Here is a 230,686-nt window from a genome sequence, read left to right on the forward strand (position 1 = left end):
AGAATCTTTTGAAAATCATATCCGTGCCTCGCAACAAACTGGATTGCCTGTATGTATTCATGCCCGGGATGCAGATGATGATATTGCCAAAATCTTAAAGAGAGAGACAGAAAAAGGGGGAGGATTTCCATTTTTAATTCATTGTTTTACATCTAGTATGAAACTGGCCGAAACAGTTCTAGATTTGGGTGGATATATTAGTATTTCAGGTATAATCACTTTTAAAAAAGCCCAGGATTTACGCGATATCGTTCTTCATTTACCTCAAGATAAAATTCTTGTTGAAACTGATTCTCCTTATCTGGCTCCCGTACCATTTCGGGGCAAACAAAATGAACCTGCATATGTTTATCAAACAGCAGAATTTATGGCAAAATTGTTGGCGGTTGATTTTGAAACGTTTAAAAAACAAACAACAGATAATTTTCATCGTCTTTTTAAAAAGGCGTCTTTTTAAAGGTAAATTGTTTAATGAAAATCACTATTCTGGGATGCGGAGGTTCGGGTGGTGTCCCATTGGTAGGAGGTGATGATGGTCAGGGGAATTGGGGAATATGTGATCCCCTGGAACAAAAGAATCAACGAACTCGATCCTCTATCGTTATTGAGTTGAATAATGGCAAAAGAATTCTAATTGATTCAGGTCCTGATATACGAACTCAGTTATTGAGAGAAAAAATTGGCAGGGTTGACGCTGTCATTTATTCTCATGCACATGCAGATCATATTGCTGGTCTGGATGAATTGCGTTCAATCAACAGAGTTTTGGGTAAAGCCTTACCAATATATGCAACGAAAGATACATTATCTGAATTGAAATCAAGATTTGCCTACGCATTTAAGCCATGGAAAACCCAACCATATTTTTTTCGTCCAGTTTTGGATGTTCATCAGATTGATTATTATGATAACTTCATGATTGAAAATCAATCTATTCAAACATGTGAACAGATACATGGTTTTTGTAAATCCATGGGCATACGATGTGGTGATGTGGCATATTGTACTGATGTGGTTCGGATTCCAGAACAAGGGTTGAAAATTTTATCCAATCTTGATCTGTTTATTGTGGGATGTTTTCAACGGAATGAACATCCTGCCCATGCATGGATTGGCAAGGTTCTGGAATGGAAAAAAATTATCAAGCCAAAAAGAACGATTTTAACGCATATGGGACCTGATATGGATTGGAATTGGCTAAAGGCAAATCTGCCGCCGGACATCGAAGTTGCCTATGATGGACTAATTCTCTATTCTTCGTAATCATACAAATAATAAATTAAAACATACAAGAGTATAATATGACTGCTGCATCTGACGGTTTAATCAAGGACGCTCCCTTTGCAAGGGCATTAAGTGAACGCTATCTGGCCTATGCCCTGTCAACAATAATGTCGCGTTCATTACCAGATGTAAGGGATGGATTGAAACCTGTTCATCGTCGTTTGATATATGCCATGCGTCAATTGAAACTTGATCCAAAATCAGGATTTAAGAAATGCGCCCGTATTGTTGGGGATGTTATTGGTAAATATCATCCCCATGGGGATGCCGCTGTCTATGAAGCGCTCGTTCGTCTCGCACAGGATTTCGCTGTACGGTATCCCTTAATTGAGGGACAGGGAAATTTTGGTTCCATTGATGGTGATAATGCTGCGGCTATGCGTTATACAGAATCCCGTATGACAAAAATTGCCCAGTTTTTATTGCAAGGTATCGATGAAGATTGTGTTGATTTTCGTGATACCTATGATGGAGAGGAAAAAGAACCTGTTGTTTTACCAGGTGCATTCCCAAATCTTTTGGCAAATGGTGCAAGCGGAATTGCTGTTGGAATGGCAACAAATATTCCCCCACATAATGTGGGTGAAATTTATCAGGCCGCTATGACCCTTATTAAAAATCCTGATGCTTCTACACAGGATTTGTTGCATTTTGTAAAAGGTCCAGATTTTCCAACAGGTGGGAAAATTGTTGAAAATCAAAATGTTATTCAACAAACTTACGAAACTGGTCGAGGCTCATTAAGGCTCAGGGCAAAATGGGAAGTTGAACATGGCCGATTTGGAACTTGGGTTATCGTTGTTAAGGAAATACCCTACCAAGTGCAGAAATCCAAATTGATTGAACAGATAGCCACTTTGATGGAACAGAAGAAACTTCCATTATTGGCAGATATAAGAGATGAAAGTACTGATGAAATACGGCTTATATTAGAGCCCAAAGTTAAAACAGTGCAGCCTGAAATTTTAATGGAATCCATGTTTAAACTGACTGTCTTGGAAAACCGGTTTGCTTACAACATGAATGTGCTTGATCGTAATGCCGTTCCTAAATTGATGGGATTGAAAGCCATTTTGAAATCATGGTTGGATCATCGTTATGAAGTCCTAAAACGTCGAAGTCAATATCGGTTAAATGTTATTGAACAGCGATTGGAAATTCTGGAGGGTTTATTAGCGGTATATCTAAATCTTGATGAAGTTATTCGTATAATTCGAGATGAAGATGAAGTTAAAACTGTTTTGATGCAAACTTTCAATCTGTCAGATGTTCAGACTGAAGCCATTCTCAATATCCGTTTGAGAAGTTTGAGACGATTGGAAGAAAATGCAATAAAAAATGAATATGCACAACTCACCAATGAAAAATCTAATTTAAAAACGTTGCTGGCAAGTGAATCTCTTTGCTGGAAAGAAATCAACAAAGAATTGAAAGAGGGTTTGAAAACGTTCGGTCAGTCCGATGATGGTTTGAGAAAAACGGAAATTTCTGAAGCGCCTAAAACAATAGATGTTATGGATATTCTGGAAGAGGTGGAACGTGAACCTCTGACAATTATTTTATCCTCCAAAGGTTGGATACGTGCTTTGAAAGGACATAATCTTGACAGTGATAAGCTGAAATTCAAAGAAGGGGATCATTTATTTAAAATATTGGAATGTCATAGTAATGATCGAATTTGCATTATCGGTAGTGAAGGTAAATCATTCAATATAAAGGCATTAGATTTACCAAGAGGCCGAGGTGATGGTCAACCTATACGTCTTCTTGCTGACATAGCAAATGATGCTGAGATTATTGAATTTTTTATTTTAGATGAAAAAAAGAAATATGTTCTTGTTTCAACCTCAGCAAAGGGATTTGTCATTTCTGGGGAAAATCTAGTTACTGAACGGAAAACGGGTAAACAAGTTCTAACTTTAAAGGATAATGAAAAAACATTCGCTTGTCTTGAAGGTAAAGGAAATTATATTGCCATTGCGAATTCATCCAGTAAATTTCTGATATTTCCCCTAGAACAAATTCCTGAATTAAAAAAGGGTAGTGGTGTTCTATTACAGAAATTGGGTAAAGGAAAACTGAAACTGGTTATAGTTTTTGATTCTGAGATTGGTTTTACAATGCCTGGTCAAACAAAAGTCAGAAATTTTGAAATATTGGAAAATTATATAGGTAATCGTGCATCTGTTGGACATAAATCTCCTAATTGGTTGAGAATTTAGTCTTATTCTAGTCCAAAGGATATTTATAAAATAATTAATTAATTAATTAATTAATATTTAAAATATCCCCATATAGATGAAAATTATAACTGTTTTAATAATTTTGCCGCTACTGGAGCAAAATAAGTCATAACTGCATTTGCTCCAGCTCTCTTGAAACAGAGAAGTGTTTCAAGAATAGCCTGATTATTATCAAGATAACCACGGTTAATCGCGTTTTTCAACATGGCATATTCACCAGAAACCTGGTAACTGACAATTGGAATATTGAATCTATCTCTTACCATCCGGATTATGTCCAAATAGGGCAATCCCGGTTTGATGATAACTGAATCAGCACCTTCTTGAATATCGAGTTCTACTTCAGAAAGAGCCTCTCGACTATTGGCAGGATCCATCTGATAAGTTTTTTTATCGCCTTTTAAAAGTTTTCCAGATTCCAGCGCATCTCTGAAAGGTCCATAATAAACACTGGCATATTTTGCGGCATATGACATGATTCGTGTATTAACAAAATTATCATTGTCCAATGCCTTTCGGATTGCCGCGACCCTACCATCCATCATGTCAGAAGGCGCGATAAAATCCATACCTGCTCGGGCTTGATTAATCGATTGCCTGACTAGTATCTCTATGGTTTCATCATTGGCAACATAACCATTTTTTATTATTCCGTCATGGCCATGGCTAGTATAAGGATCAAGAGCTACATCCCCGATTAATAATATTTCTGGAAATCTTTTTTTAAGTTCTCTTGATGCACGGCAAATTAGATTATCGGGATTATAGGCTTCCTTTCCCTCTGGATCACGTTTATCGTTGGTGGTTACAGGAAATAATGCAAGCGCGGGGATATCCAGATTTGCAGCAGGTTCTATATATGCAGCCAGACGATCAACAGTAACCCGTTTAATTCCAGGCATTGAAGAAACTTCTGTTTCAATATTGTTGCCCTCAATAATAAAAATTGGCCAAATCAAATCATCTTTACTTAATTTATTTTCAGCTACCAGACGACGCGTTGCAGAATCAATTCGATTGCGTCGCATACGAGTCAGAGGAAAGTTTCCAATCATGGTATCAATCCTTAATTAATTATGAAATTTCTGTTGTAATTTACTGTGTTTATGACCATAAAGCCAATAAATAATTATACCTATGAACATCCATCCCCCAATGGTTAACCATGTTATATTGCTTAGGGAATACATCAGCACACAACAAACCAAAGTGCCAAATATCGGTATGATATCGCCACCTGGCACCTTAAAACGCCGAGGGAAATCTTTATGGGTTCGACGTAAAATCATTACTGATATACATACGAAAAAAAAGGCGGATAATGCACCTATAGAGCACATTTCACTTAAAATTGAAATAGGAATAAAGGCAGATAGAATACAAATAAAAACCATAAAAAACATGTGTGATAGATGAGGAGTTTTATGGTTGGGATGAATAACAGAAAAGAATTTGGGAATCAAACCGTCTTTGGAAAGGGTAAAAAAGATACGTGTTTGACCTACAAGAAGTAATACAAGAACAGGAAAATAACCAATGATGATACTGAATTTGATTACGGGCTGTAACCATTTATAAGGGGTGTGATCAATGGCTGTTGCCACAGGTGCGCCATTGCCAAGCAATTGATGAAAATTGACAAGCCCAACAATAACAAAGGCAAACGTGACATAAATGAGTGCTGTAATTGTAATGATTATTAAAATAGCTTTCGGGATATCCCTTGATGGATTTTTAACTTCCTGTGCAGTAGAAGCTACGCTATCAAAACCTATATAGGCAAAAAAGATCATGCCGGCAGCTTGAAAGATTCCTGAAATGCCAAAATGACCAAATTGACCTGTATTTTCTGGGATAAAAGGCTTGAAATTGTCAAAATCAACATAGGAAAATCCAAAAGCGATAACAGCAAATACAACAAACAACTTGATCAAAACAATCATATTGTTCATTCGAAAGGATTGTTTAATCCCTTGTATCAGATAAAGAGACAGAAATATGATGACAAATGTGGATGGAAGGTTCAATATCCCAGAAATATTCTGGCCGTTTATATTTATTTTCTCTAGTGGTGAAGCGAAAAATTGATAGGGTAGGTGTAAGTGAAAACTTATCAGAATTGACTTTAAATATTGTGACCAACTTACCGCTACCGCTGCTGCTCCGACAGAATATTCAAGCACCAAATTCCATCCAACAATCCAGGCTATAAATTCTCCCATAGCGATATAGATATAACTGTAAGAACTGCCCGATTCTGTAATCATTCCAGCAAGTTCACTGTAACATAATCCTATGAATGAACATGCCAAAGCTCCTATTAGGAAAGAAAGAAGTACGGCGGGACCAGCATGTTCTGATGCAGCAATACCTGTAACTGTAAAGAGTCCGGTTCCAACAATTCCACCAACGCCAAAAAAAATCAGACTAGGCATGCCGATTACGCGCGCCAAACCGTTTTCATGCTGGTTATTTTCTATGGATTTTTTTCTAAATAGTGATTTTCTCTTGGATAGATCCATAGAATAGCCCTTTTTTAAAATTTATCACAATATCGTGTAAAGTTCTTAAAATAAATCATATTTTTTTGGAATTTATTTTTTCAGTAATAGCGTATTATCTTACATATTTAATTGCAGAAAATCACAAAATTGAATATTTAATAAAGAGTCTCTTAAATATGTAGTTTTCTAGGAATCCATGAATGTCCGAAAATAATTTATATCATCAATTTTTTCAATCTGATGTTTCTCAAACAGATCCTGAGGTTTACGCAGCTTTACAAAGCGAACTTACCCGTCAACAGGACGGTATTGAGTTAATAGCAAGTGAAAATATTGTTTCCAAGGCAGTTTTAGAGGCTCAGGGTAGCGTATTGACGAATAAATATGCTGAAGGATATCCCGGACGTCGTTATTATGGCGGATGTGGTGAAGTTGATAAGGTGGAAGTTCTGGCAATTGAACGTGTCAAGAAAATTTTCAACGCGCAATTTGCCAATGTTCAACCACATTCTGGTGCGAATGCTAATCTGGCTGCATTTATGGCTACTGTCAAACCTGGTGAAAAAGTATTGGGAATGAATTTGGCAGCGGGTGGACATTTAACCCATGGTGCGGCACCTAATTTTTCTGGAAAATGGTTCCATGCATTGCACTATGGAATTCGAAAAGATGATGGCTTGATTGATTATGACGAGCTCGAAGCGACTGCAAGAAATGAAAAACCACGTTTGATTATTGCAGGTGGATCTGCATATCCCAGAATTATTGATTTCGCCCGTTTCAGAAAAATTGCCGATGAAGTTGGTGCTTTTCTGATGGTTGACATGGCTCATTTTGCTGGATTGGTTGCGGCAGGCCTTTTCCCAAATCCAATGGATTACGCTGATATTGTCACCAGTACAACGCATAAAACTTTACGTGGACCTCGTGGAGGAATTGTTTTAACAAACAGTCCCGATTTGGCTAAAAAAATCAATTCAGCAGTATTTCCCGGATTACAGGGTGGTCCATTGATGCATGTCATCGCTGCAAAAGCGGTGGCCTTTGCTGAAGCAATGCGTCCAGAATTCAAGACCTATCAAAAAGCGGTGGCAAATAATGCCCGTGTATTGGCAGACACTTTGATTGAATGTGGATTTGATATTGTTACAAAAGGTACAGACAGCCATTTGTTACTTGTTGATTTACGTCCCAAGAAAGTAACGGGAAAACAGGCGGAAGAAAGTTTGGAAAGAGCGGGAATAACCGCAAATAAAAATGCGGTTCCTTTTGATCCGGAAAAACCGGCCATTACTTCTGGTATTCGTCTAGGTAGTCCAGCAGGGACAACTAGAGGGTTTGGTGAAGCAGAATTTCGTGAAATTGGTCTTTTGATAAATGAAGTTCTAACCCCATTGGCAAAAGCCAAAGATAATGATAACAGTTTTGCAGAAAAAGCTGTTCGCAAAAAAGTCATGGCTTTATGTAAACGCTTTCCCATATATAAACACTAATTATTTCAAGGGTATTGCAGATTCAGCCATTTCATAAATTATGGCGTTTATTGCCCCCATATCAGCGAAGATTTTATCTAAGCAAAGTGGGGGAGATATTAGCACCTTCCATATCATCAGAACCCTTTTGTGATCAAAGCGTAATTATAATTGGTGAGTTTTCAAAAGCTTCTGGTTTGGGTGAAGGTGCGCGTATAATGTATAATGCACTCAAAAACGAAAATGTTACTGTCCAGAAAATCGATATTGACCCCTATGGTTTTTCTTATACAAAATATAAGGAAGCGTGTAGAATTTTATCAGTTTATCCATACGCATCATTGATTTTTCATATCAATGCCCCACAGTTGGCATTTGCATTATTGAATTTACCTCGTTTTTTATTGAAGAACAGAAAAATTATAGGTTATTGGGCATGGGAGCTCGAAATTTTGCCAAAAGAATGGGAGGTGGGTTTCAGATTTGTTCATGAAATATGGGTACCCTCTCGTTTTGTCGCAAAAGCCGTTAAACATTGGGCTAATAAATATCAAAAAAAGATTACGGTTGTTCCTCATCCTATTGCAGCATATCCTGTAGCAATTGCGTCAAGTCTAACTCGTGAAAGTCTTGGTTTACCCCAAGCAACTTTAAATATATTAACATCATTTAATCTTTCTTCATCTTTTGTTAGAAAAAATCCTATAGCCGCAATCAGGTCTTTTAGAAAAGCGTGTGAAACAATAGCGCATGATAAAATTAGCCTTATTCTCAAGGTTTCTTATATTAATGATTTCCGTCAGGATTTTAATGAATTAAAGAAAGCAATAGATGGACAAAAAAATATCATTCTTTATACTAATTTATTGACAACAGAGGAAAATAGGGCGCTTATATTTCATTCTGATATTATTTTGTCACTTCATCGTAGTGAAGGTTTTGGGTTGGTGCCAGCAGAAGCTATGCAATACGGAAAAGCTGTTATTTCCACTAATTGGTCTGCAACTAGTGAGTATATTGATGAAAACTGTGGTGTTCCTGTTAATTACAAACTGATACCTGTAAAAGACCCACGAAAAGTATATGAATTGCCGAATGCCTTGTGGGCTGAACCTGATATTGAATTCGCTGCTAAAAAAATTAATGAATTGTTTTACAATGAAAACTATCGTAATAATTTAGGTGTTTTATCTAAAAATAAAATTAAAACGATATTTAATTCAAAATTTTTAAAAAAAAGATTTAATAATTATTTGGTAAGAAATAATGGATAAATCATTTAATATTTTAGTATGGCAATGGGGTAGAAAGGGAGCGGGACCAAAAATTGCTGTTGAATTGTCAAATGCTTTAAGATCTATTAAAAATTTAAACATTCTACTATCCTTATCCGATCGGGCTGAAATTATTGATTATAATCCGGAATGTCAAATTGGTATAAAGTTTAAAACATATTCATCAATATTGGGATATTTAATACGATGGATAGAGTCTCCTTATTGGATATTGTATTTGATATATCATCTTAAAAAAAATAAGGTAGACTTGGCCATATGCACAATGCCGGGATTATTAGACATGATTATGATTTCGGCCTTGAAAATATTGAAAATCCCATGTGTTGTAATTATTCACGATGCTTATCCTCATCCGGGGGATGGATATCTTTTTCAACATTTTTTGCAAAGACAGTTGATTAAGAATTCAGATTTGATCGTAACTTTTACTCAATACGTATACAATCAATTAAATAAAAGGAATTTTTTATCAAAATCAAAATTTATAAGGGTATGGCATCCCCCTTTAAAATATGATTATGAAAATATTTCTGTTTCAAAAAACAAAAATAAAATACATCTTTTGAATTTTGGTCGTCTTTTGCCTTATAAAGGATTTAATCTGTTAAATGACGCTTTAAAATTAGTCAAATCGGATAGGTCTTATATAGTTCGTATAGTAGGGCAGGGTCCAAAAAGCAAAGTTTTAAAACTGTTAAATCGTAGAAAAAATGTATATGTCGAAAATAGATGGGTTCCGGAAAATGAAATTGCATCCATTTTTGAATGGGCGGATGCTATAATCTTGCCATATGAGGAGGCCAGTCAAAGTGGTGTTTTGGCCATTGCCCTGGCATTTTCAAAACCCGTTCTAATAACAAGGGTAGGAGGATTAATGGAGCAATGCAATCATAAAGACCTTGTTTTTTTATGCGATCCCAATCCTGAAGATATAGCCAAAAATATTGAGAAAATTCTGGAGTTGCCTTTTCCATTAAAAAGAGAACATATGGATACGTCACATGAATGGAAAAAAATGGCAAAGGATTTAATTTCGCAAATAAACGAGAAATTCAATTTTCATTTAAAGTTAGATACTCGATGACAGAAGTTTCAATTTTGACAGAAAATTTTGCTGGAATGAAAACGCAAGCCCTTGGGTTTGTTAAAAGGGCACAATTCGATTACAGTTTTCATCAGTTAAAACCTAGATTTCCTTGGAAATTTATTTCAGCACCCTTTTGGCCCAATCCTTTGAAAGCGGTATTTCCTTTTCAACCAAAAGATAATTCTGTAATTGTAAGCGTAGGAAGTGTGGGGGGTGTTGTAAATGCCGACTTACGCAAGAAAAATCATATAGCCATACATATACAGAATCCGCGTATCGCATTAAATAAATTCGATCTTATCATTGCCAATCCTCATGATAATATTAAAGCGGATAATGTTCTTGTATCGCGTAATGCATTGCATCATATAACTCCCTCATTGCTATCTGAAAATTTGCATTATTGGAATTCCATTCTTCATGATCCGGTAAAACCATTGATAAGTGTTTTGCTGGGCGGAAATAATGGCAGATTCAAATTTGGTGTAAAAGAAGCTGAACAGATTGCTTATCAATTAAAAAGGGTTATTACTAAAAACAATATTTCACTTGCGGTAACTCCTTCAAGAAGAACGAATCCTTCAGCTTTAAAAAGATTGAAAGAGATATTATCACCATTTAGTGTATATATTTGGAATGGTGAGGGAGAAAATCCCTATTTAGGATTACTGGCATGTGCTGATTATATATTGGTTACAATTGATAGTGTTTCAATGGTTTCTGAGGCTATTGCCACTTCTGTACCAGTAATGATCTTGCCATTGCCCGGTAAATCAAAAAGAATTTCTTCCTTCATCAATTCAATGATTAATGAAAAACGAATCAGGATGTTTGAGGGGAAACTTGAAACATGGCGTGTCACTTCGATTGATGATACAGATGAGATCATCAATCAAGCAAAGTTAAAATTAAAATTATAAAATTTTATTAATAATTTACTTTTATTTTTTCTTAAAAAGAGTATATTGAATACATCTTTAATGATTTATCTTAGTTGTAACAGGGTTTATTAAGATTTTTATTAAAGATGTATTTTAAATATATTATTTAATTAAAATTAAGGGTCACTATAAATGCTAACCGAAGCTCAAAAAACGCTTGTTAAAAATACAGTGCCAGTTTTAAGAGAGCATGGCATTGAACTAACTTCCTATTTCTATAAACGGATGTTGAATAATAATGCTGAACTTAAACAGATTTTTAACCGTGGACATCAAGAAGCCGGAAAGCAACAGCATGCACTTGCTACGGCTGTCCTGGCATATGCAGAAAATATCGATAATCCAACCATACTAGAAAATGCTTTCATTCATATTGCCAATAAACATGTAAGCCTGAATATTCGGGCGGAACATTATCCTATTGTTGGGGAACATCTTCTGGCATCTATTAGTGAGGTATTGGGTGAAGCCGCTACAGATGATTTGATCGAAGCTTGGGGAGCTGCCTATCAACAATTGGCTCAACTGTTAATTGATATTGAATTGGGCATATACAAAGAACAGATCAGGGAACATGCATGGACAGGTTGGAGAGGATTTAAAATAGTCAAGAAAACTCCTGAAAGCGAACAAATCACGTCGTTTTATCTACAACCGGTTGATGGGGGCAAGCTTCCGGAATTTTATCCTGGACAATATGTTTCAGTTCGAATTTATGTCCCAGAATGGAATTTAATTCAGCCGCGTCAATATACATTATCTGATTCTCCTGGAAAAGATACGTTGCGTATTACAGTTAAACGTGAAGATGGTAAGGGGAAAACTCCGGCAGGTAAGGTTTCCAATCTACTTCATAAGAGTTATGATGTTGGAGATATCATAGATCTGTCTGCACCAGCAGGAGAATTCTATCTAAATCAGCAAGGGAAAAATCCGATTATTCTTATGAGTGCCGGGGTTGGAATTACTCCCATGTATTCCATGCTGTCTTTTCTGCATGAAAAACAAAGTAATCGTTCTGTCCATTTCATTCACGGAACACATAATGGTAAACAACATGCCTTACGTGAAAAAGTAAATGAAATTGTTGCAAAAAGTCCCACTTTTAATCGCTTTATATTTTATTCAAAACCTGATGGTGAAGATAGACAGGGAATAGATTATGACTATCAAGGGCGTATGGACATCAATAGGATAGATCAGTCAATTTTTGATAAAGATGCTGATTATTATCTTTGTGGACCTGTTGAATTCATGAAAGATGAGGGTAAAAAATTGAAGGAAAAAGGTATTCCACCTGAAAAAATTCATGTTGAGGCTTTTGGAACAGGAGCTTTTAGCATTTAATCAATTAAATGTTTTACCATGATATTTATATACTTTTTTTAGAATATTCTATACTCTGTCTATAGAAGACATCTTTTGAAAGAGAGTAGTCATGGTAAAATATTATAAAATGTTAATATTGTGTATTTTGTCATGGATATTTTTTGATAATTCGCTTGTAAAAGCACAAAATAATTTAAATTTTCCTAAACCAGTTAACTTGATATTTGATGTGTATAACAAGAATTTACATGTTATTGTTATAAAGGCATCGTACGTATTAACATCGGACAATTATTTTGCAAAAGCTCATTTTAATTCTGCAGGTGTTATAAGTCTTTTCATAAATCTGGATATGATGTCATCAGTTCAAGGAGAAATCAATAATAGTAATTTGTTACCAAATGAATACCAATCATCTGGAAAATCCAAAGGTAAGAAATTCGTTGCTAATATAGATTTTAACCATAAACAAAATGTAAAGATAGAAAAACTTGATCCTGCGATTGAAGACAATCGTGATGTTGTGACTGAAAGTCAAAGGAATAACAGTATAGATATCTTAAGTGCAATGTTGCAATTGGTTCAGCGGGTCAGAGCGAATAAAAACTGTAACGATCAGTTTAAGATTTTTGATGGCTCTCGTATATTTACGTTTCAAAGTAAGGCGGCTGGTACAATGCTTATACCATCTTCGTGGACAAGCCCCTATAAAGGAGAAGCATTATTTTGTAAGGCGGTGGCTCAACAAACGGCTGGTCTCAAACGTTCACGTCACCGCGCTCTATCAGCACAACCCCAACCTGGATATTTATGGTTTAAAGAGATTGACAATATAGGAATGTTACCTGTCCGTTTTGAATTTAACAATCCAAAAATGGGAAATGTAATAGTAATTCTGAGACAGGCTACAAAATGATCAAGGTTTTTTATCAATCATTTTCTCAGCAATTATTGGCACATCCTTTATGGAGCGAGCACGCATGGTTGCTTCTTTTCCAATACACAAATCACCATAGCCCCATTCAGCAAATATGCTTCCCGTAATGTGAGCGTTCCTGGCGACAAGAATATCATTTAAGTGATCACCTACCATTACAGTTTTAGTTGGTAAAACTTGAAGATAGTTGATTATTCCTAAAAGATGAACCGGATAAGGTTTTTTATCTGCAAAACAATCACCTCCAGCGATAAAATCAAAATATGATTGCAGATTGAGTTTTTCCAAAATATTCTTGGCTGCTTGCGTAATTTTATTGGAACATAAAGCTATTTTCCAACCATTTTTTTTAAATTTTATTAGAACTTCTTCCGTCCCTTCAAAGGGTTTGGAAAGATCAGCCGCATGTGGGACATAATCCTTGATAAATCTTTCAATAGCCTCATTTCTGTCAATAAAACTTGCCTCTTTTCCTGCATTATCTAGAATTTTTTCAATTGTCACCTTAATTCCGTCACCCAATGTAGAACGCACTGATTGTGTACTGATAGGAGGCAATCCATAGGATTTCAGCAAAGTCTGACAACTGCGATCTATATCTGGAAGACTGTCAATTAAGGTTCCATCCATATCAAATACGATCAAGGGATAAGGTTTTATATTCATAATTTTTGTTTTAAGCCTCATTTGGGATATAAAAAGTGTAAATATTTTGATAGTATGACATAAATTTTTTACAAATATCATGACAAACAATGCATAAATTATCAAATTCCACCACGGAAACCGTTGCAGTTATTCTGGCTGCAGGAATGGGAACCCGTATGAAATCTTCAAAACCAAAGGCAATGCACCCCATTGCAGGGCTTCCAATGATACGTTTATTATTAAATCAGGTCGAAAAGGTTTTTGATCGAATTATTGTGGTTCTCGGTCCGCATATGGAGACTCTTGCCGATTTTGTAAAACCGCATCAGGTTGTAATCCAGAAGCACAGATTGGGAACCGCCCATGCTGCATTGCAGGCAGAGGCCTATTTTGGAAAGGGAATTGTCACTGTTCTAAACGCTGACAATCCCCTGATACGGGAAAATACATTACAGCGACTTATTGATGAGAAAAAAAAACCAAAAACTGATTTGGTTTTATTAGCTATGGAATGTAATGATCCCAAGGCTTATGGACGTGTGATTGAAAATAATGGTCATGTAATAAAGATTGTGGAAACACTTGATGCCTCTGACGCAGAAAAAAAAATAAAATTGTGCAATTCTGGGGTAATATGTGCGGACGCACTGTATTTTTCCAAATGGCTGAAAGAAATTGAAAATCATAATGCAAAAAAAGAATATTATATTATAGATATTGTTTCTTTAGCAGTTAAGGAACATAAGGTAGTAAAGGCCCTAAGGGCTTCAGAAACGGAACTTACAGGGATCAATTCGCAATCTGAATTGGCTTTTGCTGAATCCATAATTCAAAAAAGATTGAGAAAACAGGCGATGGATAACGGGGTGACAATGATTTCACCGGAAACTGTTTTTATGTCTTATGATACCAAGATTGAAAATGATGTAATTCTTCATCCCAATATTGTTTTTGGCAAAAATGTGGTCATTCGTTCAGGGGTTGAAATCAAGTCATTTAGTCATCTTGAAGGCTGCGAAATTAAACAAAATGCCATAATTGGCCCATATGCTCGTATCAGACCTGATACGGTGGTGGGTCAGGATGCGCATGTCGGTAATTTTGTGGAATTGAAAGCTACAGCTTTAGGTGACGGAGTGAAAGCAAATCATCTTTCCTATCTTGGTGACAGCATTGTTGGTAAAAAAACAAATATTGGTGCAGGAACGATAACCTGTAATTATGATGGGTCGAGAAAACATAAGACGGTCATTGGAGATGAGGTATTTGTCGGTTCTGATGCCATTCTTGTTGCTCCTGTAGAAATTGGTAATAAAAGTTTAATTGCGGCAGGAAGCGTGATAACGGATGATGTTCCTGATAATGCCAAAGCATTTGGTAGGGCCAGGCAGGTAAATAAAAATAGCAAGGTTACATTAAAAAACTGATATTAAAGGGAAGTTTATGTGTGGGATTGTTGGAATACTAGGGAACCAATCTGTTACTCCTCTGATTATGGAAGCTTTGCGTCGTCTTGAATATCGGGGATATGATTCTGCAGGGATTGCAATATTGGATCATGGCCTGTTAAATCGTCGTAGAGCTCCTGGAAAACTTGATAATTTATCAAAATTACTTCTGTCTTCCCCAATAAGCGGCAATCTGGGCATTGGTCATACGAGATGGGCAACACATGGAGCTCCCACGGAAAACAACGCGCATCCTCACATGACGGATCGTGTGGCTGTTGTTCATAATGGAATTATTGAAAATCATGTTGCATTAAGAAAAGAGTTGACAGAGCTAGGACAAGTGTTCAAAAGTGAAACGGATAGTGAAACAATTGTGCAGCTTGTCGATTATTATCTGAAACAGGGATGTGCACCCCAAGAAGCTGCCTTCAAGGCTTTGAAAAGGCTTGAGGGAGCTTATGCCATTGCGATGATTTTTTCCTGTGATGATAATCTTATAATCGGGGCTAGACATGGTGCGCCACTGGTTGTCGGATATGGTGATCATGAAATGTTTGTGGGATCTGACAGTCTGGCAATTGCACCTCTTACCACAAAAGTTGCCTATATGCCGGATGGCGTTTGGACTATTTTGACACGAGAAGGTGCTGATTTTTTTGATATGGAAGGTGGAAAAGTTGAATGTCCAATTCAAAAAACGGCGTTGATGTCAGGGGTTGTCGGTAAAAATGGTTACCGTCATTATATGGAGAAAGAACTTCATGAGCATCCAATTGTCATAGGGCAGACTTTAAGGCGGTTTGTCGATCCATCATCCCATAAAATAATATTGCCTCATATGCCATTCGATTTATCAACGTTGAAAAGGGGTATAATTACGGCATGTGGATCAGCATTTTATGCTGGTCTTATTGGACGTTATTGGTTGGAGGAATATGCCAGATTGCCCATTGATATAGATGTTGCAAGTGAAATGCGCTATCGCAATCCTCCTGTTGAAAGTCAAGGGATGGGATTGGTCATATCGCAATCAGGAGAAACGGCCGATACCTTGGCAGCCTTGAGAAATTTAAAAAATGAACATCAAAAAATAGTTTCTATTTTAAATAATGAATTCAGTACTATAGCCAGAGAAAGTGATGTTGTTCTCGGTACGGATGCTGGTGTGGAAATTGCTGTCGCTTCTACAAAAGCGTTTACAGCCCAATTGACAGTATTATCATGTCTTACACTTGTTATCGCTCGTGAAAAAAATAAGATTACCCCTGAAAATAAAAAAGTATGTTTGACTGCATTGATGGATCTTCCCAGTCGTGTTGCTGAAGTTTTGCAAATGAAAGATAAAATTCAGGAAATTGCCCATAAAATTGCCAATGCTCAAAGTGTGATTTATCTGGGAAGGGGGATAATGTATCCTGTTGCAATGGAGGGTGCGTTGAAACTGAAAGAAATCTCGTATATTCATGCTGATGCCTATGCCGCAGGTGAAATGAAACATGGCCCGATTGCGCTGATTGATCAAACGGTTCCAGTCATTGCCGTTGTGCCTTCCGGTTTTTTATTTGAAAAAACACTTTCAAATTTACAGGAAGCAAAAGCAAGGGGTGGACATATTATTGCTTTCACTGATGCAAAGGGTGCAGAGGCATTGTCAACCATTGCAGAACAGATCATTATTTTGCCTACAGTTCATGCTTTTGTAGCGCCAATCCTTTATACGGTACCCGTTCAGATGCTTGCTTATGAAGCTGCCATTTTAAAAGGCACGGATGTTGATCAACCCAGAAATCTTGCAAAATCCGTAACTGTTGAATAATTAAGATCAATAACAGATAGATTAAGTTATATGTTCCTTAAATTATAAAATATCATTTATTTTGGGAGCATATAAAATACTTATTTCAATACAAAATCACTAAGTAATCGTAACTGATATATTTTTCATATTTTCTAATTTTCCTGCGAGGGAGAGTTAAATAATATTTTTGAATTTTTTTTTCATCCGATTTATAAAGCGTTAATCATACTCAATCATAAAAAAGTAAAGCTTTAATGAAAAATAATCAAATTTTAGATAAAATGCCCAAATGGCGTTCAAGTGATACAGTTTGGATGTTGAGTCTTTATGGAACGGCGATCGGTGCAGGAGTACTTTTTTTACCGATTAACGCTGCGGCTGGTGGATTAATTCCTTTACTTTTATTGACTATTCTTGCCTTTCCAATGACATTTTATGCACATCAGGCTTTATGTAGGTTTGTATTGTCGGGATCCGAAAATGATTATGGTGATATTACCGTTGTCGTTGAAGAAAAATTTGGAAAAAAAATTGGGTATTTAATCACATTATTTTATTTTTTTGCAATATTTCCTATTTTATTGGTTTATGGTGTAAGTCTTGTTAATACTGTTCAAAGTTTCATGCAACATCAACTTGGATTGACACCACCGCCCAGAGCGTTGACTTCGTTTTTTTTAATCAGTTTTTTGATAATGATCGTTCAGTGTGGTGAAAATTTGATAGTCAAAATAATGTCGACCCTGGTCTATCCATTTGTTGCAATTTTAATATTGATTTCTTTATTTCTTATTCCACATTGGAACCTGAATCTTTTCAGGGATATAAGTTTATCTGGAGCATCACAGGAGGGAGGTAATGGAATGTTTCTAACATTATGGTTGACTATACCTGTTGCGGTTTTTGCATTTAATCACTCACCGATTATTTCTTCCCTAGCTGTTACCAAAAGCAAAGAGTATGGTAGATGGGTTGAACCAAAATGTTCACAAATTATTAAATATAGTAATTTGATGATGGTAATTACAGTATTATTTTTTGTATTTAGTTGTGCTTTATGTCTGAGCCCAGCCAATTTAATTGAAGCGAAGAAGGCAAATATCACCATTCTTTCCTATTTGGCGAACCACTTTCATACCCCTTTTTTAAAATTTATAGCGCCAATCGTTGCTTTTGTAGCAATATGCAAATCCTTTCTTGGTCATTATCTTGGGGCGAAGGAAGGATTTAATGGAATTTTGGAAAAATCATTATATCATTTTTTTGGGAAAAATATTTCCCGTAAAACTTTGGATCGATGTGCGTTATTTTTTGTATATATAGTTACATGGTTTGTTTCAAGCAATAATCCCAGTATTTTAGGTATGATTGAATCCATTGGTGGACCAGTTCTTGCTGTTATTTTATTTATTCTTCCTATGGTTGCCATTCACAAATTACCTGAATTGGCAAAATTTAAAGGGAAATCAAGCAATATTTTTATAACCATAATGGGATGTATAGCTATATCAGCCGTTATTTACCAATTTTTTATTTGAAAGAATTTCATCAAAGCGATCTATTATAAAATGCTGATTATTAAAAATCTATCTGCCAATTTTTCTTAAAGGTTGACCTTCCATTAAATTTTCTTCGATTTGCTCCAGACTAATATTTGACGTTTCAGGTACAAATGCGAAAATGAAAACAATAAAAATCAGATTTAGGCAGGCATATAACAAAATGGTATGTGAAGCACCGAATGTATTGATCAATGTCAAGAAAGTGAATCCCACCCAAAAATTTGCCAACCAATTTACCACTGTTGAAACAGCAATACCAAAATCACGTCCTTGCAAAGGTTGTATTTCGGAACATATCGTCCAGATTAAAGGCCCTGCAGACATGGCAAAACCGATAATAAACATTAGTAGCATTGTAACACAGCAATATTGAAGATAAGGATTTGTTTGGATATTATTATCTAAAAGAAAACTGACAGACCCTAATCCAATCGCCATCATTGTAAAACCGATATACAATATTGGTTTTCGACCCGATTTATCACATATTCCGATGGCAAGAAAGGTTGCGAAAACATTTACCAGACCAACTAAGGCTGTAAACCACAACCGTGCATGACCGTGATATCCCATATTGGCAAATATGCGAGGGGCATAATACATAATAACGTTCATGCCTGTAAATTGCTGTATAATCTGTAAACAAATACCCAATAGAACAGAACGTTTGAAATTTGAGTTATAGAGAAATAAATAAAAACCTTTTTGGGAATTTTCCAGTTGCATTTCTATATTTTTAATTTCTCTCTTTATTAGGGTATTATCGTTATTTCTAATAGAGGATAAAACATTATAGGCTTCTTTTCTTCGACGATGCATTAATAACCATCGTGGGCTATTTGGTAAGATTAGAAGACCCAGTAAAAATATGGTTGCGGGAACGACCAAAATTCCCAGCATCCATCGCCATGCTCCATAATATCCGAATATAGTGTCGGAAATGAATGCCATGAATATTCCTACTGTAATCATTAATTGATAGGTTGATATCATTGCACCCCTTTTTTCTTCCGGTGCAATTTCAGCCAGATACAATGGGGCAGTCATACTGGCGATACCGATTGCAAATCCTAGAACAAATCGCCACATGATCAGGTCAGAAACACTATTGGACAAGGAACAACCTATCGAAGCGGCGATAAAAAAGGTTGCACTTACGATCAAACAGCGATTTCGTCCAAATTTTGCTGATGCCCAACCGCATATTAAAGCACCAAAAGCGGCTCCAAACATCATGATACTAACTATTTTTTCAATATCATGGTCATTTGCTGAAAATTCAATTTTAATAAAATCATTTGCGCCAGCCATAACACCAATATCCAGGCCAAATAAAAGTCCGGCCAATGAAGCAAATAGATCAATTATAAAAAGGTTGTTAGGAGAAAAAAAATTCGTTTTGTTTTTTTTTAAGGAAAGATCCGAAAGTTTCATTTTTCCTCCCGAAAAATTTATTTGTTCCTTCTTTATTTAAAAACTTGTTTGACAATCATCACAATTCACATAAATGTGAATGTGATTTATTTAATACATCAATACAACAAAACCTATTATACCTAATGCACAACAATAATATCCAAATGGTGTTAAAGCCCATTTCTCATTATTTTTGAAATATTTCATAAGAAATGCCGTACTTAGAAGTGCTGTTATACATCCGATGATTGTTGCAATACCCATATGTAAAATATTGTCAAAAGGAATTTGCTGTTTGTAGATTTTCCAGCTTTGATGAGCAGAAGCTGCCAAAATTACCGGAAGAGCCATTAGAAAGGAAAATCTTGCAGAATTTTCATGAGATAAATTTCGAATCAATCCAGACACAATGGTTGACCCCGAACGTGATATCCCAGGAAAGAAAGCCAGACATTGAAATAATCCAATAAATAAAGCATCTTTGACTTTTAAGTCAGCTATTGCAATCGTTTTGTCTACCGATACATTTTTTCTGAGTTTATCAACTATAAAAAGCATTATTCCGTTACATACCAAGAAAATTGACACTATATCGGGTGTCGAAAAAAGGTTTCTGACTAATTTTTCAAAAAAGGCACCAATGAATATTGCGGGTAAGGTGGCAACAATAAGCAGAGAAAAAATATAAAAACTTTGACGTTGTATTTCTTTTCCATCCTTACCTAATGCACCCTTGAAAAGGGCACTCCAATCTTTCCAGAAAAATATTAGAAGAGCGAAAGCGGTGCCGAAATGAAGCATCACCATAAATGGCAAAAACGTTGGATCTTGAGCGTGAATTTGCCATCCTAGCAGAGCGGGGATTAAAACGGCATGACCAAGACTGCTGACAGGAAAAAGCTCCGTTGCACCTTGTAGAATGGCAATAAAAATGGCCTGAAGAAAAGACATGAAGTAACCTTTTTTCGATATTATAAATCGTTTAATATATTTTATCAGGCATTTTAAAAAATTAAATCATATAGTTATTGATCAATACGTATTATTAGAAAATAATAATTCAGAGATTTAAGGGATCATGACAATTTCAAACATTGAAAATTAATAGTGTATTTTGACGTTTTATTTTATTTTTTAAAATTATATTATTTATTGATGTTAGGTTGGAATGATAAAGGGTAGATGTTAATGATTAAACAAAGAAATGTTAGTGCATATATGGCTAGCACTTTTGTTTTGATAATTGCTATCGGATTTTATGCATATTCTAGATTTATATTATTTGGAACCGGTGAGGATCGATATTCTATCGAAGCTCAATTTTTTTCTTCCAATACGGTTAATCCTGGTGGAAAGGTTATTTTATCGGGTATTCCAGTTGGGGTTATAAAATCCATCAATCTTAATAAAAAGACATTCATGTCCGAAGTTAAAATGGATATTAACAAAAATATTCATTTGCCCACTGATAGTCAGTTTGTCATTTCATCAATCAGTATGACGGATGATGGCGTTATAATCATTAAACCAGGAAAAAACAGAAATTTTATCAAGGCTGGAAATAAAATCAGTAATACAATGCCTTATGTTAGTCTGGAACAGCAAATTAGTAATTATATTTTCGGAAGTATGAGTGTCGCATCACAATAATAATGAATTGAATATTATTACTTGCAATGCGACGAATTTTCAATTTATTTCTTGAGTTGATTCAATAAATCAAAATCTGTTCTTTCATATGTCAAAGGAGTGATTGAAATTGATTTATTATTGATGGCTTGTGTTTCCGTTCCTATTTTATCTTCCTTGATTGGTCTGTTAAAATTAAGCCAGAAATATTCGTTTTGTCGTAAATCTTTTCTTTTAACTGGAACAATATTCTCAATATATCCCAATCCTTGTGTCGTGTATTCTATTGTATTCACTTCATCATATTGGCAATCGGGAAAATTGATGTTGATACACCCATTTTTTAAATTCTTTTTATGTTCTAAAATTTGTTCTATAATTTTTGCACCGAAATACTCCGCTGTATTCCATTGAACAGGATACCCATCTCTAAAATTCTGACTAAGAGCAATTGAAGGTATTCCCAATAAAGCACCTGTCATTGCTGCGCCAACAGTACCTGAAAATATGGTTTCAATACCAAGATTGCTTCCCCGATTCACGCCAGATAAAACCAGATCAGGACGTTGGGGTAAAATTTCTTGGATCCCCATTACAACACAATCACCCGGTGTACCGGATATTGCAAAATGATTATTTGATTTTTCCATTATGCGTAAAGGGTGATGAATACTTATAGATTGAGCAGTCCCGCTTTGATCCCGCTCTGGAGCAATAACCCAGATTGTCTTGGCAATTTTCGATGCTATGTTTTCCAGAATTTTTAAGCCAGGTGCATCAATGCCATCATCATTTGTTAAAAGAACATTATTTAATAGTTGAAAATTCATTTTTAATCCGATTATTATCTATTCAATTTGAATGAAATATTAACGGTAAAGGGTAAATTATTTTATGGGTAAAAACCATACCCATAAAATGAATAGATCAAATTACAGTCTGACACCGACATTGAAAAGTGCAATCCATCCTTCTGGAGGAAGACCCGCCGTTGTGAGTGCGTGTGTAAGGGAGGCGTTCCAGAATATATTGCCTGAGGATTTGCGAATACCGAAACCTGCACCGGCAAGGTTGCCTCCTTTTTCTGTTTTTGGCATGTCGCTGTATGTAAATACACCCCGTGTCATTCCGACATCGAGAATACCGTAGAGTTCGGTATTTTTAATCAGGGCGTTGCAGAAGAATTGATATCCGCCACAATCCATATTTTTTGTGGGAATGAACCATGAGAGGTCATTACGCATGTAAATTCCTGCATTTCCGATCATGGTTTGTTGCATAAAACCTCTGACCGTATAGGGTCCGCCAATTTGCATTTGCTCATTTGCATATTGGTTTTTAGTGCTATATTCCCCGTGGATGGAAGTATGCCACATAAAATTATCGACGATAGGTTGATATCCATCGATATCCAAACTTGGCTTTACATATTGCGTATGGGGATTATATCGACCTGAGTTATCGATCCAGGATTTTCCTCCCATTGCCCCCCCCAAACCGATTTTCATTCCGACACTGACATACCATGTTCCACCCCAAAGATGCATTGACTCACTGGCATTAAGATTCAGGAAGGAGAGTTTTGCACTTTGCGTGTTTATTTTGGAATGATTGAGATAACTGTCAAAGGATTTCAGCTCATAGGTAGCTTGTAATGTTGTAACACCGATGGAATTACGAGCGACAACTCTCGAGGCACCGATATGGAAATCTTTTTGGGTCGTATCGTATCGTCCTTGTCCTGGCCAGTTGAAATGTAGACGATAGAAATCGTCGTAGCGATACCATCCTCCGAAGAATGTCCATGGTCCCAGAGGGATTGAGCCTTCAGCGGTAAAAAAGGAATTGTGTCCATCTCCCTGACGTGAATTGAGTGAATGATCATATTCTACAGTCCACATATCCAATAATCCGAAAAGGTCTTCGGCAGTAACCATGGTTCGTCCGATAGTTCTTCCCGAATAGCTTTGTCCATTATTGTCAACTGTCAGCTGACCATGAAGAATACCTGGATCATGGGCATTGATTTTAACCACTGATGTGCCCGGTTTTTGCCCAGGTGCAATTTTCATTGTGGCAGCCCAGTCAGGCAGACGGTTCATCTGATCCATTCCCTGTTCCAGATCCCGCAGGTTTAGAATTCCGCCCTTAACCCATGGAAAAGCCATGGTTTCATGGTTTTTTGCAGACACTCCCTCGAATTGGAAGTCTGAAATTTTTCCATCTACCACAACAATATGCAATTGACCTGACTTGAGATCTTGTTGAGGCAGATAGGCCCGAGTTGTTACAAATCCATGATCAATATAGGCCTTGTTGAGCTTGTTTAGGACAGTATTCATATCATCAAGTGACATGCATTTGTTTTGCCATGGTCTGGTGATATGTTTGACTGGCAGTTGTGAGAGGTTTTGTGTATTAACGACGATGATGGAATTGATATGCACACATGCCTTACCATGCAATGCAGGGGCCTGATCCTGGTTTACCTGTACATTACTGGAGGGTGGAGGTAGGGTCTCCATTAAATGTTGTCGTTCTTTATGTTGCAGATATTGTTGATATTGATTAAGATTTTGTGCAAATCCCTGTATGTTTATAAAAAAAGTACAGGGAACGACGATTAAGAATAATCGTAGATATACAGTCTTAAAATTCATTTATCTTGTATCTGGACGGAATTACGGATTTTTCTTGTTAACCATCTCATCCATTGTTTTAAGAATGGAAGGAACATTATCAATATTAAAATTAATGGTTAATGTTGTTCCGTTGACGCGATGAATGACCAGATGGGCAAGTTTGTTTTTGGTCAATAGCTGTTGAAGGTCATTATCAATAGCTTTGGTTGCGATACATCCGTTTGTCGTACAGGCAGCCCAAGGCAATTCGACAGGTTTTGCACGATCGAAAGTTAAATTGGCTGGACTTTGTAAAGAGAATCCAAGGGGAACAACCACTGTAAATTGAAAGGGTACAGGTTTTGACAAATCGTTACTTTGCTTAACTTTTTCCAACAAAAGAGAGGCGATAGGGCTTTGGCTGTTGTTGGGCCCTTTGGTTAATAGGTTTTGTTGAGCGATACATCCCTGGGACACGGTTTTATTGTTCTGTTCCGTGGCGTTTGGATAGGCACAATGAATATCCCAGCTGCCTATTCTTTGATTTACGGTAATGGGGGAAATTGCAGAACTATTTTTACTATCAGATGCTTGTTTACTTGTTTTTTCTGCAGCGAATCCATGAGTGGAATTTAACAAAGCGATTGTAAGAGCGCTTAATAAAAGCAATTTTTTCATAAAAAACCCTAACCTTAAAATATTGACCGCTATTCCCACAATTACTTATGGAAAATTGGTTTAAATAAAAAATAATAAACACTGTGTTATATTAAAAAAATAAAATTTTCATGGTTATAAAATTATAATAATACTAAAACTTATCAACGGTTTTCGATTATATATAAAATTATTCTTTTTAAAATACATTTTTAATAATTTTAAATAAAAAATTATTGTTGCTTCGATCTAAATTATATATATCATATCAAGCTTTGATTAATTCTTAGAATTTATTTTTAAATATTTATTTTAGTATTCCTATTAGGTACCCTATGTTTAAAACTAAATATAATCCCTTTTATATTTCTCGGATTTTGCTAATAAAACGTCTAAAATACACGATTGTGACGGGATTATTCTTGGGAGGGAACCTTTTTTCAACCTTTCCGATTTATGCCGGGCCCAGGCCCGCTTCTAATATAGTGGTTGATCCAACAGCCCCGGTAAATAAACGGCCATCTATTGATGTAACGAATAATGGAATTGATCAGATCAATATTGCACATCCCAATAATGCTGGTGTTTCACATAATCTTTTCAACCAGTATAACGTTAATGAATCGGGTCAGATTTTAAATAATTCCTCCACAATAACCAAGACAAAACTGGCTGGACAAATCACGGGCAATCCCAACCTGAATGATAATCATAACGCTAATTTGATTATTAATGAAGTGACTGGCCGTTCTCCAACCAGATTGCTTGGATATACTGAAATCGCTGGTAAACAGGCTGCCCTGGTTATTGCCAATCCCAGTGGAATCACTTGTGCGGGATGTGGATTTGTCAATACGACAAGAACCTCTTTTGCAACAGGTAAGACCCAGTTTGATCAGGAAGGCCACCTGCAGTCTATCAATATAAATGATGGAGAAGTGGCATTTGAAGGAAAAGGCGGGAATTTTGCCGAAGTTCCCGTTTTGGATATTATCAGCCGTAAAGTTAGGATTGAAGGACCTGTAAATGGTCAGGATATTAAAATCACCGCAGGACGCAACATTTATGATTATGTAAATGGAACTGCAACGGCGCAAGAACCAGATAACAGTCAAAGACCAGAATTTGCTATTGATACATCTGTGTTGGGCGGGATGACGGGCAATCATATTCAAATGATGGTTAACGAAAAGGGAGCCGGAGTCCGTGTAGATGGCCGTATGGCATCTACGGCTGGCGACATGCAGCTGACTGCTGATGGAAAATTGCTTATTAATGGTGAAATGTCAGCCCGCAACAATTTACATGCCAAAATTGATATTGTTGAAAATACAGGGACGATAGGGGCTGACAAACAGCTCTCTTTGCAGGCGAATTCCTTGACAAATTCTGGAAAGATTATTGCCAATGGAAATGATAGGAATCAACTTTCAATCCGAGATAATCTAACAAATTCCGGATCGATTCTAAGTCAGGCAGAATTACAATTGACTGCGCAAAACATCAATAATACCCAATCAGGTATGATTAACTCCCAACAAAATCTTTTCCTGTCCGGCCATGATGTAGTGAATAATGGGCAAATGAATGCTGTGAATGGATCTTTACAGGGAATTTTTCAGGGGAATGTAACTAATCATGGCACCCTTGTTTCCAACAATATGGTAAATCTTTCTACGGCTGGTCGTTTTGACAACAGTTCAGGCCAGATTGGTTCTCTGAACAAAGGGGATGTTACGGTTCATGGCGGGGATATCAATAACCAGTCCGGCCTGATCCGTACGGGTCAGGGGAATGTGTCATTGACAGGCTCCTCACTTGACAATGGCAATGGTTCTATCCTGACAACACAGGGAGATATCGGGGTTCAGGCAACGGGTAAGGTTGTCAACATGAATGGCCGGATAGGAACGCAGGCATCCGGAAATGTCAGGGTTTCCGCCTCTGGAGATATCAGTAATGATCATGGCCAGATAGTCACTCCCTCGGGTATTGTGGATATTGGTGGCAGGCAGCTGAATAACGATAATGGCCAGATTGGCTCGAATGCGGGCAATGTTCATATAGAGTCTGACGGTTTGATGAACCGTTCAGGGATGATTCTGGCTGGTTCGGACAATGGCTTTGGGGATATTGTTTTTCATGGCGGTGACATTGAGAACAGCAATGGCGTTATCCAGGCGAGTTCAGGTGTTGTTGAGCTTGGAATGGGCAATTATACCGATACGGAGAAGGGACTGGTCTATGCCGGGAAGAGCCTTCAGGTCAATGCGGGCGGGAACATGGAGGTTTCGGGGAACATTCAGGCTCGGCAGGGTCTGAGCCTTGTCGCGAACAACCTTTCCCTGAATAACAAAGATGCCTCCATTAGCAGCTTGAACGGGGATGGAACACTTGCCATCGCCAATAGCCTTCTCAATGCGGGAAGTCTTTCTTTTATCAGGGGACGTTTAACACTTTCAGCAGGTTCATTTAAAAACCATGGTAATTTGATCAATGGAGAGGGTGAACTCCATGTTGATATTAATGGTGATCTCGACAATCAAAATGGTTCTTTGGTTACGAATGCTCATGATGCTGTTATTCAAGCCAAGGGCGATATTGACAATACGAATGGTCAGATTGGCGTTAAAACGGATGGCAATGTTCAAATAACGGGCCAGAAGCTGACCAATAAACAGGGTTTGATCCGCACAACCAATGGGGATATTTTACTGGATGTTGCTGGATTGGACAACGGAAGCGCCTCTATACTGACAGACAATGGGACAGTCAATGTTCATTCCAGGGGCGATATTGACAATACTGGTGGCCAGATTGGTATAAAGACTTCTGGCAACCTGACCTTGAATGCCGGAGGAGATATCCGGAACAATCAGGGTCAGCTTGTCACGTCTGCGGGCAATATTGAACTGTCCGGAAACACTCTTGACAATACGAATGGTCAGGTTGGCAGTCTGAAAAACGGGAATTTAACTCTTGTCAGCAAAAATGATTTTATCAACAAGAATGGCAAGTTCATTACCCCTGCCGGTAATATTCAAATCACCAGTGGTAATTTGAATAACCAAAATGGTAATTTGATCACGAGTTCAGGGGATATTGTTTTTCATGGCGGTGACATTGAGAACAGCAATGGCGTTATCCAGGCGAGTTCAGGTGTTGTTGAGCTTGGAATGGGCAATTATACCGATACGGAGAAGGGACTGGTCTATGCCGGGAAGAGCCTTCAGGTCAATGCGGGCGGGAACATGGAGGTTTCGGGGAACATTCAGGCTCGGCAGGGTCTGAGCCTTGTCGCGAACAACCTTTCCCTGAATAACAAAGATGCCTCCATTAGCAGCTTGAACGGGGATGGAACACTTGCCATCGTCAACGGCCTTCTCAATGCGGGAAACATATTTGTCTCGCAGGGCGTGTTGACAATCAAAGCTGGTTCCATGGATAACAGAAATCAGATAAATACGAATTCAGACAAATTAATGCTTGATATTCAAGGGGATATATTAAATCATTCAGGTAGTATCTTAACCAAGAATAATGATATTTCCCTAACGGCAAAAGGTAAAATTGACAACAGTTCAGGCCAGATTGGTTCTCTGAACAAAGGGGATGTTACGGTTCATGGCGGGGATATCAATAACCAGTCCGGCCTGATCCGTACGGGTCAGGGGAATGTGTCATTGACAGGCTCCTCACTTGACAATGGCAATGGTTCTATCCTGACAACACAGGGAGATATCGGGGTTCAGGCAACGGGTAAGGTTGTCAACATGAATGGCCGGATAGGAACGCAGGCATCCGGAAATGTCAGGGTTTCCGCCTCTGGAGATATCAGTAATGATCATGGCCAGATAGTCACTCCCTCGGGTATTGTGGATATTGGTGGCAGGCAGCTGAATAACGATAATGGCCAGATTGGCTCGAATGCGGGCAATGTTCATATAGAGTCTGACGGTTTGATGAACCGTTCAGGGATGATTCTGGCTGGTTCGGACAATGGCTTTGGGGATATTGTTTTTCATGGCGGTGACATTGAGAACAGCAATGGCGTTATCCAGGCGAGTTCAGGTGTTGTTGAGCTTGGAATGGGCAATTATACCGATACGGAGAAGGGACTGGTCTATGCCGGGAAGAGCCTTCAGGTCAATGCGGGCGGGAACATGGAGGTTTCGGGGAACATTCAGGCTCGGCAGGGTCTGAGCCTTGTCGCGAACAACCTTTCCCTGAATAACAAAGATGCCTCCATTAGCAGCTTGAACGGGGATGGAACACTTGCCATCGCCAATAGCCTTCTCAATGCGGGAAGTCTTTCTTTTATCAGGGGACGTTTAACACTTTCAGCAGGTTCATTTAAAAACCATGGTAATTTGATCAATGGAGAGGGTGAACTCCATGTTGATATTAATGGTGATCTCGACAATCAAAATGGTTCTTTGGTTACGAATGCTCATGATGCTGTTATTCAAGCCAAGGGCGATATTGACAATACGAATGGTCAGATTGGCGTTAAAACGGATGGCAATGTTCAAATAACGGGCCAGAAGCTGACCAATAAACAGGGTTTGATCCGCACAACCAATGGGGATATTTTACTGGATGTTGCTGGATTGGACAACGGAAGCGCCTCTATACTGACAGACAATGGGACAGTCAATGTTCATTCCAGGGGCGATATTGACAATACTGGTGGCCAGATTGGTATAAAGACTTCTGGCAACCTGACCTTGAATGCCGGAGGAGATATCCGGAACAATCAGGGTCAGCTTGTCACGTCTGCGGGCAATATTGAACTGTCCGGAAACACTCTTGACAATACGAATGGTCAGGTTGGCAGTCTGAAAAACGGGAATTTAACTCTTGTCAGCAAAAATGATTTTATCAACAAGAATGGCAAGTTCATTACCCCTGCCGGTAATATTCAAATCACCAGTGGTAATTTGAATAACCAAAATGGTAATTTGATCACGAGTTCAGGGGATATTGTTTTTCATGGCGGTGACATTGAGAACAGCAATGGCGTTATCCAGGCGAGTTCAGGTGTTGTTGAGCTTGGAATGGGCAATTATACCGATACGGAGAAGGGACTGGTCTATGCCGGGAAGAGCCTTCAGGTCAATGCGGGCGGGAACATGGAGGTTTCGGGGAACATTCAGGCTCGGCAGGGTCTGAGCCTTGTCGCGAACAACCTTTCCCTGAATAACAAAGATGCCTCCATTAGCAGCTTGAACGGGGATGGAACACTTGCCATCGTCAACGGCCTTCTCAATGCGGGAAACATATTTGTCTCGCAGGGCGTGTTGACAATCAAAGCTGGTTCCATGGATAACAGAAATCAGATAAATACGAATTCAGACAAATTAATGCTTGATATTCAAGGGGATATATTAAATCATTCAGGTAGTATCTTAACCAAGAATAATGATATTTCCCTAACGGCAAAAGGTAAAATTGACAACAGTTCAGGCCAGATTGGTTCTCTGAACAAAGGGGATGTTACGGTTCATGGCGGGGATATCAATAACCAGTCCGGCCTGATCCGTACGGGTCAGGGGAATGTGTCATTGACAGGCTCCTCACTTGACAATGGCAATGGTTCTATCCTGACAACACAGGGAGATATCGGGGTTCAGGCAACGGGTAAGGTTGTCAACATGAATGGCCGGATAGGAACGCAGGCATCCGGAAATGTCAGGGTTTCCGCCTCTGGAGATATCAGTAATGATCATGGCCAGATAGTCACTCCCTCGGGTATTGTGGATATTGGTGGCAGGCAGCTGAATAACGATAATGGCCAGATTGGCTCGAATGCGGGCAATGTTCATATAGAGTCTGACGGTTTGATGAACCGTTCAGGGATGATTCTGGCTGGTTCGGACAATGGCTTTGGGGATATTGTTTTTCATGGCGGTGACATTGAGAACAGCAATGGCGTTATCCAGGCGAGTTCAGGTGTTGTTGAGCTTGGAATGGGCAATTATACCGATACGGAGAAGGGACTGGTCTATGCCGGGAAGAGCCTTCAGGTCAATGCGGGCGGGAACATGGAGGTTTCGGGGAACATTCAGGCTCGGCAGGGTCTGAGCCTTGTCGCGAACAACCTTTCCCTGAATAACAAAGATGCCTCCATTAGCAGCTTGAACGGGGATGGAACACTTGCCATCGCCAATAGCCTTCTCAATGCGGGAAGTCTTTACAGTTCTAAGGGTTATTTAAATTTATCGGCATCTTCTCTGTCCAATTCAGGTTCTATATTCGGTAAAACAGCAACGCAATTATTAATAGGCAATCTTTTAATTAATGAAGGTTCTCTTTCCGATACAGATAATACTTTAAATGGTGGAATGATCCAGTCAGAAGGTGACATTAACATTACAGCAAATTCTCTGAATAATACAGGGATAATCAATGGATCAAAAGCGGTTACCCTGACACTGGGTGGAGATGTTATCAACCATTCTATGGGTCAGTATTCAGGCGTAATTCAGTCTGGAAAGATCATGCAGCTGACGGCTAAAACCCTGCAAAATGACAATGGACAAATTTTAAGTGATGATAATTTACATTTAAATGTTTCTGATAAAATAAGTAATGGAGGATTTCTGCAAGCCAGTAAGGGATTAACGTTATCAACATCTTTTTTAGACAATTCAGGAAATATTCTGGCGCTAGATGGTGATTTGGCTATTATACCCTCACAACTTATCCCTACTTTGTCATCAATTACAAATACAGGCAAAATTCAGGCAAATGGAAATATTATAATCAATGCTGCTGCCTATCAAAGTGATGATATGGCTTTATTGACAGCACAAAAGCAAATTCACGCTACCTATACTGGTAATGTTGGTAATAATGGCCAGATTGCAGCAGGTTCTGGACTGGATTTAACTTCTAATTCCTTAATAAACGGAATTTCAGGATTGATTTATACCGGTAATAATGATCTGACCCTGATTGTGATGGGGCAACAGGGATTATTTAATCAGGGAAATATTCAAACAAATGCTGTGGACAGTCATCTTTTACTAAATAGCCTAACCATGATTAATGAGGGCATCGTTTTTGCAAAAGGGAAAGCCACTTTAAAGGCTAATCAGCAGTTCATAAATCGGATTAACCAAGATCATGTTGGTCAAATTCTTGTTCAGGGAGGTGATCTGACGGTTTTTTCTTCAAAGTTTAACAATGCAGGAATCTTGATTGGTCATCAGAATTTACAGCTTGTTGCCTCCGTTCTGGAGAATAACGGATATGTATCTGCTGTTCGCTCATTAAATATCCAAACATCAGAGAGCACAGGTAATCAAACAACCCATTCTGGAATTTCCTTTAATAATGAAAAGCTTGCTTCTGGTTCATTAATTGGTGACACTGTTCAGATATTTTCACAGGTTATAGATAATGAAGGAGGATGGATCCAAGGAAAAAATACTGTCAATCTTACTGCCGACAGGATTGATAATAATCTTGATGGTGTCATTTTATCAACAAATGCGAATACAATATTGCAAGGAAGAGGATCAACTGTTCAGGAAAGTGTTCCAGTTAATATAATTAACAACAATCAGGGGAATATACAGGCTTTTAGTGATCTTTCAATTGCGGCTAAACAATTGAATAACAATAATGGTGTATTGACCAGTCAAAAAGGAAATATCCATATTAATCAAGGTTCTTCCGCTCTTGCGCTTGAACAGTTTTTAAATGAAAAAGGAACGGTTCAGTCTTTTGGTGATATTGATCTTGCTGCCAATCATCTTGAAAATTCTGAAGAAAGCAAAATTCTTTCTAATGGATTATTATCACTTACGATTGGTTCTGATTTTGTAAATCAAGGGAATTTATGGGGTGGAAGAGGTATAAATCTGTCTGCATCTAACCTGGTTAACACTCAAAGCGGAATGATCAGTGCAGATCAAGGTTCTATTATTTTTAATATTCAGAAAGGATATTTGAAAAATCAAGGAATCGTTCAAAATATTGATACGTCAGGGAATATCTCTGTATTCGCCAATACGTTTGTGAATGATAATGGCAGAATATATTCCAATTCGGATATAAATTTACAAGCTGATTCTTTGTTATCAAATCAAAATAATGGAGAGATTACTGCCTATAAACAAGGAAATATAACGCTTTCTGCTTCCGCTTTGAATAATCAGGGGCTTATTCTTGCAGGAGGTCAACTTGTTGCTAATAGCTCGGCAGATATCAATAATCTTGAAAACGGTTATTTATATGGCTCTAAAGGTTTAGTTCTTAACTCCAATACGGCTATTCACAATCAAGCCCATGGTCAAATCGGATCAGACACAGGAACATTATCGCTTGTTGCGCCTCGTGTAACATTGGACAGATATGGGCAGGTTCTCACCTCAAATGGCACGGCAGGTCTGATTGCTTTGCAAGCTCTAAATAATAAAGGATGGTTGCAAGCAAAACAAAATATCCAGATTTTTACACCATCTTTGGATAATTCTGAGGGAGTAATTATCAGTACAAATGGTGGCACGACGATTGCGCAAAATCAAAATGGAAACGGATTAAATGAATTAAACAATTACAAAGGAACTTTGCAAGCTGCAACAGGAATGAACCTTTATGCCAATAATATAAACAATCAGGGTGGAATGATAATAACGCAGCAAGCTACTGATGAAAATGTTAGGGGGAATATGGTTCTTGCTGCTAACCGGCAAAATCAGGCACTATCCTTTTTAAACCTGAATGAGAACGGTATTATACAATCTTCAGGTAATATAGATATGCATGTCCTAAGTAATGGACTTTCATCCACCGGTCAGATTCTTTCTGCTGCCGCACTGAATGCAACAATTGAAGGGGATCTAAAAAATAACAGTATTATCTTCGGGGCGTTAAGGGGAGCAAATGAAGGTGGTCTGGTTAATCTCAATATTCATGGAGATTATGAAGCCGGACAGGATGGTGGGATAACCTCTAATGGCGATATTCATGTCACGGCAAGAAACATTATAAATAATGGTGTCATATTGGCCATGAATGGATTGGTCTTGGATGGGACCTCGCTTCAAAACAATCAATCTGGATTATTAAGTAGCGGAAACAACCTGACAATCAACATTAAAGGCAATAATGGACAAAACACGCTGAATAATTATGGGGTTATTCAGTCGGATTTGGGATCTATCGCCATGGATGTTGATGGGGATATAATCAACAAGGGAGGGTTAATTCGTACACAGAGCGCCAATGGGGATATAGCAATCAAGGCCGCCTCTTTTACCAACAGCTATACTGGGAAACTTGTTACGGAAACAATTGACAGCACTACTATCTATGATAAGGCGATTAACGATGAAGGACAGGAAGGATACGGAAAATCCAACAAACAGATAGCCCTTGAGGAAGACTTAAATACAAGTGGCTGGGGTGGGGATAGCAATTTATACAAATATTTTTGGAAGGGTAATGTAAAAATGATCAAGGTTTACGCTCCCAAAGATATGTACAAAGCGGATGGAACCCCAGCAAGTGGTTATTTTTACATGTTTCTATCCCAAGGTAGGGGTAATCCAAAAGCCAGGATTGAGGTGACGGAAACTGGAACAAGAACAACCTTGAAAGGCAGTTCAGCCATTGTTACGGCCGGTCATGACTTGATCATTGAAACTTCCGGAAAGATTGTCAATGATGTAAGCCATTTGGAAGCGGGTCATGATATGACCCTGAATGCGTCATCCCTGGACAATATCGGGTATAAAGATGATATAACTTTTAAACTGGTATGTCACAATGGTAAACTTTGCCGATCTCTATATCCAAAAGATCCAGCCAATGCAGCCAATCCTCCTTATTCACATCCACCTCCATTAGATGGTAACAATAAAAATATTGCATATGTATGGGGAGATAGTTCATATAACCCCGGATTGAGCGGCACGATTATGGCAGGTGGAACCCTGATAGGGATAGTGGCCAATCAGGTTAATAACCGGACAATCAAGATACATGCATCTCCTGATGACTATGTCACGGTCAATCCAAGCCTTCCCTCGGGAAAACAATTGACATCTGTCCAGAGTGAAACGGGCAGAAACGGATTGAATGGGCCTGGAGAAGGTAATCTGGTCAATAATTCATCAAGTGGAAAAGGGATAAACGGTCAAAACACCACGCTTCCAGGATATGGTGGGGTAGGCAATCCCGAGGGAATTGATCCGGGTTTGCATGTCCATCTTCCAGGTTTTAATTATCAGGGAGTGTCTGCAAGTGTTGACGATATACTCTCATCCATTGCCGGTGGACACGCTTTGTTCAGACCTAATCCGGATATTAAGGGTAATGACACCGCCAGTATTGGTGAAATAACCGGAGGAAACATTCACAGTATCAATAACGGCAATATCAATAATAATAAAACGAGTGGTAATATTAATATTAATGGTAACAGTAACAGCAATATTAATAGTAATAAAACAATTGGTAATATCAATGTTAATGGAAACAGTAATATTGACAATATCAGCAATAATGAAAGTCTTGCCAAACCCGGTACAGCCCCAGCCAAGGTAGGGCGGGAGGTTAATATAAACGATGCGGGCAAAATCAGTGAAGCTGCCCCCCAGCAGGGTAAGGTCAATACAAGTGGCGTGCCGGAGGGATCAAGCTATCTTATTGAAACCCGTCCACAATATACATCCTTGCAGAAATTCTATGGGTCGCAATATCTGCTGGATCACCTGAATATTGCCGGCTCATATATGTTCCTGGGGGATGCAGGGTTTGACAGCAACTATATACAGCAGCAATATCTTCAGGCCACAGGGCACAGCTTTGTCGGTGGAACATATAACAATGCCGCTGATATGATGAAGGAACTTCTCGACAATGCGACCGATGAGGCCGACCAGCACGGGTTCAAATTCGGCGCCGCCTTGACAAAGGAGCAGCAGGCCTCACTTGCGAAGGATATTGTCTGGTATGTTCCCGCGCTGGTTGATGGCAGACAGGTACTGGTTCCCCAGCTGTATCTTTCTCCAAAAACCGCGGTGATATCCGGCGCCGCCATCGTGGGCAAGGATGTCGGCATCAAGGCCGGCTCCATTCTCAATTCCGGCCTGATGGAGGGGACACACTCGATCGCGCTCACCAGCACACATGGCAACATCATCAATGATGGCGGAACCATAAGGGGCGGGGACATGTCCCTTAATGCCCAGAACGGCTCGATCATCAACCGCGACACGATCAACAACTATCTTGTTGAGGGGGGAACATCCTCCTATCTTGGTTCACAGGGAAAGATCCTTGCCTCTGGAACCATGGGGATCAAGGCGAGTGACAGTATCATCAGCCGAGGTGGAAGCATCCAGTCCGGATCCGATATGGCGATGCAGGCCGGTTCGATCGATATCGGTGCGGCACAGCTGAATGCCGCCGCCTCCAGCGCCAGTTACGGAAAGCATGAAATGCTGGCCTTTAACGGTAACCAGACCAAGAACTATGGAACCATGGTCAGTGCCGGTAGAAACGCCATCCTGCAATCCACAAGGGGTGACCTGAACCTTGCGGGCAGCACTCTGAATGTCGGGGGTGATGCAGCCCTGTCATCCGCGGGCAATATCGGCCTGAACGCCGTCACGGACAAGGGCCTCACCGATGTTAGGGGACATAAATCAGGTGCCTTCAATTCAAGTTCGTTCGAGGAAAAAAGAGCCTATACCAATGATATTGGATCGGCTGTCATTGCGGGTGGACAAATCGGCATCTCTGCGAAAAACGATGTTAGCCTGGCAGGGGCTGTCGCGTCCAAAAATGATGTTAATATCAACGCTGGCGGCAATATAACCGAGAACGCGCTAAACTATTCCAACGATACATATGATTATCACCAGACGAAGAAGTTCGGTTTTTTCACGAACGAGGCGCAATTGAGCGTGCAAATTGGCCAAAAGAACGTCACTGATAAAAAATCGACATCCAATTCCCTGCATACGGCCAGTGACATTATATCAACCGAGGGTAATGTCAACCTGAATGCAGGCAAGGATATCAATATCAACGGTTCCAATGTTATTGCGGGCAGGGATATTAATATGTCCGGAGATTCAGTGAACTTCAATGCGGTTCAGGATGTATTCAGGGGCGACCAGAAACATAAGGACAGCTTTACGGGGATAGGCCTGAGTGCTAGTGGCTTGCTGGCGAATCTTGCTAAGACGGGCTTTGCGGCGGCCAACACGACGGATGAGAGAATGGAGGCGCTAAACGCCGCGGACATGGCGAGCCAGGGTCTCAACGCGGGATTGGGGAAAAGCGGGATCCTGACGGGAGCGTTTGCCCATGGAGCGGCGACAGCCGTTGACTACAACCTTATAGGGATCACGGCGACCTTCACGCATTCAACGAATAAGAGTCACATGACGTCGACAACGGTCACGGATACCGGATCGACCATAAAGGCTGGAGAGAAAGTGAGTGTGAATGCGGTGAAGGATATCAATGCCACGGCCAGCAGTATCAGCGGGAACGACGTGATATTCAACGCGGGCCGGGATATCAGCCTGGATGCGGGATACAGAACCAGTCGAAGCAAGACGACCATTTCCGGGAACAGGGAGGACATAGGGGCGAATGCCAATGTGGGAGCGCACGGGTTTGCGTTTGGAGCGAGAGGTGATGCATCGGTGAGCTGGGGCAAAACCACGACCTATGGCAAGACGGCCATTGACACGGTCGTGAATGGAACAAACTCGGTCACCATCAATAATGAAAACGGCAGGCTCGCTCTCAATGGGGCGCAGATTGTCAACAAAAATCCCGATGTGAAAAACGGGGATGGAACAATCACCAGGGGAACACCAAGCAACGGTTCCATCACCATCAACACAGGCAGCATGTCCATTGCAACGCCGCAGAATGTCAACAGGTATCACAGCAACAACAAGACAATTGGCATGGAGTTCAGCACACCCCTTAGCGACTATCACAATTTTGGTGAGGGAAACCAGCAGGCAAGTAATGGGTCTAATGATAAAACTTCTTTAGTAAATAAAGGTGATAGCTCAGAAAAACCTCTTAAACTTAATAAGCCTGACACGCCCTACACTAACGTTGATCTCTTTGGGGACATACGTGTCATTGACAATGATTACGCGTCAACAGAAAAGGAGATGTCCGGGATTTATGCCGGCACGGGAGGACTGAATGTCAATGTGAGGGGGGACACGACCCTGACAGCCGGCGCCATCACCAGTGCAGCCGATGCCTCCAGAAACCAGATCACCACAGGAAGCCTGCAGGGCAATTCAGTCAGGAACCATTCGATATGGAGCGGTTTCGATATCCAGATGAAACAAAATCTTGATACCAAATACGCTATAGATACGGTTGGCACGGTTGAGGGTGGTACTGAAGTTATAAGTATTCCAGGGAACATACTCGGGAAAGGAACAGGCACGAGGATATCGGGCAACAGCATCGTTCACAACAAGCATTCAACGACTGAATCCGTGATCGGGGACAATATCGCCGTGAACGCGGGCAGCGTGAACGGTCATTTCTCGCATGATATCAACGAGGCCAACGGCTATATGGAGGACAAGTTCAATCCTGGTAAGATCAACAATGATTTCAACCTTCAGAACAAGGCGACAGAGGTCATGAACAAGTATGGCAACATGATTGTCGACACGGTTGTCAGTGCGAACAAGCGTGCGGAGAACGTGAAAAACGAAGAGGACAAACTGGATCTCAATCATGCGCTTTCGGAAATCGGCCTGAATAAGAAACCTGATGAATCCCTGATCAATGGCGCGAACGCCACGGCGATAGTCGGGGCCGCGTCCTCGATTGGCGGGGCGATCATGGGGGGTGGCAATGTCGGGCCAACGGCCGCGGGTGCAGCGGGTGGATTGGCTGGCAACATCATCTATAACCACTTCTTCCCTGATGGTCCTTTCGGAAAGGATGACAATAGACTAAATCCCAATAGCCCTAATTATCATCAAGTTGGAAATACTACGGGTAGAAAAGAAGAATATCATTCAAATACATCTGATAAAATTTCAAAACAACAAACACAAAATATTAACGGACATAATATAAAATACGACGACACGACAGACATAAACAAGATAGCCAGCGGCATGATCCATACCGGTATCATTGGCGGTGCGAGTGCGATTACCGGCATCATGGGTGGCAGTGACAATCTCAATGGCACCAACACAGCTATTGACGCCATCACGGGTGGCCTGACAGGACTTGCCCAGAGTGCACCCAAGATTGAGAAGGGCAAAAACAGGGGTAAAAAGCCGGCCGATAAAGCGGGACCGAAACCCAAAGCCGAACAGGCTGACAGAAACCCAAACCAGACTGAACAGAAAGGGGATACAAAATGAGACTTTATTCTTTGGCTAGTTTAATGATGCTGTGTTTATCTCTAACCGCCTGTGCCAACAAATTTTACATTCCTATCTGGAATGAGAAAGGAACAGCGAAGCCCCTTTCCAAAACGGATGATGTAATCAGGGTCGTTGTATCGGATAGACTTAAAAAATATGTTGAGAAAACACGAAGTGATGATCCCGATTGGTTGGATGGATCAAAGTTAGCTGATTATATAGGTATGGCAAAACTGAATACAGAAGACAGGTTGCAGAATTTAGGCTATCAGTTAACAGATACACGCTATATTAAAAATGATATTGGAAAATCAAAACAAATCAAATGGATCAATAATCAGGGTAATACACAGTATGCCATGACACATGGAGGAAAGCCAACCGTATTTGCTTTGGTTGATTCTCAAGTGGCAGATACCTATACACAAAGATTTATATCCAACGAACCATATTCAAGTGATCCTAGCACAGGTGCGACCACCATGTGGACAAACCATGTCGATGAAGTCACCATAAATAGAATAGTTTATGGAATTAAACTGGTAAGGCCCATTGGTGAAGACAATCCCCTTTATCAATGCAACAATTCCTCTTTGAGTGCTAATTTTTGCACTTATCCTGACAGTTATTGGGATGATACTTCTCATTATGAAACAATCTTTTACGGTGTGGGTACGATGACCACGAGTGCACGAGATCCTGATTATATAGAAAATCATTTGACCTCATCAGTATTGTATCAATATCCCAACTTGCTGGGTAGAAAACGTGTCATTCAAATCAGCCAGCCTTTTTTCCAGGTAACCAAAGTCACTGATACTCCCCAATAAGTTTATAAACCATTCTTCTTTCTTATGGATATGACGACACGACGGACATAGACAAGATAGTCAGCGGCATGATCCATACCGGGATCATTGGCGGTGCGAGTGCGATTACCGGCATCATGGGTGGCCTGACAGGTCTTGCCCAGAATGCACCCAAAATTGAGAAGGGCAAAAACAGGGGCAAAAAGCCGGCCGGTAAAGCAAGGCCGAAACCCGAAGCCGAACAGGCTGACAGGAACCCAAACCAGACTGAAAAGAAAGGGGATACAAAATGAGACTTTATTCTTTGGCAAGTTTAGTGATGATGTGTTTATCTCTAATCGCCTGTACTGACAAGTTTTACATTCCTATCTGGAACGAGAAAGGGACAGCGAAACCCCTTTCCAAAACGGATGATGTAATCAGGGTCGTTGTTCCGGATAGACTTAAAAATTATGTTGAAAAAACACGTGCTGCAGAAGATGATTGGGAAAAAAATGCTAAACTAGCTGCATATATAATGACAGCCAAACTTGATACGGAAGAGAGATTGCAGGCTTTAGGCTATCAGTTAACAGATACTGGTTTTAGTTCAAATGATATTGGTAAACCAAAAAAAATAGACTGGATTGATGACCAGGGTAATACACAATATGCCATGACACATGGAGGAAAACCAACCGTATTTGCACTGGTTGATTCTAGATTAGTTAATACCTATACACAAAGGTTTATATCCAACGAACCATATTCAAGTGATCCAAGCACAGGTGCAACCACCATGTGGACAAACCATGTCGATGAAGTCACCATGAATAAGGTGGCTATAGGAATTAAACTGGTAAGGCCTATTGGTAAAGACAATCCCCTTTACCAATGCAATAATTCCTCTTTGAGTGCTGATCTATGTATTTTTCCCGACAGTTATTGGCTAGATACATCTCATTATGAAACAATCTTTTACGGTGTGGGCACGATGACCACGAGTGCACGGGATCCTGACTATATAGAAAACCATTTGACCTCATCGATATTGTATCAATATCCCAACTTGCTGGGTAAAAAACGTGTCATTCAAATCAGCCAGCCTTTCTTCCAGGTCACCAAAGTCACCGATGATAAATAAAACATCATATTCTCATATAATCCTTCCTTATCAACAGGGACAGCTTTACGGGGATAGGCCTGAGTGCTAGTGGCTTGCTGGCGAATCTTGCTAAGACGGGCTTTGCGGCGGCCAACACGACGGATGAGAGAATGGAGGCGCTAAACGCCGCGGACATGGCGAGCCAGGGTCTCAACGCGGGATTGGGGAAAAGCGGGATCCTGACGGGAGCGTTTGCCCATGGAGCGGCGACAGCCGTTGACTACAACCTTATAGGGATCACGGCGACCTTCACGCATTCAACGAATAAGAGTCACATGACGTCGACAACGGTCACGGATACCGGATCGACCATAAAGGCTGGAGAGAAAGTGAGTGTGAATGCGGTGAAGGATATCAATGCCACGGCCAGCAGTATCAGCGGGAACGACGTGATATTCAACGCGGGCCGGGATATCAGCCTGGATGCGGGATACAGAACCAGTCGAAGCAAGACGACCATTTCCGGGAACAGGGAGGACATAGGGGCGAATGCCAATGTGGGAGCGCACGGGTTTGCGTTTGGAGCGAGAGGTGATGCATCGGTGAGCTGGGGCAAAACCACGACCTATGGCAAGACGGCCATTGACACGGTCGTGAATGGAACAAACTCGGTCACCATCAATAATGAAAACGGCAGGCTCGCTCTCAATGGGGCGCAGATTGTCAACAAAAATCCCGATGTGAAAAACGGGGATGGAACAATCACCAGGGGAACACCAAGCAACGGTTCCATCACCATCAACACAGGCAGCATGTCCATTGCAACGCCGCAGAATGTCAACAGGTATCACAGCAACAACAAGACAATTGGCATGGAGTTCAGCACACCCCTTAGCGACTATCACAATTTTGGTGAGGGAAACCAGCAGGCTAATAATTCAGGCGATAAAAAAACTTTAGGAAATAGAGGTAATAATACAGAAAAACCTTCCAAACTCAATAAACCTGACACGCCTTATACAAACGTTGATCTCTTCGGGGATATACGTGTCATTGACAATGATTACGCGTCAACAGAAAAGGAGATGTCCGGGATTTATGCCGGCACGGGAGGGCTGAATGTCAATGTGAGGGGGGACACGACCCTGACAGCTGGTGCCATCACCAGTGCCGCCGATGCCTCCAGAAACCAGATCACCACAGGAAGCCTGCAGGGCAATTCAGTCAGGAACCATTCGATATGGAGCGGTTTTGATATCCAGATGAAACAAAATCTTGATACCAAATACGGTATAGATACGGTTGGCACGGTTGAGGGTGGTAAGGAAGTCATAAGTATTCCTGGGAACATACTCGGGAATGGAACGGGCACGAGGATATCGGGCAACAGCATCGTTCACAACAAGCATTCAACGACTGAATCCGTGATCGGGGACAATATCGCCGTGAACGCGGGCAGCGTGAACGGTCATTTCTCGCATGATATCAACGAGGCCAACGGCTATATGGAGGACAAGTTCAATCCTGGTAAGATCAACAATGATTTCAACCTTCAGAACAAGGCGACAGAGGTCATGAACAAGTATGGCAACATGATTGTCGACACGGTTGTCAGTGCGAACAAGCGTGCGGAGAACGTGAAAAACGAAGAGGATAAACTGGATCTCAATCATGCGCTTTCGGAAATCGGCCTGAATAAGAAACCTGATGAATCCCTGATCAATGGCGCGAACGCCACGGCGATAGTCGGGGCCGCGTCCTCGATTGGCGGGGCGATCATGGGGGGTGGCAATGTCGGGCCAACGGCCGCGGGTGCAGCGGGTGGATTGGCTGGCAACATCATCTATAACCACTTCTTCCCTGATGGTCCTTTCGGAAAGGATGACAATAGACTAAATCCCAATAGTCCTAATTATCATCAGGGTGGAAATTTTAACAATCAAAGTGAAAATATGACAGGTCATGTAACGCCTAATTCTTCTTCAAAACAACAAACACAAAATACAAATGAACATAATATAAAATACGATGACACGACAGACATAAACAAGATAGCCAGCGGCATGATCCATACCGGGATCATTGGCGGTGCCAGTGCGATTACCGGCATCAATATTAACTAATGGTATTAAAGCGGGTTATGCCGTATAGATACCGGTTTGGGTAAAGCAGGGATCAAAGATCAAGCCATTAAAGACAATATGACTCCCCAAGAAATAGACAAAATTAATAAAGCGAATAAAAATAACAGTTCAGCTGCAAATTATAATTTGGTTGGTGCATATGCCTCGATTGGTCATTCCTCCAACAAATCTCATCTGACAACGGAATCAACCAGGGATACGGGATCAGTTGTATCGGCAGGTGGAAAAGTTAGTATCAATGCAAAAAATGATATTAATGCCACGGCGGCAACGATTAATGGCAATGACGTGATATTCAATGCCGGCAGGGACATCAACCTGAATGCAGGTCATGCCACTGACAAAGTCAAAAGGAAAACATCAAGCAAATCTTTTGGTGTAGGGGTCACAGCTGATATCGGTATGGGGGGCGGAAGCGCAATGATCAACGCCAATATGGCATTGAGCGGTAGCAATATGCATTCTTCCAGCACGACCGCAATCGATACGATTGTGAATGGACAACATTCCGTAATTATTAATAATAAAAACGGCAGCCTGAATTTAAATGGTGCGCATATCACCAATAAAATTCCTACAGAAGAAGGTTCAATTCTTGATGGAAAAACCTCCAGTGGATCCATAGCAATCAATACGGGAAGCATGAACATAACCACACCGCAAAACCGTAACAGGTATGACAGTGATTCGAAATCACTTGGAATGCAGGCCGGGATACCCCTTGCGGGTTTTGGTTTGGCTGGAGGCAGCTCTCCTGACATACCTGAATCCCAAGGTACAATCACGGGTGGTGTCAAGGATATTCACAACAATTATCTCTCAACGGAAAAGCATGTTTCTGGAATTGAGGCTGGCAGCGGAGGACTTGATATCAATGTTGGTGGAACGACCACCATCAATGGTGGGGCGATTACTAGCACTGCAGATGCCTCGAAGAATGTCATCAATACAGACAGGTTGGTTGGCAACAGTCTTGATAACCATTCGATTTGGAGCGGACTTAATGTCAATGGAACCGAAACGCTCAAGAGCCAGTATACGGTTGCCGGTGTAGCCACTGACGAGAAAGAAAACAATCTATTGCCCGGCAATGTTTTGAACAAGGTTGTTGGTCCCGGCTTTACGGGTAATATTACCACACATAATGAGCATTCTAAGACGGAAGCGGCCATAGGGGAGAATATAACCATCAATGCGGGATCAATTACGGGCACTATCTCTCGTGATCCAGATGCAGCCAATGGTTATCTTGCTGATCGGTTTGATGCAAATAAAATTGACAGCAATTTCAAGAAACAGAATGAAATTACGCAGACGATCAACACCATATCGGATGCTATTATCAACACGGTTTACAATGACAAGAAAGCCAACCAGGACAATCATGCGCAGTCAGGGAATTAAGCCCAATGGTGGCAAGGGCACGAATGTAACGGCCACCCCATCTGGTGAAATCAGTGACAGGGACATAATGAAGATGGGGGCTTCTGGAATTGCCTCTATTACAGGGGCTGCGCTTGGGGGCGGGGATGTTGGCGCAACGGTTGCGGGTGTTGCCGCGGCTGATGCTGTCAATACAGAGCTGCCAAATATCGGTCAGGTAATTGCTGACAAAATAGCTCCACCAGTGGAAAATCCTCTCAAACCTAATAATTTACATAAAAAAGAATCAGGAAATTATACAAATGAAATAAAATTGAATAAAGAAAAAAATCAAAAAGGTAATATGTTACAAAAAAATCCGACATATGATGAGACGAATGATTTAAACAAGCTGATTGCGGGCATGACGCAGAACGTGATAGTTGGGGGATCAGGAGCACTGGCGGGTATTGCGACCTCTGGCGACAACATGTCCCTTGACGCGACAGCGGGTGGCCTGACGGCATTGAAACAGAATGCGCCAAATATAAGCAATCCGGACCTCAAACATGTGAGAAAGCCCCGTGATCAGGATGGCAGGTCCATAAATCCGCTAAAACCCATGACCAGTTCACAGGGACAGAAAGCCTCTTCACAAAAAGGAAACCAGAATGACAAAATCTAACTATCTTTACGGATTTGGACTATGCTTGCTTCTTTCAGCCTGTGGGCCAGGGAAGTATTATTCACCTGTAAATAATAGACTGGGCACAGCCAGACCCCTATCCAAAACAAATGATGTCATCGCTGTCCTTGTGCCATATAATTTTCAAACTTTAGTTAAAAAAGCACGAAGCGATGATAAGGATTGGTTGACTTATAACAATTTATCATTAGATGAAATGATGGCCAAAATATATACAGAAAAACATTTAAAGGAATTGGGATATAGGGTTGTCAATGATGGGTTGCATCCAAAGAATGATGGTCATCCAAATGTCATTGCCTTGATAGATACAAATAGAGACACGACAAAGGATGATACGGTTGTGAGAACCTATCAAACCCCTCTATTCACTGATACCAATGGAAATCCCGAGTTGTGGAAAACAAACGCGGATGTGTTTACCTATAAATATGTCGACTATAAAGTTAGACTGGTCAGACCGGCAGGAAAGGATAATGAGTTATTTAAATGTAATGTAACTCCATTAAGCACAGATTTTTGTATAGCTCCGGAACATCCATCCAATTATGAAACGATATTTGAAGGCTTTGGGTCAATCAACACGGAAGCAAATAATTCTGCCTATATTCTTGATCATTTAACAACGGCAGTATGGCATAATTATCCAGACATGATTGGACAGTATAAGGTTTATCTCATCAATCAGGAACATCCTGAAATTGTTAAGGTGGAGGCAAACATTAACAAGAAGAAATAGACACGGCAGTGGTTTCCCTTGGGTGATTTAAACAGGCTGATTGCAGGCATGACGCAGATGATAATTGAATTTAACATATGGTTATCACCAGACGAAAAAGTTTGGTTTCTTCACGAACGAGGCGCAATTGAGCGTGCAAATTGGCCAAAAGAACGTCACTGATAAAAAATCGACATCCAATTCCCTTCATACGGCCAGTGACATTATATCAACCGAGGGTAATGTCAACCTGAATGCAAGGAAGATGAAAAAAAGTAAAAGCATAAGATTTGTTCATTATTTTAACTAATTAAAATCATTTTTCAATTTTTTATTTATAAAAACACTTTTTATTTCTTGTGTACTATTAAACTTAATTAAATCAGAATTTTTAACAATTAATAAATATTTGATTAATAATAGTAATATAGGTTTCTTTTACGATGTTAGTGGTATATTTTTATTAAATTGATATGGTACGTGTATTTAAAAAATTATTTGTGACAATATGCTTAATTAATGTTTCGCGCTTTTTGTACATAAAATTTCATTAATTAAACATTATTTTAAAATTAATTTATTTTTATAATTTTCTTGGGTTGAATTAAATGACTTTAAAGGGAATATTGCAGGTTTTTACAAGCCTCATATTGATAATTAAAGGTTTTGAATTATCTAACATTCATGCAGAAGATAATACCAAAATATCTCAAAACAATGCACTTAATAAAACTTCAAAATTAAATTTTGGTTCAAATAATAGTTCTGTTTCAGGACAGGTTATATTTGATCCACTAGGATATGAAGGTGGTGTTGCATTAGGAACTGGCCAAGGCAAAAATACTAAATTAGCGATAGTAGTTGATAAAAATAATTATATCATTTTTAAATCCTCAATTAGTAGTCCGATTTTAACAGCAGCAGCAGGGTATATTGACAGTGAGAAAAGAGTAACGGGACAAGGTACTATGCAAACATGGAATATGTTCTATCCTGGAAATGCACATACTGAATTTACTAATATTGATCCTCTTGGAGATAGAGGAGGATTTGATTTTTATGATATTAAAACTAGAGATATTATCAATACGAAAGACCCTGAAAATTCTGAGGATATTCAAAAAACTCAACCTATATTTCGTGTTGGAAAGACTGAAACTTTTTTTGATGTACAACCTACCATGAAAAAAGGGGTAAGTATTTCATCCTCATTACCTGTTTCATTTCCGACTGGTAGTTTGGATGGAAATAACCAGACTGTTTATATGTTTTATAACCCTTACAATTCTAATAAACAACGTGAAATTAGTGAAAGTGAAAGCAATCGAATTGGTTATAATCAAACTTTAGATAAGGACACTTTTTATTTTACTAATTTACGGTATGGAAATAAATATAAATTTGATGGAAATGTAACAGCTCAAGAATTATTTGTCAATAATACCCCTGTTATGCAAGGTGGTTATGAAGCGGTTTCCCCATACAATAATGATAAAGTTAATTTAATATCTTTGACAAAACAAGGAGAAGGTAACGTTGTAGGTTATGATTGGAATAATGTTAGACGAAATACTTTAATGATTGGTGGGAACGATCGTAGTTCAAATGTAGGAATAAAAGCGAATTGTCAAACAACTTCTAGTGGAGATGAAGGTGGTTCTTGTTATCAGTTTATTAATATGTCCGGACCACAATATGATCATCGTTCTGGTTCTGGTGGTTCTGATAGTGTTAATATGGATATACGATCAGCAAATTCTTCGCCAATTGATGTTATTGGTGGAAATAAATTAGTTCAGAATCCAGATGGTTCATATATTGTAAAAGGCAATGAGTTTTTTTTAGCTGAAAATACTAGTGCTGGAGCAAATAAATTTAAAATTAAAGGTATTTTCGGTTGTGGTTTGACAGGAATGCATAGTTCTGGAAAAACTAAATGTGTATTAACTGGTATCAATGTTCTTGATGCAAATGGCAATCTTGTTAATCCTAAAACAACACAAGTTATTGTTACACCAGAAGAATATATTCCTTCAAACCAAATCGATAAAAACGGAAAAATTTTAGATGATGGAATTACAACAGTCAAACTTTCAAATAATTTTAAACTTAAAGACGCTTTGACTACTGAAAATAGCGTTAATATTAAATTTTATTCTGCTGATGATAAAGCATATGCTGTTAAATTAGAAAAAGCAAGAGCAATTATTTATCCTGCGTTATCCGAAAAGGAAGCGAATTTAATTCATTTACGTATGGCTATTTGGACAAATTACGCCAAAAATATGCAAGATACTGAACAAGGGGGAAGTAATAAATCTGGTGTGGATCTTCCTAATTATTATTATGGCTATAATGCGGAAAATCCTTTAACAACAATTAATGATTATAATGGTCATCCTATAGCCACAATTATTAAAATTGAAACATATGCATATCCTGGTAGCAATTTGACAAAACCAGGTTGGATTTCTTATTCATCAAGCCAACCAATAGAACACGCACCAGGTAGTAATGATGGTGATAATTTAGATTATCGTTTAACTTATAAAAATATAAAGGATAAAAATATTTTTATACGAAATACTAATTATCATCATTATAGTCAACCTACTTTGTTTTTAGGGTTAAGTGATAAAAATTTTAATCTTTATCTAGATCAAGCATATATAAATGCTCCAGATTCTATTACTCGTAATTATGATAATGAATGGGATTTTATGTTGCATTCATCACGAGATGGTATGCTTGCATCTCATGGTTTAACAATGACATGGGGACAATCATTGAAAAATGGAGAACATAATGGATTATTTAGTAATGATAGCTATATGTTAAATTTATCAGGTGCGGATTTAATGCCACAAGGTCTATTAATTAATGGTGTAACACGTAAAGGTGGTCAATCTATTAGAACAGATGCTGGGTTTGGTGTTTATAAATGGGCATATCCCATGCAAGAATTAGATAAAGCTGGTAAAGCTCAAACAATTGCAGCATTAGGTCAGGCAAAAACAAAAACAGGTTCATATCAATTGATATCGTATATGTCTAATGATGGAAGCAATCATAATTATGCGGGTTTAGATCCTACAAATAATTCATTGCATCTTGGATTAACAAAACTTAATCTTCAAGTATTAGATAATAAACATCCTTTTGGTGATGATGGTATTACACTTGAACAAAATACGTCACCAACTTGTGAAGGATTAAATTTTGGTTCAAATAATTGTTTTGTTTTAGGACAGGTTATATTTGATCCACTAGGATATGAAGGTGGTGTTGCATTAGGAACTGGCCAAGGTAAAAATACTAAACTAGGGATAGTAGTTGATAAAAATAATTATATCATTTTTAAATCCTCAATTAGTAGTCCGATTTTAACAGCAGCAGCAGGGTATATTGACAGTGAGAAAAGAGTAACGGGACAAGGTACTATGCAAACATGGAATATGTTCTATCCTGGAAATGCACATACTGAATTTACTAATATTGATCCTCTTGGAGATAGAGGAGGATTTGATTTTTATGATATTAAAACTAGAGATATTATCAATACGAAAGACCCTGAAAATTCTGAGGATATTCAAAAAACTCAACCTATATTTCGTGTTGGAAAGACTGAAACTTTTTTTGATGTACAACCTACCATGAAAAAAGGGGTAAGTATTTCATCCTCATTACCTGTTTCATTTCCGACTGGTAGTTTGGATGGAAATAACCAGACTGTTTATATGTTTTATAACCCTTACAATTCTAATAAACAACGTGAAATTAGTGAAAGTGAAAGCAATCGAATTGGTTATAATCAAACTTTAGATAAGGACACTTTTTATTTTACTAATTTACGGTATGGAAATAAATATAAATTTGATGGAAATGTTAATGTAACAGAAATGATTACTGCAAAGAAAATAAAAATTTCACTTTCCACTCCATCTTCATCATCTGAAAATTGTAGTGCTGGTGAATTTAAAGACGATACAAATTATCACTATGTGTGTGTTGCTACGAACAAATGGAAACGGGTTGCATTATCTGATTTTTAAATCTAATTATAAATATATAATATTACATATTTATTCGTTATATAATAATTAGATAGTTCATCTATTGCTATTAAGGAATAATATGACCATTTGAAAACTTTTATTTTTTAATATCGACATTCTATAAAAGATATATATAAAATTTATTTGTTTTTTAATGGTCAATTTTTCATAAATCCAAAATTCCTTTTTATCTAAATTGTAGACCGTGATTTTTAAATATTTATTGTCAAATAAATATTATAAATAAGTTTATTTTTATAATTTAAATTTTTTCATTTTCTATTTCATGTTGTAAAGGTGAGTGTGAATGCGGTGAAGGATATCAATGCCACGGCCAGCAGTATCAGCGGGAATGATGTGATATTCAACGCGGGCCGGGATATCAGCCTGAATGCGGGATACAGAACCAGTCGAAGCAAGACGACCATTTCCGGCAACAGGGAGGACATAGGGGCGAATGCCAATGTGGGAGCGCACGGGTTCGCGTTTGGAGCGAGTGGGGATGCATCGGTGAGCTGGGGCAAAACCACGACCTATGGCAGGACGGCCATTGACACGGTCGTGAATGGAACAAACTCGGTCACCATCAATAATGAAATTAAATTATAGAAAAATATGTTAATAGTTTTTTAACGATTGAATATTTATAAAAAATTAGATAGTTTTGTCATTAAAATGATGTGAAAATTAATGGAAATAAGTTAATAAGTTATTATACAAAACGTATAATATATATTATGCCAACTCATTTTATAAAAAATATATATTTTTATCAATTAGTTCTTTAAAATTTTAAATATGACTCCAACCTAATTTCCCTAATTTGATTTCATTATCATATTCATCCAAAATGTGTATTTGACCATTGTTATATTCTATACAATAACCAATTTTTGTTAATTTGATACCAACACGTTTAGATTCTTCAAGTGCTTTATTTTCTTTGTTAACAGGTATTGTAAAAATAAGTTCATAATCATCACCGCCTGTAATATATGTTTGAAAATAATCCTTTTGAAATTTTTTAGCCTCATTTGATAATGGTATTGAATTGGTATATATAACTGCGTCAACCCTACTTTCTCGAGTTAAGTGACTAAGATCCTGTACAAGACCATCTGAAATATCCATGGCCGCTGATGCAATTTGATTTAATGATAATTCAATCCTAGGTTGAGGTATATGATAACGATCAATAAAATACTGATTGGTAGATATTTTACCATCCAAAGCTAATAAACCCATGGCAGCATCACCAATGGTTCCTGTTACCCAAATCCCGTCAGTTGGTTTAGCGGTATTTCGACGTATTGCTTGACCTTTTCTAACTTTTCCTAACATTGTTACTGATAAGGTCATATTATTCAAATTTTTTGTTGTATCTCCTCCAAATAGAGAAAGACCATATTTCTTTTGATCATGGGCCAATCCTTTTGTGAAAAGATTCATCCACTGGTGGTTAAAATATTGATCTGGAAGTGATAATGCCAATAAATATCCATATGGTTTTGCCCCCATTGCAGCTATATCAGAAATATTACATCTCAACAATTTGCGAGCAATAAGATCAGCTGGATCATTTTTGAAAAAATGGACACCTTCAGACATAGCATCCATAGTCAAAACAATTTCTTCATTTTGATTCAAAGATACTATTGCAGCATCATCTGTGAGATCAAGAGCTTCAGGGCAACTTAATTTTTTAAAATATTGATCAATAATCTGAAATTCGGGTGGCAATTCCATAAATTAGGCCTTGTTTTCCATCTCTTTCCTTAAACGGTTAGCAAGATTATTTAGAATTCCATTAATCAATACAGATTCATCACCATTACTAAACGCATGTGAAACATCGATATATTCATTGATAATAACTTTTTTTGGTGGTTCAATATTATCAAGCAAAAGTTCTGTAACTGCAGCTCTTAATATGGCTCTAATAATAGGATCCAATCGTTGAAAAGGCCATTCATTTGGTAACGATGATTTAATTATTGTATCAATTTCTGGAGATCGATGTACAAATCCCTGAACAACAGAAGTAAAAAGTGGAATGTTAGGGATATGAGTTTTACCATCAATATAAGTTTCATCATGAAAATCAGGTGAAATACGATGAATCAGAAATTGCTCTATCAATAAATTTGCAGCTTTTTCAATACCCTGTTCCCATTGAAAAATAGCCTGGACCGCTGCAATTCGGGTTAACGTTCTTGGCCTCTTCATTATATTTTTTTGGTCGCTCATTATCATCCTAAAATTAAAAAACTTATATTAATTATAATCTACTATTTTTCATGATGTTCAAGAGTAGGAAGAAGTTCGGCAAAATCTTCAATAACCTGAAAATCACAGTAAACACTGGCAAAACGTATATAGGCAACCTTATCAATTTTTTTCAGCATTTCCATGGTTGCACCACCTATAGATTCAGATGTAATAACATTGTCACCTAAATCAACAAATTGTTTTTCTAGTTTATTGGCAATCTGATCAATATCTGTAGCCCTAAAAGGACGTTTACGCATTGCAAGTTCAATTGAACGCACAAGCTTTTCTTTATCAAACGGAACTCTTTGTCCATTTCGTTTCAAAACCATCAAGTCTCTTGGTTGAATTCGTTCAATAGTTGTAAAACGCTGATTGCATTTAATACAAATACGTCTACGTCGGATGGCAGTCCCGTCCTCTGTGGAGCGGCTATCCTTGACCTGGGTATCTTCATTTCCACAAAATGGACAGAACATTTTTTAACCTATATACCTAATAAAATAATGAATGTAATAATATTTTATTAATAATAACAATAACGGATTAAAATACGGATATTGATATTCAATTTATCTTTAACTTAATAAAGTACATTGAAATCAAATATCAAGGTTTGCAACGGTCAACGCATTATCAACAATAAAATCTCTTCTTGGTTCCACAACATCACCCATCAATGTTGTGAAAATTTCATCTGCATTTTCCAAATCACCCACTTTTACCTGCAATAGAGTTCGTGTAGCAGGATCAAGAGTTGTATTCCAAAGCTGATCATCATTCATTTCACCAAGCCCTTTAAAACGATTAATGGCCAAACCTTTTTTTCCGTTATTCATTAGAAATTCATATACTGAAGATGGACCGCTAACTTTTTCATCTTTTTTATCAATGGACAAGTTTGCAGGTTCATTAAAATCGGTGATTAATTTTTGCCTGTGCTGATTAATCCAAGCTGCATTTTTACTTTTAATAATGGATAGAGGTATAGAATAAGATTCCTTGACACCTCTCACTACACGATGAATTTTTATTCCATTTTCATCACTGATTTGCCATCCTCTTTCTGATTTTGCCGATAAACTGTCAAGTCGATCTTGTAATTCCTGGCGACATTTTGGATCATTCATATTATCTTCGTTTAAAACACCGCACATGACCGCTTGTTCGAGAATCCATAAAGGTGCATATTTTTCAAAAAATCTCAAACGATGAAGTATAGATGAATAATCTTTTACATGATTCTCAAGCTCATTTTCCCTAAGCTCTGTTCCATCGGCCAAGTACAAAGCTGTATTATTTATCGCTTTTTTCAATAGATAATCTTCAAGCGCTTCATCATTTTTTAAATATCGTTCGTCATTACCTCTTTTTGCTCTATATAGTGGGGGTTGCGCAATATAAACGTATCCTTTTTCAATCAGTTCAGGCATCTGACGGAAAAAGAAAGTTAATAATAATGTACGTATATGTGATCCATCCACATCCGCATCTGTCATAATAACAATTTTGTGGTATCTTAACTTTTCAAGAGAAAAGCCACCTTGTTCAACATCTCCTCTACCAATACCTGTTCCAAGGGCTGTTATAAGCGTACCAATTTCAGCAGAATTTAACATTCTGTCAAATCGTGCACGTTCAACATTCAAGATTTTGCCTTTTAGTGGCAAAATTGCTTGAAAACGGCGATCCCTTCCCTGTTTTGCAGTACCACCAGCTGAATCTCCCTCAACAATAAAGATTTCCGATTGTGCAGGATCTTTTTCCTGACAGTCAGCTAATTTACCGGGTAAGGAAGAAACGTCCAGAACGCCTTTTCTTCGGGTAAGTTCTCTGGCTTTACGTGCTGCTTCACGAGCTGAAGCAGCATCAAACGCTTTGGAAATGATTAGTTTTGCCTCTTTAGGATGGGTTTCAAACCAATGACCAAGCATATCGGATATTGAATTCTGAACAGCGGGTTGAACTTCCGAGGATACAAGTTTATCTTTTGTTTGAGATGAAAATTTAGGATCTGGAACTTTTACAGATAATATGGCGGTCAATCCCTCACGCATATCATCTCCTATTAATGCAAGGGATCCTTTTTTATTATTATTTAAAACTTCATCCGCATATTTTCCCACTATACGTGTTAGGGATTGACGAAAACCTGCGAGATGAGTTCCACCATCCTTTTGGGGAATATTGTTTGTGAAACATAATACATGCTCATTATAGGTATCGTTCCATACCAAGGAACATTCCACTTTAATGTTGGTTTTTTCGTTATAGAAACTACCGGTAATAGGATCAATAAGGTTATTTTTCGATTTAGTTAACCATTTGACAAATTCACTTAGACCACCCTCGTAATGGAATTCTTCCTTTATAACTTCATCTTCACGTTCATCTGTAACGATTATTTCCATACCTGAATTCAAAAAGGCCAGTTCACGTAGACGGCGAGTTAATATTCCAAATTCAAATACAATATGCGTAAAAATTTCTTTACTTGGTTTAAAGGTGACTTCAGTACCAGTCGGTTCATCACTTGATCCTTTTTCCGTTAAGGATTGAACTGTTTCACCATTTTCGAAACGGATAAAATATTCCTTACCATTTCGCCAGATACGTACTTCCATCCATTCAGACAACGCATTGACAACTGCTGCACCCACCCCATGGAGCCCACCTGAAACCTTATAGGAATTCTGATTAAATTTTCCCCCTGCATGCAATTTTGTCAACACTACCTCAGCAGCACTTATTCCCTCTTCAGGATGAATATCAGTGGGTATGCCACGACCGTTGTCCCTGACCCTTATGCTGCCATCTTTGCATAACGTTAATATACACTGATCGGCAAATCCGGCTTGGGCTTCATCAACGGCATTGTCAACGATTTCAAATACCATATGATGCAATCCGGATCCATCATCTGTATCTCCAATATACATGCCGGGTCTTTTCCTAACTGCCTCCAGCCCTTTTAATACAGAAATTGAAGAGGCATCATATTCATTATCACTATCATTATTTAAATGAGATGAATGAATTGAATTATCGTTAGTATTAACCATGTTCAATGGGGCTCCAGAAATAATTAAATTTATATTTATTTTTATTAAACAATAGATGGGTAATAATGCGCATAAAAGAATATTTATTTTACCAGAAAGAATAAATAATCATACTATTTTTCCATGATTCAAGTTTAAAAAATCGTAGTTTTTCTCAAAATCATAAAAATCAGATATCTCGTTCCCTGTGATAATAACAAAACTATCAATATCAAGAAGACTGGAAAGTAGAATTTTCCTATGATAGGAATCAAGATGCGTGAGTGGTTCGTCCAAAAGTAACAAAGGTTGAATTTTCTTATTTGTTTTAATTAATTCAAGCAGTTTTAATATAACACTAATTAAAATCGCTTTTTGCTGACCTGTACTCGCCATCTGCGCAGAAATATTACTTTTATTTTCAAAAAAGACAACATCCATCCGATGGCAACCTAAAGCAGTTGATCTATTCTCCGCATCTTGATCTCGATTCATTTTCCATTTCTGTTTCAGATAGTCTTCCGTTACCAAGGCAGGATGTTTCATAAGATAATCGGCAATGGAACAATTTAATTTTAATAGGGTTTCAGGAAAAGCTTTTTGTATAATATTTATTTGATTTAATTGCTGGATAAAATTAATTCTCGCTGCAGTTATAGCCACGGCATGTCTTGCCATTGATTCTTCAACCGCTTTCAGCCAATTATGATCCAACACATTTGCTGAAAGTAATTTATTTCTTTGAAAAAGTGATTTTTCATAAGCTGCCAATTCTTTGGCATAATATCCCTCCAGACTAATTATAAGTTGATCAAGAAACCGTCTTCGACCAGATGGACCTTCTAAAAATAGTCGATCCATTTGAGGTGTTAACCAAACAGCCGCAAGATAGCGAGTAATTTCATTCTGATTTTGAATTATATTGCTGTTAATCCTGTATTGTCGTTTTGATGAAAAAGGAAAACAACCCGTAGAAAGTGTAAAATTGCTATCATATTGCTGATTTGAAAATTCACCTACTATCCCCCATCCCTGAGTCTGATTATTATTATTGGCCAAATCTTCAATTCTTGCTTTACGTAATCCTCTACCAGGAACCAACAAGGACAACGATTCTAATAAATTTGTTTTACCACTTGCATTTGGACCGTAAGCCACGATTTTTTGGCTTGGAACAGTCCAAACAAGTCGTTCAAAATTACGGAAATTTGTTAAAGTAAGACGTTCTAGCTTCGTCATACTCATTATATAAGCATCTAAATAAGAATATTAAACCCGCATTGGCATTAATACATATAATGCAGAAGGATCATCAACATCACGAACAATTGTCGGGGCTGAATTGTCAGCAAGAATAAATTCTACCTGATTGTCAATCTGGTCGGTTATGTCATTTAAATATCGTGCTTGAAATCCAATTTCCAACGGCGTGGATTCATATTGAACTTGTGAACCGTCAAGTTCTTCCTTTGCATTGCCTTGGTCAACGCTGCTCGCAGATAAAACAAGGGAATTGTTATCCAAAGACAATTTGACTGGACGGGATCTTTCCATACTAATTGCAGCCACTCTTGCCACAGCTGTAGCAAAATCTTGTTTTCCAACCCGTAAAACCTTTGTATTGTTTTTGGGAATGACCCTTTCATATTCCGGAAATGTACCATCAATTAACTTGGACGTTAATGTGACACTTCCAAAATTTAACTGAATACGAGTATCAGATAACATGATCTGGATATCTTCTTCCGCTTCTTCCAGCAATTTATATATTTCATATATAGTCTTGCGAGGTATTATTACACCAGGTATGTTTTCTGCACCTTCAGGCATTGTACATTCGACCTTGGCAAGACGATGACCATCAGTTGCGACAGCGCATAATTTATTTTCGTTTTCACTGTTTGTAATATGAAAATATATGCCGTTTAAATAGTAGCGCGTTTCTTCAGTTGAAATAGCAAATCTTGTCTGTTCAATAAGTTTTCTGAGCACCTCAGTTGAAATCTGAAAATTATGGGGAAAATCACCAGACGTCATGGAAGGAAATTCTTCTACATCTAGAACATTCAGGCTGGTTGCATACTTACCCGCCCTTAGCGATAATGGCATATCAATACTTGTATGGGTCAGTTCGATTATGGCACTGTCAGGTAGCTTGCGTACAATTTCATATAAAACCGAAGCCGGCGCGGTAACAGCGCCATTTTCCAATGATTCCGCTTGAATGGTTTCAATAATTGCGATTTCCATGTCTGTCGCAGTTAATGTCATTTGTCCATCCTGAACCTCAATTAAAACATTGGCAAGAATGGGAATAGTATTACGTTTTTCAGCCACACTTTGAATATGCGCCAGGGCCTTAAGTAATATTGTACGATCAACCTTTAGTTTCATTAACTAAAACCTATTCAAGATATATATAAACAATATAAAATGCTATAAATTATAATGTTTAGCAGTATTCTAAAATAAATACCACAGGAAAATGTCTTAAGTTTCCAACATTCTGCGAAGTAACTCCACATCTTCAGCAAATGCAGAATCTTTTTCCATCAATTCAGCCACTCTACTAATAGCATGCATCACGGTAGTATGATCCCTGTTCCCGAATTTTCTGCCAATTTCAGGTAATGACCTGCTTGTTAATTGTTTCGCCAAATACATTGCGATCTGTCTTGGTCGTGCAACCGCACGGGCTCGTCGGGCAGATGTCATGTCCGTTTGACGAATATTGCAGTGTTCAGCAACCTTTCTTTGAATCTCCTCAATTGTAACACGTCGTTCATGGGATTTTAAGATATCATGAAGAACTTCTTGGGTTGCTTCCAGTGTTATGGGACGTCCGAAAAGATTTGCATGTGCGATTAAACGGTTTAGAGCCCCTTCGAGCTCTCTTACATTTGTAGTAATTTTATGAGCCAGAAATTCCATCACTTTTGGTGAGATAACTACCTTGGCGGATGCCGCCTTAGCTTCTAAAATGGAAATTCTTAATTCATAAGTTGTAGCATGAATATCAGCAACCATTCCGCACCCTAATCGTGTACGCAAACGATCTTCCAGCCCCGATAAATCAGAAGGTGATTTATCGGCAGATACGATGATTTGGCGACCCGCATCAATCAAGGCATTGAATGTATGGAAAAATTCCTCTTGTGTATTATCTTTGCCAATTAAAAACTGTAAATCATCAATCATCAAAACATCAACCGATCGCAATTCTTCCTTAAATTCTATTGTGGATTGAGAACGAATAGAGGCAATAAAACGGTACATAAATTTTTCAGCTGACATATAGGAAATTGAAATATTTCCTGCCTTTGCCAATTCAAATCCGATTGCATGCATCAAATGGGTCTTACCCAATCCTACCCCACCATATAGAAATAATGGATTAAACCCTGTGCTTGAAGGGCATTCAGCCACTCTTCTTGAACACGCATAGGCAAATTCATTTGGTTTACCGACTATAAAATTTTCGAAGGTAAATCGTGGATCTAATTGTAAATGTAAAGGAAGCTTATCTTCTTCTTTTGCCTTATCTGCTAAACTGGTATCATTATTGATAACATTTATTGAATGGGCTTCCTTAATATGATTGAGTTTAGTATCTGATTTTTGTTGGTTTGAGAATTCTGTTTTAATATTATCTATGCCAGAATATTTTTCCGCATCAGAACTATTTTTATGAAATAAATTTTGATCATTGTCAATTTTTGAAGCCAGTTTTAACTCTACTCGACGAATTTGAGGTAGTTCAGCATGCCATAACTGATTTAACTTGTTGTTGTATTGAGCTCTAACCCAATCTCTTAGAAAACGAGTGGGTAGATATAAGGTCAGTTCATCTTCATCAATTGCGCCAAGCGTTATTTGCTTCAACCATGTACGATATTCCACCTCACCAACTTCAACCTGCAGACGGCTACAAATACGCCCCCAATGTATTTCCAATATTGATTTAAGCGTATTGGGGTCTGCATCCTGAAGCGATAATTTAAATTCTTGAGATTCGTTTGTGGGTTCGGACATACGTGAAGAAAACTTATTGAATATGAAAAGTAAGCGGATGTTTTATAACGGTTTCTTTAAAATACACCTCTTTTACACTTTTATAAAGTACCAAAATTTTCCTGATTATAATTTATTATTTCAACATTTAAAGTAAAAAAAACCCGATGAATGATATTCATTCGTCGGTTTTCTTTTATAAAGCGAGTTTACAGCAAAATGTGTAATTTGCTGTATATATTTAAGCCAATAATTAAGCTGTTTTTAAATTCTTTATCTTTCCTGCCAAGCGAGAAATTTTACGAGCAACAGTATTTTTGTGCATAATACCTTTTGTGCATGCTCTTTGCAATTCTGGCTGTGCATGACGAAGTGCTTCAACAGCGCCTTCTTTGTTCCCTGCCAAAAGAGCTTCTTCAACTTTTTTTACAAAAGTACGAACCCGCGACTTGCGAGCCTTATTACGTTCAGTGCGTTTTAAAGTTTGACGTATACGCTTACGCGCAGATGCGATATTCGCCATGGATTTCCTGTTTGTCTATTTTCGTTTAAATGGATTAATACTACACATTAATGCATGTTATTAATAGCTTACTGTTCATACGTCAAGCGAATTATTCAATGATTTTTTCATTTTTGGCAAATTTCGCAATAAAAACTTGAACGCCCTGCCTGAACCGCTCTTTTTATAACTGTTTTTCTTCCCTTTTGTAAACAGTAATTACACAATTCGCCTTCTTTTCCATAAACATTCCATTGCATTTGGAAATAACCTTTTTCACCATTTGAATGAACATAATCACGCATACTAGATCCTCCTGACTCGATCGCTTTAAGCAAAATGGATTGAATGGACTGAATCAATAACAGAATTTCTTGTCTTTTTAATTCACACGCACTTTGAAAAGGTGAAATTCCAGCAAGAAATAAAGATTCACAAACATAGATATTACCTAACCCAGCAATAACACGTTGATCAAGCATTGTATTTTTAATAGATTGTTTTTTAAGTTTAAATTTTTCATGAAGATAATCACATAATATCGCCTGGTGAGAGGAAACATTAATCCCTGTATCGGGCAAAGGTTCTGGTCCCATCATTTTTAAAAGATTATGTGTCGTATTTGTTGGAAACAAATCTATTATTCCAAAACGCCTTGGATCTATAAACTGAAGACATTCACCTTCATAGGTTAATATTGTTAGATGTTCGTGTTTTTGTTTTTCATAACCTGATCCAGAAGGTTGCACGATAATTTTTCCAGACATTCCCAAGTGAAATAAAACAGTCAATCCGTTGCTTAATTCCATTAAAATATATTTGCCACGTCTATTAAATTTTATAATTCTGGTATTTGCCAAGCATGTTTCTAATGTTATAGGTATAGATTGACGTAGGTTAATTCGATGGCGTTGAACGCTTTGGATTGTATGATTTATCAATTTTTTTTCCAATCCACGTCTAATTATTTCTACTTCGGGCAATTCTGGCATAAGTTTTTCTGAAAATTAATCGTATGAAAAATAATAATGATACCGCTTTTCAATCCAACGAACATATTACCGATTTTGGATTTCGACAAGTTAATGATAAAGAAAAACCTTCAATGGTAAAGGCTGTTTTTGATAGTGTCGCACAAAAATATGATATAATGAATGATTTAATGTCATTGGGCATTCATCGGGTTTGGAAACAGATATTTATTCAAGAGCTACATCCCACTCCCAATTTAACATTACTTGATTTGGCTGGAGGTACAGGAGACATAAGTTTTGGTTGGTTAAATCGTGGAGGTGGCACGGTTTTTTTAACAGATGTTAATTACAGTATGCTTCATGTAGGTCAGGAACGTGCACTTGACCGTGGATATGTGGACAATATCCATCTTTTTTGTGTTGATGGGGAGAAAATTTGTTTGCCTGATCGATCTGTTGATCGTGTAACTATTTCATTTGGATTGAGAAATTGTACACACAAGAATCAAGTTCTAGAAGAGGCAAGACGGGTATTAAAACCGGGGGGGAGATTTTTATGTCTTGAATTTTCTAAATTGATTATTCCCTTTTTACGCCCTCTATATGATGCATGGTCTTTTCAGGCATTGCCACGTATAGGTCAAATTATTGCCAAGGATCGTGATAGCTACCAATATCTGGCAGAAAGCATTCGTACTTTTCCAGATCAAGAAACACTTAAATCTCTAATGGAACAGGCTGGATTGGAACGTGTTACTTATCAAAACCTTTCCGGTGGAATAGCAGCAATCCATTCAGGTTGGCGCATATAATTAGTTACAATTTGAAAAAAATTCCATGGTACCCAAAAACATTTTACTAATCATTTCTGGCGGAATAGCAGCCTATAAAGCTTTAGAACTCATAAGTCTATTTCGCAAAAATCATCATAATGTAAAATGTGTTTTGACGCAATCAGGGGCTGAATTCATCACTCCCCTATCTTTGCAAACCTTAAGTGGCAATGAAGTTTATCAAGATTTATTTTCATTGACCCAAAATCATAATATTGAACATATTTCATTAACCAGAGAAGCGGATATCATAATTATCTATCCCGCCTCTGCCAATTTGATTGCAAAAATTGCCTTGGGTATTGCCGATAATCTTGCCAGCACTATTATTTTAGCCGCTCCACCAACTATGCCTGTTCTTATTGCTCCGGCAATGAATGTTCATATGTGGGAAAATCCTATTACACAAAATCATATACAAACACTTAAAGAAAGAAATATGGTCATTGCAGGACCCGCAAAAGGAAGGATGGCCTGTGGAGAGTATGGTTATGGACGCCTTATCTCTCCAGATAAATTTACAGATCATATTCGTAATATCTTGGCGCCTGATCGCCCCTTGGAAGGCAAGAAAGCACTTGTCACAGCTGGTCCAACTTTCGAACCGATTGACCCTATCCGTTTTATAGGTAATTATTCATCAGGCAGACAAGGTTATGCCATTGCAGAAAGCTTACGGGATGCTGGTGCAGAGGTTACCCTGATTTCAGGACCCGTATCACTATCACCACCTGACAATATAAACACCGTAAAAGTTAGGACAGCTAATGAAATGCTAGATGCATGTCTTGCACATTTACCTGTAGATATGGCTGTTATGACTGCTGCAGTTTCTGATTGGCGAGTCAGGAATATTGCCAAACATAAAATCAAAAAGACAGCGGATATTCTCCTACCAATTCTGGAAATGGAAATCAATCCTGATATTCTTGCAAAAATTTCTCAACTTAAAAATAATCGTCCAAAACTTGTTATCGGATTCGCAGCGGAGACTGAAAACCATTTAAAAAATGCAGTTGATAAAAGAATACGTAAAGGTTGCGATTGGATAGTTGTTAACGATGTCCGATCTTCAACAAATATCATGGGGGGCTCAGAAAATGAGGTGACAATTCTGTCATCCTTTGGTAAGCAGCATTTTGAGAGAGCCAGTAAAGAAAAGATTGGATATCTTTTGACGCAGGAAATCATTACATTTTTCAAATCAGAAAATAGGGGGTAATTAACATGTCCTTGGCACCCTTTCCTAGAATTCGAGTAAAAAGGCTGGCACATTCCATAGAACTGCCACTCCCTTCTTATGCAACCATTGGTGCGGCAGGAATGGACTTACTGGCTGCCGTTAATGAACCGATTACAATCTTATCGCAAGAAATAGCGCTTATTCCTACAGGGTTACAGATAGCTTTACCCCATAATTATGAGTTGCAAATTCGTCCCAGATCAGGATTGGCCCTGAAACATGGAATATTACTTCCCAATTCTCCCGGTACGATTGATGAAGATTATCGTGGTGAAGTTAAAGTGATTTTATTGAACACTGGGAAAGAATCCTTTGTCGTCGAACGTGGTATGCGCATTGCGCAAGCTATTATAGCCCCAGTTATTCGGGCAGTTTGGGAAGAAACAGATATTCTTGAAGAAACGGAACGATCGTGTGGAGGTTTTGGAAGTACGGGTGTCTGATCATTTTTTATAAAATATGATCGAGTTTAGTGAATAATTATCGTTCAATCTAACAATAAAATACAATTAAGAGGACTAGGCGGGCAAATGAAAAAACAGAATATTCCCGCCAGCGTAACTGTTCAATCGAAACCAAATATTTTTGATGCAATCACCATTATATGTGTGATTGCACTAGGGGTATCGATTGCAACAGCTACACGGCACGTTATACAACCCTTGAATATGCCAAATGCGCAACTTATACACCTGGATCCCATCTATTTGCCAGGATATGCCATGCGTACAACTTTACGCATGTTTGCCGCTCTTTTCGCTTCTTTACTTTTTACCTTTGGATACGCAGTCTTGGCAGCCAAAAGTCGTAAGGCGGAAATGCTGCTAATTCCTGTTCTCGATATATTGCAATCTGTGCCCATTTTAGGGTTTTTAACCTTTACAGTTGTCTTTTTTATGGGATTATTTCCCGGCAAAATTCTTGGTGCCGAACTGGCTGCAATATTTACGATTTTTACCAGTCAGGCATGGAATATGGCATTTAGTTTGTATCAATCCCTCAAAACGATACCTCCTGATATGGAAGAAGCCGCACGTTGTTTTGGTTTAACTGGATGGCAACGTTTTTGGAAACTGGAAGTTCCATTCGCTATTCCAGGATTGATCTGGAATATGATGATGTCCATGTCCGGTGGCTGGTTCATGATTGTCTATTCAGAAACAATCACTGTTGGAAATACAAACATTGTTTTGCCTGGAATAGGATCGTATGTAGGTATGGCAATTGAACAAAGAAATCTGGCCGCAATTTTTTATGCAATTGGAGCAATGTTGTTTGTTATTTTGGCATATGACCAATTACTATTCCGTCCCTTGGTTGCATGGTCTTCAAAATTTAGGTTTGAAACTACACAAAGCGAAACAGACACTGCTCCTTGGTTTTTACGTCTTATACATAAAACCTATTTTATTCGGTGGGTAATGACCTTTATTGGTAAATTAATGCATAAGATTGCCAACCTGCCTCTTGGCAGGAAAAATAATTTTTTCAATGAAAAATTCACTGCAACAAAAACATCAGATGTCATTTATATTTCTGTATTATGTTTTCTGGGCATAATCGCTGGTTTTTACATTTATCACACTGTCCATAACCAATTGACCATTCATGAAATTTTATATGTTATCTGGCTGGGATTTTTAACACTTTTAAGAGTTATAAGCATGATAATTCTGGCAAGTATCATTTGGGTACCTGCAGGAATATGGTTGGGATTACGTCCCAAATGGGCAAAAAGAACACAGGTTATCGCGCAATTCATGGCTGCCTTTCCAGCCAATCTGTTTTTTCCGTTTTTTGTTGTTGGAATTGTTCATTTTCACTTAAGTAGTAATATTTGGTTGACGCCATTGATGATATTGGGAACACAATGGTACATTTTATTTAATGTTGTTGGTGGCGCCTCAAATTTTCCCGGTGATTTGAGAGAGGTGGTAAACAATTTACAAATCCATGGAAAACTATGGTGGTTTAAGATTATGTTGCCTGCCATTTTTCCCTATTATGTTACTGGAGCACTCACTGCATGTGGAGGAGCTTGGAATGCTTCCATCGCTGCAGAATTAGCAAGTTGGGGCAATACAACCTTGATTGCTGAAGGTTTGGGATCATATATCGCACTTGCAACAGAAATGGGCAATACATTTAAGGTCGGACTTGGCATGGTTGTAATGTCGGCCTTTGTCATTCTTTTCAATCGGATTGTCTGGCATCCTTTATATAGTTTTGCGCAACGACGCTTGTCCTTTATCTAAGGAAAAAACCATGAATCAAAAACAGGATATTTTACTTCAAATCAAGAATTGTCAAAAATCATATAAAAAAGATAATAATTCTGAATTGGTGGTTTTAGATAACGTCAATTTAACCTTGAAACAAGGGGAGATTGTTGGATTATTGGGACGCTCTGGCTCTGGAAAATCCACTTTATTGAGAATTATTGCTGGTTTAACCCCACCAAGCAAAGGAGAGGTAAAATGGAAAAACCAATTATTGTCAGGTCCGGCAAAGGATGTAGCAATGGTTTTTCAATCTTTCGCTCTTTTTCCATGGTTGACTGTACAAGATAATGTTCAGTTGGGACTTGAAGCAAAAAACACCCCACGAAAAAATATGGAACAGTTAAGTGAAGAGGCAATAGATCTTATTGGTTTAGGGGGTTATGAAAAGGCTTACCCAAAAGAGCTTTCGGGTGGAATGCGTCAACGTGTTGGATTGGCAAGAGCGTTGGTAGTGCATCCAGATCTTTTATTGATGGATGAACCTTTTTCTGCCCTTGATGTTCTTACAGCTGAAAATTTAAGAACTGATCTTATTGAACTGTGGGTAGAAAAAAAATTACCAGTAAAATCCATTTTGATTGTTACACATAGTATCGAGGAAGCTGTATTGATGTGTGACCGTTTACTTATATTTTCTTCAAATCCGGGTACAATTGCCCACGAGTTGGAAGTTACGTTTCCTCATCCCCGTAATCGGGAAGATCCAGCTTTTCGACAATTTGTTGACCGGATTTATATTCTCATGACTCATCGTGATCCAATCAATGTCGATCCAAACAATATCGATATGAAACAAGCGGTAAATAATCGTTATGCAGCGCTTCCACGTATGTCAATGAATCTTATGATCGGTATGATGGAAACATTATATACAGAACCCTATTGTGGAAAGGCAGATTTGCCTCAATTGGCCAAGAGTCTGCAAATGGAGCTGGATGATTTACTGCCTATTGGTGAAACCTTGCAAATGCTTGAATTCGCTGATATGGCCGAAGGTGATATCCGCCTAACTGAATTGGGAAAAAAACTTGTTAATTCTGAATTGGAAGAACGTAAGGATATTTTCCGTAAGAGTTTGATAAAGAATGTTTCATTGATTCGTTCGATACGTTCCATTCTGGATGAACGACCCAACCATAGAGCAAGTGCTGAAAGGTTCCGCGATGAATTGACTGATACCATGTCACCAAATTCTGCACGTCAGACTTTGTTAACCATTATTGGTTGGGTCAGATATGCAGAAATTTTTGATTTTGATGAGGAAACTGACCAGTTTTTCCTTGATGAAGATGACAAGAATATTGATAAATCATAATATTATTTTTTTAGGTAGTCGATAAATTTCTGTCGGAATTTTCGGACTTTTGGTTCAATTACAGCCTGACAATAAGCCACTTCAGGATGTAATTCAAAATAATTTTGATGTTCTTTTTCAGCTGGATAGAATTTATCCAGCATTTTAATTTCTGTTACAATTGGATTTTTCCATATTTTTTCATCTTGAATTTCTTTTTTAACTTTATAGGCAATTTTTTCCTGCTCTACAGATGCGGGTAAAATTATTGAACGATATTGCGAACCGATATCTCCACCTTGTCGATCTTTCGTCGTGGGATCGTGAATAACAAAAAATAATTTTAATATGTAATCAAGACTAATAGTATCAGGATCATAAATGATTTTTACCACTTCGGCATGCCCAGTTTGATTAGTGCATACCTCCTTATAAGTTGGGTTTTCAGTATATCCTCCTGAATAACCAGGTATAATAGTATGGATACCCTTAACATTTTTTAAAATTGCTTCTATACACCAAAAACATCCACCACCCAAAACTATATTGTTTGTCAATTGATTTTTTTCATTTCCATGCATATTTTTTCCTTATATACAAGATAAATTTTTTCGATGAATAATCCAACCATGATATTTGTACAATTAAAAGGATATTGAATTACCTTTTCAACATCCTTAATAGTTGAAAATTTTACTTTTAATTTAAATGCAATAAAGCGGTTTTAAATCGCTTTTCAGATTTTTCTAACTGTTTTAACCGTTCACGATTTTCTTCAACAATTTCAGGTCTTGCCTTACTAAGAAAATTCTGGTTGGATAATTTTTTATTCAGCTGTTCAATTTCCAATGCAATTTTTTCGATTTCCTTTGTTAAGCGTTCTTTTTCTTTCTTTATATCAATAATGCCTTGTAAAGGTAAAACTAAGATTGTATCATCTATAACTGTTTGAATCGAACCAGATGGTATTTCATTCTGTAATTTGGCAATAGATTGCACTCTGGCCATTCTGCCAATGGCATCTGACCATTGTTCAATAATTTGGAAATGTTTTTGATCAATATATTTAACCAGAACAGGTATTAATTTTGCTGGCGGGATATTCATTTCAGCTTTTAAAACACGAATTTCAGTTATTAATTTTATTATAAAATCTATTTCATCATTTGCCTTTTGAGAAATAGCTGTCTCCAATTCATAACTTTTTGGCCATGAAGACGTGATCAGGCTTCCTTTTTTACCAAATCCAAATTCAGCCCAAATAATTTCTGTTACAAACGGAATAACGGGATGTAAAATTTTTAACAAATTCTTTAATACAAAAGCAGTGATTGTTCTAACTTCTTTTACTGTATCGTGGTTATTTTTTTGAAACGCTGATTTTGCAAATTCTAAAAACCAATCACAAAATTTATCCCATGTAAAATGATAACAAACAGAAGCATATTCATCATAACGAAAATTATCCAGAGCAGCTGTGGCCTGTCTAATCGTTTTTGATAATTCTGCTAAAATCCATTGACTTAGGGATAACTGAATATCGGATAGTGAAAATTCGGTATTTTCAGTCACTTGATTCATTTCGCAAAATCGTGCAGCATTCCATAACTTGGTGATGAATGTACGATATTCCTCAATACGTTTTTTACCTAGTTTGATATCTCGACCCGGCCCTGTCAAAGCGCAAATAGTGAATCGCATTGCATCAGCACCGAACTCGTCGATTATTTCAATAGGATCGATACCATTCCCTTTGGTTTTGGACATTTTTTGACCTTTTTCGTCACGTACAAGTCCATGTAAATAAATGGTTTTAAAGGGAATATCTTTCATAAAATGCATTCCCATCATCATCATTCTCGCAACCCAAAAGAAAATGATATCAAAACCTGTTATCAACACGTTTCCGGGATAATAACGGTCTAGCTCTATTGTTTCATTTGGCCACCCCAATGTCGAAAATGGCCACAATGCGGATGAAAACCATGTATCCAAAACATCTTCATCTCTTCGTAATTCCTGCTCACATCCATAATATTTTAATGCTTGCTGTTTAGCCTCGTTTTCATCATAGGCTACAAAAACAGTATTATCAGGACCATACCACGCGGGTATTTGATGCCCCCACCATAATTGGCGACTTATACACCAGGGTTGCAGATCCCTCATCCAAGCAAAAAAAGTGTTTTCCCATTGTTTGGGAACGAATTTCATCCTTCCCGATTGTACCGCCCTGATAGCAGGTTCAGAAAGCGTTTTTGCGTCACAATACCATTGTGTGGTTAATCTAGGTTCAATAACTGCCCCTCCACGTTCAGCATGAGGAACCTGATGTTTATGCGATTCTATTTTTTCAATATATTCAAGCTTTTTTAATTCTTCGACAATGATTTTGCGTGCTTTATCACGAGGTAATGATCGTAAAGAACATATAAAATCTGATTTTTCATTGTCAGTTAACTCATTTAGATCAATTGCTGCACTTTCATCCAAAATTGTTATCAATTTCAGGTTGTGACGACGACCTACTTCAAAATCATTAAAATCATGAGCAGGTGTAATTTTCACTGCTCCTGTACCTTTTTCAGGATCTGAATATTCATCGGCAACAATTATAATTTCACGATTAGTTAATGGAACAACAACTTTTTTGCCTATCAGATCTTTATAACGGTCATCTTCTGGATGAACAGCGATTGCAGTATCACCCAACATTGTTTCTGGACGAGTTGTTGCAATAATGATAAATTGAGTATTATCCTCTACTAACGGGTATTTGATATACCAGAGATTTCCCTGTATTTCTCTATTTTCGACTTCAAGATCGGAAACGGCAGATCTGAAAACAGGATCCCAGTTCACCAAACGCTTATCCTGATAAATCAACCCTTCTCGATAAAGCGTGATGAAGACTTTTTTAACAGCTTCAGACAAACCTTCATCCATTGTAAAGCGCTCTCTCCTCCAATCAAGAGATGCACCAACCCGTCTCAATTGTTGGGTAATTTGACCACCAGATTCCTCTTTCCATTGCCAGACACGTTCAATAAATTTTTCCCTACCCAAGATTTTACGATCAATGCCTTGAGCTGTTAATTGACGATCAACAACCAATTGAGTCGAAATACCGGCATGATCCGTACCTGGTTGCCACAACACATCATATCCCTGCATACGACGAAACCTTACAAGGGTATCCTGTAAGGTCATCGTTAGGGCATGTCCTATGTGCAAGGTACCCGTCACATTTGGTGGCGGGATCATTATGGCAAAAGGTTTTCTTTCATTTATTTCCGGATTGGCTGAAAAAGAACCATTTTTTTCCCATATATGGTATAAATCGTTTTCACAAGCAGATGGATTAAATTTTTTATCTAACATTTATTATATTTATTATACTAAAGAAAAATTATTAACGTCCAGGTTGATCCTGTGCGTAGTCACTCATACCCCACCATCTGTTTTTAACAGCATTATAATATGCTGTATAATCATAATGGGGAACATTCAGTTTAAGGTCTTGTGCCGTTAAACGCCCAATGGCTGAAGCAATACTATAAGATGCCGTTACCATTGAGCTTAAATTCTGAATAAGTGTGGTTTGTGAATTTAACAAGGTTTGTTGCTGTTGTAACATTTCCAATGTTGTACTTGTTCCAACAACAGCCTGTTTTTCAACACCAGCCAAAGCAATGATATTTGACGCAATGGCGGCACGGTTGCTTGCTATGGCCGCTTTGGCTGCCATTAATTTTTGCCAGTTTGTAGAGGCAAGCTGCATGGCACTTCTTCGTTGAGAACTGACTTGACGATGTGCAGCCTGAGCCAACTGTTTTGCTTCACGTATTTTAGAATATTCCGCACCACTTTGATAAATGGGAATGTTTAATTGCAACATACCCATTTTTTGATCTGATGTATTTTGTCCTACTCCTTGATTGACCATGCGTTGATAGGATAAAGAAGCATTAAGCTTAGGCATAATTTCCGATATAGCCACATTTACATCATCTTTTTGTGATGCTTCAGTAAACAGGGCTGAAATCACGTCTGGATTGTTTGATGCTGCCTGTGCAATTGCTTCCTGTTCTGTTTTGATCGGTAAAATCAAAGGTTGAGGTGGTTTGAGATTAGGAGCTGGCGCAATCCCCACAACTTGGGTATAGGTTGCCTCAGCACCACGCAAATCTCCTTCAGTCGTTTGACGCTGTGCTCGTGCTGCGGCTAATGCCGCTTCCGCCTGTGCAGAATCGGTTCGCGTAACTTCTCCAAGATTAAAACGCTGATGTGTGGCCTTGACCTGTTCAGCCAGAATTTTTTCATTGTTAATATTAATCTGTAACAACTGCTGATATTGTATAACAGCTACATAAGCATCAATAACCTTGCTAAAAACCTTTTGTTCAGTTGATAAAAGTTTTGCCCTTTCAGCCATGACCTTGTTTATTGCCTCATGCGTTTGAGCAGTCGTTTTCCCACCCTGATAAATAGGTTGTGTTATATTAACATTTGCACCATATCCAAGTCGTCCACCTGATTTTTGTTCTGTAGTAGATTTAGGATAATGAACTCCTGCAGCACCTAATGCCGGTTCAGACACACCTAAGTTATAACCCTCTGTCACAACACCAGTCAAACCAGTCGTGATAGTCGGTCTCCAACCTGCATGTGCTGTCGAAACCTGTTCATCCACGGCTCTCAAGCTGGCACGTTCCTGTTGCAAATCTGGATTGGTTAGATAAGCTGTCGCCAGAGCTTCTTCAAGCGTATGCGGAATAAAACTTGGCATACCTGATCCATCATAATTTTGAGCATATACAGTAGTCGATGCAAAAAATGTTAATAAACTTATTCCAAAATTACGATTGACGATCATGATAATACCTTATTAATAACATTTCAAAATAAAATAGCAGCTAAAAAATATAAATTATTTCATGAATTCTGGTAAATAAGGTAAGGCAGCATAAAAACTTTTTTGTATTACTATACCTTCATCAATCTTTTTTGCTGTAACTGCATGACCTATATCACCATCTTTTTTTAATACCGTAATAATATGACCATTTTTATTTAATTGATCAATCAGTTTTTTTGAAATTTCCTTAATACAGCCGTCAATTATTATGGCATCATAAAATTTATTTTTTGGATATCCATCCTGTAATATTCCATCACACCATTGCACGTCAGATGCATATTTATTACAGAATTTTTTTCCAATAACAGACAACTTTTCATTTTCTTCCAATGCATATACTTCCGCACCCATTAAGGAAATAATGGCTGAAAGATATCCAGTCCCTGCACCAATAACCAATATTTTTTGCTTTGCTTCAATATTTGCTAGTTGAACAAGTCTGGCAAGCACTCTTGGCTCACTAAGATACCGTTGATCAAAAAGTGAAATATTAATATCTGAATAAGCCATTTCTTTTTGGTTATTCAGAACACAATATTCGCGTGGTAAAACACGCATTATTTCTATTAATTTAACATGACTGACTTCAGCTGGACGTAACTGATTTTCAATCATGTTTTGCCGGGCCTGAACAAAATCAAAATTCGGATGGGTCATTGTTTATAAAATCTCTATATCTATGCTTTCAAAATTAATACCATGAACTACTCAAATATGAAAAGTAAAGTTTTTATACATTTTTTTCTTGACCTTTTTACCAATTTCATTGATATAGGCAATAGCTTGATCAAATGGTCCGGTGGCAGAGTGGCTCATGCAGCGGATTGCAAATCCGTTTACGGGGGTTCAATTCCCTCCCGGACCTCCAGATCTCAAGATTGTTTCACTCTAAGATGAGAGAGAATAAAGTCTTTTAATCTGTTAGGCATAACAAGATCAATCCATTTTAGATAAACAAACAATTTAGGCATAATTAGCTCTGCTTTTCCCTCATTAACCGCTTTAATTATTTTTTGAGTTGCGGTTTCTAATGAAATCATAAAAGGTTTGTTACATTCCAACCTTTGGCTCATGGGTGTATCGACAAATCCAGGAGTAATTAAAGTGATTTTTATATTCCATTTTTTCACGGAAATTCTCAAAGAATCAACAAAACGACTTAAACCGGCTTTTGAACTACTATAGGCAGTTGCAAAAGGCAATGAATGAAATGCAGCAACCGAACCGACAAAGACCAATTGTCCATAAATTCCACGATCAATCATTTGTTGAGCTATTTTATTACTCATTACACATGGTGTTACATAATTTAAATGCATCAGTTTCAATAATAACTCATCACTTTCCAAATTGTTTTTATCCTCCCTTATATCCCCAGAACCGGCAGCCATGATTGCCATATCAATTGTATAATTGCTTAATAATGTTTCCAGTTGGCGTAAGCTATTTTTTGAATCTGCAAGATCGATACTAAATATTTGAACCTTTGCCCCTTTGTTTAGACATAATTGTGCCGTTCTATCCAACTTTTCTTGAGAACGACCCCATAAAAAAAGAGTTTTGCCTTTGTTTGCACATGCTATTGCCAACGATTGGCCTATTCCACTGGAAGCCCCGGTAATCAGAATATTTTTTGCAGAATTAAATTGAGTTTTTGGTTGATAATTTAAGGTTTGATTGTTTTTTGATAAATTTATATCTATCAAGACAAAATCCTTTTATATATAAAAGCAGAAAATGCTATTTTATAGTTTACATTGGTAAAATTCAAAAATAATAATTCATAATTTCTATGGTTTTTACATGTCCCTTAATTCTTGCTCCATGAATAATATTGATATTGTTCCTGTTCAAACCAAACAACAGCTTAAACTTTTTATTCAATTGCCACGTCTTCTATATAAAGGTTTATCTGGATATGTCCCTCCCTTGGACTGGCAAGAATCAAGCTTATTAGATCCAAAAAAATCAGCTTTTTTTCGATATGGTTCAGCAAAATATTTCATAGCATATAAAAATCATCAACCTGTTGGACGTATTTCTGCACAAATTGATCCGAATGCGTTAAGACAATGGAAGGAACCTGTCGGTTTGTTCGGTGCATTGGATACAATTGATGATTTATGCGTCGTAAAAAAATTAATAGACGCTGCAACCAAATGGTTGAAACATAATGGCATGGAAAAAATCAGGGGACCTTATACTCTAAATGCCAATTCTGAAATAGGGATAATGATAACAGGGCAAAATGCCTTACCAACCGTTGCCATTCCCTGGCATCCAACTTGGCTTCATCACCATATTGAAGCAGTCGGTCTTGAAAAAGCCATGGATCTACTTTCATATCAGATGAAATTCGGTCCACAAGCTAAACAGGCCCATAAAATACCTGCAGGTTTGAAAATGGGATGTGGAAAATTGGGTAACATTACAACCAGAAAATTAAATACAAAAGAAATTGCGAGAGATGGTGAAATTCTTCGCCAACTTTACAATGATGCATGGCATGATACTTGGGGCTTTGTTCCTCTCACCTCAATCGAGATGTCTGTATTAATTAAAGATTTAAAATCCATGCTAAAACCTGATAATTTTGTTCTGGTTGAACAAAATTATATTCCAGTGGCTGTTGCTTTGGTAATTCCCAATATTTATGATTTAATCATTGATATCGGACCTGATCCATCCCTTTTGGGATATAGTAAATTGATTTATCGAATCTTACGACACCAATTTCATTCAGCCCGCGTTATTTTGCTTGGTATAAGTGGATCCATAAGAGATACAGCTCTGGGAGCTTTGATGCCATCATTGGTTATATCCGAACTTTTTGAACGTGGAGAAGTCTTACCCTATAAAACAATTGAATTGGGATGGATTTTGGAAACAAATCATGGTATGCGAAACTTAATTGAACGGATTGTTCCAGAACCCAATAAAATTCATCGAATGTATGAAATGAAAATATAAAAAATTTTAGTACGTATAAAGCTGTTCAAATCGAGCTCTATCTATAGGAGAAAGTAACAGCGTTATCTGAATGATTTTTTCGCTATCATGACGCTCAAGAATTTCTCCATGATCATAAAGCCATGCTAAAGCTGAACCATCAACAATATCAATAGCATATGTTAATTTTTCCATTGAACATTGCAGTCTTTGATCAATTTTAGAAATGAGCGAGGGTAGATTTTGTCCTGTCAAGGCAGATACACCGACAATATTATCATTTTTGCCTGTTAATTCAGTATAATCTACGAGGTCGATTTTATTGAGAACTTCAATTGTCGATGACCTCCAGTTTTCACTCAATACATCATCTTTCACCATCATGTCCAATACAGAAGAAACATCTTGTTGTTGTTGACGGGTCTCTGGATGTGAAATGTCTCTTACATGTAATATGATATCCGCTTCGGAAATTTCTTCAAGCGTTGCTCTAAAAGCAGCTATCAATTCGGTTGGGAGGTCGCTAATAAAACCAACTGTATCAGAAAGAATGACTGTTTTTCCTGATGGCAGATCAATCTTGCGCATGGTTGGATCAAGTGTAGCAAAAAGTTGATCCTGAGCATGAACAGAAGCCCCTGTCAAATGATTAAATAAAGTGGATTTTCCTGCATTTGTATAGCCAACTAAGGCAATTATAGGAAAAGGGACTTTTCTTCGAGCCTTACGATGCAATCCTCTTGTCCTTCGAACCTGCTCAAGATCTTTTTTTAAACGAGTAATCCGTTCATCAATCAGCCTTCTATCCGCTTCAATTTGGGTTTCACCGGGCCCCCCCATAAATCCAAACCCACCTCTCTGCCTTTCTAAATGAGTCCATGATCTAACCAGTCGGCTACGCTGATATTGTAGGTGGGCAAGTTCAACCTGTAACACACCTTCTCTGGTCTGCGCTCTTTCACCAAAAATATCCAGTATTAAGGCTGTTCGATCTATAACCTTACAATTAAGTTCTTTTTCAAGGTTTCGTTGTTGAATTGGACTTAAACGTGCATCAAAAATAACAACTTGAATCTTTTTCTCAATAATAACAGATTTTAAATTTTCGATATTTCCCCGCCCTATTAAGGTTGAAGAACGGAATGACCGAATATTTATAATCTCTCTATAGGCAATATCAATTTTAATAGATGATACTAATCCAACAATCTCATCAAGCCTAGATTTAGAATTCCTATCATTTTGTTTTAGATTTACATCCCATGGAACAATGACTGCAGCAAAATTTGATGATTTCACTGAATCGGATTCAATCATAAATATAAATTCTCACTTTTCTTCAGATGTTGTGGAAGTTGAAGTCGCTGCAGGTACATTAAAGGGGAGTTGAACAGGTGACGAGGGCATAATCGTACTTACAGCATGTTTATAAACGAGCTGCGCATGACTTTCTCTACGTAATAATATGGAGAAATTATCAAATCCAGAAATGATTCCCTGTAATTTCACGCCATTCACTAAGAAAATAGTAACTGAAACTTTGGAACGACGGATCTGATTTAAAAAAACATCTTGAATATTTTGATATGTATCTTTTGACAAAATAAAACCTTTACCAATCACTTTATGAAATTGAAACTTGCATATATTAACAGTTTAATTATTTATATTATTATTATTATTTCTTTCTTCTGATCCGGTAACTCCTAACTGTTTCAATTTTCTGTGTAAAGCACTTCGTTCCATTCCAACAAAACCAGCAGTCCGACTGATATTGCCACCAAACCGCATTAATTGAGCTTGTAAATATTGCGTTTCAAAAATATCACGAGCCTCTCTTAATGGAAGACTGATGATATCAGTTTGTGTATCGATTTTCAATAAACCCGGTGCGTTTTGACCGACATTTGATGGCAACATATCAGTACGGATGGCTTCATTAACATTTCCAGGCATCATGATTAAAAGCCGTTCCATTAAATTGCGTAATTCACGTACGTTTCCTGGCCATTCATAAGTCTGTAAGGTTGTTAGAGCATCTGCTGATAATTCAATAACTGGCACTCCGGTTAATTCAGAATAATGCTTCAAAAAGAAAGTTGCTAGTTCAGGTATATCTTCTCTTCTTTCCTTCAAGCTTGGAATCTTCAAAGGCACAACTGCAAGACGATAATATAAATCCTTGCGGAATCTGCCATTGGCAATTTCCTGGTTTAAATCCCTATTCGTAATGGCAATAACTCTCACATCAACCTTAACGCGGCTGGAACCGCCAACACGTTGAAATGTTTGATCCTGTAATGCTCGAACAATCTTTCCCTGTGTTTCAAGAGGCATGTCAGCAACCTCATCTAACACCAGCGTACCTCCATGAGCCTTTTCAAGAACACCGGTACGTCTTTGCAAATTATTTTGTGTATTACCCTCAATACCAAACAATTCTTCTTCAAATCTTGTTGGGGAAAGGGTTGCGCAATTTAATACAAAAAAAGGTCCCTCTGCTCTTTTAGATAATTTATGTATAGCTCGAGCAGCCACTTCTTTTCCCGTACCTGGCGCACCATATATTAGAACTCGAGAATTCGTTGGCGCAACACGCTCAATTTGACTTTTGACAGAATTGATAGTTTGACTTTGTCCATTTAATTTAACTTCGTATCCACTTCGGAAACGTAATTCTTCATTTTCCCTTGCCAATTTTGCAGCTTCCAGAGCACGACGGACTACTACTAGTAGATGATCTGTTTTGAAGGGTTTTTCAATAAAATCATATGCACCATGTTGAAGTGCGGAAACAGCAGTTTCTATTGTTCCATGACCTGATATCATGATAGTGGGAACAGCAGGTTTTTCATTTTGTATGAGTTTAAGAATTTCCAAACCATCCATTTTTGACCCTTGCAACCATATATCAAGAATGACTAAAGATGGTCTTCTTGCATGAAAGGCCTTAATCGCTGAATCCGCATCCCCGGCAAGTCGAGTTTCATACCCCTCATCTTGTAAAATTCCCTCAATGAGTAGTCTAATATCTGGCTCATCATCGACGATTAAAATTTCATGCGTCATATTGTCCTCGTATTTGAAAAGTCAAAATTGATATTGTTCCCCGACCTTCGATCCGATCTTTTAACTGCAATGTCCCATTATGTTCTTCCATAATTTTTTTTACAATAGCGAGACCTAATCCTGTTCCCTTAGGTTTATGGGTTACATAAGGTTCAGTTAACCTTAACCTGTCCTCCTGTGGAAGACCAATTCCATCATCTTTTACTGAAATGATAATAGTATTCTTATTTAACTCTAATGTAACCCAAATATTTCCTATGTAATTTTCATGACCGTTACTTTTTTCATTTTCCATATTTATAGCATCTGATGCATTTTGAAACAAGTTAGTGAGAGCCTGACTTATCAATCGCGCATCACAATTCATTTCAATTTTGTCATTGGGCAAATCCGTATGATATCTTATTTCACAATGTGCATTCTGCTGAAGAAATAATGTTTCCCTAATAATGCGTGTCACTTCGTTTGTTTTGATAACAGGTTGGGGAAGTCGAGCAAAAGATGAAAACTCATCCACCATTCTACCTATATCACCAACGTGACGTACAATTGTATCAATACACTGATTATATATATCCTGATCTTTGGATATCTCTTTAAGAAAACGTCTTCGAAGTCGTTCTGCAGAAAGTTGGATAGGTGTTAAAGGGTTTTTGATTTCGTGCGCAATTCGACGGGCGATATCTGCCCAGGCGGCTTTTCTCTGCGCCGCTTGTAAATCCGTTATATCATCAAAGGTAATTACAAATCCCTCAATTTCATTTCCCCTGATTTCTGGCCCAATCTGAGCAAGCAACATTCTACTCCCAGCAGAGGTTTTGATTTGAATTTCCTTTTGAATTAATTTATGATTGTTATTGATAGTATCTCTTTCTTCGGAAATAATTGATAGCAAGGGAGAGAATTCTGGTACAACATCCGTAATTTTATGTCCTATATAATTCATTAAATCAATAGATAGAAGTTGATTTGCTGATCGATTAGGCAATTCAATTATTGCTTGCTTGTCCAACCCAATCACTCCACTGGAAACACCGGATAAAACCGCTTCGGTGAAGCGTCTGCGTTCATCAATTTGCTGATTGGCCTCTATAAGTTCTTTATGCTGGAAAGAAAGTTGATTGGTCATTTGATTAAAGGCACGTGCCAAATCGGTTATTTCATCATCCTTACCATATTCAGGTACCCTAACATTGAGGTTACCTTTACTGATCTTTTGTGCAGCTAACGTCAATAACCCGACAGGACGAGCAATTTGGTTGGCAATAAAAAGGCCTATCAAAATGGCCACCAAAACAACAAGCAATGCAATCAATGCAAATATAATTACAAACATCACCTGAATTTTTGAACTTTTGTTGTTTAAATCATTATACTGCATAACAACTTTTTCAGTTTTATGCATATGATTAAGAATAACCGGATCAACAGGCCTTATAATCAATAAAACGAGCGGCGGAGTATCGTTAATAGGAATGGCAGCACGAACTGTTTCCTCATCAGGTGAATCCAAAATTGCCACATCATTATGCGACATCAAGGTCGCTGATCGAGGTAATTGTTTGGCGTATGATGTATTATTGAATAAACCACCCGACGCAATTATTTTTTGGGTAAAAGAGTTGTAGACAAAGGCAGCGTTTAATCCTCTTAATGTTGCTTGAGAATCAAGAATCTGATCGAGGCTATTACCATCATCATATAGATCCTGACCTGCTTGAGCGTAATTGTTTTGAATACCTTGTATATAATTGGCCAAAGAAAAGGCTTCAGTGCGTATATTGTCATTATGTTCCTGTAAATAACCTTTTGAAGCCAGCAAAGCCTCGTTAAGCGCTGTGCTTACCCTGTTATTAAACCAGTTTTGAATGCCAAAATGAAATAAAATTGTCGCAAAAATTCCAACCAAAATGGTTGGAACAATGGCAATAATACTAAATAACACAATTAGCTTGATATGTATTTTTGAACCAACCAATCTTCGTCTATGTTCGAAAATCAAACGAAATATACAAAAGAATAAAGCTAGTATCAATAAAACAAGAACTAATCCGTTAATACTTAAAATAATAAATTGTACCGATGATTTATGAGATGTAACAATTCCACCTGAAAGAATAACAAAAGTGATGATTGTAAAAATCAAGGCTAGCACAACCAAGAAAATAGTGGCTTTTCTATTAGAAAATTTTTCAGTAACCTTATTCACTTTCTGCTTATAGATTTTTCCAGACATGTTGAGCCTTTATGTTTTTTACTCAATTCAAGAAGATTAAACATTTTCATTTTTTTACGTAACGTATTTCGATTTATTCCCAGCATCGAAGCCGTTTTTATTTGATTGCCCTCAGCTTCCACAAGAGCCATTTCAATCAAGGGTCGCTCAACTTCCATTATAATTTTTTCATGTAAATTTGAAATTGGTTGACCTTTATTTTCAATAAAGTAACGATTTAGATGACCTTCAATCAGTTTTGACAAAGGCTTTAAACTGTCTAACTTGAATGATTTATCAATCATGGAAGAATCATTTAAAATCTTTTTTACAAAATCAACCTCGATTGTTTCATAGGGATATAGAATCAATAGACGAGTTATGATATTTTTTAATTCACGAATATTTCCTGGCCAACTATAAGTCAAAAAATAATCCATAGTCTCGTTAGAAAAATTTATAATATTTTGATCATTTTTTAAAAAATGTTGGATAAGTAAAGGTATATCCTCAGTTCTCTCCCTTAAAGGGGGAAGATATATTGGTGCAATATTTAAACAATAAAAGAGATCTTCTCTGAAATGCCCGGTTTTAACCAACTCAAATAGATTGTTTTTTGACGTCGCTATGATACGGTAATTTTTTGTGTTTGAATTATTCGTTGAAAAACAAAAATTTTTTTCAAGAAATTTCAATAGATGAAATTGGGCAGATAGTGATAACTCACTTATTTCATCCAAAAATAATGTACCTTTATAGTTTTTCTCCAGATTATTTATTTCTTTTTTATTTTCATGAATAAAAGGAGTATATTTCAAAAGCTCATTTTCAATATCATCATCTTGTAAAATAGCCAAATTTATCGTTATAAATAAATTGTTTTTTCCATTACCATAATTGTGTAAAACTTTTGCAACGAGATCTTTACCTGTTCCGCTTTCTCCCGTGATAAGAACAGTCAAATCAGATCGAATTAACCTAGCGATCATACGATACAATTCCTGCATCGCTGTTGACTGACCAATTAAGGGTAAATTTTCTTCATGAATAATTCCATCAAAATTGTAAAAATTGACTTTTAAGGATTTTAATGCTTTTCGTACCGTTGCAATTAACTTATTAAGGTCAAATGGTTTTGGGAAATATTCAAAAATATTCTTTCTTTCAACCTCTAATGCCGTTGAAAGTGTTGATAATGCACTTATAGCAATAATAGGTATGTCAATATTAAATGATTTAATCCTGTCAATAACATCAAAACCATTTATATCAGGCATCATTATATCTGTTATGACAAGATCAACTTTATTTTTTTTAACCCAATCCAATCCCAATTCAACTTTTGTCGTTGCCATTACATTATAATCTAGTCGTGTAAAGGCCTGACTTAAAACTGTTCTAATCGAAGTGTCATCATCCAGAATTAAGATTGTTGATTTTTTTATAACCATTTTTAATTAATTACAACTTAATATCTCAGGTTTGCTTTGGATTGTTTGATGGGAAGAAATATTTTAAAATCAGTGAATTTCTTATTTCGTTCAACATCAATTATACCTCCATGATTTTGAACAATTTTTTTACATAAAGCTAATCCGATTCCCAATCCATTTTCCTTGTCACTAATAAATGGATTAAAAAGATGATCTTTTATTTTTTCAGATATACCTGCTCCAGTATCTCGAATAACAATCAATAATGGTAAAAAATTATAGTGATGACACGCCTCTTTTATCAACAAATCTGATTGATATTTGGTTATTATACTTATTTCATCTTGATTATCAAAATTTTGCAATGCTTCTGAAGCATTTTTGATAAGATTAAGAAATAATTGTATTAATGCATCTTTATCGCCCATTATTAAAGGTAGAGATGGATCGTATAATGCATTGATTCTGATATCTTTAGCAAAACCATTTTTTGCGATTTGAATAACATGATTCAAAATAGCATGAATATTCAACTTCGAATATTTGATATGTTTATGCGTTTCAACAATATATCTATCAAGCATATTACTTATCCGCTCAACTTCTGTACAAATTAAGCCGGTTAGCTTTTTATCTTTATTTGCAACAGTTTGTTGCAGCAATTGTGCCGCACCACGAATGCCTGATAATGGATTTTTTATTTCATGCGAAAGCATGAGTGCCAGATTTTTTTCAATTTGATTGAAATCAGTTGTTTCCCGTGAATTCCTGATCATATTGAGCAAGAAATGATCATGAAATGTAACGATATATAGATCATCATTATTTTCAACTGGGGCCAGAGAAAGAAAAAATTCTTTATTATTACCGTTTTTCAATCTTAATTTCATTCCGTATTGCGTAACAACACGTCTATTTTCTTTTACTTGCGAAAACAATGTTGAAAAAGATATATTTTCCAGTAAAAAATTATTCAATTCACAACAATGGGCAGATTTTCTGGAAATATTCAACAACAATTCTGCCTGATGATTCAGATAAACAATTTTTCCGAAATGATTGATAATCACCAATGGAAAAGGTAAAGCCTCAATTATCTCATTACTATCTGTAAAAACATGAATATTTTTGCTCATCATAAATTTCAATTAACAAATTCATGCCTTATTAAAAATTCATCACTATGGAAATCATAGAATTCGTTAATTGCATAGATTACATCCCTAGCGTTGTCCATTTTATTAATTGATGCTCTGAATGAAGCAGAATCAGGTAAGCCCGCACAATACCATGATAAATGTTTACGGGCTAATCTTAATCCAGAATACTCCCCATAATAGGTTAACATGGAATCATAATGAGATAGAATGATCTCTTTTTCTTCCTGCAAGGTTATAGGTGCTGGAATATCCTTGCATTGCAGGTAATGGATAATCTTGGATAAAAGCCAGGGTTTTCCGTAAACACCCCGTCCAATCATAATTCCGTCAGCCTTTGATTGTTGCAAAGCAATCACAGAAGTATTGAAATCAACAATATCACCGTTAACGATTACTGGAATTTTAACAGCTTCCTTAACATACTTCACAAAAGACCAATCTGCTTTCCCCTTATATAATTGCTGTCGTGTTCTGCCATGCACTGTAATCATTTTAATCCCACATTCTTCAGCAATTCTGGCCAATTGCGGGGCATTTAGGGATTGATGATCCCATCCCATACGCATTTTAAGCGTAACCGGAACATCAACAGCTTTAACCACTGCTTTCAATATAATTGATGCTTTTAATTCATCCTTCATCAGGGCTGAGCCAGCTTGTTGACCCACAGCCACTTTCTTGACGGGGCAGCCAAAATTAATATCAATAATATCAGCGCCTTTATCAACAGCGATTCGTGCCGCCTCAGCCATGGCTTGAGGATCTGAACCAGCTAATTGGGTAGAGTTCAAGCCCTTTGTAATAGGTTCAGCCATTTGCAACGTTGTCTTGTTTTCACGAATCATGGCCCATGAGGCTATCATTTCGGAAACAACCAGGCCCGCACCGAATTTCTTGACCAATTGTCTGAATGGAAAATCTGTCACTCCTGCCATAGGTGCCAGAATAACAGGATAGTTGATTATTTTATCCTCAGCAAGGCAAATTGGTTTTAAATCAGGAATGTCTTCAGCAGTATCTATAATCATTATCGGTATTATTTTCAATTTGATTTCGTAAAATTTATCACAATTGATTTATTATTTAAAACATGATTAATAAAGTCTTTTACTTTAATTATAGTTTAACAAAAATATCTTTTTTTATACAATTCAGTTATTATGCGCATCGCTCTTATTCTTCTATCTGCCGGTTCAGGTAAACGGTTCAATCAAAATGGAACGTTACCAAAACAGTATGTTCAATTGCTGGGTCATCCTGTCATCTTTCATGCTGCCAAAGCATTTTTACCTCATGTTGATCTTGTACAGCCCGTAGGTGATGCCTCATTGTTGTCTCCAGTTTTAAATGATCTAAAAAATAATAAGATTTTACCAATCATTCAAGGGGGGGAAGAACGACAGGATAGTGTAAAGGCCGGTCTGGAGGCATTGGCAAAACTTCCCGAACCTGAACAGCCTGATGTTGTTCTAATACATGATGGAGCAAGACCGAATATATCATCTGAGATTATTACAAAGGTAATTGACGCTCTTAAACAATATCCTGCAGCTATTCCCGCCATTCCCGTTGCTGAAACACTTAAAAAATCTAAACAAAATATTATTGAGAATACAATTTCGAGAGATGATTTATATCGTGCACAAACACCTCAAGGATTTAATTTTCGCCAATTACTTAAAATTCATCGCGGTTCATTCTCCAAAGGAGCAACAGACGATGCAGCGCTTTTTGAACAGGCGGGATTACCCGTTATGTTGGTCATGGGTGATGAAAACAATATTAAATTAACCTACAAAAATGATTTGAAACGATTGGAATGCCTTATGTCTAAAGTAATAATTCCGAGAATAGGTTCCGGTTTTGACGTGCATGCTTTTGAAAAAGATCGTCCATTGATCCTGTGCGGTATTAATATACCCTATGAACATGGATTGGCAGGCCATTCAGATGCCGATGTTGCTCTACATGCTTTATGTGATGCTATCTATGGTGCTTTGGCTGAAGGGGATATCGGCAGTCATTTTCCTCCCTCTGATCCTCAATGGAAAAATGCGGATAGCCAAAAATTTATTATTCATGCCGGAAAACGCATAATAGAACGTGGTGGTAAAATAAGTAATCTGGATATTACCCTGATTTGTGAAAAACCGAAAATGCGTCCGTATATCGATTCAATGAGGCAAAAAATCTCAGAATTGTTGCAACTCAAACTTTCAGCTATATCCGTTAAAGCGACAACTACCGAAAAATTGGGATTTACAGGCCGCCAGGAAGGTATTGCCTGTCAAGCGGTAATATGTTTGCTTATGCCAGAAGAGGAAACTTAGTCTAAAATTTAACTTTCAATATATTTTTTGAGGTTTGATAATCAATTTATTTAAACCTCAATTATTAACATATTCAAGATAATCTACACATTCATTGATTTCTTTCTGTATAAGGTTTAATCTTTGTTGTTGTTCTGCATCATAACCCCAAATTTGAGATTGAATATGTTCATCCAGATAAGCATACTCAAATCCTTCTTGTGCTGATAACTTTCTTTCAAAAATGGCAATTGATAATACAAAACTTCCCAATAATGGTATAATTACAGCAAAAAAAGTCAATTCTTCATCAGAAAGCCTCATAATATATGTTTTTATCTTATTGATTGTTTGTTTATCCTGTACAATAGGCATAACCCCTTTTGTCACCCTAAAGGTTATATGTAAAAACTCTTCAATCCATTGCAAAATAGGTTGCCATAGCTGATTTTGTTTATTTACTAATTGTTTAGGTTTTTCCGCACGATAGCAAAGCAATTCACCATTTACATAGGGAAGAAGGACATCAATATATTTCTTACGATCAGGTTTGATTTTTTCAATAAGAGTACTGATTATTCGCGTAATGGGTAAAGTATCAAATGAAAAAATATCTCCTTTTTTACAACCGGCATTTTGCCATTCATCTACTATTCTTTTTGCTAGCGTTTCGTTAGATACTGTTAGTATCGATTTCTGAGGAAGACGTAATAATTGTTTATCAAGATATATCCTAAAACCATCATCATCTTTGATATAAGTTGCCTTATCCCAAAAACGGCGCAATTTTAATGGTTTGTTCATATAATTTTTCCAATATCAGGTATTTATAATTATTGTGCTCTAGCTTTTGATAAGGAATCTGAACAATAATCGGTGCGTTCAAGCATTTTTTTTATCGTATTAATACTTAGGGTAAAAACCTTATCTTTATTTTTTTCAAAGTTTATAATCGGTTTGTCAAGATTGCCTTTAATAATGATTGGCACGGAGGCACTGAATGAACCCAATGAGATATCGGGAACAATATGAAAATCAATTTGATGAGCGGGTATAGAATAATACCCTGTTCCATTCAGGGCAAATTTTTTAGCCTGAAGTGTAAATGTATCAAAATATAATTGATCATTTTTCAGGTTAAAATGTACTGCCAAACATTGCGTTGAAAGATTCTTTTTCAATGGCAAAGTATCAGCCGCTTTACCTAGATAATGTCTTAATCCTTCAGCCTTGACGATTCCTCCAATTCCGGCCATTCCAACGCGTCCAACCATTGAATGAATCCACTGATCATAATTTGAACCTTTAGCTGAAATATTTCCAGTCACTTCAATAGGACCACTATACAATTCTGCCAACTTATATCTTTGTTCCAGCCACTCCATCGGAATAACGGATGGATGGATCGTAACATACAATTTTTGATCATCATTGTTATGATTATAGGCGATATCAAGATTAAGATGATTTTGTTTATTAATGAACTGTGCATTGTTAATTTTTAACTGATTGTTATTCCAATTAAAATATCCTGAAAAATTATTAAAATTATATTGATTAAATTGAAGATTTTTACCGTTTATATTACCTTCTGCACCCAAATTGTGCAAAATTTCATCACGAATATGATTGATTGACTGAATGTCAACTCTAAAAGGCAAATATATTTTACCATTATAAAATATATCATGTGCTTCAACAAAACCATTTTTAGAAGATTGATGGTCAATTTTTAATGCATTTAATTTTATTTTGAGAGATGGATTTTTTCCTCCCACTGTCCCGTGAATCTGTGCTGAATAATTATCTGATGATAAATTTCCCTTTATGGGTATTTCCTTGAGATTATCTGAAAACAATATTTGTTGAAAATTATTCAATGTTCCCAAATCGCCAGCCCAACTGAATATATTATCATTCACTTTTCCCTTAAACTGGATATTTATATTTTCATTAAACTGATTGGCTAAGATTTGTACATTCGTCAAATCGAAATCTTTGTATGATTCCCTAATTGGAATATAACCCATATTTAATTGTAACAGTTTTATTTTTGGTTTTGAATTTTTCTCCGTTTCTGTATCAACATCTTCAAATAGCGTATTGAAGGTAATATTTTCAACCAATGGTAAATTGGCATGTGGGAATAACAAATTAAGGTTCTGCAAGTTTAGAATCGCGCCTCTTGCCGATATTGAGAAATTTTTCAAATTGATAGAATCTTTTACAGTTCCATTGACATGTATATTTCCGACATTTTGATTTTGAAAATACTCTGTTAAAACCATTTGAAATTTAACAGGAGATGAAGAAACTACATTTCTATGCAATAGCAAAGCATCCGCATGATTGATACGTCCAGATAATGAAAAATTCGCTTGATGATTATGTCCATTAATTTCAAAACGTATCTTATTCCCTTCAAACTGATCAATATCGACAGTTTTCAAAAGAAAATGGGCATGTTTATTATTTTTAAAATTATCGTAACATGTCTGAACATGACTGAAATTGATTGTCCTGAAATTAACTGACCATTTTTTCTTATTTTTTTTCTTATTTTTTTCAGACGGAATATATGATTTTTTATAGGGATGAAATTCCCAGTTTTTTACGCCGTCTTGATTTTCTTCCAAATTTAATTTTACATTTGAAAGTTCCAATGCATGAATATTGATATTTTTTTTTAATAAAGACAATAAATTAATTTTCGCTGAAAATTTCCCTGCATGAATGAAATAATCAGCCTTGCCATCTTTTATATTTGCCAAAGCAATATCTGATGCTTTGATTTCAGGCCAGGGAACCAATTGTAGAGACAAATGATTTAAATGGACTTTTCGTCCTGTTTTTTTTTCAATTATTTCTGATAATTGATCATTAATTTTTTGCCGGTCAATCATATAATTGATTGCAAGATTACTTCCCGCTATCAATAATACAGAAGCTCCCAAAACACCAATAAATATCTTTTTCTTTTTTAGCATCATTAATCTTTGGATTCATTTAATAATGGTAAGTTAAAAATATAAACTAATCAGAAATAACATGATGGTTTTTTTATGCAATCATAAAACAAAACTAATTTTTCAAATGAAATATTTTCAGTTACATTTCTTATCTTTTATTAATTTGACACAATTACCGGATGGCATATCAAATCCCAATCTCTTAAATGTTTCTTTCATATGGGATGACAATTCAACTTCAACCTCCAGATATCCACCCTGGGGATGAGGAATGATTATTGCGCGGGCATGAAGATGTAGTAATTCTGGAAAACCTTCAAGTGAGCCATTCACTTGATTATATTTTCTATCCCCCAATATAGGACAGTTCATGGCCAAACAATGAACACGAAGTTGATGCATGCGTCCAGTAAGGGGATATAATTCGACCCAGGCAAATTTCCTGGCAGCATAATCTTTAACCATATATTCCGTTACAGCTTTTTGCGCATTTTTATTTTCTTCTGAAACAACGACATATGATTCGCCCGGACGTTCAACTTTCAATAATGGTAGCGTCACCCTACCACTTGATGAAACGGGACGACCTGTTGTAATGGCCCAGTATATTTTTTTTACTGCCCTGCCTCTGAACGCAGCAGTTAGTTTTGCTGCAGCAGCTGGATGACGAGCAATCAATAATATACCGGAAGTATCTTTATCCAAACGATGAACCAAACAGGGACGATAGTTACTATTTTCCCTCAATGCTTCGAGCATTCCGTCAATATGAAATCTTACATTACTACCCCCCTGAACAGCAATACCGGACGGTTTATTTATAACAAATAAATCGCTATCTTCATAAATAATCCAGCTTTTAACTTTTTTTGAAAAATGGGAATCCATGTCATGATTTTTTTTTGATAATAGAACATCTTTTTCAACAAGAGGAAGCCGAACAACATTTCCAGTATTCAAATGTGTAGATGCTTGAATTCTTTTTTTATCAACCCTTATTTGACCAGTTCTGCACAATTTTTGAATCATGCCCTGCGTAAATTGAGGATAATTTCTTTTTACCCAACGATCAAGACGCACTTCACCATCTTCATCTTTAACCGTAATATTTAAAATTTTCATATAATCTATTTATTTCTAAGTTTATTCCACTGTTCAAGACGTTTTGAAATGATCTCTTCTGTTCCCCGATGTGTGGGAAAATAAAACTGTTCACGTTTCATACGATCAGGAAAATAGTTTTGTCCAGAAAATCCCTCTTCTGTATCATGATCATACTGATATCCCTTGCCATAACCAAGTTCTTTCATCATTTTGGTTGGCGCGTTCAATATATGGGCGGGAGGCATCAAGCTTCCCGTTTTTTTTGCAACCGCTCTCGCTTTGTTAAAGGCTTTATAAATAGCATTGGATTTTGGTGCTGTTGCCAAGTAAACTACCAGTTCAGCCAATGCGATTTCCCCTTCAGGTGATCCTAACCGTTCATAACTCTCCCAAGCTGAAATTGCCAGTATTTGAGCATTAGGTGAGGCTAATCCAATATCTTCCGATGCAAAACGGGTCAATCTTCTTGCAATATATCTTGGATCCTCTCCACCTTCCAACATTCTAGCGAACCAGTACAAGGCAGCATCGGGATCCGAACCTCGAAGTGATTTATGCAGGGCTGAAATCAAATTATAATGCCCATCCCTATCCTTATCATACAATACTGCTTTTTGGCTTAGTAATTCATTTAACGCATTTTCATCAATTTTATGATCAAAATTTTGTTTGATTAATTGTTCTATCATATTCAAGAGATAGCGACCATCTCCATCTGCCATGGCAATAAGAACATGTAAGGCTTTATCCGTAAGAGGCAATTTCTTTTCAGTATTAATTTCAACACGCTTAATGAGTTGTTTCAACGCTTCTTCATCAAGACGTTTCAATACCATCAATTGGCAACGGGATAACAAAGCACCATTTAACACGAAAGATGGATTTTCAGTGGTCGCCCCTATCAGAATAATAGTTCCATCTTCAACAACGGGTAAAAAACTGTCTTGTTGAGTACGGTTGAAACGGTGAATTTCATCCACAAATAATAGGGTACCCTTACCGGTTTGTTGTCTATATTTTCTTGCCTCATCAAAAATTTTTTTTAATTCTGTCACCCCGGAAAAAATTGCGGATATTTGAACAAATCTCAAATTTGTATACTGGGAAATAATCCGGGCAATCGTCGTCTTCCCTGTTCCAGGATAACCCCACAAAATCAAACTTGATAATGTACCATGATTTATCATACGGGTAATAATGCCTTTTTTACCAACCAAATGATTTTGTCCGACAACCTCCTCCAATTCCATTGGCCGCAATTGATCAGCCAAAGGAACCTTATTGTCAATTATTGACTTCTTATTAGAATTCTCACTTAAAAAGGTGTGATCAGAGGCAAAAAGATCCTTGTCATTCTTTGATGAGGAAAAGGTCATGAGGAATTCCGAATTACCTTGTTAATTTTATTTATTTCGCGTGAACATTACCGTAGGAGGGCGCTCCCACACCAGGACAACTGCATGGAGAACCCAGAGGAACTTGATATGGAGTATGACAGCTATAAATTCCTGCCTTGCAAACAGATCCATAACCAACAGATGATTGTGTTCCTGCTGGAACTGGTGTTTCAGCTGTTCCTGAACATCCATTAAGAAACAGCGCGGATGAAACTAAACAGATACCGATACAAAAACAGTGTTTGATATTATTTATTCTTAAATTTACCATTTTCTTTCCATTCATGTTCTTTAATACTATTTTTATTAACTTTATGATTGAATATTATAATTTTCTATCCAAGGATTGATTTTTATCCGACATAAAGTTATCCACAATTTGGGGGATAAACTTGAGGAATAGTTTGTGTGTTATTATAGGATAATATGCTAAAAAACTGTATAAATATATCATTTATGTTATAAACATATATAATATAAAGGTTTTTATCTAACTTTAACAGTTGGATAACATAAACTTTGGAATTATGAAATCAAGCCTTAACTAGAGACTAAATTGAAAAATAGAACAAGATTTTTAACTTTTATAATCACCCTATTTCCCTTGACTGTTTATGGACAATCAAGTGATGAAAAATCAATCAGTTTTTCATATGAACAATTACAACCTATTTTCAAAATTTTACGAACCCAATCAACAACAATAAGTCCCTCATGTATTGAAACCTTAAAAGATATACATGAATTGAAAAAACAAAAAGCCAATGACAAGTTTGACAATGACAGGGATGTTAACAGTAAAATATTAAGATCCCTATACAACAATGCATTGGAATTTTGCAAAGTAGACGCGAGAAATATATGCAGTCACCAAGTTCCCATTTCCATACGCATGGAATGTAGAAAACTTTCAGATTAACAATCCATACGCTGAAAAACCAAATCAATATATATATATATATATATATACAATTTTTTTATTTCCAACGCCAGTTTTTGATTTCTGGCATATCTTCACCATATTGGCGAATATATAATTCATGCTCAACAAGTTTGTCTCTCACAAACTGATCTATATAAGCTATTTTTGATTTGTAACGATCAACCCTGTTCATGATGTTTGATACCAAGTGATAACGATCAAGATTGTTCAATACAACCATATCAAAAGGTGTTGTGGTTGTTCCTTCTTCTCTGAAACCATGAACATGAAAATTTCTTGCATTACTTCGTTTATAAATAAGCGAGTGAATTAATCTTGGAAAACCATGATAAGCAAAGATAACTGGTTTGTTGATTGTAAATAAGGCATCAAATTCTTGATTTGATAATCCATGTGGATGCTGATCATCTGTCATAAGAGTCATCAGGTCAACAACATTGATAAAACGAATTTTGAGATCTGGTACATATTCGTTAAGAATTTTGGTCGCCGCCAATGCTTCAAGCGTTGGTACATCACCAGCGCATGCCACAATGACATCGGGTTCTGTTCCTTTATCGTTACTGGCCCATTCCCAAATGCCAAGGCCTTTATAACAATGTTTAATTGCCTCATCCATGGTAAGCCACTGGGGCTCTGGTTGCTTGCCGGCAACAATAACATTGATACGGTCCGAACTTTTTAAACAGTGACTCGTAACCAGCAACAGGGTATTAGCATCTGGTGGCAAATAAATCCTGCTCATTTTAGGTTTTTTCGAAACAACATGATCTATGAAACCGGGATCTTGATGACTGAACCCATTATGATCCTGCCGCCAAACATGAGAAGTCAAAAGGATATTTAAAGACGAAATTGGCCGCCGCCATTCCACCTTGCTCGCCTCGTCCAACCACTTTGCAAATTGATTAACCATTGAGTCGACAATATGGATAAAAGCCTCGTAACAGGAAAACAATCCATGTCTTCCAGTCAATAAATATCCTTCAAGCCAACCCTCAACCGTATGTTCACTTAAAATTTCCATCACTTGTCCCTTATGGGCCAAATGATCATCGAAATCATATATTTCGGCATTCCAGACCCGATCGGTTACTTCAAATACCTTATTCAAACGATTTGAATTATTTTCATCAGGGGAAAGAAGCAAAAATTTTTCAGGATTATTTCTAATGACATCTCTTAAAAACTCTCCCATTATCCTGGTTGATTCAGCAATTACATGACCATGTTTCGTCATTTTTACTGCATATTGTCGATAATCAGGTAACTTCAAGGGTCGTCTGAGCAACCCGCCATTCCCATTGGGATTGGCGCTCATACGTTTATCTCCCTTGGGTGCCAATTCTGCAATTTCAGGAAATATTGCCCCTTTTTCATCAAATAATGCATCAGGATGATAGGATTTCATCCATTGTTCTAATAATTTCAGATGTTTTGGATTGCTCAAATCCCCAAAAGGAATCTGATGTGCACGCCAATAATCCTCCACTTTTTCTCCATCAATGGTTTTCGGACATGTCCAACCTTTTGGGCTTTTAAAAATAATGGCTGGCCATAATGGACGACCGGTATCATTATTTTTGCGTGCATTCTGTTGAATTCGATGAATACGATTGAATGCAGTATTCATGGCTGAAGCCATTTTCTGATGCATTGAATCTGGATCATTGTCTTCAACAAAAATTGGATCGTAGCCGTACCCCTTGATTAAATTGATTAATTCCTGATGGGATATACGTGCCAATATAGTCGGGTTTGCAATTTTATAGCCATTCAAATGAAGAATGGGTAAGACAGCACCATCTGTTTTTGGATTAACAAATTTATTACTGTGCCATGATGTTGCCAAGGGTCCTGTTTCTGCCTCACCATCACCTATAACACATGCAACGGTCAGATCAGGATTATCAAATATTGCCCCATATGCATGTGAAAGCGAATATCCAAGTTCTCCACCCTCATGAATGGATCCTGGTGTTGGTGCACCTGTATGGCTTGGAATGCCGCCGGGAAAGGAAAATTGTTTGAACAATTTCTGCATTCCCACTTCATCCTGTGTAATCTCGGGAAAAAGTTCTGTATAAGTCCCTTCAAGATAGGTTGACGCCACAACCCCAGGAGCTCCATGACCTGGCCCAGCTATAAAAAGAATATCGTTATCTCGTTCTCTGATAATACGGTTCAGATGAAGATAAATGAAATTGAGGCCCGGGGTTGTTCCCCAATGTCCAAGCAATCGTGGTTTGGTATGTTCCAGTTTCAATGGTTCCCTCAATAAAGGGTTATCCATTAGATAGATCTGTCCAATGGATAGATAATTGGCGGCATGCCACCATTTATTATATAAGTCCACTTCATGTTCAGATAAAAGCTTTTTATCAGTCATTTTTTACTCCTTGATAAATAGCTATTGTTAAACTCAATAAGAGTTATTAAAACCCCGGATTCATGCACGCTGTTTCGAATTTAATAAAAGCTGTTGTATTTCTTTCAATATGATGAACTCCTCATTGGTCGGGATTGTATATACCTTGATATTGCTTTCTGAAGTACTGATCAATTCATTTCCATCTTTATTTGCCTGTTCATCGATTTCAATCCCTAGCCAGGACAAAGTCTGACAGACTACAGACCGGACATATGTAGCATGTGCACCGATACCAGCTGTAAAAATCAATCCGTCAATCCCTTTTAGACAAACAATTAGCCGACCTATTTCTCCAATCAGTTTATAAATAAACAAATCCAGTGCCTGTTTGGCAAATTTCGATTTTGGTCCATTTTGGGCAATTTCATGAATAAGACCTCGCATATCACTTGAAACCTCGGATACACCTAACAAACCAGATTGTTTCCAGATTATATCCTCAATTTCATCGGGAGACCTTTTTTCTTCACGAGTCATATATAAGACGACATTTGGATCGATCTGTCCAGTACGTGTACCCATCACCAAACCGTCCAAGGGCGTAAAACTCATGGACGTATCAATAGATTTTCCTTTATTTATAGCCGCAACGCTTGAACCATTTCCAAGATGCGCCACAACTATTTTACCCTTAATCAGAGGGGATTTATTTTTTTGCAAATAATGCACGATATAATGATAGGAAAGACCGTGAAACCCATAACGTCTCAATCCACTATCATAATATTTTCTTGGAAGGGCAAAGCGTTTAGCTTTATCTGGCATTGTGGCATGAAAAGCGGTATCAAAACAAGCAACCTGAGTAATATCCGGATATTTATCCATTATGACTTTCATGGGAGCAAGGCTGGCTGGTTGATGCAAGGGTACAAATGGTGTTAATGAATCCAGATAACTGTAAATTTTTTGATCAATAACAACAGGACGATAATATTTCATCCCACCATGAACCACACGATGACCGATTGCCAGAATTCTATCTTTTTTTATAAAATCGAAAAGCCATTTCAAGACCTGATCCAACAATTCATCCCTGACATCAAGTTTTGCATATCGGCCATTTGTCCAATTTTTTTCATGAATGATTTTATCTTGACGATCGGTTATTTTCAAATGGGGTCCTGATCCAATCCCCTCTAGTAATCCTTTGGAATATAATTCAAAATCTGAATTATTCTGACTCCGATACAGAGAAAATTTTAGACTTGATGAACCCGCATTAATGATTAATACGACCGATGCCATACACGAAACCCTTCTAGAAAAATAACCTATATATCTAGAAAAGCATAAAGTTAAAAAACTGTTTTAATCAATCAATAGCATAAATAATTGTGGATAAATCAATTAATTCATAAATTTATATTCAGTTTCTCTTCAGCCTTTCACATACTTAATGATTAATCGTAATTCTTTTTTTGTCAAAAGGATAATGTTAAAATTTATTCCTTAATAATCTTGCCTGATCACGTTTCCAGTCACGATCAGCTATTGCCTGACGTTTATCCGCTTTTTTCTTACCCTGACCTAGACCCAGTGTTACCTTGGCTATCCCCCGGCTGTTAAAAAAAATATCCAGTGGAACCAATGTCATACCATTCCTACTTATAGCCCCTAGCAATTTAAAAATTTGTTTTTTATGAAGTAACAGTTTCCTGGGGGCGCGTGGATCAAATTTTGAAAAAAATCCGCCCTGATATTCAGGAATGTAGCTATTGAAAAGCCATATTTCCCCTTCCCTTTCCCCTGCATGAGCCTCGTTAATCGTGGCCCGTCCTAAACGCAAACTTTTTACTTCCGGACCCTTTAACATTAAACCCGCTTCCACCTTATCAACAATGGAATAGTTGAACGTGGCTTTACGGTTTTTTGCCACGTTTCCAAAAGAGATTAGAGAATTTTTCTTTTTTTCCGCCATTTAACCTAATAATCCCACTTTTTCCAAAGCCTCTTTAACCCTAATCCGCGTTTTCTCCGCAACAGGCGCAAGCGGTAAACGGCAAGTCTCTCCTGCCAACCCCAAAACGGACGCTGCAAATTTAACGGGGCCTGGATTGCTCTCAATAAAAAGGGCATCATGTAAAACAGACAAACGATCCTGCATAACCATTGCATTGGCAATATGACCATCCTTCCAGGCCTGTTGCATTTCTGCACATAATTTTGGTGCAATATTAGCCGTCACACTGATACAACCATCACCACCAGCGGCCAAAAATGAAATCGCGGTACCATCTTCCCCCGACAACTGGTTAAAATTCTTTTTAACCGCCCGTCTTACCTGAATGGGTCGGACAAGATTAGCCGTCGCATCTTTGACACCAACAATATAGGGATTTTCTGCAAGTCTTGCCATAGTCTCCACAGACATGTCAATTACTGAGCGGGCTGGTATATTATAGATATAAACAGGAAATTCCGTCGCCTCTACAATTGACATATAATGACAATACAATCCTTCCTGGGTTGGTTTGTTATAATAAGGTGTTACGACCAAAGCAGCTGTCGCTCCAATTTCTTTTGCAAATTTAACCATTTCAATAGCTTCAGATGTACTATTTGATCCGGCTCCTGCCAAAACTGGAACTCTACCATTTGCAACCTTAACCGCCACTTCAACAATTTTCCGATGTTCTTCATGAGATAAAGTTGGACTTTCCCCTGTTGTACCAACGGGAGCCAGTACAGAAGTCCCCTCCTGGATCTGCCAATCCACAAATTTTTCAAAAGTTGGAATATCCAATGAACCATCCTGTTTCATCGGGGTAATTAATGCCGTGATTGAACCTTCAAACCATATACTCATGTTGTCATTATTCCTTATCAATCATTGATATTCAATTATATATTGAATAAGTGTATCAAATTTTTATAAAATTATATATGGACTATACACTCTGACGATATTGTGAAGCAGGATACACCCCCAAAAGAACATAATCATCTGAATAAAATTTCAGTTCATTCAAGGCTTGATTTAACGGGTCATTGTGAACATGTCCTTCCACATCAACCAAAAATTTGGTTGCAACAAACCCCCCTTTATCCATACAGCTTTCCAAACGTGTCATATTTACATTATTTGTCGCAAAACCTCCCAATGCCTTGTAAAGAGCGGATGGAATATTTTTCGTTTTAAATAAAACAGTCGTCATCATGTTTTCACGTTGCGTTGGAATTTTCTTCTCACGTGAAACGATATAAAAGCGGGTTGTATTATAATTTTCATTTTCAACATTGTAACGTAATACATCCAGCCCATTTAATTCTGCCGCAAGTTCCGATGCGATTGCCGCATCTTCCCTGTTATTCATTTTTGCTATAATTTCAGCAGCACCTGCGGTATCAAATTCTGTTATCCGTTCAAGCGACAAATCATTGATTATTTCCGAAACCTGCCCCATTGCCATCGGATGTGTGTGAACCCTTTTGATATCAGAAATTTTTGCATTCTTGATACCTATTAGACAATGTTCAATCCTTTGGAAATGCTCACCAACAATAAAAAGTCCCGAAGAAGGCAAAAGATTATGAATATCAGGCACTCTTCCAACTAAATTATTTTCGCATGGCAACATGGCTTGTTCAGCCTTTCCAGACTGCACAGCTTTTATCGTTTCAATAAAATTTTCACAAGGTAACGTTACCCATCCCCGCCTTGCCGAACGACAGGCCATATCCGAATAGGCACCTGGTCGACCCTGAAAGGCAATAATTTTGGCAGTCATAAAATAATCCTATTAAATAATTCGTTTTCTTATCCGTTCAAGATCGTCTGGTGTATCAATTCCCAATGGCGCTTCATCTATTACAGCACAACCAATATTCATTCCAGCTTCCAAAGCTCTCAATTGCTCGAGTTTTTCTCGTTTCTCAAGTAAAGATTGAGGCAAGTTTATAAAACGGTTAAGAGATTTTCGCGTATATGCATAAATACCGACATGGTGCCATAATGGACCCTTTCCCCATGGAATTGTTGCACGAGAAAAATACAGAGCCTTCGCAAATAATAAATCCTCACTAAAACTGCAAGCCACCTTTACTACGGAAAAAGCCGTCTTTTCAAATTCATTTTTCACGGGAGCTATTAAGGTTCCGATATCTATTCCAGAATATTTCAGCGGTATCAGTGATTTACAAATATCTGATGGATCAATGAGGGGTAAATCGCCCTGAACATTGATAATCGTATCAATGTGATCATATTCCCGCAGTAAAAATAGCGCCTGATAAATTCGGTCTGAACCAGATAAAAGATTTGGATCCGTATCAATTACCCTGCCCCCGTTCTCCCTGACAATCTCCGAAATTTCCCTGTCACCTGAAGCTACAACCACTGGTCCGATTTTCGTTTTTAAAGCCTGTTCCATCACCCTGACTATCATAGGTTTTCCACCGATATCAACCAGGGGTTTTCGTGGCAGTCGAGTTGAGGCCAATCGTGTTGGAATAAGGATTAAAGCAGGCTTCATCAACAATTCTCTATAAAATATATATATCAGTTTTTCTTTATGTTGTATTATTAATAATAAGCTTTTATTCTATAATCAATTTAATAATCATAGTTGTTATTCAAGAAACCAAAGAAAAATAAAATGGATAGTTTTGACTGGAACCGTATAGCTGCAGCTTGTGTCATATCCTGTGGAATATTGTTTGGTAGCTGGTTGATAAGCAAGATCATGATTCCATACTCACCGCTTACATCATCAGTATATGCTAGTGAAAATCAAGAAACCATTGATCTCAAAACCGCCGATATAGGAAAAGGAAAAATCATTGCCTCACAACAATGCGGAGTATGCCACAGTTTCAGACAGGGTGAACCTGATAAAATAGGGCCTTCACTTTTTAATATCAAAAATAAAAAAATTGCCTCCAGTCCAAACTTTAATTACTCTTCCTCGCTTAAAATTCATGAAAACGAATACTGGACAGTGGAAAATCTAAATAAATGGCTTGCCAAACCACTCGCTTTTGCTCCCGCTACTCTAATGGCTTATGGTGGTCTTTCATCAAATAAGGATCGGGCGGATGTTATTGCATATCTGAATTCTCTGACAGACAATAATCCTCCATCAGGACAAAAATAAAAAAACTAAAATAAAGAACCATTTGCATATGTAATAAATTTAACTATGCTTAACCCAAAAAATAATTTTTGAAAAATTATAATATTTTAAATTTTATTGATTTCAAACAATAGGTTTTATAATCTTTATGCTTCAACAATTTTAATGTTAAAATTATAAATCAATTAATTTTTTTACCCTTATCACCTAATTGTCTAATCAGGAAAATATAGTGAAGAATTTAAATTCTTATCTTCAGATTGCTGAACATGCCCTTCAAGAGGCACAAAAAGTTATTCGTCCCTATTTTAGACATTCAATTCATGCAGATGACAAATATGATGAATCCCCTGTAACAAAAGCCGATCGTGAAGCCGAACAAACAATCCGACAAATCCTAAAACAAGAAACACCCGATTTTGGAATTATTGGAGAGGAATATGGATCAGATAATATAAATTCCAAATTTCAATGGGTTATAGATCCAATTGATGGAACCAGGGCTTTTATAACAGGCCGTCCCTTATTTGGAATATTAATCGCCTTATTGTATGAGGGTAATCCTGTATTGGGAATCATTGACCAACCGATACTCAAAGAGCGCTGGATCGGTCTTGATGGGTATGAAAGCCAATTTATTTCTGAATTTGGTGGTCATATAGGTACAAGAAAATGTATTGACCTTTCCATAGCCGAAGGTTCTTGCACTGCACCTGAAATCCTTGATCATTCTCCAAACACCCGTTGGAAATCATTATGCCAAAAAATCAAGAGAATGAGCTGGGGTGGAGATTGTTACGCGTATGGTTTATTGGCATTGGGTCAAATTGACATCATAATTGAATATGGCAATAAAATTTGGGATTGGGCGGCCTTGGTTCCAATCATAAAAGGAGCCGGAGGATCAATAACCGACTGGAATGGAAATTCCCTATCTCTTCAAAACAATAATAAATCTGTGCTAGCTTTGGGTGATCCAGGCTTAAAACAGGACGTTATCAAAATTTTAAATTTTTAGTTTCTATATATTAAAGAGAAAATTAATGAATTCACATCTATCATTACCCAAAGACAAAATTCATATTCTTTTATTAGAAGGTGTTCATCAAAGTGCCGTCGATTTATTAAAAAAGAATGGGTATAACAACATTACCTATCTTAAGACAGCCTTGGAGGGTGATGCTTTAAAAAAAGCGATCAAAGGTGTACATTTAATCGGTATTCGCTCCCGTACACAATTAACCAAAGAAATCTTGGATGAAGCCGATAAACTGATTGCTATTGGATGTTTTTGTATCGGCACAAATCAAGTTGATCTTAATGCTGCACGCAATCTGGGTATTCCTGTTTTTAATGCCCCCTTCAGCAATACCCGTTCGGTGGCGGAATTAGTAATGGGTGAAATCGTCATGCTGTTAAGGCGCATTTTTGTTCGTTCATCCGAATGTCATAAAGGACTCTGGGACAAAAGCAGTATAAATAGCTGGGAAGTAAGAGGCAAAACTTTAGGAATTGTGGGATATGGATCCATCGGATCACAATTATCAATTTTAGCCGAATCTTTTGGATTACAGGTTATATATTATGACATAATTGATAAGTTAAGTCATGGAAATGCGCGTCCTGTTCAATCATTGAAAGATCTTTTACAGATAAGTGACATTGTTAGCCTGCATGTGCCTCATAATAAAGGCACTATCAATCTGATAGGCGAAAAAGAGATAGCCTTGATGAAACCCGGTTCATTTCTTATCAATAACGCTAGAGGACAGGTTGTTGATATTGATGCCCTTGTACAAGCATTGAAATCCAATCATCTTTTAGGTGCGGCAATTGATGTATTTCCTGTAGAACCCAAAGTTAAAGGTGAGGAATTCAATTCACCATTACGCGAATTGGATAATGTTATCCTAACACCTCATATCGGTGGATCCACAATCGAGGCGCAAGAACGAATTGGTCGGGAAGTAGGAAATAAGTTTATTGAATATTCAGATGTCGGTTCAACCCTAAGTGCCGTAAATTTTCCAGAGGTTCAGTTGCCAATCCGTTTAAAGGGCACACGATATATGCATGTTCATCAAAACATTCCTGGCATCATGCAAAAAATTAACAACATATTTACCAAGGTCAACGCCAATATTTCCGCTCAATATTTACAGACGGATGGTGAAGTGGGTTATGTTGTCATTGAGGCAACAACCGATGGGGATAAGGAAATTGATATTGAAATTTTGCGAGCCTTACGCAATCTCGAGGGAACGATCAGAGCTCGAATCCTTTATCGTCCAAATGAGTTGTAATTAATTAAAATTTTAAAGTCAGGATCCATATTCTATAATGGCAATAACCAGAATATCAACTTTTGCCTTTTCTGGTATTGATCCTATTTCTGTGGAAATTCAGGTTCAAATTTCTCGAGGCTTACCCGCATTTACAATTGTTGGTCTGGCTGATAAGGCCGTGACTGAATCCCGTGAACGGGTTAAGGCCGCCCTTATCTCAATGGGCATAGCCTTACCACCGAAACGGATTTTGATAAATCTTTCTCCAGCCGATATTATTAAAGAGGGCACTCATTATGATTTGCCTATTGCATTGGGACTGTTGGTCGCTTTGGATATTATTCCTGAAGAAATGTTATTGAATTATGCAGCTGTTGGCGAATTATCACTTGATGGAAAAGTTAGTGCTGTCAACAATGTAATTTCAGCAACTATTGGAGCTGTTTCTCAAGAAAAAGGTTTGATTTGTCCAGCCATACAAGGAAGCGAAGCCCTATTGGGTGGAGATATAGATATACTTGCTGCTCCCGATCTGCTTTCAATCATCCAACATTTTTTGGGAAAACAGATTTTAACGCCTCCTAAAATGTTACAGGCTCCAAATACCTCCCATGATTATGATTTGTTTGATATCAAAGGTATGGAAAGTGCAAAACGTGCCCTGGAAATTGCCGCTTCAGGTGGGCATTCAATGTTGATGATTGGGCCGCCAGGATCTGGCAAATCCATGCTTGCAACAAGATTGCCCAGCATTTTACCTGATTTAACCGCACAACAATCTTTAGAGGTTACTCGTATTTATAGTGCTGCGGGATTATTAAACGGTTCTGTCCCTATCAGACAACCTCCCTTTCGAAACCCGCATCATTCTGCCAGTCAAGTTTCATTAACTGGAGGAGGAATAAAAGTGAAACCGGGTGAAATAAGCTTGGCTCATCATGGAATATTATTTTTGGATGAATTTCCTGAATTTACGAAGAACAGTCTTGAAGCATTAAGACAACCGCTTGAAAATGGTAAAATATCTATTGCCAGAGCGATGAATCATATAACTTTCCCTGCGAAATTTCAATTAATTGCCGCAATGAATCCCTGTCGATGTGGATATATGGGCGATACAGAACGTGAGTGTCATCGTGTCCCCCGCTGTGGTGAAGAATATACTCGTAAGATTTCTGGTCCATTATTGGATCGTATCGATATTGTTACCTATATTGAACCGATACCACCACGCGATATCGTTTCTATACCGAATGGTGAAAAAAGTGTAAAAGTTGCAAAACGTGTAAAAAAAGCCAGAGAAAAACAATTTGAAAGACAGAACAATTTAAATTGTGAATTAAATAATAATCAAATATCATTATCTGCCTCGGTGACGGAAATAGTAGAAAAAGCTTCAATGCAATTACGCCTTTCAGCCCGAGGCATCACAAGATTATTGAGGGTGGCTCTTACAATCGCAGATCTTTCAGAAAAGGATGAAATTGATATTTCCAGTATTACTGAAGCGTTGTCCTATCGAAAACGTAATCTACTTTAACGTTTTATCAAAAGCTTGTTTTAAATCTTCAATCAAATCATTTTCATTTTCTAAACCGATATGAAACCTACAAGCCGAACCAGTTAAAGTTCTGCTTTTATATTTCCTTCTTATCTCTCCATCAGTGAGTAAAACCAGACTTTCATATCCCCCCCAAGAAGCACCAATTGAAAAAATTTTAAGATGATTAATCATTTCAATAACTTTTTGCAAAATAATATTTTTTTTGAAAACCACTCCAAATACACTGCTTGCACCTGTAAAATCTCGTTTCCAAAATTCATGCCCATAACAACTTGGCAATGCAGGATGAAGAACCCGTTCAACATAAGGTTGCCGACTGCACCAGTGTGCAATTTTTAATCCGGTCACTGATTGTTTTTCGAGTCGCGCTGCCATAGTTCTCAACCCACGCAATGTTAACCAGCATACATCTGGCGCTGCCACCTCTCCCATGGCGACAGCATAATCCCTTAAAATATGCCAGTCATCATCACATTTAACTGTAATGGCACCAAGTACTAAATCTGAATGACCATTGGCATATTTTGTTAATGCCTGAACAGATATATCCACTCCATGCTCGAAAGGCTTAAATATACCTATTCCCCATGTATTGTCTAATATTAGTTTAGCTCCATATCTATGGGCTATTTCAGCCGTACCAGCAATATTCTGAATTTCAAAACTATGACTACCTGGACTTTCCGTAAATATTAATTTCGTATTGTTTTGAATATAGGTTTCAATTTCACCAAGATTACAATCAGCGGGGTAGTAGCTGATTTCAACTCCAAATTTTTTCAAAACAGTCTCTGCAAACCGTTTGGTTGGCCCATAGATACTGTCAATTATCAAACAATGATCACCTGACGATAAAAAACCTAATAGAGGTATAGTACAAGCTGCCAAACCCGATGATACTACTTGACAATGTGATCCTCCTTCAATTTGGGCAATAACTTGCTCAAGCTGATGCTGATTTGGTGAACCCATTGCTCCATAAAGGGTTTCATGTTCATACTTACCTTTTTCCGAACGACGCATTGCCTCAACTGAAGGATATATAACTGTCGATCCCCGTGCGAGCGGATCATTTACAAACACACCTTTCTCGGGTAATGAGTATGTCTGTCTACCTATTTGGACCAAAAATGTTGACAAAATTTTCCATCCATAGGAAACGGCCAATTCTTCAGATGATATATGAGACATGGTTTAACCTTTTTGATAAAAAATCTTTTACTTACTGAAAAATCATCTTATAAAGATTTGTCCTATTTTTATATTTAAATCCTGTTAGCAATAATTGAAACTCATACTTTATAATATTTACTAATTCGTAATTGTTATCGATAATTAATTATCCCAAAAATGTTACTAAAATTCTTATATATTGAAAAACAAAGATTAATTCTTAAATTTGTTGGATCAAAAATAGGTAGTAATATTAATTATATTATCAGATAACTATCCAAGAATATCAATTCATGACCCTTTCAATTACGCCACATTACAAAATTCCTAACATTCCTAAAATATTTTCTCAAATGAAAATTATCAGCTGGAATTTGTTAAGAAAAATTGGAGCATCTCCATATGACGTTGCTTATTTGATCAATAATCACAAACCTGATTTATTGTTAATGCAGGAAGCAACAGAGGAAATTAATATTTTACCCGATCTTGTTGGTGGTTATTACAGTCGTTTTCCATTACCTGGCAGAATTCATGGTGTTGCTTGCTGGAGTCCTTACCCATTTTTTTCGCCACCCACGATTTGCGATTTACCCCGAGGCACGTTAATCAAACGTGTTGCCCAATTGATCGATTATGGAAATTTCTGGATAGCTAATGTCCACCTATCCCATGGTCAGATATTGAACCGTAAACAATTACAGGCTCTTGCCGGTATTCTACCTGATCACGCTGCAGTTTTAGGTGACTTTAACCAGATTGGTCCCGCATTATTACATGGATTCAGAGATGTTGGGCCCAATGAACCAACACATAAAATGGCCAATCTTGTGCCAATTCGTCTCGATCGTTGCCTGATCAAAGGTATGGAGTGTATTGCAAGTCAGGTTTTATCCAGATTTACATCCGATCATCATCCAATAATGGTAATACTACGTCCAGTCTTATAAATATGGAAGCAGCAATCGAGTGGTAGCATCTCTTAATTTTACCAAAAAGAATCTTTTTTCAAGCTCTTTTAATTTTAATAGCTTGTTTTTATGCAATATAATGAAATCGTCAATTTTTTCTGAAAATTTTTCATGATAAACTTCCATATTGATTTCAAAATTCAATCTTAAACTGCGCATGTCAATATTTGAACTACCTACAAAGGACCATAAACGGTCAATAACCATAAGTTTGGAATGATTGAAAGGAGGTTTGGCCAACCAGATTTTACATCCATAACGTAAGGGTAATTTATTGTTTATGTTTCTGGCCCAATCAACCAAAAACTGATTGCTTTGTTCAGGGGTAATTATATCAATTTCCACCCCTCGAATGGCAGCCATACATAACAATGATAGAAAACGGTCATCTGGCAAAAAGTAAGGGGTCATAATCCTTATTGATTTACGCGCCAAACTTATTGCCTGCATCATTGTATATTTGATTTTTTCCATATCTGAATCAGGACCAGCGGTTATAATGCGACATACCATATCTCCTTCCTCTTTCACTTCAGGAAAAAATTTTTTATCATCCAGCTTTTCCGATGTAATAAAAAACCAGTCCTGCAAAAAAGCTTCGGTTAATTCATGAACAATGGCGCCTTTTACCCTAAAATGAGTGTCTGAAACCGGATTTTTAGGGCATTTTGATAACACATTTACAGCAGCGATATTTAAACCTCCTATAAACCCAATCTTTCCATCTACCACCAAAATCTTCTTATGAGTTCTTAGGTTTATAAACGCCATTTTCCAGGGAAGAAATGTATGCATAAACCTGTCTATACGAACGCCATGAGCTTTTAAATATTTGGCAATGGGACAATAGAAATAACCGCTACCTATTCCATCGACAAGTACACGGACAACAGCGCCCCTTTCATGTGCCCTGATTATTGCATCGGCAAATTTCCTGCCAATATCATCGCTTTTAAGAATATAAGAGGATAAGAAAACGCAACTTTTTGCAGAATTTATTGATTCCAGCATAACGGGATAGGCCCCATCCCCATTATGATATATATCAATATTATTTCCCTTTAATAATGCCCTTTGTGTAAAGCTTTCTACAACTTTAGCCAATGGATAAAAATGACCTTGAACTGTATAATTAAAATTGCTTTTGGTAAATTTATGATGCCAAGGCCTGTGTGTGGCCAATTTTTGTGCCTTTCGGGTAACACGATTTATACCAAACATAAAATACAGAATAAAACCCGTAATGGGCATTATCCACGAGAATCCGATCCATCCTATCGCGGCTTTGGTATCTCTCACATGTTTCAAAACATGATATGTAACCACTATTAATAAAAATAATCTTAGAACCGCCATTACCCAATCTTGCTTGACATCAATAAAAAACAGATAAGTATAAAAGGCAGTCATAAAATTCCATTCCAAATAATTAACAACATATATTTTTATTCTATTTTAATTATGTTATGCTTTAATTATGATCAAATTTAGTAATCGTCAAAACGATTTTAATTCTTATTCTTTCACCAATAAAAATTATTCTGCTGGATTATTTGCTGAAGAAAAAGTAGCGAGCTATTTAAAAAAACTTGACTGGAACATATTGAATCAAAGATACCGCTGTCCATTTGGAGAAATTGATTTAATTGCACAACGTGCTGACTATATATTGTTTGTGGAAGTCAAGAAAAGAAAAACCTTGCGCAAAGCTCTTTTCGCTCTTACCAATAGACAGAAACAAAGATTGATTAATTCCGCGAATTGTTATCTTGAAACATATAACATGAATAATATCAACAATGTTCAATTTGATTACATTATACTAGATTCTCAAAATCGAATTGAACATCTTGAAAATATTACCGCTTATTAGCTGCGATGACGACGAGCTTTAGATTTTTTATGGGATGAAACATTATATAAAACATTTCTTACCCTCATTTTTCCTAGATTTCTTTGTCTATAGGAAATTTTATGAACCAATGATGAATAACTTTTTTTTGAACTCGTGTGATAGGCAACATTCCTTAGCATTGGATGTCTTGATTTTCTCACGGTACGTTTGACAGGACGGTAATGATGTACTATAGGTGCAGCCGTAAGGGATGCAAGGGTTAACTTACCTGCTTCCGATTCCGTAACAATATGTTGTGCCTTAACAAAAGAAGGCGTTGAACATCCTAATATTGTAACCCCTAAAACCCAATAAAAAGTTTTTTTTACATTTTTTATCATTATCCCAGACCCTTAAACCAAATACCAACCTAGATATCAAGAAACACATTAAAGGACAATTTAGCAAGAATAAAAAGAAATAAAATAGAATTTTTATTCTTGCGTTGTAAAAATTCTACTATTTACTTGCTGATAATATTTTCATCCTGAAAAAGGGTTTTCAATTCGCCAGTGGCATACATCTCGCGAACAATATCACAACCACCGACAAGCTTTCCCTTGACATAAAGCTGAGGAAACGTTGGCCAACTGGAAAACTCCTTTAATCCCTGCCTTAATTCGTCATCTTCAAGAATATTTACATCCTTGAAAGAAACGCCCATATCAGAAAGAATATGAACCACTTTTGCAGAAAAACCGCAACTTGGAAAGTCTGCTGTACCCTTCATGAAAAGAACAACAGGATTGTTATCGATTTCTTTTTGGATTTGTTGAAATAACGGATTACTCATTTATTGTATAATTCCTTGATTAAATTATTTTAATACAGACGTTTGTAAAGCCAAGGCATGTAAATCTTTATCCATATAATTTTCCAATGCCTTATAGACAAGCTGATGTTGCTGAACTTTGCTTAATCCATCAAATTCTTTAGCGCTGATCTTGCAATAGAAATGTCTTCCATCATTTTTCAATGCACCAACATCAATAATAGCATCAGGAAATACTTCGACTAAGCGATCTTTAATTTCTGAAATATTCATCTTTAAACTTTCATTAAATTTTCAAAGAAGGACTTGGACGCAGCTTTCATTCTTGCAATTGTAATCATGGCACCTGATGGCATGACAAGGCTATCCCCACCAGTATACCCTATTAATCTTGCGGCAACACCCTGTTCTTTTGCTTTTGATATAATTAAATCGGCATCAGAAGTCATGACAATATAACGTCCCTGATCTTCACCAAACCAATAGGCTTCTGGTCGCATACCACTTTCAGGAACATCAAGCGTGCAACCGGTATTTCCTGCCATTGCCATTTCAGCAATTGAAATAAGAAGACCACCATCAGATACATCATGACAAGCTGAAACTAGTCCCTGGTTAATAATGGTGCGAACAAAATCACCATTGAGACGTTCGATATTTAAATCAACAGGTGGTGGGTAACCTGCCTCTTGTCCCATAATTTCCCTGAGCCATAGCGTTTGACCCAAATGACCTTCCGTCTTACCGATTAGAACAAGTTTGTAATTTTTCTGTAAAGCGATACCCAATGATTTTGAAACATCTTCAATAACACCTAAACCACCAATGGCAGGTGTAGGCAATACCGATACATTTTCATTTTGTGCATTACGTGTTTCATTGTAAAGTGAAACATTTCCACTGACAACAGGAAAATCTAGTGCGTTACAGGCATCTTTCATACCTTCAATAGCAGCAATAATTTGTCCCATTATTTCAGGTTTTTCCGGATTACCAAAATTTAAATTATCGGTTATTGCCAGTGGTTTGGCACCTACTGCGGTAATGTTGCGCCATGCTTCGGCAACAGCCTGCGCTCCACCCTGATAAGCATCGGCTTGACAGTAACGGGGTGTACAGTCTGTTGTTAACGCAAGACCTAAATGATGACCATCAACCTTTACCACCGCTGCATCACCTTGCCCTGGACGATAGACTGTCTGACCACCAATCGTGCTGTCATATTGATCCCATATCCAGGAACGGGATGCCAAATCGGCACAACCCAGCAACTTTATGACGGATTTTTCAATATCGATAGTAATATTTAAAGACGCGATAGGTTGTGGTGCAGGATAATTGGAGGATGGTCGTTTATAAAGTGGTGCCTCATCAGCCAGGGATGCAAGGGGAATATCAGCTTCTGTCTGATTATGATGTTTGATAACAATACGTCCCGTATCCGTCAGATGTCCAATAATGGCAAAATCCAACTCCCATTTTTCGAAAATTTGCTTGGCAATCTCCGTTCGATCTGCACGCAAGACCATAAGCATTCTTTCCTGACTTTCGGAAAGCATCATTTCATATGCTGTCATCTGGTCTTCACGTTGCGGAACGTGATCCAAATCCAGCTCAATACCGACACCACCCTTTCCGGCCATTTCCACAGCCGATGAGGTCAGACCAGCAGCACCCATATCTTGGATGGCAACAATGGCATCCGTTGCCATTAATTCTAGACAGGCCTCAATCAGCAATTTTTCAACAAATGGATCTCCAACCTGGACGGTAGGCCGCCTTGATGCTGAATCCTCATCAAATTCCGCAGAAGCCATTGTTGCCCCATGAATGCCATCACGACCCGTTTTGGAACCAACATAAATTACAGGGTTACCTACTCCAGCTGCAGCTGATAAAAATATACGGTCTTTTCTTGCAATTCCAACCGCCATTGCATTGACAAGCGGATTGCCGTTATAACTTTCATGAAAATTGACTTCTCCACCGACCGTAGGAACACCCACACAATTTCCATATCCTCCAATACCACGAATCACTCCATCCACAATATGACGAGTCTGGGGATTATCGGGGCTACCAAATCGTAAAGCGTTCAGGTTGGCAATCGGTCGTGCACCCATGGTAAACACATCACGCAAGATACCACCAACACCTGTTGCCGCACCTTGATAAGGTTCAATAAAAGAGGGATGATTATGGCTTTCCATTTTAAAAACCGCCGCCAAACCCTCGCCAATATCGACAACACCAGCATTCTCACCTGGACCGTGAATAACCCATGGAGCTTCTGTCGGAAGATTTCTTAACCATGCACGGGAAGATTTATAAGAGCAATGTTCTGACCACATGACCGAAAAAATACCCAATTCGGTCAGGCTGGGTGTACGCCCCATGATAGACAAGACTTTCTGATATTCATCAGCAGATAAACCGAACTGTTTTGCCAAAGCTTCATTTACAACCAATTTTTGTATCTTACTCATCAAGCCAAGGTCTCCATAATACCCTGGAATAAAGGTTTCCCATCTTCACTTCCCATTAAGGGATTCACCATATCTTCAGGGTGAGGCATCATTCCACAGATTCTTCCATTCAAACTTACAATACCAGCTATGGCATTAATACTGCCATTTGGGTTTAACTGTCTATCTTCCGGATTTACAATTCCATTTGCTGAGCTATATCTGAAGGCAATCTGTCCCTCTGCTTCAAGCTGTCTTAATGTTTCTGAATCACAAAAATAATTTCCATCTCCATGCGCAGTTGCTGTCTTGAAAACATCACCTTTATTCCACCCGCATGTAAAAGCGGTATCATTTCGTTCAATCTTTAAATGACAATCACGAGATAAAAATCTTAGGCTTGCATTCGGTAGCAAAGCACCGGGAAGTAATTTGGCCTCTGTCAAAATCTGAAAACCATTACAAATTCCAAGAATATATCCCCCTTTATTCGCAAAATCACAGATTTCTTTCATTATTGGTGAATGCGCCGCCATTGCACCACAACGCAAATAATCCCCATAACTAAATCCACCAGGCAAAACGATCATATCCAAAGAAGGTAAAGTTGTTTCACGATGCCAAACGATAACGGGAGTTACACCCGTTACCTGTTCAAAGGCAATCACAACATCTCGCTCACGATTGGTACCTGGAAAAACAACGATACCTATTTTCATTATCTTACCCCAACAGATGCGTTTTTACATGGATAAGATTCATGCAAAGCACTAAAGACAGTCGCTCCTGCTGGCTGGTTCAATTGATCTGGATGTGCCTTCATATAATCAATAACTTTTTGACGCATTTCATTGCCAGATACGGAAGGATCAATGCAAAAACCGGCCGGTGCCTTGGGATCGCCTTCATTTTTGGCATAGACTTTTGAAAATGCAACAGAATCAGCAATACCGCTAATATAAATATTACATGCCCTAACCGTCTGTGATTTTTGACATAATTGCAGAAAATCGGCAGCTTTAACTTTACTCACTCTTTGCGCCTGCACTGTTGTATTTGCGCAAGCCATTAACAAAGCGATACCGGATACAGTAAATAATATTTTCTTACCTATACTCATGATAAAACCTCGACTTCAAAATCTTCGATAACATTATTGGCCAATAAATTTTGAGCCATTTCTATTGCCTTTTTTTTGGCTTCACTTACTGACATTTCAGATAATTCAAGATCAACTACACGTCCAACGCGTACATCTTTTACTTCATTAAAAGACAGATTATGCAATGCATGGTTAATCGCCTTACCTTGTGGATCGAGCACACCCTGTTTCAACTGAATAATCAAACGTAATTTCATTCCATATGCTCCGGATTGCTACTTTCTATAACCTCAAAATTTTTTTCAGGAATAATTTTCAATCGCTTGGCGATTTCCTGATAGGCTTCTTCCACTTTACCAAGATCACGACGGAAGCGATCCTTGTCAAGTTTTTCACCACTTGCCATATCCCAAAAACGACAATTATCAGGTGAGATTTCATCTGCCAAAACGATATGAAATTCATCATCTTTCCATAAACGTCCATATTCAAGCTTGAAATCGATCAGCTTGATTCCGATACCCGCGAACAATCCTCTGAGAAAATCATTGATACGTAAAGTATAACTTACGATTTCATCCATTTCCTGCAAGGTCGCCCAATTGAATGTTGTAATATGATCTTCCAGAACCAGTGGGTCATTCAGTTCATCATTTTTCAAATAATATTCGACAATGGGACGGGGAAGTTTTTTCCCCTCATCCAATCCCAGACGTTTGACAATACTACCCGCCGCAACATTTCTGACCACAATTTCCAAAGGAATGATCTCAACAGATTTTACCAGTTGTTCCCGCATATTCAAACGACGGATAAAATGGGTAGGTATATTAATTTCAGCAAGCTGCAACATCAAATATTCGCTTATGCGATTATTCAATACACCCTTCCCCGTGATTGTACCCTTTTTTGCACCGTTACCAGCCGTTGCATCATCTTTAAAATATTGAACAATTGTTCCAGGTTCAGGTCCTTCGTAAAGAATTTTTGCCTTACCTTCATAAATTTTTCGCCGACGGGTCATTATGTCCCTTAATTTTACAATGTGATTAAAATAAATTGAAATAATAAGTACTTGAAAATGCAAGCAAATATTATATGAACTTAAATCTATAATATTGCGAGAATTACTGGATTTACAAGCTCTTTTATTCAAGAATGTTTATTCTGGTACAGGCCCGGTTTCACCAAAAACATTCGCATAAATATAATCAAGATTTTTTGTATGCATACTGCCATCCATGGCTTTATCCAGAACCTCAGGACTGATTTTCCCCATGATTTCCGGATCATTTTCCAGATTTTCCCTGAATGTTTTTCCATCTGCTGTATTCAATTTTGTCCAGGTAGCCATGGCACACCGTTGAACGATACGATAGGCCGCCTCTCGTGATAAACCTGCCTTGGCCAATACCAGCAATACCTCACCAGAATGAACAACACCTCCAAGACTTTCAAGATTTGCCTTCATTTGGTCAGGATAAACAACAAGTTTTTCCATAACTCCTGCCAATCTATTCAAGGCAAAATCAAGAGTTACGGTTCCATCAGGACAAATCATTCTTTCCACTGAAGAATGACTGATATCTCTTTCATGCCACAATGCTACATTTTCAAGTGCTGGTATAACATGTGATCTTACAATTCTTGCCAATCCTGTTAAATTTTCTGATAAAACGGGATTGCGTTTATGAGGCATTGCGGAAGACCCTTTTTGATCAGGATGGAAATATTCTTCCGCCTCACGCACTTCAGAGCGTTGCAAATGTCTTATCTCGATTGCTAGACGTTCAATAGAACTTGCAATAATAGCCAAGGTTGAAAAAAAGGCAGCATGCCGATCTCGAGGAATAACCTGTGTTGATACGAGTTCCTTTTGCAGTCCCAAATGTTCGGCGACATAAGCCTCGATCCGTGGATCAATATGCGCATAGGTACCAACTGCACCAGATATGGCGCAAATGGCAATTTCCTTACGGGCAACGGTCAAACGTTCCTTGTTCCGTTTAAACTCCGCATAATATCCAGCCAATTTCAAACCAAAGGTTAGTGGTTCGGCATGTATCCCATGACTTCGACCAATGGTCATGGTATATTTATGGTCATAAGCCTGCTTCTTTAAAGCTTCAAGAACTCGGTCAAGATCTTTTATCAAAAGGTCAGCAGCTTGTGTCAACTGAACAGAGAGACATGTATCCAACACATCAGAAGATGTCATTCCCAAGTGAACAAAACGACTATCCTCCCCTATTTTTCCTGCCAACCATGTTAAAAAAGCGATAACATCATGACGAACCTTGACTTCGATTGCATCAATAGCCTGGACATCCTCTTTATTGAATGTGGCCATTGCGTGATCCCCATTCTGTCGAATTTTTTTTGCTGAATCCGCCGGGATATACCCATAATTCGACATTGCTTCACAAGCCAAAGCTTCAATTTCAAACCAAATACGATAACGATTCTCAGCATCCCATATAGAAGTCATTTCAGGACGGCTATAACGTGGAATCATTCTCTGGTTTCCTTTCTTCTTTCCGATAGCTTAAAAAAAGTTTATATCATAGATTTTATATAATTCGTCCAGCCTTATTTTGAATAAAATTAAGTTAAATCATCATGAAAGTAATTAATTCCCGATGCTTGATTATATCCTTTCCATTTTTATCGGTCTTATTCGGATAATCCTGCTTGATATAACGCTTGCAGCAGATAATGCCATCGCAATCGGTCTGGCTGTGAATGGATTGCCCGAAAACCAGAAAAAGAAAGCAATATTCTGGGGATTGGGAGCGGCCGCAATTATCCGGATAATGTTTGCTCTTGTTGTACAGTATCTCCTAAAGATCCCCGGACTGAATTTGATCGGTGGTTTTCTTCTTTTATGGGTCTGCTGGGAAATAGTTGATGGAATAAGAAATTCCAATCATGATAAACACAATATCACCCCACCGATTCATAATACTTTAAAAAAATCCATAAGAAGTATAATTATTGCAGATATTTCAATGAGTCTCGATAATGTTTTAGGTGTTGCAGGTGCTGCAGGAAACAATTTATGGTTAATGGCGGGAGGAATTTTCCTGTCCGTTACTTTGATGGGAATGGCAGCTTCCTATATCGCAAAATTATTGAACCGTTATAAATGGCTTGCATGGATCGGTGCATTGGTTATTTTAAGTGTTGCTATCGAACTTATCTATAAAGGTGGTGTGCAGCTATACAATCTATTGGGTTAAATTTTAGACTTATAAGGATAATTTTAATGAGTTTTTTGATTAATAACAAAAATAAAATACCTTTCATTTCAATTTTAACTTTTATATCCTTATCATCTATTGGCTGCAGCCAGAGTCATTCAGTGCAAACAAGATCCAGTCATGTCTCTCCTTCACAAAAACTGGCCGTTTCTTTATCTCACGAAACCGGCAAAAATCTCAAAATAAACGATAAGCTCAATCTATACTTACAATTACTTCAGACAAATGACTTTTCAGCAACAACCTATGCTGATTTCATAACCAACAATCCGACATGGCCCAATCAAAATGTTCTCTTAGACCTTATGCAAAAGCAACTTTTGAATGAGACAGATAAAAATGCCGTTTCAAACATTTGTAAAACCCAACCCATAAAAAAGGCATCTGCTCTTAAATTTTGTGCACAACAAACTGATGTGAAACCTGAATTAATTCAAAAAGCTCGATCAGCATGGATATTCTCCATCAATTTACCTGCTGATGAACAAGATATTTTATCTGCTTATAAACAATATTTCACCAAACAAGACAATTGGAACCGATTTGATAGGCTGGAAAACGCGGGTTTAACACTTGCAGCGTCCCGTCAGGTTAAGTATCTTACCTCCGAACAAAGCAATTTGGCTTTGGCACGTCTTGCGTTTAGAAAAAAACAACAAGATGCGGAAAATTATCTAAGTAAACTTTCAAAATCCGATTTAAATGATACAAGTCTAATATACAATCGCCTAAGATGGTTACGTTTACAGAATCGCCAAGAAGAAGCCTTGAAATATTGGCGGTTTACAGGATTAAATGAAGAATTGAAATCAAACCAAAAACGTTTTTGGTTAGAGCGAAACAATCTTATTCGTGATTTTTTGAAAAATAATAATATTAAACAGGCGGCTTCATTAATTACGGATGCCAGTTGCAATCCATCCTCATGTCAACAAGATGAAATATTCTTGGGGGGGTGGATACAATTAAGAAAACTGAATAATGCTTTAAAATCAATAGATTATTTTAAAAAATTAATTCAATCCAATAACATATCAATTAAGTCTCGTGGATATTATTGGCTTGGACGTGCCTATCAAGCAAATAATAATAACGATGAGGCAAATCAGGCATGGAGGGCGGCTTCTAAATATCCGGTTACATTTTATGGACAGCTTTCCATTGCTCAACTACACCATTTGAATGTTCAGAATTTACTATTAAATCCAAATTCCCTACAAAAAATTCTTCAAACATATCTTACCAATATCAAGGAAGCTTCCTCTTCCAATTCTCAATATATTTTTTTTATAAAAAATGAGTTAATACAAGCGGCTCAAATTTTGGTTGAACAGGGTGATTATAATCATGCCCGTCCTTTTTTAGCAGCCTATAACAAATTACATTTTGATATTGCAAATCAGATCATTAATGCAAATTATGCCAATCAGATACATTTACCGGACAATGCTGTAACCATATCTCGTCAAGCTGCAGCAAAGGGTTATATATTTTTGAAAAATGGATGGCCAAGACCTTATGAATCACTTGCAAACGAAGGATTGCCTTCGGGTTTATCCTTGGCAATTATGCGCCAAGAAAGTAGCTTTAATCCAGTTATTGTTAGTCGTGCCCATGCATATGGTCTTATGCAGCTTCTTCCCTCAACCGCCCGTGAATTGTGTCATCAGAAAAAAATACCCCTCAATATGGGTAACCCTAGCAATCTTATTGTTGCTGATAACAATATTCGTTTGGGTACCGCCTATCTAGCAAAACTGATGGAAAGATTTGATAATAATCTCATTTTCACAATCGCGAGTTATAACGCTGGACCCAACCGTGTGAAAAACTGGTTAAATTCATCAGAAAATAATTCAGTACAAACTTATACTGATATGATAGATTGGATTGAAATGATTCCATATACCGAAACAAGAAATTATGTTCAGCATGTAATGGAAAATCTAATGATTTACCAAACCAATATAAATAAATAGAGCCTCTTAGTTTATCAATGAAGGGAATTTGTTTATGAATATGACATTATTGAAAAATAAATGTGATAAGCTTTGTCAGGATATCGCTTTGCTATCACAAAAATTTCCTTTAAAAATTGTCACAGCTGAAAGTTGTACAGCTGGCCTGATTTGTTCTAGTCTCACCAATTTAGCGGGTTCTTCGCACTATATTGAGGGTGGACTGATCACATACTCCAATGAAATGAAAAAAAATATTCTGGACGTTTCAGAAAACAGCCTAAACCAATTTGGTGCAGTCAGCGAACAAGTTGCCAAAGAAATGGTACAGGGGGCACTAAAAAAAACACCCAATGCCAATTGTGCTGTTTCAGTAACGGGTATTGCGGGACCAGATGGTGGTTCTTTTAGTAAACCTATAGGATTGGTCTGGATAGCGTTTAAACAATCAGGTCATCAGCCTGTTGTGAAAAAAAACAATTTTTACGGTAATCGAAATGAAATTCGATTACAGGCCACCATAAACGCTTTGGTATTAATTAAAAAACATTTTACTTGGGTATAGATTTTTTATTTCTTATATCAGCAGATCATTTTAAAAAGATCTGCTGACAAACCAATTTTATATAAAATTAATTCGCAGGAGGCATATTATTTGGATTGACTGCACCCTGCGCATTCGCGGGTCCAACAGGTGCCCCCATTGTAGGAGGTGCCGAAGCGTTAATTGGTCCATTTACAGAGGGAGAGGACTGCATAGGAGGTTGTCCCAGAACAGGTGTTGAGGGTTGTTGACCCGCTGGACTTTGTGGAGCAAGTACACCAGTGTTTGGATCACGATTTACTGATTGTGCAGTCTGCAAGCTACGGGCATTCAAATCACGCGTGGCTTGATTTTGGCTGTCTTTATCTTGATTATAGGCAGAATGATGATGTCTCGATTTATGAGACTTACCATGTCTTACTTTATGATTGGCAACATGAGAAGCACGATGACCATGCGTTGCCGCCATTGTAGTTGCAGGTAAAGCAAAGGCAAAAGCAGCAGCCATTAGAGATAATTTAAATGTAGAATTCATGATTCTATCCTTTAATATATATAATCAACATTTTAATTTTTATTTTTAATTAATAAAAATCAGTTCATGTTTATTTGTGTTATTAGTCACAGTTTCATTATACTTTATTATCGTTTAAATAGCTACAATCAGGAAAGTAAATAATCCCTCATAATGGGCTTAAACTGGCATCCATAATAAAAAATTATTATGCTGTTGCATAGATATCATCGGCGCGCTTGATAAAAGCGGAAACCATTTTTTGGACCGCTTCATGAAAGATCAACCCCATAGCTTTTTGCATTAGCTTTGACTTGAACTCGAAATCGACAAAAAAATCAATTGTGCATCCTTTTTCATCGGGTAGGAAAACCCAATGATTACTTAAATATTTCAAGGGACCCCGATCATAGGTCACTTCAATCTTATCAGGACGATATAACTCAACACGACTACCAAAAACCTCGGTAAAAGGTCCAAAACCGACTTTTAAATCAGCGAGTAAAAGTTCACTATCCTTATATCGAATATACGCTCCGTTACACCAAGGCAAAAATTCTGGGTATAAATCAACCGCGGCAACCAGATCAAACATTTGTTCGGGTGTATGGTTAATTAAACGTTGTTCGGTATGCGTAGGCATCAATCATCACTCCAGAATATTTTATTATATACACAACAGTTTAATGCAATGCATACCGTTTACGTTTCAACACCGTAAAATCTGCATCGGCATGATAGGATGAACGTGTTAAAGGAGAAGCGCTTACCATCAAGAAACCTTTTGATTTAGCCAATTTTTCCAATTCTTTAAATTCATCAGGATGAACATATTCCACAACAGGTGCATGTTTGTAAGACGGTTGTAAATATTGACCCAACGTTAAAAAATCTACCTCAGCACATCTTAAATCATCCATAACCTGAATGATTTCTTCCTTTGTTTCTCCCAGACCAAGCATTAACCCCGATTTTGTGAATATGGACGGATTCAGTATTTTTGCCTCATGCAAAATTCTCATTGATTGAAAATAACGGGCGCCTGGACGAATGGATGGATATAAACGTGGAACTGTTTCCATATTATGGTTGAAAACATCGGGTTTGGCTGCGCTGATAACAGCCATCGCCCCATCTTTTCTAAGAAAATCAGGTGTCAGCACCTCAATTGTAACAGTTGAAGAAATATTTCTTATAGCCTTGATAACATTTGCAAAATGGGAGGCCCCACCATCTTTTAAATCATCACGATCAACAGAAGTAATTACAACATGACGCAACTTTAATTTTTGAACCATATCAGCAATTTTTGATGGTTCATCATGATCAATTGGATCAGGTTTTCCCGTTGCAACATTACAGAACTTACATGCTCTTGTGCAAATGCTTCCCAAAATCATTACTGTTGCGTGACCCTCTGACCAGCATTCACCAATATTTGGACAAGCAGCCTCTGCACAAACGGTATTTAGTTTATAATTCTGAAGCAAGGTATCCGTTTCATTAAAACTGGAACTGTGTTTAATCCTTGTTTTAATCCACGCCGGTTTAGGAAGTTTCGCAATATTCTCACCAGATAAAACTGTCTGATGACGAACTACAATACGTTTTACAGTCATTTTATATCATATTCCCGATTGTAAAAAACAGATACGCAAAACAACATAAAACAATTTTATTTAATTCCTAATAGATTTCTGGCCGCTGCCCCTGCATTTTTTTGTGATAATAGGCTTTCACCCACCAATACTGCACCAGCTCCAACTTTCTGGACAGCCTGAATATCCTCAAACGTTTTTAATCCACTTTCTGAAACAATAATACGGTCAGGAGGAACCAATGGAGCAAGATGTTGAGTTATGGATATATCCGTTTTCAGGGTTTTCAAATTTCTATTATTGATGCCAATAAGAGAAACATCCAATGCCAGCGCCCTGTTCAATTCTTCCCTGTCATGTACTTCTACAAGCACATCCAGCTCCAAACATGTAGCTAATTCCAGTAAGGCGGCAGCTTCCTTATCTTTTAGTGCGGCCATGATCAATAAGATACAATCTGCTTCAATCACGCGACTTTCGTAAACTTGATAAGATTCAAGAATAAAATCTTTACGTAGAACAGGAAGGGAACAAGCATCTCTTGCAATTTTTAGATCCTCATTATTTCCATGAAAATATGCATTTTCTGTCAAAACGGATAAACAACAAGCTCCTGCATTTTCATATTGAACCGCGATCATCGCCGGATCATAGTCAGGACGAATAATTCCTGCAGATGGAGACGCTTTTTTACATTCAGCAATTAATCCAATCTGTTTTTTTGCCACCTGGTCTTTTATTATTTTAGCAAAACCGCGAGTAGGCGTATTTTTATTTTTTGCTTCTCGAATAATATCCTTGAAGGATTTTATTTCAGCCCTTTTTGCAACCTCAGCTCTTGTTCTTGCACAAATTCGCTCCAATACATCAGAAGGATGATTTTCAGATTGCAAAATGGCATTCAATACGGAATTGGATTTTTCTTCGTCATTCATGATATTGTCTAATTAAAAATGGTTTTCATTTTGTATGGCCCGAAGAACTGATAAAGCCTTACCGCTATCGATCGCTTCAGACGCTTGGTTTATAAGTCTCTTCAAGATACAAGGATCAATTTCACCATGTGAATTTATCAAAGAATAACCTTTTACAATATGTAGCGCAATAGCGGTATTTATCAAGACTGTGTCACGATAGGCACCTTTTTCACCATAAAGAAGATCCAGCAATGCCTTCGCATTTTCGGATGGTGTTCCACCCTGTATCTCTGTAAGAGGGGTATGTCTCAGACCGGCCGCTTCCATAGTGGACAATGTTAAATCAACCGGTACAATCCTGTTATTTTCCAGGGCCAGTATCGTTGATGGTCCTGCCAACGTAATTTCATCAACACCGTGTTCGGATTTATTGGGATCAATAAATCCATGAACAGCCCATACCCGTTTTGAACCCAGTTTTTGCAAGACCTTGATTAAAGGATACAACCATTTTTCATGATATACCCCAATCATTTGATATGAAACATTTGCCGGATTAGATAAAGGACCCAGTAAATTAAATATAGTCCGAATTCCAAGTTCTTTACGTACGATATTAATTTCTTTAAGAGCCGGATGATGAATAAAGGCCGATAAAAAAGCCAATTTATTATCACGCAAATTATTTTCAATAACTTCAAAATCATCCTCTGGCATAATACCCAGAGCAGATAGTACATCAACACCACCACTTTTGGATGACTGTGCCCGATTTCCATGTTTGGCAACCGGTATTCCAAGAGCGGCCAGAACAAAACTGACAGCAGTAGAAATATTCAAAGTGCTGCGTCCATCTCCGCCTGTTCCACATACATCAATTGTTTCATCATCAATCAGTTTTATGGACAGCATGCGTTGACGCATTGATTGAACAGCCCCTAAAAGCTCTTCAACCGTTTCACCCCGCATTCGTAATATTATTAAAAAAGCCGCTATTTGAGCGTTTGGAACATTACCAGAAAATATATGCTCGAAAATTTCATAGGACTTTTCCGTAGAAAACTTTTGTCCTTGTAAGGCTTGTTGTAAAATATGTGTAAAAGACAAAGTTAAATCCTGTTTTTCAATGACTTTTTTTCATTCCATTCATTTGATAAAAAAAGGAAGTTTTTCAATAAATCATGACCTTGTTCAGAAGCAATGCTTTCTGGATGAAATTGCACTCCATATAAAGGAAATCTTTTATGTTGCAAAGCCATTAAAATATAATCGTCGGTGAATGCCGTTAAATTAAAATCATCAGGGAGACTTTCCGTTTCAATAATTAAAGAATGATAACGAGTTACCTTTAGGGGATTGTGCAAATTCTTAAATATTCCCCTTCCATCATGTTTGATTTTTGAAATTTTTCCATGCATTGGATTTGTCTTGATAATTTTGGCTCCAAATGCCTGCCCAATAGCCTGATGTCCAAGACAAACACCCAAAATGGGGATTCTTGATGCGGCACTTTTAATCAACTCACAACATATCCCTGCATCAGAAGGTGTACAAGGGCCAGGTGAGATAACAATTGCCTCGGGTTTTAATGATATGGCTTCACTTACAGAGATTGAATCATTTCTGTAAACCTGACAGTCACATCCCAAATCACCAAGATATTGGACAAGATTATATGTAAAACTGTCATAATTATCGATAAGTAAAATCATGATTTCTTCGAATTCCAAAAACTTGATTAAAGCATATGACTAATTTGCTTTTTTAGAAAAATTCTTGTTGGTAAACGTATAACGCCAAGCCTCTTCAGCAGCACGAAATAATGCTTTTGCCTTATGTTTTGTCTCTTGGTATTCCGCTTCCGGATCGCTGTCAGCAACCACCCCACACCCTGCTTGAACATACATGTGCTGATCCTTAATGAGAGCTGTTCGCAATCCTATACAGGTATCCATACTTCCATCCGCTCCAAAATAGCCAATACATCCGGCATAGGTTGTTCTGCGTGTTGGTTCTACCTCATCAAGAATTTCCATCGCTCTTATTTTGGGTGCTCCCGTCAATGTTCCAGCTGGAAAACCGGCAATCAAAGCATCCAGAGCGGTTAGCCCTTTACGCAATTTCCCTTCAACATTTGATGAAATATGCATTACATGGCTAAATCGTTCAATAACAAATTTTTCTGTTACTTTTACACTTCCAATTTCACTGACACGCCCAACATCATTCCGACCCAAATCAATCAGCATAAGATGTTCGGCCAATTCTTTTTTATCAGCCAACAATTCTTTTTCTAACTTGAGGTCTTCTTCATAACTTTTACCTCTTGGACGAGTACCCGCCAAGGGGCGAACCGTTACTTTTCCACCTCTCAACCTGACAAGAATCTCAGGTGACGAGCCAACCAGGGCAAAATTTTCAAGTTGAAGACAAAACAAGAAAGGTGCCGGATTGATTCGTCTTAACGCACGATATAATGATACTGGTGATAAAGCAAAAGGAACAGAAAAGCGTTGACTGGGGACAACCTGAAAGACATCACCATCATAAATATATTTTTTGATATTTTGAACAATATCCCTAAACTGATCTTTGGTTAATGTTGATTGCGGTTTTGGTAATGTTAATGGATTGATATTCGAAGTTTTTTGTTCTAAAGGAAAAGGCTCAGCCAATGCTTCTTGAATTTTTTGCAAGTTTTTTTTTGCCTGAAATTCTGTTTTGTCTGACGTATCCCTTAGAGGTGCCGCCAAAATCAGTTCGTCCTTAACAGCATCAAAAATTGCAAAAACAGAAGGTCTGATCATGATTCCTTCAGGCAAATGAAGATCATTGACCGGAGGATTGGGCAGATCTTCCATCTGTCTGACCATATCATATCCCAAATATCCAAAGATCCCACCAACCATGGGTGGAATATCCATATCAATTTCTAATTGGCTTTCAGAAATCAATGCACGCAGAGATTCCAGAGGCTTTTTATTTTCCTTAATGTAATTTTCCGCATTGTCTGATGGATTTCGATTAATATAGGCAATTCCATCTATAGATTTCCATATCAAATCGGGAAATAAACCGATAATGGAATAACGTGCTTTGTTTATTCCTCCTTGCACGCTTTCCAGCAAAAAAATATTGGTCAGATTCTTTCCAACCAATTCGGATAATCTTAAAAACGCAGCAACAGGGGTCAGTAAATCAGCTGATTTAATTGAATATATTACTGTTTTTTGTTGATTAATCTGAAAATCTTCATTCAACACGAAATCTTAATCCCTTTTGAGTTAATGGCTCAGCTGATCAATTAACGCATCAAGCGCTTTTTTATTGATTGTGGGTTTACTTGATTGTTCTAATGATATTGCATAACTAGCCTCAATATCGTTTTGTAAAGACTGAGCTAATTTATCTTTCAAAATTTGGTAATTGTCCTGATCATTTTTCGATTGCGGTGTTTCAATCAAATTCAAACTTGCCACCACAAAACCATCATTTGATTCAATCATAGTGACATCACCAAATTTCATTGAAAAAGCTGCATTCTGCAATACTGGCGATAGATTCTGGGCTGGCTTTTGTCTAGTAAATCCCTGACTTAACTGTAAGGGAAAACCTGACTTTACTTCTTCAAGTTTCTTTTTCTGAACAAAAACAGCTTTATATATGTCTGTAGCGGCAATATTTGCCTGATGATAAATATCTGCATTTTGCCAGGCTTTTATAACCTTGTTTTTTGCTTTATCATAAGATTCCTCATGAGCAGGCAATATATCCTCAATTAAAAATGCATAATATGAATTATTTCCGCCATCCATCACAGAAGGATAGGTATTTTTGGCAGTTGAGAAAATTTTGGTCAACATATTCTGTCTGAATTTTCCACTTGCGGGTATAGGTGCCTGTTCTCCATTAAGGGTCAATCCCTGTTCATTAATTGTTCCTTCCACTGCATCAGCACCTATATCAGATGTAATTTTATCAAGACTACTTCCTTCTGCCAAAATGTTCTGTAATTTGGAAACACGACTTCCCAATTCCTGTTTGGCTTGTTCATTTGCAATTTCAGCTTTCAATTGTGATTTGGCCTGTTCAAAACTAACAATTTTGGAAGGTAGTATCCGGGTTACTTTAACTACCGACCAACCTAAAGTTGTTTTGAATGGTTCTGTCACTGTTTCAGGATTTGCATTGAAAACCTCATTACCCAGTTCGGGCAGAGGAATTGCCGTTTTTTCTAGACCTGTCATTTCCAAAGCCGTTCCTTGATTATTATGCGCATACTCCTGTATTTTTTCCCAGTTGTTTTGATGACGCCAATATACAGATGCTGTCTGCGCCTGACTTTGCTGGTTAAAAGTCAAGACTTGAAAACTTCTGGCTTCAGAATGAACAAATTGCTTTTTCTTGTATTCATAGGCTTGATGTAAACTTTTATCATCAATCTCCAGACTTTTGGCTATTGTATCAGGCGATAGAATGACAATTTTTACCCTTCTATATTCAGGGATTTTAAATTCCCATAAGTGATTGTCATAATAACGCTTCAATATTTCTTCCTTTGGCGTTTCTCCTGAATGAAAATGACTATATGGCACTGAAACAAAGGATAATTTTCGCGTCTGATTCAAAAATTGATAATAGGGCTGCACAAAACTATCAGAAACTTTAAACCCCGATACAATTGGATCAATCATGTTTTGAATGGATATTTGATCCCGAACCATGGAAAGAAAATATTTTTCGGATATATTTGCCGCTTTTAACTGCAAATTGAATTTCTCACGATCAAATTTTCCATCTGTTTGATATTCAGGCATATTCCAGATTGTATCTCTAATCACCGTATCAGGAACATTAAGCCCCAATGAATGAGCGTTATTAATCAAAATATTTTGCAAAATCAGCTGCTGCAACGTTTGATTAATTGTCATATTTTTAACTATGGGTGGAATTTGGGAAATATCCGAATATCCCTCTTTCATAGCCTCTTGGTATATTTGCTTTTGGGAAAGGTTATCCAATTCCATTACAGAAATTTTTCTATCACCAACCTTGGCAACAACATTAGGATCACCATTAAGGCCATTGTTCCAGACATTCATGAATATGTCACTGACGCCCCATCCAACAAATACAATAAATATGAGTGCGACGAGAATTCGCCCAAACCAGGAATCAATAAATAAATGCCTTAACCGAGATAACATGTGATATAACCCAACCGCGTTATTTTAATTGATAATGAATCATTCTATAATTGATAAGACCAAACTGATCCACAAAAACATTTGAAAATATTATTCATAAACAGCTTTAAAAAACATCCTTTCATAACATATCCACATTATATACTATAAGCTTTATATCTTATCTATCCTGATTATCAAACATTACCTTATTCAAAGGAGTATATTAAAATGAGCAGCCCGATTATTATTGGTAATTGGAAAATGAACGGATTAACCCAAGAGGCAAAACATATTGTTTCAACTTTGCTTACCTATGCAACAAATCATCATAATTTTGCAAAGACAGTCGTGTGCCCACCGTTCACCCAGTTACAACTTGTTAAAGAAATGATCGAAAGCAGCCCTTTTGGACTTGGTGCTCAGGATTGCCATTTTGAAGATAAAGGTGCACATACGGGTGATATTTCCCCTGCCATGTTACAGGATATTGGAGTGAAATACGTTGTTTTGGGTCATTCTGAGCGGAGAAAAGATCATCAGGAGAGTGATCAACTGGTTTTAAAAAAAACAATCGCAGCACAAAACAAAGGGCTATTACCTGTTGTATGTATCGGTGAAACCAAACAAGAACGAGAAACAAACCAACAAGAAAAAATTGTAGAGGCACAGTTAAAAGGTTCCCTACCTCAAAATTTTAATGGGTTAGTCGCTTATGAACCTATTTGGGCCATTGGTACCGGATTAACAGCCAATAATGATCAGATTTCTGAAATGATTCAATTCATTCGCAAAAAACTTGTTGCTCAATATGGAGAAAATGGTAAAAAAATATCTATATTATATGGGGGTTCTGTAAAACCTGGTAATGTTAGGGATATTTATGCCACTCCTGAACTGGGCGGTGTTCTAGTTGGAGGTGTCAGCATTGTTCCTGATGATTTCATAAAATTAATTGACATAGCTCAAGAATTTATTAGGTCTTAACCTTTATTATCCCTATCGATTGTGAAAGTATATATACACCATGATGACTGCTCTATTAATTTTGCATATAATCGTAACCTTTGCACTGATCGGAATTGTTTTAATTCAAAGAAGTGAAGGTGGAGGATTAGGTATTGGAACCAGTCAAGGCATGGGTGCATTTATGACCGGTCGAGGAACAACCAATCTTTTGACTCGCACTACAGCGATTCTTGCAGCCATTTTTATGATCTTATGCATTACAATGGCTGTTATGAACAAGGGGGCTTCGACCAAAACAAATGATATACTTGCACAACCAGTGTCCAATGGAAAAAATATTCCCCAAAAATAGTTTTTTCCTTAATCACTTCAATTCTTATAAAAGCTACTCCGTGTAAAGAAAGCTGCATGACACGATATATATTCATTACTGGTGGTGTTGTATCCTCATTAGGCAAAGGCATTGCCTCTGCCGCTTTGGCAAGTTTATTGCAATCTCGTGGTTATTCTGTCCGACTGAGAAAACTTGATCCCTATTTGAACGTGGATCCGGGAACCATGAGCCCTTACCAACATGGGGAAGTGTTTGTTACGGATGATGGAGCTGAAACCGACCTTGATTTGGGTCATTACGAACGTTTTACAGGAGTCAATGCAACTAAAAATGATAATGCAACGACCGGTCGTATTTATTCTGATGTAATCATGCGCGAAAGACGTGGAGACTATCTAGGCGCAACCGTTCAGGTAATTCCCCATATTACTAATGCGATCAAGTCCGTTATCCTGAACAATTCTGGAGATGTGGATTTCATGTTGGTTGAAATTGGGGGAACAGTCGGTGATATTGAAAGTCTTCCTTTTCTTGAAGCCATACGACAATTAAAAAATGAACTCGGAACAGATCATACATTATTCATTCATCTCACTCTTGTACCATGGATTGCTTCTGCGGGTGAGCTTAAGACAAAACCTACCCAGCATTCTGTCAAAGAATTGCAGAATGTTGGAATACAACCCCAAATTTTATTATGTCGTTGCGATCGTCCTATTCCCAAAAATGAACGACAAAAAATTGCGAATTTTTGTAATGTAAAACCTGAAGCTGTCGTCCCCGCCTTAAACGTTGACACTATTTATGACTGTCCAATTGCCTATCATCAAGAAGGGCTTGATACGGAAGTATTGAAACATTTCAATTTACCATATCAAACTGAACCTGATTTGAGCAAATGGCAGGAAATTGTCGATGCCATTCGTCATCCTCGTTCAGAAATTAATGTTGCAATCGTGGGTAAATATACTGCCTTGCTCGATAGTTACAAATCCCTCATTGAAGCGTTAATTCACGGTGGAATTGCCAATAAGGTTAAAGTCAACTTTCAATGGATTGAAGCCCAAAAACTTGAAACAATGGATAATCTTTCCGGATTTTTTGAAAATACAAATGCCATTCTGGTTCCGGGTGGATTTGGTGAACGTGGTAGCGAAGGCAAAATCAAGGCCATACAATATGCAAGGGAGCAAAATATCCCTTTCCTTGGTATTTGCTTTGGAATGCAAATGGCGGTTATTGAATGTGCCCGTAATCTGGCAAATCTTACAAATGCTTCCTCTTCTGAATTTGGTCCAACGGATGAACCCCTTATTGGTATTTTAACAGAATGGATTGATGCTGATCATGTCAAACATCGATATTCAGGAAATAATATGGGTGGCACAATGCGTTTGGGATCTTATCAAGCTGTTTTGACCCCAAATTCAAAAGTTGCCGAAATCTATGGAGATGTCAAGATTCAAGAGCGGCATCGTCATCGTTATGAAGTTAACATTCATTACAAAGATCAACTTGAAAAAACCGGCCTTAGATTTTCAGGACTTTCTCCGGATGGTGTTTTGCCAGAAATCGTAGAATATACCGACCATCCCTGGTTTATTGCAGTACAGTATCATCCCGAACTCAAATCCAAGCCATTTTCACCTCATCCTCTTTTTTCAAGCTTTATTAAAGCTGCAACAGAACAGGCCATTCCAAAATGATTCTGAATAAATCAGTCAATGTTCAATCCCTGACACTGGCAAATAATTTGCCTTTCATATTAATTGCGGGTCCTTGTCAAATTGAATCTCTAGATCATGCACTTGAAACGGCTGGTATTTTAAAAAATATTTGTCAGGAATTAAATATTGGACTGGTTTATAAAAGTTCTTTTGATAAAGCTAATCGCACCAGTATTGGAACGAAAAGAGGGCCAGGAATGGATAAGGGTCTATCCATTCTTGAAGAGGTAAAGTCAAAGTTGAAAATTCCTGTTTTGACTGATATTCATCTACCAGAACAATGTGCAGAAGTCGCATCAGTTGTAGATATATTGCAAATACCTGCTTTTTTATGCAGACAAACGGATTTGTTGATAGCTGCGGCGAAAACTGGAAAAGTTGTCAACGTCAAAAAAGGTCAGTTTCTTGCACCGTGGGACATGAAAAATGTGGCCAAAAAAATAGCATCTACAGGCAATGAAAATATTTTGCTATGCGATCGTGGCACATCTTTTGGATATAACACACTGGTTAGCGATATGCGGGGATTGCCTATAATGGCGCAAACAGGTTATCCAGTTATATTTGACGCCACCCATTCTGTTCAGCAACCCGGTGGAATGGGAGGATCATCAGGTGGTCAGAGAGAATTTGTTCCATATTTATCCAGAGCCGCTGTTGCTGTGGGAGTTGCAGGTCTGTTTATTGAAACGCATGAGAATCCAGATCAGGCCCCGAGCGATGGACCAAACATGTTACATTTAAAAGATGTTGCCCCATTAATGAAAACCTTGATTAAAATTGATCAAATTGTTAAATCAGACGGGCAATAAAAGCGCTTATCAAACAAACTTCAATCATGATTGTCAATATCCAGCGAATTGAATAATATCCACCTGGCAACTCGCTGGAAAGATAAATTTTTTCTCATAAGAGAATAATAGCATATAACTTGATATCAAAAGAAAAATTGCGATCAGATCATATTTATAAATTGTCAGTACAATTGTTATTTCACCTAATAATGCAGGGTGATATGGTCAGCAACATTCTTTTTTTATTTATTTCCTCACTCTCTGATTGCAAATAGAGAATTGGTTTTTGAATTGCAAGTATCCAGTTTATTCCCCCAGTGAAAGACAAAAGAATTACCGCATAACTGACAAAAGAAATTATCAATTTTTGAATTGAAACAGAAGCAGGATAAAATAGAATGAAAATTGTCATTAAGAACAAGGGTAAAGGCGACAGTATTCCTGTAATAAAAAATATAAAGGGAATACGATTCATAGATTTCTCCATAATGATCAATTATTTTTTTTAAAATTAGCTGAATATTGTAAATAGCTGGCAATTTGACCATTTCTTGATTATACTTGGTAATGTTTAACAAAATGTCCAATATTCTTGGCATTTTACTAAGTTATCAATCTAGTTAAATAGATTTGGAAATACAAATTTTTACTCTTATTAAAAATAAAAATGTAAGGATTAAATAATGAGTACAATTGTTGATATTCATGCTCGGGAAATCCTCGATAGTCGCGGAACCCCAACAATTGAAGTCGATGTAGAACTGGAAACAGGCGTTATTGGACGTGCCGCTGTTCCATCCGGCGCTTCTACCGGCGTTCATGAAGCCGTTGAACTTCGTGATAATGATAAAAACCGTTATAATGGCAAGGGTGTTCAAACAGCTGTTAAAAACGTCAATAGCGAAATATTCGAAGCAATCGTTGGTCTTGAATCCTTGGATCAGTTACAAATTGATCAAACTATGATTGAACTCGATGGTACTCCGAATAAAGGACGTCTTGGCGCTAATGCACTTTTGGGTGTTTCAATGGCTGCTGCCAAGGCGTCAGCAGAGGAATTGGGTCTTCCATTATATCGTTATATAGGTTCTCCATATTCACATATTCTTCCAGTTCCAATGATGAACATCCTGAATGGTGGTAAGCATGCCGACAATCCTATCGACATTCAAGAATTCATGATTGTTCCTCACGGGGCATCTTCAATTGCTGAAGCTGTGCGCATGGGTTCTGAAGTTTTCAATGCATTGAAAAAAGACCTTAAAGCAGCGGGACTAAACACGAATGTTGGTGATGAAGGGGGATTTGCCCCTAACCTCAAATCAGCACATGAAGCATTGTCCTATATCGTAAAAGCTATTGAAAAAGCTGGATATAAAGCTGGTAAGGAGATTTCCTTGGCGCTAGATCTTGCCTCTTCAGAATTTTTCAAGGACGGTAAATATAATATGACAGGTGAAGGGAAAATTTTTAATTCCAGTCAGATGGTTGATTATATTGCCGAACTTTGCAACAGTTTCCCGATTATTTCTGCAGAAGATGGATGTGCTGAAGATGATTGGGAAGGATGGACTGAATTAACGCAAAAACTGGGAAATAAAATCCAATTGGTCGGCGATGATTTATTTGTAACCAATCCTGAAAGACTTGCAAAGGGAATTAAAGCCCATGTAGGTAATTCATTGTTGGTTAAAGTCAATCAAATCGGAACATTATCTGAAACTTTCAAGGCGATGGAATTGGCACATCGTCATGGTTATACAACCGTTGTAAGCCACCGTTCTGGTGAAACTGAAGATGCTACTATTGCTGATTTGGCTGTTGCAACCAATGCAGGACAAATTAAAACCGGTTCCCTTTCCCGTTCTGACCGCATGGCAAAATATAATCAATTAATCAGAATTGAGGAAGATTTGGGAAATACAGCCAAATATGCTGGTCGTAACGCCTTTAGAGCTTTAGAAACCTTGTAATTCTTTTTTCAATTGATAAACACGGGGAGAAAATCAATGCATATCATACATGCAATAAAAAGATTTGTAAAAGCAACGATTCCTCCCCTTTTCTTCTTGTTACTGACAGCATATTTTGTAAAAAATACCTTTGATGGGGATCATGGCCTAAAAAGTTATCATATTCAACAGGAACAGATGATAAGAGCACAGCAAAGTCAGCAAGATGCAATTTCCGAACAAGCGGCGTGGGAAAGAAGAGTTAAAGGATTAAAAGAAAATGCCCTTGATGCAGACCTTTTAGATGAGCGAACACGGGTTATGTTAAGTTATTCAAACCAGGAAGAAATTATTATTCCTTATAAAACAAATGAACATCTTTATTAATATAAAAGATTAGTGATTTATTGAAATAAATCTGAATAAAAAAAACCCTGACTAAATCAATAGCCAAAGTTTCTTTTTAATCCATAAATTAATTTAAAATTAATTACTTAATTTTTGCTTCACGGAAAACAACGTGTTTACGAACGACTGGATCGTATTTTTTCAATTCCATCTTGCCGGTATGGGCTCTTGCATTTTTTCTGGTTACATAGAAAAAACCAGTTTCCGCCGTTGAAAGCAATTTAATTTGTATTGTGTTACTTTTCGCCATTCTGTCCTCATTTTGATCAGGCTGATTTACTAAAATATAACTATATATTTTAGAGTTATATTTTACATATAAAAGCAAGTCTATTCTTTAATTCAACTTACTTACAAAATTTTAAGATTTTGTCAAATATTATTTGTTCATAATATTTTACGGATTTTAGACCATTTCTTCAGGAATGGAAATACATCCACATAACGTGGAAAGATTATCTGGATTTACATTTGATAGAAAAGGCACTTGTCCCAAAATCTTGACTTTTCCATGACTAATTATAGAATTTTTACAATCTTCGTTCAACGGGCCATTTAAAATTACCCCTGAAATTTTTATATTTCTATTTCTTAAAGCCTCGATTGTCATTAGGGTATGATTCAATGTTCCCAAAATAGTTCGGGCTACAATTATAACAGGTAAATTAATCTTTTCAATAAGATCAATGATAAACAAATGATCATTGATAGGTACAAAAATCCCACCCGCTCCTTCAACTATGTATTTGTTTTCTTGTTTCAAATCAGATACATTCACGTGATCAAGGCTTAATTCACGATTTTCCAGTCTTGCAGCATCTTCAGGAGATAAAGGTGCTTGCAATTTTATAATTGGGGATAAATATTGTGTCTCGGAAAGTTCGGCTAAATAGCAAACTGTATTTGTATCTCCAATATCGCAATTTAAACCTGTTTGAATAGGTTTCCAATAAACCGCATTTAGCAATTTTGTTAAACATGCAGAAATTAGTGTTTTTCCAATATCTGTATCAGTTCCCGTAACAAAAAAACCTTTAGCGGAAAATTTACGGAAAACACCATAGGCTATATGATAAGAACAATAATTGTAATTTTTACTAAAATCAGAAAGAACTTTCTTAAACTGAGATAACTTCAAGGGTTTTGAAATTTCGAGAGGAACAGAAGCTCCTATAGAACGAAGTCCTTTGAAAAAATCAATTGCTGTGTCAATTTGAACAATGATCTCATCAGTTTCCCAATGACCGGTTCCTGTTTCTGGCCAAACTGATTGAATAGATTCAATTGATGGATAAGTCTGTAAATTACAGGTAAAATCATTGTCGTTATAGATAGAACGCCATTCTTTAAACGTTTCAAACGTTAGGGTAGAACAAATCAAATAGCCATTTTGTTTCAAATAATTTGTAAGAGTCCTGATTGCACTTGCAACATTATCAAACCATTGGAAAGTCAGGCTTGAACAAATCAAATCATATTTTTCATCCAATTCTGGATATTCACCATCCATAAGCTTAAATGTTAAATCGTATTTATGGTTTTTGAACTTATTTTTTGCACGATTCAGCATTTCAGGTGATATATCCGTCAATACAAAATGTGCATCAGGAAAAAAGTCGATAAGATATTGAGTTAATAATCCAGTTCCACAACCAATTTCAAGAATTGATATTTTTTCTTTACGATCGACTGAAGTTCTGAACTGTTTCCGAATACAATCAGACAATTTTTTCGCAACAATTTTTTGTATTGAGGCAAATTTTTCATATTGATCCGCCTGATCAAAAGCTTTGATTATTTTTTCTTTATAATTTCTAGACATTATTTATAAGTTCTCTGATGATTTCCGCACAGGCATTCGTTTTTGATAAAGGCAATATATGTGTATCATCGTCAAGCCACAAATAGTTGCACTCTTGAAATGATTGTATGGTCATGGTTTCATTAACAACAAGATCTTTTTTTGAAGCTATAACTGTGAGTTTATTTCTGATCTGTGGAATGATACTTCGAACATCCTCAAATTTAAGAAATTCAAGTCCTTTTTGCAATTCTTCAATATTAAAGCTGGGCAAAAAATTTACTACTTGACCACATTGCTGATAAAACTGTTTCATTATAAGATTTGAATCAATGGATAATCCTCTGGACATACGATCCAGAACCCTTAATGCCACACCTTTCGGAAATGTAGGATCTCTGGAAAATCTGGCGAAACTGTTAATAGCCACATAATATTTGAAACGAAAAGAAAAATTTTTTAAGAGATATAAAAAACCTAAAGAGTGTCCTACAGCAATATATTTTTCTTGTAAGTTTAAAATTGATTTAAGATTACAATTTTTATCCGTGTTTTTCCCTATAAAACCCAAATCAATTGTTTCTGAGTGGTATTCTTTTAGATTATTTTGTAATTTTTGCCAAAATGATGATGAATATCCCCATCCATGGACAAAAAGCAAACGATAATTATTTTTCATGATCAATGAATTGAAATTAGATCAATTGAATGAAAAGATTTTAGTAAATACTCTATTTCATCCTCTCGATGACCGGCACTAAGAGTCAATCGTAAACGACTTCCATGAAAGGGAACGGTGGGTGGACGAATTGGGGTAATCCAGATATTTTTTTCTTTCAAAGCATTTGCTATTAATTGGGCCTTTATCGGTGATCCAACAATAATTGGAATTATATGTGAAATAGACTGACCACATTGATATCCCAGTGACTCTAATTGTTTTCTAACCTTTTCAGACTGTTTAACCAAAAAGGCACGTTGGTTAGTTAATGAAGGCATTAATTCTAGCGCTGCCTCGATGCTACCGATTACGGCGGCGGGCAATGCAGTCGTGTGGATAAAAGCAGAACAAAAATTCACCAGCCATTCACATAAATCTCTGGATCCAGCTATATAGGCCCCAAAACTTCCCCACGCTTTACTAAATGTTCCCATCGTTAAATCAGCAAAGGCAGGGGCCAATCCCTCACCTTTACTTCCAAATATTCCGGTTGCATGTGCGTCATCTAAAAATAAAAAGGCATTAAATTGGTCGGCAACTGATCTTAATCTTTTCAAGTCACAGACATCACCATCCATACTGAATATGGTTTCCGTTAAAATTATTCTTGAACCTTTTTCCCCCTCAATTTTTTTCAATCGTGTTTGTAGATGGTCAAGATCATTATGACTGAAACGGATCTGTTTAACTTGACCAGCTTTGCATCCATAATGCAAACTGGCATGATTCAATTTATCCGTAAATACCCATACTGGTTTTGGAAAATTTTCAATGAGGGAAGCAACAACCCCGACATTTGCCTGCCAACCTGATGGAAATATTAATGCTGCTTCAGTTCCTAGAAAATTAGCTAGTTTCTCCTCGATTTTACCATAATATGAAGCATTGGACGTAATTAATCTGGATGCCCCGCTTCCAGTACCATATTGTCTTAAAAACTCCTCACCTTTAATTTTTAAATTTGCATTGTTTGATAATCCCAGATAATCATTACTGGAAAAATTTATATAACTTTTACCCTTATTTTTTATATGTAATGAATCAATTATTTCAAATGTTGGCAATTCTCTTTTTAAATCCTCTTTAGCTCTTTTGTCTAATTCCCAAGCAAAAAAAATATCAAATCGATTCATTAAGTTATTCTTTTCAAATTTTTGTTTAGTTATGCAAACTCTATCATACAATTATAGGCAAAATCCCATGTTTCATTCAACTTTAAAAAATATATGGTTACCCTATACGCAAATGAATAATTGTAATGCCCCAATTGTTGCAAAAGCCACGCATGGAAGTACAATTATCCTAAATGATGGAGCTAAATTGATTGATGGTATTGCTTCATGGTGGACAGCCTGTCATGGGTATAATCACCCACATATTATCAAAACGGTAAAAAAACAACTTGAACTAATGCCTCATATTATGTTTGGTGGCATTATTCATCAACCTGCAATTGATTTGGCAAAACATCTGGCAAACCTGTTGCCTGGAGATTTAAACAAAGTTTTTTTTTCTGAATCAGGCTCCGTATCTGTGGAAGTGGCACTAAAAATTGCAGCCCAATTCTGGTTAAACCAAAATAACAATATCAAAAACAAAATAATTTCTTTTCATGGTGGATATCATGGTGATACCATGGCGACAATGGCGGTTTGTGATCCTGAAGAAGGAATGCATAATTTATTCAAGAATATTATTCCCCACCAATACAACATTCCTTTGCCTGATACCTCGGAGAAACAAAAGGATTTCATTCAGTTTCTAGAAAAGCATCATAAAACCATTGCTGCAATTTTAATTGAACCTTTGATACAGGGAGCTGGAGGCATGTTATTTCATTCTCCAGAAATTTTAAGATTTTTGCGAAAACAAGCTGATCATTTTGAAATTTTATTGATATTTGATGAAATTTTTACGGGGTTTGGCAGAACGGGGAGTTTTTTTGCCTGTGAACAGGCAGATGTCATTCCGGATATCATTACACTTTCAAAAGCATTAAGTGGAGGCACGATGGCATTGGCTGCAACAATTGCAAAAGAATATATATTTAACGGGTTTTTATCTGATAGTGATCAACATGCCCTGATGCATGGACCAACATTTATGGCCAATCCTCTGGCCTGTTCCGCTGCCAATGCATCCTTGGAAGTTTTTGATCAATACAATTGGAAGAATGCAGTCAGTTCCATTGAAAGACAAATGAAAAAAGAATTAACACAATGTAAAAATTTAAAAAATGTCAAGGATATTAGGGTAAAAGGGGCCGTTGCCGTTGTTGAGTTATACAATATTTCAAACTTAAACCGTCTAAAGATAAAATTTATCCAACAGAATGTATGGATACGTCCCTTCAGAAATATCGTTTATCTTACACCCTCTTTCACCATAACATCGGAAGAATTATCCTTGTTAACTAATTCAATATATGATGTGATCAAACAAGAATATTAATTTTTACCATCATTTTTTGATGATTTATTTTTACCTCTTTTATTTTCATTTTTAGATGTCGGCAATTGGCTATCCGGAATAATCTTTACAACACCCCTGGAATTGATAATGGTGCTGGTTCCATCCCCATTCGGAACGATTACTGGGGCGTCCTTACCTTTTTCAATATATTTCGCTCCCTGATCCTTAATTGAGTCAGGCAGCCTTCCATTGATGAAATCTGTCATTCCATTTTTGATCTGATATTGTTCCCCAACATTCAGATTACCATCTTCTGGAAAATCAACAGGAACAGATTGCTTATTGATTTGATCATGCGTTACGCTGTCTACATCACCACCTGCCGCTCTACTGTAATCTGATAGGGAGAAACTTTTATCATCACTCGCAACATCACTCAACGTAGGTAATGCAGGAGGACGAGAGGGCCAAATATTTTCACTTTGAGGTAACAAAGGGGTTGTAGCTATCGCCATATTACCTTTTACCCTTTGCATATTTTCCGCATATCCTTCTGGAGCCTCGGGATTATTTCCTGGTAAAGAAACGGTATCATCAAAAAATTTATCTATCCCGGAACACCCACTTAATATCAAAAATGTGGTAATAAGTGCAGCATAATTCCGCATGATTGTTCTCCATCCGTTTTAAAAATTTGATGATACATAATTTAAAAAATACATATCCAACAAGATAATTCAAATATAAGCTTTTTAAAAATCCGTTTTATTAATAAATCTGATACCCGTATGAATATAACCCCAACCCGTAATAATCGTTAAAATTGCCGCAATCCATAATAATATCGATCCAATAACATTAACCGGAAACCAGTTAATGTTCAATAATTCTGCACTACTATCTCCAGCAAGTAAAAAACCAATAGCCACCATTTGAAAAGTTGTTTTCCATTTTGCCAGTTTTGTGACTGGTAGGCTGATCTCGAAAGAGGAAAGATATTCTCTTAATCCGCTGACCAGTATTTCTCTTGCCAAAATAATCATTGCAGGAATCAGTCCACCGTATGGAAGACGATCGTAACCAGCCATAACAATCAATATGATACCCACCAGTAATTTATCCGCAATGGGATCAAACATTTTTCCAAAGTCGGAAAGCTGTTGCCATGCACGGGCAAGCTTACCGTCTAAATAATCCGTAATACCAGCGATAATAAATAGTATACAGGCCAATAAATCTGTTACCGGCTTATGAACCATTACAAGAACAGCCACCAATGGTATTATAATTATACGGGACAAGGTAAGACAATTAGGTAAATTATAAAACATTTCTATTTAGGATCACGGCTGAACATTTATCAAAATAGTTATTTAACATTTTATAAAAAAAATGGAATAAAAAATATATATTTTCTTATATTTGTTACTTATATACACCAGGTCTAAAATAATCATATATTGATTCAGCCAATACTCTATTAATACCTGGAATATTTTCTAAATCCGCAACACTGGCCTCTTTAACGGCGCTGGCAGAACCAAAATGGTTTAGTAGATTACGTTTTCTCTTATTACCTATACCCGGAATTAAATCCAGTTCGGATTTTTCTATGCTTTTTAATCTTCCTACTCTATGAGTAGTAATGGCAAATCGATGCGCCTCATCTCTTAATCGTTGCAGATAATACAAAACAGGATCTCTTTCAGACAATTGAAAAGGATTTTGATCACGTGTAAAAAACCACTCTCTCCCTGCATTCCGGTCCGGTCCTTTAGCAATACTGACCAAGGCGACATTTTCAATCCCGAGCTCTTTCAAAATTGCATCAACAGCCGAAAACTGTCCCGCACCACCATCTATTAACAGTAAATCAGGGAAATTCTGCCAATCAGCAATTTTACCCTTGTTAAAACGTCTGAATAAAACTTCACGCATCATACCAAAGTCATCTCCAGGGGTGATATCAGATTTAATTGAAAATTTACGATAACCAGACTTAATAAAACCTTCAGGTCCAGCCACAACCATTGCCCCATATGCATTGGTACCCATTATGTGACTATTATCGTAAATCTCAATTCTTTTCGGAATATCAGACAGATGAAAAATATCACGAACCTGTTCTAATAATTTTGTTTGTGATGCAGTTTCAGCCAATTTCCGATCAAGCGCCATATGGGCATTATGTACTGCATGATCAACAACTGCCCTTTTCTCCCCTATTTTTGGTACATACAAACTTACCCTTTTCGATGCCCTCATACTTAATGCCTTACTCATCAGCGCTTGGTCAGATAATTTAATATTCATGTATATTTGTGATGGCGGTGGCTTATTTTCATAGAATTGTCCCAAAAAGGCGTCCAAAATTTCTTCGGGGCTTTGATCCTCTGTTTGTATCGGGAATAAAGCACGATTGCCATTATTTCTTCCCCCTCTAATAAAAAACACCTGAATACAGGTCAGATAACCTTTTTGCGCAAATGCTATTATATCAGCATTGTCAATTGTAGCAGGATTAATTACTCCATTTGTTTGAACATAGGTAAAGGCCCGAATACGATCACGCATCACCGCGGCACGTTCAAAATCCAATTGTTCTGACGCCTTCTCCATTTCGGTAGCCAATTGCTGCTGAATAATGTTTGTTTCTCCAGAAAGAAATGATTTTGCTTGATTTATGAGATCATCATAATCTGTTTTACTAACGCGATTATCACAAGGACCAGAACATCGTTTGATCTGATAAAGCAAACATGGACGCTTTCTGGAATTGAAAATACTGTCTTCACAACTTCTTAGCAGAAATATTTTCTGTAAAAGTTCAAGAGTCTGATTGACTGCCCCAACCGAAGCAAACGGCCCCCAATAATAATTTTTCTTGGATATTTTTCCCCGATGTTTATCAATTCTAGGCCATTTTTCTTTTGTAATAACTAACCAGGGGTATGATTTATCATCCCTCAACAAAATATTATATCGTGGTTTAAGACTTTTAATCAGATTGGCTTCAAGTAGTAGAGCCTCAGCTTCCGTATAGGTGGTTATAATTTCCATGGAAGTCGTTTGCAAAATCATTTTACGTATACGCTCGGTCAATTGTGTCAAGCGTGTATAGGAGGATACACGTTTTTTTAAATTTTTTGCTTTACCAACATATAAAACTTCCCCTTTTTCATTAAGCATACGATAAACCCCTGCCGTTTCAGGCATTGTTTTCAAAGCATGCTTAATTGCTTTTGTTCCCTTATACGAATCCAAAGGTTTGTAATCATGAAGTTTCATTGCATTTTTTTTACCATCATCACAAATAAGTTCTGTTATCCTTTTATTTTCTAAGACTTATCTTACTTCTCCACTGATCTTGTGGATAACTCTATGGATGAATATCTAATATATGGATGTAAAAGGCAGTTTATCAAGCCCTTATATGTTTTGCCTAATTTTTAAGCAATTAATATAACTCATTGATTTTCAATCATTTTTATTGTTACATGGAATTATTCAATATTTATAACTAATTTATCACAAACCCTAAAATCACTGTCAAGTCCAATAGTGGACAAAATGAAAATTTTAATTTCAATAATGTAATTATCCACAATTTTCAATATTAAGATTTATTTATTTTTTACTGGACATTTTCTGATTAAATTCCTAAATTGACCTTCTTCTCTTAATTTGAATTTATTTTAAATTATAATCAATTTCCCTTTTCAAATTTGAAATTTCTATATGCGTATAATTAGTTGGAACATTAATTCATTAAGGTTACGCTTGCCTTTGTTAAAACAACTGGTAGAATTAGCAAATCCCGATATTTTATGCCTTCAGGAAACAAAAGTCCCTGATCCTCTTTTTCCCCGATCTGAAATAGAATTGCTCGGTTTTCACAATTGTCTTTTTAAAGGAATGAAAAGTTATAACGGCGTTTGTATTTTATCAAAATATCCATTAGGATACCATGTTTCCAACACTATACAATGGTGCGGTAAAAGTGACTGCAGACATATTTCAGTTCAATTCAATTATAAAAATAAAAAAATAAACCTTCATAATTTCTATATTCCTGCAGGTGGGGATGAACCTGATCCAACTATAAATCCCAAATTCAAACATAAATTAGATTTCCTGACAGAAACAAAAGAATGGTTTTCTCAAAATAAGGAGACCAGTTCAATTCTTGTAGGAGATTTTAATATTGCACCCTTGGAAAATGATGTATGGAACCACAAACAATTATTGAAAATTGTCAGTCATACACCCATTGAAACTGAAAAACTCAATCAATGGTTACATACGGGTTATATTGATGCAATGCGTGAAATAATTCCTCCCCACGAAAAACTATATACCTGGTGGTCTTATAGAAACCGTAACTGGGAAAAGTCAAACCGGGGAAGAAGGTTGGATCATTTATGGATTTCTCCAGATCTACGATCACACCTAAAAACAATTCAGGTTTTTAAAGAGGCTAGAAACTGGGACAAACCTTCTGATCATGTCCCAATCATGCTGGAATTAAAATAAATAACTATTCTTCTTTTTTATCAGAAATTGAACTCAGTCGATATCCACCAGCCTCAGTTATCAGAAGGGTTACATTCGAAGGATCAGGCTCGATTTTTTGGCGTAGACGATAAATATGGGTCTCAAGTGTATGGGTTGTCACCGCTGAATTATATCCCCAAACCTCATTCAACAAAACTTGTCTTGGTACTGGTCTTGATCCTGACCGATATAAAAATTTGAGTATGGCAGCCTCTTTTTCAGTTAAACGGATCCGACGATTTGAATCCTGTTCCTGCAACGACTTTGCAGACGGACGAAAAATATAATTGCCAATTGTGAAAACAGCATCCTCACTACTAGCAAAAATACGCATCTGTGCCCTTAATCTTGCCAGTAACTCGGCAATGCGAAATGGTTTTGATACATAATCATTACCGCCTGCATCAAGCCCCCTTACAACATCCTCTTCATTATCTGAACCTGTCAGCATAATAATGGGTGTTCTGCAACCTTCCTTACGTAAATAGGCACATAGATCACATCCATCGCCATCTGGAAGCATTACATCCAATATGATTGCATCATAATGCTTATCAGAATCCAGAATTTTGTTTTTAGCCTCTTTTACCGTTAAGGCACTTGAAACCTCAAATTCTTGATTTTCTTGCAATTGTTCGGTTAGTGTTTCAATTAACTTTGGATCATCATCAACCACTAAAACAGGATGAATGCCTGTCATTGAATTTACCCTTCTTTTAAAACCATATCCCTATTACAAATATAAGGATGAAGTTAGAGATTAGTATCTTTATACTCAAAATTACGTTAATTTTTAATAATTTTTAACTAAAAATTACAAAAATTTTCAATTTTATAGCTCAAAAATAATTTACTTAAACTCAAATTACCCTAAAATTATACCTAAATAATAAAGGGAAATTAACATGAGTATCCTGACCCTTATTTCTTTATTGTTTCTTCTTACCGCAATTTGCGGGGCAATTAATCTGAAATATCTCAAACTTCCCATGACCATAGGAATTATGATTGCCGCATTCATATTTTCAATAATCCTATTTATCTCGGATTATTTCCTTTCATTTGTTTCCGGATATTCATTTGCACAGAAAATTATCTCACAAATCAATTTTCCCACTTTGCTTCTCAATGGTGCTCTAGCATTTCTGCTTTTTGCAGGAAGTTTGCAAATTTCATTACATGAGTTGTGGAAAGCTCGCTATAATATTGCTTCCTTGACAATTATTGGCACTTTATTATCGATATTATTTCTCGGTCTTATTTTTTGGGTTCTGTTTTATCTATTTTCTATTCCCATTTCTTTACTCTGGTGTCTCACCCTAGGCGCTATTATAGCCCCGACAGATCCGGTTTCAGTTATCAGTATGTTCGGCAGACTAGGCCTTTCCAAACGGTTACAAGCAATTTTTGCTGGAGAAAGTCTTTTCAATGATGGTATAGCTTTAATTGCTTTTACAACATTTTTATCCGTAATCATTCATCAAAAAACCCCATCCACAACCAGTCTATTCTTGATTAGCATAAAAGAGATTGTTGGCAGTGGTCTTCTGGGTATTATAACCGCCACCATTGTTATTTTTATAATCAGACGATTGTCCCACAACGAAATTACCATATTATTTTCACTGGCTTTGGCGGCAGGTACCTTTTCTATCGCAAATGATCTTAACATGTCAGGTCCCATTGCAGTTGTGGCAAGCGGTTTATTGATCGGTAACCATCTTCAAAAACAGCCTGCAGAAAAAAGTGATTCGGTTATTTACTGCTGGCATGTAATTGATGAAATCCTCAACACCATGCTATTTTTGATAATTGGGTTGCAGATTGTCATCATCCCTTTCAGTTATCATATTCTGGTTATCACATTCCTGGCTTTTCCATTTCTGGCAATTACACGTTTCATAGCCCTCAGTCTAAGTGGTTTTGTATTATTATATCAGGATTCAAACCCGAAGGGTTTGATTTCCATTCTAACATGGGGAGGACTAAGAGGAGGCATTTCCCTGGCAATAGCCTTATCTCTCCCCAATATATTTCCAAAAAATGAAATCCTGCTCATCTGTTATGGGTGCGTAGTGTTAACCGTTTTAATTCAGGGATTAACCATGGAATATGTTGTTAATTATTTTTACAGAAAAGAAATAAATTAATTCTTCACCATAACCGTGCAAAAAAAACCATCCGTTTGATTTTGCGCTGGTGTTAATTGAAAACTTGTTTTTTTCATGAATTTTTCGGGTAACAATTCTGGAATCGTATCAGGTTCTACGAGTGAAAAATTGTTATTTCTTTCCAGAAAATTATTGATTTGATCTTGATTTTCCTGACGTAATATTGAACAGGTTGCATATATCAACCTTCCACCTTTTTTTACCATTCTCGCTGCAGAATCAAGAATATGGGCCTGTTTTTCAACAAGTTCCAATAAATCATTTTCCTTAAACCTTAAACGCGCATCAGGATTACGTCTCCAAGTTCCGGTACCGCTACAAGGTGCATCAACCAAAACACGATCGAAACTTTCAACACGCCTTTTTAACCATTTTGCATCTTCAGCAAAAATATGGGTTTCACAATTAAAAACACCTGCCCTTCGCAAACGACTTTGAGCGGCATTTAACCGAGCGGAAAAAATATCTGATGCAATAATATGACCCTTATTTTCCATCATCATCGCCATAGCCAACGTTTTACCTCCGGCTCCCGCGCAATAATCCAGGACACGCATTGACGATTTAACACCGGTCATGAGTGCAATTAATTGGCTACCTTCGTCTTGAATTTCAACCAGACCATTTTTGAAAGCATTTGTGGATGTTATGGATTGTCTTCCTTGAGCTCTCAATCCCCATGGAGAAATATTCATTAATTCTGTTTGTATATTTTCAGATGCTAGAATCTCCCTGGCTTTATATCGATCTTCCACTTTTAGAAAATTGACACGCAAATCAAGAGTGGCTGGTTCCAACAATGTTGAAAGTTCTTTTTCTGTCTGATCCCCGTATTGGTCATTTATGATAGGATATACCCAATCTGGAACTTCATAAATTACCGCTTTGGACATTTCAGCGGAAACAAACGGTTTGTTTACCAAAGATTGCAAATATAAAATTTCGTTATTATTTAACAATAATGGCGCATATTTTTCACCAGAATAAAAACTATGCACTTTACTTATGGAATTTCCTGACAAAACCAAATAAGCTGCGACCATCATACGAGGATTGATCGGACTACCTACTCTTTTCAGCCACCATTCCAACTTTCGGTAACAACGTAAAATTTCCCAAACTTTGCCTGAAACAAAACGACGATCCCCTCCTCCAATATAACGGCGCCGCCTGAAAAACCGATTGGCTGTTGAATCTGCCGGAATATATTTTTCTTTCTGAATAGCTAAAAGCAGTTCAATCACTGCCGAAATTTGTGCTGAAGGGGTCATACGTCTTTACTTAAATATCTGATAGACAAATTTATTATTTAATTATGATGATAGTTAGGCGCTTCACGCGTAATTACAACATCATGAACATGGCTTTCCCTCAATCCCGCTCCCGTAATTTTACGGAACTGAACATTTTTTTTCATTTCTTCAATCGTCGCATTGCCAGTATATCCCATACCTGCTTTCAAGCCGCCAACCATCTGATGTATAACTCCTTCTGCCGCCCCTTTGTATGGTACCTGCCCTTCAATGCCTTCAGGAACAAGCTTATGGCTTTCCTTGATATCCTGTTGAAAATAACGGTCAGCAGATCCACGAGCCATGGCACCAAGACTTCCCATTCCGCGGTATGATTTATAGGAACGTCCCTGATATAGAAATACTTCACCAGGGGCTTCATCAGTACCTGCCAGTAAAGATCCAATCATGACAACATCTGCACCCGCACCGATAGCTTTAACAATATCGCCAGACGTGCGAATTCCACCATCTGCTATTAAAGGAATATCGGCAGCATGACAAATTTCAGACACTTCCATTACTGCCGAAAATTGGGGAACTCCTACCCCTGCAACAACACGGGTTGTACAGATTGAACCTGGACCAATTCCAACTTTTACTGCATCAGCGCCAACATCGATCAATGCTTGAGCACCTTCTGGTGTCGCAATATTTCCCGCAATAATTTGAACGTCAGCATAATTTTTCTTGAGGCGCCCTATCGAGTCCAAAACACCCTGGGAATGTCCATGTGCCGTATCTACGACCAAAACGTCAACACCAGCCTCTATAAGCGTGACAGCCCGTTTATATCCGTCCTCACCAACACCTGTGGCAGCAGCACAACGTAAACGACCATATTGATCCTTGTTGGCCAAAGGATAAACGACTGATTTTTCCATATCCTTGACAGTCATTATTCCGACACAACAATCATTTTTATCAACGACAAGCAATTTTTCGATACGATTTTGATGAAGCAGTTTTTTAGCTTCATCGGGACTCACACCCTCTTTGACTGTAACCAGGTTATCTTTTGTCATTAACTCCGCAACAGGTTGTTTTGCATTTGTTGCAAACCGGACATCACGATGCGTGACAATACCAACAAGCCGATTCGTATTTTTTTCAATAACAGGTAGACCACTTATGTTATGGCGTTTCATTGTTGCAATGACTTCTTCTAAAGTCTGTTCAGGATGAACAGTTACCGGATCAACCACCATTCCCGATTCAAAGCGTTTTACCTGCTTGACCTGATTGGCTTGTTCCTGAATGGATAGATTTTTATGAATAACCCCTATTCCTCCATTTTGTGCCATAGCAATGGCCATTGCACATTCGGTCACTGTATCCATGGCTGATGAAATCAAGGGTATATTCAAACGGATAGATCGGGTCAAATTGGACCGAACATCAGCCTGATTAGGCAATACATTAGATTTTGCTGGAATAATCAAAACATCATCAAAAGCAAGGGCTTCTCGAATATGTTTTTGGGAAATAGATGAATGTGCCATTATGGTACCCTTTATTAAAAATTAGAAAATTAAAGATAAAAAGGGATAACCGAAAAAAATCGGGTTCCAATTATTGGCAATTCTTCATACCTAAAAAATTGTGATTAGACAAGCCAAAAATCAATTTTGTGTCAAATAGTGACAAAATCAAATTATCCTTGAAATTTTATCAACACATTCACGATTTATCTTCGGAATTATTCCCTTTAAACCCTGTAGCAATCACATATAATTCTTTGGATTCCTTACGACTTGCTGGAGGTTTTGCATGTTTTACAATTTTGAAGGATCGCTTGAGTTTATTTAACATCAATTTTTCACTTCCCCCCTGGAAAACTTTGGCAATGAAAACTCCATTCAAATTTAAAATTTTTATTGCAAAGTCCAAAGCCTGTTCTGTCAAATCGATTATTCTTATATGATCCGTTGCTGCATGTCCTGTCGTGTTCGGTGCCATATCAGACATGACCAGATCCGCCTTACCCTCTAATTTACCCAGTAAAACTTCAAGATTATGGGGCTCTGTAAAATCTCCCTGAAAAATATCAGCTCCCATGACTGGTTTAACTTGCAACAAATCAATACCTACAACTTTGGATGCCTTGTGATATACCGCAACCTGAGACCATCCTCCTGGCGCTGCACCCAGATCAACAACCTTCATCCTCTTTTTTAAAAAATGAAATTTGTCATTTAATTCTATCAGCTTATAAGCTGCACGGGACCGCCAGCCATGTTGTTGTGCAGCTTTTACATAAGGATCATTCAACTGACGCGTCAACCATCTTTGTTGAGATATTGAACGCCCTTTTGTTTTTTTTAAGGTAACCGTCAATCCAGTATCAAAACGCGATTTCTTTTTTTTGCGCGAATTCGAATTTGCATTATCTTTATTCATAGTTTTTACTTTAATTATACTGATTAATTAAATTTATTACTGGTTTAACAAATAATGATGATTTTTATAATAGTTTCTTAACTTGTTTGTCGTCATTTTGGCAATTATTCCATCCCGAATACCCCGATCGGCAACGACAATGTCATTGACGGGCCACAAGGTATGTATGGCATCAAATATTGCGCATCCAGGTAAAAGATAATGAATTCTTTTTTTATATCGGTCGGAAAGAATTTCAGTCTCTTTGAATTTCTGATCTAGCAAAGTCCTGATTATTTCCTTAAGTTGGGCTGTTTGCAAAGACAAACCATCAATCGCCGCACGATTATACTTGTTTTGGTTTAACAAAATGCTTGCAAGGGTGGTTATAGTCCCACTTACCCCTATGAATTGAACCTGATTTCTTACAATCTCTGCCTGAATACGGTGAATGGCCTCGAATTCCATTACCTTGGATAAAACAAAATCAAACATTTGATAGTAATTCTGCAAGGTGGCAATATTGAATTGCTCCCTTAACGTAAGAATGCCAACAGGTATACTGAAACATCCAATCAAAATATATTTTCGTCGCGCAAAATCAATTTTAACCCATGCAATTTCAGTGGAACCACCTCCAATATCAAATAATAGTGCCTTGGTCTTATTACGTTTCAACACATTGTCATGTAAAAATGAATTGCAGCCGGCCAAAGCCAGCTCAACCTCTTCCCGTGGTGAAATAACCTTAATGTTCAGTCCTGTTTCATATAAAACCTGACTAAGAAAATGATCAGCATTTGAGGCACGTCGACAAGCTTCGGTAGCGACAGCATAAAAAGCGGAAAATCTTTTACCTTCAATTTTGGATGCACAATGTCGGAGGGCGACCATAGTACGTTCCATGGCAGCTTGACTCAACTGACCTGTTTCATACAATCCCTCACCCAATCGAACTACTCGATTATAATGATCAACAATTCTCAACCTGCCACGATCAGATGACACGATCAGCAGTCGACAATTATTTGTGCCTAAATCCAATGCCGCAAACATATTTACGCCCTAATTACTTTATCCAGTCAAAGTTAATTCCTTATTTTTTTGTATAGCTCCTTAATATTAACACAATTTATTATTAATTTGGATTTTTTTATTAAAATAACTAAAAATTTTTGTAATTAATTTATTATAACATACCCTTGTTTTATAATTTTTTACATGATATAAGCATCCACATTAAATATATTGGGAGATAGTTTAGCGGTAGAACTACCGGCTCTGACCCGGTCAGCCCTGGTTCGAATCCAGGTCTCCCAGCCAAAAATGTTTCCGTTATGACATTCAAAGATAATAAAATGGAATGGAAAACATTTGCTTTATACCCAGAATGTTCCGTAAAACTGATAGATTATAAAACTGAATTATCTATAAATCTTGAAAAACGGATTGAAAATTTATGGGTTGCCAAAAAAAGATTATACCCAAAATTGTTTAATGGACGTGTATTTACCGTTACTTTGATATTACCCCATCAAATAACGGGATATTGGACAGAATATAGATATGTTTCGGCCCAAATGGAAAATAAGGAGTTCAATGAATTTCTTTGTCTTAAACCTTTGGCTGTAACAGGTTTAATTTTTTGCGATGATGGTTTTATTCTTGGAAAAAGAAACAGTAACAGCGTTTATCTACCCAGTTACTGGCAATGTGCCCCTGCGGGTAGCGTGGAAGCGCGTCATAAAGAAAAAACTGTAAATTTGCATGAACAATTATTTGTGGAGGCAAGAGAAGAACTTGGATTAAAAAAAGATTTTTTTTCAAATAGCCACATTCTTATTGCAACTCAACATCCCGAAAAAGGAATAATCGATATCGGAATAATGTTGAAAACACACTTGAATTTTCAACAAATATATAATTATTGGCAAAAAAAAGGCAACTCAGAATATGATGAACTTATATGTATATCCGATTTAACCCTTTTACCTAAACCAATTATTCCATCCACCAGATATTTAATCAAGGCCAGCTATAAAGATAATAATAGGATATGACTAGCTGTTTTTAACAATGCCGATCTGTTTGATATCATGAAATTTTAAGTCTTTTTGCATTTCAACAGTCCGTTGCATCATGAATTCAGAAGTGGCCAGAAATACTGGATCTCCGTCTATGTCATCAGCAATGGCACTTCTATTGGAATTAATAAATTTCTCAATTTTGTTTTTTTCACCCTCAAGCCAACGGACCTGTGTAAAAGATACAGTATCAAATCCTATTTCAACGCCGTACTCATGTTTTAAACGCGTCTGTAAGACATCAAGTTGCAATATTCCAACCACGCCAACAATAGGCGAAGACCCGTCCTGTGGTTTAAAAAGCTGGACAACTCCCTCTTCTGCAAGCTCAATTAACGCCTGTTTTAATTTCTTGGCTTTCATTGCATCAGCAAGGCGAACCCGTCGCAATATTTCAGGGGCAAAATAGGGTACTCCTGTAAACTGAAGCTCCTCTCCTTCCGTCAAGGTATCTCCAATACGTAATGTGCCATGATTGGGAATTCCAACAACATCTCCCGCAAAAGCCTCTTCTGCCAATTGTCTGTCTTGTGCAAAGAAAAACTGAGGCGTATGTAACGCAAAAGTTTTTCCTGTACGGGTATGTTTCAATTTCATACCTCGTTCTAAACGTCCAGAACAAATACGGGCAAAGGCGATACGATCCCGATGATTTGGATCCATATTTGCCTGAATTTTAAATACAAGGGCAGTCATTGATGGTTCATTTGCCGCCACCAGACGTTGATCACTTTCCTGATTTCGTGGACTTGGGCCAAATTCAACCAATGCATCCAAAAGATCATGAACCCCCAATTCCTTAATCGCACTTCCAAAAAAAACCGGGGTTAAAAAACCTGCCTTAAAATCATCAATATTAAATTCCGGCAGAGCAGCCTTAACCAATTCCACTTCTTCTTTTAATGCTATAACACGATCATCTGTTTCTGGAATTCCCTGTTTTAGGCGCATGGTTTGTTTCCGAACATCATAAGCACCCAAAAATTTGGCAGCCCGTCCCACAGGCCATGTTAAAGGTGTTGTTTCAAGAGCCAGTGTAGAGGCCACTTCATCTAGCAATTCAAAAGGATCCTGAGATTCCCTGTCCATCTTGTTAATAAAGGTTACAATCGGTATATCGCGCAAACGACAAATTTCAAAAAGTTTCCGTGTTCTTGCCTCAATCCCTTTTGCCGCATCAATAACCATAACTGCGGCATCAACAGCCGTCAAAGTCCTGTATGTATCTTCAGAAAAATCTTCGTGACCAGGCGTATCCAACAAGTTAAAAATGCAACCACCATATTCAAACGTCATAACAGAAGTTACAACTGAAATACCACGATCCTTTTCAATATTCATCCAGTCCGAACGAGTTCGACGCTGTTCCCTTTTAGCACGGACATTTCCCGCCATCTGTATAGCCCCACCAGCATGCAATATACGTTCAGTCAAAGTCGTCTTACCCGCATCAGGATGGGAAATAATAGCAAAAGTGCGACGACGGGAAATTTCTTTATCCAGACTCTGAACTGTATCTAACATCAAGCAGCCCTAAATTTATATTGAAAACAATAAACGCACAAAAGCCGAGCAAAAAATTGCTCGGCATTTTTGTATAAAAATAAAATGTAATTAACGAGAATAAAACTCGACAACCAAATTGGGTTCCATAGTTACAGGATATGGAACATCATTTAATTTTGGCGTACGAACAAATGAACCCTTCATTTGACGATGATCAACCTCTAAATATTCAGGAATATCCCGTTCTTTACTTTGAACAGCATCCAGTACAATAGCAAGTTGTTTTGATCTTTCCCTAACTTCAACAACATCATTATCTTTTAATGAATATGATGGAATATTAACACGCTTGCCATTTACTAAAATATGTCCATGATTAATGAACTGACGTGCAGCAAATGGAGTGGATGCAAATTTTAACCGATAAACAACAGCATCCAAACGACGTTCCAACAAATTGATCAAGTTTTCAGAAGTATCACCTTTACGACGAGATGCTTCAGCGTAATAACGACGGAATTGCTTTTCACTGATATTTCCGTAATATCCCTTGAGTTTTTGTTTAGCCATTAACTGAACGCTAAAATCGGAAGGCTTTGCACGGCGGCGTTGACCGTGTTGACCAGGACCATATTCACGCTTGTTAACCGGTGATTTAGCACGTCCCCACAAATTAACCCCTAAACGACGGTTAATTTTATATTTGCTTTGTAAACGCTTACTCATACGTCTAAATATCTTTCTTTATATATGTTAAATATCGCATTGAGGTAAAGCAATATTAGATTTTATTGTACCAGTAGTTCTTTAACTCGCATCAAAGACGGGTTTATATTTGATACAAAGTAACCTCATCACTTCTTTGGATAAAGATAAACCACTTTTCTGGCAGTAGAAGCCTATATATTCAAACTTTAATGAATTGTCAAATAATTAACAGTTTGAATAATATTAAAAAAAATTTAAAAATTATTTCGTATTCAACAACCGATATTTGTCGCAGCCTTTTTGAGATCTATTTAAACATGATTGTTTAAAATACTCTTTTGCCGTGGCTTCATCTTGAGGAACCAACTTCCCTTCATGATATATTTCCCCAAGTCGCAATTGGGCATCCGTATTTTCTTGATCTGCAGCTTTATGATAATAGAAAAGAGCCGTCTGAAAATCTTGTAATACACCGTGACCCGCTTCATACATTGTTCCCAACTTGTATAAAGCGCCCTCATATCCCTGATCAGCTGACTTCTGATACAATTCTTTCGCCTTGAAATAATCTAAATCTGTGCCTTTACCTGTATCATATAATGATCCCAGGATATACTGGGCAAAACTATTTCCTTGTTCTGCAGATTTACGGGTCCATAGAAAGGCTTTGGAAAAATCTTGTTTACATCCCTTACCTTCTAAATACATAATTCCAAGAGCGGATTGAGCCATTAGATTTCCTTGCAAAGCAGCCTTATGAAAATAATCAAACGCCTTGTCATAATTCTGCTCAATCCCTTCACCATTCTGATACAAATTACCTAAATAAAACTGCGCTTCAGCATTCCCCTGTCCTGCGGAATAGTTAAACCATTCAATCGCTTTATTATAATCTTGCGGCACAATAACACCCAAGGCATAAAATCGACCTAAAACAAATTGTGCTGGCGCAAATCCTCCGCTGGCAGATTGTGTAAAAAATATAAGGGCTAATCTCTCGTTTTTCTGAACCCCTTTACCTGTTAAATAATTTACACCTAATCTGTAACAATCTTCAGCAGAGGGTAGATAGAGAATTTTTTCAAATTGACCGAACCAGTATGATAAATGGCTTTCATATGCATGGGAACGAACAGGATATGTACATATAAAAAAAGTAGCGGCAAGAATAACAATAATGTTTTTCATTATGAACCTTAATGATTTATAAAATGAAATAAAAAAATATCGTTAACTATCTGTTCATACCAAATTATGACTGATTTTATTAATAAATAAATAGATTAATTTCATAAAAAAAATTAAACTAACTACAATTAACCGCTTTACAAAATTATAAAATATTTTTTCGGAGATCATAATGGATCAATTAATAGCCCAAAAATGGAAATGGTTCGTAGGATTGGGAATATTGTGTTTGATTACCGGCATTCTGTGCCTAATTGACACGGTTTTTGTAACAATTGCAATGGTTATAATTATTGGAATTTTATTAATTATTACAGGTTTGGCCCAACTCATTCACGCCTGTTATCTTAAAGATTGGAGCAGTTTTCTCTGGTCAGCCCTATGCGGTATCATTTATCTTATTGGCGGTATATTATTGATTCGTGAACCTGTTAATGGTTCGGTTATAATTACCATTTTTCTTGGTATTTGTTTTTGTTTTGGTGGAATCATGCGTCTTATGATTGCCTTTAACAATAAAAATACCAAAGGATGGGGGTTGTTGGTATTCAGTGGTATTCTTGGCTTGATTTTAGGGTTTATTCTTTTTGTCAATCCAATAAACGGCCTGTGGTTTATCGGATTCATGGTTGGTTTTGACCTTATCTTCAATGGAACTGCATGGTTGCAACTTGGCTTTACACTCAAATCCCAAATCAAATAATTTAATTATTTCATGGGGCCCTTAACCAATTCCGCCACAACACCATGAAGGGTTCGTAATTCCTGTTCTGTCACTTCTCCCCTTTGAAAAAGATGATACAGATTACGAATCATTCCTGGCCGTTTTTCCTGATTGCGTAGAAATCCACAATGATCAAGCTCCCTGATCAAATGATTCATAAAATTATTCAGCTCTCCTTTAGTAGCGATATGCGTTTTGTTAGTCTGCAACTGGCGCTCCGGTGTTTCTTCAGTGGACATCCACCACTCATAAGCCATAATCATAACCGCTTGTGATAAATTCAATGACATGAATCTTGGATCCAAGGGATAACGGATCCAATAATCAGTTTGAACAAAATCCTCATTTTCCAACCCGGTTCGCTCTGGCCCAAACAAAATACCGATTTTCAATCCACGATTGGTCATTTCCCGCATTTCACATGCGCCACCACGCGCCGTTAATAAAGGTTTGATAATTTGACGAGGTCTGGGACAGGTTGCAAAAACATGCTGTAAATCCGCAACAGCGGCTTCTACCGTATCGAAAACTTTTGTATGATCCAATAAACGGTCTGCACCAGATGCTGCTCTCCAGGCTTTTGGCTGTGGCCATCCATCTCGCGGGGCCACCAACCGCAAATGGAACAATCCCCCGTTCGCCATCGCTCGAGCTACACTGCCAATATTATCAGCAAGCTGTGGGCGAACCAAAATAACGACAGGTGTATTTCCAACTGGAATCAAATCAGCACCACCATCACGACCTGTCATATTTTTCTCCATGTCGTACCTTGTGGACTGTCTTCCAATAAGATACCCTGAGCTTTGAGCTGGTCACGTATTTTATCCGCCTTGATAAAATCTTTCGATTTTTTTGCATTATTTCTTTCTTGAATTAAGATCTTAATCTCATCTTCATTATCAATATCTTGAAACCATTGAGTTGGTAGACTATTAAACAAGCCAAGCTGTTGACCCGCCTGTTTCAATTTTAAGGCAGAATGTTCATCACCTTGTAAAGCTTTATCTGCAAATTGATGCATAAACACTAAAGCTTGGGGTGTATTTAAATCATTTGCCAAAGCATCCATGACTAATTCTGGTAAATCCATTTCTGAATTAAAATTCTGTTCATAAGGCAATAAGGCGCGATAGAAACGATCCATAACCTTTTTAGCATCTTTTAAGGCTTCATCAGTGAAATTCAAAACAGAACGGTAATGAGATTGCAATAATAATAACCGTAATGCTTCTGGATTATGCTTTGTCAATATTTCCCGTATTGTAAAAAAATTGCCTAGAGACTTGGACATTTTTTCACCATTTACCAACAGCATGGCATTATGTAGCCAATAATTGGCAAACTGACTGTCTGGAAAACAACATAGACTTTGTGCACATTCATTTTCGTGGTGGGGAAAAATCAGATCCTGACCACCGCCATGAATATCAAAATTTTCACCGAGGTAACGATGGGACATTGCAGAACATTCAATATGCCAGCCTGGCCTACCCTTTCCCCAAGGACTATCCCATCCTGGTTCATCCTCATTTGAAGGTTTCCATAAAACAAAATCACCGGGATTTTTTTTGTAAGTCGCGATCTCAACTCTTGCCCCAGCCAGCAATTCATCTGGATTGCGGCCTGATAAACTCCCATATTTCTTGTATTGATGGACAGAGAAAAGAACATGACCATCAGCTTCATAGGCATATCCCTGACTGACAAGACTGATAATCATCTCTTGTATGTCTTCGATATGTTCTGTAGCTTTTGGTTCAATATCAGGGGGCAAGATAAACATTGAAGCCATATCTTGATGAAATTCTTCAATCGTTCGACAGGTCAATGCTTGAATAGATTCATGATTGGCTCTGGCACGGGCATTTATCTTATCATCAACATCCGTAATATTTCGTACATAAGTCACTTTAGGATAAATTTTCCGCAACAATCTTACCAAAATATCGGCTGTTAACATTGCACGCAAATTGCCAATATGTAAAAAATCGTATACTGTAGGACCACAAAAATATAAACGGATATTTAAAGAATCTAATGGTTTAAAAGGTAAAATCTTATGATGACGACTGTCATATAGGGAAATTTCTGGCTTATTCATTGTTTTACCTTGTTCATATCCTGTATTCGATTGTGTCCAAACAACACTCAATAAATTAAATCTTTATTCTTTATTAGTCATAAATAAATATAATGCAACTTTCTCAACCAGCTTTTCTGAAAAAAGAACTTTCTGCGATCTTTTTTATTGCCATACCAATCGCATTTGCCCAACTATGTCAAATGGCTATGGGTGTAACCGATACGATTTTATTGGGAAAAGTCGATAAAGAAACCTTAGCAATCGGTGGATTTACAACACAGTTATTTTTTACTGTTTGTGTTGTTTTGCAATCAGCGTTGAGTTCAGCTGCAATTTTAATTGCTGAATATATAGGATCAAAAAGAATTTCACAGATATCCAAAATTTATTGGACAACCTATATATTTGGATTAATTCTCTGTATTCCCTGCTATTTTCTTTTGAAATCAACAAATTTTATATTGATGTGGACAGGTGAAAATCCTGATATGATTGCAAAATCCAGTCATTTTATGGATATTCTCTTATGGGGTATGCCCCCTGTTCTTGTTGGAACAGGTTTAATAAGAGTTGTTTTACCAGCTTTTAATGCCTCGAAAATTCTTTTGCAAATAACACCTTTAACTACAATTATCAACGCCTTGTTAAATGCAGCCTTTATTTATGGTTTATGGGGCGCCCCTAAAATGGGCTTGTATGGTTCAGCAATTGGCAGCACAATTACTTTGTGGGTTTCAACAATTTTATTTATTGGAGTAACCCATTGCAAAAAGAATTTAAAACAATATCTTTATCCTTTTAAAATTGATTTGTCCTTGCTTTTACCCTTGATGCGTCTGGGGCTGCCCATCTGTGTCAGTTCAGCAGCTGAAATGCTTCTTTTCCTTGCAACTTCTTTCCGGGCAGGACTACTAGGAACCGATGCACTTGCCGCCCATCAAATTGCCAACAGCTTTGCCACTTTTACGTTCATGATACCCCTTGCCATTTCTCAGGCCGCCAATGTTCGAGTAAGTTATTGGGTTGGCGCTCAAAAACCTTTGTATGCAAAAAATTCAGGTTTTTTATCTATCGGTCTTGGTTCTGTTTTTATGGGGCTGATTGGTATAATCATTTTCATTTTCCCGAAAACCATTGTCAGCCTTTTTATTGATATTCATTCAGTCAGTAATCAATCAACAATTGAAATTGCGATCGTTATATTGAAAATTGTTGCTCTTTTCCAGATTGTTGACGGTATGCAAGGCGTTGCGATGGGTGCATTACGCGGATTGAAAGATACCACAATCCCAATGATCTTTGCTTTGATAAGCTATTGGGTAATTGGATATACACTGAGTGGTTGGTTTGCATTTTCATTGAACCATAAAGCACCAGGATTGTGGACAGGCATGGCTATTGGCCTTGCTGTTATTGCTGTATTGGCAACAGCACGTTTTTATTATCTTACCTATCGCCCAAGCAGAATAATGGAACGTGCCTTACGTTAGAGAAAAATCAAAATTTAAAGGATACGGAAACAGATCCATAATTAAATAATCCACTTTTTTGTCCTCTGAATTCTTGGGTCTGCCAAGTTTGGGTATAAGCGATTTTATATCCTTTGATAATTAAAGCGGCCCCTGCAAGAATTTCGCCAACATCTGATCTTTTTGAAACATGTTGCGCATGTGATTTAGAAGGATCCCCTTGCAAAGTGGCATTATAGGCTACAGCCTGACCATCTACACCACCAAATAAATACCAATTAACAAAACGGGTTCCAACATAGGCATCAGTACCGTCATTTCCCGAACCAATTCTTGTAGGTCCGAAATCACTTTCAAGACCCTGTCCAAAACGGAATAGAGAACCGATTTGTCCATAAATTCTATAAATCCCCATTGCACCATTAGCTGAAGGTAAGATATCAAAATCAACCGATCCAGCATGCCCTGCGAGAAATCTCCATGTTCTACCCATTTGAACCTGAAAAACGGGCACACTCTTTAACTGGTTGTGCCAGCCACGGTTTTTGTGATCCCCAGTAATGGCATGAAAACCATTTTGAACCTGACGTCCCATAGCTTCAGGGCCTAAAACACCGGCTTGAATACCAAACACACTCCTCGTATCATCCGTGTCACTTATAAGATTAACGGTTGTTAATAAAACCCCAGCATAAGGTCGATCATGTGGCAATCTCTGGCTCGATTGAGTATCACGTGGTGTAAATATCGACTGCTGCAATCCCCAATGAATTCGTTGCATTCCCTTTCCCAAAAGAAACGTATTCATATCCGCAACAGGTTGAGGCAACGTGTCAGTAGGAGATGTCCACCCTATTCTAAGTCCGTTTGTATAATATTGATCAGACGTTCCTTTCAAGGTTGAGGCTGCATCATTTTCCCATTGTATTGTTAGGGTATTATATGGATCTTGTTTTGGTGTTGAAAAAGAAGGATGAGAATAGAACAAACCCATTGAACAGATGGAAAAACATGATAATAAATTTGTTAATGACAAATAATCTCGTTTGCCCATTTTCAACCTTTTGACTCTAAATATTCTATTTAACCTAAACTTATAAAATCAAAAAACAAAATTTGAATATAGTATATTAAAATAAAAGATTATTTTCTTAATATGCAACCTATTCACAAATTAAATTATTGAAATAATCAATTTTTATCCATAAAATGATTCCATAAGGCATTTGGTATTTTCTCATTCAAAAATTCCTTGTGAATCTTCAATTCTTTTTCAGTGGCTTTCATGAAAACGGGTTGATGAATATGATTTTTTTTATAGGTTTTTCTTATTTTTTCCTTTGTTTGATTATCAAAGCTCAATCCTCTCTGACGGCCTCCCGTAAGCTGAATATACACCTCTGACAATAATTTACAGTCCAACAATGCGTTATGTGTTGTGCGTTCTGACAAATCTATTGAAAACCGTCGACATAATGCATCCAAGCTATTTGGCGAGGATGGATATTGAGCGCGGGCAATTTGTAAGGTATCAACCATTCTGTCCAGTGATAATGTTGGACGATTGATATATTTCAGTTCTAAATTTACAAATTTAAAATCAAACGGTGCATTATGCGCGATCAGGGGATCATTTTGAATAAAATTCAGAAACTCGTCAGCAATATCCTTGAATTTTGGCTTACCTTGCAGATCTTCAATTGTAAATCCATGAATTCGTGTTGCCTCAATAGGAATATCTCGCTCTGGATCAATCAAAACATGATAAAAATTATCTGTTGGCAAATCATTGATTAACTCTATTGCGGCAATTTCTATAATTCGATCGCCATTATCTGGATTGACACCTGTTGTCTCTGTATCAAAAAGGACAGACCTTTTTTTCATAATTGATCTTTCTTCATTAATATAGCCAAGCGCTTTACCTGAATGTAAGTATATGCCCTATTCAATCCTGTTTGAATAACTCTATCCGCCCATTGACATTTCAAACTATTGGGAAGCTGATGAGAAATTAATATTTCAGCCTGTTGCCAAGACATGCCACCTCGATTGATAATGCGTATTTTTTGAATTTGCTTTGGTGCATTAACCAAAAGAGTTTTGGTGCATACTTGATCTATCTTTTTTTCGAACAATAAGGGAATATCCAATACACACCATAATTTTCTTTTTCCCTGCCAAAATTGGATGAATTTTTTTCGTTCCATATCAACCAATGGAAGGATAATGCTTTCAACTTTTTTTAGATTATGCCGATCCTGTGAAATTAATTTCCTCAAATAAGATCGATCAAGTATATTGTCATGCACTGACCCGGGAAAAGCTTTGGCAAGAAGTGATAAAGCTTTACCATCAGATCCCTGTAATTGATGCACAACATGGTCAGCATCAAAAACTGGGAAACCCTCTTTACGCAACAGTGAACATACCGTGGTTTTACCCATACCCATTCCACCTGTTACGCCCAATATCTTCATAATGAAATATTATTCTCTAATTGTTTTGGCAACATATTCGATTGTCTCGGAATCAACCATGGGATCCACTCCAAACCATTCGCGAAAACCGAAACGGGCTTGGTGAAGCAGCATCCCCAATCCTTCAATGGTCTTTAAATTGAATTCTTTTGCCACTTTTAACAGAGGGGTTAAACGAGGAACATAGACAATATCCGTAACAACCAAACCTGATTTTGCTTTGGATAGATCAAAATCAAAACTTTCTTTCCCTTCCATTCCCAAAGAGGTTGTATTTACCAGTAAGTCATATTGACCCAATAAAGATGTCCAGGTATCCCATGCGATGACATTACCTGTTCCAAGATCTTGAGCAAGCTGCAATGCCCTGGAATTTGTGCGATTTGCTATTGTAATCTTCGCTTTCTCATGGGCCAGCGATGAAATAACCGAACGTGCAGCCCCACCTGCTCCAAGTATTAGTACGTTACAATTTTTAATTCTGATGTTATGATCCCTAAGGGATTCTATAAAACCAGCACCATCTGTAGAAGTGCCAAATATCTTACCGTCATTTTTAAAAGTCAAGGTATTGACTGAACCTATTTTCCTCGCGATTTCATCAACCTCATCACAACAAGAAAAGGCAATTTCTTTATTGGGGATGGTTATATTGCATCCTTTAAACCCCGAAGCTGACAGGCCAATTATGACTTTTTTGAAATTTTCAGGCTTAACGGCCAGAGGAATGTAAACCCCGTCAATTCCATACCGTTTCAACCAAAAATTATGAAGCAGGGGAGATCGGGAATGTTCAACTGGCCACCCAAGAACCGCAGCAACTTTAGCTTTTCCTGTAATAATATTCATCGTTTTCCGTATTCCTGTAAAGTCAGTGGCAATAAGTAAGACAGACGATCCGCCCATTCCCTTTGCTGAATTTCCGATCTTATTAAATCCTGTCGAATCTCCAGTTCCAAATATGGCAATTTTCTTCCAAATGCATGACAAGGTACAGAATAATCATTCTTCTCATTTAATCGATAGGGTTCATTATCTCCAATTGGAAATTCATAATATCGCTCAAGATATTTTTTGAATATTAATCCGAATTCCGGATAACGATCATGCAAAATACCCGCATGCCAAGGTCTTTCAATATTATCCATTTGAGGTGTAAAACTGTGCAGCGCTATTAAACAGGTTAAAATCTGCGCATTTTGTCGACGTTCAATATCCTGTTCAATACAAGCATGATAGGAATTGTAAATTGATGAAACACGTGATTTTTTTTCCTCGTCAGACAAATCAAGATTACCTTTTATAATTGTTTTATCGCTAATTTCAATAATCAGGTTTTCATGATTTGGATTTCTGTTGCAATCAATGACAAGTCTTGAATAGTTTTGAAGAATTAACGTGGCATTTAATTTTTTTGCAAGTTTTTTCCCTACCCCTTTTATTCCAATATCAAAAGCAATATGTCGCTCAAGATCATTTGACTCCAATCCAAGGTTATTTAGTTTTTCAGGAATAAATTTCCCTGCATGATCACAAATAATCAAAAAGGGTGAAATCGAATGTCGGTTTATCATATTCACAGGATCAGGATCATTGACTGATAAAATACTGGATGATTTTGAATTGTAAAACATAAACGCAGTCAGTTTGTTGGGTTCTGGATTATTTTAATATACTAACATAATGATGATTAACACAAAATAAATGTTCACTGAGATTCAAATCAAAAAAACCAACCTTTGATTGCAACATTTTGGAGAATTGTTCAATCTGATATTTCATATCAGAAGTTATTTCTTCATTAACATAATGTACCAATACAATTTGAGTCGCATCATTTTCAATTGCTTTCTTTAGTATAGTCGCAACAGAATTTTTTGATGGATACACCATAAAATATTCTTTAATGAAATTATATTGACTGTTTAAATAAATTATCCTCAAGGATTTAAGATTGATTTTATCCTGTTTTGGAAAGTTTTTTTCCAAAAAAACAACCATTTCATTCAAGCGTTTAAAACTTGTTGGCACAATTAAATCAGACATGCATAGACGCAAAGCCACCAATTGAATGAATTGAATCAATTCAGTAAATCTCTCACTGTATATGATCTGATCAATACGATCTGTATTTGCTTTAATAACATGCCCCAAAGAACCATGCTGATTAATCAATTGTTTTGCCAAAGGTTTTGTATCTTTTCTGAGAATGACTGAATATAACAGCATTTCAAGGATCTCGTAATCTTCGAGAACATCTGTTCCCCTGGATAAAATTTTTGAACGCATACGGTTGCGATGCCCCCTACCGTCCAAATTTTTAAAAGGTTTGCTTCCTTTATAATTCGAGGGTAAAGAAGAATTATGATCCATTAATATGTTCAACCTGTTATCATTTGATTTCATCAATCACCTTATCAACAATATTGAAAATTAATTCAATCCTGTAAAGCGTAATGACCCAATATCTAAGCCAACTTAACGAAACGCAAAAAAAAGCTGTTGAAACAACAGAAGGTCCTATTCTAGTGCTGGCTGGTGCCGGAACCGGTAAAACTCGTGTTTTAACATCACGTTTTGCCCATATTCTCCTTTCAGGAAAAGCGTATCCCAATCAGATTTTAGCGGTGACTTTTACCAATAAAGCTTCAAGAGAAATGAGCGAAAGAATTGCCAGCCTCATAAATAAACCAGTCGAGGGATTATGGTTGGGAAGTTTTCATAAAATATGTGCAAGGATGTTAAGGCAAAATGCTACACTTGTCGGATTAACCTCTAATTTCACCATTCTGGACACAGATGATCAATTACGCCTAATCAAGCAAATTACACCCGCTTATTCAATCGACACAAAAAGAGTATCCCCACAGTTAATTCTTGGTATAATCCAGTTCTGGAAAGACAAGGGTTACTCACCGGATAATTTGCCTAATGATGAAATAAATAAATCCGGAAATTCCCTAATCAAGACAATTTATGCCCATTATCAAAAACGCCTGCGGGAAATTAACGCATGTGATTTTGGCGATCTTATGCTGCACATGTTTAATATTTTTAGCCAGCATCAACATATCTTGGAAAAATATCAGCGTTATTTTACGTATATTATGGTTGATGAATATCAAGACACCAATATGATACAATATTTGTGGTTAAAATTATTAGCCCAAAAAAATGGACAAGAAGCCAATATTTGCTGTGTAGGAGATGACGATCAATCCATATATTCTTGGCGTGGGGCAGATATAACCAATATTTTGAGATTTGAAAGAGATTTTCCAGGAGCTAAAATTATCCGTTTAGAAAATAATTATCGTTCAACCTCTTCTATCCTTGGTGCCGCATCAGGCTTGATATCATTTAACTCGCAACGATTGGGAAAAACTCTTCACGCTGCCAATGCCACCGTTGAAGGGGAAAAAATCAAAATTCTCTCAACCTATGATTCCGATGAAGAGGCAAGAATCATTTGTAAAAATATTATTGATTTTCACAAAAAAGAACAACAATTTGGCGATATGGCAATCCTGATGCGCACCAGTTCCCAAACCCGTCCTTTTGAGGAATGCATGATTAAATTGGGAATACCCTATAAAATCATTAGCGGGGTAAGATTTTACGAACGTGCTGAAATACGCGATGTCATCGCTTACATGCGCACTGTCGCCCAGCCGTCTGATGATTTGGCATTTGAAAGAATCATTAATGTTCCGAAACGCGGAATTGGCAAAGCCGCCCTTCAGAAATTGCATCTGCTTTCCCGAGAGTCCAATATTTCCCTAACGATGGCAGCACAACAAGCATTAAATCAGGGAATAATCAGGGGTAAGGTAGCGAGTGAACTAAATCAACTGATACTTCAACTTGAAATGGCAAGATCCACGAATGAAAAAGCTGGTCATCTAAAGGCGATTGATGACCTGATTCATCATTGCGGCTATATTGAGATGTGGCAGCAAAACAAGTCTGTTGAATCAGACGGTAGACTTGAAAACATCAGGGAACTTTTCCGGGCGATGTCCGAGTTTCAATCTTTGTATGAATTCTTGGAACATATCTCTCTTATAATGGATAATGATGAACTGAGTGGAGATGACAAGGTCAATTTAATGACACTTCACGCCGCCAAGGGCCTTGAATTTGATACTGTTTTTTTGCCGGGATGGGAGGAAGGCCTTTTTCCCTCACAACGCACACTTGATGAAAATGGATTGAATGGCTTGGAAGAGGAAAGACGTTTGGCTTATGTTGGCATTACCCGTGCCAGGCGAAATCTGGTGATATCCTATGCCGCAAACCGCCAGATTTATGGAAACTGGCAATCAGCAATTCCCAGCCGTTTCATTGAAGAATTACCCAACCAGTTTATTGTAAATCCGTCAATCAGAATCAATAGAAACCATAGTAATCCAAATTATTTTGATAATTTGAATTTTGGAAAAAAACAGAAAGGAACCCGAGACACCATTTCTTTTGGAAATATTTTTACACCGAATAAACAACGTCAAAATTTGCCAAAATCTAAAAATATTCCTGTAGGTGCCCGTGTGTTTCATCAAAAATTCGGTTATGGAACTGTATTAAAGACTGAACAGAATAAACTTGAAATCAATTTCGATAAAACCGGAATTAAAAACGTTATAGACAGCTTTGTGACGGAAACATCATGACATTAAAAACTAAACGGCATGCCAATGCGCTTGAAACCATTTCACTAATTGTTCCAGAAAAACATATTGCAATATTCGAACAGGCCCTGAACACGGTTTGCCCGACCGTAGGAATATTTGAGGAAAATGAAGACAAAAATCTTTGGCGATTGGAAGGAATCAAGGATACAGGCTATGGAGATAAAGAGCTTAACAGTTCAATTACGTTAGCAGGCGGCCTTACCCAGTTCTTTCCAGAAATCCAAAAACATTCCACTGAAACAGAAGGATGGCTTGCAAAAACATATGAATCTTTTCCTGCTCAAAAAGTGGGTAATATGTTCATTATTCGTGGCACGCATTTGAACGATCCAATCACTTCTTCACGTGTTGTTTTAACCCTTGATGCAGGTGTGGCTTTTGGATCTGGTGAACATGGTTCAACTCGTGGATGCCTAATTGCCCTTGAAAAGATCGCTTATAAAAAACCTCGTAAAATTCTTGATCTTGGATGTGGTTCAGGAATTTTGGCAATGGCTGCAGCTGCCTTATTCCACAAAAAGGTTCTGGCTGTTGATATTGAACCATGGTCCGTTCGAGCTGCCCGAGAAAATGTTAAAAGAAACAAACTGGGGAATTTCGTCCATTGTGAGGTTGGTAATGGTTGGCTGACACCTTCAATTCGAAAGCAAGCCCCATATGATCTTGTTTTTGCCAATATTCTTGCACGTCCCTTATGTAAAATGGCCAGAAATCTAGCCAGAAATTTACAACCTGAAGGTATAGCAATATTATCGGGTCTACTTGTATCCCAAACAGCAATGGTATTGTCCGCACATCAAAAACAGGGTCTGAAGCTTGAAGACAAAGTTACACAGGGACATTGGGCGACATTAATTCTTAAAAAACCGAGAGAAAAATGATTCAAATCCGCCATGCATTAATTACGGATCTTAACAGTATCCTCCAGATCGTTAATCGAGAGATTATTTATGGAACGGCTTTCTGGATGACAAAAGTCCGCACCTATGATGAACAGCTAGTATGGTTCGAAAACCATGAAAAAGAGGGATTCCCGATTTTTGTTGCCGTCAATGAACAGCAAAAAATCCTCGGTTTTGCCACATATGGACATTTCAGGGCCTATGACGGGTATAAACATACTGTTGAGCATTCGGTTTATCTGATTCCGGAAGCCCAGGGTCAAGGACTTGGCAAAAAACTGATGAAGCATCTTGTGAATTATGCCTCCCAAAATAATGTACATGTCATGGTCGCTGCCATAACCGCCAATAACCAGGCCTCGATACGATTACATGAATGGTTCGGATTCAAACATGCAGGTATCTTACCGCAAACAGGAATAAAATTTGAAAAATGGCTGGATCTATTGTTCATGTACAAAATAATAAATTAAGATCATTAATAACCTTGAATAAAATCATCTTATGCAACATACAGAAAAACTGTCTTCGCTTCGTTCCATACTAAAAAAAGATCATCTTGACGGATTTATAATCAATCGCGGGGATGAATTTCTCAATGAATATGTCGCCCCTTATGCCGAACGCCTTGCCTGGTTGACTGGATTTACGGGAAGTGCAGGCATGGCTATTGTATTACCGGATAATGCTGCTGTATTTTCAGATGGACGCTATATTCTTCAAATGCAACAACAGCTTGATCAAGAATTATGGGAATATCATCATATTTCCCATAAATCACCTCTTGCATGGATTTTAGATCACAATCATCTGCAAAAATTAAAATTAGGATATGACCCAAGATTAATGAATCAAAAAAACTTGGAATCACTACAAAATAATAAAATAAGACTTGTTCCAATAACTGATAATCCAATAGACACACTTTGGCTGGATCAACCAAGCTATCCTAATCAACCTATTGAACTTCATCCTCTGGAATTTTCTGGTTTATCACATCATAATAAAATCGAAAAATTGCAAAAAGAACTACTTTTCAACAATGAAGATGCTTTTATATTTTGTGATCCAGCCTCTACATGCTGGCTTCTTAATATTCGTGGTTCCGATGTTCCATATAGCCCTATCCCACTTGTTTTTGCAATTTTATATAGAGATCATGTATGTTTATACGCAGATCAGGAACAATATTCCGAAACACTGTCAGATTTTCTTGGTCACACTGTAAAATTATGTTCACGAAATGATATATATTCAGATTTAAAAAAAATCACATCTTTTGTCATAGGATTGGATAAAAATCAGACACCGATAGGATTTATTCAACTTCTCGAAAAACAAGAAATATCAATTCATTATCGTACAAATCCCATTCTGTTGCCCAAGTCATGCAAAAATCACGTTGAACAAAAAGGTGCCATAAATGCCCATATCAGGGATGGTATTGCAATGTGCCGTTTTTTATTCTGGCTTGAGAAAAATGGTATTGATAAATCTGAAACTGTAGTGGCAGAAAAACTCAACCAGTTCAGAATAGAAACCGGGGGAAAATTTTACAAAGAGGAGAGTTTTCCCGCAATCTCTGCCACCGGTTCCAACGGTGCGATTGTCCATTACCAAGCAACAAAAGCAAATCACTCAATTATAAGGGAAAATCAGCTTTACCTTATTGACAGTGGCGGGCAGTACAAAGACGGAACCACAGATATCACCCGCACCATTTGGATGGGAAAAAATTTTGCCCCCTCCTCAATTCGTGAACAGGCAACAATGGTTCTAAAAGGCCATATCGCACTTTCATCAGCCATTTTTCCAATTGGAACAACAGGGAGTCAACTTGACGTATTGGCACGTTACGCTTTATGGCAGAACGGTTTGAATTATGATCACGGAACTGGTCATGGTGTGGGAAGTTATCTTTCCGTACATGAAGGTCCCTGTCGAATATCATCACAACCCTTTCCTATTTCCCTAAAAGAAGGAATGATTCTTTCCAATGAACCAGGATATTATCTAACTGGACATCATGGTATCCGTCTTGAAAACCTTTTACTTGTTTGCAAGGCCCCTTATGATAACTTTTTGAAATTTAACCCCCTAACGCTTGTTCCTTTTGACTGGAAAATCATAAATTCAACTTTGTTAACCCCACAGGAAAAAAATTGGTTAAACAATTATCATAAACAAATTACCGATTTGATCTATCCTCATCTGAATAAAAACGAGCAAACATGGCTCATGAAAATGTGCACGTTCATTTGATAGTTGATGCCTTTATTAACCCCGAGATCGATGATAAAAATATATGAAATTAACATAGATTTAATTTTTATTTAGAATCATTCAAAGGTACAATTATGTCAAATCAATCTCTAATTCCAGCCACCCTTATCCCAGGCGATGGAATAGGTCCCGAAATTGTTGGTGCAACTATCGAAATTCTCGATGCCATTCAGGCACCATTCAAATGGGACAGACAACTTGCGGGCATGGCTGGCGTGGATGCATCAGGCGATCCATTACCTCAGTCAACAATCGAGAGTATTCACAAAACTGGCCTGGTATTGAAAGGACCCCTGACAACACCTGTAGGTAAAGGTTACCGTTCAATCAATGTTACCCTGCGCAGGGAATTCGGACTTTATGCAAATGTTCGTCCCACCAAAACTCTTATTAAGGGTGGCAGATTTGATAATATTGACATTGTTGTAGTACGTGAAAATCTCGAAGGTTTTTATGCTGCCATGGAAAATCATATCCCTGTTGATAATGATCTGAAAGCTATCGCTACATGTGCAGGTTACACCTCACGTAAAGAATGCCGGAGAATTGTTAAATTTGCCTTTGATTATGCAGTGCAAAACAATCGTAAAAAGGTTACACTTGTTCACAAGGCCAATATTCTTAAAGAATTATGCGGTCTGTTTCTTGAAGAGGGTCGCAAGGTTGCCAAGGAATACGAAGGCAAAATTGCCTGTGAGGAACGTATTGTTGATGCCTGTTCAATGGAACTGGTTATAAAACCCGAAACCTACGATGTAATCGTTACAACCAATCTCTTCGGGGATATTCTATCAGACCTGACATCAGGTTTAACAGGTGGACTGGGTCTTGCACCGGGCGCTAATATCGGTGAAAAAGCGGCAATGTTTGAGGCTGTTCATGGTTCCGCTCCAGATATAGCAGGTAAAAACTGCGCCAATCCTATCGCTGTGTTGAGAGCCGCAACATTAATGCTGAAACATGTTAAACGTGATGATCTTGCAAAAAGAATTGATAAGGCAATTCATAAGGTTGTTGTCGAGGATAAAATCAGAACCCGTGACCTGGGAGGTAATGTAACGACAAAAGAAATTACGGCGGCATTAAAACAAGCTGTAGCTTAATTTATCATAATCTTCGATTTATATAGATTTTCTTACAGGCATTTTGTAAAATATATTTACAGTTTTAAATAAGTTCATTTCAAATTTATTTACTTAATTTCTTGGAATGGTAATTGTTACACTTATTTACAAAATATTCATATTTAGGAGATTATAATTATGGCTAAATGTTGCAAAAAAATCTTTAAAACCCTTGTTGGTTTGGGATTTGCTGCATGTGGAACAAGCAAGGTTTTAGGCGCTAGCATCCAAGAAAAAAGATTTTCTGAAATGAATTGGTCTCAAACCAATATGAAAATAGTTGGTGGCCTTGAAGTTGCGGGGGCATCAATGCTTTTATGCAAAAAAACCTCTAAATTGGGCGCTCTTACCCTATTGGCAGCTGCAACATGCATGTTTGCTGCAGGTCTGAAACATAAAAGAAAACAGGATCTCGCTCTTGATGGCGTTGGTATCTTTGCCGCTCTCTCGCTTTTACGGTGTAAAAAAAATTAAAATCTGAATCTTAATGCCCCTTTTATTTATGGTTAAATTACTTTAATAAAAGGGGCTTTAATGTATATCTCAAGGATTTTGATGCGAATTTCTCCTAAACGTCCGATAAAATCAGTCATTTCCATTTATTTTTTCTTGATACTTGCAAATACACTTGCATGGATTTGGGCCCTGAAATCATTTTACCAATCACCACTTCTTCTCAACACAGCGTTTTTGGCTTGGGTATTCGGTTTACGTCATGCAGTGGATGCAGACCACATTGCTGCCATTGATAATGTTGTCAGACAATTTACCCAACATAAAAAACCTTCCCTTGCCACTGGATTATGGTTTGCTCTTGGTCATTCAAGTATAGTTATTCTTTTTTGTCTGCTCGTTGCAGTTTTTGCCAATCGGTTCAAAACACAAATTGATGAATTCCAATTAATTGGTGGCACCCTAGCGACTTTGGTATCCGGCAGTTTCTTGTTGATCATAGCATTTATCAATTTTTTTATATTTTTGAAAATTTGGAAAATATTCAAAGATTTTCGTGCAAATAAATCCTATTCAATCGAGGATATGGATAATATACTCGCTTCAAGAGGATTTTTATCGAGAATTTTAAAACCCGCCTTTCGCATGGTGTCCAAGGAATGGCATATGTTACCATTGGGTTTTCTTTTCGGTTTGGGATTCGATACCGCAACCGAGATCGGTTTATTGGGAATTGCCGCCATACAGGCAGCTAAAGGCATGGCCACGTGGGATATTATGGTTTTTCCGCTTTTATTTACTTGCGGAATGACCTTGATTGACACTACAGACAGTATTGTTATGACAGGTGCCTATAATTGGGCATTTAAAGAACCACTAAGGAAATTATGGTACAATCTAACCATGACTGGCCTTTCAATCTTTATCGCAACAGTCATTGGTGGAATTGAAATTCTAGGGTTGTTACAGGAAAAATTCAAGCTTTCCGGATTTTTTTGGGATCAAGTTCAAGAATTACAAGAAAATCTAGGGTCTGCAGGTTTCATAATTATCAGTATATTTATACTCTGCTGGATCTCATCCTTTACAATATTTCATAAATTTAGGAAAGCTACCTAATTATTCATTACATTTTACCCAAGATTGCTGACAGAGCATTTAGATCCTGTTGTGAAGGATCATCATTTACCCTGGATCTTTTTGCATTGTAATTATCCAGCAATTTTTGTTTCTGATTTAACTGCTGTTGCGTCAAACTATGATTCGCTCGAGCATCCTGCAATTTTTTCCGTACAGCCCAAGCCTGATTATCTATTTGAGTCAATTGATTGCGTCTTTGTTCTAACCTAGACTGCAATTCAATGGATTGTGAATGAGCCTGAGCCGCATTCTGTTGCTGATTTACCGCATTTTGCTGTTCATATTGCAATTGATTATTCAAATTCTGGGAGCGTTTATTATAACCACTACCAACGGAACATCCCAATCCGCTAAAAAAATTTGTTTTATCAGGATCACAACTTTGAGGATTGGAACAGTTTGTCAATATCATGAATAAAGTTAAGGGTATGATAAATTGATAGAATTTCATTAATAAATCCTTTTGAAAATTTATTTTAATCAACCTGCAGGTTGATTGTTCATGCCATTCACTAGAATATTTTCAGCATATTTTAAACGGCTAACTGCTGCATCTGTTGATTGTGCTTCCTGCTCAAAACGATTATCATGAGCTATCTGAGCGTATTGGTGCATTTGTTCACTTTGTTTAGAATAATAATTTATCTTATTGTTTAATTGGGCTTTTTGATTATTAAAATGAGATAATTGTTGTTTATATTGTCTAACAGTAATTTTTTTTGACGCTATCTGTTTATTAAGGTTTGCCAGTTGTCTCTGTAACTGAGCAACCTGCAGCGATGCCTGTTGCGCGTCATTACTTGCATTCAAAGCTATCTGATGAGCAGCGGCAATTTGTTTGTTTAATTGATCTTCCTGTAACTGCTGATTTTCTGTACGATGTGCAACAGCATATCCAGCACCGGTTCCCAATGCCGCTCCACTTAATGAACCAATCAAAGCCCCCTTACCATGACCAGCCAAACCTCCCACCAAAGCCCCAAGAGCTGCACCGCTCAATGCTCCTGTCCCAAGCGTTTGATTGAATTGGGAATTTCTTTGCATTTGTCGATTTTGTTCGGGAGATAGATTTGGATTATAGGCGGGTGTACATGCCATTAATGAAAAACAGAAACAACCAATAATAATTTTAGTAAAATAGGATCTGGACATACGTTACCTTAATATTTTATTAAATACAAATAATCTAAACCAAATGGGTTCATGATCCAATCCTTTAAAAAATTTTGGAATCACGATAATTATTGTAAGGTGATAATTATATCATAAAAGAGATATTTATTTATACTATTTGAGTTAGCTGGCCTATAAACATTCAGATTTGTTCATTTCATAAAAAAGTACAATACGCATGTATGAATACCCTTTTTTAAAAAAAGTAATATTTCAATTTTTTCTCACATTTTTATCATCTTTGGCACTTATTACAATGACTTCAGCATCAACATCACATCCTTTTATTGAATTAAATAATCAAGGAAAACTTCAGGGATATTTTGATAACCAACTAGCTATTTTCAAAGGGATTCCGTATGCCACGCCTCCTGTTCGTTCATTCAGGTGGTTTCCCCCACAGCCTGTTCAGCCTTGGCAAGGAATCAAAACAACCACTGAATATGGACCAAATTGCAGTCAGTATCCCAATCGATGGGATAAGAAAGAAACCTTTCCTATAACAAGCGAGGATTGCTTATATCTTAATATCTGGATGCCAAAATCCTTTTTTGGAAAAAACGAAACCCAAAAAAAATATCCTGTAATGGTCTGGATTCATGGCGGTGGTTTTGTGTCCGGCGGAAGTAATCAGGAAATCTTCGATGGCAGTTCAATGGCAAATGAAGGGGTTATAGTTGTCACTTTCAATTATAGACTTGGACGTTTTGGTTTTTTTGCACGTCCGGACTTGCAGCAAGAAAATGAGGAGAACAAATGGGCAAACTATGGAATTATGGACCAAATTGCAGCTTTACAATGGGTACAGAAAAATATTTCCTCTTTTGGGGGGGATAGCGATAATATCACCTTATTTGGCGAATCTGCAGGCGGCGCCTCAATTATATCCCTAATGACCATTTCAGAGGCAAAAGGTTTATTTAATAAGGCCATTATTCAATCTGGAACAGGGCATTCACGCTTTTTCCCACCCAGAACCATTGATGACGCAGAAAAAACAGGCCTAAATTTCGCAAAAAAAAATAATATCCAAAACGATGAATATGCATTGGAAAACTTGCGTAAGCTACCTGCTGAAACCATTGTAGATAAATTGAATTTAGATGATCTACAACCTGACTATTTTTCAGGATTGGTTATTGATGGTATCATGTTGAAACAATCCCTTGATAGTGCTTTTGAAAAAGGTGCTTTTTATCCTGTTCCTACATTAATCGGTGATACGAGTGGTGATGGTTTTATGATTAACCAATCCGGTTTGAAAGATATGGCAGGCAAGCTGGGAATAAATATAGAGGATCTCAATAAAATTTATAATCCGAATGGAAAACTATCCGAAACCAGAATTTTACATCAATTTATGGCCGATATTCAAATTCTTGAACCGACCCGGTTATTGACACAACAAATTGCCAGTAAAAATGTTCCTGTCTATCGCTATCGTTTTTCCTATATTACCAATTCGGCCCGTCCTTATACTTCCTATGGGGCACCACATGCATCAGAATTACCCTATGTTTTTGGAACGTTGAACAAAGTATACTCATCCTTGACACCTCAAGACAATGCCATGTCAGAAGCAATAAAAAAATACTGGGTCAATTTTGCAAAATATTCAAAACCTAAAGTAGACGGATTATCGGAATTTTCCGAATTTAAAATTCATCCTGATAAATTACTCAATTTTTCAACAACCGGTATCAAATTTGAAACTGATCCATTTCAATCGAGATTGGATTATATTGAAAATGCATTAAAAAATAAAAAAAAACCTGACTAAGAGATCAAATCCGTATTTCTTATAATTCTTTCTCGAGGTCTGTAAAATTAAATTTATAGACTTCAATTATTGTTTTTATTATTGATGTTCACAGAATCTCTTGCCTGATTTGACTGAATATTTTTCATATCTTGCAGCACATATACATTTGTCCACTTACTCTTTGGTAAAGAGAGCAATACCTGTATTCGATTGGCAAAAAACGCCAGATTATTGAGTTTTCTAGCTTTATATGCTGTTTCAATCATGGTGAATTGTTTTTTTCTATCAATAATCGATGATGAATCTGCTATTTTACGGATAGTTTCCAAATACCCGTCAATTGAATTATTTAAGATTTGTTTATGATTGATAATGTTTGATTTTATATCGTTTTTTTGTTTTTGGCTCAACATATTCAAAAGCGATAATTCCTTTTCCAAAATCAATATTGTATGTTGATTTTCCCAAATATTTAATGCCAAAGCGGATGCCGCTTCAATTTGGGCACGCATGGTTGCCGCCAAGAAATCATTACGAGCTCTGGCATCCTGATCCAGTTGTGTTGATATCTGTTCAAGCCCGGCCTTTAAGGATGCCTCTGTTGTCTGTTTCTTCAGCTTATCAATCAGCTGATGCGTATTGGCTGTCACTTTTTGGGATTTTTGCAATAATTGATCAAACTCTGATGAAGCCTGATTGGTTTCTTGCAGGCTACCCAATGTAGGTGCGGAAATAACAACTCTAAAACCCATGGTTGCGAGATGTGTCGGTTGATTGGTATTTTGATCATATAGAGGGATTTCCTCACGTAATGCCGTATTGAGATCCGATGGATTAAATGTATAATTTCCACCTTTTACAATTATTCCACCTGTTAGTCCATGCTGACGTCCCACACGATTCAAGTGATAATAATCCTGCATCATTTGCCCCACTTCTCCCAACATATCATATAACCCCAAAGGATTTGGTTTCATGCTACCTACCGTTTGAACCTGACCATTTGCCAGTTCCGAACCAGTCATAACATATTCTTCAATTCCTTCTGGCATTGGCCATGTTGGTGCAAGAAAATCCGTTTCGCTAACCTTGTTGCCTCCCTGAGCAGCATAATACCATTCCGCTTCTGTAGGTAAACGGATATAACCATATTTATTACCACGTTTTGGCAATGAATTTTTAGCATGTTGCAATAGCCAAACAGACCATTTTTCCGCAAAATTTTCAGCCTCAAACCATGAAATATTATTGACTGCTTTCTGTCCTGACTGATCGGGTTGTTTGCATGAATCCTGATCTAGAATGGCATCATATTGATTTCTTGTAACGTCATATTTCCCAATATAATAGAAATTACTTCCATTCACCCCGCTCGAAAAAGGTGCTGCAAGCTGCGCTTGCCTTATATAATCGCTATAACCTTGCTGAGTTTCAGATTGCCCTATCTGAATTGGTAAATCATCCAAAACTCCACCTTCTGTCGGCACTTCAACCTTACGAAAAACCATTTTACCTCCACAAGGCAATGGCAAGGCAAAATCATCCTTCATTGGATGGATATCTATAAATTTACTTGGCCATGATGCGTTTATTGCTTTTGAAATAGTAGGAAAAAATCCAATACCAAGTCCAATAATCAAAACAATTTGTTTCATAAAGCAATTACCCCTTCCCATGGCTGTATTTTGGCTGCTCTCTTTCCCGATAAAAAACTGATTATGAAACTTGCCCCAAAGGTTAAACAGATAGTTGCCAAAATCAATTCCTTATTCAACAAAAATAAAACATGATTTTGTGGTAGAATATTTTTAAATAAATGATTGATCAGTTCTCCTGCTCCTATCGCGGCAACAAACGAAATCGCCAGACCGCAAAATGCAAGAATAAAAGATTGAAAAAGTGGAAAAAAAATTAAATCCAATGAACAAAACCCAGAATAGCGCAATAAAGCCAGAGATCTGTGTTTACGTTCGGTATTTGCCCAAAGGCCAGATCCCAATGAAATACATAAACCGCCCCCTCCCAATGACGCAATTAAGATGAAAAGATATTGCAAGCGTTTTGTTAACGATAATAATCCAGAAACATCTCCTGCTCTTGATATGATATCTATATTGTTATTACGTAGATTCCTGTCTAATTTTGGCACATCAGTCAAATTTTTGGCATATAACCGGAAACCAGAATACACGATATTTGGCGGTATTTTGAAATTATTAACTTGAACGGGCCAGTTTTCAATACCATCCTGATAGGTTTCCACGGCAACAGCCAATGACAAGGATACAAAGGCGCAATCCTTATCTGTAACGGAGGGTGGCAATACAGATACGACTTTCAAAGGAAAATTTACTTGCTGTTTAGTATTATGATATATTCTTTCAAGAATGGCATTTACTTGATCTCCATCATGAATATGCAAATAGCTGGCCGCTGAGGCTGATAAAAAAATTTCATCATTTTCTTGTATAAAAGCAGAAATATTACCTAACAAGGGGTCACCTTTGGCTGAAGGTACTAACATGATATGCCTGCCATCACCATTATTCTTGTCAGCCATATTTTCCATAAACAAACTTGCTGCCAATGTACGGGTTCGAGGCATGATAAATGCAATATCGTTATTTGAATTAATGTTCTTTATATCACCAAGGGAAAAACTACGATTGGATATTGTGACTATTTCCCTGACATGAGGATCTTCAAGCAATGATTGCCTAATACTGGTTAATACACCACTTCTTAATCCGGCAATGACAATTAAAGGGGCCAAAACTGCGACAATGCCCAGAATATGGCATAATGATAAAATTGGTTCATTTTTCAAGTCTTTCCAGGCAAGTTTAGCGGATAAAAATAAATGCAGATTTTTATGCATGGATCCGTAACCGAGTTATTTTCGTTTCATTGTCAATATAACACGCCATCTCCTTTAGACCATATTGTAACGCCCGTTTAACATCATGTGAGGTCATGATTAAAACGGATCCAGCCTCCGTTACTGTCTCAACCAATAAATGTAAAATTTCGTCGGCTAGAGTGGGATGAACAGAAGCCGTGGGTTCATCCGCTAAAACAATCATGGGTCTATTGATTAATGCTCTTGCAACAGCCACTCTTTGACGCTGGCCAACAGATACCTGACATGGTTTTTTAGATAAAATTGGTCCAATTTCAAGAAAGGTAATCAACTGATCAAACCAGACTTTATTCTTTTTTCCAATAATCGATAAGGGTAGAGTTATATTTTCCTTTACAGTGATAAAAGGAATTAAGCCCGCTGTTTGCGGAACAAAACCAGAATATGCTGACCTTAAATGAGCCAATTGATCCCGTCTGTAATTATTCCATAATTTTAAAATATCATTTTGTTCAAAATAGAAATTACGTCCTTTTGTCGGTTTCAAGGATAAGGATAACATTCCCAATATCGTACTTTTACCACATCCTGAAGGACCGGAAATCAATATACGATCACCATGTTTAATTTCTGCATGATCAATATTGATTTTGATTCCGTCAGAAAATTCATATGCAACATTATCAAGAAAAATAAAGGGATTTCCCGAAAATTCTCTCATCAAGGTAAGGCTTCCAAGGGAACAGGATAAACCGCTTCACCAGGATCTTTGCTTCCAGTTAACTGTACCCAAAGATCAGGATGAGACTCATATTCCTGATAAAGTCGTAAACGGCTTTCAACATTATTCAGAACTGTTCTTTGCGCAATTGCTCCCATTGCCAGCCAATCCTGTTCCGAAATGTTCATGATATCCGACTTATAAGGTAAACCTTGCAAATATTCTCCCAGTAATCCGCCAATATTTTTAGATTGGGAAATTTTTTGCGGATCACGGGCTGCTGTTGCAAAAGCTGAACGAAGTTGGGTAAAAAATGTCTGTGGTTCGGTTCTTCCCGCTAATCCTGTTTTCAAGATGATCTGTAAGGATTGGGCTAAATCTGACAACTGGTTTTTGGTTAAGAGAACACGTACTTCAATGGCCTTTTTAACTGGATTAGTCAAATCCCGATCTGTTGTATAACTCGAAATCACATCAGGAACGGAAGTATTTTCCTCCTTACCCATATAGGCAAGACGCATAGCCTGGCTGACAACTTTGATTTGATCCTCTGCTTTTTTAGATTGAGCATTTTTCTTTGACGGATTCAATCCTGCTATAGGTCTACCAGTTGTATCCGCCACCTGTTGCAATAATGCCATTGTGAGGGTCTGAATCACTTCTGAAAAAGCCTCTGGTGTCCCCCCCCTAACAGGAAAATATAAGGATCCAGCCGTACCAAACTGGCTTAGCTTTCTATATTGGCTTGCAGCCTTGGTATGATTATTGATTTTCTGACCTGCAGGCGTTAATAAATGAACAACAAATACAGCAACTCCTTTTGATTCAGCAAGCTGTTTGATTTCTTCAATTCCCAGTTTAGTTATACTGTGAGGATCATTTGCCTCCCTTGCACCTGCATCCGTCACCAGAATAATATATTTACCAGCTGATTGATTCCAGTCAATTTCATCAAGTGCGGTTTTAATTCCAGCGATAGCATCCTCGTCAAAAGATTTTGACGAAACTTTTGCATCATGAACAGAAGCTATGGCATTGTTAACATTATCCACAGGTTGCTTGAAATCAGGTCTTGCAAAAACTTTTGTTTCATATTCCAGTGACGGATTATCTTTCAAACTGTCCCGAAAGGCAACCAATCCAAAACGAAAATTATCTTTAACCGCTGTATTTTTTATTGAATTAATCAATGATTTAACCGCTGCCTGAGTTTGTTCAATATAGGGTTCCATACTTACAGTCGTATCCATAACAAACACCAAACTGGCCTTGAAATTCCTCAAATTCGCTGGCGATGAATCAGGGTTGCTTTTTTGTGACGGAGCGGAAACGACATGAAGCAAACGTAATGGAGGACCACTTGGACGATCTATCTGCTGGGCATCAAGAATTGGCAGCAAATAGAAATTATGAGTGATATCTACATATGTTTCAGGTTCCATGGCTATCACCGGACCAGGATTACCGGCCAGTGCATTTTTTGCTAATTCCTTGGCTTTATCGCCACCAGATTGATCCAGCAGTATCTGTTTTTCATCCTGTTCATTTTTCATGAATAATGAACGCTCGCGTCCAGCCGGATTGGTAAAGGCACCAACCATTGTATGCGCCCAGTTAATTACTTTATCAGCTGGCACCCAGCCTACAATATGACCCTGGGTATCGCTTCCAACCTGCAACCAATCTTCATTTCCCTGTGTATCTTTCTGACGTTTATAAACATAAAAAACCTTGAAGCCCTCAATCGGTTTCGCATTCTGATTTGAGGGTGAATCTGATAAGACAACACCAGGTCTAGTTATGATTTTTTGATAAAGATTATGTTTTCCTTCCATAAGCAATGGTGTGGAGGATGGGGAAACAGCAGGATCAGCAAAAATAACTGAGGAACTTTCTATTGCTGAAAAATACAATAGCGAAAAAATTAATGATTTATTCAGAATTTTTCTCACTGCCAAAAATCCTTTAACGTAAGACGAGCCATTTCATCCCCAGTTTCAGCTTTTTTACTTAACCAGTCATACAATGCCTGACGTGGGGCAACAACTTCTCGAGAGCCTTTTTGGGCAGCCATCTGGAAATATCGTGCCGCTTCACGCATATCAGGACTGGGAATGGGACCATCCACCTTGAAATTTACAGGACTGTAAAGTAAACCCAACTTGACCATTGCTTCACTTTCCCCCTTGGATGCTGCATTTTCCAGTAACAAAATTCCATCATCAGCCTGCTTATTTTCTAACCGCCTTTCCCCCTCTTTAGTAATAGCCAATGTGCTGGGTGCTTTGCTAAGAACATCCTGTAATGGCATTACTTCCAAATTTTCCGCCTTGTTTTGGGAATTGGATTTGGTTGATTCAGGAAAAGATTGCTTCTGGGAATTTTCAGATTGTTTTCCATCATCATTATTCTTTTTATCATTACTCTGTTTTATTACAGGTTTGTTTTCTATAGTTTTTTCCTTAACAGAAGGATTTTTATTGGGAACATGATGTTTTTTTATATAAATTCCTGTTCCAATGCTGAATAACGACAAAAGACCCAAACCTGATCCTAAAATTATCCAGGGTAGTTTGCTTCTGGTATTGTTTGATTCTCCATGCAGATTTTCACTATTCAATAAATCCTCTTTCTGTGGAAAAACGGAGCGTTTCTTTTGTATCTCTGGATTTATAACCGGTAAATCAGGTTTGTTTTCATTCTGATTAACTCGATTATTTTCAGTATCCATTACAACAGTTTCTATATCCGGTTCAGCTCCCGATTGATCCAGGGAAACAGTGGGGTCTTCTTGTTGCCCATTTATTTTATTAACTATTTCTAAATTTTTTTTCTCTTTCCCGGGACTGCTGACATCATCTATTTTTTTATTTTCAACAACTTTTCTGGAAACACTTCGTTTGCCGATAATGGGAGGCCAGATTACGGTTTGGACAAGATCCAGTTCCGGAACTTTGATCTGGCATGGGCTTCCCGCCTCCAGTAAATCACATAAACGGTCAGCTTCAATAAATAAAACTAGATCATTTCCTTGTTGTTCCTGACGTATAACCTTTTGAACAGGAATTGAGGGAAATTGTGGAAACGTAATATTAAAATTCTGTCCCTTCAAATCTGCCTTACTTATTACGGTAATAGCGGCTTCACCTGGTCCTGATGCTGAAATTTTTAATACCGAATTCATTTTATAAACCTTTTAATACGGTTATGATACGCCCCAGGGCTTCATTTGCAGCTGGATCAATTCCATCAAGACTGGACGCGCCAGCATTTTCTTCAAATCGCTGTACCATGGCTGAAATCCAATCTCGAACAAAACGTTCGTGATATGGAACGGGATGTTCAGGTAAAATCAATATATCATTGGGTGCCTCTCTTGGTTCGAATACATGATGCTCACCCTTTAATCCTCTTGTCATGGGTCTTTCAGATAATGGTACGGAATGATAACCCAAATAATAAACAAAATTACCAATTTCCATTTCTGCCAACAAAACCTGTGTTTCCCCCTTTAATGAACCACTGGTGAAAAGCGCCGCATTGCGTCTTAATTGTTCAGCGAGCCTATCCCTGAGATTTAACCGTCTTGCAAGCAAGGATATCTCTGCCGTTAATGCGGTTAATTGTTCTGTTGGAATATAAAAATGCTGTTCAACCTGATCATTACGAGAAAAATCATCCATAATATGATTCCATTTGGACAATACTAAATCGGCATATTGTTCATGACGATCTTTTGCCTGTCCCGTATCCACTTCTTTTTCCTGTTTTTGATCCGATAAATCGGCATCTGGAAACATATCCTGAAAAAGATCGTCTACATCACTTGTTCGACCGATCAACAATCTTTGGTTGGAAAGCTGCATTTCCATACTATGCCATGCTTCCATCATATCCTCTCGCCTAACCTGGAGTGACCGTAACAAAGATCCAAACATTTGTGATTTGACGGATTGCATCAATGAAAGAGCTATTGATTGAGCCTCCGATGAAGCCTTTTTGATAGCTTCTTCCGTATTGCCACTATGATAATAAGGTGAAATAAAACGTGCCAAATTAATAGCAAGATGTTCGATCTGTCCATTAATCTGTTCAACTTTTAACCGTGCGTCACATACCTTTCCCAATGCACCGGCAAGATAGGTGATACCTCCATCATTTGGTTGCAAAACAGCATTCCATGCCTTTTCAGGATCAGCCACATAACGCTTGATTTCAGGATTACTCAAATAAGCCTGTTTCATCGTTTCAACTAAATTTTTTGCCCGTTCAGCAATTCCAGCTTCTTCCTTATGTCCGTTAACGACCGTATAATCCATAACAGCTGGGAAACTTATAGAGGGACTGCGTAACCAGTAAAGATTATTGAAAGGATGATTATCTCTCCAATTCTCAATCCAACTGCACGTTTTAAAAAAGTCAATTAGACTTGCATTAATTCTGGCTGTCCATCTTGTGCTTGATGAAGGAGATTCTCCTGCTTTTTGTTCAAACTCCCGATCAAATTTTGTCAAAACAACAAACAAATTATCTCTTTGTCTATTACGTTCTTCTTCCGTCGCACCGATACTGTTTCTTACCCATCCATCAATCATACCTGGCAGGGTTGAAACATTCTGTATGGAATCACCAATACACAATAACATTGCCGAAATTTCACGTTCGGCTTCATAACGTTGAAAAAGATAGGCCACCTTTCCCCGAAGAAATAAACGTCCCAAAGCTTCTGGTGCCTGGAGAAAAACTTGTGGATCGTAAATCATTTCTCTTGATCTTGCGCCAGGAAAATCAAGCAAATCCGTTTCCTTGAGAAATGCCCATGGAGCATCACTTCCTATTGGAACGGTTAATTCTGCCGTCAATGCCGTTACAATTGAACGGTCAATTGATTGTCTTTCCCCTTTTGAAGTCAAAACGGTAATTTTATCCTGGGAATTCATTCCAAGCGTGAATAGGGTTTCAACATTCAATATACTTTTTTCTCTTGGCTTCAGTGCTTCTGTAGAGCAATAGACATTTTCCGTTTTTCCCAAATTTCCTAAAACTGTAAATAAATTTCTTCCTAAATTGGTAAATTGCCCCAGATTGTTCCATAATGGTGAAAACAAGACAGCCGATTCATGAGCTGGAATATACGGAACGGTTTCCCTCAGTTGCTGCCAGTAAATTTCTCTTAATTTTTCAAATCTATGATGGTCGGGATATTGTTTTTTTAAATATTCATATAGAACCTCTATATCATCAATATCTATAATTGAATTAATGATCTTGTCTTGCATAAAAGGTTTCATGGACTGAAACAAATTCTGTAGTGACTGATCGTCAATTTCGGCATCTTTTGTCTTAAAATCCTCAATTGATGTATTGGTCAATATTTTTATGACATCAACCGCTGACAACAATCGTAATGGAACGGGCATATTTTCATCAATAACGTCAATTTTCCGCGTCGTAAAACGAGATACAAGCCCCGTTGATTCATTACCACCTTGTGGATTCATATCCGTTAAGAAATTAAGATTCTCTTTTTGATAATACGCTATCAATGCCTGTCCGGGTTTTGTCGCCAAACTTGAAACAAGATAGGATTTACCTGCCTGAGACGCTCCAAAAACCGCCACGGCAGGTGGCTGGTAAGCTGCATTGTCAAGTTGTCTGGCCTGCCGACGAAATCGCCTAAGGGTATATTTGACTGCATCCCCATCTCCCCTAATAGCTTTTGGATTATCTTCAAACCAGTGTAAAGCCATATCAGCAGAACATAATACATTCCCGGTTCTTTTTTGCAGATGCCTGGTCATTTCTTGAATATCGTTTGGCATATTAAATAATCTTTCTCTAGGCTAAGGTAAAGCGACCTGTATCACGCCAATAACCTTCGGAATTCATCATGGTTTGCAATCTCAGGACCAAAAGTCGGGTGGGATATTGCTCGCCATTCCGATCTGTTATTTCAACAATCCTGAATTGTTCGCGATCTGAATAATCATTTTTTAGATTTTCCTTTTCTTGATCGATATCCTGACGCTTAATTGTTACCGTCAAAGGCAGGGCAATTTTATTCAGAGCATTGAAATTATTTATTTCCAAAACATATAATGGCGACGCTGGCCATCTTTCAATTCCAAGCTGACGAAAACCAATCTTGGTGGTATTTTCAAAATCATCAATCTTGAAACCTACATCTTCTTGAGGCTTACTTTCAGGTAAATCTATATTTGAAAGCCAAACATTTTTATTCCTCAACTGACCATTTTTTTCCAAACGACCAATAAAACGTACAGTGGAATACATATGCAAATCACGTGATCGTAATACAAAATTCTGTAACTTCCCTTCCGCTTGCAAACATAAAGATGCACCAACTACAACGGTGGTTTTTGGATCACTTATACGGTTCTGAGCATCACGAAAAGGATAATATGCACCAACGCGATAATGGTACATACCTATAATACGGTGAACCGGAACTGGCATGGCGGCCATAATCATATCAACAATTCTGCGTAATCTTGAAGGTCTACCTGAAATCAACAAGACATCACAATCATAGGTCCAAATTGCTTCGCACAATTTCGCTATGACATCACCCATAACATATGTGATCGAGGCCTCAACCTGTTGCACCTTGGCTATGATTTCCAAATCGGTTATTTTAAAATTTTCTGCTCCTGCCTTTTTGGCAAGGGTCTGAATGTAATTTTGGGATCGCTCGATATTTTCCTTGTCCTCACCAAGAACATCGCCAATATGGAATGCATCAAGTATATCGATTGTTCGATCAGTTATATTTTCATAACGGGACAATATTGCCAATGCAACCGGTTCCAAAACATTATTGACAAAAAGCTGTCTTAAATGACGCTCCTGTTCTGATTGCCCTCCCCAGTCCTGTCCAATGGCGGAACTAAAAAATGCCTGGGTGTCAATTACCCCCGCTTTACGTAGGGAATTTTCCATTATGGGTAAAATGATATGCGTTATGATATGTTCAAGAATATCATCCCCTGCTATTTTAAAGCTTTCCCTAAATTCCTGATGTGGACAAATTGTCTCACCCACAGGCACAGAATAGGAACTTATCATCAAATCAGTCGTTCCACCTCCAATATCCAAGCTTGCTATCCTAATTTTCGGTATCCGGTTATCAGTTTCCCTATCTTTATCGACATGACCGTTTAATTGCATGAACTCATCCACATTTCCACCGAGACGTTCGGTAATCTCGTTATATAACCAAACGATTTGGGTTGCTGTTGCCTCATCAAGATGCGTGTGAATTTTTGGCCGTTCATTTGTAGATATACCCAGCATTTCGCAATATAAATCAATGGCTGAAATCGCACGATTACGTAAGATTTTCTGTTCCGCTACCGGCATACCAGGAGGTAAAGTCAATGTTACAGACCGAAGATGTCTCATTAAAGTTTTATTTTGTCTTTGTTCACGATTTTGAGGTGAGTTCATCTGTAATCTCGCTTGAAACAAAATTTCCACAAGCATAAAGGTAAATAATGAACTCCGTGAAAAATTTGGTTGTGTGGTGATATTCTCCCCTATTAAACGTTCCTCCTCAGTCAAAACACGACCATCCGGTGAAATCATTGCCATAAATGCCCCCGTAACTGGAGGATCGATTATTCTTCCCGAAATACCCATGGAACGGCTATTGTAACGCCAGCTTTGTAAAGATAAACGCGTGTCCCATATATATCTTTTTGGAGATGTGATACCGGTTATACCTTCATTTCCAATTCTTGTCCCTGCCAAATGTGCTGCCTCATAACCTACCCTGACCGGACTTGGCCAATAAAAGGCGGACATCCTTCCGGAACGACGAGAGAGAAGATCACTTCCAAAATTTGCACGAGCAAATTCTATACAGCTTGGAAATGGTTTGTCATATTTAAGATTGGGACTTGAAAGATCTCTAAGAATCAAAGGATAGCTATTTGAAAAATTAACATCCTGTCCCGGATGATCCTCAACTAAAATTCCACAGCTCCTTGAATTTCCCAAATCCAGAATTAGGTCTACTTCAACCGGGACTTGTGATGTTATTCCCTTACCACCATCCAGCAAATGCACTGATGGTAAGGTTTGCAAGGAGGTTAAAATCTGTAGGAATGCCTGATAGACGGCATAATGCCAACAATATCGTTCTTCGTATAAAGAGCTATTTACAACATTTTCCTGTTTGATTTTCAAAAGCCAATCACCAACCCATCCTTCATTCAAAAACCATGCCACATCAGTAAAATTAGAAACGAATTTATAACAGTCCTGTCTTTGGCTATCTTCTATGGTGGGTGCATTATAAATTTCATTATTATCCTGTGTTTGCAAACTTGTATCGAATACAAGATCAAATTGATACAAATCCTCCTTTATCTGTGTAAGATATCCACGTACCCAATTTGCCGGTCCATTTCGAAAATGCTCATTACCTGTTTCTTCACCCGATATGAGCGCAAAAAAAGGCAAGGGTATCCATTGATGCAGAAACATTTGCATCATCCCTTTCCAGGAAACCTCATAAATCTGATTTTCAGGTGGAACCTGACCGGATTGAACATCCCTCAACACACCTGTTTCGGGATCCTCCCTAAGGGAATGCAAGATATAACGTGGTGTACCATCATCATATTCACCATTACGCTCTTCCCAAAACCAGCAATGAACATTTTTTAATTGCGCAACAGGAATTTTAATAGACCAAAACTGTATTCCACTGTCAGGAATTAAAGTGATGATACGAGACATATGATTCTCAATCCCCTGAGAAATATTAGGACACAAATTGATAGATTAAACTATAACAGCTATTATAAAATAAAAAATAAATAATTGAATTGTTTTAACGACCGAGTTTTTATGAAATAATTTTGAAAATCTATTTAAATATAAATTTCAACCAATTAAAAAATAAATAATATTCTGAGTATGATTGAACATTATATTTATTAAGCCTCATATCTTGACTATATAAATCAAATACCGTACCTAAATTACTAGGTATATTAATCATCATGAACATTCCGATTGAAAACAATCAAAAACGGTTTTTACCCATTGTCGCAGCAATATCATTTTTCATGGCTGCACTTGATTCAACTGCTGTCAATACAATAATTCCCTACTTATCCAATTTTTTTAATACTCCTTTATTCAAAACAAAAAATATCATTATTTATTATATGGTGGCTGGATCCTTATTTATTCCTCTTACGGGATATCTATGCCAAAAATATGGATGTCGCATAATTTTTTGTCTTTCACTGGCAATTTTTACATCTGGTTCTCTTTTATGCGGACTTTCCCATAACTTGAATGAATTGTTAATCGCAAGGATTATTCAGGGTTCTGGAGGAGCACTTATGCTGCCGATTGGTCGATTGGCAATTATCCAGACCTTTTCCAAAGACGAACTGGTAAAAGCATTAAGTATGGTAACCCTTCCCGCTTTGACTGGTCCCTTGATCGGTCCCATTGTTGGGGGGATGATCACTTCTTATTTTCATTGGTCCCTAATATTTTTAATCAATATACCCTTCGGTATTCTTGGAATTATATTTGCCTTACGAATTTTCCCCGATATCAAGGATAAATCAATTAAAATGGATTATACAGGGTATGGAATATTTGCCATTTCAATAGCCTTTCTTACCTATGCGCTCAGTCTATTTAGTGAAACCAAACAATTTAAAATTCCAACCCTGATTCTCGTTCTGGGCATCCTTTTAATGATATTTTACTGGATAAAATCCTATAATCATAAACACCCTCTATTTCATCACAACCTTTTTAAAGTAAGAAGCTTCACAATTGGAATTTTCGGTAACATCGTTGCACGTATCGGATGCGGCGCCGTGCCATTCATGCTGCCATTGATGTTACAAATTCTATTGGGACTTTCACCCGTAAAATGTGGTTTTGCAATGTTACCATTGGCCATTGCTTCTTTTGTAGGAAAATCTTTCGTCGATCAGATTATAAGACAGACCGGTTACCGACGTTTTCTGTTTATCAACACTATATTGCTCAGTTTTTCATATATTTCGTATGTAACTGTAACAAGTTCATCCAGCTGGACATTACTGATTGTTCTAATGCTCATTACTGGATTTATAAATTCCATTCAATTTACAGCCATGAATACAGTTACCGTTATTGATCTATCTTTTAGTAAACAACCTTCAGGAAGCGGTCTATTATCCACAGTCATGCAACTTTCCATGGCTTCTGGTGTTGCCGTCTCTGCAATACTTTTAAATGTAGATCAATCTTTGCATCCCAATTCCGCTCCTGCAATGCATTTTCATTTTACATGGTTTTGGTTGGGTATAACAACACTTTTCAGCTCTTTTATCTTTTGGTTTTTGCCAAAAGGAAAATAATTATTCTTCCCTATTATTTATAAAATACAATTTTTCACGTTTATAGGATATCCATATTTTATTTAGTGCAAACCAGTCTGAACCAATCAGCATATCTGCTTCATCATGCAATGGGGATACGGTCAATGTAGGTTTGATTTCAACCTGTCCACCAATTTCGAAACGCTTAAATTGATACCAGTGATAAACAACCTCTTTTGAACCAATCGAGCTTGCCAGTCCACCCGGACGTGTGGCCAGCTCGTCTTCATGAATTCCCATTTCTTTTACTTTTTGAAGGGCAACTATTCGGGATCGTGCACCACTGTCAATTAGGGCTTCTAAGGGAAACTGATCAATTCTTACCTTTGTAAACACACGAAAACCTTTTTTGTCCAAATCAGTAATATGACCTTTTTCTTGCCAAAAAGGTGGTACCATACATAATAATGAATGGCTGTTCACCTCCCATAAATTCAGCTTTCCTGTTTTTAATGAAAATTCAACATCAAAATTTGATAATATATCTCCACCGATCAATCCTGAAATGGCAGGTTTAATTCTTGGAAATTGAGGTAAATTACCAACTGGTATAGATAAAGCGCCCAGATTGTACGTTCCTATATGCATATTTCGGATAAAAACATTTTGTACTGTTTTACTTCCCCCTTTTGAACCCAGTATTACTGTTTTTTGGCCTGGATCCACAGGTAAATGCAGCCTTGAAGCTCCATCCAAAGAAATAAGACTTCCTTCTGAACCTGTGTCAATAATCAGGGAAACCATTTGTCCATTAATTTGAAAATCCCCTATTATATAACCCCCTATATTTCTGAGAGGAATTTGCGCAATTTTTTCATAGCTGCATAAATTTCTTTCAGCTCTTGCAGAATCAAAAGACCATAAGCCTGTAAAAAAATAAAATGTCAGAATGATTTTTTTCATATTTTTCTATTTATATTCGCTTTGGGATGGGCTTTATTCCATACTTCCAGTAAATGAGATTCATCCATCAATGTATAACGCTGCGTTGTAGACAGGCTTGCATGTCCTAACAACATTTGTATTGTTCTTAAATCTCCTCCGTTTTGTAAAATATGGGTGGCAAATGAGTGACGTAGGGCATGAGGTGTTGCCAATTCTGACAATCCCGTCATGCGTCTGTATTCACGCATATTTTTTTGGGCAATAGATGGATTTAACCTTTTGCCTTTAACACCGACAAAAACTGGTGATTGAGATTTAATCATAAAAGGGTAATGTTTTTCCCATTTTATTAATGCGTCAGCCACATAGGGCAAAATCGGCACAAGTCGTTCCTTGTTTCCTTTACCGGTTATCCTTAGGGTTGCACCCTCACGGGTCAGGTCTGCATTTCTGAGATCACCCCAATTTAAGGATAAGGCTTCAGACAACCGCAAACCACAACCATACAACAATGTAAATAAAGCGATGTCACGATTTTGAGTCATTGGGGACTGATCAACAATCGCAACATTCCTAGTCAACTCTGAGGCCTCTTTTTCCGTCAATGGATGGGGTAAAGGTTGATTGACCTTTGGAATCTTTATTAATGAAGCAATATTATTCTCAATATAATAAAACCTTGCCAAAAAGCGATAAAATGACCGTAATGCGGATAAACGTCTTTTACGTGTACGGATTGCGGCATCTTGCGTATGTCGACCCTGACCAAGATAATGACTTTTAAGGGCTTTGTTGTTTTCATCCGCCATCCATGCCCTGACATCCTTATATGAAAGATCGGCAAGATCATGCCCGGTTATTTCTTTACCCTTATAATTTGCAAAAAATTGTAAAAAAAGGGTTAAATCTTGTTGATATGCAATAATACTATTAGATGAGGCTCTTTGACTGTCCTTCATCCATTTCAAGAAATGCTTTAAATAACCTTCTGCCAGCATGATTGGATCCTTTCAACGCGATTCTGTCACTGAAATGATAATTTATTATAAATTCCATATTCTGTAAAAATGATTGACCGGCCCATGTCCCTTACCCACTTGCAGCTGATTGCCAGCCTTAAGTGCATTCCCTAGATAAGTCTTGGCCTCTCTGACCGCATCAGGAATTTCCATAACGGGAATCAAGGCTGTTATGGCAGAAGACAACGTGCATCCTGTCCCGTGATTATTATTTGTCAGCACTCTTTCATCCTCATAATCGAAAATTTCATTCTTATTACATAATACATCAAAACAGTTAAATCCCTCGAGATGTCCCCCTTTTAACAAAACCCAATGAGATCCAAATGAAAGTAATTTCTGTGCCTCCTCTTTCATTTCCAGCATTGTTATTGGATCATTTCTATTCAATAAAACACATGCCTCCGGGATATTCGGGGTAATAAGCGTGGCAAGAGGAAATAGTTCGTCCTTCAATGCATTAACTGCCGCATCATTGATCAAATGATCACCGCTTTTTGCCACCATGACAGGATCAATAACGACCTTGGCAACATTATATTCTCTCAGTTTATGGGCTACAATCCTGACAATAAGCTCATTGCCAAGCATTCCGATTTTGACAGCGTCAACATGGATATCCTGAAAAATCGCATCGATCTGATCTGCAACCATATTAGGATCCATAATCTGAAAAGATCTTACCCCTTGGGTATTTTGCGCAACAACCGCCGTTATAACTGACATTGCATAAGTTCCCAATGCGGAAAAAGTTTTGATATCAGCCTGGATTCCCGCCCCTCCACTTGGATCGGTTCCAGCAATTGTTAAAATATTTTTAATCATGTAGATCCCAATTTATGTCTAATATTTTATGATTATAGTTTTAATTCATTCTAGAGATATATTTTATCTTAAATCCAGAACATATAGTTTCAAACAATGCTATACTATCCTCGTAAAATAAGATTTTGCCTCAATTTCAATTGAGTTTGTCAAATGAATCCTGATATTTTATCTGATATGCCTCTATCTTACCGTAAAATAGTCCCGGTTCTTCTTCCTTACCCATTCAAGGAACCTTTTGATTATATAATTCCACACGACCTAAAAATAGAAAAAATCATTCCTGGTACCCTGGTTATTGTACCGCTCAATCAACGTAAGGAAATAGGGGTTGTCTGGCAAGATCACGTTCTATCAGGCAATTTGTCTTTATTATCCACCCCCAAAAAAGAAAAAAGAAAATTAAAAGAAATTATTTCCATTTTACCCATTCAGCCCTTACCGAGAGTTTTAATGCAATTCATTGATTGGATGGCAAATTACAATTTTACAGAATCAGGTTCCGTTCTGGCAATGGCAATCCGTAATATCAGAACTCTCACCGTTCCCTTAAAAAAAGAATATGGATGGATAAAAACTTCACCTTTGCCAACAAACTTGAAAATTACCGAAAAAAGAAAAAAAATTCTGGATTTCATGAATATTCCAGATCAAGCCTATACAACAAGGGAATTGACAGAAAATTTACATATAAAACCTTCGGTTATTTATGGACTGGAAAAATCAGGAGGCATTTTCAAACAACCCCTTACCAATTTTACGCAATTTTCAAAACCTGATCCCAATTTTCATCAACCTAGTCTTTCCGAAGAACAAACCAAAGCAACAACTTTTTTAAAGAAACAAGTCGATAAGAAAAAATTTTCTGTTACTTTACTGCAAGGCATTACCGGTTCAGGAAAAACAGAAGTTTATATGCAAGCCATAGCTTCCTGCATCGAACAGAATAAACAAGTTCTGGTTTTATTGCCAGAAATCGCTTTGTCAGCTCAATGGACCAATCGGTTTTACAAACGTTTTGGCGTAAATCCTGCACTATGGCATTCCGATCTAGGTTTGAAACACCGTAAACAAACCTGGATGGCTATATTAAAAAATGAAGTTTTCGTGTTAGTTGGCGCGAGATCCGCCCTATTTCTCCCTTTTTATGATCTGGGATTGATAATTGTGGACGAAGAACACGAATCTTCCTTCAAACAGGAGGAAGGTGTTATCTATAATGCCAGAGATATGGCCATTGTCAGGGCTAAACTATCCTCGTGTCCTATTATTTTGGTTTCCGCCACCCCTTCAATGGAAACCCTGATAAATGCGCATCAGGGAAAATATTTTCATCTCACCTTAACCAAACGACATGGTGGGGCTATCATGCCACGAACCGAACTGGTTGACATGAAAATACATCCACCAGAAAAAGGACATTTCCTGTCACCACCTCTTGTAAAGGCAACACAGGAAAAACTTGACAAAAACGAACAGGTCTTGTTTTTTTTGAACAGGCGCGGTTACGCCCCTTTAACTTTATGCCGTGCTTGTGGTTACCGTCTTGAATGTCCACATTGTTCAGCATGGTTGGTTGAGCATCGCTGCACTAGAAAACTGGTATGTCATCATTGCGATTATTCTATACCCGTTCCGCTGGAATGTCCCCATTGCAATACCAAGAATAGTCTAGTTCCCATTGGTCCTGGAATTGAACGCATTACCGAAGAGGCAAGCATTACCTTTCCTGACGCAAAAATCCTTGTCATGTCCAGTGACTGTTTAAACAGCCCCAAAATGACAGCCGAAGCCGTTCGCCGAATTATGCAAAAAGAAGTCAACCTTATTATCGGCACCCAAATTGTTGCCAAGGGATGGCATTTCCCTGATCTTACTCTTGTTGGGGTTATAGATGCCGATTTGGGATTAACCGGCGCAGATTTACGTGCGGCTGAAAAAACATTACAGTTATTGCATCAGGTCGGGGGTAGAGCCGGTCGAGCCAGATTTCCCGGTACAGTTATAATTCAAAGTTTTTTAACAGATCATCCCGTAATGGAGACGTTAATCAAAGGTGATTTCAATCAATTCATGATCGAAGAGGCACATGAGCGTAAAGCCGGATTTTGGCCTCCTTACGGTCGATTGGCCGCCATAATCGTAAGTGCGGATACAAATCAGGATGCTTTGGAAACAGCTCAAGAACTCGGTCTAAATGCGCCCAGCCGAGATGGAGTCATCGTTTTGGGACCTGCCCCAGCTCCCCTATCTCTGCTTCGTAACCGTTATAGACAGCGTTTATTGTTAAGAACACATAAATCCATCGCCATACAGCCGATCCTACATCAATGGTTGGATCCAATTAAACCCAAAAAAAACGTAAAAATAACTGTGGATATCGATCCAATATCGTTTTTGTAATATTGATTAAGATTTATAGTCTGAATATTTTCATAATTAGAATTCATATAAAATATTCTGTATGAAATCTTAATTAATCGCTCGCATCCAATGATGTTTTTATTTATTATGTTTTTTCGTTATTAATTTATTTGTACTGATCAGGAGATCCCATGCCTAACTCCCCTACAATTCATTCTGATTCTCTTACAGAAGGATTGATGGATTATTCAAAGGAACTTTTAATCGTCACACATAACGGACGTTTTCATATTGACGATGTTTTCGCCTTTACAACCTTATTTCTTGCATTGGATTTAGAAAATAGACCCTTTCGGCTGGAAAGAACACGTAACCCTGAAATCATTGAAAAAGCTGATATTGTTTTTGATGTTGGGGGAATTTTTGATGGCAAGCGTTATTTTGACCATCACCAGATTGGTGCTCCTGAAAGAGATATCAAACAGACACCCAAAAACATGGAAGGAACTATTCCCTATAGTTCTGCTGGTCTTATATGGACCGCTTTTGGCTTGGATGTCATTAAAAAACTAGCCCCTGACCTGGATGAGAAATCACATCGTGTTGCGCATAGTGTAATTGAAAAAGCGCTAGTCATTCCCATAGATGCAATCGATAATGGAAAAATGCAACCTGAAAACGGATTAAATTTTTCATCAATCATAAATATTTTCAATCCTGCGTGGGATTGCGACGACCCGTCAAACCAGCTGGAACGTTTTTTTGAGGCAAGTAAAATCGTTCAAACTGTTTTGATTTATCAACTTAATATTGAATTTGCTCGTAACAGAGCCATCAGCTGTTGTGAAGAAGCATACAAGAACAGCCCCGATAACCGTATTTTGATGTTGCCTCGCTGGATGCCACATATATATCCGATTTTTGCCAATGCTTGGAATACACAACTGGTAATTTACCCTGCAGAAAATGAATGGCGTGTCGGAACAGTTCCGATCCGTATGCACGGAAACGATCGACGTAGATTGTTTCCTGCCAGCTGGGGAGGATTAGAAGGTGAAAACCTAGAAAAAGAAACAGGAATTCTGGGGGCGAAATTCGTTCACAAGGGATTGTTCATAGCTGTTGCCACATCAAAAGAGGCAGCAATTGCACTTGCGCACAAAACCCTGGAATAATTTATAGAAAACTATAATTAAGGATTAGAATTCGTGTTAATCCTTAATCTTGTCTAATCTAATTTACAGGTGAATACCCAAGCATAAATATTTGATTTCAAGATAATCATCTATACCATATTTGGAACCTTCCCTTCCAAGACCTGATGCCTTTATTCCGCCAAAAGGTGCCATTTCATTTGAGATCAAACCAGTATTAATTCCCACAATCCCGTATTCCAAGGCTTCTGATACACGTGTTATTCTTGAAATATCATTGGCATAAAAATAGGATGCCAAACCAAATTCCGTATCATTGGCCAGATTAATAACCTCTTCTTCAGTTTCAAAGCGATATACAGGCGCCAAAGGTCCAAAAGTTTCCTCTTTCGAAACCAGTGCATTAAATGGTACATTCGATAAAATTGTCGGCTCGAAAAAACATCCCTCAAGAGCTTCACCACCCATGACAACAGTTGCGCCTTTATTTACAGCATCATCAATATGTTCTTTCACCTTTTTCAAGGCATTTCGATCAATCAAGGGACCAATGGTTACATCTTTATTCAATCCATTGCCAACCTTGAGTTTGGTAACGGCATGTTTAAATTTTTCAATAAATTGATCATAAACTGAATCATGAACATAAAATCGATTTGCACAGACACAAGTTTGACCCGCATTTCGATATTTGGACATCATTGCCCCTTCCACCGCCGCATCAATATCTGCATCTTCAAAAACGATAAAGGGTGCATTCCCCCCCAATTCCATTGATAATTTTTTTACCGTACCAGCTGATTCCTGTATTAATTGAGCGCCAATTTCTGTTGATCCTGTAAAGGTTAGTTTACGAACAATTGGATTAGAGGTCAACTCTCCACCAATTTCCCCTGAGGATCCTGTAATGATATTGAAAACCCCTGGCGGTAATCCAGCTTCTTCAGCAAGCACACCCAGGGCCAAGGCAGAGTAAGGGGTCATACTTGCGGGTTTAAGTACCATTGAACATCCAACTGCCAATGCTGGACCAGCCTTGCGGGTAATCATCGCGTTGGGAAAATTCCAGGGGGTAATTGCTGCTGTAACCCCAATTGGTTGTTTAATAACCGAAATCCGTTTATTTGCCATGTGTCCGGGAATAGTATCGCCATAAACCCTTTTTGCCTCTTCGGCAAACCATTCCAGATAAGACGCGCCATATTGAATTTCCCCCTTAGCCTCCGCCAAGGGTTTCCCCTGTTCAAGTGTGAGAATTAATGCAAGATCATCCTTGTTTTCTTCCATTAATTCATACCAACGACGCAAAATGACAGATCGCTCTTTTGCGGTTTTTTTTCGCCACGCAATCTGGGCGGTTTGTGCGGCATTGATAGCCTTTTTTGTTTCGTTACCACCCATTTTCGGAACAGTTCCAATAATTTCATCAGTTGCAGGATTGACAACCTGAATTACTTGACCATTATCTGCATTCAACCATTGACCATCAATGAAACATTGCTGTTTGAACAATGACTTGTTTTTTAAATCGTCAAGACTTTTTTGAACCATGCCTGTTGCTTTCTATCATATGGAATAATTAATGTTATTGAGATTATAACAAAGCGAATTCTATTTTGTTATAATTTACATTATCATAACAAAGAATTGTTTTTGATTTATATTATATAATAGATCCATATTAAAATTTTACTGAAAACAACTTGCATAACAATCTATTTTGCTGTTGTATATTTTGTAACAAAATTACTTAAAACTAAAGATAAAAGAAAGATAAGAAAATGAATTCCGGAAAACAATTTCCGATTAAATTCTCCCAAAATCCAAACAGCCTGTCAAAAAAGGAACGTGAGGCAATTTTAAAAAAACCTGGTTTTGGGCAAAAATTCACAGACCATATGTTGATAATTCATTATAATGATGAAAAGAAATGGCATGATGCGGAAATCAAAGCTTACGGACCAATTAGTTTAGATCCTGCCGTTTGCGTTTTTCATTATGCACAAGAAATATTCGAAGGCATGAAGGCCTATAAGGCAAATGATGGTCGTATTCTTTTATTCAGACCCGAAGCCAACGCCAAACGTTTTGCCAATTCGGCCAAAAGGCTTGCCATGGCCCAACTTCCTGAATCAATCTATTTACAAGCCATTAATGAATTTGTTAAAGCGGAAAAGAACTGGATCCCAGACCAGGAGATAGGTTCTCTATATCTCCGTCCTTTCATGATTGCCAGTAAACCTTATCTTGGTGTTAAACCTTCCCCGGAATATCTATTTATGCTGATTGCCTCGCCAGCCGGTTCCTATTTTTCCAAAGATGCGCAATCTGTATCAGTATGGGTTTCTGAATTCTATACAAGGGCGGCCCCCGGTGGAACTGGAGAGGTTAAATGTGGTGGAAATTATGCCGCCAGCCTTGCCGCCCAACAGGAAGCTACAAAAAATCAGTGTGACCAACTTATTTTTCTTGATTCTGTAGAGCATAAATGGATTGAGGAAATGGGAGGGATGAATATCTTTTTTGTATTCAAAGATGGAACTTTACTAACCCCCCCCTTAAGTGGAACCATTCTACCTGGGATAACCCGTGATTCTCTTATTACCTTAGCAAAAGATAAAGGACTGACCGTTAAACAGGAAAAATATTCAATCCATCAATTGATTGACGATATTCAATCAAAAAAAATCTCTGAAATCTTTGCCTGTGGCACTGCAGCTGTCATTACACCTATTGGAAAAATAAAAAACTCAAAAGGCGAATATATTATAAATGAAGGTAAATCAGGAAAAATTACCCAAGAACTTCGTAAAAGTTTGATTGACATTCAATTCGGAAATGTCATTGATCCCTATCAATGGGTAAAAGTAGTAAAATAAAAACTTTTTGTTTTTCTTATCTTTAATAACCATTTTCCAAACTAAATATATATATTTTAGGGAAAATGGTTTTCATTTTTCTGAAAATCCAAATTTAGCCTGGCTTATACAATAATTAAACTTACTTAACATGGATGGCAAACCAAGCAAATCAACAATATTTACGGGTTGTTGACCATATTCAACAACAACCAAATCTGCATAAGATAATTTTTGCAACAAATAGTTGAAATCCCTTAAATTCAAACGATTCATCAACATATTCTTATCCATCGCTTTCATCGTGAACAAAAAATGTTCCTTATTAATTGTCAAGGCTATATTTTTATTTTTACCTGGAATTTGCTTACCTTTTGAATCCCATAAAATCAAACCAACATTATTTGCATCCCTTTCAAACCCAAGAACCAGATCATTTGAAAGAACATGACATGAATCAATTTGCTGTTTCATATGTGAATAATGAAACGCTGTCCAATTTCCTTCATGTCCATCCAGATGATATGTTTGTTCCGCAGCTTTCACTTGCAAGCAAAATAAAAATAAACTGTAAACTAAAAATAAATAATTACGAAACATCATCTTGATTATCGTTTAAATATACCTGTGGACTGATGACCATTTTCGTCTATATATGTACATCTTGCTTCGCGATCATTCAATCTTGTACAAACATTTTTACCACTGATAAGATGAAAATCTCCCTGACAGTCCTCTGGTTGATTCAGTACAAGCTGTTCGCCCTGAAACCCGGCATATAAAGGTCCCTGACATGTCCCACCATCTCGCCTTGTTAAAACCTGATGACCCGCCGCGTTCGGATTAAAACACAAAGACCAGTTTGTTACAGGTTGATGAGAATTGAAAAATAAACCGTGCGTATATAATTCTAGATGTGTTGTCAAATGCCAACATCCCTTTAACATTGTCGTGTCTTTTTTGTTCCAGGATTCTTTTGGAAGATCAACCTTGTTATTAGATTTAACATCTGTTTTTGGTGGAACAGTTGAATTTACGGGAGGTTTTGGAACATTTTTTTTCTGCAAAGTGTCTATATCAGGTAAATTCGAATTATCTTTCAAGGATGGTATTTCAGGTAATTGTTCAGGAGGTGGTAAAGGGTCAATTTTTGTTGGATCAATAGGTACCAAGGGTTTTACCGAAGGAATTCGACATTGATTTTGTAAAATATTCCACTGTTCAAGCAACTTATTTCGTTCATCCGCCAATTGATCCTGACGTTTTTTGTCATTCATTACATGCCTGACTTTATTTTCCGAAGGATAAATGATTTCACATTTTTTTCCATTTAAATCTTCATCCGTCCAAAATATTGACGTCAATAAACCTAATGCAAAAGCACTCAATGCTGTAATCCAAGGAAATCTGTTCCAAAAAAACAAATGATTTCTCTTTTTTCTCACAACACCCATCAATGGATCATAGGTTTTCTGGTCACATGAAAAACCCCATGCAGTGATTACAGGTTTTCCATCAACGGCATACAAAAAATCCAAGCCAGGAAATTGACGGCATTGATTGAAAAATCTTGAAAGCGTGAGACCAGGATAATGTTGAGTTATTTCCTCAATATCCAGCAAAATTGAACGTGTTGCCTGTAATAATTTTTGCTGCTGATTTTGATCAAGTTCTTTCCATGAAAAACTTGTTTGTCCCTCCGCATTCCAACGAACGATATCGTTATTGAATTCTGGCTGAGCAAAAATTCTTGCGTGATCCGCATCACTATAGGTTAATATTTCATTATATATCTGATGATAAAAATTCTGTTGCCGATTAAAAAGAGGTTTTAACCGATTGATTTTTTGTCGACTTAATACCAAAACCATCAGGTTCATTCCTTATTGACCAAAGAATGAAGATCATTTTGTTTTTTTAGTATCACGCCAACAACAAGCAATGTCAAAAAAAACAACACCAAAGGTAAAAGCCAATAATAACGACAATAATTTATTGATATGATTCCTTTCCACCATGGCAATATCATCAATAATAGTAAAATGAGACCACTTGTTATCCATGGCCAAAAATTTTTGTTCTCAATGCGATTATTAAATGGTGAAACTGGAGGAGGAAGAATTGTCATAACTTTCATATTCCTCTCCTTTCCCTTGGCGGACAAAACTTCCTTTTTTGAATAAGGCTGATTTGATTCATGTCCCCATTCCAATATAGCTGGTCCATGAGGGGTTGCGATTATGAATTCGTCATTGGGAAATTGTAATGCATCCAAAAGAAGCTTGCCTCTTTGCTTTTGCAATGAATCTGGAGAGTTTATCAAACACTGAGCGTATTTTTTCCCTTTTTCGATATAATCATACGCCTCTTTTAAATTCTCCTCTTTTGATAAATGTTTGACAGGGAGATTTTGGCTGTCGACAGGCAAATACCAATCAACCTCTCCTCGTCCCCGATCCAATTGAGGTTCAAGCAATAAAGCGGCACATTCAGGACCGACATTCTTCTTCAAAAGATCATACAGAATATGCCAGTTTTCCAATATCAACTGACCATTCATTCCAAGGGGTTTTGCCTTATTGAAATTGGTTGTAACAATCGGTCTTCCTGGAATAAATTGCAATTTCATTTTGAATTATCCTTTTTAGATTCAATAGGATCAGAAGATGATTGATTATTATCCTGCTCGGATTTGTCAGATTTAAATGCGGGCTTGTCAGTCGATTGGTCTTGTTTTTCAACCGGTTCAGGCTGGCAGGCTCCCGATTGAACCTGGATAGGTAGATTTGAGGATTGTAAAACTCTAACAATCATGTCGGATTTTTGGGCATAATTACCATGAGAGGATGTATACTGATCCATCGTTACAAACGTGTTTACTCCAACTACCCTTCCACAAAGATCAACCAGTGGACCTCCAGAATTACCCGGAGAAACCATTGCGCTATGAGGCATTATTTTTTCTCCATTATGATTATTCTGAATTCCGTTAATCTGTCCCTTGGTCAATATAACACCAGGAATTGCTTGTAGATCACCCTTCATCAGTCTTTGCATCGCATCATCCTGGCTTATCATGATTCCCGGATAACCTGCAGCGACAACATCCTGTAAGGGTCGTGCATCTAATGAAAAACTCAGAGGTTGTTGCGGTGGCGCATTTTCAACCTTAAGAATTGCCAAGTCCAGTCCTCCATTTTCTATAGTCTGACTTACAGAAACAACATGAGCAAGTTTCAATTGTCCCAAGGATTTATTGGTAACCATTACAGAATTGTTCTTGGCATTTTCAACCACATGTCGATTAGTCACGATTGTGTCGGATGTGACGAAAAATCCTGTACCCGAAGCGGCAGATACATCATCGTCCTTTAACACCATTATAAAAACAGTACTTTTTTCAAGCAGTTCCGGTAAACTACCTTCAAAAATTTTTCCGGTTGAAGTCATTGGTGTAAATGGATGTTCTAAACTTTTATTTAATGATGGATCTGCACGAGATTCCCTTATGTTACAGGGTGGATTTTTTAACCTATCCTTCAAAATCTTAATTTCTGTTTCCAGATCATGATTGGATTTCTCTATTTGCGGATATTGTTTAACAAGATTATGAGCTTCCCGAACTGTAATTCCATTAATTTTGATTGGATGTTCAGCAAATATTATTCGCCAACCCAACAATAAACCTATAAAAAAAAACAAAATCGCTGCTATTAATCGAGATAAAACAAATTGATTCTTGAAATTTGTCAAAAACCGAAAACGTGATAATATTTTAGGATTTACCGTAGAATTTTCTCGTGATTTAATAGATGGCTTTATTTGTCCATTAACCTTTTTTTCATCAGAGAAATGTGAAATGACGTCTTTTGCAGGTTTGGGCTCAGATGAAAATTGAAACAAGGATGGTAAATATATTCCTGAATTTTTATTGTCCTGAAAAGAATTTCCTCCCCAATTCTTAATAATTATCTTATCCCTGCTTGTAAGAATATCCCTAAAATCCGTAATATGTAAAACAGCTTCAACAATTTTTCCGCTCGAACTGTCCCTGGATATATTTTCAAACAAATTTTTAAATGAAATAGCCATTTTCTGATAAATTTGCTGCTTTTGCGGCCCAGTTATTATTTTTGGTTCTTCAAAGGTATCCACATACCAGGAAATCAATAACGTATCTTTATTTTGATTTTCTGTAACAACAGGTTCAGCCAATTGTATATCTGGACAATACTGAGAAAAAATTTTGATGATCAAATCGTATTTTTCATATATAATTTGATCATTAATAGTCATTATTTCTGATTTTTTTAGATTCTGTTTGTCAAGAAGAAATAATGTCATATTTGCTCGCAAATTTTATGAAATATCTTTTAAACTTAATGATAATAATCCAATGTTATATTCTTGCCAAGTATGGCATAGCAAAGCCAAGCTTTGAGTCCCGTATAACAAGCAATTATCAATAAAATAAAATCAGGCAAAACTTGCCAAAACTATTCATTTTTAAAGACAAAAAACAAAAAATAATTTAAGATAATTGAAAAAATCAAATTAGGATTTTTAAATAAACCTTTTTACCAAATTATATTATAATAATTTCAAATGTAAAAAAATAACGGAATGATTTTCCAAATCGGATACACCAATGCTAACTATCAAAAATTATTTGAATTTGAATATCATTATCGGAATTACATTGGCATTAATCCCCTTATCTGCTCATGCAAAAAATGACAAGTCTTTGACAACAATGGAAATTCGGACTTTACAGACAAGGGAATTCCCGAATTTATCTTCTTCTCAAGCCTATCAAATTGCTTTGTCTACCTTTCAGGATCTTGGATTTATTATTACAGAAACTTCACCTGCCATGGGGCTTATCGCTGCCAACCAGACTCACCCTGATTTAAATCAGGTTATTTTGGCAACTTTAACTTTAAGTTCAAAAAATGATTCTGTTCATACAATCATTGCACGCCTATCCTTAAGTGCCTATCCACTTTATAATGGTGAAGAAGGTGCAAATTTAAACGGTGGTCCTCCAAGACAATCTGAAATCATTCGATCCCCTGTAACATATCAACAGTTTTTTGATGCCTTTTCCTATTCACTATCCCTTCATCAAAATTACACATCTCGATGAAAATGACACTTAAATTTTTTCTTTGCATATTAGGGTTGTCATGTTTCTCACTGACAGCTTGTTCAAACAATAATGAATCTATGCTTCCCGCCACTCAAAAACGTGTAAATGAAACGCGTACATTCGAGGCACCTAATCAAGATATTTTGTTGAAAACCATTATTACAACACTGCAGGATCAAGGTTTTAATATTGTAAAAGTCAATTTGGACAGTTCCGAGGTAACGGCACAACAAAACAGCAATATAATTTTGAGTGTAATGACATATCCCATTGATAGAAATAAATTTGCTGTAAGAGTCAATGGACAAATTTACAATAATTTCAGCGCTTCCTCAACCGGATATGAAAATATAGTAGACCCTGTTTTTTATCAAAAGAATTTTTTTGAACCACTATCCCGATCACTATTCTTGCAAAATCAACCATTTTAATCTTACTGTAAATAATGGCTTTTCTATTTAATTATGGACAAACATCATGCGCTTTCTCAAATATATGATTATTCCCACCACAGTTTTACTCATGGCTGGTTGTGAATCAGCATCAAAACAGACCCAAGATGCTCAGACGGCTCAAAATACAGATGCCCATCTGACTCTTGGAACCATTGAAAGCCAACTTCATAAAGGTATGAGTAATGCCTCGGTTGTTGAAATTTTTGGGCCACCCAATATTGTAACTTCCGATGATCAACATCAGGAAGTATGGGTGTATGATCGAATTTCAACCATGCGTACACATTCCAGTTCGGGAGGATGGGCAACCATTGTTATCCTCGGGTTGGGAAACAAAGCCAATACATCCAGCACGTCACAACGAACACTCACCTTGATTGTTAAATTTGACCATAATCAAAAAGTTAGAGATTATTCTTATAGATATAGCAATTTCTAGGAATGCAAACATTTTCTCGTATATATATTTCTATATCCCTTTGGGGCCAAATCTTCATTGGGATCATGGTTTTATTAAATCCGCTTCAAACTGTTTTGGCAAAACCGCAACAGACTCTTGCACTAAGGGCTGTTCAGAGTCGATCATTTGAAACTACGGATCAGCAAAAAATGATCCAGGCCATTTCATCTACGCTGCAAGACATGGGATATATCATTGTGAGATCAAATGATCAGATCGGTTTTGTCACGGCAACTCATTTTACAGATGACATAATTGAAATTACCGTTACGACACAACCCAATAAAGATCATATTATCGTCAGGGCTATGGCTCGTATGAATAACTTGCCATTGGACAAAAACCCTGAATTCTATCAAAATTTTTTTAATCAGTTATCTCAAGCCACATTCTTGAACGCCAACGCCATTTATTAGAGATCAGGATAAATTACGTGACAACGTATCAAAAAATTCCTGATAAACTTGGGGTGACGTTACGGGATATTGATTGTAGCGCAAAGCTATACGAACTGTCGTACCATGGTTCACCATTGATATTAACATTATATTTGCCTGCATAATATGTCCGTTTTCCAGACGTATGACTTCAATCAGATGGCTTAGATCATCCACCCTGACAATTTGAAAATCCAGACTGACCAGTGTTTTAATTACGGCTTGATTAACCCTATTTATATCTGACTGATCAAATTGCCGCATTTGCATATTACGAAGCTGACCTGTCGGTAAATCAGTTAATCTCAGGCTTGTTGGTATGGAATTCCCATTACATCCTGCCAACAATAAAACCACGACCACAGAAAATAAATGAAAAATTTTCATTAGGATTGAGCCTGTAAATAAATTGCTTTTGACAAAGCATCAAAGAAATTCTGATAAATTTTTGGATCCCGGACTAACCAGATTTCACCGACATGTCCGTCATTGTAAAAATCACGCATTTCAATTGAAACATGAATTTGAAATCCTTTTTTATTATTTTCCAAAGGCAAAAGCACAACAGAAACAGAACTGTTTTTCTTGGCAACATATAAACTATTTTGTCCACCAGCCAGTTCAAACGGTCCCAGCTGAATTGCCAAATTTCCACCCGCCCACGGTTTTTGATGAAAATGAGTGATCGGAATTCCAAAAAAACTCAAAGGCTGACCAATATCATATGTCTGGTCTGCATATAAGGTGCCAACCCCCGCATTCACCTCTCTTATAACATAATGCTGATCTTGGACAACATTCATTACAGCACGCATAAGCTCTGATCTATCAGTTATATCGAAATCCCTGCTTTGCATCGAAAAACGAGCGACCCTGTCTGAGGTTAACCTCATACTATTTTGAGGAGGTGTATCAGAAGTTGAACATGCACTTAAAAAAATTAAGATGACAACCAAACTGTCTAGACAATAAGAAATTAGGTTTTTCTTATCCATATTCACATAATCCGTCTTGACTTCTGAAATCTTGAAACGAATTTCCAATATTTAAAAGCCTATATTTAATAACTGTAACAAATATTGTAATCATAAAATATACAGTTTCATTCTACATTAATATTTTCCCATATTAAAATAAACAAGATATATTTGTTTGGATCGTTTCGTTATAAATTCTTTACCGTTTTACCATGGATTCTTTATGAGTGATAAATCAAACTTCAGGGCAGGTTCAATCTAAAGGGTAACTCCTAGCAATAAGCAGGGAAGTTTTCCTTTAAAAATTGATTCTGATTCAGTCATTGGTTCCAAAAATACTTTTTTTACTTAATTAACCCACTCTTTTGCCAGAATCCCTCTTGGAAAAACATGTTTGTGCCATTATTAATTTACCTTTCAACCATCAGGGATCAACTGCATTCGACACGATAGTGCTTTGTATGCCTGATTCCAAAAGTTATTACATTCCTATTCAGCCAGATTACTCAATTCCAAATGGAGGTTCTTTATTTTAATGGCTACCAAATATATGACCGTTTCCTGGGATCAATTACACAAAGATGCCCGTATATTATCTGAACGCTTGAGCAATTTTAATTTCAGAGGAATTATCGCGATAACACGTGGCGGGTTAATTCCCGCGGGAATTATTGCACGTGAATTGGAACTTCGTTTGATTGATACAATATCAGTTGTCACTTATGATGAGGAAAAAAGAGGTGAATTAAATATCATTAAAAATCCCTCCATTACCGAAGATGGTAATGGTTTTCTAATTATTGATGACCTTGTTGATTCGGGAATTACTGCCAAAGCTATTCGTAAGTTGTTACCAAAAGCTTATTTTGCCTGCCTTTATGCCAAACCTGCCGGCAAGGAATATACTGACCAATTTATCATGGAAGTTCAACAGGATATGTGGATCCTATTCCCATGGGATATGGCCCCCGCCTTTGCACCCCCTCTTATCAAATCCCAAAAAAAATAAAAAAAAAGCATATTTTATAAAAAAATAACTTGCCTTATAGCGCAGAACAGGATAGCTATAAGGCCATTCGGGGTGTGGCGCAGCCTGGCTAGCGCGCTTGTTTTGGGTACAAGAGGCCCCCGGTTCGAATCCGGGCTCCCCGACCATTAATAAAGACCTTGGGTTAAAATCCTTGGGTATTTTTTAATAAGCAAAAGAGGTTTTCATGACGCGGGCGCGAATTTATAAATGCCCTCAAAAGGCTACACAATCTGGTAAAATTCGCAGTCATAGATGGATTCTTGATTATGGACAAGCCTCCCCTCGATCACACGATTCCTTAACTGGATGGGTAGGATGTAGTGAGACACAAACTGAAGTGAAACTCAGTTTCCCTACAAAAGATCAAGCAATTCAATATGCAGAAAAGAATTCTATTGCTTATGATTTGGAAGAACCAGGTAGTCATCATTATGTTGTCAAAAATTATGAAGATAATTTTCACAACAATCGGAAAATGAACTGGACTCACTGAAATTATATTTTGCGCCCTTAGCTCAGCTGGATAGAGCAACAGCCTTCTAAGCTGTGGGCCGCTGGTTCGAATCCAGCAGGGCGCATTTCCAATTTTTCGCAAAACTGTTTAATCATTTTTCATAGATGGCAAATTCCAAACCTGTTGTTTCTGATGATAAACAACTTTAGGTAATAATACATAAATTGGATGATAATCAGGATTAAGCCATCTAAGAATTTGTGTCATATCCTTTTCATCCATTGCTGTACAACCTGAAGTCACCGCATTCGCATTTTTTCTTAAATGTGCAAAGATACAGCTTCCATAATGAGGAATATTCTTCTCATTATGTTCAATGACAAAACCTAATTTATAAAGTTGGTCCCCTTTAAAATGAATATCCCTACGCATAGGTTCAGACAAAATAAATTTTTCTTTTAAAGAAAAATTTTGTTTATCAATAATTTGATTGTATTGAGACGATGTAGGATCATCAATACAGTAGTCATATTGTGTCATGACATGGTAAGGATAATTTATAGAAAGATTATTCCTATAACCAAATGCAAAGCCTATTTTGAATATTCCAACAGGACTGCGCTTATCACCCTCTTTTTTGTACAGACCTTCTTGGATAAATGGATGCAATCCCCTGCCCCAAGCCAATCCTTGACTACCTAGAGATACAGAAACACCATTTCCTTTTTTGTGCCATTTTGAATGCAAATATTCAAATCTGTATAATTTTCCCCTATTACTATACCATCCATCAGTTATAACAACGATCATTTGCTGTTTTTTTTGCCAGTGATACAAAATTGATTTTTGTGTATGATTACAACCTGAAAAAAATAAACAACCTATTAATGGAATGATTTTTTTTGAAAATAAATGAAACAAATTTTTCAATATCCATTTTTGATGAAAACCATATTCTCCAACAGAATCGAAAACAATTTTTACTATAAAAATACAATAATAACGTATCACCAAATATACGATTCATTAAGCTCCCACTTTTAATAAGTATCTCAAATAATATGTAATATTTTCAATTATTTCCCTAAGGTAAAGCTAACCATCTCCGATTAAATTACAATATAATAATTTCGTTGCAGTTAAATACATAATTACGTAAACATAGTTCATATCCTGTTTTTTTCATTATTAAATGAGAACAATAGCGCAATAAACAAACATAAAATTTATAATAAAATTATCATATTTATATAATTCTTGTTTTATTCAATGGATAAATTATGTAAGAAGCGACATAATCTTAAATATTATATTTTCAGTTTCGAGGATTTTTATGTCTGTTTTTTCTCAATTTGACAATAATATACGCACTCAGAACTCTTTAAGAGATAAAATTACGGCGACAATACGACTTCCAGAAACGGAATGTGTCAAAACCCTACTTCCACAAGCTACCCTATCTGATGAAATGAACAGACAGATATCGGAACATGCAAGATCATTAACACAATATTTAAGAGAACATCGCAACCTGAAGGGTGTCGAGACTCTTGTTCAGGAGTTTTCATTATCTTCCGCAGAAGGCGTTGCACTTATGTGCCTTGCCGAAGCTCTTTTACGCATTCCTGATACTGAAACACGTGATGCATTAATCAGGGATAAGATCAGCACTGGTGACTGGATATCACATGCAGGTTTCAAGAAACCTATTTTCACCAACGCCGCCGCATGGGGACTTGCTTTGACAGGAAAACTCGTTACGCCTGTAAAAGAAAAAAATCTTGCAGCAACCCTTACAAAATTGGTACAGCGGCAGGGTGAAAGCATAATCCGTATCGCCCTTGATCGGGCTATGCGCATTATGGGTGAACAATTTGTTCTTGGCCAAACAATGGAAGAGGCTTTAAACCAAAGCAGAAAAATGGAGGATATCGGATTTCGTTATTCGTACGATATGCTTGGTGAGGCTGCGATAACAGAAGAAGATGCGGAACGTTACAGGGTTGATTATGAAAATGCGTTGCATGCAATCGGCCGTTCAACACATGGTAACTCGGTTTATGAACGTGCTGGATTATCCATTAAATTATCCGCTTTACACCCCCGTTATTCTCGTTCCCAATATGACCGAGTCATGAAAGAACTCCTTCCGACTTTAACGAATTTGGTTCTTCTTGCACGCCAATATAATATTGGCATCAATATTGATGCAGAAGAGAGTGAGCGCCTTGAAATCTCTCTTGATTTGATGGAAGCCTTATGTAATCACCCAGATCTGAAAAACTGGAATGGTATTGGTTTTGTTGTCCAAGCTTATGGCCGCAGGGCTCCCTATGTCCTGGATTATTTGATTGATCTGGCTCGTCGAACAAACCGCAGATTGATGGTACGTTTGGTAAAGGGTGCCTATTGGGACAGTGAAATTAAAAAAGCGCAGGTTGAAGGTCAATCCGATTTTCCTGTCTATACCCGCAAAATTCATACAGATATTAGTTATATTGCATGCGCGAAAAAATTATTGTCCAATAGAGACGCAATTTTTCCACAGTTTGCCACACATAATGTTCGAACACTTGCAACAATTTATGCACTTGCAGGAAAAGATTATGATATTGAACAATATGAATTTCAGTGTCTCCATGGTATGGGTGAACAGTTATATAGCAAAATCGTACAAGCGGGTGATCTTTCACGACCATGTCGTATATACGCCCCTGTAGGAACACATGAAACTTTGCTTGCTTATCTTGTTCGCAGATTATTGGAGAATGGAGCTAATTCTTCATTTGTAAACCAGATTGGCAACAGTGACATTTCAATTGATCAACTGATTGCAAACCCTGTGGATGAAGCTCTGAAAATAAATCCTGTTGGCAGTCCTCATCCAGCCATCCGTTTACCACGCTCCATTTATGGTCAGGAAAGACTGAATTCAAGAGGCATTGATTTCAACAATGAATTTATTCTACATGATCTTTCTAAGTCCCTTAAAGATTCTCCAGCATCTTGGGAAGCATTTCCAATTCTTGCAGGAAAGAAAACTAAGTTCAAAAACAAACCATTGGATGTTTTAAATCCTGCTGATCATAACGATAAGGTAGGGACAGTTATCGAGGCATCACAAGCGGAAATTGATCGTGCGTTCAAATCGGCAGTAAAGGGTGCCAAGGACTGGGCTGGATTGGATCCTGATAAAAGGGCCGTTCCCTTGTTGAAAGCTGCAGATCTTTTGGAAGAGCAATTGTATCCTTTATTGGGATTGATTATTCGTGAAGCGGGAAAATCTTTTCCCAATGCCCTGGCTGAAGTAAGAGAAGCGATTGACTTTCTCAGATACTATGGTTCAACAGTTGCCAGAACTTTCAATAATAATACTCACGCACCATTGAGTGGACCCGTTGTTTGCATCAGCCCATGGAATTTCCCACTGGCCATTTTTATCGGGCAAATTTCTGCAGCTCTTGCTGCCGGAAATCCTGTTATTGCCAAACCAGCCGAGGAAACGCCTTTAATTGCCACTAGGGCAGTCCAAATCATGCATGAAGCGGGTATACCGGAAGAAATTCTTCAATTATTACCCGGTAAGGGAGATATTGGGGCATCTCTTATTTCAAATAAGGAAGTTCATGGAGTAATGTTTACAGGATCAACAGCAGTTGCCCGTGAAATTTCTAAAAATCTTGCCAGCAGAAGATCTCCATCAGGCAACATTATTCCTTTTGTGGCTGAAACAGGCGGCCAAAATGCACTTATCGTTGATTCCTCTGCCCTCGCCGAACAAGTTGTTGTTGATATCATCAGTTCTGCATTTGACAGTGCCGGTCAACGATGCTCTGCCCTAAGGGTATTGTACGTTCAGGAAGATTGCGCAGATCGGGTTATTACCATGTTACGGGGTGCAACCAAGGAGCTTATTATAGATAATCCTCTTTCTCTCAAAACCGACATAGGTCCTGTAATCAGTCAGGATGCATTAAATCGTCTAAATAATTATGTCGAATATATGAAAAAGAAAAGATTTAAGATCTGGTCCCTACCTTTACCTGAAAAAACAGAAAATGGTACATTTATGATGCCGACCATAATCGAAATCAATCAGATATCCGATATTCCTGATGAAGTTTTTGGTCCTGTCCTTCATGTTGTTCGATTTAGACGAGATCAGATTGACCATATAATTAAATCGATAAACCAAACAGGATTTGGGTTAACGTTTGGTATTCATTCCCGTATTGATGAAACCATTGAGGATGTAACAACAAAAATTAATGCAGGTAATATCTACATTAACCGTAATATTATCGGGGCGATTGTTGGCGTACAACCTTTTGGGGGAAAAGGTCTTTCCGGAACAGGTCCAAAGGCAGGTGCCCCCTTCATTCTAAGAAGGATGTTGCAACAAAGCCCCGTTTTCGATGAATTCCCCAAACAATCTCTACCCCCCATTGCACAGCAGTGGCTGGACTGGTTGACAAGCAATCAAAAGAATTTTGTTTCTACAGCAAAAAATCTGTTATCCCATACAATAGTAAATTCAAATATTGAATTAAATGGACCTGTTGGTGAAAAAAATATTTACTCTCTCTCACCACGAGGAACAGTATTATGTATCGCTAAAACACGAGATATCTTATTGAGACAAATTTCCTTGTCCCTGAAATGTGGAAATTCAGTCCTGATTTTTGCACCTGATCAGATCACAGAATGGTATTCACAATTGCCCCATGAATTGTCATTACACATCAGAAAGGTAAAATCAATGAATGAGCAACCTTGCACGATCATTCTGGGTGAAAAAGATGTTCCTGAATTTGAAGAGGCTCGTCAGAACATGGCATTTTCAGACAATGGAATTATTTCTTCACTAGATGTAGATGAAAATTTCGAAAATACGGATCTTCTCATGGAAGAGATCTCCATAAGCAATAACACGACTGCTGCAGGGGGAAATGCCTCTTTAATGACAATAGATTAATATCAATTTTGATTTATAAAACACAAACCCTTATTATTTTATATAATAGGGGTTCAATAAAGACCGACCCTATTTACAGAATAAAAAAGATAGGGTTTTCATTTATTAATGTTTTCAATTATTTACCATATCCAAAACATTAAAACCCATGCCCCAACAACGGGTATTACAGATACAGTATAAAGGGTAAACGATAAAAACATTTGATAAAAATATTTATTATATTTCCGAAGAATTTTATAGCCCAAGTATAAACTCCAAATACTGGCACCCCCCAGAATAATCGCACGCATATCCTTTAGCCACCAAAAGACAATCCCCTCATATTGAAGTAATTTGACACTTGTTGCGTTGAGACCGAGAAAAAGACCTGCCGCTGCCAAAGGTATGAGTGCCTGGGAAAAATATAGATAAAAATCAGGTTTATGATAAAGTCTGGCCAAAAATTTGTAGATCAATGTTAACCACACGCCATAAAGGATTCCGGATCCAAGAATGTAGAAACTGACACAAAAGCCATCCAGCAAATTGAAACTATCATTGTTGGCAGGGTAATTCGTTAAAATCCACCAGGGAGCCGTTGCATTCAATGGCCAAAATATTTCATGATTAACCAACCATTCTGCCAGATATTGTTTAAAATAAACGAACCAAGGCGAAACCGTCCACGTAAATGCTCCAATAGCAACGCCAATCATACCGAATAACAATAGTCTGATCTGCCAAATATTTTGCTGTTCATTACCGTAAACAAGAATTTCTTCATTCACGGACCTCGTCTGCAAACTGACAGCATTTCTATAGCCTGCACAACGTCCACACATATGGCAAGCTGAAACGCCATGAAGCTGTCGAATATTAATCATTGGTGGGCAATGCGGATTTGAATGCTCTTTTTCTTGAAATTCTGACCATTTTTGCTGATCTGTCTTAAAAGTAAAAGGAGAAAGCCGAGAAAGAAGATTAAACACACCATTAACCGGGCACAGATAACGACACCAGACACGGTTACCATTTCCATATAGATATCCTATAACTATTGCTGCTGCTGTTGAACCTCCCAGTATCAATAATGCAGGTATCGCATAATCATAAACACTTATAAGTTGTCCATACAAAGTGGTTAATATAAAAGCAATCGCTGGCCAACCTCTCCATTTGAGTAAACGGGGGATTTTCTTGTTTCGTCCGAAATTTTTGGATGTCCATTCCGTCAAAGTTCCCTCTGGACAAAATACACCACACCAAATTCGTCCTATAAATAACATTGACAATATTACAAAGGGCCACCAGATCCCCCAAAAAACAAATTGGGCAAATAAAACAATATTGTTAAAAATATGCGAATGTTTTGGGGGTAAATGCATTAAAGCGGGAATAATCAGAAGCAAAAAATAAATTGCAACAACAAACCATTTAATTCCCTGAATAATGGTTTGATGACGTTGCATAGCAATTCCCGTTTGATTAATTGCCTTTTTCAGCAAAACCCTCATTATTTGTTCCAATGTTATTTATTGTATTAATAAGTTTTTTTAAAAGTTACGTTGCACAATAAAATGGCAATGAACCAGTAAATAACAAGAGCTGAAATTTGCATTAATGAAGGTTCCGCATGATAACCTGTCAAACCTGTTAAGGTACTGTTGTCAGGAATAAACCCTGCGGTACTCCATACAGGATTATCCATAAAATTATAAATCCATTCCGGAATATCATAAGCGGCAATCTGGACAGAAGCTTTATCAATGGCGCTTATAAAAAGTCCACCACCAATTAGAAGCAAAAGAAATTCGCTGACAATGAAAAACCATTTCCATGAAATGAATTTAAATGATTTCTGTAAACACCAAAATGTTAGCAATGCCAAGATTAATCCCAAAAAACCGCCCAGTATAAATAATCCCAATGAAGATCCCTTTTGTTCCGCACCAATACCTGCCAAAAATACAACTGTTTCTGATCCTTCTCTTGCGACTGCCAGCATGGATAAAAGAAGAATCCCTATTCCACTTCCGGATTTCTGTACACTTTCGGCTGCCTCCTGTTCAAGATGCTTTTTCATACCTCTACCATGATGATGCATCCAGATTACCATTTGCAATATCAAACATGCCGCGACAAACATCATAATGGTAAAAAACCATTCTCCACCTGCACCGGCAAACCAAGTGCTGGCGATCCAAAATGCAACAGCCAATAATCCAGCAAGCGCCAGACCAAGTCCCGTCCCAATCCATAGCTGTCTTGTCAGGGATACCAGATTTTCCCTTCTCAGCCATGCATATAAAATGCCTATAACCAGTAATGCCTCAACGCTCTCACGCCATACAATAAACAAAGGCGCACCCATAATAAAAACTCCTATTTGGAAATAATGTCAAAGCCTGGCATATTGACGTGAAAATCATCGATAAAATGATATTTCCCTGTTTTAAGCGGATGTATAACCACGAAAGAGGTCACATCAGGCCCCAAGACCTTTTCAACCCTTAAAGAAAGATTTTCAAATTCAGCCGGTACTTTACCTGTATTTTTAATGGTAATTTTAAAACGCTGGTTTGCCGGCACTTCTATTGATGAGGGTTTAAAAACACCATCCGTGATGGTGATATCATAATTTTGAAGTGGTGCACTGAAAACGTGTACTGGCCAAATGGAAAACAATGACAAAACAGCATAAAATTTTTTCATTCTAAATATCCGAAAATATGCTTTTAATGATTGGATTATCAATAAACAATCTCAAATTATTAAGATGTAATATTTATTTATAAATATGTTGAACGTCTTAATAATTTATATTTAATCGCTGGTTTAAATATTAATATCCACCCTTTTTACCAGTTCCGGCATATGTAAAGTCATATTGTGTGACACATTCCCCAAACCAGGGTGCAACACCCGTTTCCTTGTCAACATGACGACCAAACATGGATTCTCTGGCCGGTGGAAGAAGCGTGAGTTTTAAATGATATTTTCCCGCTCCCAGAAGTTTGATATTCTCGCCATAATGCGGTCCATCATTTGCAACCATTGGATGAAGTATACCTTGTAATTTTTTCTCATCACCAATTTTGGTTAACTCATAAGATACTTGTAGATAAGGCATCCAGCTGCCTTCTTGAAAACCATTTTTATTATTGGCTGTTGCATGAATATCCGCTTCAAGATGAACATCAGATTTTGCCGCTGACAACATGATACCGTCAGGCTCCATTTCAATTGGCTGCAGATAGACTGCAGCAATTTCCATATTTCCACATATCTGTGGTTTGCCAATGGGATATTCTACGGCAAAGGCTGGTGTTGACAATAGGATTGTACTGCCTATCAAAAGATATTTTTTAAACATTATAAATTACTTTCCTTAATCAAATATGTGATCGAATCAATGAGTTAGAGCATAAAATGAGAATAGGAATCAATTTTATATGCAAATAAAAATTAATAGCAACTGTTTATATTAAAATATCAAATTTATTCATAAAAGTTTATAACAATGCATTCATATGGATGTTTGACCAGACCTGTATATTCAAAAAGAATTGCCTGATTATCAGAAATCTTGGACAAATACAACCTAACATCTTATTTCAATAAGAAAACAATTATTAGCATTTTACAAAATATAAAATGTGAATTACTTAATAAAATTTATGTAATGTTAAAAAATTATTTAACAAGATATTTATGTAATTTTTTATTATTGATATTAGATAAATATTTTAATTAATTTATTATATATAATTAGGAACAATTTAATTGTTTTTAAAATTTATTATCAGGGATTTTTTATATTTCCATGATAATAAATTTATTTTCTGGTAGAATCATTCTTTATTTATATTTGAAATCAGTTTTTGAATGACTTGAATAACAAAAGTTGAAGTTATTGATTTCGTACATTCATAATGTCTGGGCGTATCACGATGTCGCGGACACCACGTATAATTATCATGTTCGAATTCATATTTCATATCATTCCAGCAGGAATTACAGACATGCCAATTTATAATCCGATAAGGCGTATAGAATTCGTTCATGGGATGGGTAAATCCGGAAATCATGACAACAGGAATATTCATTGTCCACGCCATCCAGGACAATCCTGAACTCAATCCAACAAAAAATTCGGCATGTTTCAACCACCTTGCGCGTTCTGATAAAGGCCGGTTTCCTGTTTCATTTTCCGCATTGTAAGGTATGGAATTAAATATTATACCATGTCCCGAAATGGTATTCTGATCAATGCAGATCACCCTGTAGTTTTGACTTTTCAAATAATCAACAACAAGTTCCCAACCTTTGGGATTGTTCCAATATTTACATTGAGAGCTTGCTTGAACGGCAATACATACATATTTTTCTTTGATAGGCCTGGATTCATCAGGTAATCTAAGGGTTAGTTTCTCATCTTTTTCTGTCGATAACCCCAAAATGTAAGCTGCTGTTTTATGCAACCCCACCAACCTGAAATCACATGGCTGATATAAATTTTGCTCGTCCTTGAAAAACAGACCAAAATAATAACAGGCATAACTATCAGAAAATATGTTATTTTCCTCGGCCTTTTTCATTGTTGTAAAATTGATTTCTGGATATGATCTTTTTAAAAGATCAATAAATTTTTCATCAATTATACAGTGCAGCTTACACGAATGTTTTTTCTTGAATTCAATAGCATAGGGTAACCAGGCAAAAGTATCACCGATTGTTCCAACCGGACATTGAATGACAACCTTTTTATCTTTTAGATCAAGTTGATGATTGAACACTTGTCTGGTTACGTTATTTTCTATTTCCTCCACAGTAATTTTAAAATTGACATAAAAACGTTTGGAGGAACTGACCGTTCCCCCAGCGACTTGACCTTGGAACAGGATATTGCCGGTATCAAGATCTTGCAATGTAACTTTCCATAATCCCTTTTCTCTTTTGGGAAGCATTACTCTGGCACCCAAATTGAAATCATATCGGATTTCTTTGGGTGCCGACTGAGTAGGTACAGGTGTCACATTTACATAGGATTTTTTATCCTTTGATGATGCAGACGTCATGTAAATCCGATTTTACTGTTGTACCGCTTTTCTGTGTTCTTCATTTTCCTCAAGAACATAGGGACCTGCAGAAACAATTTCCAGAACGAGAACACATTTATCGTCTTTGCAATAATCCTCCAAAGGTAAAAAGGCATTGCCATTTGTCCATCTGACTGAATCACTGTCCAGTGCATGCCATCCATCAAGATTTTCTTCACTGAGATGAATATCAATATCAAAACTCTTATTTTTATTGAAAAGCTTGATACTCTTGATCAATAGACCGAGATAGCGTCTATCATCAACAAATGGACCAATAACATCACTTGGTCGGCTTGCACGGGAAACAATCCGGACATTCTTGGTATTTTTTGGAATAACGAAGGTTACTTTTCCATTATCAATTCGCTTTTCGATCACATTGCCATTATCGGCTATAAGGCAAATATCATGATCATTTGTAATTAGGGGTTTTCTGCCTTTTCTATCAATATGTTTGGCCAAAGCCTGATTCAAGAGGGAATTATATACTTTTTCCACACTGTCACGATCAACGTTTAATGGAGCCGCGGCATCGTTTACCCAATTTTTAGGCAACCGGATAACATTATTTTCAACATCCTTGATGGTGTCCCTGGTATTCAAATAACTTTCAGTAAGCATCCCATTCGCCGTGATGACAGAATGTTCTCCTGTTTCAATATGATAGTATCTGTACATTTTTTGTGAATGATCGTAATAAATGGAATGATTATTGACCAACATACGCACAGGTATAAATTTACCATCAATAAACAGGCAATGTTCAGGTGTTACATAAGTATCTTGATACGGAATATTCTCGGAAATGGCATCTTTCAAAATACAGACAGGATATCCACCCTCATCATCGGGCAAATGCGTGTTAACAAAATGTGTATCACTGACTATGGAGGTTATGGGCTGTAATTGCAACCCGTTTTCTGTATGAATATAAACCCTGTCATTCACCCCAAGATTTTCAACCGCGATATCACCCCTATCAGTTTTGATTAAAGTTCCGGCTAAAAAGCATGGATATGTTTCATCACCTTTAATAGGTAATGTTATATCTGTTCCATTTGCATTTGCTGAATTATCAATATGAGGATTAACAAACCCTGCGCCATTTTCTACAGTATATTCACCTGCACCATCTGTTGTACGAAAAGAACTTGAACTTCCTTTTAAATGAGAATTAATTAATGTACCTCCATTTTTATAATATTCATCTTTAACTTCCTTACTAGTAGTAGGATTATAAAAAGTATCATTATCAGATATCCCACCATTTTTAATTACGGAATTTTCTGATATATAGTGATTGTTTTGTGAAATTCCCCCACTATATATATTAAGAAAACCATTAAAAACCGTGGAATTTGTCAGTTTACCACCTGACTGAATATTTATAGTTGGATTTGCATCTCCAGAAAATCCACTCACATTAGCTAATTGATAGAGACCATCCACGACTGCCCCGCTATGAATGGTCAATATGCCATGAATCATATCTACTGGACCATAAATCTTTTCGGAGTTGGGCTGTCCTTCCCGTTGAAAATAGGTTTTACCTTTTTCATCCACATCCGCGATCCAGTTGCCACCTGTTAACAGAGGATAGTCATTTTCTATCTCATAATTTGTAAAATCAGGCGGGACATAGTTTTCAGGTTCATTATATACAGCCCCACTTGCTATATGTAATTTAACATTTTGAGCGCCTGAATTAATGGAGGTAATATCAGGCATATGATGATCGGTCATCACGGCACCTGACGCGTAGTAAATGTCCGACCTGTTTGCCGCAGTTCTGAAAGAGCTTGATCCCCCCTTCAAATTGGGATTAATTAATGTACCGCCACTTTCTGCTGTATCACCTGGATTATAGAATGTATCATTATTGGAAATTCCGCCATCATCTATCGTCACTTTTTCTGATACCATAGAGTTATCGGATGAGATACCGCCATTATAAATATGAATATCACCATTTATAAGATTTGAATCTTTAATCACACCACCTGACTTAACATTAATTAATGGATTAGCCTGTCCACCAAATCCACTCATATTCGCTATTTCATTTAACCCACTTACGACAGCACCACTTTCAATATTCAATATGCCATGAATCATGTTTACTGGCCCATTGACACTGGTAGTACCGCTTACATAGACAGTACTCCCGGCATCATCTAGTTTTGCTGTCCATTCTCCACCGGATAATATTGGATAATCATTCTGAATAACAACATGCCTAAAATCCGTATCACTTGAAATAATATTATTACCAGCCATAACAGTTTTATCCCTATAAAATAAAAAATTAAATAATCTAAATCAATCTTTCCAATTGTTTAATATTTCACTTAAGCAATATGAAATCAATTTTCAATATATAATTATAATTTTACCACAATTATAATTATGATGTAATTAATGAAATTATTAACATAATAATTATTTTTAAGATACTGATTTTATTCAGAATTAAAATTCAACTTAAATTTATATAGGTAAATCGAACAAATTCTGTATAAATTTAATAAATTCATGACGTTTTGAAAACGTAAATAATTCTAAACAAAAATAATATGTGAATAATACATATATATTATTGATAAATATGTAAAAAAATTAATAATCAATCATATCAAAAAATTAGTTAGCATTTTTTAGCCTCGAATATATTAAAATATCATTAAAAATTTTTATTCTTTTTTAAATTGTAACATTTCATGGGACTAATTAATTTCTTTATTTGCAAATCCCAGTACAGTAATATGCTGACCGATTTAATTTGAATAGTAATATAATTTAATTTTTTAAATATAGGGCCATATTCATGACAATATTAGTTACAGGTGGTTGCGGTTATATTGGAAGCCATACTTGTATTCAACTAATAAAACAAGGTATTGATCCAGTTATCATTGACAATCTTTATAACGGCAAGGAAATCGTTCTTGATCGCATTAAAAAGATTACTGGAAAACGACCAAGATTTTATCAAGGGGATATTAGAAACAAAGATCTTTTAGACACCATATTCAAAGAAAACAATATAAAGGGAGTTATTCATTTTGCAGGACTGAAAGCCGTTGGTGAATCGGTACGCAAACCATTGGAATATTATGATGTCAATGTTTATGGTACTATCAATTTGCTTGATGCGATGAAAAAGGCCTACGTCAAAAAATTTATTTTCAGTTCATCCGCAACTGTTTACGGAACCCAGCCAATTATTCCATATATCGAAACCATGGAAACCGGAGAACCAACCCAACCATACGGTCGCAGCAAGCTCTTCATTGAGAAAATTCTTCAGGATCTATCAATCGCGGACCAGGACTGGTCAATTACAATATTAAGATATTTCAATCCCGTAGGAGCGCATCCATCAGGATTGATTGGCGAGGATCCCCAGGGTATTCCCAATAATCTCATGCCTTATATCACTCAGGTAGCTATTGGAAAATTGGACTCCCTTGCAGTATTCGGCAATGATTATGAAACCAGAGATGGAACGTGTATCAGGGATTTTATTCATGTTATGGATTTGGCTGAGGGACACTTGGCCGCACTCAACTATAATGACACCCAATCAGGAGTGAATATTTTCAATTTGGGTTCCGGTCAGGGAAATAGTGTACTGGAGGTTATAGCCACTTTTGAAAATGTGTTCAGAAAAAAATTGCCATATCATTTTGCCCCACGCCGTGATGGAGATCTACCGGCATATTGGGCTAATGCTGATCGCGCCAAAAAATTATTGAATTGGGAAACGAAATTGAATCTGCATGATATGGTACAGGATTCTTGGAACTGGCAAAGTAAAAACCCCAACGGTTTTGAAGAGTAGCTTTTAAATTAGCGATATATTGATCAAATTATCACAATCTGTAAAACATTGATTGTGATAATTCATTCAACCTTTTAAATGACAGATCAATTGTGCAGAAGCCAATGAATGATGATGCACGTTAAAACCGACGAAAGCTGGGGTTGAGGAAGGTGTCACATCTATTCTTGCTATATTCAATGCATGAATCGTAATTATATAACGATGCGGTTTTCCAGGTGGTGGTGCTCCACCACCGTATTCCTTTTGACCAAAATCATTTCGAATCTCAATTGCACCTTCAGGCAGCAATTTATTGGAGGAAGCCCCTTCAACCAGATGTGTTATGTTGGGTGATATATTGACAACAACCCAATGCCACCATCCAGACCCGGTTGGAGCATCAGGATCGTACATGGTTATAACAAAGCTTTTTGTATTATCTGGAGCATCCTCCCAAAATAAAGAGGGGGAAAGATTACCTCCATTCTGTCCCATGCCATGATAACGTTGGGCATTGGGCATTTCATCACCTTCTTTATAGGAATGGCTCCAAATTCGGAAAACCATATCAATCTCCTTAAGTATGTCATTATATGACAGTTATATTTTATTTTTCTAAGGCTGTATATGGTTTTAATTTTGCAGAGATTACAAATAATTTGATATTACATGCAAATTCTTCTCATTTTTTATTTCATAAATCTAAAAAATGAAATTGAATATCAAAAATTGTCAATATTTGCCGCCACTCTTTCTTCAAAATTTTTTCTTGCCCTGGGCAAATCTTTATTTATTAAGGAAAACACATTTTTCTCTAGAAAATAACGGGATAATTTCAAACCATTCATCCAATCTTTCTGATTGCCATTTTCTTCCTCATTCAGAAAAAAAGATGGAAAAGGAAATAACTTTGGCTTCCACTTTCCTGCCATAACTTCCGTAACCACTTTTCCCGTACGTGGAGAAACAAAAAAAGATTGACACTTGTCAGATTCATAACAGATTGATATATCCAACGCATACCCCAGTGCCGCAAGAAAATTTAATTCCCATCGTAATAGCCGAGGAACAATTTCTTTATTTGAATCTGTAGGGTTTTCCGCGACAAAATCAAGATATTGAAAAGATGATTTTGCAATATATTCCACCGGTTGACGCTCAAGTAATCCACTCTCGGCTACAGCACATAAGGACAGCATGGCTGAAAATGCCAATGGACAAGGCGATAGAATTGCAAAATTCGAACGTATCAATTCGCCTTTGAAATATCCCAACTGATCTGATAGTTTCGCTGACCAATCGACATTGACAAAATTTCCCGTCTGCCAAATGGAAATTTGACGACGGGAAATCATACCCTTGACAAGCCCCCTGAATAATCCCTGCTCTAGCGAAAGAACAGACACTATTCCATCAGTTTCTCCATAAGGGCGTGTATTCAAAACAATAACCGGGGAAGACCATTCCTGCATTCTATCTCCCCCACCCTGTTAATTGTAATCAACCCTTGGCAGCTTGGGCAACTTCAGCAGCAAAATCGCTTTCTTCTTTTTCAATGCCTTCACCCAGATGGAAACGTTCAAAGGCAACAAGTTTTGCTCCATTTTTGTCAACAACAGCCTTGACTTTGCTTTCACCATCATGAATCCAGGTTTGTTCCAAAAGAACAACTTCTTCATAGAATTTACGTAAGCGACCCTCAACCATTTTTTCAATGATATTGTCCGGTTTACCTGATGCACGCGCCTGTTCAATAAAAATGCTTTTTTCACGTTCAACAGCGGCAGGATCAATTTCTTCAACACTTAATGCAATTGGACGTACAGCGGCTACCTGCATACCAATTTTACGACCGAGGTCCTCAATTTCATCAGATGCTTCAGGTGCTTCCAAAGCAACCAGTACACCAATTTTTCCTAAACCTGGACGCAAGGCGGAATGAACATAGCTTGCTACAACACCAGAAGAAACTTCAAAAACACGCACACGTCGAATGGTCATGTTTTCACCAATTGTAGCAATCAAGTTGGTTAGATTTTCTGCAACAGTTTTTCCATTTTCCATTGTGGCATTTTTCAAGGCCTCGACATCTTCACCCACTGTCAATGCAACTTTGGCGACATCCTCAACAAATTGTTGAAACTGTTCATTTCTGGCGACAAAATCGGTTTCAGCATTAATTTCGACCATGGCGGCCTTGTTACCCGCTGTCGCAATTCCTACCAATCCCTCAGCAGCCACACGGCCGGATTTTTTTGCAGCAGTAGCCAATCCCTTTTTACGTAACCAATCAATAGCTTCCTCGATATTGCCAGCTGTCTGATTAAGCGCCTTTTTGCAATCCATCATGCCGGCACCGGTTTTTTCACGTAATTCTTTTACTAATGCAGCTGTAATCTCTGCCATCATTTTTCCCTTTTCTTAACACACGAACGTCTCGATCAATATCGAGACGTTATGCTTGTATCATTTAATATAAATTGATTTTTTGACGAATTTCATATTGAATCGTCAACAATCAGAAAACTTATTGGCAATTAAGCTGGAACGTCTGGTGTCTCTTGTACAGAAACAGATTCCATAATAATTTCAGGAGGCAATTCCTCTGCCGCACCAATATCTTCACCTGCGGCACCTAATTCCTTGGAAATACCATCCAACACAGCACCGGCAACCAAATCACAATATAAATTGATTGAACGTAATGCATCATCATTTCCTGGAATTGGATAGGTAATCCCATCAGGATCTGAATTGCTATCCAGGACAGCTACAACAGGAATACCCAATTTGTTAGCTTCCTGTACAGCCAATTTTTCCTTATTCGTATCAATGATAAAGAGTATGTCCGGCAAACCACCCATTTCCTTGATACCGCCAAGTGAACGTTCCAATTTATCTCGTTCACGGGTCAACTGAAGAATCTCTTTCTTGGTCAACCCAATTGTATCGCCATCAAGCGTTTCTTCGATCTGGCGTAAACGCTTGATAGAATTGGTAATGGTCTTCCAGTTTGTCAGCATACCCCCTAACCAACGGTGATTGACATAGTACTGCCCACAACGTTTGGCTGTTTCCGCAACAATCTCAGAAGCTGTACGTTTTGTGCCAACAAACAATACTCTTCCACCATTGGCAACTGTATCACGAACGGCATGCAATGCGCGATCCAACATAGGAACCGTTTGTTGAAGATCAATAATATGAACCTGGTTACGGACACCAAATAAGAAAGGTGCCATTTTAGGGTTCCAGCGACGTGTATGATGTCCGAAATGAACACCCGCTTCCAATAACTGACGCAAAGTAAAATCTGGCATTGCCATAAATATTATCCTTATAACTGGTTAAACCTCCGTAAAGTACCGATTACCTTTTTCAAGCACCAGCGGTCAAACCTTTACGTGTGAATTGTCGAACAATTTCGATCATATCGTATATGATAGATTTTTGATAAAAATTCAAGTGAATCTTTAATAAAGAAACATATGCAAAAATATTGAACTCTATAAAAACATTTTTAAAATTTCTTTATTCTTGATTGTCAAAAAAAACTAATGAATATTTAAAATAAACTATATGATTACATTATTGATTAGTCTTATGCGTTAAATCATCCAATATCAATAATCATTATCTATTATTTTGAAACTGCTTGATTATTTCTAATAATTTCAATCCATAATGTTCCAATTTCATATTCCCTACACCTTTTATATCCTTAAAATCTTTCAAGGTTTGGGGATTACAAAGAGCTACTTCCCTTAACACCGAATCATGAAAAATGATATAGGGAGGAACCTGTTGTTTACGCGCCTCATCTGATCGCCATTTTTTTAATTCATCAAATAATTTATGCCGGTTTTGTGTTATTAGCAATGTATCGTCTGTATTTTGACATTTATATATTTCAGATTTTTCAATATCTTCACGCAGAAATAAACTCTTTTTCCCCCTTAACAACGGACGGGCTTTTTCTTGGTTTAGAAACAAATTTGAAAATTCCTCTCCCTGACGCAAAACATCTCGGGCCATCAATTGGTGAATAACAGAACGCCAAAAATTGTGTGACTTATCTTTCCCAATACCAAATAAAGAAAGTCGATTATGCTGAAAATTTTCAACTTGAATATTATATTTGCCTCGCAATACATTAATAATATGCATTGCTCCAAAACGTTGTCCGGTGCGGTATACTGCAGAAATCACTTTCTGAGCCGCTATAGTTCCATTTAACAGTCTTACAGGATTTTTACAATTATCACAGTGATTACAAGACTTATCCAGGTTTTCTCCAAAACAATGCAACAAAAGTTTTGTTCGGCATTCAGCCGTTTCAGATAATGCCACCATCATATCAAGTCTTGAACACGCGATTTTCTTCTGTTCATCTGTAATCGTAGAATGTTCAAGAAAATATCGCGCCTTAGCAACATCAGCACCATTATAGAATAAAACGGTTTCGGCAAGATCACCATCCCGTCCAGCCCGACCTATTTGTTGATAATAATCTTCTGGTCCCCTGGGCATATCCAAATGTACAACCAATCTGACATCCGGACGATCGACTCCCATTCCAAAAGCAACCGTCGCAACGATAATTAAAGGCTCTCCTGATCGAAACCTTAATAGGATACCTCTTTTTTCAAGTGCGGATAAACCGGCATGATAAGCCACAGCGTTAAAACCATAACGAACAAGATTATGAGCTGTTCGTTCAGATTTATTACGACTTCCACAATACACGATACAAGCCGCATCCCGATATTTTTTTAATAATTCCCTTAGCTGTTTGGATTCGGTATTTTTTTGTATTACACGTATAAATAAATTAGACCGATGAAAACTGGATCGCAGAATTTTGGCTTCAGGCATATCCAAAGCCTGAATGATATCTTTTTGCGTGACTGGATCAGCTGTTGCTGTAAGGGCAATTCTTGGAACAGAGGGAAATATCCGAGGTAAATCACATAAAAGGCGATATTCCGGACGAAAATCATGCCCCCATACGGATATACAATGGGCTTCATCAATTGCAATCATGGAAATTTGAATTTTTTCCAACAATTTCAATGTATCGTTTTGGAGTAAGCGTTCTGGGGAAACATATAAGAGTTTGAGTTTTTTTGAAGCAATATCATGACGGATATTGTATGCTTCCTCATTTTCCAATTCTGAGTGTAATGCACCTGCACTTACACCTAATTGCCTTAAAGCTGCTACCTGATCATCCATCAACGCAATTAATGGTGAAATAACCAAGCCCATTCCAGGACGACACAAAGCCGGGATTTGATAACAGATACTTTTACCTCCCCCGGTGGGCATCAATAACAAAACATCCTGATTTTGCATTACAAGATCAATCGCCTGTTTTTGCAAACCACGAAAACATTGATACCCAAAAACTGTTTCTAGTATTTTTTGGGGGTCTCTCTCATCATGTAATCTAACTTTATCAAACAAGTTAAAAAAGATTATCCAGATAGAATTTATTGAACTATAATTTCCACACGTCTTGCCGCCACTTGACTTTTACGATTTTCTGGCGGACGGGGAATATCATGAACACGATTTGACAGAATTCCATCATCCACAACCTTTTGTGCAACAATTTTGGCACGCTGAATTGCCATCATTTCATCTTTGGATAAATCGCCATAAATTGCTGCATAACCTTTGACATAAACCTGTTTTTCAGGAAATTTTTTCGCATAAGTAGCAGCTTGAGAAATGGTTTTGTTAGCCGAATCATCCAGATTCGTGGAAGCAAATGGAAAAAATACAACATAGGTTCTATCATTCTTTTGCGTTAAAGAACCGGATTGGGAACATGCCCCCAACAAAATGGATGCTAGTAAAACAGGAACAAATCGACGCATTTAATTACTTTCTTTCAAGGCAACATTTTCAAATCAATATATAATATCAACAAGTAATAAAATATATAATTTTCTTTTATTCCGCAACTAGTTGTCCATTAGATAACCGCCATACCTCATCTATGTTTTCAACACCCGTTAAACGGTGCATTATCAAAATCACCGTTCGGTTGCCTGTTATCTGATTTAGGGTTTGAAAAAACGCTTTTTCAGTATCACCGTCTAATCCTGATGTTGGTTCATCCAAAAGTAAAATCGGGGCTTTTAGTAACAATGTACGTGCCAATGCAATCCTTCTTCCCTGTCCTCCGGAAACCTTTACACCACCCTCTCCAAGCCAGGTATCCAGTCCATCCGGCATCTCACGAACAACATTTGCCACTGCAGCATCAGAAAGGGCTTGCCACAAATCTTCCTCTGTCGCATCAGGGTTTCCAAGCAAAAGATTCTGACGAATTGTATCATCAAATAAATGGGTGTTTTGAGAAAGCCATGCTATTCGTTTGCGGACTGATTCATTATCAAACCAGTCAAGATTTTGATCAGCCAATGTTATTGAGCCTTTTGTTGGCTGAATGACCTTTAATAACAAGGCCGCCAGAGTGGATTTTCCCACACCGGATGATCCTATAATGGCAATTTTTTTTCCTTGTGCAATCGTCAGGTTCAAATTCTGATAAAGCCATGGTTGTGACTCTCCCCAACGAAACGATACATCCCGAAACTTGATATCCCCGGTTTCAGGTGGAACTTTACCAGATTTAGAATTGTCTTCAACTTTTTTATTGTCATTAATATTCACAACTCTTATGGCGGCATTGACGATTTGACCTGCCAAACCTCCTGCCTTGCTCAAAGGAACGACCAATTCAAATGCTGTAATAGTCAGAAAAAGACAGAAAACCGTGTGAAAAGCGTTCAATCCATGAAAACCAATGTTCAATCCGCTCATCAATACAAATAAAACAGCAACTTGACCAAAAAAATATGCGATGACTCCTATTAACGCTACTTCCCTTGCCTGAATATATTGTTGATCAAAAAGTTCATTCTCATTTTTTTTGATTAATATGGAAACTCGATGTTCTGCTCCAAAGGCTCTTATTTCCCTTAAACCATGAATAAAATCCAGAACTGTTATTCTCAGCTGTGCCGTACCTTGAACAAGTTTTTTCCCTCTTTTCCGGGTTATGAAGCCCGCACCAAATGGGCATAAAAATGCAGAAATTCCATAACAAATCACGATAGATACAGCCAATGCCAAATTATAGTGGGCTATGACTGTAAAAAGCACAAAAGATGTCAATATGGAACCGAAAAACGGTAAAATAAGACGCAAATATAATCCGTCCAATGTTTCAATATCAGAAACCAATCGGGATAATATATCCCCACTATGACGGAAACCCAATCCTGCCGCACTCCCCATAGCAAGTGTACGGAAAAACCATATCCTTAAGTCTGCTAAAGCATGAAACATGGCATTATGGGTAAACAATCTTTCCACATATCGCATAATCATGCGGGAAACCCCGACCATTTTTAAAAACAGTGAGCTGGTTATGATTGCACCCATAGCTGTCAAGGCAACCTTGCCCCCGGCAAAGCTCATTAAAGCCAATCCCAATAATACGGCTATCAAGGAGATAAAAATTCCAAAAAGTAAAGCGGGCAACCGTTTATACCATATCGAAAATATTGTTTTAAACGCTGCCGTCACGGAGGATTTTTCAGATCTGGTAATATCTTGAATATTTTGCATATTATCCTTCCTTCTGACAGGAAATTATAAATCCATGATTTAAATTGATGTGTATACCAGGCAATTTTTGCCCCTGTTCCGAATGGGTGGCCATAATGACTGTTCTATTTTCAGTCAGTTTCAACAATTGATTAAAAATATCCCTTTCCGTTTCGGGATCAAGATGAGCTGTAGGTTCGTCAAGCAATAATAATGGAGCGTTTTTCAGATATGCTCGTGCAATAGCAATTCTTTGGGCCTGACCACCCGATAACCCATAACCGTTTTCACCAATTACCGTATCAAGCCCATGCGGTAAATCTAACAAATATCGATCTATCGCCGCCGCTTCAATGGCTTGTTGAAATTCTTGCTCGGTTGCGGAGGGTCTGGCAAACATAATATTCTCACGAATAGTACCGCAAAAAATAACAGGTTTTTGTCCGATCCATGCCATTAATTTTGACAATGAAGCAGCCGAAAATTCGGTAATATCCAATCCATTTACCAAAACCTGCCCCTCATTCGGCTTTATAAATCCGAGAATCATTTCGATAATGGTTGATTTTCCTGCACCAGACTGACCTATCAATAAAGCTCTTTCCCCTGCCTTGATGTCGAAATTCAGGGAATGTAATATACGACCTCTTTGAGCGTCCCAATGATAGGAAACATTTTTAAAGCTTATTTCCACTTTATCATTGAAAGGAATATCCTTTAAATTGGTTGAAAATTCATTTTTGACAGGCAATTCAACAATAGATGCAGCCGTTCCGCCAAGTCGTGCCCTGTCCTGATAGGCCAGAGCCAAACTGCGTAGAGGACCAAAAAACTCCGGAATAATCAATAAAGTAAAGAGAATATGCGTGACAGGAATAGATTGTATTGAATGAATTTGGACAAATTGACTTCCATCCATCAACACTACCAGAATAATCGCGATAATCATCGCACAATCAATAGAGGCAGACGACAAGAAAGCTACCCGTAATATTTTCATCGTTCTCTTACGCAATTCATCTGCTGATAATGCAAGTCTATTGGCCATGTCATCTGATCGACCAGCCAATACAATCGTTGCAATCCCTCTTACTCTATCAAGAAATTGAGCCTGCAAACGGGTCATTGCCAAAAATTGCTTTCTTGCAGCCATGGCTGCTCCAATTCCAAAAATTGCCTGTGCAATAGGAACCATCAAACCACATAAACCCATAATCAACGCTGACCATGGTTGAACTAAATACACGAAAAAAAGAATAAGTAGTGGTGAGGCAATCCATAGAACCGATGCCGGCAACCATCGTGAAAAATAACCATCCAAAGATTCAACCTGATCAACCGCCAATGCTGTCAAAGCGCCACTTGATTGTCGCCTTAATATTGAAGGACCGATTTGCATAATATGATTGATAATCAAATTACGTAGGCGATGTCGTGCTTTAAGACCGATTTTGATCGTAAAGTCACCTTCCAAAAAAAATACGCATCCTTTGAGAAGCGATAGTAACAGATAAAATAATATCAGTATTGAAATTGGAAATTGTATTGGTATGGATGGGACCAAGATTTTTCCGATAATTTCAGCAATCACCCATGCCATACCGACAGCAATCAAACTTGAAAGCAATCCTAAAATTACAAGAGGGAAAATTGCCTTTTTGCCAATTTTCGTTTGTAATCTTGTCCAGTTTTTAATTTTTGTTTTTTTATCAGGCATATAATCCACTCTTTATCATGATAAAAAGATGCATTGGCAATTCAATCTGGGTAATTTACAATTTAAAAAGTAAAAAAAAAATTATCAGATTATTCAAAATTTCAGTAATTTTATTATTCCCAAATTTTTAAAAACAAAATCAATTTATTATCAAAATTTTGTCTATTTAATAAAAATATTTACATCTTCATATTTAATAAATATGTTTTAATATACAAATTTACTTATATAGCAAACATTCTGTAAACCACATTATCTCATTATATGTCATCCCCACTTTTGCTTATACAAAATCTTTCTTACAGTTTTGGAGGTCACCCCCTTTTTACCGACCTGAATTTCAATATTGCAAATAATGAAAAATTATGTCTGGTCGGTAGAAATGGATCAGGGAAATCCACCTTATTCAAAATTATAATGGGATTGCAAAATAGAGATTCAGGAAATCTTTTTATACAGCCTGGCACTACCATTCAATGCCTATCCCAAGAACCTGATCTTTCTTATTTCACAAAAACCATTGATTATGTTTGTTCAGAATTACCCAGTCCGGATGATCATTTTCGTGGGCGAATTCTGCTTGAGGCACTGGGATTAACTGGTAATGAAAATCCTGCACATCTATCAGGGGGTGAAACAAGACGCTGTGCACTGGCCAAGGTTTTAGCTCCAAGACCAGATCTATTACTGTTAGATGAACCCACAAATCATCTGGATCTTCCAACAATAGAATGGCTGGAATCTGAATTAAAATCTTTATCTTCTGCGGTTTTAGTGATCAGCCATGACCGTCGATTTCTGGATAATATGGCAAAAGGCATTATCTGGCTGGATAGAGGACAGGCAAGGCAACTTTCCATGAAATTTTCCGAATTTGAATTATGGAGGGAGAATTTTTTCGAACAGGAAGCACTGGAGTATCATAAGTTAAACCGTCAAATTGCAAGAGAGGAGGATTGGGTGCGTTACGGCGTTACCGCCCGACGCAAACGTAATGTTAGACGAATGGCGGAACTTTCAGAACTTCGTCTAAAAAGAAAAAACCATATACAGAATCCTTCCTTGGACACCCTACAATCAAGTGATGCAGAAAATTCCGGTAAAATTGTCATAGATGCAAAAAACATAACCAAATCCTATAATTCAAGAACAATCATAAATAATTTAAATTTACGTATTGTACGTGGAGATCGGCTTGGCATTATTGGTCCAAATGGTGCCGGCAAAAGTACGTTGCTGAAATTATTGACAGAGCAGGAACTGCCTGATCAGGGAGAAATCAAACTTGGAAGCAAACTTGAGATCAATTATCTAGATCAACACAGACAGATTCTTGATCCTGAAAAAACATTGGCAGAAACGCTGACACGTGGACGTGGAGATTATGTAGATGTCGGAGGGGAAAAAAAACACGTTATCGGATATATGAAACAGTATCTTTTTCAACCAGAACAAGCAAAAACACCCGTGAAGGTTTTATCTGGTGGAGAAAAAGCTCGATTATTGCTTGCTTGTGCTTTGAGCCAACCTTCAAACCTGATAATTCTGGATGAACCTACGAATGATTTTGATTTGGAAACGCTTGATTTGTTACAGGAAGTGTTGTCCACCTATAAAGGGACCCTTATTCTGGTCAGTCATGATCGAGATTTTCTTGATCGAATTGCCACTTCAGTTCTTGTAGCTGAAGGTGATGGTATCTGGACAGAATATGCCGGTGGATATTCTGACATGATGGCACTTCGTGAATATAAACAGGAAAATCTTATCAGGAAAACACAAAATAAATCGCAAAAATCAACATATTCAAAAACACACATTAAACCAAAACCTAAAAAACTTTCATACAAAGACCAGTATGAACTGGATCATTTACCAGAAAAACTTCAAAAACTTCAAATCTCTATAATGCAGCTGAACCAACATCTCAATGATCCAGGATTATATCAGAAAGACCCTGATTTATTTGAAAAATTCACACGGCAATTACTGGATAAACAAAAAGAACAAGAAAAACTTGAGGAAAGATGGCTTGAATTGGAAATTTTGCAGGAGAATTTGAAGTCAAATGATGAATTAAGTAATTCATCTAATCAGTAAAACCTGTAATTTTAAATTATTTGTTTTACCTGATTGAATTGTCTGTCATGACAGCTATATATTTTGTAATATGTTATAGGAATGACATGAAATATCAAGCAACTTCCAACTTTTAATATCAACAATTTGAAAATCACGTATAATCATAAGGAGGAACCCTCTTCATGGAAAATCATAACCATCCATTTTACAATCCAAGGTTAAGTTATGAGGAAAACTACCAGAAAGGCCCTTTTGGAGATTTTACACAAAAACCGGAAATTTCTATTGTAAACCAACCTTCTGTTCATTTTCTGGGAAATAAGATTAATCTACCATTCGGTATTCCCGCCGGACCTTTACTCAATGGCAAATATGTAAAGGCGGCACTGGACTGGGGATATGATTTGTGCGTCTATAAGACGGTCAGAACAAAAAAATATAAATGCCATCCCCTTCCCAATGTCTTGGCTATCCATCCGGAACATAGACTTTCAGAAAATGTTGATACAGTATTAGCTGATCAAAATTATGATTTGCCTTTATCCATAACAAACTCTTTTGGTGTCCCCTCTTTTGATCCAGATATATGGCAACCTGACATGGAGGACGCAGTTAATTATGCAAAACCTGGACAGGTTGTAATCGGCAGTTTCCAGGGCACATTGGGTGTTACCAATCATATCGAGGAAAATTATGCAGAAGCGGCCCGTTTGGTCGATGAGACAGGTGTTCCCCTTCTAGAGGCAAATTTGAGCTGTCCCAATGAAGGGGTAAATAACCTTTTATGTTTTGATATTGATAAGGTTGAACGGATTGCCCACGCGATCAAGAACGCCGTACCAGATAAACCATTGATGCTTAAATTGGCTTATTTTAAAGATAACAAACTTCTTTATTCTTTTCTTGAAAGATTGGCTCCTATCGTTGACGGCTTCTGCGCAATAAACACCCTTTCGGCAAGACCTGTGACCTCTCAAGGTAAACAGGCTTTGGGAGAGGACCGTCCAACAGGAGGAGTTTGTGGTGATGCAATTCGTTGGGCCGGAGAAGAAATGGTTTCCCGGCTATATGAATGGAGAGCCAATCATAATGAAAAATTTGTCATTATAGGTGTTGGGGGGGTCAATAGCCCAGAACATTATCGAACATATCTTTCCCTGGGTGCTGATGCTGTCATGAGTGCAACCGGCGCAATGTGGAATCCTGCGCTAGCATTACAAATAAAAAAGGCGCTTCAATAATTTTTTACATTAAATCAAGT

At 37.3% G+C, this 230,686-nt stretch carries 191 protein-coding genes, 4 tRNA genes and 1 pseudogene (1 of these 196 only partly in view); 79 read left to right on the forward strand and 117 right to left on the reverse strand.

The genetic code is table 11. From position 1 onward, the window contains the following. The 3 genes in view from GN303_RS04175 to parC are tightly spaced (at most 38 nt apart) and all read left to right on the forward strand, a layout consistent with a single transcriptional unit that may run on beyond the window. Positions 1-457, forward strand: partial view of a TatD family hydrolase gene (locus tag GN303_RS04175; RefSeq protein WP_110438968.1) — the 3' portion only. Its footprint begins 335 nt before the window's first position; 457 of the gene's 792 nt are visible here — the last part of the coding sequence; its start codon lies beyond the left edge, outside the window; it ends in the stop codon at positions 455-457. Positions 458-471: 14 nt separating this feature from the next. Further along, positions 472-1,263, forward strand: a complete 792-nt coding sequence (locus tag GN303_RS04180) for an MBL fold metallo-hydrolase (RefSeq protein ID WP_110438969.1) — start codon at positions 472-474, stop codon at positions 1,261-1,263. Positions 1,264-1,301: 38 nt separating this feature from the next. Beyond that, entirely contained in the window at positions 1,302-3,506 is a 2,205-nt protein-coding gene (gene parC, locus GN303_RS04185; RefSeq protein ID WP_110438970.1) for a DNA topoisomerase IV subunit A, read from the forward strand. 83 nt (positions 3,507-3,589) lie between these two features. On the opposite strand, the gene hemB is transcribed toward parC, so the two are convergent. Then, positions 3,590-4,582, reverse strand: a complete 993-nt coding sequence (hemB, locus tag GN303_RS04190) for a porphobilinogen synthase (RefSeq protein ID WP_110438971.1) — start codon at positions 4,580-4,582, stop codon at positions 3,590-3,592. Positions 4,583-4,597: 15 nt separating this feature from the next. Next, on the reverse strand, positions 4,598-6,049 hold the full coding sequence (locus GN303_RS04195; RefSeq protein ID WP_110438972.1) for an APC family permease: 1,452 nt from the start codon (positions 6,047-6,049) through the stop codon (positions 4,598-4,600). Between the two features lie 182 nt (positions 6,050-6,231). On the opposite strand from GN303_RS04195, the gene glyA reads away from it, so the two are divergent. The 6 genes from glyA (at position 6,232) to GN303_RS04225 (ending at position 13,074) form a co-directional block, all read left to right on the forward strand. After that, the gene (gene glyA / locus GN303_RS04200; protein WP_110438973.1) at positions 6,232-7,524 is read left to right on the forward strand and encodes a serine hydroxymethyltransferase; all 1,293 of its coding nucleotides are present in this window, start codon (positions 6,232-6,234) and stop codon (positions 7,522-7,524) included. A gap of 86 nt (positions 7,525-7,610) precedes the next feature. Further along, a complete protein-coding gene (locus GN303_RS04205; RefSeq protein WP_156188446.1) occupies positions 7,611-8,777 on the forward strand; it encodes a glycosyltransferase in 1,167 nt (388 codons plus the stop codon). Next, positions 8,770-9,885: a glycosyltransferase family 4 protein gene (locus GN303_RS04210; RefSeq protein WP_110438975.1), complete on the forward strand. Its 1,116-nt coding sequence runs from the start codon at positions 8,770-8,772 to the stop codon at positions 9,883-9,885. Before GN303_RS04205 ends, GN303_RS04210 begins: the two co-directional genes overlap by 8 nt. Continuing rightward, on the forward strand, positions 9,882-10,808 hold the full coding sequence (locus GN303_RS04215) for a mitochondrial fission ELM1 family protein (RefSeq protein WP_110439023.1): 927 nt from the start codon (positions 9,882-9,884) through the stop codon (positions 10,806-10,808). The genes GN303_RS04210 and GN303_RS04215 overlap by 4 nt, the downstream gene beginning before the upstream one ends. Positions 10,809-10,961: 153 nt before the next feature. Then, entirely contained in the window at positions 10,962-12,176 is a 1,215-nt protein-coding gene (hmpA, locus tag GN303_RS04220) for an NO-inducible flavohemoprotein (RefSeq protein ID WP_110438976.1), read from the forward strand. Positions 12,177-12,267: 91 nt separating this feature from the next. Further along, positions 12,268-13,074: a DUF3108 domain-containing protein gene (locus GN303_RS04225; RefSeq protein ID WP_110438977.1), complete on the forward strand. Its 807-nt coding sequence runs from the start codon at positions 12,268-12,270 to the stop codon at positions 13,072-13,074. Here GN303_RS04225 and GN303_RS04230 read toward each other — a convergent pair whose 3' ends face one another. Then, complete coding sequence (locus tag GN303_RS04230) at positions 13,075-13,761, reverse strand: HAD family hydrolase (protein ID WP_158523882.1); 687 nt, start codon at positions 13,759-13,761, stop codon at positions 13,075-13,077. It abuts the gene before it with no gap. Between the two features lie 89 nt (positions 13,762-13,850). Here GN303_RS04230 and glmU point away from each other — a divergent pair, with 89 nt between their 5' ends. The 3 genes from glmU to GN303_RS04245 all read left to right on the forward strand — a co-directional run bounded on the left by glmU (position 13,851) and on the right by GN303_RS04245 (position 18,530). After that, positions 13,851-15,170, forward strand: coding sequence for a bifunctional UDP-N-acetylglucosamine diphosphorylase/glucosamine-1-phosphate N-acetyltransferase GlmU (gene glmU, locus GN303_RS04235; RefSeq protein WP_110438979.1), 1,320 nt, complete (start codon positions 13,851-13,853; stop codon positions 15,168-15,170). A gap of 16 nt (positions 15,171-15,186) precedes the next feature. After that, entirely contained in the window at positions 15,187-17,010 is a 1,824-nt protein-coding gene (gene glmS / locus GN303_RS04240; protein ID WP_110438980.1) for a glutamine--fructose-6-phosphate transaminase (isomerizing), read from the forward strand. Positions 17,011-17,246: 236 nt separating this feature from the next. Next, the gene (locus GN303_RS04245; protein WP_110438981.1) at positions 17,247-18,530 is read left to right on the forward strand and encodes an aromatic amino acid transport family protein; all 1,284 of its coding nucleotides are present in this window, start codon (positions 17,247-17,249) and stop codon (positions 18,528-18,530) included. Positions 18,531-18,578: 48 nt separating this feature from the next. On the opposite strand, the gene GN303_RS04250 is transcribed toward GN303_RS04245, so the two are convergent. Together GN303_RS04250 and GN303_RS04255 are read right to left on the reverse strand one after the other, a co-directional pair. Next, positions 18,579-19,988 (reverse strand): sugar porter family MFS transporter, encoded by a 1,410-nt coding sequence (locus tag GN303_RS04250; RefSeq protein WP_110438982.1) that lies wholly within the window; start codon positions 19,986-19,988, stop codon positions 18,579-18,581. A gap of 90 nt (positions 19,989-20,078) precedes the next feature. Next, positions 20,079-20,921 carry an undecaprenyl-diphosphate phosphatase gene (locus tag GN303_RS04255; protein ID WP_110438983.1) on the reverse strand — a complete coding sequence of 281 codons (843 nt, stop codon included), beginning with the start codon at positions 20,919-20,921 and terminating at the stop codon, positions 20,079-20,081. Positions 20,922-21,158: 237 nt separating this feature from the next. Here GN303_RS04255 and GN303_RS04260 point away from each other — a divergent pair, with 237 nt between their 5' ends. Then, positions 21,159-21,620 (forward strand): MlaD family protein, encoded by a 462-nt coding sequence (locus tag GN303_RS04260; RefSeq protein ID WP_158523883.1) that lies wholly within the window; start codon positions 21,159-21,161, stop codon positions 21,618-21,620. Positions 21,621-21,664: 44 nt separating this feature from the next. Here the strand turns inward: GN303_RS04260 and surE are convergent, their stop codons facing one another. From surE to GN303_RS04275, 3 genes are all read right to left on the reverse strand, one after another. Further along, the gene (surE, locus tag GN303_RS04265) at positions 21,665-22,429 is read right to left on the reverse strand and encodes a 5'/3'-nucleotidase SurE (RefSeq protein WP_110438985.1); all 765 of its coding nucleotides are present in this window, start codon (positions 22,427-22,429) and stop codon (positions 21,665-21,667) included. A 102-nt stretch (positions 22,430-22,531) separates the two neighbouring features. Further along, entirely contained in the window at positions 22,532-24,259 is a 1,728-nt protein-coding gene (locus GN303_RS04270) for a ShlB/FhaC/HecB family hemolysin secretion/activation protein (RefSeq protein ID WP_110438986.1), read from the reverse strand. Positions 24,260-24,280: 21 nt separating this feature from the next. Continuing rightward, positions 24,281-24,898, reverse strand: coding sequence for an invasion associated locus B family protein (locus GN303_RS04275; RefSeq protein ID WP_110438987.1), 618 nt, complete (start codon positions 24,896-24,898; stop codon positions 24,281-24,283). A 314-nt stretch (positions 24,899-25,212) separates the two neighbouring features. On the opposite strand from GN303_RS04275, the gene GN303_RS04280 reads away from it, so the two are divergent. The 11 genes and pseudogenes from GN303_RS04280 (at position 25,213) to GN303_RS04325 (ending at position 50,754) form a co-directional block, all read left to right on the forward strand. Then, on the forward strand, positions 25,213-39,264 hold the full coding sequence (locus GN303_RS04280; protein ID WP_156188447.1) for a hemagglutinin repeat-containing protein: 14,052 nt from the start codon (positions 25,213-25,215) through the stop codon (positions 39,262-39,264). Beyond that, the gene (locus GN303_RS04285; protein WP_110439629.1) at positions 39,261-40,097 is read left to right on the forward strand and encodes a hypothetical protein; all 837 of its coding nucleotides are present in this window, start codon (positions 39,261-39,263) and stop codon (positions 40,095-40,097) included. Before GN303_RS04280 ends, GN303_RS04285 begins: the two co-directional genes overlap by 4 nt. 68 nt (positions 40,098-40,165) lie before the next feature. Beyond that, positions 40,166-40,369, forward strand: a complete 204-nt coding sequence (locus GN303_RS04290) for a hypothetical protein (protein WP_110439628.1) — start codon at positions 40,166-40,168, stop codon at positions 40,367-40,369. After that, positions 40,366-41,199 (forward strand): hypothetical protein, encoded by an 834-nt coding sequence (locus GN303_RS04295; protein ID WP_110439627.1) that lies wholly within the window; start codon positions 40,366-40,368, stop codon positions 41,197-41,199. Before GN303_RS04290 ends, GN303_RS04295 begins: the two co-directional genes overlap by 4 nt. Positions 41,200-41,354: 155 nt before the next feature. Then, positions 41,355-41,873: pseudogene (locus GN303_RS08940) on the forward strand (hemagglutinin repeat-containing protein); the annotation flags it as partial. Between the two features lie 27 nt (positions 41,874-41,900). After that, positions 41,901-43,283 carry a hypothetical protein gene (locus GN303_RS04300; RefSeq protein WP_231504070.1) on the forward strand — a complete coding sequence of 461 codons (1,383 nt, stop codon included), beginning with the start codon at positions 41,901-41,903 and terminating at the stop codon, positions 43,281-43,283. A 36-nt stretch (positions 43,284-43,319) separates the two neighbouring features. Beyond that, positions 43,320-44,708 (forward strand): hemagglutinin repeat-containing protein, encoded by a 1,389-nt coding sequence (locus GN303_RS04305; RefSeq protein WP_110437956.1) that lies wholly within the window; start codon positions 43,320-43,322, stop codon positions 44,706-44,708. Then, positions 44,662-45,351: a hypothetical protein gene (locus GN303_RS04310; RefSeq protein WP_146206637.1), complete on the forward strand. Its 690-nt coding sequence runs from the start codon at positions 44,662-44,664 to the stop codon at positions 45,349-45,351. Before GN303_RS04305 ends, GN303_RS04310 begins: the two co-directional genes overlap by 47 nt. Further along, positions 45,338-46,111 carry a hypothetical protein gene (locus GN303_RS04315; RefSeq protein ID WP_110437958.1) on the forward strand — a complete coding sequence of 258 codons (774 nt, stop codon included), beginning with the start codon at positions 45,338-45,340 and terminating at the stop codon, positions 46,109-46,111. Before GN303_RS04310 ends, GN303_RS04315 begins: the two co-directional genes overlap by 14 nt. A 587-nt stretch (positions 46,112-46,698) precedes the next feature. Next, positions 46,699-50,142 carry a hypothetical protein gene (locus GN303_RS04320; protein ID WP_110437959.1) on the forward strand — a complete coding sequence of 1,148 codons (3,444 nt, stop codon included), beginning with the start codon at positions 46,699-46,701 and terminating at the stop codon, positions 50,140-50,142. A gap of 306 nt (positions 50,143-50,448) precedes the next feature. Next, positions 50,449-50,754 (forward strand): hemagglutinin repeat-containing protein, encoded by a 306-nt coding sequence (locus GN303_RS04325; protein WP_158523845.1) that lies wholly within the window; start codon positions 50,449-50,451, stop codon positions 50,752-50,754. Between the two features lie 183 nt (positions 50,755-50,937). Here the strand turns inward: GN303_RS04325 and thiL are convergent, their stop codons facing one another. From thiL to mutM, 9 genes are all read right to left on the reverse strand, one after another. Then, a complete protein-coding gene (gene thiL / locus GN303_RS04330; RefSeq protein WP_110437961.1) occupies positions 50,938-51,891 on the reverse strand; it encodes a thiamine-phosphate kinase in 954 nt (317 codons plus the stop codon). A 3-nt stretch (positions 51,892-51,894) separates the two neighbouring features. Next, complete coding sequence (gene nusB / locus GN303_RS04335; protein WP_158523846.1) at positions 51,895-52,392, reverse strand: transcription antitermination factor NusB; 498 nt, start codon at positions 52,390-52,392, stop codon at positions 51,895-51,897. A 41-nt stretch (positions 52,393-52,433) separates the two neighbouring features. After that, positions 52,434-52,892 carry a transcriptional regulator NrdR gene (gene nrdR, locus GN303_RS04340; RefSeq protein WP_110437963.1) on the reverse strand — a complete coding sequence of 153 codons (459 nt, stop codon included), beginning with the start codon at positions 52,890-52,892 and terminating at the stop codon, positions 52,434-52,436. A gap of 123 nt (positions 52,893-53,015) precedes the next feature. Then, positions 53,016-55,475 carry a DNA topoisomerase (ATP-hydrolyzing) subunit B gene (gyrB, locus tag GN303_RS04345; RefSeq protein ID WP_110437964.1) on the reverse strand — a complete coding sequence of 820 codons (2,460 nt, stop codon included), beginning with the start codon at positions 55,473-55,475 and terminating at the stop codon, positions 53,016-53,018. Between the two features lie 108 nt (positions 55,476-55,583). Continuing rightward, a complete protein-coding gene (recF, locus tag GN303_RS04350; protein ID WP_110437965.1) occupies positions 55,584-56,699 on the reverse strand; it encodes a DNA replication/repair protein RecF in 1,116 nt (371 codons plus the stop codon). Between the two features lie 24 nt (positions 56,700-56,723). Next, on the reverse strand, positions 56,724-57,848 hold the full coding sequence (dnaN, locus tag GN303_RS04355; RefSeq protein ID WP_110437966.1) for a DNA polymerase III subunit beta: 1,125 nt from the start codon (positions 57,846-57,848) through the stop codon (positions 56,724-56,726). Positions 57,849-57,944: 96 nt separating this feature from the next. Next, positions 57,945-59,486: a chromosomal replication initiator protein DnaA gene (gene dnaA / locus GN303_RS04360; protein WP_110437967.1), complete on the reverse strand. Its 1,542-nt coding sequence runs from the start codon at positions 59,484-59,486 to the stop codon at positions 57,945-57,947. Positions 59,487-59,718: 232 nt separating this feature from the next. Next, positions 59,719-59,988, reverse strand: coding sequence for a 30S ribosomal protein S20 (rpsT, locus tag GN303_RS04365; protein ID WP_110437968.1), 270 nt, complete (start codon positions 59,986-59,988; stop codon positions 59,719-59,721). Positions 59,989-60,095: 107 nt separating this feature from the next. Continuing rightward, entirely contained in the window at positions 60,096-60,959 is an 864-nt protein-coding gene (gene mutM, locus GN303_RS04370; RefSeq protein WP_110437969.1) for a bifunctional DNA-formamidopyrimidine glycosylase/DNA-(apurinic or apyrimidinic site) lyase, read from the reverse strand. Between the two features lie 23 nt (positions 60,960-60,982). Here mutM and GN303_RS04375 point away from each other — a divergent pair, with 23 nt between their 5' ends. From GN303_RS04375 to GN303_RS04395, 5 genes are all read left to right on the forward strand, one after another. Then, complete coding sequence (locus GN303_RS04375; RefSeq protein WP_110437970.1) at positions 60,983-61,753, forward strand: class I SAM-dependent methyltransferase; 771 nt, start codon at positions 60,983-60,985, stop codon at positions 61,751-61,753. 25 nt (positions 61,754-61,778) lie between these two features. Continuing rightward, positions 61,779-62,996 carry a bifunctional phosphopantothenoylcysteine decarboxylase/phosphopantothenate--cysteine ligase CoaBC gene (coaBC, locus tag GN303_RS04380; RefSeq protein WP_110437971.1) on the forward strand — a complete coding sequence of 406 codons (1,218 nt, stop codon included), beginning with the start codon at positions 61,779-61,781 and terminating at the stop codon, positions 62,994-62,996. Positions 62,997-63,001: 5 nt separating this feature from the next. Beyond that, a complete protein-coding gene (gene dut, locus GN303_RS04385; RefSeq protein WP_110437972.1) occupies positions 63,002-63,460 on the forward strand; it encodes a dUTP diphosphatase in 459 nt (152 codons plus the stop codon). A gap of 87 nt (positions 63,461-63,547) precedes the next feature. Next, positions 63,548-65,272: an ABC transporter permease gene (locus GN303_RS04390; protein WP_110437973.1), complete on the forward strand. Its 1,725-nt coding sequence runs from the start codon at positions 63,548-63,550 to the stop codon at positions 65,270-65,272. Positions 65,273-65,282: 10 nt separating this feature from the next. Next, entirely contained in the window at positions 65,283-66,614 is a 1,332-nt protein-coding gene (locus tag GN303_RS04395) for an ABC transporter ATP-binding protein (protein ID WP_110437974.1), read from the forward strand. A 2-nt stretch (positions 66,615-66,616) separates the two neighbouring features. On the opposite strand, the gene msrA is transcribed toward GN303_RS04395, so the two are convergent. The 4 genes from msrA to GN303_RS04415 form a co-directional block, all read right to left on the reverse strand. Beyond that, complete coding sequence (gene msrA, locus GN303_RS04400; RefSeq protein ID WP_110437975.1) at positions 66,617-67,174, reverse strand: peptide-methionine (S)-S-oxide reductase MsrA; 558 nt, start codon at positions 67,172-67,174, stop codon at positions 66,617-66,619. Positions 67,175-67,292: 118 nt separating this feature from the next. Beyond that, on the reverse strand, positions 67,293-69,974 hold the full coding sequence (locus tag GN303_RS04405) for a valine--tRNA ligase (protein WP_110437976.1): 2,682 nt from the start codon (positions 69,972-69,974) through the stop codon (positions 67,293-67,295). A gap of 31 nt (positions 69,975-70,005) precedes the next feature. After that, positions 70,006-71,469 carry a TolC family outer membrane protein gene (locus GN303_RS04410; RefSeq protein WP_110437977.1) on the reverse strand — a complete coding sequence of 488 codons (1,464 nt, stop codon included), beginning with the start codon at positions 71,467-71,469 and terminating at the stop codon, positions 70,006-70,008. Positions 71,470-71,523: 54 nt separating this feature from the next. After that, positions 71,524-72,171 carry a protein-L-isoaspartate O-methyltransferase family protein gene (locus tag GN303_RS04415; protein ID WP_110437978.1) on the reverse strand — a complete coding sequence of 216 codons (648 nt, stop codon included), beginning with the start codon at positions 72,169-72,171 and terminating at the stop codon, positions 71,524-71,526. A gap of 136 nt (positions 72,172-72,307) precedes the next feature. On the opposite strand from GN303_RS04415, the gene GN303_RS04420 reads away from it, so the two are divergent. Further along, positions 72,308-72,382 (forward strand) — tRNA-Cys (locus GN303_RS04420). Positions 72,383-72,386: 4 nt separating this feature from the next. Here GN303_RS04420 and GN303_RS04425 read toward each other — a convergent pair. After that, the gene (locus GN303_RS04425; protein ID WP_110437979.1) at positions 72,387-73,220 is read right to left on the reverse strand and encodes an SDR family NAD(P)-dependent oxidoreductase; all 834 of its coding nucleotides are present in this window, start codon (positions 73,218-73,220) and stop codon (positions 72,387-72,389) included. Positions 73,221-73,317: 97 nt separating this feature from the next. Between GN303_RS04425 and GN303_RS04430 the strand changes: the two genes are divergently transcribed. After that, positions 73,318-74,484, forward strand: a complete 1,167-nt coding sequence (locus GN303_RS04430; protein WP_408735516.1) for a hypothetical protein — start codon at positions 73,318-73,320, stop codon at positions 74,482-74,484. A 6-nt stretch (positions 74,485-74,490) separates the two neighbouring features. On the opposite strand, the gene hflX is transcribed toward GN303_RS04430, so the two are convergent. Genes hflX through dusB form a run of 7 tightly spaced genes read right to left on the reverse strand, consistent with a single transcriptional unit; the run spans position 74,491 to position 83,368 of the window. Then, positions 74,491-75,780 carry a GTPase HflX gene (gene hflX / locus GN303_RS04435; protein ID WP_110437980.1) on the reverse strand — a complete coding sequence of 430 codons (1,290 nt, stop codon included), beginning with the start codon at positions 75,778-75,780 and terminating at the stop codon, positions 74,491-74,493. Positions 75,781-75,792: 12 nt separating this feature from the next. After that, complete coding sequence (hfq, locus tag GN303_RS04440) at positions 75,793-76,065, reverse strand: RNA chaperone Hfq (protein ID WP_110438583.1); 273 nt, start codon at positions 76,063-76,065, stop codon at positions 75,793-75,795. 54 nt (positions 76,066-76,119) lie between these two features. Then, positions 76,120-77,532 (reverse strand): nitrogen assimilation response regulator NtrX, encoded by a 1,413-nt coding sequence (gene ntrX, locus GN303_RS04445; RefSeq protein ID WP_110437981.1) that lies wholly within the window; start codon positions 77,530-77,532, stop codon positions 76,120-76,122. Further along, a complete protein-coding gene (locus GN303_RS04450) occupies positions 77,522-79,768 on the reverse strand; it encodes a sensor histidine kinase NtrY-like (protein ID WP_110437982.1) in 2,247 nt (748 codons plus the stop codon). Before GN303_RS04450 ends, ntrX begins: the two co-directional genes overlap by 11 nt. After that, a complete protein-coding gene (locus GN303_RS04455) occupies positions 79,738-81,198 on the reverse strand; it encodes a sigma 54-interacting transcriptional regulator (RefSeq protein WP_110437983.1) in 1,461 nt (486 codons plus the stop codon). The genes GN303_RS04450 and GN303_RS04455 overlap by 31 nt, the downstream gene beginning before the upstream one ends. 17 nt (positions 81,199-81,215) lie before the next feature. Next, positions 81,216-82,319, reverse strand: coding sequence for a two-component system sensor histidine kinase NtrB (locus GN303_RS04460; RefSeq protein WP_146206638.1), 1,104 nt, complete (start codon positions 82,317-82,319; stop codon positions 81,216-81,218). Positions 82,320-82,324: 5 nt separating this feature from the next. Beyond that, entirely contained in the window at positions 82,325-83,368 is a 1,044-nt protein-coding gene (gene dusB, locus GN303_RS04465; protein ID WP_110437985.1) for a tRNA dihydrouridine synthase DusB, read from the reverse strand. Positions 83,369-83,500: 132 nt separating this feature from the next. On the opposite strand from dusB, the gene GN303_RS04470 reads away from it, so the two are divergent. Beyond that, positions 83,501-84,670 carry a bifunctional 2-C-methyl-D-erythritol 4-phosphate cytidylyltransferase/2-C-methyl-D-erythritol 2,4-cyclodiphosphate synthase gene (locus GN303_RS04470; RefSeq protein WP_110437986.1) on the forward strand — a complete coding sequence of 390 codons (1,170 nt, stop codon included), beginning with the start codon at positions 83,501-83,503 and terminating at the stop codon, positions 84,668-84,670. 57 nt (positions 84,671-84,727) lie between these two features. Here GN303_RS04470 and GN303_RS04475 read toward each other — a convergent pair whose 3' ends face one another. The 5 genes from GN303_RS04475 to GN303_RS04495 all read right to left on the reverse strand — a co-directional run bounded on the left by GN303_RS04475 (position 84,728) and on the right by GN303_RS04495 (position 90,390). After that, positions 84,728-85,453, reverse strand: coding sequence for an ATP12 family chaperone protein (locus GN303_RS04475; RefSeq protein ID WP_110437987.1), 726 nt, complete (start codon positions 85,451-85,453; stop codon positions 84,728-84,730). A gap of 29 nt (positions 85,454-85,482) precedes the next feature. After that, positions 85,483-87,639, reverse strand: a complete 2,157-nt coding sequence (locus tag GN303_RS04480; protein ID WP_110437988.1) for an AsmA family protein — start codon at positions 87,637-87,639, stop codon at positions 85,483-85,485. A gap of 114 nt (positions 87,640-87,753) precedes the next feature. Then, on the reverse strand, positions 87,754-88,740 hold the full coding sequence (locus GN303_RS04485) for an RluA family pseudouridine synthase (protein ID WP_110437989.1): 987 nt from the start codon (positions 88,738-88,740) through the stop codon (positions 87,754-87,756). A 5-nt stretch (positions 88,741-88,745) separates the two neighbouring features. Further along, on the reverse strand, positions 88,746-90,098 hold the full coding sequence (locus GN303_RS04490; RefSeq protein ID WP_110437990.1) for a replication-associated recombination protein A: 1,353 nt from the start codon (positions 90,096-90,098) through the stop codon (positions 88,746-88,748). Positions 90,099-90,129: 31 nt separating this feature from the next. Beyond that, positions 90,130-90,390 carry a hypothetical protein gene (locus tag GN303_RS04495; RefSeq protein WP_110438584.1) on the reverse strand — a complete coding sequence of 87 codons (261 nt, stop codon included), beginning with the start codon at positions 90,388-90,390 and terminating at the stop codon, positions 90,130-90,132. A gap of 285 nt (positions 90,391-90,675) precedes the next feature. Between GN303_RS04495 and GN303_RS04500 the strand changes: the two genes are divergently transcribed. Continuing rightward, on the forward strand, positions 90,676-91,038 hold the full coding sequence (locus tag GN303_RS04500; RefSeq protein WP_110437991.1) for a hypothetical protein: 363 nt from the start codon (positions 90,676-90,678) through the stop codon (positions 91,036-91,038). Positions 91,039-91,096: 58 nt separating this feature from the next. Here the strand turns inward: GN303_RS04500 and GN303_RS04505 are convergent, their stop codons facing one another. From GN303_RS04505 to GN303_RS04530, 6 genes are all read right to left on the reverse strand, one after another. Continuing rightward, positions 91,097-93,451 (reverse strand): phosphoketolase family protein, encoded by a 2,355-nt coding sequence (locus GN303_RS04505; RefSeq protein WP_110437992.1) that lies wholly within the window; start codon positions 93,449-93,451, stop codon positions 91,097-91,099. Positions 93,452-93,511: 60 nt separating this feature from the next. Further along, positions 93,512-94,738, reverse strand: coding sequence for an acetate/propionate family kinase (locus tag GN303_RS04510; protein ID WP_110437993.1), 1,227 nt, complete (start codon positions 94,736-94,738; stop codon positions 93,512-93,514). A 190-nt stretch (positions 94,739-94,928) separates the two neighbouring features. Continuing rightward, positions 94,929-95,411, reverse strand: a complete 483-nt coding sequence (gene smpB, locus GN303_RS04515; protein WP_110437994.1) for an SsrA-binding protein SmpB — start codon at positions 95,409-95,411, stop codon at positions 94,929-94,931. After that, positions 95,412-96,299: a 4-hydroxy-tetrahydrodipicolinate synthase gene (gene dapA / locus GN303_RS04520; RefSeq protein ID WP_110437995.1), complete on the reverse strand. Its 888-nt coding sequence runs from the start codon at positions 96,297-96,299 to the stop codon at positions 95,412-95,414. It lies immediately after the preceding gene. Between the two features lie 82 nt (positions 96,300-96,381). After that, complete coding sequence (locus GN303_RS04525; protein ID WP_110437996.1) at positions 96,382-97,221, reverse strand: prephenate dehydratase; 840 nt, start codon at positions 97,219-97,221, stop codon at positions 96,382-96,384. A 12-nt stretch (positions 97,222-97,233) separates the two neighbouring features. Beyond that, complete coding sequence (locus tag GN303_RS04530; protein ID WP_110437997.1) at positions 97,234-97,965, reverse strand: 3-deoxy-manno-octulosonate cytidylyltransferase; 732 nt, start codon at positions 97,963-97,965, stop codon at positions 97,234-97,236. Between the two features lie 123 nt (positions 97,966-98,088). Here GN303_RS04530 and GN303_RS04535 point away from each other — a divergent pair, with 123 nt between their 5' ends. From GN303_RS04535 to GN303_RS04550, 4 genes are all read left to right on the forward strand, one after another. Beyond that, entirely contained in the window at positions 98,089-98,586 is a 498-nt protein-coding gene (locus GN303_RS04535) for a c-type cytochrome (RefSeq protein ID WP_110437998.1), read from the forward strand. Positions 98,587-98,797: 211 nt separating this feature from the next. Continuing rightward, positions 98,798-99,583, forward strand: coding sequence for an inositol monophosphatase family protein (locus GN303_RS04540; protein WP_231503998.1), 786 nt, complete (start codon positions 98,798-98,800; stop codon positions 99,581-99,583). A gap of 25 nt (positions 99,584-99,608) precedes the next feature. Then, complete coding sequence (serA, locus tag GN303_RS04545) at positions 99,609-100,868, forward strand: phosphoglycerate dehydrogenase (protein ID WP_110437999.1); 1,260 nt, start codon at positions 99,609-99,611, stop codon at positions 100,866-100,868. Between the two features lie 37 nt (positions 100,869-100,905). Beyond that, positions 100,906-102,390 (forward strand): YifB family Mg chelatase-like AAA ATPase, encoded by a 1,485-nt coding sequence (locus GN303_RS04550; protein ID WP_110438000.1) that lies wholly within the window; start codon positions 100,906-100,908, stop codon positions 102,388-102,390. Here GN303_RS04550 and metC read toward each other — a convergent pair. After that, positions 102,382-103,605 carry a cystathionine beta-lyase gene (gene metC / locus GN303_RS04555; protein WP_110438001.1) on the reverse strand — a complete coding sequence of 408 codons (1,224 nt, stop codon included), beginning with the start codon at positions 103,603-103,605 and terminating at the stop codon, positions 102,382-102,384. The two genes, GN303_RS04550 and metC, sit on opposite strands and share 9 nt — an antisense overlap. 275 nt (positions 103,606-103,880) lie before the next feature. On the opposite strand from metC, the gene GN303_RS04560 reads away from it, so the two are divergent. Then, positions 103,881-104,537, forward strand: coding sequence for an endonuclease/exonuclease/phosphatase family protein (locus GN303_RS04560; protein WP_110438002.1), 657 nt, complete (start codon positions 103,881-103,883; stop codon positions 104,535-104,537). Here the strand turns inward: GN303_RS04560 and cls are convergent. Next, positions 104,532-105,968 (reverse strand): cardiolipin synthase, encoded by a 1,437-nt coding sequence (gene cls / locus GN303_RS04565; RefSeq protein ID WP_110438003.1) that lies wholly within the window; start codon positions 105,966-105,968, stop codon positions 104,532-104,534. The genes GN303_RS04560 and cls overlap by 6 nt on opposite strands. A gap of 67 nt (positions 105,969-106,035) precedes the next feature. On the opposite strand from cls, the gene GN303_RS04570 reads away from it, so the two are divergent. Next, on the forward strand, positions 106,036-106,431 hold the full coding sequence (locus GN303_RS04570) for a YraN family protein (protein WP_110438004.1): 396 nt from the start codon (positions 106,036-106,038) through the stop codon (positions 106,429-106,431). Here the strand turns inward: GN303_RS04570 and GN303_RS04575 are convergent. From GN303_RS04575 to purB, 9 genes are all read right to left on the reverse strand, one after another. Further along, on the reverse strand, positions 106,428-106,793 hold the full coding sequence (locus tag GN303_RS04575) for a hypothetical protein (protein ID WP_110438005.1): 366 nt from the start codon (positions 106,791-106,793) through the stop codon (positions 106,428-106,430). The two genes, GN303_RS04570 and GN303_RS04575, sit on opposite strands and share 4 nt — an antisense overlap. Positions 106,794-106,915: 122 nt before the next feature. Continuing rightward, on the reverse strand, positions 106,916-107,245 hold the full coding sequence (grxD, locus tag GN303_RS04580; protein ID WP_110438006.1) for a Grx4 family monothiol glutaredoxin: 330 nt from the start codon (positions 107,243-107,245) through the stop codon (positions 106,916-106,918). A gap of 24 nt (positions 107,246-107,269) precedes the next feature. Continuing rightward, positions 107,270-107,497, reverse strand: coding sequence for a BolA/IbaG family iron-sulfur metabolism protein (locus tag GN303_RS04585; RefSeq protein ID WP_110438007.1), 228 nt, complete (start codon positions 107,495-107,497; stop codon positions 107,270-107,272). Between the two features lie 2 nt (positions 107,498-107,499). Then, positions 107,500-109,710, reverse strand: coding sequence for a phosphoribosylformylglycinamidine synthase subunit PurL (purL, locus tag GN303_RS04590; protein WP_110438008.1), 2,211 nt, complete (start codon positions 109,708-109,710; stop codon positions 107,500-107,502). Next, the gene (gene purQ, locus GN303_RS04595) at positions 109,710-110,408 is read right to left on the reverse strand and encodes a phosphoribosylformylglycinamidine synthase subunit PurQ (RefSeq protein WP_110438009.1); all 699 of its coding nucleotides are present in this window, start codon (positions 110,406-110,408) and stop codon (positions 109,710-109,712) included. The genes purL and purQ overlap by 1 nt, the downstream gene beginning before the upstream one ends. Next, positions 110,408-110,809 carry a Rap1a/Tai family immunity protein gene (locus GN303_RS04600; protein WP_110438010.1) on the reverse strand — a complete coding sequence of 134 codons (402 nt, stop codon included), beginning with the start codon at positions 110,807-110,809 and terminating at the stop codon, positions 110,408-110,410. Before GN303_RS04600 ends, purQ begins: the two co-directional genes overlap by 1 nt. Beyond that, positions 110,806-111,048, reverse strand: a complete 243-nt coding sequence (gene purS / locus GN303_RS04605) for a phosphoribosylformylglycinamidine synthase subunit PurS (RefSeq protein WP_110438011.1) — start codon at positions 111,046-111,048, stop codon at positions 110,806-110,808. The genes GN303_RS04600 and purS overlap by 4 nt, the downstream gene beginning before the upstream one ends. Next, a complete protein-coding gene (purC, locus tag GN303_RS04610; protein WP_110438012.1) occupies positions 111,045-111,815 on the reverse strand; it encodes a phosphoribosylaminoimidazolesuccinocarboxamide synthase in 771 nt (256 codons plus the stop codon). Before purC ends, purS begins: the two co-directional genes overlap by 4 nt. A gap of 138 nt (positions 111,816-111,953) precedes the next feature. After that, entirely contained in the window at positions 111,954-113,306 is a 1,353-nt protein-coding gene (purB, locus tag GN303_RS04615) for an adenylosuccinate lyase (protein ID WP_110438013.1), read from the reverse strand. Positions 113,307-113,430: 124 nt separating this feature from the next. Between purB and GN303_RS04620 the strand changes: the two genes are divergently transcribed. The 3 genes from GN303_RS04620 to GN303_RS04630 are packed head-to-tail and all read left to right on the forward strand — an operon-like array spanning position 113,431 to position 116,574. Beyond that, positions 113,431-114,030, forward strand: coding sequence for a YjbE family putative metal transport protein (locus GN303_RS04620; RefSeq protein WP_110438014.1), 600 nt, complete (start codon positions 113,431-113,433; stop codon positions 114,028-114,030). A gap of 26 nt (positions 114,031-114,056) precedes the next feature. Further along, a complete protein-coding gene (locus tag GN303_RS04625) occupies positions 114,057-116,030 on the forward strand; it encodes a lytic transglycosylase domain-containing protein (RefSeq protein WP_110438015.1) in 1,974 nt (657 codons plus the stop codon). Between the two features lie 34 nt (positions 116,031-116,064). Further along, on the forward strand, positions 116,065-116,574 hold the full coding sequence (locus GN303_RS04630; RefSeq protein WP_110438016.1) for a CinA family protein: 510 nt from the start codon (positions 116,065-116,067) through the stop codon (positions 116,572-116,574). A 67-nt stretch (positions 116,575-116,641) separates the two neighbouring features. Here the strand turns inward: GN303_RS04630 and GN303_RS04635 are convergent, their stop codons facing one another. The 8 genes from GN303_RS04635 to GN303_RS04670 form a co-directional block, all read right to left on the reverse strand. Next, positions 116,642-117,088 carry a hypothetical protein gene (locus tag GN303_RS04635; RefSeq protein ID WP_110438017.1) on the reverse strand — a complete coding sequence of 149 codons (447 nt, stop codon included), beginning with the start codon at positions 117,086-117,088 and terminating at the stop codon, positions 116,642-116,644. Between the two features lie 187 nt (positions 117,089-117,275). Continuing rightward, complete coding sequence (locus tag GN303_RS04640; protein WP_110438018.1) at positions 117,276-117,710, reverse strand: type II toxin-antitoxin system RatA family toxin; 435 nt, start codon at positions 117,708-117,710, stop codon at positions 117,276-117,278. Between the two features lie 40 nt (positions 117,711-117,750). Continuing rightward, complete coding sequence (gene lipA, locus GN303_RS04645) at positions 117,751-118,686, reverse strand: lipoyl synthase (protein ID WP_110438019.1); 936 nt, start codon at positions 118,684-118,686, stop codon at positions 117,751-117,753. A 56-nt stretch (positions 118,687-118,742) separates the two neighbouring features. Beyond that, positions 118,743-119,600: an indole-3-glycerol phosphate synthase TrpC gene (trpC, locus tag GN303_RS04650; RefSeq protein WP_110438020.1), complete on the reverse strand. Its 858-nt coding sequence runs from the start codon at positions 119,598-119,600 to the stop codon at positions 118,743-118,745. A gap of 12 nt (positions 119,601-119,612) precedes the next feature. Then, complete coding sequence (gene trpD, locus GN303_RS04655) at positions 119,613-120,689, reverse strand: anthranilate phosphoribosyltransferase (RefSeq protein ID WP_155565479.1); 1,077 nt, start codon at positions 120,687-120,689, stop codon at positions 119,613-119,615. Between the two features lie 2 nt (positions 120,690-120,691). After that, entirely contained in the window at positions 120,692-121,294 is a 603-nt protein-coding gene (locus tag GN303_RS04660) for an anthranilate synthase component II (protein WP_110438022.1), read from the reverse strand. A gap of 39 nt (positions 121,295-121,333) precedes the next feature. Then, complete coding sequence (gene trpE, locus GN303_RS04665) at positions 121,334-122,845, reverse strand: anthranilate synthase component I (RefSeq protein WP_110438023.1); 1,512 nt, start codon at positions 122,843-122,845, stop codon at positions 121,334-121,336. 21 nt (positions 122,846-122,866) lie between these two features. Next, entirely contained in the window at positions 122,867-124,789 is a 1,923-nt protein-coding gene (locus GN303_RS04670; protein ID WP_110438024.1) for a peptidylprolyl isomerase, read from the reverse strand. Between the two features lie 210 nt (positions 124,790-124,999). Between GN303_RS04670 and tpiA the strand changes: the two genes are divergently transcribed. Genes tpiA through kdsA form a run of 4 tightly spaced genes read left to right on the forward strand, consistent with a single transcriptional unit; the run spans position 125,000 to position 128,610 of the window. Next, positions 125,000-125,755 (forward strand): triose-phosphate isomerase, encoded by a 756-nt coding sequence (gene tpiA / locus GN303_RS04675; protein WP_110438025.1) that lies wholly within the window; start codon positions 125,000-125,002, stop codon positions 125,753-125,755. A gap of 40 nt (positions 125,756-125,795) precedes the next feature. After that, positions 125,796-126,089 (forward strand): preprotein translocase subunit SecG, encoded by a 294-nt coding sequence (gene secG / locus GN303_RS04680; RefSeq protein ID WP_110438026.1) that lies wholly within the window; start codon positions 125,796-125,798, stop codon positions 126,087-126,089. Between the two features lie 56 nt (positions 126,090-126,145). Further along, positions 126,146-127,777, forward strand: coding sequence for a CTP synthase (locus GN303_RS04685; protein ID WP_110438027.1), 1,632 nt, complete (start codon positions 126,146-126,148; stop codon positions 127,775-127,777). Beyond that, a complete protein-coding gene (kdsA, locus tag GN303_RS04690; protein WP_110438028.1) occupies positions 127,774-128,610 on the forward strand; it encodes a 3-deoxy-8-phosphooctulonate synthase in 837 nt (278 codons plus the stop codon). Before GN303_RS04685 ends, kdsA begins: the two co-directional genes overlap by 4 nt. Positions 128,611-128,791: 181 nt before the next feature. Here kdsA and GN303_RS04695 read toward each other — a convergent pair whose 3' ends face one another. Further along, complete coding sequence (locus GN303_RS04695; protein WP_110438029.1) at positions 128,792-129,067, reverse strand: hypothetical protein; 276 nt, start codon at positions 129,065-129,067, stop codon at positions 128,792-128,794. A gap of 208 nt (positions 129,068-129,275) precedes the next feature. Between GN303_RS04695 and eno the strand changes: the two genes are divergently transcribed. Both eno and GN303_RS04705 read left to right on the forward strand, forming a co-directional pair. After that, positions 129,276-130,565 (forward strand): phosphopyruvate hydratase, encoded by a 1,290-nt coding sequence (gene eno, locus GN303_RS04700; protein ID WP_110438030.1) that lies wholly within the window; start codon positions 129,276-129,278, stop codon positions 130,563-130,565. Positions 130,566-130,601: 36 nt separating this feature from the next. Beyond that, positions 130,602-130,931 (forward strand): FtsB family cell division protein, encoded by a 330-nt coding sequence (locus GN303_RS04705; RefSeq protein WP_110438031.1) that lies wholly within the window; start codon positions 130,602-130,604, stop codon positions 130,929-130,931. 103 nt (positions 130,932-131,034) lie between these two features. Here the strand turns inward: GN303_RS04705 and rpmG are convergent, their stop codons facing one another. The 4 genes from rpmG to GN303_RS04725 all read right to left on the reverse strand — a co-directional run bounded on the left by rpmG (position 131,035) and on the right by GN303_RS04725 (position 134,607). Then, a complete protein-coding gene (rpmG, locus tag GN303_RS04710) occupies positions 131,035-131,202 on the reverse strand; it encodes a 50S ribosomal protein L33 (protein ID WP_008853818.1) in 168 nt (55 codons plus the stop codon). Positions 131,203-131,358: 156 nt separating this feature from the next. Further along, on the reverse strand, positions 131,359-132,774 hold the full coding sequence (bioD, locus tag GN303_RS04715; RefSeq protein WP_110438032.1) for a dethiobiotin synthase: 1,416 nt from the start codon (positions 132,772-132,774) through the stop codon (positions 131,359-131,361). Further along, entirely contained in the window at positions 132,767-133,432 is a 666-nt protein-coding gene (locus tag GN303_RS04720; protein ID WP_110438033.1) for an alpha/beta fold hydrolase, read from the reverse strand. Before GN303_RS04720 ends, bioD begins: the two co-directional genes overlap by 8 nt. A gap of 2 nt (positions 133,433-133,434) precedes the next feature. Continuing rightward, positions 133,435-134,607 (reverse strand): aminotransferase class I/II-fold pyridoxal phosphate-dependent enzyme, encoded by a 1,173-nt coding sequence (locus GN303_RS04725; RefSeq protein WP_110438034.1) that lies wholly within the window; start codon positions 134,605-134,607, stop codon positions 133,435-133,437. Between the two features lie 67 nt (positions 134,608-134,674). Here GN303_RS04725 and GN303_RS04730 point away from each other — a divergent pair, with 67 nt between their 5' ends. Further along, on the forward strand, positions 134,675-135,925 hold the full coding sequence (locus GN303_RS04730) for an adenosylmethionine--8-amino-7-oxononanoate transaminase (RefSeq protein WP_110438035.1): 1,251 nt from the start codon (positions 134,675-134,677) through the stop codon (positions 135,923-135,925). On the opposite strand, the gene GN303_RS04735 is transcribed toward GN303_RS04730, so the two are convergent. The 3 genes from GN303_RS04735 to uvrC form a co-directional block, all read right to left on the reverse strand. Next, positions 135,922-136,554 carry a hypothetical protein gene (locus GN303_RS04735; RefSeq protein ID WP_110438036.1) on the reverse strand — a complete coding sequence of 211 codons (633 nt, stop codon included), beginning with the start codon at positions 136,552-136,554 and terminating at the stop codon, positions 135,922-135,924. The two genes, GN303_RS04730 and GN303_RS04735, sit on opposite strands and share 4 nt — an antisense overlap. Positions 136,555-136,638: 84 nt before the next feature. Further along, entirely contained in the window at positions 136,639-137,217 is a 579-nt protein-coding gene (pgsA, locus tag GN303_RS04740; RefSeq protein WP_110438037.1) for a CDP-diacylglycerol--glycerol-3-phosphate 3-phosphatidyltransferase, read from the reverse strand. A gap of 94 nt (positions 137,218-137,311) precedes the next feature. Continuing rightward, positions 137,312-139,174 carry an excinuclease ABC subunit UvrC gene (gene uvrC / locus GN303_RS04745; protein WP_110438038.1) on the reverse strand — a complete coding sequence of 621 codons (1,863 nt, stop codon included), beginning with the start codon at positions 139,172-139,174 and terminating at the stop codon, positions 137,312-137,314. Between the two features lie 450 nt (positions 139,175-139,624). Here uvrC and xth point away from each other — a divergent pair, with 450 nt between their 5' ends. Beyond that, the gene (gene xth, locus GN303_RS04750; RefSeq protein ID WP_110438039.1) at positions 139,625-140,419 is read left to right on the forward strand and encodes an exodeoxyribonuclease III; all 795 of its coding nucleotides are present in this window, start codon (positions 139,625-139,627) and stop codon (positions 140,417-140,419) included. A gap of 4 nt (positions 140,420-140,423) precedes the next feature. On the opposite strand, the gene GN303_RS04755 is transcribed toward xth, so the two are convergent. After that, the gene (locus tag GN303_RS04755) at positions 140,424-141,140 is read right to left on the reverse strand and encodes a response regulator transcription factor (protein ID WP_110438040.1); all 717 of its coding nucleotides are present in this window, start codon (positions 141,138-141,140) and stop codon (positions 140,424-140,426) included. Positions 141,141-141,345: 205 nt separating this feature from the next. On the opposite strand from GN303_RS04755, the gene GN303_RS04760 reads away from it, so the two are divergent. Continuing rightward, entirely contained in the window at positions 141,346-142,590 is a 1,245-nt protein-coding gene (locus tag GN303_RS04760; protein ID WP_110438041.1) for a cation:proton antiporter, read from the forward strand. Here the strand turns inward: GN303_RS04760 and GN303_RS04765 are convergent. The 4 genes from GN303_RS04765 to GN303_RS04780 all read right to left on the reverse strand — a co-directional run bounded on the left by GN303_RS04765 (position 142,587) and on the right by GN303_RS04780 (position 147,338). Next, entirely contained in the window at positions 142,587-143,882 is a 1,296-nt protein-coding gene (locus tag GN303_RS04765) for an RsmB/NOP family class I SAM-dependent RNA methyltransferase (RefSeq protein ID WP_110438042.1), read from the reverse strand. The genes GN303_RS04760 and GN303_RS04765 overlap by 4 nt on opposite strands. A gap of 38 nt (positions 143,883-143,920) precedes the next feature. Next, positions 143,921-145,405 carry an IMP dehydrogenase gene (guaB, locus tag GN303_RS04770; protein ID WP_110438043.1) on the reverse strand — a complete coding sequence of 495 codons (1,485 nt, stop codon included), beginning with the start codon at positions 145,403-145,405 and terminating at the stop codon, positions 143,921-143,923. A gap of 178 nt (positions 145,406-145,583) precedes the next feature. Then, complete coding sequence (locus GN303_RS04775) at positions 145,584-146,303, reverse strand: RlmE family RNA methyltransferase (RefSeq protein ID WP_110438044.1); 720 nt, start codon at positions 146,301-146,303, stop codon at positions 145,584-145,586. 36 nt (positions 146,304-146,339) lie between these two features. After that, on the reverse strand, positions 146,340-147,338 hold the full coding sequence (locus tag GN303_RS04780; protein WP_110438045.1) for a Ppx/GppA phosphatase family protein: 999 nt from the start codon (positions 147,336-147,338) through the stop codon (positions 146,340-146,342). A gap of 193 nt (positions 147,339-147,531) precedes the next feature. On the opposite strand from GN303_RS04780, the gene GN303_RS04785 reads away from it, so the two are divergent. Both GN303_RS04785 and GN303_RS04790 read left to right on the forward strand, forming a co-directional pair. Beyond that, positions 147,532-147,605 (forward strand) — tRNA-Gln (locus GN303_RS04785). Positions 147,606-147,640: 35 nt separating this feature from the next. Further along, complete coding sequence (locus GN303_RS04790; RefSeq protein WP_110438046.1) at positions 147,641-148,342, forward strand: NUDIX hydrolase; 702 nt, start codon at positions 147,641-147,643, stop codon at positions 148,340-148,342. On the opposite strand, the gene GN303_RS04795 is transcribed toward GN303_RS04790, so the two are convergent. The 3 genes from GN303_RS04795 to GN303_RS04805 all read right to left on the reverse strand — a co-directional run bounded on the left by GN303_RS04795 (position 148,343) and on the right by GN303_RS04805 (position 151,768). Further along, complete coding sequence (locus GN303_RS04795; protein WP_110438047.1) at positions 148,343-149,890, reverse strand: peptide chain release factor 3; 1,548 nt, start codon at positions 149,888-149,890, stop codon at positions 148,343-148,345. It abuts the gene before it with no gap. Between the two features lie 90 nt (positions 149,891-149,980). Then, positions 149,981-150,598, reverse strand: coding sequence for a 30S ribosomal protein S4 (gene rpsD, locus GN303_RS04800; RefSeq protein WP_110438048.1), 618 nt, complete (start codon positions 150,596-150,598; stop codon positions 149,981-149,983). A gap of 243 nt (positions 150,599-150,841) precedes the next feature. Then, positions 150,842-151,768, reverse strand: coding sequence for an SEL1-like repeat protein (locus GN303_RS04805; RefSeq protein ID WP_110438049.1), 927 nt, complete (start codon positions 151,766-151,768; stop codon positions 150,842-150,844). A 172-nt stretch (positions 151,769-151,940) separates the two neighbouring features. Between GN303_RS04805 and GN303_RS04810 the strand changes: the two genes are divergently transcribed. Continuing rightward, positions 151,941-152,471, forward strand: a complete 531-nt coding sequence (locus tag GN303_RS04810; RefSeq protein WP_110438050.1) for an HdeD family acid-resistance protein — start codon at positions 151,941-151,943, stop codon at positions 152,469-152,471. 5 nt (positions 152,472-152,476) lie between these two features. On the opposite strand, the gene GN303_RS04815 is transcribed toward GN303_RS04810, so the two are convergent. Together GN303_RS04815 and cysS are read right to left on the reverse strand one after the other, a co-directional pair. Continuing rightward, positions 152,477-153,244, reverse strand: coding sequence for an RNA methyltransferase (locus tag GN303_RS04815; protein ID WP_196424250.1), 768 nt, complete (start codon positions 153,242-153,244; stop codon positions 152,477-152,479). Then, positions 153,241-154,596: a cysteine--tRNA ligase gene (gene cysS / locus GN303_RS04820; protein ID WP_110438586.1), complete on the reverse strand. Its 1,356-nt coding sequence runs from the start codon at positions 154,594-154,596 to the stop codon at positions 153,241-153,243. Before cysS ends, GN303_RS04815 begins: the two co-directional genes overlap by 4 nt. A gap of 92 nt (positions 154,597-154,688) precedes the next feature. On the opposite strand from cysS, the gene GN303_RS04825 reads away from it, so the two are divergent. Next, complete coding sequence (locus GN303_RS04825; RefSeq protein WP_110438052.1) at positions 154,689-156,068, forward strand: MATE family efflux transporter; 1,380 nt, start codon at positions 154,689-154,691, stop codon at positions 156,066-156,068. A gap of 7 nt (positions 156,069-156,075) precedes the next feature. Here GN303_RS04825 and GN303_RS04830 read toward each other — a convergent pair whose 3' ends face one another. The 6 genes from GN303_RS04830 to GN303_RS04855 all read right to left on the reverse strand — a co-directional run bounded on the left by GN303_RS04830 (position 156,076) and on the right by GN303_RS04855 (position 160,933). Then, on the reverse strand, positions 156,076-157,101 hold the full coding sequence (locus GN303_RS04830) for a lipid A deacylase LpxR family protein (RefSeq protein ID WP_110438053.1): 1,026 nt from the start codon (positions 157,099-157,101) through the stop codon (positions 156,076-156,078). 137 nt (positions 157,102-157,238) lie between these two features. Beyond that, positions 157,239-157,934 (reverse strand): DNA polymerase III subunit epsilon, encoded by a 696-nt coding sequence (dnaQ, locus tag GN303_RS04835; protein ID WP_110438054.1) that lies wholly within the window; start codon positions 157,932-157,934, stop codon positions 157,239-157,241. Next, positions 157,931-158,527: a dephospho-CoA kinase gene (gene coaE / locus GN303_RS04840; protein ID WP_110438055.1), complete on the reverse strand. Its 597-nt coding sequence runs from the start codon at positions 158,525-158,527 to the stop codon at positions 157,931-157,933. Before coaE ends, dnaQ begins: the two co-directional genes overlap by 4 nt. Before the next feature lie 9 nt (positions 158,528-158,536). Next, positions 158,537-159,376, reverse strand: a complete 840-nt coding sequence (locus GN303_RS04845) for a shikimate dehydrogenase (RefSeq protein ID WP_110438056.1) — start codon at positions 159,374-159,376, stop codon at positions 158,537-158,539. Next, positions 159,373-160,161: an N-formylglutamate amidohydrolase gene (locus GN303_RS04850; protein WP_110438057.1), complete on the reverse strand. Its 789-nt coding sequence runs from the start codon at positions 160,159-160,161 to the stop codon at positions 159,373-159,375. Before GN303_RS04850 ends, GN303_RS04845 begins: the two co-directional genes overlap by 4 nt. Before the next feature lie 28 nt (positions 160,162-160,189). Next, positions 160,190-160,933, reverse strand: coding sequence for a JAB domain-containing protein (locus GN303_RS04855; protein ID WP_110438058.1), 744 nt, complete (start codon positions 160,931-160,933; stop codon positions 160,190-160,192). Positions 160,934-160,983: 50 nt separating this feature from the next. Between GN303_RS04855 and GN303_RS04860 the strand changes: the two genes are divergently transcribed. From GN303_RS04860 to GN303_RS04890, 7 genes are all read left to right on the forward strand, one after another. Continuing rightward, positions 160,984-163,197 (forward strand): ATP-dependent helicase, encoded by a 2,214-nt coding sequence (locus GN303_RS04860; RefSeq protein ID WP_110438059.1) that lies wholly within the window; start codon positions 160,984-160,986, stop codon positions 163,195-163,197. Further along, complete coding sequence (locus GN303_RS04865) at positions 163,194-164,099, forward strand: 50S ribosomal protein L11 methyltransferase (RefSeq protein ID WP_110438060.1); 906 nt, start codon at positions 163,194-163,196, stop codon at positions 164,097-164,099. The genes GN303_RS04860 and GN303_RS04865 overlap by 4 nt, the downstream gene beginning before the upstream one ends. After that, positions 164,096-164,593, forward strand: coding sequence for a GNAT family N-acetyltransferase (locus tag GN303_RS04870; protein ID WP_110438061.1), 498 nt, complete (start codon positions 164,096-164,098; stop codon positions 164,591-164,593). Before GN303_RS04865 ends, GN303_RS04870 begins: the two co-directional genes overlap by 4 nt. 31 nt (positions 164,594-164,624) lie before the next feature. Then, entirely contained in the window at positions 164,625-166,382 is a 1,758-nt protein-coding gene (locus GN303_RS04875) for an aminopeptidase P family protein (RefSeq protein ID WP_110438062.1), read from the forward strand. Between the two features lie 95 nt (positions 166,383-166,477). After that, positions 166,478-167,506, forward strand: coding sequence for an isocitrate/isopropylmalate dehydrogenase family protein (locus GN303_RS04880; RefSeq protein WP_110438063.1), 1,029 nt, complete (start codon positions 166,478-166,480; stop codon positions 167,504-167,506). 159 nt (positions 167,507-167,665) lie between these two features. Next, positions 167,666-168,001, forward strand: a complete 336-nt coding sequence (locus tag GN303_RS04885) for a DoxX family protein (RefSeq protein ID WP_110438064.1) — start codon at positions 167,666-167,668, stop codon at positions 167,999-168,001. A gap of 81 nt (positions 168,002-168,082) precedes the next feature. Next, complete coding sequence (locus GN303_RS04890; RefSeq protein ID WP_197037440.1) at positions 168,083-169,099, forward strand: HoxN/HupN/NixA family nickel/cobalt transporter; 1,017 nt, start codon at positions 168,083-168,085, stop codon at positions 169,097-169,099. A gap of 7 nt (positions 169,100-169,106) precedes the next feature. On the opposite strand, the gene GN303_RS04895 is transcribed toward GN303_RS04890, so the two are convergent. Both GN303_RS04895 and GN303_RS04900 read right to left on the reverse strand, forming a co-directional pair. Further along, entirely contained in the window at positions 169,107-169,571 is a 465-nt protein-coding gene (locus GN303_RS04895) for a hypothetical protein (protein ID WP_110438066.1), read from the reverse strand. A 29-nt stretch (positions 169,572-169,600) separates the two neighbouring features. Beyond that, entirely contained in the window at positions 169,601-170,272 is a 672-nt protein-coding gene (locus GN303_RS04900) for a glycine zipper domain-containing protein (protein WP_231503999.1), read from the reverse strand. A gap of 277 nt (positions 170,273-170,549) precedes the next feature. On the opposite strand from GN303_RS04900, the gene GN303_RS04905 reads away from it, so the two are divergent. Then, the gene (locus GN303_RS04905) at positions 170,550-172,073 is read left to right on the forward strand and encodes a carboxylesterase/lipase family protein (protein ID WP_158523849.1); all 1,524 of its coding nucleotides are present in this window, start codon (positions 170,550-170,552) and stop codon (positions 172,071-172,073) included. Between the two features lie 62 nt (positions 172,074-172,135). Here GN303_RS04905 and GN303_RS04910 read toward each other — a convergent pair whose 3' ends face one another. Genes GN303_RS04910 through GN303_RS04940 form a run of 7 tightly spaced genes read right to left on the reverse strand, consistent with a single transcriptional unit; the run spans position 172,136 to position 184,399 of the window. Next, positions 172,136-173,710, reverse strand: a complete 1,575-nt coding sequence (locus GN303_RS04910; protein ID WP_158523850.1) for a formylglycine-generating enzyme family protein — start codon at positions 173,708-173,710, stop codon at positions 172,136-172,138. Next, positions 173,707-174,933, reverse strand: coding sequence for an ABC transporter permease (locus tag GN303_RS04915; RefSeq protein ID WP_110438069.1), 1,227 nt, complete (start codon positions 174,931-174,933; stop codon positions 173,707-173,709). Before GN303_RS04915 ends, GN303_RS04910 begins: the two co-directional genes overlap by 4 nt. Continuing rightward, complete coding sequence (locus tag GN303_RS04920) at positions 174,926-175,636, reverse strand: ABC transporter ATP-binding protein (RefSeq protein WP_110438070.1); 711 nt, start codon at positions 175,634-175,636, stop codon at positions 174,926-174,928. Before GN303_RS04920 ends, GN303_RS04915 begins: the two co-directional genes overlap by 8 nt. Then, positions 175,636-177,588 (reverse strand): vWA domain-containing protein, encoded by a 1,953-nt coding sequence (locus tag GN303_RS04925; protein ID WP_231504000.1) that lies wholly within the window; start codon positions 177,586-177,588, stop codon positions 175,636-175,638. The genes GN303_RS04920 and GN303_RS04925 overlap by 1 nt, the downstream gene beginning before the upstream one ends. After that, the gene (locus tag GN303_RS04930; RefSeq protein ID WP_110438071.1) at positions 177,585-178,820 is read right to left on the reverse strand and encodes an SEL1-like repeat protein; all 1,236 of its coding nucleotides are present in this window, start codon (positions 178,818-178,820) and stop codon (positions 177,585-177,587) included. The genes GN303_RS04925 and GN303_RS04930 overlap by 4 nt, the downstream gene beginning before the upstream one ends. 1 nt (position 178,821) lies before the next feature. Further along, positions 178,822-181,458 carry a virulence factor SrfC family protein gene (locus GN303_RS04935; RefSeq protein ID WP_110438072.1) on the reverse strand — a complete coding sequence of 879 codons (2,637 nt, stop codon included), beginning with the start codon at positions 181,456-181,458 and terminating at the stop codon, positions 178,822-178,824. Between the two features lie 16 nt (positions 181,459-181,474). Continuing rightward, entirely contained in the window at positions 181,475-184,399 is a 2,925-nt protein-coding gene (locus GN303_RS04940; protein WP_110438073.1) for a virulence factor SrfB, read from the reverse strand. A gap of 266 nt (positions 184,400-184,665) precedes the next feature. On the opposite strand from GN303_RS04940, the gene GN303_RS04945 reads away from it, so the two are divergent. Next, entirely contained in the window at positions 184,666-186,033 is a 1,368-nt protein-coding gene (locus GN303_RS04945; protein WP_110438074.1) for an MFS transporter, read from the forward strand. Here GN303_RS04945 and GN303_RS04950 read toward each other — a convergent pair whose 3' ends face one another. The 3 genes from GN303_RS04950 to thiD are packed head-to-tail and all read right to left on the reverse strand — an operon-like array spanning position 186,034 to position 188,783. Further along, on the reverse strand, positions 186,034-186,957 hold the full coding sequence (locus GN303_RS04950) for a retroviral-like aspartic protease family protein (protein ID WP_110438075.1): 924 nt from the start codon (positions 186,955-186,957) through the stop codon (positions 186,034-186,036). It abuts the gene before it with no gap. After that, entirely contained in the window at positions 186,954-187,937 is a 984-nt protein-coding gene (locus GN303_RS04955) for a tyrosine recombinase XerC (protein WP_110438076.1), read from the reverse strand. The genes GN303_RS04950 and GN303_RS04955 overlap by 4 nt, the downstream gene beginning before the upstream one ends. Positions 187,938-187,982: 45 nt before the next feature. Continuing rightward, complete coding sequence (thiD, locus tag GN303_RS04960; protein WP_110438077.1) at positions 187,983-188,783, reverse strand: bifunctional hydroxymethylpyrimidine kinase/phosphomethylpyrimidine kinase; 801 nt, start codon at positions 188,781-188,783, stop codon at positions 187,983-187,985. Between the two features lie 153 nt (positions 188,784-188,936). Here thiD and GN303_RS04965 point away from each other — a divergent pair, with 153 nt between their 5' ends. Together GN303_RS04965 and GN303_RS04970 are read left to right on the forward strand one after the other, a co-directional pair. Then, the gene (locus tag GN303_RS04965) at positions 188,937-191,186 is read left to right on the forward strand and encodes a primosomal protein N' (protein WP_110438078.1); all 2,250 of its coding nucleotides are present in this window, start codon (positions 188,937-188,939) and stop codon (positions 191,184-191,186) included. A 152-nt stretch (positions 191,187-191,338) separates the two neighbouring features. Continuing rightward, positions 191,339-192,322, forward strand: a complete 984-nt coding sequence (locus tag GN303_RS04970) for an MYG1 family protein (RefSeq protein ID WP_110438079.1) — start codon at positions 191,339-191,341, stop codon at positions 192,320-192,322. Between the two features lie 63 nt (positions 192,323-192,385). Here GN303_RS04970 and gabD read toward each other — a convergent pair whose 3' ends face one another. Then, the gene (gene gabD, locus GN303_RS04975) at positions 192,386-193,852 is read right to left on the reverse strand and encodes an NADP-dependent succinate-semialdehyde dehydrogenase (RefSeq protein ID WP_110438080.1); all 1,467 of its coding nucleotides are present in this window, start codon (positions 193,850-193,852) and stop codon (positions 192,386-192,388) included. Positions 193,853-194,082: 230 nt separating this feature from the next. Between gabD and GN303_RS04980 the strand changes: the two genes are divergently transcribed. Then, a complete protein-coding gene (locus GN303_RS04980; RefSeq protein WP_110438081.1) occupies positions 194,083-195,180 on the forward strand; it encodes a branched-chain amino acid aminotransferase in 1,098 nt (365 codons plus the stop codon). Between the two features lie 72 nt (positions 195,181-195,252). Here the strand turns inward: GN303_RS04980 and GN303_RS04985 are convergent, their stop codons facing one another. Genes GN303_RS04985 through GN303_RS05000 form a run of 4 tightly spaced genes read right to left on the reverse strand, consistent with a single transcriptional unit; the run spans position 195,253 to position 199,503 of the window. Beyond that, the gene (locus tag GN303_RS04985) at positions 195,253-195,762 is read right to left on the reverse strand and encodes a hypothetical protein (protein WP_110438082.1); all 510 of its coding nucleotides are present in this window, start codon (positions 195,760-195,762) and stop codon (positions 195,253-195,255) included. A gap of 5 nt (positions 195,763-195,767) precedes the next feature. Further along, complete coding sequence (locus GN303_RS04990; protein ID WP_110438083.1) at positions 195,768-197,030, reverse strand: hypothetical protein; 1,263 nt, start codon at positions 197,028-197,030, stop codon at positions 195,768-195,770. A 5-nt stretch (positions 197,031-197,035) separates the two neighbouring features. Continuing rightward, positions 197,036-197,788 carry a hypothetical protein gene (locus GN303_RS04995; protein WP_110438084.1) on the reverse strand — a complete coding sequence of 251 codons (753 nt, stop codon included), beginning with the start codon at positions 197,786-197,788 and terminating at the stop codon, positions 197,036-197,038. Then, positions 197,785-199,503, reverse strand: coding sequence for a S1 family peptidase (locus GN303_RS05000; protein ID WP_110438085.1), 1,719 nt, complete (start codon positions 199,501-199,503; stop codon positions 197,785-197,787). The genes GN303_RS04995 and GN303_RS05000 overlap by 4 nt, the downstream gene beginning before the upstream one ends. A 304-nt stretch (positions 199,504-199,807) precedes the next feature. On the opposite strand from GN303_RS05000, the gene GN303_RS05005 reads away from it, so the two are divergent. The 4 genes from GN303_RS05005 to GN303_RS05020 all read left to right on the forward strand — a co-directional run bounded on the left by GN303_RS05005 (position 199,808) and on the right by GN303_RS05020 (position 201,639). Further along, a complete protein-coding gene (locus GN303_RS05005) occupies positions 199,808-200,305 on the forward strand; it encodes a hypothetical protein (protein WP_110438086.1) in 498 nt (165 codons plus the stop codon). Between the two features lie 2 nt (positions 200,306-200,307). Next, entirely contained in the window at positions 200,308-200,739 is a 432-nt protein-coding gene (locus tag GN303_RS05010) for a hypothetical protein (protein ID WP_146206639.1), read from the forward strand. A gap of 46 nt (positions 200,740-200,785) precedes the next feature. After that, entirely contained in the window at positions 200,786-201,202 is a 417-nt protein-coding gene (locus GN303_RS05015) for an outer membrane protein assembly factor BamE (RefSeq protein ID WP_110438088.1), read from the forward strand. Between the two features lie 65 nt (positions 201,203-201,267). Continuing rightward, positions 201,268-201,639 (forward strand): DUF1499 domain-containing protein, encoded by a 372-nt coding sequence (locus GN303_RS05020; RefSeq protein WP_146206640.1) that lies wholly within the window; start codon positions 201,268-201,270, stop codon positions 201,637-201,639. 3 nt (positions 201,640-201,642) lie between these two features. On the opposite strand, the gene GN303_RS05025 is transcribed toward GN303_RS05020, so the two are convergent. After that, on the reverse strand, positions 201,643-202,047 hold the full coding sequence (locus GN303_RS05025) for a hypothetical protein (RefSeq protein ID WP_110438090.1): 405 nt from the start codon (positions 202,045-202,047) through the stop codon (positions 201,643-201,645). Next, the gene (locus tag GN303_RS05030; RefSeq protein WP_197037441.1) at positions 202,047-202,655 is read right to left on the reverse strand and encodes a hypothetical protein; all 609 of its coding nucleotides are present in this window, start codon (positions 202,653-202,655) and stop codon (positions 202,047-202,049) included. Before GN303_RS05030 ends, GN303_RS05025 begins: the two co-directional genes overlap by 1 nt. 517 nt (positions 202,656-203,172) lie before the next feature. Between GN303_RS05030 and gpt the strand changes: the two genes are divergently transcribed. From gpt to GN303_RS05050, 4 genes are all read left to right on the forward strand, one after another. After that, positions 203,173-203,646, forward strand: coding sequence for a xanthine phosphoribosyltransferase (gpt, locus tag GN303_RS05035; RefSeq protein WP_110438092.1), 474 nt, complete (start codon positions 203,173-203,175; stop codon positions 203,644-203,646). 68 nt (positions 203,647-203,714) lie between these two features. Then, positions 203,715-203,792 (forward strand) — tRNA-Pro (locus tag GN303_RS05040). 59 nt (positions 203,793-203,851) lie between these two features. Continuing rightward, the gene (locus GN303_RS05045) at positions 203,852-204,160 is read left to right on the forward strand and encodes an NADH dehydrogenase ubiquinone Fe-S protein 4 (RefSeq protein ID WP_110438093.1); all 309 of its coding nucleotides are present in this window, start codon (positions 203,852-203,854) and stop codon (positions 204,158-204,160) included. 11 nt (positions 204,161-204,171) lie between these two features. Next, a tRNA-Arg gene (locus GN303_RS05050) sits at positions 204,172-204,245 on the forward strand. 23 nt (positions 204,246-204,268) lie between these two features. Here GN303_RS05050 and GN303_RS05055 read toward each other — a convergent pair. Beyond that, positions 204,269-205,132, reverse strand: coding sequence for a L,D-transpeptidase family protein (locus tag GN303_RS05055; protein WP_110438094.1), 864 nt, complete (start codon positions 205,130-205,132; stop codon positions 204,269-204,271). A gap of 322 nt (positions 205,133-205,454) precedes the next feature. Between GN303_RS05055 and putA the strand changes: the two genes are divergently transcribed. Next, entirely contained in the window at positions 205,455-209,096 is a 3,642-nt protein-coding gene (gene putA, locus GN303_RS05060) for a bifunctional proline dehydrogenase/L-glutamate gamma-semialdehyde dehydrogenase PutA (RefSeq protein WP_110438095.1), read from the forward strand. A 122-nt stretch (positions 209,097-209,218) separates the two neighbouring features. Here putA and GN303_RS05065 read toward each other — a convergent pair whose 3' ends face one another. From GN303_RS05065 to GN303_RS05090, 6 genes are all read right to left on the reverse strand, one after another. Beyond that, positions 209,219-210,592: a 4Fe-4S binding protein gene (locus GN303_RS05065; protein WP_110438096.1), complete on the reverse strand. Its 1,374-nt coding sequence runs from the start codon at positions 210,590-210,592 to the stop codon at positions 209,219-209,221. Positions 210,593-210,618: 26 nt separating this feature from the next. Then, a complete protein-coding gene (locus GN303_RS05070) occupies positions 210,619-211,449 on the reverse strand; it encodes an FTR1 family iron permease (RefSeq protein ID WP_110438097.1) in 831 nt (276 codons plus the stop codon). A gap of 11 nt (positions 211,450-211,460) precedes the next feature. Further along, entirely contained in the window at positions 211,461-211,790 is a 330-nt protein-coding gene (locus GN303_RS05075) for a cupredoxin domain-containing protein (RefSeq protein WP_110438098.1), read from the reverse strand. A gap of 130 nt (positions 211,791-211,920) precedes the next feature. Beyond that, complete coding sequence (locus tag GN303_RS05080) at positions 211,921-212,451, reverse strand: iron transporter (RefSeq protein WP_110438099.1); 531 nt, start codon at positions 212,449-212,451, stop codon at positions 211,921-211,923. Positions 212,452-212,929: 478 nt separating this feature from the next. Next, positions 212,930-214,156 (reverse strand): autotransporter strand-loop-strand O-heptosyltransferase, encoded by a 1,227-nt coding sequence (locus GN303_RS05085; protein WP_110438100.1) that lies wholly within the window; start codon positions 214,154-214,156, stop codon positions 212,930-212,932. A 12-nt stretch (positions 214,157-214,168) separates the two neighbouring features. Further along, positions 214,169-216,457, reverse strand: a complete 2,289-nt coding sequence (locus GN303_RS05090; RefSeq protein ID WP_110438101.1) for a Hint domain-containing protein — start codon at positions 216,455-216,457, stop codon at positions 214,169-214,171. A 547-nt stretch (positions 216,458-217,004) separates the two neighbouring features. On the opposite strand from GN303_RS05090, the gene galE reads away from it, so the two are divergent. Further along, positions 217,005-218,021, forward strand: a complete 1,017-nt coding sequence (gene galE / locus GN303_RS05095) for a UDP-glucose 4-epimerase GalE (RefSeq protein WP_110438102.1) — start codon at positions 217,005-217,007, stop codon at positions 218,019-218,021. Between the two features lie 66 nt (positions 218,022-218,087). Here galE and GN303_RS05100 read toward each other — a convergent pair whose 3' ends face one another. The 8 genes from GN303_RS05100 to cydD all read right to left on the reverse strand — a co-directional run bounded on the left by GN303_RS05100 (position 218,088) and on the right by cydD (position 227,343). Continuing rightward, entirely contained in the window at positions 218,088-218,570 is a 483-nt protein-coding gene (locus GN303_RS05100) for a YbhB/YbcL family Raf kinase inhibitor-like protein (RefSeq protein ID WP_110438103.1), read from the reverse strand. 155 nt (positions 218,571-218,725) lie between these two features. Continuing rightward, a complete protein-coding gene (gene recO, locus GN303_RS05105) occupies positions 218,726-219,475 on the reverse strand; it encodes a DNA repair protein RecO (RefSeq protein ID WP_110438104.1) in 750 nt (249 codons plus the stop codon). A gap of 28 nt (positions 219,476-219,503) precedes the next feature. Beyond that, complete coding sequence (gene tsf / locus GN303_RS05110; protein ID WP_110438105.1) at positions 219,504-220,409, reverse strand: translation elongation factor Ts; 906 nt, start codon at positions 220,407-220,409, stop codon at positions 219,504-219,506. A gap of 131 nt (positions 220,410-220,540) precedes the next feature. Further along, positions 220,541-221,329, reverse strand: coding sequence for a 30S ribosomal protein S2 (gene rpsB / locus GN303_RS05115; RefSeq protein ID WP_110438106.1), 789 nt, complete (start codon positions 221,327-221,329; stop codon positions 220,541-220,543). A 307-nt stretch (positions 221,330-221,636) separates the two neighbouring features. Further along, entirely contained in the window at positions 221,637-223,469 is a 1,833-nt protein-coding gene (recQ, locus tag GN303_RS05120; RefSeq protein ID WP_110438107.1) for a DNA helicase RecQ, read from the reverse strand. 26 nt (positions 223,470-223,495) lie between these two features. Then, a complete protein-coding gene (locus GN303_RS05125) occupies positions 223,496-223,885 on the reverse strand; it encodes an OmpA family protein (RefSeq protein ID WP_110438108.1) in 390 nt (129 codons plus the stop codon). A gap of 76 nt (positions 223,886-223,961) precedes the next feature. Next, complete coding sequence (gene cydC, locus GN303_RS05130) at positions 223,962-225,647, reverse strand: thiol reductant ABC exporter subunit CydC (protein WP_110438109.1); 1,686 nt, start codon at positions 225,645-225,647, stop codon at positions 223,962-223,964. Between the two features lies 1 nt (position 225,648). Next, complete coding sequence (cydD, locus tag GN303_RS05135) at positions 225,649-227,343, reverse strand: thiol reductant ABC exporter subunit CydD (protein WP_110438110.1); 1,695 nt, start codon at positions 227,341-227,343, stop codon at positions 225,649-225,651. Between the two features lie 264 nt (positions 227,344-227,607). On the opposite strand from cydD, the gene GN303_RS05140 reads away from it, so the two are divergent. Beyond that, positions 227,608-229,443: an ABC-F family ATP-binding cassette domain-containing protein gene (locus GN303_RS05140; RefSeq protein ID WP_110438111.1), complete on the forward strand. Its 1,836-nt coding sequence runs from the start codon at positions 227,608-227,610 to the stop codon at positions 229,441-229,443. Positions 229,444-229,607: 164 nt separating this feature from the next. Further along, positions 229,608-230,666, forward strand: a complete 1,059-nt coding sequence (locus GN303_RS05145) for a beta/alpha barrel domain-containing protein (RefSeq protein ID WP_110438112.1) — start codon at positions 229,608-229,610, stop codon at positions 230,664-230,666. Positions 230,667-230,686 lie beyond the last annotated feature (20 nt).

The organism is Commensalibacter melissae (assembly GCF_009734185.1).
Lineage (GTDB): Bacteria > Pseudomonadota > Alphaproteobacteria > Acetobacterales > Acetobacteraceae > Commensalibacter > Commensalibacter melissae.

What these genes read in the sequence shown, in the direction of transcription:
- GN303_RS04180 (WP_110438969.1), top strand. Translation starts at nt 472, where the DNA reads ATGAAAATCACTATTCTGGGATGCGGAGGTTCGGGTGGTGTCCCATTG.
- parC (WP_110438970.1), top strand. Translation starts at nt 1,302, where the DNA reads ATGACTGCTGCATCTGACGGTTTAATCAAGGACGCTCCCTTTGCAAGG.
- hemB (WP_110438971.1), bottom strand. Translation starts at nt 4,582, where the DNA reads ATGATTGGAAACTTTCCTCTGACTCGTATGCGACGCAATCGAATTGAT.
- GN303_RS04195 (WP_110438972.1), bottom strand. Translation starts at nt 6,049, where the DNA reads ATGGATCTATCCAAGAGAAAATCACTATTTAGAAAAAAATCCATAGAA.
- glyA (WP_110438973.1), top strand. Translation starts at nt 6,232, where the DNA reads ATGTCCGAAAATAATTTATATCATCAATTTTTTCAATCTGATGTTTCT.
- GN303_RS04210 (WP_110438975.1), top strand. Translation starts at nt 8,770, where the DNA reads ATGGATAAATCATTTAATATTTTAGTATGGCAATGGGGTAGAAAGGGA.
- GN303_RS04215 (WP_110439023.1), top strand. Translation starts at nt 9,882, where the DNA reads ATGACAGAAGTTTCAATTTTGACAGAAAATTTTGCTGGAATGAAAACG.
- hmpA (WP_110438976.1), top strand. Translation starts at nt 10,962, where the DNA reads ATGCTAACCGAAGCTCAAAAAACGCTTGTTAAAAATACAGTGCCAGTT.
- GN303_RS04225 (WP_110438977.1), top strand. Translation starts at nt 12,268, where the DNA reads ATGGTAAAATATTATAAAATGTTAATATTGTGTATTTTGTCATGGATA.
- GN303_RS04230 (WP_158523882.1), bottom strand. Translation starts at nt 13,761, where the DNA reads ATGAATATAAAACCTTATCCCTTGATCGTATTTGATATGGATGGAACC.
- glmU (WP_110438979.1), top strand. Translation starts at nt 13,851, where the DNA reads ATGCATAAATTATCAAATTCCACCACGGAAACCGTTGCAGTTATTCTG.
- glmS (WP_110438980.1), top strand. Translation starts at nt 15,187, where the DNA reads ATGTGTGGGATTGTTGGAATACTAGGGAACCAATCTGTTACTCCTCTG.
- GN303_RS04245 (WP_110438981.1), top strand. Translation starts at nt 17,247, where the DNA reads ATGAAAAATAATCAAATTTTAGATAAAATGCCCAAATGGCGTTCAAGT.
- GN303_RS04250 (WP_110438982.1), bottom strand. Translation starts at nt 19,988, where the DNA reads ATGAAACTTTCGGATCTTTCCTTAAAAAAAAACAAAACGAATTTTTTT.
- GN303_RS04255 (WP_110438983.1), bottom strand. Translation starts at nt 20,921, where the DNA reads ATGTCTTTTCTTCAGGCCATTTTTATTGCCATTCTACAAGGTGCAACG.
- GN303_RS04260 (WP_158523883.1), top strand. Translation starts at nt 21,159, where the DNA reads ATGATTAAACAAAGAAATGTTAGTGCATATATGGCTAGCACTTTTGTT.
- surE (WP_110438985.1), bottom strand. Translation starts at nt 22,429, where the DNA reads ATGAATTTTCAACTATTAAATAATGTTCTTTTAACAAATGATGATGGC.
- GN303_RS04270 (WP_110438986.1), bottom strand. Translation starts at nt 24,259, where the DNA reads ATGAATTTTAAGACTGTATATCTACGATTATTCTTAATCGTCGTTCCC.
- GN303_RS04275 (WP_110438987.1), bottom strand. Translation starts at nt 24,898, where the DNA reads ATGAAAAAATTGCTTTTATTAAGCGCTCTTACAATCGCTTTGTTAAAT.
- GN303_RS04280 (WP_156188447.1), top strand. Translation starts at nt 25,213, where the DNA reads ATGTTTAAAACTAAATATAATCCCTTTTATATTTCTCGGATTTTGCTA.
- GN303_RS04285 (WP_110439629.1), top strand. Translation starts at nt 39,261, where the DNA reads ATGAGACTTTATTCTTTGGCTAGTTTAATGATGCTGTGTTTATCTCTA.
- GN303_RS04290 (WP_110439628.1), top strand. Translation starts at nt 40,166, where the DNA reads ATGATCCATACCGGGATCATTGGCGGTGCGAGTGCGATTACCGGCATC.
- GN303_RS04295 (WP_110439627.1), top strand. Translation starts at nt 40,366, where the DNA reads ATGAGACTTTATTCTTTGGCAAGTTTAGTGATGATGTGTTTATCTCTA.
- GN303_RS04310 (WP_146206637.1), top strand. Translation starts at nt 44,662, where the DNA reads ATGACAAGAAAGCCAACCAGGACAATCATGCGCAGTCAGGGAATTAAG.
- GN303_RS04315 (WP_110437958.1), top strand. Translation starts at nt 45,338, where the DNA reads ATGACAAAATCTAACTATCTTTACGGATTTGGACTATGCTTGCTTCTT.
- GN303_RS04320 (WP_110437959.1), top strand. Translation starts at nt 46,699, where the DNA reads ATGACTTTAAAGGGAATATTGCAGGTTTTTACAAGCCTCATATTGATA.
- thiL (WP_110437961.1), bottom strand. Translation starts at nt 51,891, where the DNA reads ATGGAATTGCCACCCGAATTTCAGATTATTGATCAATATTTTAAAAAA.
- nusB (WP_158523846.1), bottom strand. Translation starts at nt 52,392, where the DNA reads ATGAGCGACCAAAAAAATATAATGAAGAGGCCAAGAACGTTAACCCGA.
- nrdR (WP_110437963.1), bottom strand. Translation starts at nt 52,892, where the DNA reads ATGTTCTGTCCATTTTGTGGAAATGAAGATACCCAGGTCAAGGATAGC.
- gyrB (WP_110437964.1), bottom strand. Translation starts at nt 55,475, where the DNA reads ATGGTTAATACTAACGATAATTCAATTCATTCATCTCATTTAAATAAT.
- recF (WP_110437965.1), bottom strand. Translation starts at nt 56,699, where the DNA reads ATGAGTATGACGAAGCTAGAACGTCTTACTTTAACAAATTTCCGTAAT.
- dnaN (WP_110437966.1), bottom strand. Translation starts at nt 57,848, where the DNA reads ATGAAACTAAAGGTTGATCGTACAATATTACTTAAGGCCCTGGCGCAT.
- dnaA (WP_110437967.1), bottom strand. Translation starts at nt 59,486, where the DNA reads ATGTCCGAACCCACAAACGAATCTCAAGAATTTAAATTATCGCTTCAG.
- rpsT (WP_110437968.1), bottom strand. Translation starts at nt 59,988, where the DNA reads ATGGCGAATATCGCATCTGCGCGTAAGCGTATACGTCAAACTTTAAAA.
- mutM (WP_110437969.1), bottom strand. Translation starts at nt 60,959, where the DNA reads ATGCCAGAATTGCCCGAAGTAGAAATAATTAGACGTGGATTGGAAAAA.
- GN303_RS04375 (WP_110437970.1), top strand. Translation starts at nt 60,983, where the DNA reads ATGAAAAATAATAATGATACCGCTTTTCAATCCAACGAACATATTACC.
- coaBC (WP_110437971.1), top strand. Translation starts at nt 61,779, where the DNA reads ATGGTACCCAAAAACATTTTACTAATCATTTCTGGCGGAATAGCAGCC.
- dut (WP_110437972.1), top strand. Translation starts at nt 63,002, where the DNA reads ATGTCCTTGGCACCCTTTCCTAGAATTCGAGTAAAAAGGCTGGCACAT.
- GN303_RS04390 (WP_110437973.1), top strand. Translation starts at nt 63,548, where the DNA reads ATGAAAAAACAGAATATTCCCGCCAGCGTAACTGTTCAATCGAAACCA.
- GN303_RS04395 (WP_110437974.1), top strand. Translation starts at nt 65,283, where the DNA reads ATGAATCAAAAACAGGATATTTTACTTCAAATCAAGAATTGTCAAAAA.
- msrA (WP_110437975.1), bottom strand. Translation starts at nt 67,174, where the DNA reads ATGCATGGAAATGAAAAAAATCAATTGACAAACAATATAGTTTTGGGT.
- GN303_RS04405 (WP_110437976.1), bottom strand. Translation starts at nt 69,974, where the DNA reads ATGTTAGATAAAAAATTTAATCCATCTGCTTGTGAAAACGATTTATAC.
- GN303_RS04410 (WP_110437977.1), bottom strand. Translation starts at nt 71,469, where the DNA reads ATGATCGTCAATCGTAATTTTGGAATAAGTTTATTAACATTTTTTGCA.
- GN303_RS04415 (WP_110437978.1), bottom strand. Translation starts at nt 72,171, where the DNA reads ATGACCCATCCGAATTTTGATTTTGTTCAGGCCCGGCAAAACATGATT.
- GN303_RS04430 (WP_408735516.1), top strand. Translation starts at nt 73,318, where the DNA reads ATGTCCCTTAATTCTTGCTCCATGAATAATATTGATATTGTTCCTGTT.
- hflX (WP_110437980.1), bottom strand. Translation starts at nt 75,780, where the DNA reads ATGATTGAATCCGATTCAGTGAAATCATCAAATTTTGCTGCAGTCATT.
- ntrX (WP_110437981.1), bottom strand. Translation starts at nt 77,532, where the DNA reads ATGACGCATGAAATTTTAATCGTCGATGATGAGCCAGATATTAGACTA.
- GN303_RS04450 (WP_110437982.1), bottom strand. Translation starts at nt 79,768, where the DNA reads ATGTCTGGAAAAATCTATAAGCAGAAAGTGAATAAGGTTACTGAAAAA.
- GN303_RS04455 (WP_110437983.1), bottom strand. Translation starts at nt 81,198, where the DNA reads ATGGTTATAAAAAAATCAACAATCTTAATTCTGGATGATGACACTTCG.
- GN303_RS04460 (WP_146206638.1), bottom strand. Translation starts at nt 82,319, where the DNA reads ATGATGAGCAAAAATATTCATGTTTTTACAGATAGTAATGAGATAATT.
- dusB (WP_110437985.1), bottom strand. Translation starts at nt 83,368, where the DNA reads ATGATTATAGATACTGCTGAAGACATTCCTGATTTAAAACCAATTTGC.
- GN303_RS04470 (WP_110437986.1), top strand. Translation starts at nt 83,501, where the DNA reads ATGCGCATCGCTCTTATTCTTCTATCTGCCGGTTCAGGTAAACGGTTC.
- GN303_RS04475 (WP_110437987.1), bottom strand. Translation starts at nt 85,453, where the DNA reads ATGAACAAACCATTAAAATTGCGCCGTTTTTGGGATAAGGCAACTTAT.
- GN303_RS04480 (WP_110437988.1), bottom strand. Translation starts at nt 87,639, where the DNA reads ATGATGCTAAAAAAGAAAAAGATATTTATTGGTGTTTTGGGAGCTTCT.
- GN303_RS04485 (WP_110437989.1), bottom strand. Translation starts at nt 88,740, where the DNA reads ATGAAAATTTTAAATATTACGGTTAAAGATGAAGATGGTGAAGTGCGT.
- GN303_RS04490 (WP_110437990.1), bottom strand. Translation starts at nt 90,098, where the DNA reads ATGACCTTTTCCTCATCAAAGAATGACAAGGATCTTTTTGCCTCTGAT.
- GN303_RS04495 (WP_110438584.1), bottom strand. Translation starts at nt 90,390, where the DNA reads ATGGTAAATTTAAGAATAAATAATATCAAACACTGTTTTTGTATCGGT.
- GN303_RS04505 (WP_110437992.1), bottom strand. Translation starts at nt 93,451, where the DNA reads ATGACTGATAAAAAGCTTTTATCTGAACATGAAGTGGACTTATATAAT.
- GN303_RS04510 (WP_110437993.1), bottom strand. Translation starts at nt 94,738, where the DNA reads ATGGCATCGGTCGTATTAATCATTAATGCGGGTTCATCAAGTCTAAAA.
- smpB (WP_110437994.1), bottom strand. Translation starts at nt 95,411, where the DNA reads ATGGCGGAAAAAAAGAAAAATTCTCTAATCTCTTTTGGAAACGTGGCA.
- dapA (WP_110437995.1), bottom strand. Translation starts at nt 96,299, where the DNA reads ATGAGTATATGGTTTGAAGGTTCAATCACGGCATTAATTACCCCGATG.
- GN303_RS04525 (WP_110437996.1), bottom strand. Translation starts at nt 97,221, where the DNA reads ATGACTGCCAAAATTATTGCCTTTCAGGGTCGACCAGGTGCCTATTCG.
- GN303_RS04530 (WP_110437997.1), bottom strand. Translation starts at nt 97,965, where the DNA reads ATGAAGCCTGCTTTAATCCTTATTCCAACACGATTGGCCTCAACTCGA.
- GN303_RS04535 (WP_110437998.1), top strand. Translation starts at nt 98,089, where the DNA reads ATGGATAGTTTTGACTGGAACCGTATAGCTGCAGCTTGTGTCATATCC.
- serA (WP_110437999.1), top strand. Translation starts at nt 99,609, where the DNA reads ATGAATTCACATCTATCATTACCCAAAGACAAAATTCATATTCTTTTA.
- GN303_RS04550 (WP_110438000.1), top strand. Translation starts at nt 100,906, where the DNA reads ATGGCAATAACCAGAATATCAACTTTTGCCTTTTCTGGTATTGATCCT.
- metC (WP_110438001.1), bottom strand. Translation starts at nt 103,605, where the DNA reads ATGTCTCATATATCATCTGAAGAATTGGCCGTTTCCTATGGATGGAAA.
- GN303_RS04560 (WP_110438002.1), top strand. Translation starts at nt 103,881, where the DNA reads ATGACCCTTTCAATTACGCCACATTACAAAATTCCTAACATTCCTAAA.
- cls (WP_110438003.1), bottom strand. Translation starts at nt 105,968, where the DNA reads ATGACTGCCTTTTATACTTATCTGTTTTTTATTGATGTCAAGCAAGAT.
- GN303_RS04570 (WP_110438004.1), top strand. Translation starts at nt 106,036, where the DNA reads ATGATCAAATTTAGTAATCGTCAAAACGATTTTAATTCTTATTCTTTC.
- GN303_RS04575 (WP_110438005.1), bottom strand. Translation starts at nt 106,793, where the DNA reads ATGATAAAAAATGTAAAAAAAACTTTTTATTGGGTTTTAGGGGTTACA.
- grxD (WP_110438006.1), bottom strand. Translation starts at nt 107,245, where the DNA reads ATGAGTAATCCGTTATTTCAACAAATCCAAAAAGAAATCGATAACAAT.
- GN303_RS04585 (WP_110438007.1), bottom strand. Translation starts at nt 107,497, where the DNA reads ATGAATATTTCAGAAATTAAAGATCGCTTAGTCGAAGTATTTCCTGAT.
- purL (WP_110438008.1), bottom strand. Translation starts at nt 109,710, where the DNA reads ATGAGTAAGATACAAAAATTGGTTGTAAATGAAGCTTTGGCAAAACAG.
- purQ (WP_110438009.1), bottom strand. Translation starts at nt 110,408, where the DNA reads ATGAAAATAGGTATCGTTGTTTTTCCAGGTACCAATCGTGAGCGAGAT.
- GN303_RS04600 (WP_110438010.1), bottom strand. Translation starts at nt 110,809, where the DNA reads ATGAGTATAGGTAAGAAAATATTATTTACTGTATCCGGTATCGCTTTG.
- purS (WP_110438011.1), bottom strand. Translation starts at nt 111,048, where the DNA reads ATGAAATTACGTTTGATTATTCAGTTGAAACAGGGTGTGCTCGATCCA.
- purC (WP_110438012.1), bottom strand. Translation starts at nt 111,815, where the DNA reads ATGACCCGTCGGCGAAAAATTTATGAAGGTAAGGCAAAAATTCTTTAC.
- purB (WP_110438013.1), bottom strand. Translation starts at nt 113,306, where the DNA reads ATGATTCCACGTTATAGCCGTCCTGAAATGACTTCTATATGGGATGCT.
- GN303_RS04620 (WP_110438014.1), top strand. Translation starts at nt 113,431, where the DNA reads ATGCTTGATTATATCCTTTCCATTTTTATCGGTCTTATTCGGATAATC.
- GN303_RS04625 (WP_110438015.1), top strand. Translation starts at nt 114,057, where the DNA reads ATGAGTTTTTTGATTAATAACAAAAATAAAATACCTTTCATTTCAATT.
- GN303_RS04630 (WP_110438016.1), top strand. Translation starts at nt 116,065, where the DNA reads ATGAATATGACATTATTGAAAAATAAATGTGATAAGCTTTGTCAGGAT.
- GN303_RS04635 (WP_110438017.1), bottom strand. Translation starts at nt 117,088, where the DNA reads ATGAATTCTACATTTAAATTATCTCTAATGGCTGCTGCTTTTGCCTTT.
- GN303_RS04640 (WP_110438018.1), bottom strand. Translation starts at nt 117,710, where the DNA reads ATGCCTACGCATACCGAACAACGTTTAATTAACCATACACCCGAACAA.
- lipA (WP_110438019.1), bottom strand. Translation starts at nt 118,686, where the DNA reads ATGACTGTAAAACGTATTGTAGTTCGTCATCAGACAGTTTTATCTGGT.
- trpC (WP_110438020.1), bottom strand. Translation starts at nt 119,600, where the DNA reads ATGAATGACGAAGAAAAATCCAATTCCGTATTGAATGCCATTTTGCAA.
- GN303_RS04660 (WP_110438022.1), bottom strand. Translation starts at nt 121,294, where the DNA reads ATGATTTTACTTATCGATAATTATGACAGTTTTACATATAATCTTGTC.
- GN303_RS04670 (WP_110438024.1), bottom strand. Translation starts at nt 124,789, where the DNA reads ATGTTATCTCGGTTAAGGCATTTATTTATTGATTCCTGGTTTGGGCGA.
- tpiA (WP_110438025.1), top strand. Translation starts at nt 125,000, where the DNA reads ATGAGCAGCCCGATTATTATTGGTAATTGGAAAATGAACGGATTAACC.
- secG (WP_110438026.1), top strand. Translation starts at nt 125,796, where the DNA reads ATGATGACTGCTCTATTAATTTTGCATATAATCGTAACCTTTGCACTG.
- GN303_RS04685 (WP_110438027.1), top strand. Translation starts at nt 126,146, where the DNA reads ATGACACGATATATATTCATTACTGGTGGTGTTGTATCCTCATTAGGC.
- kdsA (WP_110438028.1), top strand. Translation starts at nt 127,774, where the DNA reads ATGATTCTGAATAAATCAGTCAATGTTCAATCCCTGACACTGGCAAAT.
- GN303_RS04695 (WP_110438029.1), bottom strand. Translation starts at nt 129,067, where the DNA reads ATGAATCGTATTCCCTTTATATTTTTTATTACAGGAATACTGTCGCCT.
- eno (WP_110438030.1), top strand. Translation starts at nt 129,276, where the DNA reads ATGAGTACAATTGTTGATATTCATGCTCGGGAAATCCTCGATAGTCGC.
- GN303_RS04705 (WP_110438031.1), top strand. Translation starts at nt 130,602, where the DNA reads ATGCATATCATACATGCAATAAAAAGATTTGTAAAAGCAACGATTCCT.
- rpmG (WP_008853818.1), bottom strand. Translation starts at nt 131,202, where the DNA reads ATGGCGAAAAGTAACACAATACAAATTAAATTGCTTTCAACGGCGGAA.
- bioD (WP_110438032.1), bottom strand. Translation starts at nt 132,774, where the DNA reads ATGTCTAGAAATTATAAAGAAAAAATAATCAAAGCTTTTGATCAGGCG.
- GN303_RS04720 (WP_110438033.1), bottom strand. Translation starts at nt 133,432, where the DNA reads ATGAAAAATAATTATCGTTTGCTTTTTGTCCATGGATGGGGATATTCA.
- GN303_RS04725 (WP_110438034.1), bottom strand. Translation starts at nt 134,607, where the DNA reads ATGAATCGATTTGATATTTTTTTTGCTTGGGAATTAGACAAAAGAGCT.
- GN303_RS04730 (WP_110438035.1), top strand. Translation starts at nt 134,675, where the DNA reads ATGTTTCATTCAACTTTAAAAAATATATGGTTACCCTATACGCAAATG.
- GN303_RS04735 (WP_110438036.1), bottom strand. Translation starts at nt 136,554, where the DNA reads ATGCGGAATTATGCTGCACTTATTACCACATTTTTGATATTAAGTGGG.
- pgsA (WP_110438037.1), bottom strand. Translation starts at nt 137,217, where the DNA reads ATGTTTTATAATTTACCTAATTGTCTTACCTTGTCCCGTATAATTATA.
- uvrC (WP_110438038.1), bottom strand. Translation starts at nt 139,174, where the DNA reads ATGAAACTTCATGATTACAAACCTTTGGATTCGTATAAGGGAACAAAA.
- xth (WP_110438039.1), top strand. Translation starts at nt 139,625, where the DNA reads ATGCGTATAATTAGTTGGAACATTAATTCATTAAGGTTACGCTTGCCT.
- GN303_RS04755 (WP_110438040.1), bottom strand. Translation starts at nt 141,140, where the DNA reads ATGACAGGCATTCATCCTGTTTTAGTGGTTGATGATGATCCAAAGTTA.
- GN303_RS04760 (WP_110438041.1), top strand. Translation starts at nt 141,346, where the DNA reads ATGAGTATCCTGACCCTTATTTCTTTATTGTTTCTTCTTACCGCAATT.
- GN303_RS04765 (WP_110438042.1), bottom strand. Translation starts at nt 143,882, where the DNA reads ATGACCCCTTCAGCACAAATTTCGGCAGTGATTGAACTGCTTTTAGCT.
- guaB (WP_110438043.1), bottom strand. Translation starts at nt 145,405, where the DNA reads ATGGCACATTCATCTATTTCCCAAAAACATATTCGAGAAGCCCTTGCT.
- GN303_RS04775 (WP_110438044.1), bottom strand. Translation starts at nt 146,303, where the DNA reads ATGAATAAAGATAATGCAAATTCGAATTCGCGCAAAAAAAAGAAATCG.
- GN303_RS04780 (WP_110438045.1), bottom strand. Translation starts at nt 147,338, where the DNA reads ATGTTTGCGGCATTGGATTTAGGCACAAATAATTGTCGACTGCTGATC.
- GN303_RS04790 (WP_110438046.1), top strand. Translation starts at nt 147,641, where the DNA reads ATGGAATGGAAAACATTTGCTTTATACCCAGAATGTTCCGTAAAACTG.
- GN303_RS04795 (WP_110438047.1), bottom strand. Translation starts at nt 149,890, where the DNA reads ATGTTAGATACAGTTCAGAGTCTGGATAAAGAAATTTCCCGTCGTCGC.
- rpsD (WP_110438048.1), bottom strand. Translation starts at nt 150,598, where the DNA reads ATGAGTAAGCGTTTACAAAGCAAATATAAAATTAACCGTCGTTTAGGG.
- GN303_RS04805 (WP_110438049.1), bottom strand. Translation starts at nt 151,768, where the DNA reads ATGAAAAACATTATTGTTATTCTTGCCGCTACTTTTTTTATATGTACA.
- GN303_RS04810 (WP_110438050.1), top strand. Translation starts at nt 151,941, where the DNA reads ATGGATCAATTAATAGCCCAAAAATGGAAATGGTTCGTAGGATTGGGA.
- GN303_RS04815 (WP_196424250.1), bottom strand. Translation starts at nt 153,244, where the DNA reads ATGACAGGTCGTGATGGTGGTGCTGATTTGATTCCAGTTGGAAATACA.
- cysS (WP_110438586.1), bottom strand. Translation starts at nt 154,596, where the DNA reads ATGAATAAGCCAGAAATTTCCCTATATGACAGTCGTCATCATAAGATT.
- GN303_RS04825 (WP_110438052.1), top strand. Translation starts at nt 154,689, where the DNA reads ATGCAACTTTCTCAACCAGCTTTTCTGAAAAAAGAACTTTCTGCGATC.
- GN303_RS04830 (WP_110438053.1), bottom strand. Translation starts at nt 157,101, where the DNA reads ATGGGCAAACGAGATTATTTGTCATTAACAAATTTATTATCATGTTTT.
- dnaQ (WP_110438054.1), bottom strand. Translation starts at nt 157,934, where the DNA reads ATGAAAAAAAGGTCTGTCCTTTTTGATACAGAGACAACAGGTGTCAAT.
- coaE (WP_110438055.1), bottom strand. Translation starts at nt 158,527, where the DNA reads ATGAAGATATTGGGCGTAACAGGTGGAATGGGTATGGGTAAAACCACG.
- GN303_RS04845 (WP_110438056.1), bottom strand. Translation starts at nt 159,376, where the DNA reads ATGAATATTATTACAGGAAAAGCTAAAGTTGCTGCGGTTCTTGGGTGG.
- GN303_RS04850 (WP_110438057.1), bottom strand. Translation starts at nt 160,161, where the DNA reads ATGTTTTACAATTCAAAATCATCCAGTATTTTATCAGTCAATGATCCT.
- GN303_RS04855 (WP_110438058.1), bottom strand. Translation starts at nt 160,933, where the DNA reads ATGAAATCAAATGATAACAGGTTGAACATATTAATGGATCATAATTCT.
- GN303_RS04860 (WP_110438059.1), top strand. Translation starts at nt 160,984, where the DNA reads ATGACCCAATATCTAAGCCAACTTAACGAAACGCAAAAAAAAGCTGTT.
- GN303_RS04865 (WP_110438060.1), top strand. Translation starts at nt 163,194, where the DNA reads ATGACATTAAAAACTAAACGGCATGCCAATGCGCTTGAAACCATTTCA.
- GN303_RS04870 (WP_110438061.1), top strand. Translation starts at nt 164,096, where the DNA reads ATGATTCAAATCCGCCATGCATTAATTACGGATCTTAACAGTATCCTC.
- GN303_RS04875 (WP_110438062.1), top strand. Translation starts at nt 164,625, where the DNA reads ATGCAACATACAGAAAAACTGTCTTCGCTTCGTTCCATACTAAAAAAA.
- GN303_RS04880 (WP_110438063.1), top strand. Translation starts at nt 166,478, where the DNA reads ATGTCAAATCAATCTCTAATTCCAGCCACCCTTATCCCAGGCGATGGA.
- GN303_RS04885 (WP_110438064.1), top strand. Translation starts at nt 167,666, where the DNA reads ATGGCTAAATGTTGCAAAAAAATCTTTAAAACCCTTGTTGGTTTGGGA.
- GN303_RS04890 (WP_197037440.1), top strand. Translation starts at nt 168,083, where the DNA reads ATGCGAATTTCTCCTAAACGTCCGATAAAATCAGTCATTTCCATTTAT.
- GN303_RS04895 (WP_110438066.1), bottom strand. Translation starts at nt 169,571, where the DNA reads ATGAAATTCTATCAATTTATCATACCCTTAACTTTATTCATGATATTG.
- GN303_RS04900 (WP_231503999.1), bottom strand. Translation starts at nt 170,272, where the DNA reads ATGTCCAGATCCTATTTTACTAAAATTATTATTGGTTGTTTCTGTTTT.
- GN303_RS04905 (WP_158523849.1), top strand. Translation starts at nt 170,550, where the DNA reads ATGACTTCAGCATCAACATCACATCCTTTTATTGAATTAAATAATCAA.
- GN303_RS04910 (WP_158523850.1), bottom strand. Translation starts at nt 173,710, where the DNA reads ATGAAACAAATTGTTTTGATTATTGGACTTGGTATTGGATTTTTTCCT.
- GN303_RS04915 (WP_110438069.1), bottom strand. Translation starts at nt 174,933, where the DNA reads ATGCATAAAAATCTGCATTTATTTTTATCCGCTAAACTTGCCTGGAAA.
- GN303_RS04920 (WP_110438070.1), bottom strand. Translation starts at nt 175,636, where the DNA reads ATGAGAGAATTTTCGGGAAATCCCTTTATTTTTCTTGATAATGTTGCA.
- GN303_RS04930 (WP_110438071.1), bottom strand. Translation starts at nt 178,820, where the DNA reads ATGAATTCGGTATTAAAAATTTCAGCATCAGGACCAGGTGAAGCCGCT.
- GN303_RS04935 (WP_110438072.1), bottom strand. Translation starts at nt 181,458, where the DNA reads ATGCCAAACGATATTCAAGAAATGACCAGGCATCTGCAAAAAAGAACC.
- GN303_RS04940 (WP_110438073.1), bottom strand. Translation starts at nt 184,399, where the DNA reads ATGTCTCGTATCATCACTTTAATTCCTGACAGTGGAATACAGTTTTGG.
- GN303_RS04945 (WP_110438074.1), top strand. Translation starts at nt 184,666, where the DNA reads ATGAACATTCCGATTGAAAACAATCAAAAACGGTTTTTACCCATTGTC.
- GN303_RS04950 (WP_110438075.1), bottom strand. Translation starts at nt 186,957, where the DNA reads ATGAAAAAAATCATTCTGACATTTTATTTTTTTACAGGCTTATGGTCT.
- GN303_RS04955 (WP_110438076.1), bottom strand. Translation starts at nt 187,937, where the DNA reads ATGCTGGCAGAAGGTTATTTAAAGCATTTCTTGAAATGGATGAAGGAC.
- thiD (WP_110438077.1), bottom strand. Translation starts at nt 188,783, where the DNA reads ATGATTAAAAATATTTTAACAATTGCTGGAACCGATCCAAGTGGAGGG.
- GN303_RS04965 (WP_110438078.1), top strand. Translation starts at nt 188,937, where the DNA reads ATGAATCCTGATATTTTATCTGATATGCCTCTATCTTACCGTAAAATA.
- GN303_RS04970 (WP_110438079.1), top strand. Translation starts at nt 191,339, where the DNA reads ATGCCTAACTCCCCTACAATTCATTCTGATTCTCTTACAGAAGGATTG.
- gabD (WP_110438080.1), bottom strand. Translation starts at nt 193,852, where the DNA reads ATGGTTCAAAAAAGTCTTGACGATTTAAAAAACAAGTCATTGTTCAAA.
- GN303_RS04980 (WP_110438081.1), top strand. Translation starts at nt 194,083, where the DNA reads ATGAATTCCGGAAAACAATTTCCGATTAAATTCTCCCAAAATCCAAAC.
- GN303_RS04985 (WP_110438082.1), bottom strand. Translation starts at nt 195,762, where the DNA reads ATGATGTTTCGTAATTATTTATTTTTAGTTTACAGTTTATTTTTATTT.
- GN303_RS04990 (WP_110438083.1), bottom strand. Translation starts at nt 197,030, where the DNA reads ATGGTTTTGGTATTAAGTCGACAAAAAATCAATCGGTTAAAACCTCTT.
- GN303_RS04995 (WP_110438084.1), bottom strand. Translation starts at nt 197,788, where the DNA reads ATGAAATTGCAATTTATTCCAGGAAGACCGATTGTTACAACCAATTTC.
- GN303_RS05000 (WP_110438085.1), bottom strand. Translation starts at nt 199,503, where the DNA reads ATGACATTATTTCTTCTTGACAAACAGAATCTAAAAAAATCAGAAATA.
- GN303_RS05005 (WP_110438086.1), top strand. Translation starts at nt 199,808, where the DNA reads ATGCTAACTATCAAAAATTATTTGAATTTGAATATCATTATCGGAATT.
- GN303_RS05010 (WP_146206639.1), top strand. Translation starts at nt 200,308, where the DNA reads ATGACACTTAAATTTTTTCTTTGCATATTAGGGTTGTCATGTTTCTCA.
- GN303_RS05015 (WP_110438088.1), top strand. Translation starts at nt 200,786, where the DNA reads ATGCGCTTTCTCAAATATATGATTATTCCCACCACAGTTTTACTCATG.
- GN303_RS05020 (WP_146206640.1), top strand. Translation starts at nt 201,268, where the DNA reads ATGGTTTTATTAAATCCGCTTCAAACTGTTTTGGCAAAACCGCAACAG.
- GN303_RS05025 (WP_110438090.1), bottom strand. Translation starts at nt 202,047, where the DNA reads ATGAAAATTTTTCATTTATTTTCTGTGGTCGTGGTTTTATTGTTGGCA.
- GN303_RS05030 (WP_197037441.1), bottom strand. Translation starts at nt 202,655, where the DNA reads ATGGATAAGAAAAACCTAATTTCTTATTGTCTAGACAGTTTGGTTGTC.
- gpt (WP_110438092.1), top strand. Translation starts at nt 203,173, where the DNA reads ATGGCTACCAAATATATGACCGTTTCCTGGGATCAATTACACAAAGAT.
- GN303_RS05045 (WP_110438093.1), top strand. Translation starts at nt 203,852, where the DNA reads ATGACGCGGGCGCGAATTTATAAATGCCCTCAAAAGGCTACACAATCT.
- putA (WP_110438095.1), top strand. Translation starts at nt 205,455, where the DNA reads ATGTCTGTTTTTTCTCAATTTGACAATAATATACGCACTCAGAACTCT.
- GN303_RS05065 (WP_110438096.1), bottom strand. Translation starts at nt 210,592, where the DNA reads ATGAGGGTTTTGCTGAAAAAGGCAATTAATCAAACGGGAATTGCTATG.
- GN303_RS05070 (WP_110438097.1), bottom strand. Translation starts at nt 211,449, where the DNA reads ATGGGTGCGCCTTTGTTTATTGTATGGCGTGAGAGCGTTGAGGCATTA.
- GN303_RS05075 (WP_110438098.1), bottom strand. Translation starts at nt 211,790, where the DNA reads ATGAAAAAATTTTATGCTGTTTTGTCATTGTTTTCCATTTGGCCAGTA.
- GN303_RS05080 (WP_110438099.1), bottom strand. Translation starts at nt 212,451, where the DNA reads ATGTTTAAAAAATATCTTTTGATAGGCAGTACAATCCTATTGTCAACA.
- GN303_RS05085 (WP_110438100.1), bottom strand. Translation starts at nt 214,156, where the DNA reads ATGACGTCTGCATCATCAAAGGATAAAAAATCCTATGTAAATGTGACA.
- GN303_RS05090 (WP_110438101.1), bottom strand. Translation starts at nt 216,457, where the DNA reads ATGGCTGGTAATAATATTATTTCAAGTGATACGGATTTTAGGCATGTT.
- galE (WP_110438102.1), top strand. Translation starts at nt 217,005, where the DNA reads ATGACAATATTAGTTACAGGTGGTTGCGGTTATATTGGAAGCCATACT.
- GN303_RS05100 (WP_110438103.1), bottom strand. Translation starts at nt 218,570, where the DNA reads ATGGTTTTCCGAATTTGGAGCCATTCCTATAAAGAAGGTGATGAAATG.
- recO (WP_110438104.1), bottom strand. Translation starts at nt 219,475, where the DNA reads ATGCAGGAATGGTCTTCCCCGGTTATTGTTTTGAATACACGCCCTTAT.
- tsf (WP_110438105.1), bottom strand. Translation starts at nt 220,409, where the DNA reads ATGGCAGAGATTACAGCTGCATTAGTAAAAGAATTACGTGAAAAAACC.
- rpsB (WP_110438106.1), bottom strand. Translation starts at nt 221,329, where the DNA reads ATGGCAATGCCAGATTTTACTTTGCGTCAGTTATTGGAAGCGGGTGTT.
- GN303_RS05125 (WP_110438108.1), bottom strand. Translation starts at nt 223,885, where the DNA reads ATGCGTCGATTTGTTCCTGTTTTACTAGCATCCATTTTGTTGGGGGCA.
- cydC (WP_110438109.1), bottom strand. Translation starts at nt 225,647, where the DNA reads ATGCAAAATATTCAAGATATTACCAGATCTGAAAAATCCTCCGTGACG.
- cydD (WP_110438110.1), bottom strand. Translation starts at nt 227,343, where the DNA reads ATGCCTGATAAAAAAACAAAAATTAAAAACTGGACAAGATTACAAACG.
- GN303_RS05140 (WP_110438111.1), top strand. Translation starts at nt 227,608, where the DNA reads ATGTCATCCCCACTTTTGCTTATACAAAATCTTTCTTACAGTTTTGGA.
- GN303_RS05145 (WP_110438112.1), top strand. Translation starts at nt 229,608, where the DNA reads ATGGAAAATCATAACCATCCATTTTACAATCCAAGGTTAAGTTATGAG.